We start from the raw sequence: 230,686 nt of genomic DNA, 5'->3' as shown, positions 1-230,686 counted from the left end.
AGCCTATTCTGAAATCATATATCCGGTATCCATAATTATGCTTTTTTCTAAATTCTTTCACTCCCGGAATAAATACATCCACTTCAAATAACCAATCTACTGCCGCCACATGACTTGCATAGTTGAAATTAAGCCCTGCAAAAAATTTCTTAAACTGATATTCTACATCCCATCTAAATAAATGCTTAGATCGATATTTAAGAACATTTAAAGAAGAAGTAGAGCTTGCTGCATTACGTTGGGCTTGCGTAGCCTTGTCCAAGGTGTTTATGGCAACATCTTTACCAGTAATATCCCACTCCTTAAATTTAGGATCTATATAGGTATATCCACCAGCCACCTGAATTTTATGTAGACCAAAATCGAAAACACCCTGTGCACCGATTTCAAATCCTTTGATGCGTGTATCACCAACATTTTGAGACTGAAATAAAAATCTGAAATCTTTAAAGAGTAAAGAAAATTCCATCATATTTTGATACCTCGAGAGAAATCCTGAAAAGTCAACCATCCCTTTAAATCTACCAATGATTAAACCTTGCTTGACTCCAATTTCGTAAGAATCACCATATTCTGATTTTAGATCAGGATTTGGCGTAACCATAATGCCACCTGCATTTGTAGTGATGTACTTCTCTGCAATCGTTGGAAAGCGAAATCCTTGCCCCCAACTTGCTCGTAAATAAGTTGCAGCCATGAGTCTGTAATTAGCCCCTAACCGAAATACCGGACGCTGATCTACCGATGGATTTTTAATGCTTTTTCCGGAAATTGAATTGGGTCCAGTTAAGCTAAAATACTCATATCTGATTCCGGCACTAAGATTGAGTCTGTCAAATAATTTTTGTTCAAATTGCACATAAGACGCCAAATTAAAACTATTAAAAATTGTATCAGAATAAAGCTTTGCATTGATGTAGGAAGTACTGCCCACGATCCCTGCATTAAAACTTAAGCCCAATGATTTAAATGTTTTTTGAATTTGGTATTCAGAATAAAAATTCTCACTCTTGTTGGACTGGTTATTGTCAACATTATTATTGACATGTAGCCATCTGGTCATGAGTTTATGTTTAAAATTTTTTGAAGTAAAATATTGAACAGATGGATCTAAAGAAAACCGCAATTTCTCTGAATTACTATAGGAAGTAGTGTCACCTGAAAAAGAACCTTCTCCGTTCCAATAAAAAAAACTCGAACTGTTTCCGGTATTTATATTGACTCCCAGGGTGGCAGCTAATTTTTCACTAAAATGATGGGCTATGTTTCCGTTGATTCGAAAATTCTGACTGTTATTGCCTTGATTAAACCCGGTTTTATTCCCATAATACCCACCAAGAACTAAGTCTGTAGATTGGAATCTCTTTCGGTGAACAAATGTGCTGATAAACTCACCTGGTTGGATGTTATTTGATTTTCCCCACCATTGATTTCCGGACTTTGGAGTAAGATATACCCGGGGAATAATGCTGATTCGTGTGAATGGCTCAAGGGATGGTTTTATATTGCGAAAATGAATGATGCCATTCATAGCCGCAGAACCATACAACGCTGAAGCCGCACCCTTGACAATTTCAATTTGCCCTACATTCTCTAAAGGCAAATCATCCCAATTGGGAAACCCGGCATCTGGTTGTAAGATGGGCAAGTCATCCATTATCAACATAACTCTGCTTCCTGCTCCATAGCTATAGCCAGACCCTCCTCGAATATTTGCCTGACCGTCTAAAATTTGAACACCGGGTACTCGATCTAAAACCTGTTGAACGGAAGTGGATGTTAACCTCTCAGGATATTCAGGCTTGATGAGTTCCATCGAAACAGGGGACTCACTGATTGGCCTCTCAAATCTTGAAGAACTAATTACAGCAGTTTGTAGCAAAACATTTTCTTCCTCCATCAATATTTCCAATAATCCTTGGATTTGCTCCAACTGATCAGGCTTTAATTCCAATTGCTTATAACTGAGATAACTAAAATTCAATTGCTTGAGCCCATTGGGATCCATAGTTATTTGAAAATATCCTTTATCATCGGTAACCGTGCCGGCAGACCCTGTCCTGACAATGACTCCCTGGAGTGGGTGATTTGTCCTTTTGTCCTTAACCACTCCTTCCACTTTATCCTGTGCCCTCAAAGGTGAAAAACTAGGTATAAAAGGAAGGATTAGAACCAAAATCGAAAAAATCCTAAAGATTTCCTTTCCACTAATATTGAATATCTGTAACTTGGCCATCAAATTTAAATTGGATTATGAAACAATTATACTGCTTTTTTACACTTTTACTTGTTTTGCAAAGTGGATTTTCTCAGGCCTGCCTACCTGACAGTACTGTAAAAGATTCTGCAGTAGGGGTTTACCCTAAACCAATTTCACCTGCAAATCCAAATGGAGGTATTAATAAACCGGCATGCATAAACAAACCTTTTGAATTTAACCTCACTGTTAAAATATCTGACACCGTTACAATTCCTGGTGTACCTATCCCTGTAAACCTCAACAATGCAAAAATTGCAACTAAGGATGCGATATCAGGCTTACCAAAAGGAATAACCTACGAATGCAACCCACCTGATTGCGTTTTTCCTAAAAACTCAATTGGTTGTCTCATTTTAAAAGGTACTCCAACTTCAGATAATCCACCGGGAATTTACCGACCTGTAATTAAAATTACCTTGTCTACCCTATTCGGTAATTTCGAACTTGAATATCCAGGACAGTTTTTTCCAGGGGAATACCTTTTAACTCTGTTGGATGAGCAATGCAATGTTTCAACAAGAAATCCCCTTCAATTTAAAAATCTTTGGTATCCTGCTATTTCATCCGGTATCCTGTTAAATCCAATGCACCAATCCGGGAAAGTGGATTTATTAAACTCATTTGGACAAAAAGTGTGGGGAACCCAATCTTTTTCTGGTCAACAATTTGAATTTCCTTCTAATTTATCTGACGGAATGTATTTAATCTGCTGGACTGAACAGGGGGTTCATTTTGCTCAGAAAGTTTTACTCCAAAGAGGATAGACTACCCAGTATTGATTACTGAGTAGCCTTTCCATAAGCTGATATGCTATTCCTCTAGATTAGGTATATCAGTCTTCTTTTGGCCTGTTGATTTTATAAACTTCATTGACCACAATTTCGGTAACATATTTTGTCTGTCCTGATTTATCCTCATAGGATCGTGACGAAAGCTTACCCTGTACCATCACCTCATTTCCTTTTACAAGGTGATTGCTCAGGTATTCTGCCTTCTTATCCCAGGCGATAAGATTTACCCATTGTGTGTTACTGGTCTTTTCACCTTTAGCAGATGTGTAATATTCATTAACTGCCATTGAAACTCTGGCTAACTTCTTTCCTTTGTCAAGATCAGTAACTTCAGGATCTTTACCTAAATGTCCAACTAACTGGACTGAATTGCGTAGTGTGTTCATAAATTATTATTTAAACGTGAAACAAAAAATTAATTACATATTGATAAATAAATCAAGCGACTTGATTTTTTTGCATTTTGAAGAAATCTGAAACAATGATTTCTGTAACAAGCTTTGGAATTCCGCTCTTATCTTCATAAGATCGTGTGACCAGTTTGCCTTTTATTAATACTGCAGTTCCTTTTTCTAAAATCCTGCTCATGTTCTCAGCCAAGCGCCCCCAGGCTACAAGATTATGCCAATGGGTGTTGGTAATGTGCTCTCCATTGTTTGAAGTATAGGTCTCATGAGTAGCTAAAGTTGCTTTAACCACTAACCTACCTTTTTCAAGTGTGATCAGTTCTGGTGTCTTTCCAAGGTGCCCAATCAATTGGACTGAATTACGTAGTGTGTTCATAAAAATAATTTAAACGTGAAACAAATTGTTAATAAAAAAAATTGACAAGGCAAAGTTGAGATGATTTCGATTTCACACTCGTAAATCATACGCTTATATCCGAATGTATCCGTAAGTAAACGTATAAAAACGAATACAAGCCCACACAGCGAGGGATCATCAAATTCAGTGAATTTTCATTTCATCTAAATTTTTGAAAAAAAATCATGTTTCAAAAAATTAAGTATGCAGTAGTGTTCCAACCTTAATAAAATATTTTCAATTAAATCATGAAACTTCAAGTCGACCTTGCAATTCTAAATACTATTTACTCCTGATGTACCTGATTAGATCCTTTAAAAAAATGAATAAAATGCATATCCATTGAAAATTAAATTCATTTTGAATTTCGGATAAATAATATTCTTGCTTGGCTTTAGGATGAAATCAAACAATACAAGTCAAATCATTAATAATACTTATAAACAAATAAACCTGAATCAAACTTTTTTGCTCTTAACCTTTTTGAAATGTCTATAATTCCATTTTCAGACTAAATTTAAGAACCAATACAGATGAATATTCTTTTAATTCGTTGACCCCGGTTTGCAACTCGTGCCCTTTAAGCCTTTGATGGCAAGACTCAAGCTTTGATTCAGACCAACATTCACTTCTTTTCAGGGTTCAGGAATATTCGGACCCCAAGAAAAGGCTGAGAATAACTATACTTGTAAGGTATCTTATTCAACGGAAAGTGGTTGATCAGCCCAGTCCATAAATAAAATGCTCGCGTTAATCGAAAGTCTGCACTCAATCCCAACACGCGGCTCGTGACCGGACGCTTCGTCGGTAAATAGATATCTGCGAAACTCAGATTCCCCTGACTGATGCCAAGTCGAGGATACAAAGCCGCATACTTGCTGAAAATCAGCTTATATTCTAACCATACACCCAATGCCACAAAAGGATTGGGTATTTCTGGTCCGGACATGATCATATAGGATATGTCCATCCCAACATAGGTTCCGCGGTAGAATTCCCTTCGGCCTGAAAGATTGATATAGTGTTCATATAAACTTACCGGTCGCAAATCTTTAGTAAAATTATCACTGGTGGGTACAAAACTGTAAAATGAAGCTATGTCCCACTGTGCAAATAATTTAGATCCATGGAAAATCCATGCAATAAAAATATAAGAAAACAAAATTACTTTTTTAATTACCATCATATCCTGAAGTTAAATTTGATCTGGGGAATATTCCGGAAGGGATAAGATTTGATAGATGGATAATACTCCATCTGATACAACATGATCAACTCAAAGAATCTGGTGGGTCGGAAGCCAATACCAGTACCTAAAGACCAATAGGGAAACCACTTGTTTGAAGATCGCACACTGCTATATTCATATCCTGATCGCAAATTAGTTAAACCGAACGAAATTACAGATTCAGGAATAATTCCATAATTAATTCTTCTGCCCCAAAAAGTGATCTTTTTCAAATCTGATGATTGAATCCACTTGTAATTATATTGAATACTTAATCCAGTCCCATTGTAATCTGAATATTCGTGAAATGGAAAATTATCAGACAATCTCCTGAAAAAATAATCATAACAAAAATGAAAATGGTGGTTTCCAACTAATCTAATACCCAATTGCAACCTAATGATTCCTTCATTAAATGAATAATGATTACTGTCAAGATGAGATACTTTCGTATCATTTTGACTTACTGCCCTTGGCGTTATTCCGAATTCCAGAATTGCCCTTTTTATTAGTTTATCCTGAATAATTTGTTCAGATGACTGATCTTGACCATGCACAAATGTCAAATTTGTGATAATCACCAATTGACAAATTAGAACTTTAATCAATTTTAAATTCGCTAAATACCTCCGTTTATCCAACTGCAAGCTTTATCATTGAGTAATTGATAAGGGCCACAAAATTGAATAGTCCCAGCACCCCAAGCCCAAAAGGTGGCCAATTTTTTTCGGTAAAAAGGTTTATCAAAGACAATATCAAATCCATAAAGACCAATAGGTATAAAACTTGAAACTTTATTACACCAACCAATAAACCATAAATTTGGGTTACCGGGCATTTGAAGCAACCACGAGCTGTTGGGATCCTCACTTGCACAACCTTGATATGTTCTTGTAAAATGATTGTGAATCACAGAATATGCGGTTCTTGTCGTAATTCTACCTGAATTAAAAGAATAAAGCTCTCTTGTATCTTCTTCCAAATCAAACCACCAGGAAGGAATAGTATCGGCATTTGCGCTGATCACACTATCCATATTGAGTGAATCTGCAAGAAACGATAGTCTATTGGCTATTAAATCCTGATTTCTTAATGGAAGTTCAATTGAATCCCCAAAAGCCCAATAACCGGAATCAGAACTGAATCTGTGAATTCTATCGATGAAAATATTGGAGCTATCGGTCGGTATTCTGGCTAGTATCAAATATCTGAATTCCTCAGATGTGTCTATACAAAAACTATCTGTCAACTCCATATCTTCATAATATTCAAATAATATTGTTTGATTACTTTCTTCTAATGACATAATCGTTTCTCCTTGTGCCTGATGGCCTTCTTTGGAACAGCTAAGAATAATTATACTTACGAACATACAAAACAAATGTAATTTCATAAACTTAAATTTTAAATGAAATACTATACCTCCTACCTTGTACATCAGGATGTGTTCGGTGGCAGTTGCTCAAATTTCTTAAGCAGACATTTAATTATTCACCCACTGATTTGGTGTTCAGGCCTGGATCAACTATTCAGTAAAATAAATTTAAAACTATTCCAGAAAAAAAAAAATACATCCACTTGAAAATAGAATGTTAATGTTATGTTAATCAAAGAATCGCAATATTTCTTCTGACTTAATTAGATGAGCAATGCAATGTTTCAACAAGAAATCCCCTTCAATTTAAAAATCTTTGGTATCCTGCCATTTCATCCGGCATCCTGCTAAATCCTATGCACCAATCCGGGAAAGTGGATTTATTAAATTCATTTGGACAAAAAGTGTGGGGGACCCAATCCTTTTCTGGTCAACAATTTGAATTTCCTTCCAATTTATCAGACGGAATGTATTTAATCTGCTGGACTGAACAGGGGGTTCACTTTGCTTAGAAAGTTTTACTCCAAAGAGGATAGACTACCCAGTATTGAGTACTGAGTAGCCTTTCCTTCATCTGATATTCTATTCCTCTTGAGTAGGTATATCAGTCTTCTTTAGGCCTGTTGATTTTATAAACTTCATTGACCACAATTTCGGTAACATATTTTGTCTGTCCTGTTTTATCTTCATAGGAGCGAGAAGAAAGCTTACCCTGTACCATCACCTCATTTCCTTTTACAAGGTGATTGCTCAGGTATTCCGCCTTCTTATCCCAGGCAATAAGATTTACCCATTGTGTGTTACTGGTCTTTTCACCTTTAGCAGATGTGTAAAATTCATTAACTGCCATTGAAACTCTGGCTAACTTCTTTCCTTTGTCAAGATCAGTAACTTCAGGATCTTTACCTAAATGTCCAACTAACTGGACTGAATTGCGTAGTGTGTTCATAAATTATTATTTAAACGTGAAACAAAAAATTAATTACTTATCGATCAATAAATCAAGCGACTTGATTTTTTTGCATTTTGAAGAAATCTGAAACAATGATCTCTGTTACAAGCTTTGGAATTCCGCTTTTATCTTCATAAGAACGTGTGACCAACTTACCCTTTATTAATACTGCAGTTCCTTTTTCTAAAATCCTGCTCATGTTCTCAGCCAAACGCCCCCAGGCTACAAGATTATGCCAATGGGTGTTGGTAATGTGCTCACCATTGTTTGAGGTATAGGTTTCATGCGTAGCTAAAGTTGCTTTGGCTACCAACCTGCCTTTTTCAAGGGTGATCAGTTCTGGTGTCTTTCCAAGGTGCCCAATCAATTGGACTGAATTACGTAGTGCGTTCATAAAAATAATTTAAACGTGAAACAAATTGTTACAAAAAATTGACAAGGCAAAGTTGAGATGATTTCGATTTCTCACTCGTAAATCATACGCTTATATCCGAATGTATCCGTAAGTAAACGTATAAAAACGGGTAAAGGCCCGCTGCGTAAAGACTTTCTCAAAACCATTAAAATGGAATTCTGTCCAACAAAATGAATATGATGCAATTAATTGACTGAAACAATTAAATAAGGAGTCAGGTAAATTTTATGCGGATTAAGTAGAAATTAAACATATTTAGTAACTATATTAATTAGTTATCATCGATTTATAAATACCAATCTATAAAAACTGAGATTCTACAAAAAACTCAACAAAGGCGGACAAAATCAAGATAGACGCTTAGAGTATTGAATCAAAGAAATTAGTACTTTTTTATTTAACTTATTGGTGAAATAGGAGAAATTCTCCAAACGGTGGGATCTGCCAATCAGCCAAGTAATCTAATAATTATGAAGAAAACGTTTTTCTTATTGCTTTATCTTATTGGAACATCGCAAATTAACTCTCAAATTGATTGCAATCTTCCAATTGATGTGACTATCAGCAACGGCCTTGTATCAAACTACTCAAGTAATTATTTTTCAAATAAAGTAATCAAAATTGTTGGTACATTTACAGTTGATCAGAATGTAACAATGAATAATTGCACTTTTATCATGGATGGTTCAGCTTCAATAGAGCTCACGAATGACAAAAGCATAATTATAAATTCTTGCAAATTTGGTTGTGGTATTTGGTATGGAATTTATGGAAGTGGATATTTCTATGCTTCTAATTCTTACTTTGAAAACTTTACAATTTGTTTTGATATGGTGGCTTCTGCATCTTATTTTACAAATAATACATTCCAATCCAACGGGACTGGAATAGCGATTAATTCGTATGCTGCTAGTGGACAAAATCTGTCTTCTCCTCCACCACTTGAAAATTTGTTTTCACATCAAAACAAATATCAACAATGCGATAAAGGTGTGGTTATTACAAATTGCCCTTCTTCTATTTTCATTGAAGATGATGAATTCATTACTTGCAATTTTGGAATCAATGCTGATAATTCAATCTTTAGTGTTTTTAACACCTCATTTTTATATTGCCTAAACGGAATAGGTTTAAAAAATAAGTCAGTATTAAATTGTATTGGCAATACTCTTGAAACAACATTTGGATTTTGTACTGTGGGAGTAAATATGAATAATTCAACTGCACTAATAAAAAATTGTAAATTTAATTTAACGGAATTAGGAATTTCATCATGCGGTGATAGTGATATTAAAGCTGAGAATTGTCTTTTCGACAACATTGATTTTAACAGTAGTATTTATTTTATATTGGCCACCAGCACTAAGCTAAGAGCCGAAAATAATATAATAAATATACCCAATACTGATGGTGGATCTGGTTTCTATATTGGGGGCGGTGCAAAATCTATAATAGGATCCAATATAGTGAGTGTCAATTCGGTAAATAGATTATTCTTTGCTTCAGATGCAGGTTCTACATTCAATTCCATTGATGAACTTCAAATTCTTAATAACAATCAATTCAATTCCAATATTTCAGTTTATGCATGTGGCAAGACTGGAATATTCGATAATACTTTTAACTATTTAGAGTCCGTGAGTGCTAAATTAAGCCAAACCCGAAAGAACTTACTATGTAATAATACATTCAATAACAAGATTAGTATATTATTCGAAAATGGTTGCGCTCCATCAAGTATTGGGACCTCACATTTTAACAATACAGCAGGAGGATTTATAACTGAAGACGGATATATTGCTACACAAAATCATAAGGGTAACGAATGGATCACCCCTACTAGTAGTGCCAATAATACGTCTTTAGACAATACTAAATTTTTTGTCAACCCTAATCCTTCAACAGGAGGAAATCCAACATTCCTCCCAAGCATAATTCTTCCGAACGGAGGTTGGTTTGGAAATCAAGATATGGTAACTAATAGTTGTTTGCGAGATTTTTCGATTTTTATGCTAGTAAATGATGACGATGGTGACGTTTTTAATGGAACATATACAGCAACACCATTGGTTGCTTGGTATCAGAAGCTTGAAACTTTTGAAAAATTATTAGAAAATCCATCCATTCTGAATGGAAATCCTAATGCTCAAGCTTTTTACTCTTCTTGTTTAGGAACAGATATTGAATATGTGGTCAAGACTAAGAAATATCTAAAAGAAAGCCAAGTCGAATCCACTCTCACTCCACAATTAGAAATAAACATTGGTCTAAGATCTAACTTATTATCTGAATTGCACCAACTTCATGTTCAGCTCAGTCAAAATTATCAAGAAGCTACAGTTTTATTGATTCAACAAAAGAATGCTGAAGTCAACTTTTTAAATTCTGAAATTATGCAATTAGAAGCTAGCTTACAAAGTCATAAAGCTAGTAAACTAGCATTAGCAGATCAATATAATAATTATATCCAAGGGACTTTAAATTCTTTTGTATTGCATGAAAAATTTATTAATGGCCTAGCTATTCAAAGAGCCTCCAACCCTCTATTTATCCTAAGCTCTACTGATCATGCATCTGTTCTTGTAATTGCTGGACTATGCCCTAAAATTTATGGCAATGCTGTATTTTTGGCAAGGACGTTTTTAAGCACTTCAGAAATTTTAACATTGGGGAGTTCTAACCCATGTTCAAGTCCTATTCTTTTAAACGCTAATACGAATTCTGATATTAGTTCTCTCTCATTAACTTCTACAATTGTAGATAATCAACTTAGAATTGAAGGAATAAATCATTCCAATGAATATCAGTTTGAAGTCATAAGTATTGGAGGATTAGGTACAAGAGTTAGAATTGAAAATGATCAAATAAACCTAGTAGAGATTCCTGCAGGACTTTATTATTTGGTTGTGAGAGATCAACAAGGAAGTAAGATATTCAGAAAATTTATAAAAATCTAATCAATAATTAAAATGAGAATTAGAATAAGTCTTCTTTATTTAAATATTTTTATTCTCATTCATGAGAATGTATCAGGGCAAAAATATGACAATATCTGGATGATGGGTTGTTGTTATACTCCTATATCAAGACTTAATGGAGGAATAAATCTTCGTTTTGATCTTGGAGGAGACCCTGATACTTTCTTTTTAAGTCGTGAAATTGATTTTATAGAAACTTCAATTTCTGTATCAGATCCAATTAGTGGAAATTTATTGTTCTATTCAAATGGCTGCCATATTTACAATAAAAATGACCAAATTATGGAACTTGGTAAGGACATTAATCCCGGTCTGACCCAAAAAATGGCTTGTGAAGAATACGCATATGACCTTTCACGAGGTGGAGTCATATTGCCAAATACTGAAAACAAAAATAAGTTTTATTTAATACATAGAGCATTAGATGACACAGGAAAAACAATTGATAGACTTTATTATTCGGAGGTAGATTTATCCTTCAATCAAGGTCTTGGGAGAGTCATAAAGAAAAATGTTCCTCTGCTTAAACAAAGACTTTATAAAAGTCATTTTGATGTAACCAAGCATGCTAACGGAAGAGATTACTGGATCTTTACCTATAATTATAGTTCAGATACCGTATTTAGATTCTTAGTACAGAGCAATGGTATAGAAGGGCCATTAGGCCAATATTTCCCAATCCCACGAGAAAGATTTGCACAAAGAGCTAATTCAACTATATCCCCAGATGGAAAAACAGCTGTCCGAATTGATCCTGTAAATGGATTGTTCCTAATGGATATTGACAGAGAAACTGGATTATTTTCAAATTTAAGGCAGTTTCCTTATTGGTCATCTGTTGACAGTAGTCCTGTTACTAGCGTTGCATTTTCTCAAAATGGCAAGATGCTTTACGTTAGTTCATTATTGCGATTATCTCAATTTGACTTAGAAGCAAGTAATTTTTTTGAATCGAGAATATTAATTGATACATTCGATTTATTTGAAGATCCATATTATACCACTTTTTATTTAATGCAGCTTGCTCCAAATGGGAAGATTTATATGAACTGTACGAATGGTGTCAGGTATCTTCATACTATTCATAAACCTAATGAGAGAGGAAAAGCCTGTGATTTCAGGCAACATGATTTTATACTTCCCACACAAAATGCTTTTACTATGCCATATTTTCCAAATTATAGATTAGGGCCAATTACTTCTATAGAACAGGATCTAAAAATTAATAAATCAGTGGTATATCCGAATCCAGTAAAGGATAAATTATTTATACTAAACAATAACAAGGAAAATTTGCATTATGAAATTATTGACATAATTGGACAAAATGTTTTAAATGGAATAGTGAATAATTTTATTGATGTAGAAAATTTAAAGAATGGATTTTATTTTTTAAAGCTTAAATCCACAACGGAATATAGACGCATTGCAAAATTTGAAAAAATAGAATAAACCGATGATAACAAAGTATTGACGAACATGCCACCAAAATGCTAACTTTTTCAGGCCTGACATAACGATAAAATATATTTCACTTTTGGCTTTAATCAGATGGTGGCACGTCGTCAATACAAACCGATTCCAATACCTCATCACATAGTTATCAAATGAGAAATTCAGATCGGCCTTTTTCATTTTAGCTAAAACTGATTTAAAAAGCGTTCAAAACAAAATACTGTTTGAGCTCGCCTGCAGATAAACAAATAAATTTATGACAATAAGACCAAGAGCTATTATGAATGATTAAGGTGAGTGAACGATTTTCGCAAAGCGAAATGGCTTGCGACAGCAAGACAAGTGAGGGAACAGCGAAAGCTGAAATTTTTTGACTTGGAATAGAAATTCTAATGCATAATATGGGTTAGATTAGTTTAGCGTTAAGAAATGAAAACAGCCTTGATTTTTTTTGGTTCTTTTTTGTATCAAAACAAAAAAGAACAAAGATACTAGGAAGGAATTTAGGAAAACTTTTGTGAATAACGGGGTCCGCAAAACTGGTTCCTCCCCAAATTTTTGACTCGACACTACAAATGCAGTAATCTTTGAAAAAAATGTACGACGTTCAAAGTCCCAAACTAAAATATAGAGAATAATCCAACCATAACCAAAGCATACATTATTGAAATAGTGGTGTTGATGATAAACTGAATTAAATCTTGCATTTGGCTCTGTTGGGGTAAAATTCTATAACCCTTGTGTTAAATTAATATAGGCCACATAAACCTGCCAAGGAAATATTTGTTCTAACACTCTACAATCATAAATTAATACCAGCTTTCTTCCCATTTTAGAAAAATCATCCATGAAAATTCTTTTGCATTATTTAAAGCCCCATAAATGGCTCGTCATATTTACGCTTTTGATGGCTGCCATCAATACAGGCTTTTCTTTAATTGACCCTATCCTGCTAGGTAAATTGGTTTCACTGGCTTCAGACCATCAATCCTCGAATGAGGGATTTAGTTTTACTGACTTTTTCTGGAAATTTGAATGGCTTACACGTAGAGATAAACCCTACCTTCAACTAGGTGTCTTTTACATTCTCATTTTTTCCATTTCTGTTGCCATGATTAGCCGCATTGCAAAGGCTTTCCAGGACTATTCATTAAACGTAATCATACAAAAATTTGGGGCAACCGTTTTTACCGATGGTTTGCAACATGCCATGAAACTTCCCTATCAGGAATTTGAAGATCAAAGAAGTGGAGAAACTCTTTCAATCTTAACTAAAGTCAGGGCAGATGTAGAAAAATTTATGGTCAGCTTCATCAACGTACTTTTTGGTATTCTCATTGGGGTTGTATTTGTTTTTACCTATGCGGCACTGTTCATCAACTGGCGTATTCCAATCGCATACTTGATTGGCATTGCCATACTGACCTTGATCACCAACAAACTCAGTAAAAAAATAAAATTCATTCAAAAAAACATCGTAGGACAAACAACCGCACTGGCTGGCTCAACTACAGAATCACTCAGGAATATTGAATTGGTTAAAAGCCTCGGGCTCACCCAACAGGAAGTAGAAAGACTGAATAAGAATACCTATAAAATACTTGGACTTGAACTTTCTAAAGTAAAAAGAATTCGAAGTATAAGCTTCATACAGGGGACCATGGTCAATACCCTCCGCCAGGTCATTCTTTATATTATCATGTGGCTTATTTTCAGAAACGAAATGGATGCCGGCCAATTGGTGACCATGCAAGTATTTTCATTTTTTATATTTGGTCCGTTACAGGAAATTGGAAACATACTTCTCTCCTATCGCGAAGCAGAAGCCTCGCTGAATAATTTTGACCAATTGATGAAAAAGGCACCTGAAAGTATTCCGGACGATCCTAAACACCTTGGAAATATCGAGGAATTATCCTTCCAAAATGTTTCCTTCAAACACCAGACTGCCATGCACAAGGCCATTGATAACATAAGCTTTAGTGTGCGATCCGGAGAAACGATTGCCTTCGTTGGTCCAAGCGGCAGCGGCAAGTCCACACTCATGAAATTATTGGTAGGTTTGTATCGCCCGTTGACCGGTAACATTTATTACAATGGTCTCAACGAAACCGAAATCCTTTATGATGATCTTCGGAATCAAATTGGATTTGTAACGCAAGACACCAATTTGTTCAGCGGCACCATTAAAGAAAATTTAATTTTTGTAAAACCTGAAGCCACTGATATTGAAATTACAGATGCTCTTCACAAAGCCTCCTGCACTTACCTTTTATCAAAAGCTGATAAAGGTCTTGATACCGTAATTGGAGAAGGTGGTTTGAAATTAAGCGGGGGTGAAAAGCAAAGACTGTCTATTGCCAGGGCTCTTCTTAGAAATCCCCATTTGTTGATTTTTGACGAAGCAACTTCTTCCCTTGACTCCATCACAGAAGAAGAAATTACTGATACCATTAGAAAAATTTCCTCCCTCAAATCCCAAATCACAATTCTTATTGCACACAGATTAAGTACCATCATGCATGCAGATAGGATTTTTGTCTTGGAAAAAGGTGAAGTTGTAGAGACCGGAACACACAATTCTTTACTAAATGAAAAAGGGCTTTACTATGCATTGTGGCGCCAACAAATCGGAGAAAGAAAAAAAATCGAGACAACTTAAAAATTGTGTTCAATTAAACAGGATTTGTTAAAAACAATTTCTGCTATAATGTATAAAAAATAAACCGAGGCACACTCCTTGCAAGTTTAAAACCGTAAATTGGATCTTAGGATTGGACTTGTAAAAAGTAAGATGCCCGCTCCGGATTCCATCTCATGTATGCATCATGAAATATTTTTTTAAGCCGGCTTTTCACCAATTTATTCAGAAAATTCGATTTTAAAAACATATTAAACTTTTAAAATGTAATAAACGATGCTTTAACCAAGGTTTGAAAGCCTCGGATATTAAATTAATACCAAAAATTTCCTTATTTTTACTCCCTATTTAAATAAAACAACATTTTATGTTTAATCAATTTCAGGCAGTTACTGCCACAATTCTGATGACCATGGTTTTTAACAATTGCACCTCAGGAAACGAAAAACAAGTCCAAACTCCTCCCCAAAATTCAAACCCAATTATACAAAAATGGGAAGGCCCACATAATGGAGTTCCTGCTTTTGACAAAATACAGGTAGCTGATTTTTTGCCGGCATTTGAAATCGGGATGAGAGAAAAGAGCAATGAAATATCTATAATTGCCAATAATCCGGAAGCTCCCAATTTCCAGAATACAATTGAAGCCCTTGAAAAATCAGGCAATACTCTTAAACGTGTCCAATCCATTTATTACGTATGGACTTCCAATATGAGTACTCCGGAAATGGAAAATGTTCAAACAACTATTGAACCCAAGTTGGCAGCTTTTGCGGATTCCATTACTCAAAATACTCCTTTGTTTCTAAGAATCGAATCAGTCTATAATTCACCTGAAAAAACAAAACTGAATCCGGAACAACAGAGACTCGTCTGGAGATATTACACCAATTATGTTTTAGCAGGCGCCAAGCTCGATTCAATAAGTAAAAAAAGAGTGGCTGAAATCAATCAGCAACTTGCTGGATTGTTTACCAAATTCAGTCAGCATCAGTTGGCCGATGAAGGAGACAAATTTTTAGAGCTGACCTCTGAGAAAGACCTTGATGGACTTCCAGAAGGCATTAAAACCGCCGCAGCCGAATCTGCTAATGCAAAAAACAAAAAAGGTTCCTGGATCATTGCAAATACAAGATCATCCATTGAACCCTTTCTCTCTTATTCAACCAATCGTGAATTAAGAGAAAAAGCATGGCGCATGTTCATCAACAGAGGTGACAATGGAGATGCAAATGACAACAACGCCATCATCACAGAAATTCTTCAACTCAGAGCAGAACGAGCTAAATTATTAGGCTACCCTACCCACGCGCATTGGCGATTGGCTGACAAAATGGCTCAAACACCTGAAAAGGCGATGGCATTATTGGAATCTGTCTGGCCGGCTGCAGTCGAAAGGGTTAAAGAAGAAGTAAAAGACATGCAGGCATTGGCTGATAAAGAAGGTGCGAAAATTAAAATCGAACCATGGGATTATCGCTTTTATTCAGAAAAAGTCAGAAAGTCAAAGTTTGATTTAGATCAGGACGAAGTCAAACAATATTTGCAACTGGAAAAACTCCGTGAAGGAATGTTCTATGTGGCCGGAGAGTTGTTCAATTTAGAATTTACACAAGTCAATGATGTCCCGGTTTTTCACCCTGACGTTAGAGTTTTTAAGGTTTCAGACAAAACAAATAAAAATCAAATAGGTCTTTGGTATTTTGACCCTTATGCACGCAAAGGAAAAAGATCAGGAGCCTGGATGACAGCTTATAGAGATCAGGAAAAACTCAATGGCAACATCACTACCATAGTATCTAATAATTGTAATTTTATAAAGGGCAAACCCGATGAACCTGTATTAATTTCTTGGGATGATGCAGAAACGCTGTTTCATGAATTCGGACATGCACTCCATGGTCTGAATTCCAATGTAACCTATCCTCTGTTGTCCGGAACCAGTGTTGCAACAGATTATGTCGAATTCCCTTCCCAAATCCTAGAGCGTTGGCTTTCTACTCCTGAAGTTTTACAGAAGTATGCACTCCATTTTAAAACCGGTGAAACGATCCCGGATAAACTATTGACAAAAATTAAAAATGCTGCTACTTTCAATCAAGGTTTTGCAACTGTGGAATATCTTTCCAGTGCATTAATTGATATGAAGTTACATCTCGCCGGTTCAACAAAAATAGATCCGGATGTCTTCGAAAAAGAAACACTTGCTACAATGAATATGCCTGCTGAAATAGTCATGCGACATCGCACACCTCAATTCGGTCATATCTTTGCCGATGATGGGTACTCCGCAGGATATTACAGCTACCTATGGTCAGATGTATTGAGCGCAGATGCATACGAGGCCTTTGTTGAAGGAAAAGGTCCTTATGACAAAGAGGTCGGAAAAAGATTGGTGGACAATATATTTAGTGTGGGTGGAACCATTGACGAAGCTACCGCATACAGAAATTTTAGGGGGCACGATCCAAATTCAAATGCGTTGATGAAAAATCGAGGATTTAAAGTGATGACAAACAAAAAGTGATTATCCAAGAGCTTAATTAAATAATTTTATTTTGGATTTGTAGCTAAAAAATAATTCCTTCTCTTGGAAGGTAGACTAAATTTTTGAATTTATTCCCAAAGAAGGATTTTTCTCAATCAAGATTATCTATAAGTTTCCTGTGATTAAATTACAGCATTCCGTGTTTAATATTTACAAACAAAACACGGAATGCTTTTAAAAATTAATCAAATCTCCTAACTGATTTCACCTTAGAATAAAATTCCTTATTGCAGAAACTTGCTGATTATAAAAATCACTCCAATGATCACTAACCAGCATAACCAGGAACCAAGTATATACACTAGACCCTGACCAAATTTTCCCTGCTGTTCTCCGACCTGGTACGCCTTGTACAATAAATAACAAACAAAAATAGAGCCTAAACCTAAAGCCTCTTTTATCTTTAAGAAGTTTTCATCCGGTCGTCTAATAAACAAAGCCTCCTTCATATAAAACAAGCTAAGCAACGCAGTTATTAGCAGCAAACAGTAATACAATAATTTCTGTAAAAAAATCATCTACTGCCAATGTAAAGGACCATTAAAAAAGAATAATCCAATAAAGACTACTAAAATGGACAGGACTATGGAAGCAATTAAAATACCGATTGCTGTTCCATATTGACCGGAATTGGTCATGTTGGTAAAAGCAAAATACAGGCCAACAACCTCAACCAATGTTGCACATAAAAAAATAATGGCCTCCGATTTTTTTCCACTACCTAAAGAAATAATGCTGTGAATAAGATTTACAGCATTGAAAAAATAAAAGATACCTAATAGTCCTCCTACCCCAAATAGAGCAAAGAAAACAGTCTTTGAAAAAAATGACATATGATAAAATTGTATTTCTTAAATAAAAAGTTGCATAATTATTAGATGATCGCTCGCAGTCAATTTACAAATCAATTCCACCTTCCTCCGGCAGAAACTATGATAATTATTGCCCAAATAACATATAACAAAACAAGGCCAATAGGTAGATACAATAAAAATGCCCCAAGCCTGGCATAGTTTGGACTCTTCAATGAATAATAAGATCCAACTACCAAAAAGGCTAAAATTCCACCAATTGCAAGATTCCTGCCACTGGCAAGAAAGGATTCTTGATGTCCCATAGACCTGTTTGCAAAATATACAAAAATATTGATTGCTGCTAAATAAAGAAAATAGACAGACACAATCGCAGTACCAATTAATATATACAACTGGATTCCTTTCATGACTAGTAAATATGAATAAAAGAAAACGAATAATCTTAATTAATCATCAAAACATATATTACCTTTCGAAGGTACTAATTTTATATAACCTCATGATAACTTCTATATATTTCTTTCAGTCCTTTCGAAAATGAAATTTACCACTGACAACCGAATAATTTCCTGATAGGTTTTAAAAGATTCAAATGATATAATCTACCCATGCTGCATATTGACCATCAGCCGATCATTGAAAATCAAATGTCCGCTTAGTCATTAAGGACTTAAAATAAAACATGACCTTTCCTAATTTTAAACAATCTACGAACTCCTTCGTTCTTAATTTATATCTTTGTTTTACAAACCAATTACATGAATTCATTTTATCAGACAAACTATAAACCGATGTGGTCAACTTTTGTAAAAAAATGCATTTGGCTTTTAATAATTGCTGGATCTCCAGCCATTTATGCTCAAATAGATGCTGGATTATTCAGATTTCCGGATGTCTCTTCAGATCAAATTGTATTTACTTATGCCAATGATCTTTGGTTGATGCCAAAAGAAGGTGGGACAGCTCAAAAACTGAGTTCGCCTAAAGGAATTGAATCATTCCCAAAATTTTCACCGGATGGAAAGATGATTGCCTTTTCAGGTAATTATGATGGCAATAATGAGGTCTACGTTATACCTTCACAAGGAGGTGCTCCAGTAAGGCTAACCTATCACAGTTATTTTGACCGGGTGGTCGATTGGCATCCGGATGGAAAGAATATATTATTTGCTTCTGGTAGAGAAAGTGAAAAAGAAAGATTTAATCAATTTTATACCATTCATCATACTGGGGGATCAGCCTCCAAACTGCCCTTAGCCTATGCTGAATTTGGATCTTATTCCCCGAACGGTGACAAAATGGCTTTGGTATTCCGATCAGAAATTTTTAGGACCTGGAAACGCTACCGTGGAGGTGACGTCGCCGATATCTACATCTATGATTTTAAAGAGAAAAAATCTCAAAACATTTCTTCTAAGATCAATGCAGGTGAAGAATTACCAATGTGGCACAACGAATCAATTTATTTTCTGTCTGACAATGGGCCAGAAAAAAGAATGAACTTATGGAAGTATGATCTAAAAACCCAATCAAGAATGCAATTGAGTTTTTATAAATCGTATGACGTGCACCACCCATCCATTGGTCCATCAGACATTGTTTTTGAAGCAGAAGGTAAATTACATTTATTGAATTTAAAAGATCATAAGATTAGAGAAATTAAAGTAAATCTGATTAATGACCAAAATTTAGTTAGACCCTCTTATGAGTCTGCAGAAAAATTTATTGCACATACTACCATCTCTCCTGACGGTAACAGGGTGCTTATGGAAGCCAGAGGTGAAATTTTTACCTTGCCTGCTGAAAATGGTTATGTCAAAAATTTGACAAGAACATCATCTTCAGCAGAAAGATATCCTGCTTGGTCTCCTGATGGCAAATCAATGGCCTATTGGTCAGACGCAACCGGAGAATATGAATTGTATCTGAAAAATTTAGATGAATTTGTTGAACCCATAAAATTGACCAACCTTGGCAAGGGTTTTAGGTATCAAATTTTTTGGTCACCCGATAGTAAAAAATTGGCCTTTATTGATAAAGCAATGCAAATAATCATCTTTGACAAAGAAAAAAAATCAATTCATATCGTTGACAAAGCACTTAGCTGGGCACACTGGCCATTGGAATCTTTTATTCCTTCATGGTCATCAGACAGCAAGTATCTTGCATACTACAGAGACCTTGAAAATTCTCATAATGCCATTTTTATATATGACTTAGTAAATCATAAAACCAATCAAGTTACAAGTGGATATTATGATTGTTCTTATCCTAGTTTTGATCCTGATGGTAAATATCTTTACATGCTTACGAATCAATCCTTCGAACCCATTTACAGCGATCATGACAATACATTCGTATATCCCAATTCCACCCAAATAGCTGCAATTTCTTTGGCTAAGAATACTCCTTCGCTTTTGTTTCCAAAAAATGATACAGTCCTGATTAAAGTCGATGAACCCAAAAGCGAAGCAATTGATTCAACTGCGAAATCAACTAAAGAAAAAAAGAAAAAGAAGATTAAACCAGAGGAAACTGCAGTAATGCAAATTGATTTTGAAGAAATAGAAAGAAGATTATTCCTATTGCCACTTCCGGCAGGTAATTACTCAAACCCAAGTGCCGCAAGTGGTAAATTAGTTTACATCAAATCTCCAAATGCAGGATCCGCAAAAACTGAAAAATCTGCACTTAAATATTTTGATGTTGAATCCAGAGAAGAGAAGACCATCCTGGAAGGAATAAATTCTTATAAACTTTCTTTTGATGGTAAAAAAGTGCTTGTTTCCCAACAAGGGAGTTGGGCCGTACTCAAAGTAGAAGAAGGCCAAAAAACAGACAAAAAACTCCGTGTAAACGAAATGGAAACCTACATCAATCCAAAAGAAGAATGGAGGCAATTATTCATGGATGCCTGGAGATTTGAAAGAGACTATTTCTATGATGAAAATTTGCATGGTGTAGATTGGGATAAAGTTAAAGACCAATATCTTAAACTTTTAGAAAGTGCAATGTCGCGTGAAGAAGTGAACTACATTCTTGGTGAAATGATTGGAGAGTTAAATGCCTCGCACACTTATAGGGGAGGAGGCATAGAAGAACCAACCAAAAGAAAAGATGTGGGCTATTTGGGTATTAATTGGACTCAAGATAAAGGCTATTATAAAATTGCTAAAATCATAAAAGCGGGGGCTCAGGATGCCGAAGTTAGATCGTCTCTCGATGCTCCGGGCTTGAGTATAAAAGAAGGTGATTACATCCTGGCCGTAAATGGTAATCCATTAAACACAGCTTCTGAACCCTATGCATATTTTCAAGGGTTGGCAGGTAAATCCATCGAGTTAACTTATAATTCTAAGCCTGATTGGAGTGGAGCACATACCACCCTTGTGGATGCATTGGCAGATGAATCCAGATTAAGACATTTGGCCTGGATTGAAAACAATAGAAAAAGAGTAGATGAAGCAACTAATGGAGAAGTAGGATATATTTATGTCAGAAGCACAGGTACAGATGGACAAAGCGAATTGATCAGACAGTTTGTTGCCCAATGGAACAAAAAAGCCTTAATCATCGATGAACGTTTTAACAATGGTGGTCAAATTCCTGACCGGTTTATTGAAGTACTGAATCGGGAACCCCTTGCGTTTTGGGCCATCAGAGATGGTAATACCTGGCCATGGCCACCCTATGCAAATTTTGGTCCTAAAGTTATGTTGATCAATGGATGGAGTGGATCTGGTGGAGATGCTTTTCCAGATTACTTTAGAAAGAAAAAACTAGGACCAATAATAGGTGCCAGAACTTGGGGTGGGCTGATTGGGATTAGCGGTGTCCCTTCCTTGATCGATGGCGGAAGCATCACTGTACCTACTTTCAGAATGTACAATCCCGATGGCACTTGGTTTAAGGAAGGACACGGCGTCGAACCAGATATTCTTGTGGAAGAAGATCTGGGTGCCATGGCAAAAGGTATTGATCCCCAATTGGAAAAAGGCATCGAGGAAATTAAATTATTACTTAAATCAAAGGCATTTAAACAACCGGACAGACCAGCCAAAGAGATCAGGTAATTTATAAATACAAAAAAGTTGACCTGTTTAATATTGGTTAATAGATCAATAATATAGTTCGTATCCAACCTCAAATTTTTTGAACATGGGTCCATGTCAATTCAAACCTTAGTGTAATGTATTTCAAATACAGTAAATACCTGCTTGACTCAATATTACAATATCGCCTTTTATTTTGTAAAACCATTTCTCATAGGTTTGACCTTCATAAAATCTAGTATATATTTAAAATCTAATTTAAATGTACAAAATAACAAAAGCTGAATTAACAGATTTAAATCAATTAGTTCCTCTTTTTGATGCTTACAGAGTTTTTTATAAGTACCCATCCAATGTTTATGATGCGGAAGTTTTCTTAAAGGAAAGGATTACTCATGCTGAGTCAGTAATTTATTTAGCACTTTCAAAATCTGGAATCGCTGTTGGATTCGCCCAATTATACCCTCTTTTTTCTTCTACCAGAATGAAAAGACTATGGTTGTTAAATGACCTGTATGTCGACGAGATTCATCGTGGCAAAGGAGTATCGGTAATGCTAATTGATGCAGCAAAGAAACTATGTATGGACACTGGGGCATGCGCCTTAACATTGGAAACTGCGAAAACAAATTTTACAGGAAATAATCTATACATTAAGACGGGATTTAATTTGGATCAGGACCATAATTATTATGAATGGACAAATAAATAATTCATTCCGCCATACTTCTAACCAACAATCACAAAGCAAATTATTTAGAGACATGATGAAAGTCTTAGAAAGTATTGACAATAATCATTAAGATATTTAGCGATATCCTTACCTTTGTTGCTAACATATGAAGACTGTTGTTGTTTTCGGTTTATTGCTCACCCTTATACTGCCTGGTTTGTTTAAATTGGGAACCTTCATCAGTTGGGATATGAACAGGGCTGAGATTACGGCCAGGTATTGTATCAATAAATTTAAGACAGAGAAAAAATGCAATGGTAAATGCCGTTTGTCTGTATTATTGAAGTTATACGATCAGGAAAATATTCCACTGACAGACAAAGGTTCGGGTAAATGGTCAGAATCGGATTTATCACCCTTTGAGACCATTGAATCGGTTCATTTTGATGAGATGGTCTTTTGGAATGCATACGGCCTTGTGCGCAACTTTGGCTATATTGAAGAACATCGATCCAATCACTATGTGGATATTTTTCACCCTCCTTCCATCCTTAAAGTTTAATTTAAAGACCAGGGTATTCTTACCTTGGATACATCGGCAATGATTATTATTCCGGTTTGAAATGGCATCTCGCTAAGTCGGAGCTTCAATTATTGTTCTCAATTTTTCATTTTTAAATTTAATAAAATGCGCATTGCGATTTTTATCGTTTTGCTATCTACCATACAGATAGTCAAAGCTTGTGATATATGTGGCTGTACTTCTCAGGGTAATTACCTAAGCATTTTACCGGATAACAGATACCATTTGATCGGTTTGCGGACAAACTATTCTAGGTACCACTCAACGCATCCGGATGAAAGTATTTCAGGCTCTGACATTTTATTTACAAGTGAAATATGGGGGCGGTATATTCTTAAATCAAAAATCATGTTTACGGCAATCCTTCCCTTCCACATTCTTTCAAGAAAAGAAGGATCAGAAAGTATAAATACCTCAAACATCGGTGATGCAATGTTAATGACTCATTGGATTGTCCTCAAATCCAAAAAATCTAATCTTAATCAAAATCTTATCATTGGTGGTGGAGTTAAATTTCCTGTGGGCAATAGTAATCTAATTAAAAATCAAAACACTTTACCTCCGGGATTGCAGCCCGGAACAGGTACTTTTGACTTTATTGCCAATGCGAATTATCTTTTACGCCATAAAAATTGGGGAGCCACGCTTGATTTAAGTGGTCGCGTAAATACTGAAAATAACAACCAGTATAAATTCGGAAATCGACTTACATCTTCCATTAAGATATTGCATTGGTGGAACAAAACCGGATATAGTCTGGTTCCACAATTGGGAGTAGATATCGAGAACGGAGAAGTAGACACAAAGAAAAATATCCAGGTGGAATTTACAGGAGGAAATATCCTTTGGGCAAATGCCGGAATAAATCTATTTATAAAAGAAAATTACTCCATAGGATTAAATGCTCAGACACCAATTACACAATCTCTTAATGAGGGTCAAACAGAAGCTTACTCTCGCATAAATGCACAATTTATTTATTTATTTAACAATTAATTTTTTAAACATTAAATCATGAAAACTTATAAAACAAAAATATTTCAATCCATATTTTTTATTTCTTCAATTTTGCTCTTCTCAACTATTACCTCTTGTGATAAATCAGAAGATAATATTGTTGGAACCGGGACTGTAACAGTTGAATTCGATAACCGAGCTAATGGTGCCGCACTGTTGTTGAACAAGGACTATGTAAATGAAAAAGGTGAAACCATGAATTTTTCTACTTTCAATTATTTCGTAAGCAATTTCTCCTTGGTCAGAAACGATGGCAGCATTTATGTGGTACCTAAAGACAGCTGTTACTTTTTAATTAAGGAAGACGGCGGATCTAACCCCGAAATCAGTTTAAACAACATTCCTGCCGGAGACTACAAAGAACTTAGATTTATTATTGGTGTGGATAGTCTAAAAAGTGTCAGCCCTGCTTCAGAACGTGTCGGAGCTCTTGACCCTGCAGGCGAAGCAGCTGGCATGTATTGGGCTTGGAATAGTGGCTATATTTTTGTAAAAGCAGAAGGAACATCTCCTCAGGCTCCGTTGGATACAAACTCCAATACAAGAAGATTCAGATACCACATTGGCTTATTTGGTGGCCTGAATTCTCCTACCATAAACAATATTAAATCCGTATCCATCCATGATCACCATGGTGATGTTGCAACCGTAAGAAGCAATATATCTCCAAACTTTCACCTTAAAGTGGATATCATGGAAATGTTTAAATCACCTACCACAGTCAGTGTTGCTCAATACCCAACAGTTATGGTAAATCCTTATTCTGCTACCATTGCCAATAATTTTGCCGACATGTTTACTTTGGATCATATTCATAATTAATGTTCATCCAGCAAGGAGGACCTATAGGTCCTCCTTGCTTTATTTTAAATAAATTTTATGAGACTTATAATTTGCTGCCTTCTTTTTATTTCATTCCTATTCTCTTGCCAAAAAAATAATGAACCTGAATGGGCAGGATTAAAGATTCCAACCAATTTTCCAGCTCCTGTTCAAAAAATTGAAGACTTAAATATCACCAAAGCTGGTTTTGAACTTGGCAGAAAATTATTTTATGACCCTTTACTATCAAAAGACAATACAATTTCTTGCGGAAGTTGTCATAATCAAGGCTCTGGATTTACACATCACGGACATGATGTTAGCCACGGAATAAATGATTTGCTTGGCAGAAGGAATGCGCTTCCGGTTCAAAATTTACTTTGGCAGAATAGTTTTTTTTGGGATGGCGGAGTAGCTCACATTGACCTGATTTCAATAAATCCAATTCAAAATCCTGTTGAAATGGATGAAACTTTACCTAATGTTTTGAATAAATTGAGATTACACAAAGAATATCCACTTATGTTTGAAAATGCTTTTGGGGACACCACAATAAACTCAACTAGATTTCTTCAGGCAATGACTCAATTTATGGCATTGCTCGTTTCAGCAGACAGCAAATATGATCTAGCCATTAGAGGTGAAGGTCCTTCTTTGAGTCCGGAAGAAAAGGAAGGAAAGGCATTGTTTGATAAACATTGCGCAAGCTGCCATAGCGGAGAGCTATTTAGTGATTTTAGTTTTAGAAATAATGGAATGTTTCCTAATCAACAAATGGATAGAGGTCGATATGAAATCTCTCTTTTGCCAAATGATATTGGAAAATTCAAAGTTCCAAGTTTAAGAAATATTGCAAAAACAGCACCTTACATGCACAATGGCTCCCTAAATTCCTTGGAAGATGTACTCAATCATTACACCACTGGAATAAGTGCATCTCCTACTCTGGATTCAAATTTAATGGTACATAATAAACCGGGACTCCAAATAAATTTAGAGCAGCAAAAAAAAATCATCCTGTTCCTCCATACTTTAACCGATGAAAAATTCTTGAGAAAACAGGAATTTTCTGAGCAATAATTTATAGTTTTTGGAAATCTAAACGATTGCTTTTTTACTTTATTGGCTCATTCAATTTAAAAAACTGATCCAATTTAGGGAGTATAATTATCTCTGTTCTCCTGTTAGCTTTCTTTCCCTCTAAAGATGCATTAATTGACTTAGGGCTATACTCAGATCTACCACCTGCCGTCATCCTGGAAGGATCTACATTATATTTCTTTTGTAAAAGACGAACCACAGAAGTAGCCCTCTTAGCACTCAAGTCCCAATTGTCTGCAATGCAATCCGTATTAATAGGAACATCATCTGTATGCCCCTCTACGAGAATGTCGAGCTCCTTATGGTCATTCACCACTTTTGCTATTTTCTCTAATACGCTTCCTGCCTGTTCATTGATTACCGCACTTCCACTTCTGAACAGCATTTTATCCGATAAAGAAATATATACAACTCCCTTCTTTACTTCAATATTTACATCATCGGAATTTACATCACTGAGTGACCTTTTCAAATTCATGACCAAAGCCAAATTCGTTGAATCCTTTTTAGACATGGATGCGGTAAGGTCTTTGATGTATTTGTCTTTTTCATTCATCGCATCCAGTGATTTTTTGATGCTTTCTGCACCAGCCTTACTCACCACAGACAAATCAGATAATCTGTCCAAAAGGTTGGTATTGTTTTTTTTCAAATACTCCAATTGATCTTCAAGTCCTTTGATTTTACCATCTTTTGCAGAATTGGCATTGCTGATTTCATTAATCCTTGATTTGTATTCAAGTACAATGTCATCTTTGGAAGATTGACAATCCGCAACAGATTCCTTACATTTTTGTAAAGCCATTTTTAACTCTTCCTGCTCTGCCTGAAGATTCTTATATTTCTTGGAACTCACACAGGAACTAACCAAAAGAGATATAAACAACAAATAGTAATAAGCTTTCATAAGTTTTATTTCAATTTAAATGAAGAATCTACAACAATTAGAACGCAAAATTATTGATATATTGTAAATTAATTTAATAATATTAACATTGGTCATGGAACTTGAACCTAAGAATGTATTTGGAAATCCCATTGTGACTTGCAGCATTTCACCCTTGACAGGATTTTATCGCGATGGTTGTTGTACCACCGGTGAAGAGGATTTGGGAATGCACACTGTTTGCATCGTAGCCTCCAGAGAATTCCTTGAATTTTCTAAACAAAAAGGCAACGATCTGAGTACTCCTAGACCCGAATTTTCGTTTTCCGGGGTGAGGCCTGGTGACCGTTGGTGTTTATGCGCATTGAGATGGGTTGAAGCGTATGAAGCAGGAATGGCTCCTCCTGTTATTTTAGAATCTTGCAATAAAGATGTTTTAAGGATTATACCCTTTGATATTTTACTCGAATTCAAACATACGGAAATTGAAGCTTGATAACCGTTCACTTGTATCAAACAAAAAGTTTAATCCTAATCAGGATTTTTGATCAGGATCTTTCGGGTCTGAATAGAAATATCTCTTAATTATTTCTTCTGCCCACGACTTACCTCCAATTCCAAAAGAAATAGCCAACGCAAGACCAATAGTCCCAAAGAAAATACTTACAATATTGGTAATAATGGTTTCCCCAATTCCCATTTGGGTCAATGCAATAGCCACTGTAAAAAAGGCAATGCTGTAAAATACCAACTTCCCTATTAAATCAGGATTTTCAAAATTGCTTTCTTCTAGACTACTGAAAACAAGACTGCTGACAAATTCTGCCAGATAAAATCCGATTATGATTAACACACATGATATCAATACATTTGGAATGAATAATAACAATTGATTCAATAAATCAGAGACTAACTCTAGTCCGAGATGATTAAAAAAATTGACCAAAACAATCAACATAATCGCCCAAAAACAGATCCTTGACAAAATGCCCGAAAACCCATTCTTTACCCCTCGTTTCTCCAGGAACCTATGCACACCTGACTTTTTAGCCAGATTGTCAATGCCCATTGCATGACTCAACCTGAGGATTACCCATTGTATAATCTTAGCAATGACCCACCCCACCAATAAGATCAACAACGCATTGATCAGGCTTGGAATGTACATGATGAAGGATTGCATCAGATTGTAAAATGAATTTTGTATATCGTCAAGGAGGTTCATGGCTTTAATATATTTACAAGTGAATTAAATTGGGTACGCAATTTAGTCAAGTTTTGATGATTCGGTTTCCAGATCCTCAGTTATTTTTCTAACGAGTTTAATTTCACTCAGAAATACCTTGGCTATCACTCTAAAAATAGTATAGGTAGGAATGGCCAATATCATTCCAAAGATTCCATTAATCCTTGCACCAATCATGATAACCAGAAATATTTCAAGTGGATGTGCTTGTACCCTTTTCGAGAAAATATATGGCTGAACAATAAAATCATCCAACAACTTAACAATGCTAAAAACCAATAAAACCTTTATTAATAAGGGAATGGTCTGTTGATAAAAATCCATTTCCAAACTGGAAGAAATAGTTAAAAGACAACCAAATGCAGCTCCAATTAATGGACCCAGATACGGTATAATATTCATGACCCCGTAAAAAAAAGCGATCAACATTGCATTCTTTATTCCTATCAATCCAAGCAAACTTGATATGAGTACCATCAGTATAGCCATTTGAAGTACGATTCCACCAAAGTACTTGGTCAATAATGCACTGATGTCTTGGATGACATCTCTGACTTTAGACTCAGTACCCGTAGGAACCAGCGCCAAAACCATTTTTGTAAAAAGTCCTCGCTCTTTAAGAAAGAAAAACGATATAAAAATAATGGAGAAAACACCAATCAATATATTTCCGGCCTGGCCCAGCAAGGTCCCGAAAAATGCACTGATATGGGCAGGATCAAAATATTCACCAACCAGTCCCTTCACTTGATCAGCAGCACTTGCTCCAGGTTCTAAACCGAGTGAGCGCAACCAGGTGTTTACTTTTTCAATGGGTTCCTGGAGTGCAGATGAAATACTGTTAAAATCAACTTTCGAAAGAACTACTGCTTGTTGTATGACGATTGGTATGAAAAGATACAATACACCGCCAACTATAAAAAAAATTAAAAATATGGTAAACAATGCACAAACTGATTTGCCAAATGAAAACTTTAACAACTTAAATTTGACTAACAGAAAATTCATGATCGGCTCCCCAATCATACTGATAACCCAGCTAATTAAAACATAACTTACAACCTCGCTAAAATATCCGAGCACAAGTATAATAAGGCTACACAAGAAAAAGCCAATAATGTATTTGTAATACTTTTGCCACATGGTTTAGGTAATATTAAGCTTACCAGTTGAAAACTAATTAACGCTGTATCGTATAATTTTTAACTCAGTAAAACTTCTTCTTTCACTGGATGAATCCAATGATGTGTATCTGCTATACGACCTTTACGAATACCGTTGATGGTGGATTTGAGAAAGGCTGTTAGCTCACAATGATCTTCATTCAAAAGTATATCCTCTCCTTTATATCCAATTTTGGATACATTGGCAACGACAGCGGCGGTCCCGGCACCAAAAACTTCAAGAAGCAACCCAGCCTTGTATGCCTGATAAATTTCCTCCATACTAACCGGTCTTTCTTCCACCCTGACACCTCGTTCTTTCATCAAAGTTATTAAACTGTCTCTGGTAATTCCCTTCAAAATTGTGCCACTAAGATTTGGAGTTAAAACCACATCCTTCAATACAAAAAAGATATTCATGGTCCCTACTTCCTGGACATACTTGAATTCTTTTGCATCCATCCACATAACTTGATCGTATCCCTTTTTCTTGGCTAACATAGTAGGATAAAGACTCGCCCCGTAATTTCCGGCCGCTTTTGCTTCTCCTACTCCCCCATCACATGCTCTTACATAATGTTCCTCAACCAACAAACTTACCGGTTTGCTGTAATAAGGCCCTGATGGTAAAGTCATGATCATCAGTTTAAAGGTCTCAGAAGATTTCACGCCAACAAACTCATCTGTGGCCATCATAACAGGGCGAATATACAAGGCACTTTCTTCATCTTTTGGAATCCATTCCTTATCTATAGTCAGCAATTGGCTTAAGGCCTCAACAAAAATATCCTCCGGAAATTCAGGCATACACATTCGCCTTGCAGACTCATTTAATCTTCTTGCATGCATTTCTGGTCTAAACAAAAGCGGAACCCCGTCGTCTGAAATACTGGCCTTCATCCCCTCAAATATCGCCTGACCGTAATGCCAAGCCATTGTCGCAGGGTGAAAAGGAATCTTATGCAATGGACATATTTCGAAATTTTTCCACGCCTTTCCATCAAAATCAGCTACAAAAATATGGTCCGCAAACACTTTACCGAATGGAATGTTGTTAAAATCAACTTCTGACAGTCTGCTTTCACTGGTTTTGGAGATCTTAATTGTCTTATACATAGATTGGTTTTTTACAAATGTAGATAAAACTTTACTTTTATACCGGTCAAATGGCCATTAATTAAATATTATTAACCTTGGAAAAATTTAAAAACATTCTTAAATCATATAACGTTCCAGAATTAGATTTGGTTGAACCAGTTAACAAACTTAAATATCAGAATATTGTTTTGATACCTAAGACTGAATTTCCTGATCTTGCACAAATGGATTTCTTAGCTAAAATCCTTGCTTCAGTAAAACTACTTCTTAATGAAAACACTGATTTAGTAGAATTAAAACCTGATTCCTTCTTTCCCATAAAGAACTTGCCTAAGGAAAAGCCTTTTGATATAATTGCCTTCGGAATTACACCAGCCCAATTAATGCTAAATGGTTGCGAGGACCTTCACAAAACTTATAACCTTACAAATATTAAAATAATTTTTGCTCATTCCATTTCAATCTACAACGGACAGGATTTACAGAAAAAAATGCTGTGGTCAGCACTCAAAGCCTTAAAAAGTATTCAATGAAGAAACTCGTATTTGCAAGTTCAAACGAACATAAAAGAAGTGAAATCATTGCTATCCTGCCAAAAAATATTGAACTGGTAAATCTTACAGATCTTAATATTTTTGAGGAAATCCCGGAGACCGGTGATACTCTGGAAGCAAACGCAACCATTAAAGCAAAATATGTTTATGATCGGACTGGTCTGGATTGTTTTGCAGAGGATACAGGGCTCGAAGTTTTTTGTTTGAATAACGAACCTGGCGTTATTTCTGCCAGGTATGCTGGGCCTGCAAGAAATGCCTCAGATAATATGGACCTATTATTGAATAAAATGGGACAGGAATCAAATCGCAAGGCACGATTCAGAACTGTCATTGCCTTAATTTGGCAAGATGAAATTTATTACTTTGAAGGCATGGTGAGTGGCACCATAGCATTAAATAAATCTGGGTCTGCCGGCTTTGGCTACGATCCTGTTTTTATCCCGGATGGATTTAATCAAAGCTTTGCAGAGTTGGGTGATGAAATTAAAAACTCCATAAGTCATCGATCAGTTGCGGTGAACAAAATGATGGAATTTCTTAAAAATCAATAATAAAAATCAAGTATTGTAAAAGACGCCAGAAAAATACTGGCAATTCCATTGGTGGTAAAAAAAGCAATGTTGATTCGATCAAGTCTGTTGTTTGAGATTATCGCGTGTTGATAAATCAAGAGAAAAATAAATCCTGATGCTCCAGTCATCATCCAATACTCCAAACCATAATCCCTATATAGAATAAAAGAACAAGCTATGATACATAATCCACAAACAAAGTGAAGTACAGAAGATATGGCCAACGCTTTCTTTAATCCAAAGCGACTTGGAATAGAATATAATTTTTCTTTACGGTCAAATTCAATGTCTTGTAAAGCATACAAAACATCAAATCCTGCAACCCATGTTATTACTGCAAATCCATAAAGTAAGGGCAACATAGCCATATGTGAAGTGACTGCAATATATGCCCCAATGGGAGCTAAGGAAAGTCCTAAACCCAAAAAAACATGACAAAGCCAGGAAAATCTTTTGGTATAACTGTAACCAAAAACAATTAAAAGAGCAACCGGAGATAAATAAAAACAAAGTGGATTTATTAAAAATGCACTAAATATAAATAGCACAACATTTATCAATATAAAAACAATAGCTGATTTTGAACTCACCACACCACTCGGGATTTCCCTTAAGGCTGTTCGCTCATTTTTTTGATCAATAAATCGATCTGCCCACCTGTTGAACGCCATCGCCGCATTCCTTGCTGTCACCATACAGATCAGGATCAAACCTAAAATTTTATATTGAACTGGTTGAAGTCCGTGATTATTCAGGGCAATAAAAAATCCAATCAAAGCAAATGGTAGTGCAAAAACTGTATGGCTGAACTTTACCAAAGAAAAAAATGACTTCATAATTCCAAGTAAACTATTTTAAAATATTAATTGCAATATTTAAAAAAATAAAGCTCCTGAAATATTCAGGAGCTTTATTCAGATTACTATTCTATTAAAAAAATTTAATTAGCAGTTGTACCAGGTGTTGCTGGCTTAGCATTTGGATCCTTCTTCACAACGCCTGAAATAGTCAGGTAAGTTTGTGCTGGATTGGTATTACCGGTCACTGTTACTCTCTTTGTTTGCTTAGATCCGTCATCAGAACCTTTTCCTTTAGAATCAAAATCAACTTTGATTTCAGCAGAGGCTCCTGGAGCAATTGGCTCTCTTGGCCAGTCAGGAACTGTACAACCACAGCTACCTTTTGCGTCAGAAATTACCAATGGTTCACTACCAGTGTTTTTAAATTTGAAAGAATATTTTACATGCTCTCCTTCTTTAACTTCTCCAAAATCATATACCATTGTCTCATATTCAACAGTGGTGGTAGGACCGGTTGGAGCTGCTGGTGTAGCTTCTCCTGCAGGATTGGCAACATCACCAGGATTTGCAACTGTACCTGCAGCGGCAGGATCCGCAGTTGTGCTTTGGTTATTTGCACTGTCATTCTTGCAAGAAACGACTGAAAGAAGAATTGCAAAAAATGCCAAACTCAAAAAATTCTGATTTTTCATGTTCTATTAAATTTAATTTATGATCATTTTATAATTCGGATGTAAAATTATCATGACTCTGCCAAATGAAATTTATCCTTTACCAAACGGTATGTTAATGTTTTTTTAATTCTGTGGTTTTGCCAAAATCCACCGATCAAATTCGGCTATGTCCTTGAAATTCAAACAATTTATCTTTTTTAACCCACCCTTTCTTGCAGCCTGAACGCCATACCCTATGTCCCTAATTCCTTTTAAGTTATGTGCATCAGGGTTAATAGAAATCAAAGCTCCCTTTTCCTGGGCATAGCTGATCCAGCGCCAATCTAAATCCAATCTCATAGGATTGGCATTCAGCTCAATGACAACTCCATTTGAAATACAAGCTTCAATTATTTTATGATAATTTATGGGATACCCTGGTCTTGACAATAACAATCTCCCTGTCGGATGGCCTAGGATTCTTGTGTATGGATTTTCAATGGCTCGAAGTAACCTCAACATTGCTTTTTCTTCATTCATCTTGAGGTTACTGTGAATGGAGGCTATAACCAAATCAAATCCTTTTAAGATCTCATCATCATAATCCAAAGAACCATCGGAAAGAATATCTGATTCAATTGATTTATAGATTTTAAACGGAGCCAACTGGATATTCAACTGATCAATTTCCCTCCATTGCATCTCGACTCGCTCCATAGACAATCCATTGGCATAACCTGCTGATTTGGAATGATCGGAAATGACCAAGTAGCTATATCCTAACCGAATGCACTCTTTGGCCATTTCAAGAATGCTGTATAACCCATCGCTGTAAGTGCTGTGGTTGTGTATCACTCCTTTAATATCCTGTACATTGATAAGTTCTTCCTCTTTAAAAAAATGATAATCATCAAGATCTCTACATTCCGGAGGTATATAATTTTTGTTGACACTCCTGAAATATTCCCGCTCATCAGTGATATTAAGATGATTCTTGTCTAATTCAAGATAAGTATGAAATGCAGATGAACCTCCAGTGTGAGAAATCAGTGCATACGCATCTATTGGACCTCCGTTTATGATAATCTTTACCGGAAGGCTCCCACTCCAAATCCCATTTATTTCATGTGAATTTCTTGAAACAATAAACAATTCATTTGGAAAATTTTGAATATCCTGGTTCACCAACCAATTAATTTCATCTACGGTTGACATCCCTCTGGAAAGTTCCCCTACCAGTCGAATATCAAGTTGTGGATTCATAGACTTTATAATTTTTTCCATGCTAAAGGCTTCTTCAAGAGCGGTTGGGCCTAAGAAAGAATGCTGATTCGCTTGATAATATTCTAGACTTTTGACGATGTCCTCCTGTATTTTAACCCCAAATCCTTTATACTGAATCAACCTGTTCTCCTTGCAAGCATACAACAATTCACCCGGAGTTTCAATTTCCATTTCCTTCCAAATCATTTTAAGTTTTTTCGGGCCAATTCCTTTAATTTTCATCATTTCCCTCACACCATCAGGGGTTTTTGCCCTTAGTTGCTCAAGAGAGTCAAAAGTTCCTTTCGTATTTATTTCTAAAATTTTCTCACCAATAGTCTTACCTACACCTTGAATTTCCATTAGTTCTGGTAACGTCTTTCCTGAAAGTTCAATATCCAGTTTTCTTAAATTCAAATAGGCATTGGCGTATGTTCTGATTCTGAATTCATTCTCATTATGCAACTCCATGAGACCCGCCATCTCATTAAACAGTGAGGCCAATTCCTTATTTTCCATGATAAAGTATTTCTAACCCCAAAGATAATCTTTAGTCTGTCTGTTATCCATGTTTGATCAAACTCGGCTTACCTCAAAAAAGTGATGTTCTGTTCAGCTCCGGTAAGACGGATTAATTGTTAGTTTTGCAGAGTAAAAAATTACTTATGCATTATTATACTCTTGGAGAAATTCCACACAAAAGACATACTCAATTTAGAAAAAAAGACGGTAGCCTTTACAGCGAACAATTATTCTCAACTGAAGGCTTTTCTGACCTGTATTCAATCTTATATCACCACAATCCCCCAACACAAATAGTTCAGGTGGACGAACCATTTTCTTTTGCTGCCAAAACCATTCATGACAAACAACTTAAACATAGGTGCCTGAAGGGATTTAACATTAAGCCTGATCCGGATTATTTAAAAAGTCGGAAGCCTGTTTTAGTCAATGAAGATTGTAAAATTAGTCTTGCCGCCCCGACTCAAAGCATGAATAGCTATTTTTTTAAAAATGCAGATGCAGATGAAGTTGTTTTTATCCATCAAGGAAATGGCATACTCAAATCAATTTATGGACAAATTCGATTTTCTTATGGTGACTATCTGGTGATCCCAAGAGGAACCATTTACCAATTTCATTTCGATGGCGCAGATAATCGCCTCATGATAGTGGAATCTTCAGGACCCATTACCTTTCCAACCCGTTACAGAAATAGCTTTGGTCAACTATTGGAACATGCCCCTTTTTGTGAAAGAGATATTCGGAAGCCTACAGATTTGGAAACTTTTGATGAAAAAGGAAATTTTTTATTGTACATAAAAAAACAAGACAATATATACCCATATCATTATCTCGGTCATCCATTCGACGTAATAGGTTGGGATGGTTTTGTATATCCATTTGCCCTGTCCATTCATGACTTTGAGCCCATTACCGGTAGAGTGCACCAACCACCTCCGGTACACCAGACTTTTGATGGTAGAAATTTTGTCATCTGCTCCTTTGTCCCTCGACTGTATGATTATCACCCACTATCCATTCCGGCTCCTTATAATCACAGCAATATTGACAGTGATGAAGTTCTTTATTACGTTGATGGAGATTTTATGAGCCGTAAGCATGTGGAACGTGGAATGATCACACTACATCCGGGAGGTATTCCCCACGGACCCCACCCGGGTACTGTTGAAAAAAGCATCGGAGCAAAAGAAACAAAAGAATTAGCTGTAATGGTGGATACCTTCAGACCTTTATTAATGACTGAGCATGCAGTCGGTATAGAAGATCCGGACTACTATCTAAGCTGGCTTACAAAAGATGAAGGAAATGGCGGTATCCGAATGAATCAAATAACTTCCTGATCACATCGTGATACATTAATAGTTGCAAAGGTTTCTTCAACAAACTATTTTCTGAAGAACGATCCTAGATTCTTCTATTTAATATTATCCACAGGATCTGATACCGGACCTTCGTATGGCTTGTTTTTTGACCCAAATACAGAAATGTGTATATACCGATTTGGATTCAACCTCATGTCCTGTAACAAATATTCTAGGTTCTTACTTGTTTTCTCAAGATTCTTGTACAAATTAGGATCGTTTATCAATTTGCCCAAACTCCCCTTTCCTTGCTCGATTTGAGTAATTACCTGATTTAATTGTGCAATAGATTTCTTTCCCTCCGTTAAGGTCTGATCCAGATGATTAATGGTCGCATTGGCATCTTTCACCAATTTTCCGGGATCAGCATCTTTAACTTGTTTGGTGATAACAGAAATATTCTCCAAACTCTGTGATATAGCTTTGGAGTCGTTGGTCAGGGAAGTAGTCAACACATCCACATTTTTCAAAGATTGATTGATGTGATGTGACGATGCACTCATTACAGCTTCCAGTTGCTCAGATACCTTGGCCAAATTGTGCAAGGTTGCTTTCACATCTTGTGCCGCCGCATTTACCTCGGTTTTTACACCGGTTGAACTAAATAGGGTATCCAAAGATGCACTGAGAAGTTTGGTATATTCCTCAAATTCGTTTTTAGGAAACATCCCGCTCAGGAGTGACTGAACTTCCGTATTTAAATAAGATTTATTGGGAACACAATCTTCTATACAATGGTGATCAAACCTTAATTCAATCGCCTTACCACCTATAATTCCTGTAGAAATCAAAACGGCTTTGCAATTTTGGGGCAACCTAATTTTAGACTTTACATCCAGGGTCACAACCACTGAATCAGGGTTTTCAGATTTTAATTCCACCTTAATAACAGTCCCTACTTTTATACCTCTGGCCAAAACTGGAGCTGAAGCATCCAGCATTTGTACATCCTTAAATACGGCATAATATATCTTAGATCGATCAAAAAGGTTGCTGCCCTTTAAAAATCTGTAACCAATTATTAATATTGCCAAAGTCACTGCGGTAAGCAGACCAATCTTAGTTTCGGACGAAATTTTCACAGCTCAAGCAGTTTAAAAACCCAAAAATAATCCAATTTTGAAGGTTCTGCTTTTTTTTCGTAAACCAACTTGAATTTGGTAAGACAAGGAACCATTCAAAATTACTCTGGTAATTTAGAATTTCTCTCTGCTGTCAACAACTTTGGCTCATCCAGTTGTAAAAAGTAAGCCAGTATTCCATCTGCAATCATGGCCGCTATCTCATTTTGTCCAGTATCCGACGCTAGGTAGGCCTCTTCTTCAGGATTGGATATAAAACCCATTTCTATTAAGATGCTGGGCATGGCAGCTTGATGCAAGACCATAAAACCGGCCTGCCTGACCCCTCTGCTCCCCCCCGGATGCTTGTATTTGAAGGTAGACTCGCATAATGTGGCCAACTGTATACTTTGCTCGTGATTCAAATCCTGAAAATTACACAACATGATAAAATCTGCATCTTTATCTGGCCCGGAAGTCATTATTGGGTCTTTGTTATCTGAAAGATTTTCCCTCTTCGCCACTTCCAAATTTTCTTTAAGCTTGTGCAAACCCATGATATAGGTTTCTGTACCATGAGCATGGGTGGAAGAATTAGCATTACAATGAAGCGAAATAAACAAATCTGCTCGTTGATCATTGGCCACCCTTGTCCTCTCGAACAGTTCGAGATATTCATCCTCCTCTCGAGTAAGTAATACCTCGGTATTAGGCATGCAAATACTCAACAATACACTAAGCTTTTTTGCCACAGCAAGTGTAATATCCTTTTCATGCGCTAGGCGACCTTTTGCCCCACAATCTTTTCCACCGTGTCCGGCATCTAAAACGATCGTATGCCTGCCAATAATTTGTACTTTTGGGTCGTTATTTGCGTTAATCCCTGATGGTATGAGCTGAATAAGCCCACATAAGAGGACATAGCTAGCCCAATGAGCTTGCTTTACGTAGTTTTCCATTTGAGTTCTTATTTCTTAAACAAAGATATACATATTAAACAATTTTATATATAATTTGAAATAAATTTTTGATTTGAGTCTGAGAATCATCTTTTTCTTGTTTTTGATCGCTTCTGTTATCTCAGCACAGGATAGCCGACTTAAGCCGCTACAAATTGATTCAAGCGGTTCAGATTCATTAATTATACGAGACTATAAATTGTATGTTGTTTCAGCAGATTCAATAGAAGTGCCGGTAGACTACCAATCAAAAGACAGTATCATCTTTGATTACAACAATAAGTGGATTCATCTTTATGGAGATGCCTCTGTGAAATATCAGACGATGACGCTGAGGGCTGATTATATCCGCATTGACATGAACTCCAGTATCGCCTATGCAGAACCACTGATGGACAGTTTGGGACAAAAAACAGGAATCCCGAAATTTGTAGATGGAAATCAATCTTTTGATGCGCAAAAAATTCGTTACAATTTTAAATCCAGAAAAGGTATCATCACCCAAATCGTAACCAAAGAAACAGATATCTACATCCATGGCGAAACGACCAAGTTTATTTCAAAACAATCAGCCGGCTCTGATGGTGATGACATCATTTATAATAAAAATGGAATCTTTACTACCTGCGATAATCCTGAACCACATTTTGGCATTTACAGCAATAAACAAAAGATAATACCTAATAAACTGATCATAATTGGTCCCTCCATTGTTAAAATCAAAGGAATCCCAACTCCTCCCTTCATGTTGCCGTTTGGATTTTTCCCCATTTCAAAAGACCGAAGTTCCGGGTTAATCTTTCCAAGGAATTACGATTTTGATCCACGTTATGGGTTTGGATTAAGAGAGATTGGTTATTATTTTCCGATTAATGACTTCCTTGACCTCAAAGTGCTCACAGATATTTGGTTTAAGGGTTCTCTCAGGATTCTTACAGCCGGAAACTATAACAAAAAATATAAATACAATGGAAATTTCAGTTTGGAATATTCCTATCTCAAAGAAAGAATTCCAAATGATTACAGAACGATAACTAAAAGACCACTGCGACTTTCCTGGAGACATGCCCAGGCACAAACCGCCCATCCATACAGAAGTTTTTCAGGTGATGTAAACATTTCTACAGGCTCCTTTGACCGGGTAGTTTTCCAGGATGCCCGAAACCGGTTGAACAGTCAGCTTAGATCCAACCTTACCTATAACTACCAATTTCCTAATTCACCCTTCTCTCTGATTGCTACATTTAACCATGACCAAAACCTAAATACTGGAATTATTAATATGACGCTTCCTCAACTGGATGTAAGAATGAGACCCATTACACCTTTTAAAAATAATAAGAAAATTAGTGCCCAACCCAATTGGTACGAACGCATTAACTTGAATTACAACTCTAGCTTAACAAACAGATTCAGCACTTTAGACACTAACCTATTCAAACAAAGTACACTGGACACCATGCAATATGGTGTAAAACATTCAGCAAGTCTGGATGCCTCTTTTAGAATATTAAAATACTTCAGTCTGACCCCTGGAATAAATTATTACGAAGAGTGGTTTAATAAGAAACGGGAATTAACTCTTCTGGACACCATGATTATCCGCAAGGATGTCAATGGCAACACGATAGATACCTTATTTGGTTTGGAACAAAATAAAGTAAAAAGAGGCTTTTATGCTTATCGCAACATATCCGCAAATCTAAACCTAAGCACCCAAATCTATGGTCAGGTTCTTTCAAAGAAAGGCTGGTTCCGGGGAATTCGACATGTCATTGCACCAAGTCTTAACGCCAGCTTTGCTCCGGATTACAGTAAGGCTCCATTCAATTATTCTAAATATGTGGATACGGATACAAGAGCTGAAAAAAATGTTCCTAAAAAATATTTGGTTTATCAGGGAAGTCCTTTTGGGACGAGTAACCCTCCGGCAGAAAATTTCCAAATTAACTACAGCGTAAATAATAGAGTAGAATTGAAATACTATTCTAAAAAAGATTCCAGCTTTAAAAAAATACCAATCATAGAGAACTTTTCATTTGGTGGCAATTACAATGTTTTTGCTGACTCCTTTAAATTGAGCAACATCAGTGGAGTAGGAAGAAACTCAATTTTTAAAGGTCTGACAACGCTCACCTATTCGATAACGGTGGATCCTTACCAAAGGATATTATCCGGTAATACTGAGATAAGAAAAAATGCATACCTGATAAACACAGATAAAAAATTGTTCAACGTGGTTTCAGCTTCATTTGGGATTGTAAATTCTGCAACGGTGGGACAGATTTTCCGGCTCATCAAAAAACAAAAACCCGTAGCGGATGGATTGCCTTCTTTGGAAAATATGTTGGAAACATTCAGCCTTAACCACAACATGCAGTATTCCTTTGTCAGACAAACAAATGGCAAGGATACTTTTAAGCTGGACTATAACAGCATAAGTACATCCGGTAATATTCCAATCACTAAAAACTGGAGTGCAAGAATAGGGCAAATTGGTTATGACTTTTTACGAAAAGCACCTACGTACCCTGATTTTGGATTGGTTAGAAATCTACATTGTTGGACTATGGAGTTTCAATATTATCCTCAATCGAGAGCCTTTTCTTTTTTCATTGGGGTAAGACCTGGCTCTCTTGATTTTATTAAAATTCCAAACAATCAAAATATTACCGGAGGGCGTTAATAAATTTGCTAAAAGTCTTTCAGCAGTTTACAAATATCTTACAATGATAAAAAAACTCAACACCACAAATGAGTTGGTAATTTTATCAGGATCATATTCCAATACCCAATCTCTTTTATCGTTTATGTATTCATTGTAAATAGAAACCACGGAATTATTCGATCCGTCAACTAACCGCCAGTCTACTCCCTCCACATCAAATTTGGCAAATAAGGTAAATGCTTCCTGATTGTCTGTTATTCTCCACTGATCATATTGGCCAGGCCATACAGGCGTAGCCATGAATGTTTTACCCCCCATTTGAAGTGTCCATTCATCAGGTTTGTCAGCCCATCGCAATCTGATGGTTCCACTCTCTTCTAAAATTCTACAATCCCATCCGGCCAACTTGTCCTGATTCATAAATCGAATCCTGAGAAATCCCAATTCCTCATCAACAGAATCTCTAAGACTCCACTCTCCTAAATCATTTTCAAAAACCGATCTCACAAAATATATACTTTGCGCTTCAACATAATTCAATGCCAGCGCAAACAGTATAATTAAAAGTTTATGCATTTTAAAAAGGAAGATCATCGAACTGCTCCGTAGCAGTAGCAAATGGATCCTGGTCTGAATCCCCGCTCACAATTTGCTCTCCGGCCTTCACTTGAGTCATGTCCTGAGATTCGACCTTCCAGGCCTGAAGATTCGTAAAAAATTTCTCCTGCCATTCTCGACCTCGTAAGTCAAAATGTACCGTGATCTGCTGTCCTGGTTGAAATTTTTCAATTACACTACAACGATCCTGAACCAATTGAAACTTGAGATATTGTGGGTATTGCTCTTCAGTAACAATAACAAATTCACGTGTCTGGAAATTTGCAGATTTGCTTTCCATGGGGAACACTTTGTGTAGTTTACCGCTAATGTTAAAACTCATATATAAAATTTATACAAAAGTACAAAATAAGCCAATGCTTAGCCAACTTTGTTACACCCTTTTAAAAAACATTAACCTACCCTGACTCGAATCAAACAATTTGAATTGCAACCAAATTATTCATTATCAAGAACTTAATAAAAAGCTAGTAAGCTAAATAAAAAGAAAAAGCCCTCCATTGTTACACAACAGAGGGCTCCTGTAAATATGATATTAACCTTGAAGCCAATTACTGATTCATCATTACCAACTTAAAGCTCTTGGCAAAACCAGAAGCCTCTACCCGTAAGGTATAAATACCTGCCAACGGCATTTGACTTCTCTTGACTTTGATGAAATTTCTTCCCTTAACAGCGTGTTCAGTTTGTTGACAAATCAACGCACCATTAATATCAAAAATCTTATAAGTATAATTCATTTCTTCTCTGACATCCATAGGAATACTTGTAAGCTCTACAAATGGGTTTGGAATTGGAATACCAAAAACAACCTCGTCCTGTTGCAGAATAGCCTTATTTCCCCATCTGATATCCATCTCTTTAAATTCCGGATCATACAGCTCTGCCTGTAAAACATCCGAGCAAATTCTTACTGTCTGGCCAAAAGTGGTACTAAGTTCACTCCTGAATTCAATGCTAAACAACGACTGCCCGGGTTCAAGAATTACTGATTCATCAGAGGTCCAGGAAACCAATAAAATACCATCATCTGCGAAACGCTCATTTACATTCACATCTTGAAGACTTACCAGTCCTGATTTAAATCCAACATACTGATTTTGATTTGGATCAAACTTCAAGGTAAACTGCATTCCTTGTGCAATTTGTTTCTTCTCAGTATACACATTGATCAGACTGGATCCAGATCCAAATCCACTAAATAAATCTACAGGTTGTGCAGTTCTGGTTTTTATTCCACCCAAACTATCCCAAATGGTCTGACTAACGTCTCCAACTTTGAAACCTACAAAATCAACATAATTCATATTCCCTCCCATTGATTGAATCCTGTATTCCTCAGGAAAATTCTGATACCAGGGATCCTCAGGATCAGGAAATTGATACATTGCATTTATAAATTTCCATGAATTTGAATTTTTGAATTTGTAATCATATCCCAGAATTAATTTCCTCAAAGCAGCCATATCACTTGCCGTAATTACTTTATCTCCGTTTACATCGGCTGCCAACATCCTCCAAGGAGTTCCCAATCCTTTAGAACCTAATATATGCTTTTGAATTTGCAAAATATCAAGCGTACTGATCCCTTCCAAATAGTTTTTCTCCTTTTTTACTTTCACCTGATAATCATACCCAAGTAATAAATCAGGAAAAATATATTTGCCATTAAATTCTGCTTCAATAGTACCTGACAAATTTTCTACCAAAACTACCGACTCCGGAATGGGCTTTCCATAAGGCGTTTGAATCAATCCGGCAATGTTACCTCTGGTTAAGTTGCCCGGACAAATTCTATTATTATCCTGCACAACAACTGTGGATACACAGAAATCCTGTAATCCAGTATACTGATCCGTAACCCACATCTCTACTCTTCTTTGACCTACACTGTCGCAAGTATATCGCCTGTATTTATCAGAACTGTCTCGGCTGAATGAAAAAGTGATGGGATTTCCACATTGCTGATAACTGTTTCTATTCAAATCAGTAGCCCATACATCTACAACCCCTTCAACATCACCATCACCATCTACATCAATTCCATTCAAATTGATGGCCACTCCTGTTAAACAATAAGCTGTTGGAAGTTTGCAATTGATAACACGCACAATCTGAAAACAAACTTCCCGATTACCACATTGGTCTTCAAAAACCCAGATAAAACGATGCTCACCAACTGGCAAATCTCCATCCCAACTAATGGTATTACCCTGGACAGAGTTAGTACTGTCAATCAATCCATTGTTGTATAAATCCAATTTGAAATTTGATCGAATCAAAGCATCAGGGGTGCAATCGTCTACTGCATAATGACTGATCCTAACTCTTTCCTTTAGACAGTCAGCACCACTCAGACACACCATTATGGTATCACAATCATCTCCAATTTTTGGAGGAAGTTTGTTTGAAACTTTTATGATTTGCTCATGTGTCCAATGAGGAAGAATTAAATTGCCCTGTGCATCGTAACTTTGTTGGCACCAGTCAATGACCTTCCATTTCCGCAGAAGTTTAAAGCAAAGCGAGGAGTCCTGAATATAGTTAAAAACATGATCCTCATAACTCGCACCGGGTCTTGAACAATCCACCGATAGGAACTTTGGAAAATCATACCCATCAGGTAAATTCTTTGGTTCCACATTTGCACCGCAAACAAATAAAGTAGTATCTCTTGGCCAAATTATATCTTCTGCACCAAAACTATCAACCGGATTTACATAAATTCTTTGCGTACAGGTATCTAACCTATTCATGTTATCCCTGATTACAAAATTTCTAGCCAAATATCCAAGCCCGCATTGATTTAAAAACGTATCCACATATTCGTGCATGTGCACGATGCAATTATCATAATAATCCGGCTTACCAAACCTGGACAAATCTACTGTATCCAAATGTGGGTTACAAGCCATACTGTAATCATGAGGGCATTTTATAACTGGTGGAGTTTTATCCTGGACTTCTACCTCTACCATACAATCATTGTAGTTTCCACTCTGATCCTTGACTCTAAAAACAACCATCACCTTTTTACCTGCATCCTCACAACAAAAAATCACCTCTTGTCTGAATTGATAATCCTTCACTCCGCATGGCTCTCCAAGATCCATGCGCCTAACAAGAAAACTATCAAGATGACAATCGTCATGACTGCCTTCATCAAAAACTTCCGCTTGTACATGAATCTCATCATCTCGCGTCAAGGTAACCACCACCCCCTGATCACAAACTGCAGTGGGAGGATTTTTGTCCTCTACAGTAATTTTTACACTGCAGGAATCAAGATTGTAACACGCATCGTATGCTCTATAAGTAACGTGATGTTCACCTATAGGTAATTTTATATAACCTCCATTTTGATTCAGCAATATTCCTCCTCCATAAAAAACATCAACATGAATACTGTCCTGACATGAATCAAATACGACTGCTGGTGGCAGGTAAAATGTTGAGGTGCATTCATAAGAACCATTCGTAGTCACCGTGAAATCGTATGGACAATGGACATGCGGTGGCTTGGTGTCAACTATTTCAATGGTTTGTGGAAATGATCTGATCATTGCAGTTCCACACCACCATTCCACCACTCGCCACATTCTGATAATTTTTTTCTTACATGAATTATCTACCACCACAAGATCCTCATAACTCGTTCCCAAATTACAAAACAAATTAAAGTCCGGCCACAATGGATATCCATCGACCGTTGGCACTCCTGTTAAATTAGGATGGGGGTGACCCTTTGCATCTACAGGATATACATCACTGCATTCGATGTGACAATTATTTGAGTGTACAAAATGCTTTGGATAAACTACAGAATCTATCGGAATTCTTTTTAACCATTGGGTATCTGTGCAAACTCTGGATTTATTGCCGTATTTATCTGTGGCAACCCATGATCTAACCACTCTCTTTACAAATAATGGATCACATTGATAAGGCAGCAACTCTTCATTAACTAACTCAATAGTTGGATTTACATCACAGTAATCAAAAAAATATGGTGGCAGCCTAAAGCTGGTATCATTGCAATACAAGGTATCATTGTGACAAAGGATTACCGGTGCAAATTTATCCTCAATGAAGAGCTTTCCCCAACAGGAATTTTTTGACACCGAATCAAATACCATAACAGTCACGTTCATCCCAACTTCGTTTTCTGTTACATAGGGACTGTATGGAAGCAATTTCATGTTATAATCCATAACATCTACCCGATATTTGGCATCAGGACATCTTAAGCCATCGGTCAAAAGCATGGTGGGTAGAATTTTAGCCTCACAATTAGGCCCTAGGGATAAATTTCCCTTACCCCTGCAAGCCAATACGCATTGTGCATCCACCTGTTGGAATAGACCAAAGGCAGCCAACAATACGGCAAATAAAATGGAATTGAAAGAAGGCCCCGAGGGGCATAGTTTTCTTACTCCGAGGCAATAATTAATTGTCGGTAACATACGCTACAAGGTTAAAAAGGTTAGGATTTTCGGATGGTTACATCCTAAAATCTAAAATCATTTTACAGAGGACACCAAATGAAAAGGCTTCAAACTTTTCTATTGGCCAAAATCTTTAAGTAGAAAACTATTAACAGGTGTAAACTTTCAGCATTCGCTGAATTCTCATGGTTGGGCGTGAACACCTTACGGTAATTCACAGCACAAATATAGAAAGGGTATTTCCAAAATTCCAAATTATATATAATTTATTTTTTAATATTTATTTTTAATATGTTTAAATAACTTATTATCAACTTTTTAAACGAATATTTTTTATATTTTATAAGTTTGAATATGTATACTAAAAATAGAAAATTTAAGTTCCTATCCTTCCTTGCCTATTGAATTCGAAGCTTTAATAGTGATTAACTATAAGAATAGATTGAATTTTTTACCCGTTCCTTGTAGCAATTATGGTAGTTCGAATATTTTTTTAATTGGATTGAGTCTTCTTTGATTGATCAATAGCTTGTTTGAAAATTAATTAGGGGCTGCCGATTTGAAAAATAAAGCAAGTGGTTTTATTTAATCCAAGTTACTAACTACTCAGAACCCTTGCCTGATTTTTTAAGAATTCGAAATTCAAAAAGAAAGGAAGACCCCAGTCGGAGTCTTCCCTCAATTTTAATATCCTATTAAATTAGACCTAAGCGGTCCTATCTCTTTCTACTCACTTTGGTTTTGGTATGGGTAGTTTTAACTTTATTACCTTTCGGCCCCTGATGAACGGTTGTAGTTTTAGTTCGGGAAGCTTTTACTTTGTTTCCTCCCGGCCCCGTACCTATAACGGTGGTTCTTTTTGTCGTGCGATAATGCTTTACATTTCCTGAGTTTTTAGTCCTGACCGTAACAGAATGCACTCTCACCGGACTGTAAACCCTATGCGCCCTTACCACCCTGTGGGTAGTAACAACCCTGAATCCAGGTCTGTACATTCTAACATGAGGTCTCCAAACTGCCCATCCTAATGGTCTCCAAGGTCTCCACCAGCCAGGATAAGCGGCCCATCTCCACGGAGATACCCATGGTCTGTAAACAGGTGCATACATAAACCTTATACAAGGCCAACCCCAGACATTTACGACCACATAATTGACAGACAAGTTGGCATCAGGACCTCCTTTTCCTCCACTGGTTTCTTCTTCATACGGCTCCACCATTACGGATTCTCCAAAGATCTCATCATCACCTATAATTTGAAGAATGGCTGATGCTGATCCATCTTTTTCAATTTCAATTACCGCAATATCCTGAGATTCTTGATCGTTTACTACCGCCTGTAAAATCAAAGCGTGAACGTCCTCTTCTGTTTGATCTACAACCCGGATATAATCAATATCCCCATCACCATTCAAATCAAGATTGTTCACTTGATTGGATTCAGTATTTAATAATTTTTCAAACTCTTCCGGACTGGAAGATTTTTTAAACAAATCCAAGGCTCCTTGCAAACTAAAATGATCGCCAGGCAAGCCGGTCTCCTGCTGATCTTTATCTGTATCCTGTGAACGAACACCGAAGGATATTAGAACAAATGTTAAAAAAAAGTAAGTTTTCATTTTATTAATTTTTTGGTAAACAACTCTTTGACTTTATAATTCATAAATAGTTTAATGCAGTAATCAAAAACAAACATACTCACATTCCTAACTTCAACTTACACTATATTTGCAAAGGCAAAATTGCACATTTGACAATTTCTTACAGTGAATCTGAATTGATTACATCACATCATAAGTATCATAAATATATGAAAACATTTTTAGTTTCCCTCCTTGTTATTTTTACCCAAATCATGTCTTTTGCTCAGGCACCTTACAAACTGCCTGAATTGGGTTTTGCATATAATGCGCTGGAACCTTATATCGACGCAATGACAATGGAGATCCACCTCACCAAGCACCACGCAGCTTATGTAAACAATTTGAATGCCGCCCTAAAAGGAACAAACGGTGAAAATTTAACACTAATTGATCTCATGAAGAATATTTCTTCATATTCTCCTGCAGTTAGAAATAATGCCGGTGGTCATCTTAACCACAGCCTCTTCTGGACGATTCTTACCCCCGAAAAAAATACCCAGCCTTCTGCTGACCTCATGGAAGCTATCAACAATCAGTTTACCAGCATGGACAGCTTGAAAACTCTATTAAACAAAGCGGCTGCTACCAGATTCGGCTCAGGCTGGGCCTGGCTATATATAAATGCTGATAAAAAATTGGCCATCTCCTCCACTCCAAATCAAGATAATCCTTATATGGATGTAGTTGAACAAAAAGGAATACCTATTCTTGGCATTGATGTATGGGAACACGCTTACTATTTAAAATATCAGAACAAAAGAGGCGATTACCTTGCAGCAATTTGGAATGTAGTTAATTGGAATGAAGTCAGCAGAAGATATCATGAAGTCATTCCTGTTAAAAAAGGCAAATTTGATGATTGGCCTGAGATAAAAGATTTTCACAAAACTTTGTCAGAGACATTTCACCCAAGTGAGGAGGGTGACCTTAAACCAATTCGTGCAAGAAGTGGAGAAATGGTCAAAAAAGCCATTACCTTATCTAAATCTAAAGTGCCTGCCGAATTCAATAATAAAGGAGTCACAGACGCACTCAAAAAACTTGAGTCCGGGTCAAAAGCATTGGATAAAATTGTTCGCAAAAAAGGAAGTGATAAAGCAGTCAACAATTCTCTTCATCAGCTTCATGAAACCTTTCATGTAATTGTTGAAAAATGCGTTACCAAGGAATAGTTTGATGCTCCACGAATTAATTTAATTTGGTATAAAAAATGGATTATTAGTTGGAATTCCACTCCACGAATATTACAAACTAAATTTAGATCCGATGGATGATCTTAAATGAGTTATTTCTTTGACCTTTAACTTCAAAAATAATCTTCAGGATTTAAAAGTGTCAAGTCTAATAGGCAAGATATAAAAAATACCTCTTTCGATGAACTCATTTATTACAATAAAAAAGTCAGTCAAAACTCACTTGACTTTCACTCAATATTTCATTTTATAAAAGTATTGAATGTTTATAAATTGAGACGAGCCTATTGATTAGTGGACAAAGTATCTTGTTTGAAATTTGGATTTTGCTCATAATCCATGCCACATACAGGACAAACGCCCGGTTTATCAGAACCACTGCCTTGGCAATTCATAGGGCAAATATAAGCGGATGTAAATTCAGGTCCGCTTTGCACTTCTTTACGAATTACAGGTGTCGGTGTTTCTTCCTTTTTAACTTCCTTACAGAAAGAAAATACCAAAACTGTAATTGCTATTAGGTAATAGTTTGTTTTCATTTTAATTTTAAATTTTAGATTAATAAGCTTTTGCAAATAAAACTCTTCGCTGTGAAGGACGGCCGGTTAATATACATTTTCCGCTTTCTTCCACTGCATCTAATGGAATACACCTGATGGTAGCTTTAGTTTTCTCTTTTATCAACTCTTCAGTTTCTGAATTTCCATCCCAGTGAGCATAAATAAATCCACCTTTTTCTTCCAGCGTTTTTTGAAATTCATCCCAGGTATCTACAAAATGAGTGTTAGTTTCTCTGAAAGCTTTTGCCCGGTCAAATAAATTCTGCTGAATTGTTTTTAGTAAATCCTGAACATAATCTGCAACTTTTTCTACTTCCACTAACTCTTTTTCTTTAGTGTCCCTCCTGGCAATTTCTACAACACCCTTTTCCAAATCTCTGGCACCTATACCTATCCTGATTGGTACCCCTTTTAATTCATATTCGGCAAACTTAAATCCTGGTCGGTTCCTTTCATCCTTGTCATATTGAACACGAATATTTCTAACTTTTAACGCTTGCAAAATCTCTTCTCCAACTTTGTCAATCTCTAAGCTTGGTTTTGGAATTGGCACAAGAATTACCTGAATAGGTGCAAGCTTTGGTGGCAGAATAAGGCCATCGTCGTCAGAGTGACACATCACCAAGGCGCCAATCAACCTCGTTGACACGCCCCATGAAGTTGCATACACATACTCTTCTTTGTTCTGATCTGTCAGAAACTTTACTTCAAATGCTTTTGCAAAATTTTGGCCCAGGTAATGAGAAGTTCCAGCTTGTAAAGCTTTGCCATCCTGCATCATGGCTTCTATGGTAAAAGTTTCTTCAGCACCAGCAAATCGCTCATTTTCAGTTTTTGCTCCTTTTATAACTGGCATGGCCATATAATCTTCCGCAAAACGAGTATACACTTCGTGCATTTTCAGAGCCTCTTCTAATGCATCTTGTTCGGTAGCATGCGCTGTGTGACCTTCCTGCCATAAAAATTCAGCAGTTCGCAAAAATGGTCTCGTTCGCATTTCCCAACGAACTACGTTGGCCCATTGATTTATTAATAAAGGAAGATCTCTATAGGAATGAATCCAATCCCTGTAAGTATTCCAAATAATAGCTTCACTGGTGGGTCTGATAATAAGCTCCTCTTCCAACTTTGCCTCAGGGTCCACAATCAATTTAGCTTTGTTATTTGGATCGGTTTTCAACCTGTAATGGGTTACCACTGCACACTCCTTAGCAAATCCTTCAGCATTTTTCTCTTCAGCCTCAAATAAACTCTTGGGAACAAATAAAGGAAAATAGGCATTCACATGCCCCGTATCTTTAAACATTCTGTCCAGTACATCTCTCATATTTTCCCATAATGCATAACCATGAGGCTTGATTACCATACAGCCTCTTACTGCAGAGGTATCTGCCAATCCTGCTTTGTACACAAGGTCATTATACCATTGAGAATAGTCTTCTTCCCTGCTTGTAATTGCTTTTGCCATTATTAAAATTTATTTAACTAAAATACTTTTAAACCTAATTGGATGAAACATGTCTTACTAATGCAGTGCCGATGTTAAAAAACTTTAACTAAGTATGAAGGGTAATTTAATAAGATTTTAACTTCGAACACTTTGCAAAAGTAATAAATTGCAGTCTATATGGATTTCAGTCTCTAATAAATAATATAAACCTCATGAAAACAAGATTATTTTCCGCCATTGCTTTTTTGACTTTTTTCATGTTTGCGTCTTTAGTGAATGGACAATACGATGACGTTTATTACGATCCATCAAAAGACAAATCAACCAATGAATTCAATGATAAAACAGAACAGGAGAATTATAACAGCAGTGTTTATGAAAAAAATGAAGTAAGCCCAGAAGGCTACGACGATGAATTTATTGAAGATGAAGATTATGATTATTACTACAGTTCAAGAATTAGAAGATTCCACAGAAATTATATTGTCACCGATTTTTATGATCCATACTATATGAACATGGGGTTTTATGACCCTTATTTAAATGATCCTTTTCTTTGGGGTAACAGCATAGTTTTTTCATATGGTGGATATTATGATCCGTACAGATTTAGAAGATGGAATAGATATAATAGGTGGAATCCATTTTGGAACAGTTGGGACTGGTGTAATGGATATGCCCCATACAATCCTGCATTCCGTTATAATTATGGATTTTATGACCCTTGGTGCTGGAATGGAAATTGGGGCGGCGGTTACAACAATTGGGGATGGGGCGGAAGCCCATATTATGGATGGAACAATGGTGGGTGGTATTCCGGTCATGGAAACAACAACCAGGGTGGATGGGTAAATACTCCTAATAATCCTAAGGGTACTGTATTTGGAAGTCGTCGATCAGGATTTACGACAACCTCACGAAACGGGCCTGTAAGACTAGGAGGTTCTCCTTCTGTGGATAAAACAAAGCTAGAGAGATCAGAAAGGTTGAATAATAATAATAGTAATCAACCTGAGGCACCTTCATCTCGAACAAGCAAAAGGTATTATAAGGTCGACGACGGTAGTTCTACAACCATAAAACCTTCACCCACTGAAAAACAAAATGAAGAAAGAAAATCCAACAGGGATAAATTCAATCCACCCTCTTCCCAGGATAGACCTGATAGATCGCCAACTCCTAATAATGAAAAGGTAAGAAAAGAACCCAGAAAATTTAATTGGGACGATAAACCTTCAGGGGTAAAACCTTCTGAGTCCTTACCTAAACAAAATAAAGAAACAAAACCTGAAAGACGAGATAGAAAAATGGATCAATCTTCAGGTTCCTCTTGGAAACCAACTGAAACCGAAACCAGGTCATCAAGAGGATTTGAAAATTCAAATTCTGGAAGAAGTTTTGACAATGGCTCAAGACCGTCAGAACGTCCATCGAGTGGATCCAATTCAAATAATCAGAATTCTGGTAATACATCCGGCGGTCGGAAGTCACCAAGATGATTTTTGAAAAAATAACAATCACATAGGTAGGTAACAAAGGGGGGAATTATATTGCTTTATAATCCTCCCTTTGATTACGATCGAATTTTAAAGCAGAGCCATTAAAATTGAAGTTCCATGAAAAAATTTCTCAACCACAAATTGATACTTAGCTTGTTTTTTATATTGCTATGCAACAGTAATCAGCTTTTTGCTCAATTAACATCAGATGCCTTGAGATATACAACTATAAGACCACTGTCCACTGGTAGAGCGGCCGGACTGAACGGTTCTGTTGGTGGTATCGGTGCTGATTTCAATGCCATCGGCTTAAATCCCGCTGGCTTGGGACTCTTTAGAAAATCGGATTTTACCATTACCGGATTCTATCAGGTCTCCAATGTGAATTCAATATTAACGGGTGATCCAGGCAATATTTCAAGTGAGAGAATTTCTGATCAATTCAGCTTGGGTGGAATAGGCCTTGTAATCACAAGTAAACCAAAATTTTCAAAATGGAGTAACTTCAATTTTTCAATGGGCCTCCATCAAACCGCTGCTTTTAATCAGAAATTCTTCTTTGAAGGAAAAAGCCAGGGAACTATATTAAACAGATACCTGGAATTAGCAAGAGATAACAATTACGATGATGGAAGAGGAATTCATAAGGATGATCTGGATGGATTTGAAGCCGGACTTGCTTACGAAGTCGGGGCTATTTATGATATCGATCCCGATCCTAACAAGTATGTATACAGCTCTGATCTCGCCGGTTACAGAACCTATCAATTACCCAAAAGTGAATTTATAAATGAATCTGGCAAGGCTCAGGATTTTTCTTTATCATTTGCAGGAAATTATTCAGAGTTTGTTTCAATGGGATTGACATTGGCTATGCCTTTCGGGTCGTATAATTTAGAGAGGACCTACAAAGAAAAAGAAGCTAAGACAGATGAAGTTCTTCCATTTAAAGAATTGGAATTTAATGAAAATGTAAGCAGCAGTTATAATGGCATACAGGGACGATTTGGCATTATTGTAAAACCAGTGAATTCCTTTAGGATTGGATTATCATGGCACACACCGACCTACCATTGGTTTTCTGATCAATTTACCACATCCTTATCGTACACATTTAAGGATACCAAGGGTCAGGAAAGTTATGAGAGTTTCTCACCAGATGGATACTTTACTTACAGGTTAACAACTCCCATGAAGTGGATAGGAAGCTTGGCCTATGTGCACAAAAATGGATTTATCAATTTGGATGTAGATTACTACGATCCCTCAAGATCAAAGTTCAATCTCACTGCTGACACGGACAATAATGCTGAACTCATCTACCAAAACCAATTGAACCAGGATATTAAGAAACAATTCAAATCGGTCATCCAATTCCGTTTGGGAGGAGAAATAGCATTAGACAAACTAAGGATTCGTGCTGGATATGGACTGCTCAGTTCTCCATATGCAAACGTAGATGATTTCTCTCATTCTTACAGTGCCGGACTTGGTTTGAGATTTAAACGTGTTTTTTTGGACCTAGGATATCAATTGGTCAACACAGAAATGGGACACATTCCATTTAGCACAGGTAATTCTGATTTCAATGGTGATGGAAAAATTGATGCAGTAACTTCAATGGCCACCAATACAGTCAATCAAAATATGCTTTTAGCCACAATTGGATTTAAGTTCTAATGATTGGTTTTAGCGTACAATCAATTTAACACGCCTAACTTAATTAGCTTTACAAAGACCGTTATTGAGTGAAACTCCGGTATCTACCATTTGGCTATTAGCAGAAATTAGGGCTAAATTCCATTCCTGCAAAATATTCAACATTCGAGTCATTTGATAAATGACCTGGTTATTCATCATTGCATCTTCTACAAGTATTAATCGGTTAAATATTCTTTGAAAATAATCAATATTGGGGCTTATATATTCTCTACCTGCTATCAGATATTTGTTTTTCAATTCCGCAGCCTCATTTAGTTTTTTCGCAGATGCTTTAATCTCATCACACCCAAAATCAAGCTCACTCAAAGCCAAAAAATCAGGATTTACATCTCGCACTTTCGAAATAAAAGGTTTCCACATTTCCAATGTCGTATCTGCAAGTTTCTCCAACTTCATCAAATACTCCTTTGTCTCAGGTGAATTATCTGGACTGTAGGTAAGAGAAAAACTGTTGTCTTGTGCTTTCCTTTCCCATTTTGTTAAATAATCACTGACTTGCTGGTCAAAATGCTTTAACTCATAATTCATATCCCAGCTGACAACCCTTTTAAATTCTTTTCCATCCTCCAAGGTTTCCACTTGATATTCTAATTTTGATTGAGTAAAAGCAGCACCTATGGTCTGTGGTATTAAGGGAGCCTTCTGGATCAGTGAGTTTAGATTTTGTTGGGAACTTAAAGTAATCGGTATTAAGAATAAATGGAAAATCCAACAGGAAAAACATTTTACCCAAGAACCTAAATAAAAACATATTTTCTTCACAAACGCTAATTTACAAAACTCAAACAGAATTGAGATACAAAAAAAAAGCCGGTAGAAAATTCTACCGGCTCCAAATTAATTTAAGTAATATTTTAATAGACCCAAAGATCATGCTCGAAATTGAGCAATTCATTTTTAATCCTATCAGACTCTAAAAGAAGTTTTACCCCATCATTTTCACCGGCAAAAATATCTTTCAATCGAAGTTCTTCAACGTTAGATTCTTTAAAAATATAACTGGAGAAAAATCTTCCATCAAATACGTCTGCCCATGTTCCAGGTGAAATATCATTCTTTTCATTGAAAACACGCTCTTTTGAGAGTAATTTTCTGGCTTCCGGATAATAAATCCAAAACATAGGACCCTCATATTTGATCACTCCAGAAGACTCATCAACTTCTTGTTTAATTGGAGCGATACCTAAAATCCTACAATTTAACCTGGAGGATTCCTTATCAAAGTACCACATTTCCTTTATCCTGAAAGTCTTAATGTCATTAAAGTCTATGTCGTTGACCACTATTTTCAATTCCTCTACATAAGTGTCGGGATTCCATACAGGCACGGTATCCACAGAGTGGAGCATTTTCTGCAATGCATCACCCACTAAAGGTTTCTTAAAATCATCTTCTCCAAATATCTTAAATTCACCACTCTCCGCAGCATCTATGAGGATTTTGAAAAATGGTCTTGAAGGATACATAAATGGCTGATTCATTTTCTCTCTGACATCCAATACTCGCCAAATCCTTTTCTGCCAAACAATATCGGCTTCACGAATGGGCTCATAAGCCAACATCCTTTGTTCAAGGACATTCTTACGCTCAATGATATCATCGAGATATCCTGTGGTATCTTCAAGAATTGATGACTCAGTAACTTCTTCTTCATCAATCTGTGCCTTAAGGTTTACAAAGCCCAGACTAAGGATGAGGAGGAGTAAAGAAACTCTTAACTTATTCATGGAATTGATAATTTTTTACTTAACTAGAAAAGACATCTCGTTCAAAATCCTCGCGGCCTGATCTCCCGGACATCTTGCTTTAATTTCTTCAAATATATAACGGTCACCCGGCTTAGCTTTTGCGATCAATCCGGCAACTTCTCCAACAAATCTTCCACCCTGATTCAATTTAATTTCAGGGTCCTGACGAGGAGCTACCCTAACCAATCGGAATTCAGTGATCTGACATTTTGCATCAAAATCAAATCCTTCCAAAGCTGGAATGATTCCCTGCTGGGCTTTGAAAGTTCCATTAGGCATTTGACCTCCTTTCTTATCAGAAAGCATTGGAGTAGGAGTTGGAATTTTCTTTGCTCTAAATTTGAAGGCTGTAGGCTGAAGACCTCCACCACTTAAGGTGATGGTACATTCTCCCTGTTGACCAACAGTAGCTGTATATTTACCTCCTCCTAATTTGTTAAGGCTAATTCCGGAACCTGCTGCATCAACTTTTAATTGTGCTGAAGGCACACCGGCTGCTGAAATGGCAACTGGATTGTCAACCCCGATGTAAAAAACGTTCATCTTTTCAGCTGAAACGTTACAGGATCTTTCCCCAACTTCAAATTCAAATTCTTTCTTAAAGCTCTGTACTTCTCCGGTAACCGGATTTTTCATGGAAACTGTTGCAGAATATTTTTTCATCCCCACCTCACCGGCAGTTGTTGACCATTTGGCAACACCATCAGCATTTACAGGAAGGTTAGCTCCGTTTACAGAAATATTGATGCCGGTATTAGAAGCTGCAGAAGCTGAGGCAGACATAAACACGTCAGTTTCAAATTTTTCACCCTTAATTACATAAGATTTGATTGGAGCAGACACCACTGTAAACTTATCCAATACGACGGTTTTATCAGTTCCTACTTTAGAAAGCAAATAGTTTAATACTGCATTCTCAGTACTTTTTGCATCATTGATAAATTTAGTGAATATCGGCTGACATGCGCCCAAAGGCATTTGTTTGAAAGTAAACTCTTCCCAACTTTTTTTGGTAGAGGCTTTCCAAGATTCGTCATCAATATTCAAAGTTATTTCATTGGCAAAGCTTGCTTTATCTGCATCATCAATGAAGGTAAGAAACTTATTCCTGGCTTCCAAAATCTTGTTTTTTAACTCAAGACCTTTTCCACCTTTAATCAAGATTCTGGTTGTTACATCCTTATCTTTCTTTCCCTTCAATTCTTTTTTAGTCCCCTTAATAAGGTAATCTCCATCATCAACTGATCCATTCTTATTTCCAGATTTATCAATCAGATCGTTGACCATGGCCTCTACATAAGAGCTAAACTCTTTGGAAACTACTGATGGCTCTTTGGCAATTGCTCCATATTTTTCATATTCCTTTTTCTTTTTGGAACCATCGATGATCTGCTGTGGAATGTCCGTATTGGACTTGTCTAAAGCATGATTTGATTCCTCTAGCCCATGGTTAACCATTTTAAAGGCATTGAATATCTCCGCTGAAACGTTTAGCGCCAGAAGAGCCGTGAGCACCAAGTACATGATATTGATCATCAACTGGCGCGGCTGCTTAGGTATTGACATTTTTTTCTATTTATGGTTATATAATTTGTGAATAAATAGATTTCGGATTATTGGTTTCCACCCATGGTCTTGTAAGCACCAAGAATATTACCGTACACAGAATTAAGACTTGTAAGGTTCTTGTTCAATGCTGCAACCTGATCTTTGTATTTCTTTGTATCATCTAAAGAAGCTCCTAATTCAGACATGGCTTCATTCATTTTTGAATAAAAATTACCCATGCTTTTGATTTGATCCCCAGTCTTGCTGAAATCAACTTCCTGTAGGGCTTTAAGTGAACCTAAGCTTTTAGACATGCTTTGCAATTCACCAAGCATTCCACCTAATTGATTTTCAACTGCTTCTCCATTCAATGGCCTAACTCCACCTTTGGTTGGTCCATCAGTCAATGGATTAATTCTTGAAGCATAATCATCCAATCCTGGGTATAATTTTTCCCAGTAGTAATCTTTTTCTGGAGGAAGTATACCTAGCATCAAGAACAAAATTGCTTCAGTAACGAGACCTACAGTGATCATAATATCAGCACCTTCCAAGGAAAGGATTTTGAAAAGCGCACCGATCATAACAACGGACGCACCCACGCCGATTAAAAAATTCTTTGCGTATTTGAAAGTGTTTGATTTGATGAAGGACATTGTTTGAAGTTTTACGATTAAGTGAAAGAATATTGTTTGTTAAATGTGAAAATCAAATTTATTCTAGAAATCATTTACGGACCTGCCAAGGAAAGTCAGTACAGTACGGAAACCCACATAGGATTTAGAGGTATCTTGAAATTCCCAATTACGAGTTCCATTTTGAAGGTAATAACCTATATCTTTCCATGAACCACCACGAACCACCTTTCTCTTATAGGCTTCAGGATCCTCAGGTTTAGCATCGTATTTAATATCAGGATTCATATCGTGTACAAAATTATAGGCATTGTCGTAGTATGCACTTTCTGTCCATTCTGCAACGTTTCCAGACATATTGTACAATCCGTATTCATTTGGAAAATAGGCATCCGCTTTTACAGTATATTGTCCACCATCCTCGGGGTAATTTCCTCTACCAGGTTTGAAATTAGCTAAAAGGCAACCTTTGGCATTTCTTAAATAATAAGATCCCCAAGGGAACATTGCAATCTCTTTGCCCCCTCTTGCTGCCCATTCCCACTCTGATTCTGTTGGCAATCTGAATTCTTCAGAATTTGGCTGATCTTCACCTTTATATGTATTCCAAAGCATGGTTCTCCAATAGCAGAAAGCCCTGGCTTGTTTCCAATTGATTCCTACAACAGGATAATCGTCAAATGCCGGATGAGAAAAATAATTTCTGGTGAAAGGCTCATTGTAAGAATAGGTATAATCCCTGATCCAGCACAAGGTATCTGGATAAATGTTGGTTTTTTCTTTATGAATGATGCTGCTTCTCTTAAGGTCTTTGCCATGTGCTGCCAATTGCCAGTCTTTCCATTCCCATTCGTAAACAAACTTACGGGTATCTAATTCGACTATGCCTTTAAAAGCGTCAGCTCCCTGAAAATTCATATCTTTTAAGGTTTCATCTTCCCAATCAATTTCCTGTTCCCAGTCAATCAATTCAGATGTACCATCCTCACTCTCCTGAAAATGTCCCAATGCAGTATGGGCTAAGGAATCCCTTACCCAATACACAAATTGACGAAATTCGTTGTTGGTGATTTCGGTATCGTCCATATAGAAGCCCGAAATTGAAATTGTTTTTGCTTTTTGGATATTGGTGTTGAAAAAATCCTGGTCATTCTGCCCAATGGTCAAGGTTCCGGAAGGAACATACACCATACCAAAGGGGTTTATCCCACCCCATTTTGGTCTTTCTAGAACACCAGTTAATTGTCCGTCTTGCTGTTTTTTTCCGCATGAAGCTATAAAAAGAGCTAACAAAACTAAAAGAGAGAGATTCAAATTCCTCATTTGGTTCAGATTTACCTACTATGTCTTTAAAAAAAGTGCGTAAATATAAAGCTGTTATAGTTACTGCACAAATTTAATTTCGAAATTTAATTCAACCTTGATTTTTAAGTCAAGAGTTAAACTGGAAAACGAGTTCAAAATTAAGCTTATTATATAAAACTAAAAAATTATTTTATTTCTTTATCTAATACAAAAAAATATGTGTAAAGATTTGTTCATTAATAATTTATCACCATCTGGGGTTGTAAATGATCGGTTTACGTTTATCCCGGTACCCAGAATCCCATTCATATTTTAGTCCAAATTCCTGATTTAGGCCAGAAATTTGGTCGCCTAATTCGTTTACAGGCCATTCAATGCCATAATTGAGCCAAATTTTTTGATTGAGTTTGAATCCAAAAAATAACCCAATTGCATCTATAGACTCTGACTTGTAGCCACGAAAGTTTATACCACCAAAAACATTGCCATTATAAACAACACGGCTCATCAATTCAGTCTGAAGTTCAACAAGATCAGAAATAAGAAATAAATGATTGTAAAAATTGAATTTTTTAACATTAAATTCTTTTATAAAAACACTTCTCAGTGAATAATTTTTTTTGTAATAAGAATTAATAGGTTGATTGAATTGAATTACCGGAAGATTTATATCCGCACCCCAATCAAACCAGTTCGACTGTAGATATATGGCAGGTTGAAAGGATATAACATTTGAATTCAATGAACCAATTATTAAGTTTGGATCTTTATGATCAAATCCACTTTGATCGTAGACTCCTCCAGGGGTTCTGATAGCAGTTCCTCCCCAATTCCCAAATTCATACCCAACTCCCCCTCCAATTGAAAGGAGAATTATCTCCATTGGAAAAACCTGGTTGTATGAAACCAACATTTGAGTAGATTGGTGCAGACCTAGCTGGTCATGTGAGAGCGCAAAACCAGCCGCACCTTGCAATTGCTTTATTGGACCACTCAAACTAATCATTGCAGTCACTGGCCTTCCGGGAATTCCGGTCCATTGATCCCGATAACTTAAACTTGCCTGATACTTGCTATTTAAACCGCAGTTGGCTAAATTCATCCGATATGGATCTAAATAATGGCCCAAAGAGGGTGCTTGCTGTTGAGCATTCATGAAGCTCCCTATAACGAGAAATACAAAATGAATTACAATTCTCATTTTCTAATGTCAGTTATTAATTGATTCCATGAATCCTTAATTTCTTTGGGGCCTTTTGCTATAGGAAAACACATCTGTTGGCTGCAAAATTGTAACTCATCCTCAGCCAATAATTTATCTTCACACACCAAATATCCTGTTGCAGTTTGGTCCTTTAGGTAAAGGTACACAGAATCCACATTCTTGCATTTCACCAATATTTGGTTTCCATTAATTTGTTGGTAAAGATCAATCCAACTCATTGAAGAGAAATAAGATCCTTCCACCTGAATTAAAGCTTTATGCAGCATAGATTTGGCACGTTGTTGATATTCCTCCAACTCAGTGATCTGGTACATTGCCCATAATACGGAGGCAATTATTGCATTTGGATTTGGGGTGGAATGGTCTAATAATTCAATCCCCTGACCTAAACTATCAAGATGATTTTTCGAATGAATATTGTAAAAACCGGATGGATGAATAAATTCTTCATTCAGGAGTTTTAAAACTTCTTCAATTCTTTCAAGGTAGACAACATTAAGACTAATTTGATGAGCGCTCAATAAAGCATCCAATAAGTAAGCCAGGTCCTCTAAAAAGGCAAGTCCCACTCCCTGGTCTCCGGCCAAATAACGGTAAAATTTTAATTCCCTTTCCCCAATTTTATAGCGCTCCCAGATGCGATCTACTAAGGATAAGGCCTTTAACTTAACCTCCTTGTCAACCAAACAAATATATAAATTGCAATATGTTTTGACTATTAATGCATTCCACCCAAGAATTAATTTTGTGTCAACTGATGGCCTTACTCGGGTGTTTCGAAGAGAATTCATTGTAGAAAGTCCGGCTTGTATTTTGAGCAGCTTTTCAAGATTAATTTTTTCTCCAATTACCAAGGTCTCTTCATTTAAACATAATACATGCTTATCTGCCTCATGCATTGGTACAAGTTCCAGTAATGGCCTAACAAAGTTGTAATCTTCACCAAGGCAAGATTGAATTTCAGATTCAGTCCAAACATAAAATTTACCTTCTTCTCCATCACTGTCTGCATCCATTGCTGCATAAAAGAGACCGGAAGAAGATTTCATTTCTTGTTCCCAAAAATCCAAGCTCTTCTTGATAAAAAATAAATAACCATGTTCATGATAGTTTTGGTGCACTTTAGCCAATAATTGTAAGATCAACGCATGGTCATAACCCATCTTTTCAAAATGAGGAATTTTCCATGCTCTGTCTGTTGTATATCTGCAAAATCCACCAGCAAGATGATCAAACATGCCTCCCAAACACATTTTTCTAAGTGATAAATGAATGTGTTTAATGGCTGTCCATTCATCGAACAAACCTTGGTTTTTTAAAAGAAATTCCAAAGCTTGTGTGTTGGGAAATTTCTGTCCAAAGCCAAACCCTCCAAATTCTTTATCCATAACTTCACCAAAGATTTTCGCAACATCCCCTAACAATTTTTCAGAATTGCCGGCTTCCGTAAAATCAGCTTTTTCGGTTGTCAATTTAGGAGAAAGCGCTTCCACCAACTTTTGACCCTGCAATTCAAGTTCTTTTGGTTTTTGAATAAATGCTTTATGAATGGCTATTAAAAGTTCTGGCCAGGAGATTCTCCCGTATTTTCTGATCGGGGGAAAATAAGTCCCCCCATAGAATGGCTTCAGATCAGGTGTCAAAAACACATGTAAGGGCCAACCTCCTGAGACACCAAGTAGTTGTACTGCGTTCATCATGTATTGGTCAATATCCGGTCTCTCTTCACGATCCACCTTGATGCAGATAAAAAACTCATTCATGATGGCTGCAATATCTGCATCTTCAAACGACTCGTGGGCCATGACATGGCACCAGTGACAAGTGGAGTATCCAACACTCACCAAAATTGGCTTATTGGTTTCGATGGCCAACTTTAAAGTTTCAGGAGACCAAACTTTCCAATGCACCGGATTATCTTTATGTTGCAAAAGATAGGGGGATTGAGCTTTCAGAAGTTCATTCATATCAGATCGAGACTTAATCCATCATAGGCCAAAAAAACTTGATTTGGCAGGGTTGATTCTATTTCACTGTGAAGGCCCATTTGATGAGATAAATGGATGATGTAAGACCTTTTTGGGTTTATCTGTTTTATTAAATCAAGACACTCTTCCAAATTCAAATGAGAATGATGCTCTTTGTGTCTTAGAGCATTGATTACTAAACAATCAACCCCATATAGCTGATTAATCACCTCCTGTTCAAGAATTTTGGCATCCGTAATGTATGCGAGGGGGCCAATTTTAAAAGAAACAATTGGCAGTTTCCCATGCCAAATCCTCAAGGGTAAAATTTTGCAATTCCCAATGGCAAATTCTTGTCCGGCAAAAATTTCATGAAGCCCAACCTCGGGAATACCCGGATAGTCATTTTCACCGAAAATATATCCAAATCTGATCTTCAAATCATCAAGGACCAGTTTTTCTCCATAAAAAGGGATTTCTTCCCTTTGGTTGAAATATATAGGTCTGATGTCGTCAATTCCTGCTGTATGGTCAGCATGTTGATGAGTAAGCAACACAGCATCGACCCTTTGAAACCCATTCCTGAGCATTTGCTGTCTAAAATCCGGGCCTATATCAATGAGAATACTTTGGTCGTCAAGTTGAATATAAATTGAAGTTCTAAGCCTATGATCCTTAGGATCTTTTGAATTGCACACTTTACAATCACAACAAATAATTGGGATTCCCTGTGAAGTGCCAGTACCGAGAAAGGTAATTTTCAATTAAGTAAGCAGGATTATTTACTGTTCTGCGGCTCTAAGATCGATAATGTTGCGGTAATTTTTCATAGAATCTTCACTGAGTGTACTGCTGTCAAGTGGAAGTTCAGGAATAAGGTCATAAAGGCAATTCATCCTCCCCTCAACATCAAAAAATTTATTGATCACCAGCACTTTCTGTGCCTCCACTCTGCAGTAACCGGATTGAAAATAGCCTTGCTCGTATCTAACCTTATATCCTAAATCGTGACATAGGTTTTCAAGTTTCTTTAAATTAGTCCTGGTATACTTCATTACTTGGTTGGCAAAAATTCCTGCTGCAAATTAAAGGGAATAATTCATGATAAAAAAATAAATATGTTAAATATTCTTTGAGTGAAGTTAATGTATTACAAAAACTCCTTGAGCTTCTGAATGTTATAAAATGTATTATTATTTTGTGGCTCAGAAACAAGCAGCAGAATTTAACTTTAATCGTCCGAGGCTTCTCCAACTTAAAGGCTTGTAAAATTTAAACTTAGCTAATTCTGAAGAAATCTATCAAAAAAGGTAAAAATGGGATCAAATACTGACTTTGTTAGTAAATCTAACTAAATGCTCTAAGAGTATCAACTAAAAAATAAATACAAGGTTAATGTCACTAAACCGACAATGCTCATGCCAATTCCGGTCAACCTGTATTCCTCTTGATCCGATGGAGGCAAAAGCAGGTATTCCCTTCTCAAGGTAATAAAATATATTCCGGCACAAATTATGACCAAAGGAAAGAAAATAATATTGGACAATTAGTCTCTAAAATGAGAGACGATTAAAAGAATTATGATGCAGATAGTTCTGTATGCATTGTTCGGGGTCATATGGCAGGTTTGATGAATGGCTTCAAATGTTTCCAAAAATAACATATAATGCCAAACCTTCATTATTTTTTAATAAAACACTGTTGGCAAACTTTCAATTCAGTTAAAAGACGCATATTTGAGTTTGGATCGTTAATAAAAAGCACTTAAAATAACAGTTGATGACAAGTAAAATTTGGTGGTTTTTATGTACTCTTTTGTTGGTATTTGGTCTCACAAATAAGGGGCTGGCGCAAAAAGAGAAAAGATTTTATGGGGGGATAAAACTGGGTTTAAACCTTAGTCAAATTGATGGTGACAGTGTTTTGGGGTTTGATAAATTGGCTTACACCGGTGGTTTTTTTACCGGTTTTCACGTCGGCAAAACCAGCGAGATTCAGCTTGAATTCCTCTACAGTCTAAGGGGGTCTAAATATACGAAAAGGGACCTGAGGCCCATTAAATATAATCTCGAATACATCGAAGTCCCCTTGATTTTTGGTTTCAAAGATTGGCTGATTGAAGATGACCAACACCGGTATTACAGAATCCATTTTCAGGGAGGCTTGTCATTTGGCAGGTTGTTTCGTTCCTCGAGTTATAATAAATGGGATGAAGAATTCGAAAAAAATGACCTCAGCTGGCTTTTAGGGTTTAATTATTATTTCAATTACAATTTGGCTTTAAACTGCCGATATACTTCATCCTTTACCCCACTCTACAGGTATACAATTAATGGGGAAGAAATTAAAATGATCAGTTATTTTATATCTTTGGGTCTGAATTATAGATTTAATTAATCCGATGAAAAATTTACTTATTCTGGCTGGGCTTATATTGTTTATAAGTTCGTGTAAGTCTGACTCTAATTCTAAGACAGCATCCAACAAGCCAGGAAATAATCGCGCTGCAGAATTCGAACCCATTTCTCCTGCTGTTTTAACTGAACTTAATAAAAGCTGCACCAGCATTGACATCATTTCCCTTAAAAAAGAAGTGAATGCAAGTATGAGCTTCAGTAATCCAAGTGCAATCCAATATGTAGTGTCTTTTATAGGGGATGAAAAAGGTATTCTGACTGCCTGCAATCCGGATGGTCACCTGATGTTCCAAAAAAATGGAGAAATCACTCATGAAGCAGACATTTACTTTAACGGCGGCTGTAATGCTGTAGTTTGGACCAAAGGAGGAAAAATTGAATTCGTAAACAATATCAGTCCTGAGGGAATTGAGTTTTTTAAAAACTTCTTAAAGCCGAGGGCTGAACCACTCGGCGACAGCATCATCAAGGCCAACACCAAATAGGCAAGTTACCACTTCATTGTTTCTAGTTAATTTCCAACATCTCATCATTTTGGGAACTCAGGTACTATTTTCAGAATTAAAAATAATTTAGATTGATCTAAATTATTTTTTAGATTTGCATAATAATTACTTTATATGCAATCAATTTTAGAGCCCATACAACAATTTTTCCTGCTTGAATCAGGTATAAGAGCCCTTATTGCTTCTGTTTTAGTTGGAGGTCTTTGCGGTTTGTTGGGAAGTTTTATTGTCCTACGAAATATGTCACTAATAGGCGATGCTCTTTCCCATGCTATTCTTCCGGGCATTGTGGTAGCCTTTGTATTTTTTGGATACTCTACTTCGGCCTTTTTTGGAGGATCTGTGCTGGCTGGAATAGCTGCTGCATTAATGATCACCTGGCTGCAAAGGTCCATTAGAATCAAAAATGATGCTGCCATCGGAATTATTTTCACTTTCATGTTTTCGATCGGAGTGATTGGAATAAGTTGGTTAAGCCATCATGATGGAGTGCATCTTGATCTTAAAGATTTTTTGTTTGGTAATATTCTGGCCGTTCAGAATGAAGATGTCTGGATGACTTTGGGTATGTGTGTACTGGTAACCGGCGCCATACTTGTATTTTACCGAGCTATGTTTACCACTACGTTTCAGGCTGATTTAGCTTCAACCTTAGGGTACAATCAAGACATGATTCATTACTTGATCATGTTGTTGCTTTCATTATCAGTGGTAGCATCCTTAAGAAGTGTCGGAGTTATATTAGTGGTAGCCATGCTTATAACCCCTGCATCGGCTGCATTGTTGATTTCTGACCGTCTGCCTAAAGTATTGGCAACTTCCTCCATTCTAGGCATGATTGCTGCCTTAACCGGGCTGTTGCTAAGCATTTCTTTGGATACTCCTCCAGGTCCTTCCATGGCAGTAGTGACCACTTTAATTTATGTTGTAGTTATGCTGTTTGCCCCGCAAAGAGGTTTAATAATAAGATGGCGAATTCGCAGACAACAGCAAATGAGAGTGGTAGTGGAAGACATTCTTAAACAGTTAATCAGAATTGAAAACAACCTTCCAATCCCCTACCAAAAATTAGAAGATGCAATGGTTCATGAGCGACCATTGCTTATCAAGTGGATTAAAAAAATGGCCCAGTTAAAGTTAGTTGAATTTGATTCAGAAAAAATACAATTGACGGAAATTGGCAAGCAAAAAGCAAACCAATTGGTTCGTGCCCACAGGCTCTGGGAAACTTTTCTGGTGGAAGAGTTAGGATTAAAACCCGATCAGATTCACGAAGAGGCGGAAAGATTTGAGCATCATTTGTCTGAAGAAGAAATAAATGATGTAGATAGGACACTTGGATATCCAGAAACAGATCCACACGGCTCTCCAATTCCCCGATAATTGATGTTTTAAAAAATAAAGCTTGACTGCGGGAACATTCTTTCTCTTTACACAAAAATTAAATAGGCCATCATTCAGATTCTGAAAGAAATTCATTTAGAATTCCTATAATTTTTACAACTTCCAAGTCAGACAAATCAGTATGTAGGGGAAGTCTAATAATATTCTCTTCCCAGTATTTGGCATTTGGTAATTCCTCTTTATTCCATTGCTTTCCAAATGGGCTTGTATGAAGACATTTATAGTGAAAGGTTGCTTGTATTCCTTTTTCATTGAATTTTCGGATCAAGATATTTCTGAGGGAGGGTTTGAGAATTTCAAGGTAAAAAACTGAAGTGTTGTAGCTTGAGAAATCAAATGATTGAGGAAGCCGAAATGAAAAATTTTCTATTTTTAGTTCACGGTCATAAATCTGCCATTTACTTTTTCGAATTTCAAATATCATGTCTACTTCTTCCAATTGTGCTAATAGTACAGCTGCTTGAAGTTGAGATGCAGCAAAAGACGAACCCAAACAATTCCATTCATAAGATTGCACCCCTCCTCTTTTGAACTCAATTTTATTGGTACCTTTTTCAAGGATCTTTTCAGCCAAAGGAATATACTCGGGTCTATTAATGATGAGCATACCTCCTTCTCCACAGGAAATTGGTTTTGTTTCATGAAATGAAAATGTTGCAAAATCACCAATCGTTCCAACAGGCTTATTTTTGTAGTGAGAATGCATCCCTTGTGCAGCATCTTCGATTAGAAAAATATTCTTTTCTCTACAAATAACCAATAAGGAATCCATATCAATTGCCATGCCCGCATAATGAACTACAACAATTGCTTTTGTCCTGGAAGATATAAGAGATATGATTGACGCAGGATCAACGTTTGGATGGTTAGGTAAACTGTCTGCAAACTTTAGGCTTGCACCTCTCAAAGCAAATGCATTTGCAGTTGAAACAAAAGTAAACGATGGGAGAATGATTTCATCCCCAGGTTGTGTTTCGATCAAAAGCGCAACCATTTCCAAAGCTGCAGTGCAGGAATGAGTCATTAAAGCTCTGCTGCAACTCAAGTGTTGTTCAAACCAGGATTCGCACTTTTGAGAAAATACGCCCAATGAGGAAACATGTCCAGAATCCAATGACTCTTTTAGATAAGTTAATTCATTAGAGGCACGATATGGTTTACTCAATGAAATACTTTCCAAGTCATGATAAATCATAAAATAGTTTTTGCAAAGTAACTGATTTTGATGCTGAGTCTGTTTTAAATAGGGAATTATTTCTTTCTTTGTCTTTGTGAGCCATTCAGTCATCCGAAAACAAGGTTTTTTTTTCGCCCTCATCAGTTATTTTGGTGTGGCAATTGGAATTTTTAGTACTCTTTTTATCTACCCAAAAAATCTTGAATTGTATGGGCTTTACGGATTTCTCACAAATACAGCTTCTTTATTTACACCGTTCATTACTTTAGGATTTGGGGCAGTGCTAATCAGATATTCGCCTTTTTTCAACCAAACAAGAGATCAAAAATCCGGCTTTTTCTATTTCATATTAGGTGGCTATATGCTCGGAATGATGATTTTTGTTTTACTATTCCTTATTATAAAACCTTGGTACATCAGTCAGGTTGTAGACCCAACAGGCACGATTGCCAAATATGCCACTTTTCTATTACCCTTAACTCTTCTTTATGTATTGTTTGATCTGATGGGAATTTGTTCTGTGAATAAAAAACAGATTGCAATCCCTGCATTACTTCAGAATCTGATGAAAATAATATTACCTCTTATTTTCATACTTTGTATAAAAGAATACTTGACTGTTTCACAGTTTATTTTGTGTATATTGGTCTACTACTTTGGAATTACTTTATTTATTTTTTTTAAATTGAGAAAACAAAATTCTGGATTCTTTTCATTTAACTTAGAAATCTTCAAAACCCCGCTTAGACGGGAAATGTTCAACTTTGCTGTATTCAATATTATAGGAGGTGTCAGCGCGGTTCTTGCTTTAAGAATTGACACACTAATGATTTCGAGTTTCTTAAATGCGGAAGAAACGGGCAAATTTGTTCTGGCATCCTTTATTTGCAATGCAGTATACATTCCTGCATTATCATTAACCGAAATTCTCAATCCATTTATTTCTGAAGCTTCTAAAGCAGATGATCATTCGGTGCTCAAACAATATTATAAAAAGTCGGTTATTAACATGCTCATTCCAACATTGTGGCTTGGGGTGTGCTTATGGGCTTGCATGGATGATCTTACCAGCATCATGCCCAATCCGCAAAAAATGCAGGGAATTAAGTATTGCGTTGGCCTGTTACTTTTGGCAAGAGTGGTAGATGCTTCCACGGGTATCAATCATCATATTTTTAACTATTCGAAACATTATAGGTTAGAAACTATTTTACTGATCATTTTAGCAACAATGAACATAGGTTTCAATTTCTTCTTCATACCAACATTTGGAATTTTAGGTGCAGCGATGGGTACTCTAATCTCTGTGTCAATTTATAACATTTCAAAATCCATCATGATCATTCATTTTTTGAAATTAAATCCTTTTGATCTTCAATGGTTGAAAATCATTCTTTTTGGCCTTATAATAACCATTTTTGTTTCTGTAATTGATTGGCACATGTCAGCCTATTTTTCAATTTTGGCAAAAAGTATTTCTATCAGCATTCTTTTTACTTGGGGAATTTGGCAATTTAATCTTTCATGGGAACTAAGAGATTTTGCTCATCGGATAATAGCTAAATTCCTTTCCTGACAATTAAGTATAATGTAAGATAAAAAATATTTATGAAAATAATAGAGAAATTAAATTTTTGAATTATTTTTGAATTGGAATCTTACAAAGATTCAGCACTATATTTATTATTTAACTTAAAGACACCACTATTATGCATTTTGTGTATGACATTTCCATTCTATTTGCTTCTTATGCAAGTAGAAAATTCGTAGCATTTATATGGATGCTGTGTTTCAATTTGTTCTTTATTAATGCCCAAGAAACAAATCCCCCATTATTGCTGGAGTGCATTTTCAAGGATTCCAGTATCCAGAGATTTTATAAGAATGATCAGGTATGGATCACATTCAGGGATGCCCGCAAAAGCCCCATCCCTAAAGCACAATTGCAAAACCCATTTAAATTGAATTCTCTTCATTCAAATGAGATCTCGATTACCTCAAGTGAAGGTTACCAATACACTATACCGCAAAAGGAATTCAAGGGTCTTGGAAAAGTAAATCCTACACAAACAGAGAAAATTTCAAAAAATAAGCTAAACGGCTTAGGGATTGCCGGCATCATTCTGACCATTTTAAGTGGTTTGGTTTTTATCGGTGCCTCCGCCCAGAACGATGGTGGATTGGCGGAAACAGCGAACGCTGGTTGTTTAAATCTAATAGCAATTCCAGTATTAATCACAGGGGTAATTCTATTCATAGTAGGATTGACCACCAAAAAACCAATAACCCACTACAGTGACCCGAATATTAAAATGATTCTGTTTGACCACCCGGATTGTAAATGCAAGACAATATTTGAGCCATAAGATTTAGATGAAAATAAAAATGTCCGCCTGAATACAAGCGGACATTTTTACAATCAAAATCATTTCTAAAACCAAACCCTATTAATCTATTCTGAAAACTTTCTTTTGCTTAGTTGTTTTACCGTCTGTTAAAATAATTAGGTATGCTGCAGGTTGAAGTCCCTCTACAGACAATGAAACACTGTTTGTTCCTTTGATTGCATTCACCGGATGGTTGATGATTACTCTGCCTAATAGATCAACTAATTTACAAGAATATTTTCCATCCTCGGGTGCAAAGAAATCAACATTCAAATCATCCGTAAAAGGGTTCGGATATACCTGGAATGGTGATTCAGACTTCAGTTCATTTTCTCCTGAGATTAATGTACCGGCAGCTTTAATATTTATGCTGTAATCTTCCACTTCGCCATATGCAAATGTTTGACAAGATGTTGCATATCCGGCATATTTTAATGATACTCTCATTCGAGTAGAACCTGTCGCAGCACCTGATGGAACAGTGAAATTTTTAGCTAATAATGTTAAGCTGGAAGTAGCTTGTGATACAACCTCCTCTCCAGGGTCAGTAAAAGAGTTGTTTTTATTAAAATCTATCCAGACCTTCCAATACAAAGTTCCTGATCCTCCAGTTGAACCAGCCTGATAGTTCAGAGTATAAGTTGTGCCTTTGTTTACATCTGTAGTCAATCCGGTACCATTGTAATAACCACCATCATTTCCGGATGTCCTGTCTATTGTTCCAAGTTTTACCCTTTTAACCCATTCATAGCTGGCATTATTCCCTTTTGAAACACAGTAGCCATTGGCAAGTGTCGTAAAGCTTACCACATTCGTAAAAGCACCCAAAGTCGCTCCACACTTTGCCTGAACTCGTACGTCATATTTTGTAGCAGGACTCATACCGGTCATGTTCACAGAAGTAGTTGTCACATTAACCTGGTTCCATTGCCCGGAAGTATTAAGTTTGTACTGAAAGTTATAAGAACTGGCTCCGGCAACTGCAGTCCAGGATACAGTGGCTGTTGTTGTAGTAATATTACTAACCGACAAATTGGTTGGAGTACCGCATGAGCCTCCTGACGAGGTCGTAAAATTAACCTGAGCAGAATAGGCGCTTGAGCCGGAGGTACAATTCGTTTTTACACGTGTGTTGTAAGTAGAGTTTGCACTTAGACCCGTCATGTTGTAAGACGTGGTTGTAACAGTAGCTACAGTCCAAGTTCCGGAAGTGGAAATTTTATATTCAAATGTGTATGAATTCGCACCTGAAACTGCATTCCATGAAGCGGTGGCTGAATTTGTGGTAATGTTACTGATTTGCAGGCCAGTAGGCACATTGCAAGATCCTCCACTACAACTTGTTCCCAAACAAGTAACAGCAGCCACTCTGGATCTGATTTTGTCACCTGGTAGAGGACCAAAACCATTGTTAAAGTTTATTCCGTATGAAGTCAAATGACAATAACTCATAATAGTGCCACCATTTGTTGGGGCTGGCCCAGGAGGACACCCTCCTTCTGTGGTGTAGCAATTGTCAATTGCTCCTCCGGTCCATCCACACCATTGAGTATGATTGGAACCTATGTTATGTCCCATTTCATGGGTCATAACCTCAACTGTCCAGGAATAGGTTGGAACATCCGAATAAGTAGAAGAAATATTACTGTATGCATATTTGTAAGAGGTGCACAAGGCATCCACCCATGCAACACCACCTATATTTTGACCACCGAGGGCAGCAAGGTGCGCAAGATCTCCATTAAAGGTCGGCCTTGCAGTTTTGAATTGATTTAAAGCAGTTACTGAATTTGTTTTGCTATAAGAATCTTGAGTTGTCCAAACGAAAACTTCAGAAACAGTTGTATTGATGCTCTCATTTGTGTACAGAGTTTTAACATTGTTATAAACAGATGTAATCCAGTTGACCGTATTGGTTACCCCTCCCTTGTTTTGCTGTAATGCATAATCACATTCAATGTAAACACGAATGCAGTCTCCAGCTGCCATTTCTGTAGACGGAGTTGGATCTCTCACTACTGATTCCAAATGGTCTGTAAGGCATTCCATTTCAGAATATTTAATAAGGTCTTTGTCATTGTACAAAATCAACTTCCCAGGAAAATCTTTGGAGGGTTGGAGGACGAAGTTGTCCTGATCAATAGAAAACATACCAATTATTTCCTGATCAAAAAAACTTAATGCAACCAATGAATTTTCCTCAGAACCTCTAATAACACCTTGATAGAAAACACCCGGAACATATTCTTCATTGGTTCCATCTGAGGTACTGACCTTAAATCCTTCAGACAATAGATCTACTCTGATGAGATCCATTGTTAAAGCAGGACCAGCGTCTGATGGAATGGATATTTGAATTGCTTCAGGCCTAGATAACCGAATAGCCTCCAAACTTTGAGTGTTAATTGACAAGAAGTTAGCTTTGCGCAAATTGTACTTCGCTAGTGATTCAAATTTGTCTTCTGTGATTAAAGCATGTTCAAATTTCTGAAAATGTACTGAAGCATCTTTAGCACTTTGTACATTTTGTGAGATAATACCTGATTTACCTGCACGAACGACAGATACAAAAACATGGTCCGTTCCTTGGGCAAACGAACTTATGAAAAAGAACATACAAACGCTTAGCAGCGATAGGTTTTTGATGGATCGCATATATAAAATTTATAATTTAATGAAATAATTCCGGAGGTAACCGAAACTAAGAAATGCCACAGGAGATGTTTGACAGAACAAAGATACAAAACTCAAACCAGACTAAAACTAAGGGTAAACCCTGATTTTTCAAAATTAAGGGTTTTCACCGAAATACAAAGCCTGCTTTATTAAAAATCAAAATAATATATTGCAAACAATGCATTCAACAATTAATTAACCAGTCAATCTGAAAATTTATTTTACCTGCCTGCAACAAAATCATTTCTACATCATAGTATGATTGTTTGCATTTATAAATGTCTGATTGTTTATTGTTTTCCTACCAATAGAGATAAACTTTCCTCCAATGCAGCTAGTCTTGTAAGACCATCTTCTAATTTTTTTCTTTCTTTGTCTACCAGTTCCTTGGGAGCACTTTCTACGAAACGTACATTTTCAAGTTTTTTTTGAGTTGCCTCAATAAAACCTTTAGAGTATTCAATTTCTTTTGTGAGTTTCTCTGCCTCTTCTTCAATATTTTGATGTACGGGCAGATCAAGGTAATATTTATGTCTCATACCCATGAAAGACTGACCGGAATCAAGTCCATTATCAACTTCCTTAAATTCAGAAACATTGGCCAACTTCATTAACAAATCGCCGGCACCTTCCATTTGAAATAATCCGGGAATATCTGATTTCAAAACAGCCAATGGTAATGGTAAACTCATCTTTAATTGGTGTTTATTTCTCAACTCCCGAATCTGGGTAACAACACCTCTGAGTTCAGATATTGAATGCAACAAACTTACATCAAAACTATGCTGTGTAGGATATTTCGAGTTTATACAGTCTTTCCCCTTTTCCCTGATTCTCAACAAATGCCAAATTTCCTCCGTAATAAAAGGCATAAAAGGGTGCAACAAGATGCAAATTTGCTCAAAAAAGGACAACGTTTTTTCATAACTATAGTGAGAAATTTCTTGTCCATTTTTTGGCTTCACAGCCTCCAAATAAAACCCACAAAAATCTTCCCAAATAAATGAGTAAAGATTTTTTAGTGCCTCTGAAAGTCTAAAGTCTTCCATTTGCTGATGAGTCTCTTTCATCATTTCCTGCAAGCGACTCTCCATCCAAATTATTGCCAACTCATCCCCTTGTTGATTTTTTATTCCACTTTGTGCTTGCCATCCCTTCACTAAACGCAATGCATTCCAAATTTTATTTGCAAAGTTTCTTCCTTGTTCACATAATTTTTCATCAAACAATAAATCTCCTCCGGCAGGAGCACAAGCCAACATTCCGAATCTCACACCATCAGCACCATACTCTTCAATAAGTGCCAGTGCATCCGGAGAATTGCCCAAAGATTTGGACATCTTTCTTCTTTGCTTATCACGTACCATGCCCGTGAAATAAACTTTCTCAAATGGTTTTTCATTTTTCCATTCATAGCCCGCCATAATCATTCTGGCAACCCACAGGAAAATAATATCCCAACCTGTAACTAACACCGCAGTGGGATAATAATAATCTAATTCCTTTTTATTATGGAAGCCATCAAAAACTGAAATGGGCCACAGCCATGAAGAAAACCAGGTATCAAGTACATCTTCGTCCTGCTTGAGATCAGATGAATCAATGGATGGATTGTTAAATTGAATTCTGGCAATGGAAACTGCTTCCTCTAAAGATTCAGCAACTATAACTTCATCAAGATAATAATATGCGGGAATTTGATGCCCCCACCAAAGTTGTCGGGAAATACACCAATCCTTGATGTTCTCCATCCAATGATTATAGGTATTTCGCATGTGGTCAGGTAAGAATTCAACCTCATGATCCTGGACTGCTTTTATTGCAGGTGCTGCAAGTGCTTTCATGTTTACGTACCATTGTAAGCTCAGTCTCGGTTCTACAACAGCATTGGTCCTTTCGGAACGACCAATATTTGTTTGATAATCCTGAACTTTTAACAATACTTCATGCTCTTCAAGCAATTTTTTAATTTTTTTTCTCGCAACAAAACGATCTTCCCCAACCAAAATTTCGGCGTTTTCATTCAAACTACCGTCTTCATTAAGAATATTTATTATATCCAGTTTGTGCTTAATCCCTAATTCATAATCATTTTGGTCATGGGCTGGCGTAATCTTTAAGGCTCCGGTTCCAAAATCACGGTCAACGTATTCATCAGTAATCACCGGTATAACCCGATTAATAATTGGAATAATAACTCTTTTCCCATGAAAGTTTTGATACCTCTCATCTTCAGGATGAACTGCAACTGCACTATCTGCCATAATTGTCTCAGGTCGTTGAGTTGCAATCACTATATAATTTTCAGGATTATCCTCTTGAATGTATTTGATGTGAAAAAGCTGTGCAGATTCTTCTTTATACAAAACCTCTTCTGTGGACAAAACAGTTTTTGCCTCAGGGTCCCAATTGATCATTCTGTTTCCACGATATAACTTGCCCTTTCTGTACAAGTCGACAAAAACTTTAATAACAGCATCTGATCTTACCTGATCCATTGTAAAGGCAGTCCTGTCCCAATCGCAGGAAGCCCCTAACTTTCTGAGTTGTTGAAGAATAATTCCTCCATATTTGTCTTTCCAATCAAATGCGTACTTTAGAAAATCTTCCCTGCTTAAATCTGACTTTTTAATACCCTTTTCTCTGAGCATTTGGACAACCTTTGCTTCAGTTGCTATTGAGGCGTGGTCAGTGCCAGGCACCCAGCAAGCATTCATTCCTAAAAGCCTGGCCCTCCTGATAAGAATATCCTGCACCGTATTGTTGAGCATATGTCCCATGTGCAGAACACCTGTAATGTTCGGCGGAGGAATCACAATGCTAAAAGCCTTCCGATCATCCGGAACAGATTTAAAGTATTTACGTGACTCCCAATAGGAATACCACTTGTCTTCTACTTCTTTTGGAGAATATCTACTTTCTAATTCCATATTACCTGATGTTGTACCTAAAGGTAAAAAATGTTGGTTTTGATTTTGGTTCTCTATAAATGATGAAAATTCTATTGGCTGGTTCCAAACTAATGTCCTCCAATAAATCTTCCCCCATGAAATTCTTAAATATTGTAGGAAATGTAGCGTGGTGAATCATCATTACTAAATTTCCGGGATTGACATTGTCTATTTGGTTGAATAGACTCTTTAAATCAGCCTGATCGTAATACACCGGCTGTGTCCTTTTAAAATCTGTTAAAGGTTGGAGGGTAAGAATGTTGTTTCGAAAAGGGGTGGTAAAAAATGCCTTTAATTCAATATTTTTGAGAATCTTTAGCAAATTAAGCGCTCTCCACCTTCCATCTGTACTTAATCCAGGGTCCAGGCCAATTGGATCTTCCTCCGCATGAAACAAACAAAATATAAGTTGACTTTGTGAATCCTTTAAACCCGCAAATTCCATTGAATCCCTGCCCTCATTTAAAATGAAAAAATTACCCTTGATACCCGATAACAAAGGTGGTTCATCCTGGGCGGTTAGGTTAAAGACCGTTGATAGGGTGATAAAGATTGCAGCAAAGATTATTCTTAAATTCATGGCTAATGACAAAGTTAACAGTCTAAAATTTGCCTTTAGACCGCTTTTAACTTTTTAACAAGGGATTAACGACAAGATTTGAATCCTTAAACGGTCTTCTTTGAATCCAATCGTCTTTTGGCTTTAAAAACTCTAAAATATGTGGAACTACACTGTTGATTATCTTGGACTTATGTGCAATGTAACAAAACAAATCATGAGGCTCAGCCCCAACTGAACTCTTTATCTCCAACGCCGTTCGGGCAAAATTAATTTCCTTTGCCTTTACGTTGATGGCTGTTTGCAATAACCTCAACAAGATATTATGATATAATTCCAAATTATTATTGTAAGACCTCTCATAGCCTATAAAATGTGCTTGAAAAACCTCCCCATCTATAATATAACTATAAAAAGCAATGGGTTTTGACTGATAGAAAATAATTTTGAGTCCAAAATTATCTGAACAGTGCTCAAGCAAAGTTTGAAAATAATCTGGATGAAGTTCAATCAGATTAAATCCCGCAGCAATAGAAACTTGTTGGTATAATTCAAACACAATGGATTTGTAGGGTTGAAAATTGAAACTATCCATGGCCACCTCTTCCAATCCCTCCCCCAGCTTCAACACTTTTCTTGTCTTGACTCTGTACTTACTTTGTAAGGAGTTCATGTAATCATCTAATGAATTCCAATCCGAGCGGAGCTTAAGTACCATGGTTGGTTGGATGGTGAATTCATAAAATGAAGGAAAAGTGTAGGCGCATAGTCCCTTGAGCCTGTCAAGCTGAGGCAAATCCTTAACAATAAACATACTTACACCGTATGCATCTTCGGCAGCTTTAAGAAAATAAGCGGCAATCTGTTGGATAATTTGTTGCCGATCCGCACTGCTTAACCCTTCCCAAAATAAGAAACCATAGGGGCCAGGCGCCATTAGTGTGCCTGCAACAACAACTTTCATACTCACTTTCCTTGCGACAAATTTCTTAACCGCCACAGCAATTTTATCCATATACGATACAGGACGGTCACTATGAGTATGTAACTTTAACCGCTGTTCTGCATCGAAGAAAAAAGTTTGAAAACAAAACAAAGCAACCTTTTGATCGCCACGGTAAACTATACCATATAAAAAAGATATTCCATTGGGAGCTGCAGAGCTTAAAGCATTTAAATATCCAGGTCTGAAAAAGAATGGTAAAGCCTCCCCCAAATGCCAATCTCCTTCAAATTGGTCAAAATTCGATGCCACCTTAAACTGAAGTTGAGAATTTTTTAGTTTTATCATGGATTTAAACCAACTATTAAATTGTTAAGATACAAACATACATCAACCCATAAAAAGGCAAATTGTTACAAAAGGCTTAATTTTACACCAAGTTATGTCAAGATTCGTGAATTACCTAAACATGTCAAAGTATTTCGCCTTACTTCTGTTCTTCATTTCTTTAGGATGTAAGACAAGCAGAATTCTAGAAAGAAGTGAAGCCGACAACACAAGACTTCGAGAAGAAATAAGACAATTAGAATCTGTCTCCCTATTAAATGTTCAACTTGAGGAAGATTTAAAAAACACTAAAATCCAATTAAGAAAAACTGAGGATGTCCTTTCTGCTCTCTACCTCCAATCTAAAAAAGATTCTACTGACATCAAGGATGTTGAGCTAAAAATAAACCAAAATCCAAAAACATCTGAACCTTCAAGTAAAATAATCAACAACCTAGAATTAGAAAATAAAAAATTAAATGAAGAACTAACCCAAATGAGTCTTCAAAAAACGGTGATTTCCGAAAAGCAAAATAATGCCATCCTTACAATTAATGAGCTTAATAATGAACTTAATTTAAAAAATAAAAGTATAATAGGTCTGAATGTTGAAATTGAAAATCTCCGGGATCAAATTGATGAAAACATAAAAAATGGAAAAGCAGAAGCTGATCTAGCCTTATGTCAAGAAGATTTAGGCACTTTAAAATTAAAAAATTCAGAATTAGAGACAGAAAAGGAAAAAATATTAGAAGATTTGGATTCAATTAAAAAGCAAATCTCTTTGAGTAAAAGAAATAACGAAATTGATCAGCTTGAAATGGAACTTAAATCTAAAAATGAAAGAATAAATAGTCTGGAAACAAATCTTGATTACTTAAATTCAAAACTAAATGCAGCCAATATTGCTGTGGATGAAAATATAATATTAAAAAAGAAATTAGAAGAACATGTAGAATCCAGCAATAGATTTTTAAACGAAAATCAAGATCTTAAAAATCAAATAAACGCAAACGCAGATAAATTAAATAAACTTAGGCAAGAGAGTGTACTATTAGAAAAACAAATTGAAATTTTAAATCAAAAAATAATTTTTCAACATGAGTATTTGATCACCAAATCAATTGATTCACTAAATAAAGTTTCGTTTAATAATTATTCCACAAAATTAAAACGGGCTGTTGATTCTGTTCAAAATATACACAACACATATAAAGACTCTGCTGAAAAAGCAAAAAATAGATTAGAAAATAAGTTAGAAACATCGGAGAATAAAATCAAAACAAAACAAAATGAAATTCAAATTCTTAATATCAAAATCAACAATCTCAATACAAGAGATTCATTGAATAAAATAAATTCAAAGCAAATGAATTTGGTTAAAGAAAATGAAGTAAGACAAAACAATACAGATATACCTAAAAATCCCAATGCAAATCTAAAACCGTCAATCAGCTTCAGTGCAATCACCATCAAGAAATTTAACGAACTGGGAAAAACCCACTCCAATACCAGATTAAACATAAGTCCAGGAAAAGACCTAATTCAAATTTCGTTTCCTCATGAAGCTTTATTTGATATAAAAAGTATTGCATTAAGTCAATCCGGTTCGGAAATATTACTGGAAGTAATTGAAGCATTAAAGCAAGAACAAGATTTGATTATTCATATTTATACTTCATTAAAGGGAAAAAAAACAAAACTTGAATCAAAAGAAATTAATATTCTAAGAACCTCAACCATCAGTAAACTTTTTTTAGCCATGGGAATTAGAGCGCAAAATATTTCGTTTGGGATAGAAAGTAAGGAAGCCCCGTTAAATAATGCGAATGAAGATCCAATTTTTGAAATTAGTTTTACCAAATGAATTATAAAATTGGATTCATCATGTACTTTCTAGTTGGGTTTTCACTTAGCCATCTCCTTGGACAGCGGTGTGGAACAACGAGCCCATTGGTTCCTGAAAGTTCCCATAAAAATATTACTAAAAGTGCTAATAAAAGGGGAATAAAAGAATTCAATATTGTTTTTCACATTGTATTCCAAAATGAAGAGGAGAACATCCCTGATTCCAGAATTTATTCTCAACTGGAAGTATTGAATAGAATATTTCAACATTATGATCCTCGTAAAAATGCTGGTATACCTAAAGAATTTCGCGACAATGGGAAAACACCTGGAATCAAATTTTGTCTTGCCTCAATAGATCCAAAGGGGCGAAAAACCAACGGTATAACCAGAACAAAAACAACGATCGATGATATCGGATGCAGGAATGAATTTGGAAGAAAAAATATCATGACTTCATTATTGGGCGGAATAGATCCTTGGGACCCCAAAAAATATGTCAATATTTTTGTTGGTTCTCGAAAAAATTGTCCTCCTGGAGAAGCCATTTTTCCATGGCAAGCCACAGACATTCTTGATGGAATAATTATTGACCCTCGGTACTTTGGTCTAAATTCCAATAATTTTCCATTTCATCTTGGCTATACCTTGATTCACGAATTTGGTCATTATGCCGGACTGCTTCATTTGAGTGTAAATTCAGATCCTGCTGACTGCAGTCAGGATGATCAGATAAATGACACTCCACCCCAATCAGTAAATTATTTTGACTGTCCGGATTACCCACAATATTCCTGTAACAGATCCAGTATGTTTATGAATTTTATGAGCCTTGTAAATGACCCATGCATGCAACTATTTACAGAGGAACAAGTGACAAGAATGCACCAGTATTTGGAATTATACAGAACTGATCTTGCAAATCTAAATTGTCAAAGTTCAATTGCAAAAGCATTATCAATCCGGCAGCTTCCTCAGCATGGCAACCAATGGTTGATAGAATCTGAAGACATGACGATATGGTCCTCAAAAATAAGGCTTTGGGATCTTACCGGTAAAATGATCGTCGAGGAAGAGTTTATTGAAAATCAAAGAATATTATTTCCTAGAAATTCTTTTAACTTAGAGTCCTCAATTTACCTGATTCAGATTGTCAATGGTGAATTCAATACTACTTTTAAGGTAATTTCAATGCCATAATCCAATAAAATGAAAAATTTTCCAGTATATCTTTTTCTTTTACACTTACTTCTGGGAGTGTCTTGCAAATCTAGCCAGGGAATCATATCTCAACCAGACAAACGAATAGAAAAATTAGTCAGTTTTAAAAAGTCACCTTGCTTTGGAAAATGTCAGGTTTATAGGTTGAGTCTGTATAAAGATGGACTGGTTGTTTTGGAAGGCAAGGAGAATTTAGACAAGACAGGTGTACATTTTTGTCAACTGGATAAAGAAAAGAAAGAAACTTTTACCAAGAAGATAACCAGTTTGAATTGGAAATCTTACAAGAATTCGTATTTTCGTAATATCCCTGATTTGCCTTCTACTGAATTGATTTATTATGGAGCAACTGACAGTATATTTAAAAGTATTGCATCAAACACCTTACTACCAAAAGAAATAGAAACTTTGCAAGCTGATCTGGCTGACTTAATTAAAACTGAAAAATGGACTCAGATACTTAAAAAAGAAGACTTAACAAATCCCAACCTTATCACTTCAGAAATACAGATTGATATGGACTCCACCTTAAACAGCGAAATGCTTATGCAAAAATTTGCAGCATATGGTTTGAAAACTAAAAAGAGGATTTCAGAATATATGAACTTCTTCCTATTTACTTACGACACTAAATTGATTGAAAGTTATGAAATGCTCATATTATTAAGAAAAGTTCCAGGGATTAGATTAGCCATTTATAACCGAAAGTTGGAAGGGAGAGATGACTTTTAAATATTTTACCTATTTACATAGAATCTTTTCCTCAATATAATTTTGAATACCTTCCAAGTCTTCCGGATGAAAAATTTCAGCAGAAGAGTATTTATTAAACCAGGTTATTTGTCGTTTGGCATAATTTCGAGAATGTTGTTTAATCTTTTCAATTGCAACATTCAAATCATAGGTTCCATTCATGTATTCAAGAATCTCCTTATACCCAACAGTGTTCATTCCAGGTGAGTCTTTGTATGGAAGCAGACTTTCAACTTCTTGAATGAGCCCGGATAAAATCATATTATCGACCCTTCTGTCAATCCTTTCGTACAAAAGAGATCTTTCTATACCAAGATTTATTTCAATCAACTGATAGGGTCGCGATCTATTTACTTTGTTTTGGGTAAAGAAAGAAAAAGGCTTACCACTTGATTTTATCACAGCCAGAGCCCGGATTAAACGATGTGGATTATTAAGATCAACCGTGCTGTAATAAACAGGATCCAATTCAGCTAACTGTCTCTGCAAGGCAATCAATCCATAAGAATCGTACAACGAATTCATTTCATTCCTGATCTCTGGGTCCACCTCGGGAAACTCATCCAAGCCCTCCACCAAAGCTTTAATATAAAGACCAGTTCCTCCACAAAGTATTACTTCATTATGCTTCGAAAACAAGCTACTCAAAACATCGTTTGCCTCTAAGGCAAATTGGCCTGCACTATATACCGAATCAGGAGAAAGGTGATCAATAAAATAATGTTTCACTGAAGCCAACTGCTCCGGCGTTGGTTTAGCTGTACCTATGTTGAAATTTTGATAAATTTGCCTGCTGTCAGCGGAAATAATACTTGTTTTAAATTGTTTAGCCAATATCAAGGCCAAATCGGTTTTACCTATTCCAGTCGGTCCTGAGATAACTATTAATGATTTCTCCACGCTTTTACTTAAAAATCCAAAATTATAAATATTTACAGAAACGACCCTCGACTCATCATACATTCAGAAAAATAAGTTACATCTCAATAACTATATTAATATCTTTGCGTACTATGGTTTACAGGATTTTTCATTTTCTTGTCAGTCTTGCCTCAAGATTCTACTTTAAGAAGATAGTCATTCAGGGCAGTATGAACATTCCTGAGAAAGGCCCAGTTTTACTTATTTGCAATCACCCAAGTTCATTTTTTGAAGCAATCATTTTAGCTTGTTTTCAACATCGCACATTGCATTTTCTTGTGCGTGGTGATATGTTTGAAAAAAAATGGTTAAAACCAATTCTGGAATCGACATATCAGATTCCAATTTATCGGTCAAGGGATGGTTTTGAAAAACTGAGAAATAATATAAGTACTTTTGAGATATGTTTTAATAAATTATCTGAAGGTCATGCCATACTAATTTTTCCAGAGGGCAGCACATTAATGTCTCGCAACTTAAGATCCTTGCAGAAAGGCGCTGCAAGACTTGCAATTGGTTCATTGGAAGCACAAAAAATCCAAGACCTAATGGTGGTGCCTTGTGGCATGAATTACTCTGATGTGCTGCATCGCGGTGGTGAAGTGCGAATTCTTATGGGATCTTCAATGTCGGTTATAGAATTTCTAAAAAATGTACCCGTAAATGGAGACAAATTAAGTCTTCTTACCCAGCAATTCTATGAAGCTTTGGATAAAGTAGTTTTGTCAGCGCCTGCTGAATTTGATGAAAATAGATTTAGGACTCTTGAAGTTATATATCGAAATTCCCAATCACCAGAATCTTTTCAAGAAACTGAAATCCATCATAAGTTACTTTCTAAAGTAGCTGAACATAAACAAATTTTAAACGATTTAGCTGCAGATTATACCAGAGAATTTACATCCATAGATTCACTTGAATTCTCCGTACAAAGTTCATTCTTGAAATCTATTATGAGATCAGTTGAACTGGTCACCTCTTTTATCTTGGGAATTCCAGGAATAATTACCCTGGGCTTACCTTTGATAGGAGCAAAAATATTTACACTAAAAAAAATTAAGCATATAGAATTCGTTCCACCTGTCAGACTCGCTCTAAGTCTTGTTTTAACAATTCTCACGATGCTGTTAGTTGGGATATTAGGAATGATTTATATTGGGATTGCATTAACTTTAATATTGGTTGTCGGAATTATTTTTTCATTATACATATTCAATCACTTCTTAAATCTTTCATTATCTTCCAGATACCTTTTTAATAGAAGATTAAATTTGCAAAAAAGAAATTTATTATCCATCAGAAACCAAATAATTTCAATCCTTTTAAATTAGACATTAATTTCAAGATATTGCACTATATATTTTTCTAAAGATGAATAAATTTTACTTGAATTTTTGTCCAATTTTCTGCTACAAAAAAAGAGATAATTACTAACAATCAAAAGTCTAATTTACCAGACTTATGGGAAAATCCAAATTGAAAATTGTGCAGTATATTATAACTATTTTAAGATTAGTAAAATTTCAACTTTAAAGTATAAATGACTGGTTTAAAAAATATAATCCTTCTACATGGGGCCTTGGGTTCATCAGCACAGCTTGAAAAGCTGGCAGAATTACTGAATGATAAATTTAATGTTTTTCTTTTAAATTTTTCAGGGCATGGAAAAAATTCAAATCCACCCGAAAGTATAAGCATTGATAAACTTGGTCAGGAATTGACTTCTTTTATCGAAAAGCATAAAATTTTGGATCCAAATATTTTTGGTTACAGTCTTGGTGGATATGTTGGTCTATATGCTGCAACTAAAAGCCTTGTTCCGTTTAACAGTGTCATAACTTTGGGGACCAAATTTGACTGGTCGGATAAAACCTATATGGAACAATTTTCTTTTGTGGATAGTGAAGTATTGCTTTCTAAGTATCCAGCTGTAATTGAATCGTTGGTGCACTTACACGGAGATAATTGGAGCTCTTTGGTTAACTACACCAAAGAATTTTTGATAGATCTTGGAAATAACCCAAGACTTGACCCTGCTGAATTACTTAAGCTGCAATCTAAGGTCTTAATCACAAGGGGCGATAGAGATAAAACTGTATTTGAAGCCGAATCCAGGCGTATTGCGGATATTCTGCCTAATGGAACGTATGTTGAAATTCCTGCCACACCCCATATAATTGAACGAGTGGACCCCACCACACTCGCTGCAATGATCATTGAATTTTTGGAAATAACAAAACATTAATTGGAACTTTCCGTTTATTTGGTGGTATTTACAAAAAGACATACTTCTTAAACTTTCCTTGAAATTCAATTTTAATCATATGAAAATAGCTTTGTTAATGTTTTTATCTTGTATAACAGGCCTTACTTTACAGGCACAGAAAAAAAAATCCGGACAACCTCCGCTTATAGATCGTGAAATATTTTTTGGAGATCCTGAAATTTCAGGCGCCCAACTTTCACCAAATGGCAAGTTCATGAGTTTTATTAAACCATATAAAGGGACTAGAAATATTTGGGTAAAAAAGGCATCAGAAGCATTCGAAGCTGCAAAACCTGTTACTGCTGATACTCTAAGACCTCTTGGGTCTTATTTCTGGTCAAGGGACAGTAAGTACATATTGTATGTGCAGGATAAAGGGGGAAATGAAAACTATCATATTTATGCAGTCAACCCTGCTGAAAAATTAATGGAAGGCATGGACGTGCCCACTTCAAGAAATCTTACAAATTTGTCAAATGTCAGAGCAATGATTTATTCAGTCCCCAAAAGTAATCCGGACTTGATCTACGTTGGTCTGAATGACAGGGATGCTTCCTGGCATGATTTATATGAAATCAGAATTTCCAACGGTGAGAAAAAATTGCTTAGGAAGAATGAAGACAGAATGGTCGGGTGGATTTTCGACCACAAAGACAAATTACGTTTAGCCATGAAATCAAATCCTGATGGCTCTACTGATTTGCTTAGACTTGATAATAATGGCTTTACAAAAATTTACTCAAGCAGCATTTTAGAAAGCTACTATCCCGTCAATTTTCATCCTGATGGTCAACATATTTACATGGTTACTGATGTTGGTGATGAAATCAACTTATCCCGATTGGTACTCTTTAACATCAACACCCTAAAAATGAGTGTAATTGAATCTGACCCTGAAAAAAGAGTAGACTTTGGGAGTGCTTCCTTTTCCGATATCACACAAAATATGATTGCAACATTTTATGAGGATGATAAAACAAGAATTTACTGGAAAGACAAAAAATATGAATCAGAATACAAGCTTTTGAAAAAACAATTCAAAGGCATGGAAATTTCTTTTGACAACAGCACAAAGGATGAAATGACCTGGCTATTATCTGTTTATTCCGATACGGATCCGGGAGCAAAATACTTATATGACAGACGTTCAAAAAAAGTAATATTTCAATACAGACCACGTCCGAAAATGCCTGTTACTGACCTCTCTCCAATGACCGTTATACGATATAAATCTTCTGATGGGTTAGAAATACCAGCATACCTTACTTTGCCTAAAGGTTTGAATTCTAAAAATCTACCACTTATAGTAAATCCTCATGGCGGGCCATGGGCTAGAAATTCATGGGGTTACGATGCCTATGCTCAATTGTGGTCCAATAGAGGATATGCGGTACTTCAACCAAATTTCAGAGGGTCTACTGGCTATGGTAAGAAATTTATCAATGCCGGAAATAAGCAATGGGGCGAAAAAATGCAAGACGACATTACCTATGGTGTCCAATATTTAATTAAAAAAGGTATTGTTGATGCAAAAAAAGTAGGAATACTAGGTGGCTCTTATGGGGGTTATGCCACTTTGGCCGGAGTTACTTTTACTCCGGATATTTATGCTTGTGGTGTTTCCATCGTAGGTCCTTCTAGTCTGATCACTTTGCTTCAATCAATTCCACCATATTGGGAAGCAGGAAGAAAAGTTTTTCACGAAAGGATGGGTGACCCTACCAATCCGGAAGGAGAGGCTCAGCTAAAAAAACAATCTCCACTATTTTCTGTAGATAAAATTAAAGTTCCTCTTTTGGTTGTGCAAGGAGCCAATGACCCAAGAGTAAAAAAGGCCGAATCAGACCAGATCGTAATTGCCATGCGGGATAAAAATTTGCCAGTTGAATATATTTGCGCTCCTGATGAAGGACATGGTTTTGCTCGACCTGTAAACAACATGGCATTTATTGCAGCAGCTGAAAAATTTTTGGCAAAACATTTAGGTGGAAGATATCAAGAAGATATTAATCCAGCTGTTGCCAAAAGATTGCAAGAAATCACAGTTGATGTCAGAACAGTCACTATGCCTAAAAAAATCGATGCCTCTCAAATCACCTCTGCTGTTGCCTCTAAGGATCTGGTTCCTGGAGACTATACCTATTTAGTCGATTTGGAAATGATGGGACAAAAAATGGATTTTGAAGAAAAGATTAATATTAAAGATGAAGGGAAACATTGGTTGGTATCCAGTAATCTGGACATGCCCACTGGTAGCTTAAAAGATTTCGGTAAATTTCAAAAAGGAAATCTAAATCAAATTTCCAGATATATTGACCAAGGACCAATTAACATGGATCTGAGCTATCATGAGAATTCAATCTCTGGAAAAATAAATATGAGTGGGGATAAATCAGAACTGAATATTAAAATTGACAATCCGGTTTTTGCAGATGGACCTGCTCCTTATTTATATATTGCCTGCTTACCTTTATCAAATGATTACAAAACCATAATCGTTAATTCGGATCTCCAAAAAATGGAACAAAAATTAATGTCTTTAGAAGTTGTTGGATCTGAAATGATAAATAACGTGGATTGTTTTAAAGTGGAGGTCAAACCTGCTAATGCCGATCCTGGATTAATGACAATTTGGGTGGCAAAGACAAAAGAGCCAAAAGCAGTAAAATATAGTATCACCTTACCTGAATTAGGGGGTGCTGTTATGACAGGTGTACTGCAATAATTTGCTAAATTATTAATGTATATAAATAAAAGGCTATCCCAAGTGGGTGGCCTTTTTATTTAGCTTGTGTTTGCAAATTGAAAATTAGGAGCAATAGACAAATTGAATCATTAGGTAAACAAGTGGACATTTGTCTGGGACTCAAAATTAAACCATCAAATAAAAGTACAAACAAGAATTTATCAAACAGACTGTTTTCAATTTTTAGAAAATTAAAAAGCCGCTATTGGCTTGTTATATTACAGCATCCTTCCCAACTTTAAAACGTAGATATAACTCCATAATTCCCTTGGAAATTTGTAACATGAGATTTAGTCATCATGAATTACAGTCCTTTGGCAAGACTAAAAAAATGGCCTTACTTTTTATAAATTGCAGAAAAGTAAAAGATTTGACTTAGAATATTTGTGGCACTTATTTGATTTACTTATCTCAATTTGGAGATAAAAAAAAAGACCCGGGAACCACCCCGGGTCATAATAAACCAATCTCATGAAAAGGTATGAAAAGACGAAGCTTCTTTAGTCAACATTGTCGTGAAGGAATGAATTCTCTTCGCGGATTTCGAGTTTGTTCTCTTCATCCATAAAGATCCTTGTGCGGGAAATTGTAGTTTCCGCAGAGGAATTGATCCTGTCAAGTCTTACATTCCTTCGTTCGTAAGCAGGTGTATTTTCTGCATCAGCAAGATTCTTACCTTCAGTTAAAGGTTTGTTTCCACTCACTGGCTTATTGAATACAGATTTTATTTCCGGCAATTTACTTTCCTCTTTTTTTGGTGTGCTCTCCTGATAATAAAAACTCAAAGTATTCAGTCCATTATCTTTAGAACTGGGTGAGGTAAATTCATCTTCAAATTCAACCGTCTGTGCTGAAGATGGCTGATCGATCTCAGATTTTGAAATATCAACCTCATCTTCATTTAAATCAATCACAACTTTCTTGACCGTCTCCTGACCTGATCGATTCTTATAACCCTGTCCAAAACCAGTTGCAATCAGGGTTACACTAATTTGGTCCTCCAGACTTTCATCTACACACGAACCCCAAATTAAATCGGTATCATAGCCCGCCTCTTGTTGAATATATTCGGTAATTTCACCGACCTCATCCATTGTAATCTCTGGACTTTTACCGGTTGTAATGTTTAATAGAATATGTTTGGCACCTCTGATATCATTATCTTCTAATAAAGGAGAATTCAATGCACTTTCGATCACTTTTCTAGCCCTGTCTTCTCCTCTGGCCAAAGCGCTTCCCATAATAGAAACGCCACTTTCCTTCATCACAAAATTGACATCCTCAAAATCTACATTAATGTAACCAGGCACCGTTATGATTTCTGCAATTCCTTTTGCAGCAGTAGCCAAAATATTGTCTGCATTTGAAAATGCACAGGACATCGATAAGTTGCCATACATTTCACGCAGCTTATTATTTGAAATTACAATCAGTGAATCTACATTTTGCTTCAACTGATCCAGACCTTCAAATGCTAATCTGCCACGTCGCGGGCCTTCAAATTGAAAAGGCAAGGTTACAATTCCCACTGTAAGTATCCCAAGTTCTCGTGCTACTTTGGCAATAATTGGTGCCGCTCCGGTACCCGTACCTCCACCCATCCCGGCAGTGATAAACAACATTTTCGTATCTACCTCTAAAAACCTTCTGAGCTCTTCGGCCGATTCAAGACATGCCTGCCGCCCCACTTCAGGATTGTTTCCAGCACCTCTGCCTACGGTCAACAAAGGTCCCAACTGAATTTTTGTTGGGACAGTACTGATGTCCAGACTTTGCTGATCTGTATTGCATACAGCAAAATCTACACCTCTGATACCCAGATTATACATTTGGGTTACCGCATTTGTTCCCCCTCCTCCGACTCCGATAACTTTGATTATAGAGGCTTGATTCATATAATCATTTTTAATATTTGTTTATGACGTAAAGATATATAATTATATATTATAAATAAAAATAAATTATAAAAAAAAAATTATATATATTTTTATTAAAATTCAGAATCAGGACTGGCTTCGAAGAACTCCTTAACAGAAGAATATCCTTTATTGACAAATCTGCCCAACCAGCCTTCTCTTTTTCCTTCCTCCCTTTCTAAATCTTCTGTGGTTTGAACATTCTCTTCTACCAAATCAAACACTTCAGAAACTATTTTTCTTGGTTCTGTTTTTATAGGTGCCATTTTCTTCATCCCCTCAAAAACAAGACCCATACTGGTCGAAAACATAGGGTTAGAAACCTCATCCATATAATGGGACGACAAATGTTCCGTTGGATATCCAATCCTCGCTGCCAAACCTGTTTGATATTCAGCTAAAAGTTCAAGATTTTTTAATAATGATCCACCTCCTGTAAGCACAATACCGGCAACCAATTTATTCTCATAGCCGCTTCTGTGAATATCCCACATTACATATTCGAAAATTTCTTCTACTCTGGCTTGAATAATTCTGGCCAAATTTTTTTCTGAAATTTCCTTAGGCTCTCTACCCATCAATCCGGGAATGGTTATAATTCTATTGTCCACAATCTCCTCACTTAAAGCTGAACCAAATCTGACTTTCAATTTCTCTGCTTGCTCTTGTGTTACAGAACACCCCGCCTTAATGTCTTTTGTAATCATATTACTTCCAATTGGAATCACAGAAGTGTAACGTATAATGCCTTCATTGTAAATGGTTACATCCGTAGTTCCGCCCCCAATATCAACCATGACTACACCAGCTTCCTTTTCTTCTTTAGACAATACAGACTCAGCGGATGCCAAAGGTTCAAGTGTCATACTTTCTGCAATTAATCCGGCCTTTTCAATACATCTCAGTATATTGCTTGCAGCAGAAGTGTTGCCAGTAATGATATGAAAATTTGATTGCAATCTTGATCCGGACATTCCAACTGGGTCAATTATTCCTTCTTCGTCATCAACTGTAAATTCTTGTGGAATAACGTGAAGAATTTGATCACCCGGAGGCAATGCGATTTTATACATATCCTGAACTAATTTGTCTACATCTTCACGAGTAATTTCCTCCTGCGGATTATTTCTGTATAAAACACCTTGATGTTGGAGACTTTTTATATGCTGCCCAGCTATTCCTACATGTACCTTTTGGATCTCATGCTTACTCATTTTCTCCGCAAGATCAATCGCATCACTGATTGCTTTCACAGTCTTATCTATATTTGAGACCACTCCTCTGATCACCCCTTCCGAACTTACTTTACCAAAGCCGAGCACTTCAATTTTGTTCAAAATATTACGCTTACCTACCACCACACAAACTTTGGTTGTGCCAATGTCAAGCGCCGCTATAATTTCCGGGTTTTGATTAATTTGTGATTCCATATACTGATTAGTTTGAGTTTTAATATTATATTTCAGAAGAATTCTTTCGGCACACAACCTGGTCCTTGTTTTTCAAATCAATGGTCTGATAAACATTCCAACCTTCATACCTTAATCCTTCCTGATAAAAAAATTTAAGTTTTTCAAGTTTTTCATTAATGTTGTCTGCATTCCCAAATTGTATTTTTTCATTTCCAATTTTTGGCACAAGCACTAATTCACCGGATGGTAAAAAATCAATTTGCTCTATGAGAGATCGGACAAAAGGTTCTTTTACAATTTCCTTTGCAAGCTGATATACCGCCCTGTATTCAAAATTTTCCTCTTGCCAAATGTCATGTCCTTTAAAGGGTTGTAGGATACCAGTTACAACAGGAACACGAGCAGAATAATTCCTTGAATTAGGTATTCTTTTTCCCTCTACATCAATATAAAATTGATTGCCCAGCACATCAGCCACACGCATCAACGGATCACGCTGATACATTTCAATATGTAGATTCTTCTTAGAATCAATGAAAACTTCTGCATGATGGATAACCGCCTGACTTTCCAGATATCTTTCCAAATCCGCAGTCCGGAGGGCATAAATCGGAATCTTCCTCCAATCTTTTTTGTAAAAACTAGCAACTGCCATCCGCACATCTTTTTCTTCAAGCAGTTTATTTTCTTCAGACGGCTTTACAATCTGTATTTTCAACTGACCTGATTTCTGAATTCGTTGTTCTCTAATCGAGCTCATCCAAACAACTACTACTGCAAGCATCGTAATGATGTACAATCCAATTACTAATCCGACCTTTACTTTTGTATTCATATCAATTCAGAATTTTAGCAATTTGATCAGACATTAAATCAAGATCCCCCGCACCTAAAGTAATGACAATATCTAATTTTCTATGTTTTAATTGTTCAATCAAATCCTTTTTTAAGACGTAGGCCTTCTGTCTCAAATCCATCAAACCCAATATAGTATGCGAACTAATACCCGGAATTGCCTCTTCTCTTGCGGGATATAATTCTACTAAAATAACTTCATCCAACAAATCTAAAGCCTTTGCAAAATCCTGTGCAAAATCCCTGGTCCTTGTATACAAATGAGGTTGAAAAATTCCCAAAATTCGCCTGTCTGGATAACAACTCCTGGCCGCTTCAATTGCTGCTTTCAACTCTTCAGGGTGATGTGCATAATCATCTATGTACACTTGATTTTTTCCTTCAAAAATCCATTCGAAACGTCTGACTATTCCTTGAAAAGACTCCAATGCTTTTCGAATATCAAATTCAGTAATTCCAAGTTCAACACCTATCCGAATGGCTGCAGTAACATTTTGTAAATTATGTCTGCCTGGCAATCGGAGTTTTAATTCATTAAACAGATTTCCTTTGTCGTCCTGGTAATTGAAAGTAGTCCATCCTTCCTTGATTGTCAAAATATTGCTCCTTACTTCTCCTGTATCAATACCATATGTCAAAAATTTTAGGTTTTCCAATTGACCGAATCTATTTAATTCCAATTGTTCGATATTTGCAGCCATAAGAAGCAGCCCCCCCCATTTTATTTGACCTGCAAAATCAAAATACGTGGAGATCATTTGTGACCGATCACCATATATATCGAGGTGGTCAGCATCCAAAGATCCGATCACTGCAATGTCAGGATGTAATTGTAGAAATGAGCGATCATACTCATCTGCCTCTTCAACTATCCAATCATGGCCCCTGTCTACAAAATTGGAATGATAATTCTTTGGTATACCGCCCAAGAATGCTGTTACTTTTATTTCAGATTCCACTAAAATATGCGTCAAAATACTACTTGTAGTAGTTTTTCCATGAGTGCCTGCAATCGCAATGTTTTTATTTTTAGCCGTAATTTTTCCCAACACCTCGGATCTCTTCATCATCGTAACCCCTCCAGAAGAAAGTATTTTAAATTCCTGTAGCGACCTTGCAATGGCAGGAGTCCACACTACTAGATCTAAGTCCTCGGGTATGGCAAGCGGTAGATCCTCATAATGAACAGACATACCTTCTGATTCCAATTCAACGGTCAAAGGAGTTCTGGTTTTATCATATCCATAAACTTTGACACCTCGGGCATTGAAATACCTGGCCAAGGCACTCATTCCAATGCCTCCAATTCCAAGAAAATATACTTTTTTCAATGCATCCATATTATGCAACAAGAGACAATACCCTTTTTGCAATGTTTTTTGCAGCATCAGGTTTTGCCATATTTTGTAAATTTGTCTTTAATATTTTTTGTTGTTCATTGTCATCCAGTAATGCAATCGCAGATTCCCAAAGTACCATCCGAGCATCAGCATCTAATACCATTTTGGCAGCGTAGATTGTCGTCATCGCCTCTGCATTTTTTCTTTGGTGATCTTCTGCAACATTTGGCGAAGGAACTAAAATTGACACTGTTTCAGTAACCGCCAATTCGGAAATAGTTAACGCACCCGCTCTGGTAATGGCCACATCAGCAACAGCATAAGCAAAATCCATTTTGTCAATAAAAGCATAAACGTGTACCTGCGACAATTCTGAGATGGAATCCTGTTTGACGCGCTCTTCGTACTGCCTTCCACATTGCCATAAGATTTGAATATCTTGCCTGTTCATGATAGATTCCTTTGCTGCAAGCACCACATCATTTATTGTCCTCGCCCCTAAACTTCCACCAAAAAAACAAAGCGTTTTCTTATTTGGATCTAAATTGAAATATTTATAAGCCTCCATCTTTGATACAGAAGACTTCATATTTTTTCTAACCGGATTTCCTGTAATCTCTATGTGTTTGTTGTTAAAATATTTGATTACATCAGGAAATGCAACACATATGACATTGGCTTTAGAGGCCATCAACCTATTCGTGATTCCCGGATATGAATTTTGCTCTTGTATTAAAAGCGGTATTCTTTTCCATGCTGCCACTCTCATTACCGGGCCACTGGCATAACCTCCTACTCCAACAACTACATCCGGAGCAAAACGATTTACAATTTGATAAGCCCTTACAAGTGATGTCATCAGTTTCCAAAGTACAATAATATTTTGCAGACTTAATTTTCTCTGAAATCCAGCTACTTTTAAGCCTTCAATTTTATACCCAGCTTTGGGCACCTCAGTCATCTCCAACTTTCCAATTGCCCCAACAAAAAGTATTTCTACATGATCATTCATTTCCTTAATGGCATCAGCAATAGCAATAGCCGGAAACACATGGCCTCCTGTTCCTCCTCCGCTAATGAGCACTTTAATCATCTAATTCAACTTTATTTTCTGTTGCAGAATCACTTTCCTGATCAAGTTTTAACCCATTAATATGTTTACTTACACTAATTACCATCCCAAAAGCCATACTGGTAAAAAGCAACGAAGTACCACCCATACTTATGTAGGGAAGTGTCAATCCTGTCACTGGTACTAGTCCCAGAGATACAGCCATATTAGCAAATGCCTGCATAACAATATTAAAACCAATCCCAATGGTCAACATTGCGCCAAAAGCTTTAGGTGATTTTGTCACCATACTTACACAATGACCCAATAACATCAGGTATAAAATAATCAGTCCGATCCCACCAAGCAGAATCCCCCATTCTTCACAAATAATGGCATAGATAAAATCTGCATAAGAATATGGAATAAAATTTCTCAACATGGAATTTCCGGGACCCACTCCAAATAACCCACCTCGGGCAATAGCAATCTTGGCTTGTTGTACCTGGTACCCTCCACCCTCAACATTGAGGTATTCATTTACTCTGTTCACCCAGGTGTTGACCCGAATGGCATCAGGTAAAAATTGGCCCAGGTATATTAAAAACGCAAACATCAAGACTCCAAATAATCCTAAAATAAAAATATATTTAAAAGAAACTCTCCCCACAAAAAGCATCATAATACAACACAAAAATAATATAGCAGATGTTGAAAAATTTGACGGTGCAATTAGTCCACAAATTAAAAGCACCGGTAACATGATCGGGACAAATGCAGTTTTAAAACTTTTGATATGATCCTGTTTTGCCGAAATGCTCCTTGCCACAAAAGCAATTAATGCCAACTTAGCAAAATCGGAAACCTGAAATGAAATATCTAAAAATGGAACCTGAATCCATCTTTTTGCTTGATTAATATTCACTCCAAAAAACAAAGCCCAAACCAACAAAGCAACCGCCACAATTAAAAAAAATGGTGCCCATTTACTAAATTCAGTGTAGTCAATATTTGATATAAACCAAGCCAAAATCAATCCACCAATAATAAACGGCACATGTTTTAGAAGGAAAAATACAGTGTTGTCAGAATTGTACTTCGTTAAGGATATAGAAGCGCTGTAAACAGCCAACAAAGAACAAAGTGACAAAAGTATAATGATAGTCCATAGAAAACGATCACCTTTTATCCCATCCTTAATATTTTCAATAAGTACATTCATTCCCACTAAATTAATTTCATTTTTAAAACCTCCTCTTTAAACAAATCTCCACGTTGCATATAGTTATTAAATAAGTCAAAACTTGCGCAAGCTGGTGAAAGAAGCACTGCATCACCATCCTCAGCGAGCTTTTTAGACTGCGCCACAGCTGAAGCCATATCATGGGTATCAAATACTGGAACAAGCTCACTAAATGCTTCCAGCAGTTTACCATTATCTGCCCCAAGTGCGACTAACGCCTTTACTTTGGACTTTACCAAAGACTGCAATTGAGAATAATCATTTCCTTTGTCCTGTCCGCCTGCGATCCAAATGACTTTTCCTTTCATAGCATCCAATGCCCAATAGACAGAATCTACATTGGTTGCCTTGCTATCATTAATATAGCTTACCCCATTAAGGGTCTCAACCAACTCTAATCTATGAGGATCATTGACAAAACTATCTATGCTTTTTTGAATTTCTTTATAACCCAAACCCATAAAATGTGCAGCCCTCGCAGCGCATCCTGCATTTAATGCATTATGATTACCCTTTAATCCGGAATTTTTTAAAGAAAAAAGTCTTTCATTATTCACAATGACATCTTCTACTTCATTAAGCCTAACTTCCAACCAATCAACTTTTGCACTAAAAGGTACAATTCCCAAATATTTCCGGATGGTTTGATCGTTTGAATTTAAGATTAACAGATCTTCCGATTTTTGATTTAGTGTAATTCTGAATTTTGATTTAATATAATTCTCAAAAATATAATCGTACCGATCCAAATGATCAGGTGTAATGTTAATGATAATGGCTACATCAGGTCTAAATTCACTAATGGTATCCAACTGAAAACTACTCAATTCCAGCACATAATAATCGTGATCTGTCAGAGCCAAACTTCTGGCAAAAGAATAACCAACATTTCCTACTTTAGCTACATGGTAACCATTGGTGTGCAACATGTGATAACATAGGTTAGTGGTCGTGGTTTTCCCATTGCTACCGGTAATGGCTATTATTTTTCCCTTACAATAACGGTAAGCAAATTCTATTTCTGAAATTAATTCAATATTCTTCTCTGCAAAATGTTTAATAATTTTTGCATTATCCGGAATACCGGGACTTTTTATTACCAGCGTAGGCAATATATCGTAAGCAATTTCATGACCACCTTCTTCAAAATCAATTTCCAGATCAATAAACATTTGTTTAAAATCATCCTTGATGATCGTCTGATCACTTACAAAAACCGGGAGCTTTTGTTTATGGGCCAGCAACGCTGCCCCGAATCCACTCTCACCACAGCCAAGAATTAATAGCATTTATCTCATTTTTAGGGTGATGATGGTTAATACAGCAAGCAACAAAGTGATTATCCAAAAACGTACTGCAATCGTAGCTTCATGCATTCCTTTTTTTTGGAAGTGGTGGTGTAATGGAGACATTAAAAATATACGACGACCTTCACCAAATTTTCTTTTGGTATATTTAAAATATGCAACCTGTATTACAACTGAAAAATTCTCTATAAGAAATACACCACATAATACAGGAATAAGCAACTCCTTTCTCAGCAAAACTGCTAAAACAGCAATAATTCCTCCTAAGGTTAGGCTTCCTGTATCGCCCATAAATACTCTTGCAGGATATGAGTTGTACCAAAGAAATCCAACACAAGATCCTAGAAAAGCGGAGGCGAAAATTACTAATTCACCTGTATAGGGTAAATAAAATATATTCAGATACTCGGCTATTATGGAGTTACCTGAAACATAAGCCAAAATAGCTAATGTAGCCGCGATTATTGCAGATACACCTGTAGCTAATCCATCTAATCCATCCGTAAGATTTGCAGCATTAGATACTGCAGTTACAATAAAAATAACAAATGGAATAAAAATGATCCATAACATTGAAGCGGCATTATCGCCCATGAATCCGCATAGCCAGGCATAATCAAAACGATTGCCTTTTAAAAATGGGACGTTGGTCAATGCCGTTTTAACATATACGAATTCTGTGATTTTATTTGAATTCTTATCGTAAGAAATGATTTCATCTTCAATGCTGTAATGAAATTTCAATGCTTCCGTTTTGGTCATTCTGACCACCACATTTTCATGGTATAACATGACTACTGCTACCACAATTCCCAAAACTATTTGCCCTAAAATTTTAAAAATAGCTTTCAAGCCTTCCTTATCCTTTAGGAACACTTTGATATAATCATCGGAGAACCCAATAACTCCCATCCACAAAGTAGTAAAAATCATTACCTGAATATACACATTATCCAGCCTTGTTAAAAGCAGACATGGCACCATAATACCCAAAATAATAATCAGACCTCCCATAGTTGGGGTGCCTTCTTTTTCCTTTTGACCTGCTAGACCCAAGTCACGAACAGTTTCTCCTATTTGCAGTCTTTTCAATGAACGTATGATGCGTTCTCCAAACAGCATCGTTATAATCAAAGAGATAATTATAGCCAAACCAGCCCTGAAGGATATATAGTTAAACAACCGCCCTCCAGGGAGATGGAATAATTTTTCAGTAAATTGAAATAAATAGTACAACATGGTTTTTCATTAATCGGAAATTTAACAGTACAGCAGGGATCCAATCCCTTTGGTTGCAATACTCCTGCTGTAACTGTTAAAACCAACCTGAGAATGATAATAGAACCTACTCTATAATCTTTTATATGTTAAGTAAATACTTTCTAAGTTTTTCTTTGTCATCAAAAAAGGTCTTTACCCCTTTGATTTCTTGATATTTTTCATGGCCCTTTCCGGCAAGGAGAATTATATCCCCTTTTTGACTTAAGCTGCAAGCAGTTTTTATAGCCTGCTCGCGGTCAATCACAATTAAATATTTGTGGAAATTGTCATCAGAAATTCCAGTTTCCATCTGCCTTATAATATCCGCAGGATCTTCATCTCTCGGATTATCTGAAGTGAGTATCAGTTGATCACTCAACTCAGTTGCAATTCGCGCCATTTCTGGCCGTTTATCACGGTCTCTATTTCCACCACAACCTATTACAGTTATAATTTTCTGATTGGTTTTTCTCAATTCTTGAATATTACTGAGAATCTTTTCCACCGCATCAGGAGTATGGGCATAATCCACTATGCCTACTCTTCCATCCGATTCATTCCGCATCCAATCAAATCTCCCATCCACAGATTTCAAATCCGACATCTTTTGCAATACCTGATTTTCATCCTCACCAAGTAAAATGGCTACTCCAAGTACAGCTGCTAAATTATATCCATTGAACACTCCAACCAATCTTGAGAACCATTCAATGTGCTTATATTTCAAATGCAAACCATGTAAATTGTTTTCCAGAACCTTAATTTTGAAATCAGCTATTCCTCTTAAAGCATAAGTGTATATTTTTGCTTTACAATTCTGAACCATTATTTGTCCATGTATGTCGTCTGAATTGATCAATGCAAATGTGGCTTTTGATAACCCATCAAAGAACTTTTTCTTTGCTTTTATATAGGAATCAAATGTCTTGTGATAATCCAAATGATCATGAGTAAGATTTGTAAAAACCGCACCTGAAAAATTTAATCCGGCAATTCGGTTTTGATCCAGCGCATGAGAACTCACTTCCATAAAAACATGCGAGCAACCCTCTTTAACCATTCTGTCGAGCAATGAATACAGTTTAATGATATCCGGGGTAGTATGTGTCGCCCATTCTTCATCAAGATGTATTCGATTAATTACTGTGGATATTAAACCGGTTTTATATCCCAAAGATTTAAACAATTCATAGCATAAAGTGGCCGTGGTCGTTTTACCATTTGTTCCTGTAATCCCAATCAACTTAAGTTGATCAGAAGGATAATCATAAAACTTATTCAACAAATGTGTCAACGTGTCAAGCAAATTAGCACATCGAACATAACAGACATCTGTTTTAATTTCAATCGGCAACTCTTCACAAAGAATTACTTTCACGCCCTTTTCGATTACTTCAGGAATAAATGCATGCCCATCCACCACCAGTCCTTTTCTTGCTACAAACATTACATCTGATCCCACTTCTCGTGAATCTGAAGAAAAACCACCTACTGTATGATCCGAAGTCCCAAATATTTGGTATTCACCGGACTGAGGTAGAATTTGTGATAAACTTTTCAATGAACTTTTATTCTAAATAAACTTCTATTCTTTGATCACCACCTGGCAATAATGTTCCAGGTGCAATACTCTGATATTTTACTTTTCCAACCCCACGCGCTACAACTCCCATTCCCAACTTATCTAACACAAACATGGCGTCGCGCAAACCCATTCCTGTAAGATCAGGCACTTTACCTTTTTCCTGATATTGTGGCAATGTATACACGCCTTCCTTATTGGATATGGTTCTTATCCAGTCACTTTTTCTTGGATCAGTATAAGGCAATCCTATGTAACTAAAAAGATTCTTAAAGTCGCCAGCGTAACCGTAATTGCCTACTGGTAAAACTTCCATAGCAAGTGCGGGTTTCGGCTGATCATTTATCTGAACAGCAATTCTGTTCATATCCCTCATGCATCGGTCAGCAATTTTCTTAAAAACTGGCGCAGCTGCCTGCCCTCCGTAATATCCCCCTTTAGTAGGGTTGTATATTACTACAATACAACTGAATGCAGGATCTTCACTTGGAAAAAATCCACAGAAGGAAGCTTGGTAATCTTTTTGTTCCATTCCGGTGACAAAATAATTGGTTACAGCGGTACCAGTTTTTCCGGAGATAGAATATTGGTCTGTATAAATAATTTTCGCTGTTCCGTTATCAACTGCTCCTTTGAGCAACGCCTTTGCCTGTAATAATGTACTGTTAGAGACGATACTGTCTCGTAATATTTTTGGTTCAATTTTTTTAACTTCTACGTCGTTATCTAGAATTCCAGAAACGATGTAGGGTTTCATCATACGACCATTATTGGCCACTGTATTATAAAGATTTAGAATCTGAAGTGGGGTCAATTGCAATTCATATCCCACACTCATCCATGGCACGGACGTTCCATACCATTTATCCTTGTCTATATCCGGATGTTTAATAATTGGCGCCGGTTCTCCATCCAATTCAATTCCGGTTTTTAAATGCAATCCAAACTTTCTGTAATAATCTGCAAATTCCTTTTGACCCTGAATGCTACTAAAAACTGCGTTTGCCAACTTTGAAATTCCTACGTTTGATGACTTTTCAAAAGCATATTGCAAATCACTCATACCCACACCATGATTTTCAGAGTCCTTCATTTTCTTATTATAGAAATAGGCTTCACCACCATTCAAGTCTACTGCGGTTTTCAGATCTACTTTCCCACTTTCAAGCAGTGCCAATGTTGAAGCAAGCTTTAAAGTTGATCCCGGTTCAGTAGAACTTGCAATTGCATAATTAAAGTTTTCCACAAGATTGCCATCTTCATCAAATCCAAGATTAGCCATCGCCTTTATAGCACCTGTTTTAACATCCATAACCAATGCACAGCCCTTAACTGCTCCATGTTTTAAGATCGCTTCGGCCAAAGCATCTTCTGCTACTTCCTGGATTCCAATGTTAAGTGTGGTTACAATGTCCTTTCCACGTTTGGCTTCAATTTCCATTACATCATCCACTGGCAAATAAATGTTATGGCCCACTTTTTTCATCAACCTTTGTCCTTCTTCACCTTTAAGGTATTTGTTGAAGGAGCTTTCCAATCCTATTGCTTGAGCATTTTCTCTATTAAGTCCAATCGTTCTACTTGCTAAAATCTTAAACGGTTTCTCGCGCTTATCTTTTCTTATAACTATAAGTCCTCCTTTGTTTTGGCCCTCTCTAAAAATTGGATATTTTTTTAAAGATTCCATTTGCTGATAGTCTATTGACCTGGCAATTAAAAGATATCGGTTCCCCTCTTGTCTTTCCTTAACAAGCATGTTTTTGATTTCTCTAGGTCCTCTGTCAGTCATTAAATCCCTGGAGAGGAAATAGGCTAAAGAATCTACATTTCTCTTGAATACCTCTTTGGTTAAACCCTTTGCTTTGGTATCCATTCTAATTTCAAAGAACGGTAAGGAAATCGCCAATGGACTCCCATCATCTGCCAATATTTTTCCCCTTTCTGCCTCAATGGAGACCAACTTAAAATACAGCTCTTCCCCTTTTTGTCTCCACATGTCTCCCTCTATCGTCACAATCTTGATCGCCTTCCAGGACAAGAGCGCTCCGGCTAGCAGAAACACTGCCAAAGTCACATATACCCTAAGTAAAAATTCCTTCTTGCGATCCATTTTTTCAATTCTCCACACGAATCAGCTTTTTGGGAGCTTGATCCGGTACATAAATTTCTTTTTCCTTTACTTTTTTCAAAATCTGTCCCTCAGTACTGTTATACATGATTCCAGATTTCAATGACCAGTAATCCCATTTCAATTCTTTAATTTCTTCATTCAAAACTTGCGTTGTCCTCAAATGCTTTTCTGCGTAATGGACATTCGCTACATAAACCAGCGCTAAAACAAACAACAAGCAGATATAAGGCAAATTTTTATAAATCAGCATTGCATTCACACTGCTAAATTTTTTTCTATCTATCTTAGGAGGTTTGCTGTATTCCATTTTTAATCGTTTAATTTTATACCTACCCTCATCTTTGCGGACCGAGATCTGCTATTCCTTTCTAATTCATTTATACTGGGCACGATAATATCTTTCGTCAACGCTTTCATTCTATTTTTCTGCCTTTCAAAAGAATGTTCATTATCTGAATCAATCGTCCCCCTTTTTATAAAATTTTTGACCAATCTATCTTCCAAAGAATGGTAGCTGATCACAACCAATTTTCCCCCTGGCTTCAATACCTCCGAAGCTTGTGTTAAAAACGCTTCAAGACTTTCCAACTCTTGATTCACTTCGATCCTCAAGGCTTGAAACAGTTGTGCCAGAAACTTATTTCTCTTTCCATACACAAATGGACTTACCCATTCTGCAAATGAAGCGCATCCATTTAACCTGATGGTTTTTCTGTCTTGTATCCATTTTTTTGCAATCAGATGTCCATTGGTAAGCTCGCCATATTGAGTAAAAACTTTTGCAAGTCTTTCCTCAGAATATGTCTTCAGCACATCTTCAGCGCTTAATTCTTGCTCTTGATTCATACGCATATCCAAAGGATAATCAGATTGAAATGAAAACCCTCTTACATCCGTATCAAAATGAAAAGACGAAACACCAAGATCAGCAAGGATCCCATCCACTTTTTCAATTTTATAATATCTCAGATATTTCTTCAAGTACCTGAAATTCGACCACACCAATGTGAGCCTGTTGTCTTCAATTTTATTCCTTAAAGCCATTTCATCCTGATCAAAACTAAAAACCCTTCCTTCAGGATTCAGCTTTTCAAGAATGGCCCTAGTATGTCCACCGCCTCCAAAGGTTACATCCACATAAACTCCGTCTGGAATACTTACCAGCGCCTCAACAGATTCGTTGAGCAATACCGGAATATGAACATATTCTTGCTCAGACATCTTTATGTCTAAATACTTCCTGAGCCAATTCAGCAAAGTTTTCCGGCTCGTTATCTACCATTTGCAAATATTCTTCGCGAGACCAAATTTCTATCTGGTCATTATAGGCTAGTAACATGACGTCAGTCTTTATTCCTGCATGCTCCATAAGAGTCTTAGGTAGCACGACACGAGAAGCTGCATCGGGTTCTAACTGAGTTGCCCCTCGGTAAAAATACCGGGCAAACTCCCTGTTTTTAATGTTGTACGGATTGAGCTGGTTAACTTCTTTTGTCTTTTCTTCCCACACTTCTTGCGGGTAGAGTATTAAGCATTTTTCAAAACCACGGTTTATCACAAGGCCCTTTCTGTCACTAACTTCGAGAAGACGCATTAATGCCGATGGTAATCGCAATCTGCTTTTATCATCTAATTTAATCTCGTATTCGCCACTTAGCTTATACATTCTTTGGCCTCATGTTGGTTTGTTGGGTCAAATATATAACCTATTTCCACTTTCTCCCACTTTCTCCCACTAAAAATATAAAAAATCTATATATTATTTCCACTGACAATCAACATGTAACCAAAATAGTTACAGAATATAAGCAAAATGATTACACTTTCATTTCATAATGGCCTCAAAAACTCTTGACTACACATTAATAATACTCAAATATATAAGAATTGTATAACCCATCACTTAAAGATTAAATAAATATATATATTAATTGATTGGGTTGTGGTACCTAGGTTCTAGGTTCTAGGCGAGCGCTCGAAATTTTTCATTAACCTTGAATAATAATGCAAATATTGGGGTCTGGAAATGAAAGGTATTCCAGTTTAACAAGCGGGGATAGACCAAATTTTCACTTGTCTTCTCAACTATACTTTATTTTGGAGTTGGATTATTCAATATCCAAATCTCATCTTGAACACTCCCAGAAGGGCTTCCCGGATAATTAGAATGTTCATCTTTGACTTTCCCTTTACACGATCCGGAAAAGTAATGGGAATCTCCTTGATCCGAAAGCCAAGCTTAAAGGCATTGTATTTCATTTCAATTTGGAAAGCGTATCCAACAAACCTGATTTTATCAAGATCAATCCGCTCTAAAACTTTCCTGGAGTAACACACAAAACCCGCTGTGGGATCCTTAACCCTCATGCCTGTTACCAATTGGACGTACACGGAGGCGGATTTTGACAAAAGCAATCGAACAAAAGGCCAATTTACTACTCCTCCACCGGGAATATACCTGGATCCTACTGCTACATCTGCTTCTTCAGATGCACAAGTCTGCATGAGTTCCACAAGTTTTTCGGGAGGATGACTGAAATCAGCGTCCATTTCCAGAATGTATTGATAATCTCTATTCAAAGCCCATTTAAATCCTGCTATATAAGCAGTACCCAAACCAGACTTCTGTTGTCTTTTCATTAAAAACAATCGCTCAGGGAACCTTTTAATCAATAGCTCAACTTGATCTCCAGTACCATCCGGTGAACCATCATCAACTATGAGAATGTCAAATTTTACCGGCAATGAGAAAACTGCCCCAATAATCGAATCGATGTTCTCGATCTCATTATAAGTAGGAATAATGACTAACGAAGTTGACAATGATCAATAATTAAGTTCCAAAAATACTTTGATTAGCTGAATAATCCTCATTCAATCTCAAACTCAGATTAATTGAACTGCCCGGGATCATATTCATGCATGAGCTTATAGATCACTTCAACTACATCTTCTGCATTAGGCTTGCTAAAGTAATCTCCATCACTACCATAAGGCGGTCGATGTGAAGAAGCTGTAATGCAGGTTGGTTTGGAATCCAATAAGCTAAAAGCATTTTGTTCTTCTAAAACCTGCTGTAAAATAAATGCGCTTGCTCCACCCGGCACATCTTCATCAAGGATAACCAATTTGTTAGTCTTAGCCAATGACTTTCGAATTCCTTTATCCAGATCAAAGGGCAACAAGGTCTGAATATCTATGAGTTCCACATCGATTCCATATTCAGATAAAACTTCTATGGCCTTTTCTGCAATCCGAATACACGATCCATATGTGACCAATGTAATATCGTTGCCACCTCGCAGCACTTCAATTTTTCCCAACGGTATCGTATAGCTACCCAAATTGTCTGGCATTTTTTCCTTAAGTCGATAGCCATTCAGGCATTCTATCACCAGCCCTGGATCATCTGATTGCAGTAAGGTCTGATACATCCCTGCAGCTTGGGTCATATTCCTTGGTACGCAAATGTGAATACCCCTTAATGAATTTAAAAGCATACCAATTGGTGACCCGGAGTGCCATATTCCTTCCAAACGATGTCCACGTGTACGGATTATAGTGGGTGCTCTTTGAATGCCATCAGATCTATATCGCAAAGTAGCAAGATCATCCATCAACGGAGACAAAGCATACACAATATAGTCAAGATACTGAATTTCGGAGATCGGTCTGAGTCCGCGCATACTCATGCCAATAGCCTGGCCAATGATGGTCCACTCACGAATACCAGTGTCAAAAACTCGAAGATCTCCATACTTTTCCTGTAATCCTGCAAATCCCTGATTCACATCACCAATCATTCCTACATCTTCTCCAAAGGCCAATACCTCCGGATGTTTTGCCAATAACTGGTCAAAATATTGATTGATAATCTGATAACCATTTAACTCCTTAGAACTGTTACTATATTCCGGTAGAATTTCAGGCACCTTCAAGGCAGAGTAATTTGTTTCAGAATATAAATGAGCGTGATAATCAATTTGTGCCTGCAAATATTGGTTGGAGATCCATTTTTCAAGCAAAGACATTTGAGAGGATATACCTCCCTTCCTTGCTTGTCCCAGACATTGCCTTGCAATTTGCACCAATTCATGCCAAGAGATGTCTTTACTTGAATTGATGGAGTTTATTGCCTGATCAATAGAAGGCATACCGGAAATTGACTTCAATATTTCTAACAATTCCTTTTTCCTAAGTTGTCCAGTAGTAACAAAATCGGACCAAGCCTCATTCTTTTGGTCGCGAACATGAATTTTAGCCAACTCTTTAAGTTGTTCACATAACTCACTGGAAGCAATACCTTTATCAGCAATCCACTTTGAAAACATTCGCAGACAATCATACTTTTCTTCCCATTCCAATCTTTTTTTTGATTTGTATCTTTCATGAGACCCCGAAGTGGAATGACCTTGAGGCTGTGTAACTTCCTGAATGTGAAACAACGCGGGCACATGTTCACTCCTTACCTCTTCTACACCCTCATGAAAAAGATTGACTAAACTAGGATAATCCCAGCCTTTGGCTGAAAAAATTCTTAATCCATTTCCATCTTTTGATTTTTCAAATCCACTGAGCGCTTCAGAAATATTTTGCTTTACTGTTTGCAAAGCAATCGGCACAGATATTCCGTATCCGTCATCCCATACACAAACTGCCAACGGAACCTGCATCACAGAGGCTGCGTTCATGGTTTCCCAAAATACCCCTTCAGAAGTTGACGCATCCCCAATTGTTACGAATGAAACCTCATTTCCTTTATTAGAAAAATTCTTTCTATACGTTTTAAGATCTTTATTTTGCCTGTATTGTTTGGATGCCAATGCCAAACCGAGGGCTCTGGCCATTTGCCCTCCCGTACTTGAGACATCTGACGAGACATTGTAAGTTTTAGTGTGATCCGTCCAATTCCCTTCAGAATCAATTAGCGGAGTAGCAAAATGTGCATTCATTTGTCTCCCTCCTGAAAACGGATCATTCTGTGGATCTGCATAGAGCTGTCCAAAATATTCTTTTACGGAACAAAGTCCAAGTGCAAACATGAATGTCTGATCCCGGTAGTACCCGGAACGAAAATCTCCTTTTTTAAATGCTCGAGCCATCGCCACTTGTGGCAGCTCCTTCCCATCACCCAAAATACCAAATTTTGCTTTACCAGTAAGTACCTCTTTCCTTCCCACCAGGGAAACTTCACGAGACACAAGACATATCCACAAATCTTTAAGTACTTCTTTTTTATACTCTGCTTGGGGTCCTTCAATTTGATCGAGTAGGTTCTGGATATTTGAATAGATAGACATGGCTCAGATTTACCCGGCAAAAATAAAAGATTATATGGCTCAAACATTGTTTTTCACCTTAATATATATATGATAAAAATAAAGTTTTATATTTAACACGGCTTTAACACACAAAATTGGATTCTGTGGGTCTATGTATTGTTAACCTTCCTATATTTGTATAACAAATTCAAAAAAAAACTTTTTGCATGAAAAATTTATTCTTCTTAGTATTTGCTCTACTGGGTTCCGTGGCAGTTTACGCACAGACAGCTACCCCGGTTGCTACTCCTGCTAAGTCAACCAGTGGTCCTAAAATGGTGTTCGACAACACTACAGTGGATTATGGTGACATTAAGAAAGGTTCTGAACCGCTCAGAACAGCCTCTTTTACCAACAAAGGAAATGAACCTTTGGTGATAAAAAATGCACGCGGATCTTGCGGATGTACTGTTCCGACTTGGCCAAAAGAACCAATTATGCCAGGTGAAAAAGGTGTTATTGAAATTCGCTATGACACTCAAAGAGAAGGAGCCATTAACAAAACTGTAAAGATTCAAACCAACGAAGGCGAAGAAGAAGTTACATTGTTTGTGAAAGGAAACATCTCTGCAGAACACGATGAAACTGTACCAAAAAGTACTGGTAACGTCCTTACCCCAAAAGGCTAATTTAGTCTAAAAATTTACGATTATATTTGGGACCCATTCAAGTTAAGACTTGGATGGGTTTTTTTATTTTTGAAAATTGATACCCAACATTAAAAATTATTCAAAGAATACATTGTAAAATTCAACCACAAATACTGAATGAAAGTCAACAAAATGGATTCAAGAGTTCATCCGAACTCAGCTTAAAATTAGTCAGCTATTCTGATTAAACGCCCCATTGAGGTTTCGATATTTTATCACCTCCAATCCAAACAATACTAACAAACTTTTACTTGAGGTTAGCTTATGTATATTTTTTTATCAAATCTGATTATTCAATTAATCCAATTTATAAATGATTTCACCAGGTCTCTTTAAAAACAACAATACCCATAGATATGGTATATTTATCACTTTAATTAGTATTTGCAATCCCTTCAAAAATCAATAGTGAATCACATTACATTTGGCCAATTCGTGTTGCCAATGGCAGAGATATTCAATATAGACTGAATAAATAATATTTTAAGCCTTGTTTCTTCCTTAGTAAATGACTCTCGCTGCTGGTGTATTTTCACACCAATTAGGGCAAGGTCCCCCATGCCCTTTGATTGATAAATCATAGGGAAAGTACGCCCCGGAACCTGTTTTCTCATTCAAAAATGAATTACCCGTTACCCGTATTAAATCAATGGTTAATATAAAATTTTGTGTACCATTCTTTCCTGGATAAAATCTCAAACCTTGAATTTGGTTATCATCTATACATCTTTTTGCTGCAAACGCGATCGCTCTACGATCTAAACTAAAACCGACAGCATCAGTAACCCCCGGTGAGGATGCATAATTTTGAAAATATCCCTTTAAAGCTGCATCATTTGGTTCTCCGGTTGGAGGATCGACTATGTGCAATAAAAAATTACAAGTATTTGTGAACTCAGACGAATTGCAGCATTGCTCCTTTGTGACCGTTCCAGTATTGTCACTGCCACAAATACTCTTACAGTACATATAGGTAACCAATACTCCCAATCCGGCACCCATTACTAAATACAGAAATTCCTTTTGTGTCATAAAATGAATATTTTGTTTGAAAATGAGAATTACAGCATAAATGTAAACATTTTTATAAATTTACCAAATATTATGAAATATATTTATAAATTAACTATATCTTTTTTGGTTTACACCCTTTTAACTATAGGCTGTAGACCTAAAGACTCTCTTGGCCCAGGTCCTGAAAATCTATCGAAATTTGAAACTTCACAAGATAGCTTGTCTAAAATCTTTCACATTGCTTATCAAAATATTATAAAAAATGAAAATTATCAATATGCAGACAGCGTCATAAATGAAGGCATTAAAAGAAGCATTAACACATTAAATGTAAAGTGGCAGTTCAGGCTCTATAAAGAATATTTTGATTTACCTGAATTGTCTGAAATTAATGTTGCGCAATCAAAATCATTCGCACAAAATGCTGAATTACTTGCATTGAACTCCGGATCTCAAATTGAAAAGTGGAACCTTACGCGATCACTGGTGAATTACTACATTGATCAGAAAGATACTGCCAACAGCATCAAGAATACACACAGACTTTTTGACTATTCCAGCAGTATTGACAATCCCGAATTTACCTCATCATACAATTTGGCACTTGCAAAAGTGCAGAATTTAAATGGAGATGCCAAGGGTGCCTTAAAAAGTTTTATGAACGCATCCTATTTGGCCATAAAAATCAACAATCATGAAATAGTTAACGAAATCAATCAGGAGTTAAGCAAGTTTTATGATCAATACAGCATGTATAAAAAGGCACTCGAGTATAAACTTAAAGAAATAGAATATTTGCGTAAATATCACCCGGAGGATACCGTCAATACATATCATGCAGAGCTGACGCTTTTAGATTACAAAGGAAAAACTAATCCTGAAAAATTTTATGACGAAAATAAACTATTTGAAATTTTAGATTTTTCTAGAAATAATGGGTATAAAAGATTAAATAATTTTGCACATTCATTTTTGAGATCCTCCTTTTTAGATTCTCACAAATTCATTGAACTTTACAAACTATATCAAACTAAATACCATTCTGACTTCGAATCCATGAAGTTAAATGACAGTATAACTTATTTCAGAATTAATGCATATAATCATTTTGCCGCCAAATCTTATGATTCAGCAAAATATTATTTCAACCTAATCGAGAATACGATCAAATCTCAATTACTAAGCCCCGGCCAACTTGCAAGATATAAAATGCGATATGGTGATTTTCTGATGGCGACTGGTAATCTATTGGAGGCAAAGAAGGCATATACTGTGGCTTTGGCATCATCTGAACATTCAGGCAAATTGACATTTATCATTGAACCACTTGAGAAACTTATTAGTTTGTCAGAAAAAAATAATGATTTTAAGGAAGCTTTTCGTTTTCAAAATAAATATATAGAGATTAATAAAAGATTTGATTTCACTCAGAGTGAGGACATATTTAAAATGGAAATTGAACACGAAGAACGCATCCTACAAGAAGAAAAAAAACAAGAGGATGCTCGAATTCAGAGAGAGCACAACATTCAATATTATTTATTCATAGTAGCCCTTTCCATTCTATTTATTTTACTTCTCATTATGGTGAGTTATCGAGTGCCTATTTGGGTTATTAAAACAATGGGGTTCTTTGGATTTATCTTTTTATTTGAATTTATAATTCTAATTGCAGATAATTTCATTCATCATGCAACACATGGTACACCATGGAAAATATTAGGTATAAAGGTGTTGCTCATTGGAATGTTGTTTCCGCTACACCATTGGGTGGAAAAAAAAGTAATACATTTTCTCTTACACAAACGTTCGGAAGGTGCTCCGATAATCAATATCAATTTTCAATCCCTCAGAACATGGTTTACTAAATTTAATGAAGAAGGGTAATATTTATTATCAATAAAATGTGAATAAAATCACAAGTTACAATAGAGAAATTATTAAATATTGTTGATGGAATGCCCAAAAAATTTTAATTTTAATGTCCTAACTACTCTTAGTAAGAGTTCTGTTAGAAATCCCAATAGTGCATTTAAAAAACATAGTAACTCAACTTCCGGAATATTATATCTTCGTCATTGGACTCGTCTATTGAAATCTCATCCTTTTTAACCCGTAATTATCATGGATACAATGACTGGGCTTGTGAACACATCAATAAATAAAATGAAAATTTAAGAAATTATAAGAAGCTCAAAACTCTATTGCAGATGCTTTTAATATTTATAAAAAAATCTAGTTCCTGTCATTCTTATGATACGCTTTAGACAAAAGCTCGCTCACCTCTTCATCAGATTCCAGTTGACTCATTTGTTGTAAAACCCAGGGTTTGCGAAGGGAGACCCAGGCAGAAGTAGGCTTCACTTTGTATCGTTTTGGATTGGGTAAACTGGCCGCAATCATTGCCGATTCCTCTCTGGTTAGAAATCTGGCAGACTTGCCAAAGTATTGTCTGGCTGCTGCTTCTATTCCAAAGATGCCTTCACCCATTTCAACGGTATTCAAATACATCTCTATGATCCGCTTTTTACTCCAAAGTCCTTCAATCATAAAGGTAAAATAGACTTCCAGGCCTTTTCTCAACCAACTTCTGCCTTGCCACAAGAATATGTTTTTAGCCACTTGCTGACTGATGGTAGAAGCACCCCTTTTTCGCTTCTTTTTCAGCTTGTTGTGCTCCATTGCCTTCTCAATGCTGTTCAAATCTAAGCCAAAATGCCCCATAAACAATTGGTCCTCAGCTGCAATTACTGCTAATGGAGCCATAGGCGAAATGTTACCAAAAGAAACATAGTTTCTCTTAATGCCATAACCATCCACCAGACTTCCAATCTGAGTGGTCGTAATTGGAGGATAAACAACAATCAATAATAAGAGGTATAACCAGTGAAGAGATAAGATAAAGCCCAATATGCCCAAGACCTTTTGCCAGGTTTGGAGTTTGCTATATTTCAGTAAGATCAATCCAAAAAGCTCTTTCACACGCCTAAAAATAATTCATTTTGTGATTTTTCATTCTTTTGTGTAAGTTTGATTTAAATTTAACTGGCTCAAATGTGGTACTACCTAAAGTTTTCGGTTGCTTTTTTCTTATTATGTTTCTTCGTTTTGCCCTTTTTCAATATAGAAGATCCGTTCAGAACTATTGCCTTAAAGTACTTTTACCAGGAATCTGATGCCCGAATAGTGGAACACATATGCAAACCTGATCGTACTTATTGGTATGAATATCAGGCCCATGAAACACAATATCGTCAACGTTATGACGGATACGTCGAAGAACTGGATAACAGAATTGCCCCTGACCGCAGATGCATGGGTATTTTGAATGAAAGCGTCCCTATTAAAATTAAATACTTTCCCTATTTTTCCTATTGGAGCGAACCTGTAGAAAGCATACAATCAAAACCCATTATAGTACTGATGTACATTTTGGTCAAAATAGGCGCTATATTTATATTGCTCTGGACGTTCCTAAGAAGGTGATCTCATTACCGTTTTCATTACTTATGATCTGAACTTTTTGGTCAGATTTAATTTAAGAAATATGAAAACAAATATTTATATTTTAATGTGCATTATACTTACAGGTATAGAAAACTCGAATGCACAAAACTTAATACTGAAGCAAATAGATCCGTTGAACTTTAGTGTCTGCGGAGAAGGAGATTTCGATCTGATTTTGGAAAATAATACCGGGCAAGATCTCAGCAGTATTCAAATAAAAGGTTTGTTACCCACCGGCTTAGAATACAAGGCTGGTAGCCTGAGCGGAGCACTGGAAGGAAATATTATTACCTCCAATGAACCGGAATTCATCGTAATTTCTCTACTTAAGGGAGCAATTATTACGCTCAATTTTACAATCCAGTCAAATTGTCAAATTTATAACGACGTTAACAACGGAATGCTTTTCCAAAATAAGTGGATCATGCATTACCTAAATACCAAAGACTCCATTTTGACTTCCCCACCCTATAAAATTGAAACGGGATTCTTAGTTATTGAAAACCAATCATCCACCATAAAAGAAGTTGGATCCTCTTTTAAAAGGCTGTTAAAGATCCGCAACACCCGACTGGGTAACTTAAGTGAGTTTATTTTTGAAGACAAGCATGACCCTTTAGATATTACGAGTAAGAACGGAGATATATTAATGTATAACGATACATTACTCCGAATGAGATTAGGACCAAAAGATTTTAAAAATATAGGTGACGGTGATGAGTTTTTTGAAAATGGTGAAATCATTACGATTGATGAAGAAATTATTCATCGTAGCTGCCTTAAAGAATTTATACAATCCTATTTTAGAGCAGACTGGGGTTGCAAAGGACAAAGTTGTCAAGTCTACGAAGAAGCTGCAGGGATTGATTTTGTAATTCCTGCCAGAGAAGCCAGTCTGAGTTTTAATCCGATGCCACAATTCCCGGAATGCATATGTTCTAAAGACGGAGCCTTGCAAATGTTGACAATCTACAACACCGGCGGTGCGGTAGCAGAAAATATTACCATTACGTTAAAGGCAAGTAACGCGATTTCTGGTCCTTACACTTTTGGATTTTTATATGACAGCTTTTCCATAACAGGAAGTGCTTTGATAGATTCAATAGAATACAAAGACCTTCTTAATTTAATGGGATGCAAAATGGATTCTGCCTTTCATGAAGTTAAAATTAAAATTAGCAATCTGAATCCAGGTGAATCTTTCAAATTAAATTTTCGATTAGGATCCTGTCTTACTTCGTCGCCATCCATTCCTACCAACTTCCCATGGCTTTATAGTTACAAATACAACTCCGTATGCATACCAGGTAGTGATCGGATGTTGTTAAATAAACCAGTAGACAATTTTTCATCAGCAGCTTCCATTACAGCCAATCTGGTTATGACTCCTGAAGACGCTATTCTTATTGACAATAAGATATATTCTTTAGAATCAAAAATAAAATTGAACCCCGTACCAACAAATAGAAATTTATTTGTCAGTATACAAATACCCTGTCCTCTACTTTTGATAGATTCAACTTTTCAATTAAACAACAAGAGCCCAATATCTAAAAAAATTGACAATAATAATTTCACCTCAGTTGTACTTGAATTTACCCCACCATTCACTTCTGAAATGGTTTTAAAATTTAACGTAAAATTAGATTGCAATTCATCTTGTCTAAAAAAAGAGTTAAACGCGGTCAATACTCAATTTAACACATCATGTCCCAATAAAAGAACTTTGAAGCCTGATCTTGTTGCCAAAATCTGTCTGGAGGCCCATCTCACCTGTGTCAATAAAATTGATGAATGTGGGCCTTCTTCATTTGCAGAAAAGGTAGTAGAATTTCCTTGTGCTTCAGCGACCTTCGAACAAGACACCATATCTGCTTTTGTTGACTTTGACTCTAAATTATACAGGCTCAATGTAGGGGAAGGTGATCCTGATGATGATCGGTTTAAGTTGGATAATTTGACAGATCTTCGTAAAGCCGAACTTAAAAGATTTATTACAGGTGACACCATTGTTTATGAATTTAAAGCAAGATTAAAGGTAGATAATGAAAACCTAAAGCATGATTCGCTTTGCTTTTATATTTTTTCAGATTTAAGTTATTCGGATATTAACTCAAATATTAGAATAATTAAAAACAACGGAATGAATTCTTATGAATTCAATTTTCCAATATACAAGGAATACAAAAGCAAAGAATTACTTCCTTCCTGTACCAAACCTCAATTGGTTGAAAATGGTTTTGGGAATGGTATTTATATACCAATAACTCCTGAATCGGCAAATCTATATGGTGCCGGCCTACCAATTGACTTCAAATTTGAAAATGGTGACAGCATCTACCTAAAAACTACCGGAGTCATAAGTTCTTATACCGGTCAACAAATCGCCAAAGTTATTGTCCTCACGAAATCTTCCTTAATATCAAAATCAGCCATTCCAAAAAATCCCTTTTCATGTCATGAAATACAAGACACCATTAAACTCACTTCAATGGGCCTTGAAATCACTCAGGAAGGAATTAAGAAATTCATTTGCACTGATAAAATTATTTTGCCTCAAATGGAAATTAAGGTGCTGTCAAATTTGGATAACTTCTTTCCATACGAATATCGTTCATTGTTTAAAATGGATTCTTTTACTTTTCAAGCACTCAATGGCATCATAATTGACAGCTTCACTATTGAACTATATTACAATATTTCAGGTCAAAAAACACTGTACCGGACTATAATACTACCCGCCATTCTAAGAAACAATCGATGGTATGCTCCTCAGACCGGACTAGACAGTATTAGATTCGATGAAGCATATACTCTTTTAATAATTCCAATTGGACGAATAGTGGATTGCAAAAAACTGAATGCAACCAATACTCAATCCATCTCAACATACAATTATAGTGGAGACAAAAATGCCCAATTCTATATAGATCCCAGCACCAGTATTTTCTATACTAAAAATATTTTCTCCAAATTGACCACCATAGAAATATTAAACGGGAACAAATATATCAACCAACCGGTTAAAACCATTTTTGCAGCTGGCAAGTCAGTTGGTTGGAATTTTGAATTATCCAATGTTCCATTCCCGGGGAGCTTCAAATTTAAAGTTACATCCCGAAAAAAAACAATATCAAATCTAATATTAAATAGTACTCCACCACTAAATATTACAAAACCAGACAGTAACCTTTTTTTAGTCAAGGGGATTGAACCAAATTCAACTTACAGAATTTTCTTTCAGACTGAGATAAATGGTTGCAATACAGATACAGTTGATATCATCAGCACCTGGAGTTGTGATGGAGAAGAACAAAGCCCGGGTGATTGCACTACTGACAGCTTCTCTGTAATTATCAAACCTGAAAATCCGGAATTGGAATTGGATCTTATACAAGAGGATAGAATTCTGGATCTTTGTGATACACTTCCGGAAATCAATTTGGAAATTTATAACGCAGACAGAGGTATTGCAAAAGATGTTTTCCTGGAAGTTAAACTACCTGACGGAATTTCGTTCGTCGATCAGGAAATAAAATTTAGTTATCCCAAAGGAAGTCCGTTCAGAATATTACCACCACCTCAAAAAGTTAACTCTAATACATTCAGATGGGATATTGAGGATTTGGATTCAAACCTCAAATTATTTGGTTTGAAAGGCATACTATCGGCACCGGAAAATAGCATAATTTTTAAATTCCTGGCTACCACAAACTGCCAGTCCACGGTAAACAGTTTTATTGAATTCAGAACAAATGGCAAGAATCTTTGCAACCAATTACAAAACACTGTTGCAAAAAATAGTAGACAAATAAGAATAAATGATATTAGCTCAAATACAGATACGCAAATCGATCTTTTAATAAATGATGAAAATAAATGCGAGGATAGTGTAATAATAAAGGTAAGTATACGGTCAAATCAAACCACTCATTCCGAAGACAGTATAAAAATAGTCTTGCCAATTCCACTAAATTTCTTAGATAATTCAGTTATAAATATTTCCAATCACAATCAAAAAAATCCAATTATAATTCAGTCCGCCAGACAAACTTTTCTCCACTTTGATCTTGAAGATAATTTATCCGCGGGAAAATTGGTTGAATTTGAATTTAAAGTATCAGGACTAAATTCGTTTAATTGCAAGGAATTGGAAATTCAAGCAAATAGTTTTAGCCGCAAACTTTCAAAATGTAAAAATAACGACACCCTATGCCCTGTTTTCTTTGAGACTGGTTTTAAAAAAATAAATATAAATAGGAAATTACCTGGTATTGATTTACTTGATTTTAATATTATTTCTAATCAAAATAGCCCACAATCTGAAGTCAAAATCCAATTTAAATTAACTGATTTAACAGAATTAATATCAGAGGAAATTTGTTTTGGATTATTTGAAGACAAGAACTCCAATCAACAATTAGATTCGTTAGATAACTTGGTAAGTACAATTATTTTAAATAAAAATGAATTTAATGTGGATGGAATTTATTCCAAATCCATTCTTATAAATGATAACCTTTTAGACTATTGTAGTTACCTATTGGTAGTACTTCCCAAAAACTGCGTATGCTTAAAAGACACTTTAAGCTATAATTTTCAGAAGGAAAGAATCTTTGAATTTAAAGACTCTCTGTGCTTTGGAGCAAGACTGATCCTTGGAAAAGACTCTATTCCCGGGAAGCGATATATTTGGACCGGAAATAAATTATCCTGCGATTCCTGCAGCAGCAATATCTTTTTCGCTCAGGATGTTGATTCAATTTCAAGGTTTGATTTTGAATTGTTAGAATACTCCTTAGATAGTTGCAATAAAAAATATACCTACCAAATTATTGTATTTCCAAATTTATCCGGTCAAAAATTCATAGAGCAAGTCTGCTTAAATGATACAGTAAGTTTAAATGCAGGAAGTAAAGAAAATTACACCTGGAAAGGAGAGGATGTCTTACAGCCAGGTTTAAATACCCAAACTGTGGTTGTTGATAAATTCAAAACACTCCTTTTAGATTATTATGACAATTTTAATTGCATCTTAACGGATACTTTTTGCCTCATCCCCTATCCTGACACAAATTCTATTGCAATATCTAACGATACTACAATACTCGCCGGAACAAAGGTTACCCTTTGTGCCAAGGGGGGGTATAGTTATAAATGGTCACCTGATGATGGCTCCGTTTGTACAACCTGCCCTTGCATTACAGTTAATCCTTCCCGTGATACAAGATACTTTGTCAGCATCGCAGACACATTTGGCTGTATCAAGAATTTAAATGTATTGGTCAGCGTTATTTCGCCAAGCTGTGATTCTTCTACAATATTTTTTCCGAACGCCTTTTCTCCAAATGGAGATGGCCGAAACGATATTTTGTATGTCAGATCTTCTCAAATAGACAAATTGCTACTTCGAATCTATAATCGATGGGGTGAACTTGTCTTTCAATCAAGCAATCCGAACATAGGCTGGGATGGTACTTTTAATGGGAAATATTTACCTCCTGATGTTTTTGGTTATTATTTGGAAGCATATTGCATAGGTGGAGATAAGTATGTCAAAAAGGGTAACATTAGCCTGCTAAAATAATTAGGTGCAAAAGTAGGTTTGAATTAGTTTCTTAAAATTTCCAAATGGTGTTTCGTCCTGAAGGTTAGCTGAATTGAATATGGTATAACCAATCCAAACTAACTTAAAAGCCTCTACTTAATTTCTTCTACTTCAAACAGCTGGTACATAAGCCGATTCACATCTGTTTTATTCAGCCTTAATTTACCTCGGATCTCGATGGGTTCTGAAGTGTATTGGATGGGTTTTTTGGAAGCAACTTCCAAAACGGTTTCAGGACCTGCTTGACCACAAAAAAAACAACTGCTGTAAGGGAACGCTGAGAATACAAATTCTTTGTGACTTTTATAACCGTCGGTTGGAATGATATAGCCCTTCAAAAAAATTTCCTTACCTTCCAAAGCCTTCACCTCAGGACTAAAAACCGGCTTGTCTACCTTTATTCCAAGCAATTCATCATATTCCTTCTTATAGGCTACCTTTCCTATAATGGGCCAGTAATTTTTATTCTCCTGTGCATGGAGCAAAATGCCATAGCCAAAAAGCAAAGTCACGAAAACAAATCTTAAAATAAAAGAATAAGTCAAAATGTTCCAATTAAATTTACACGAAATTAGGACATTTAAATTTTATATCAGACCTTAATCATATTTATTGAACGGTTTAACAAAATATTAATCCTTGAAATCATTCAGAACTAATTTTCCGGAACTTAAGTTGGGTTTATCCATCAGCCATACGGACTCAATTCTTTGCATGGGCTCTTGTTTTGCTGAGAAAATTTTCCATAAATTAAATTTCTTTCAATTTGATGCTTTGGAGAGCCCTTTTGGTATCAGTTTCAATCCTATTGTTTTAGCAAATCAACTTGATAAAATTATAGAAAATAAAAGATACTCTGAACATGATTTATACTTCCATGATGAACTGTATCACTCCTTTGACCATCACAGTAATTTTTCTCATACGGATGCTAATATTTGCATAAACAAGATTAATGAATACATTTCACAAGCCCATACATTTTTTATTAAGTCAAATTATCTGATCATTACTTTTGGTTCTGCACATTTCTACAGATTAAAATCAAACAATGACATCGTTTCCAACTGCCATAAAGTACCCCAGAATGAATTTATTAAATCGATGTCAACAACCCAGGAAATTGTAGATACATGGAGCAAAACGATTGAAAAATTAAAGGATTCCCTGCCAAATATAAAAATTATCTTCAGCATAAGCCCTGTCCGATACCTAAGAGATGGATTCATTGAAAATAACCGAAGTAAAGCCAGCCTGATTCTGGCAATAGCCAGTCTTACAGAAATGTATCAGCATGTACATTATTTTCCTGCATACGAAATATTTATGGATGATCTAAGGGATTACCGCTTTACAAAAAATGATAGAGTGCATCCATCTGATGAAGCCTTTGATTACATTTGGGATTATTTTGAGGATGGTTTTTTATTAAATGAAACCATGACAATTAACTCAGAAATTGAATCTTTACAATTACAAATTGGCCACCGTCCTATACACCCGGAAAGTCCATCTCACATTGAATTATTGAAGAAAATAGAAATCGAAAAAAAAATACTTGCCTTAAAATTCCCTCAGGTGAAATTTAATTGGTTTTAGGTCAAAAAAAATTATAAATTTAAGTCTTGTTCTTTCTGACGCTGTTCTTCATCCTCCATTCGTTGTTGGATGGTACGATCAAACAAGTCTTTTGAAAAGAAATATTCTTTTGGACGATCGTCTTCACTCCAAGAAGGCTTCTCAACACGCTCATCATGTTCTCTAAAATCTCTAAATACAAAAGCAGTCCAAAGTCCTGCCAATGCTCCAAAAATATGACTTTCAAATGATACCTTTTCATCAATGGGCAAAAAACCAGCGGTATAACTCCCATACATAACTGTCATTATGATCATTAAAACAATTGACTTAGCGTTTCTCCGGAAAATTCCAGAAAAAAATACAAATGCAATCAAACCATAAACCAGCCCGCTGGCACCAAGATGAGAATTACTTCTGGCAAACATGAACACTGCAAATCCGGTAATAATCCAGATCATAAAATATACTGCCCAACCGATACTTCGGTAAAAAAAGAATATCATGGTAAGACTCACAAACAACGGAGTAAGGTTACTGAGTAAATGATTCCAACTCGCATGTATGTAATGACCTGTAAACACACCATACCACTGTGAAGGGTCCCTGGGATAAATACTCCAACTAAATTTATCAGCCGGAACTAATTCAAAGAATAAATGAATTAAGGATATAAACAAACAAATACAAAAAGCAATTAACAGACTATTTATAAAATGCCCTCTTTGTACATTATAATTTACGGTCATAAATACCTTCTCTGCACCAATTTAATAAATGAATCAACAAATTTTTCTTTATCCGGTTTATCCCAATGATAAACGGGAATTACCTTTTCGCATAAAAGTCTGCGAGCTTCCTCAAAACTTCCACAGATGTTTAGATCATTTAATGTCTGATCAAAAGCATTCTTGTCTCCGCAAAAAAGTTCGTTCTGAGCTAAAATTCGCTCATTTAATCCCATTCCCGAACGAATATCCTTAATGGGCACTAACTCCAACTTTTCAGAAAGAGCTGAAACTTTCAAATGATCAAACAATTGTTCATATTGATTCTCCTTCAATACAGGCTTTGGACTTTGTGCAGGAGGTGTTTCAATTTTACTTATTGGGGAATGACTGGCTTCTGGCAAATTTATCTCCACTGTATGGGGAGTTTGATCTAAAGTCTTTGATGGGCTATCCAGAGGCTTTATTTCCTCTGCCAGAACTTCTTTTGCCAGTTCCTTTGGAGTAGCTGATGGACCAGGAGCTTGAATTTTGTTTCCAAGCATTTTTTCAAATTCAGCCGCGCCGATGACATCTGACTCCTCTTCTGTTTTGACCTTTAGCACCTGGGAATAAATCCTTCGAAGGTAATCTAACATCAACTCCTTTTCAGACTGACTGAGCGCATCATTTCCCTCATAAAGATTGATTATTTGATCCAATTTCAATAAGAGCTTTTTTATGTTTTGAACTTCCATAGCTTTAACTTTTAGTAACTAACGTGTGTTAGTGGGTCTTATTTTTAAATTTACAGCAGAATAAGAGGTAAAATTAAGCTTTGAAAGAAATTAACCCATTATATTTTTATATTTTAAATATGAAAATATCAGATATTTGAGCCCATATGTTTTTAGAACCGGGATTTAAATCACAACGAAGCGGCTGGATAGAAGTTATCTGCGGGTCCATGTTTAGCGGAAAAACGGAGGAATTAATTCGCCGTTTGAAGAGAGCAAGAATCGCAAATCAAAAGGTTGAAATATTTAAACCTAGCAAGGATACAAGGTATGATGACAGGGAAGTAGTTTCACATGATGAAAACACACTTTTGTCATTTCCAATTAGCTTTTCTTACGAAATCCTCCAACTAAAACCTGAAACTGAAGTTGTTGGAGTTGATGAGGCGCAGTTTTTTGACATGGATTTGGCTATTCATTGTCAGGCTCTTGCATTAAAAGGAATCAGGGTAATTGTAGCTGGATTGGATATGGATTTTAAAGGGCTGCCTTTTGGTCCAATGCCAAATTTACTGGCCGTTGCAGAATACATCACAAAAGTGCACGCAATTTGTCCACATTGCGGAAACCTTGCCACTCACTCTTACAGGTTGAGCTACGAAAAAGAAACTATAATTTTAGGTGAAAAGGATAAGTATGAACCCCGATGCAGGACCTGCTTTGGGATGGGTAATATTTTGACATTCAGGTAAATTTGATAATTAATCATCGATTATTTCACTGCTCTTTTTATAATTTTATTTTTAGTAAGGGCGCATTTTTTTTCATCATACTAGTAATGTGAACTTTAAATATAGTGTTTTATTATACTATGTTATTTTGCCAATTTTAGTCTAACCCTTGGCATAAATTTTGCCCTCTTAGGTCGATCACAATAAGACCGAATGAACCGACTACTTCAGATTACGCTATTTTGGCTATGCTTAGTCATGGGCAAAACTACATCTCAAATTTCTGGTCTTGTCTTCCGGGACTACAACTCAAATGGCCAAAGGGATTCCACCTCAGTTTATTATGAGCCTGGTGTTAAAGGAGTTGAAGTTAGGATTACAGATCGTTTTGATCATGCAATAGATGCAGTGACCAATGAAAAGGGAAATTTTACTTTGAATCCACTTATTACACCTCCCTATCGTCTTGAATTTAACCCTACTAAGGCATATGACTTTGATGGGCCAATAAGCCCTTCCGGTCCTGGGTCTTCCTCATCTGTTCAATTTATTTACAAAAACAACGATTTTATTTACTTTGGAATTAACTACCCACAGGAATATTGTTTCTTACCAAAATTAGTTACTCCATGTTATGTCATTGGGGATCCTATTGCTCCAAATTCCACTTTTGGTAATTATGAAGCATTGGTAAATTGGGATCTACTAAATGGAGGGACTAGTTATCCAGGAATTGTGCCTATAGCCCAGGGAGGTTCGGCCCCAAACATGGAAAAATTGGCAAGTGCAAAAGATATTGGGTCTTGCTGGGGAACTGTTTATTCAAGAAATTCTGATATAATTTTTACATCTGCAGTTTTGAAAAGACATGCCGGAATCGGGCCTGAAGGTTATGGAGGCTTATATATCATAAGAACCAAGCCACAAATGCAGATTTCATCCTTAGATTTGAACAAGATTGGTGTACCTAGCGGTGGTTTCCCAAATAATACGGAAAGGAAACTTCCTGTTGCATTTCCACCCATCTCCGCAGACTCCTTGGCATTTAGTCAAATAGGAAAAATTTCATACGGTGGCATTGACCTGAGTGAAGATGGGAAAACACTTTACATTATAAGCCTTTACACAAGAAAACTATATTCTGTCTTTGTAGGTAATCCATATACAGTACCCAATGCAACCAATGTAGATTCTTTTGACATACCAGACCCTGGATGTAATAATGGTAATTTCAGGCCTTGGGCGTTACGCCAGCATAGGGGAAAGTTATATATTGGAGTAGTTTGTGACGGTGCCCTTTCAGGATCGACTACAAATGACCTGACCTCCACCGTTTACGAATTCAACCCTCAGTCCAGAAGCTTTAAAAGCATTCTCAATTTTAGTTTTAATTATCCTGCATTCGGCAATAAAAAAAGCTTTTTTGGATGGAGAGATGAATGGGATCCGAATTGTATAGAAAGTTCTATTGGCTTTTGTGATTACCCGCAACCCATCCTCAGTGATATAGAATTTGATGGGGACGACCACATGATTCTTGGGATTATGGATCGATACAGCCTTCAAGGAGGGGTGAACCAAAAAAATACCAACGGGACTGGTGCATATTCAATCATTCCATCAGGAGATATCCTAAGGGCAAGCTACAACCCACTAATGGATAAATTCACCTTAGAAAACAATGCAAGTGATGGAGTGAATCAAACTGATGGAAGAAATACCGGATTTGGTCCTGGAGGTGGAGAATTCTATCATGGTGAATTTCCTTTGTATGAACAAGGGGTTAAAATAGGTCAGGAAGCTGCAAGTGGAGCACTTGCAGAATGCCCAGGTTATGGGGATGTTGTTACAACAGCAACTGACCCAAATGGATTCTTCACAAATGGAGTTATACACCTCAACAATAAAAAAGGTCACTGGACCAAAAGATATCAGGTAATTCCACCCGATTTTACGCTGTTTGTAGGAAAATCAAACGCACTTGGAGATCTCAAAATATCCAGTCCTCCAGCACCAATTGAAATAGGCAATTATGTATGGAAAGACCTAAACGGAAATGGAATTCAGGATCCAATAGAACCACCAATAGCAGGTGTCACGATTCAGCTGGTTAAAGATAATGTGGTGATTGCTTCCGCAATTTCAAATAAAAGAGGAAATTATTTATTTTCTAATGGACCTGTTCCCATAGTAAATGATCATCCTAATTCATTCAAATATAATATTAAGGAATTAACCAATGACTCAACGTATATATTAAGAATTCCGGATTATACCAGTCAATCCAAAATTGGTGTTGCCATCCAAGGGCAAAACCCAAGTAGTTACCTTCCTAAAATTGATAATAATGCCACCAATGTAGTTGGTTCAGATATTGATTTTGAAATCATGACTGATTTAGATGGGCACAATGATCATTCCTATGATTTTGGTTTTTATGCGGATAGTGAAGGCTCGGTTTTTGATCCTGTAATTACTGTCGGATCTTGTAATGGAATCACAAATGGATTTGACCTCACTATAGAAGTAGATGTTGTGAACAGTCCTGTTGGAGATATTATGGTGGAATTATCCACCGGTGAAAAGAAAAGAGTTCCAGCAATCCCGGATGGTAAATTAAAATTTACTTTATATAATCTTCAGACATCTGGAATAAAAGATGTAGGTATAAAAATATATTTTGTCAATGATACCAGCATAGTATTCGAAACAAGCAATGCTTTTGACCAACCGGATCCATGTTGCAATTTACAACTTAATCTTTGCACCAATCGTGATGCCTTGGTTGAACTAGTTGCGGTTCCAGGTTTAGTGCATTATTCATGGTATGATTCTACTACCCAAACACTATTGGGAAATCTGCCTACTTTAATACTGGATAAAAAGTCAAAAGGATTAGAAGATAACCATGAATCATATTACTTTGTTGGTATAAATGCGCATGGAGATACCATAAGACAATATTGCTTCTATAATCTGGATGTTATTGAATGCTGTAATCTGACTGTTAATACATTTTTTCAGACAAACTGCAACAATAATAATACTATCTATGATCCATCAGATGATTGGTTTGCAATTTTGATAAATGCCGAAAATGATGAGGCTGGACCAACAAACAGGTTCGAAGTTGTATTAAATGGAATGGTCCTTGAGACTTCTCCATACGGAACTGCTGTTGTTGTGGGTGACGGGATAAATCAAAATTTTAAAGCGGATGGCGCCACAACCTACAAAGTCTTAATTAGAGATGCAGACAATCACCAATGTCTGGATTCAATTTTTACAACTCCTTCTGCATGTCCGATTCCCAAAATTTCAGTTACAAAAGTTCTTCAATCCAATCAAATTCAATCCGATGCGTCTTATGCAATTGTATATCACCTACAGGTCAAGAATACAGGAACCGAAACGGGAACCTATACGTTAATTGATGATCCACATTTTGATGATGATGCTAAAGTCTTAACCACCTTTTATACAAGCGATATTCCTAACCGCGGTGGAAGTGCTCTATTGGGGTCCGGCCCTTGGACACTTATCTCTAATCAGAGCATAGCTCCCGGAGTAGTGCATAATATTTACTTTCATATAAATTTGAAGCTAGATTTTAGCCCAGGATCTACAGGTGATAATAAATATACCAAGTGTGGAAGTTCAAGTTCAACACATTTTAGCTCCGGGGAAGGATTGTTCAATAGGGCATTACTTGATTTTGACGCTAATGGAAGTATTGACGCCATTGATACAAGCTGCACTGATATTCCCTACATTACGATTGACAAAGAATTAATAAGCAGTACACAAACAGGTATTAAAACTTATACATTGCAATACCAACTTTTGGTAAAAAACTTAGGCGGTGCCAATGGAATATATAACTTAATTGACAGACCTGGATTTGACGATGACATCAATATTACCTCAGCAGAATTCACCTCAAATTCGGGTTTGAGTGGAATGCTCAGCAATGTCGTTCCACTGAATGGTTGGATAATCGCAACTGCACAGACCATTGCACCATTTCAAACAGATAGTTTTTTGGTTAAAATCAATATTAATATGGATTTTAATCAAGGTACATTTGGCAACAATTTCTATACCCCCTGCGGACAAATCAATCCATTGATACCCCGTGTTGGAGAAGGCATTTTTAATGTGGCTTCTGTTGATCTAAATAATGACTTTAAGCCGGAAAAGAGAGATACTACCTGCGGAGATTTGTCCCAAATCACACACAAAAAATCAATACTTTCAAAAAATTATTTAACCGATGGCGCTTTGGATATTTTATATCTGATCAGGGTCGTCAATTCAGGAGGGAAATCGGGAATCTATAGTTTAATAGATAGACCAAGCCCAGATGAGGATCTGATTAATCAAAGTGCTTCATTCAAAATAAATTCAGGAGCATTTCAAATTCTGTCCACAAATCCGGGGAATAATGGATGGACACTTGCTTCAAATCGAAGTTTAAATGCCTATGGTGTCGACAGTTTTTTTGTTAAGTTACAGTACCAAATTGACCTTACCTCAACAAGTCCGGGTGACAAAATTTATCAGTTTTGTCGGGAAGATGCGAATGGACAATTTAAAGAAAAAAATGGTTTGTTTAATGAATCACAATTAGAAATTACTCAAGACAATGTTATCGACCAAAAAGATACAGCATGTACTGATTTTGAATTTTACGATATAGCACTAAGGAAAACATGTCTGGCTTCAGTTCCAGTCAGAAACAAAGAATTAGTTGCTTTCAGAATTGCTGTATATAATCAGGGAAGTCAAATAGCACGTAAGATTTCTATCACAGATTACCTTTCAAAAGCCTTTGACTTTGATCCGTTTTATAATTCTGGCTGGGTTGAAATTAACGACAGTACTTATTCCTATGTTATTGATTCCATCAATGCCGGAGATTCAATAAATATTGATATTTTGGTTAGAACCAATTACCATTTAAGGCAAAAATCCTTATCTATAAATAGTGCGGAAATATCTTCTTTTCTGGATAAATCATTTCAAGAAACAAGAGACTATGACTCAACTCCAGACCAGAATAGAAATAATGATAATACAGTTTTGCCTGGTTCAAATTATGATGACTTGATCTATGGAAGGAGGAAAATCAATCCAACTGAAGATGAAGACGATCATGATATTGCGGAAGTTCCTTTCTTAGACTTAGCTTTAACAAAAACGGTAATTTCATTACCACCTTATAAATACTACGACACGGTTAGTTTTAGGATAGCGGTTTATAATCAAGGAAATGTTGTGGCTAAAAAAATTGATCTGGTTGATTACATTCCTTCAGGATACTCTTTTGACCAATTTTATAACCCAAATTGGACTTTGCAAGGAAATAAAGCTTACTATCGGTATTTTGGTGACCTCAATCCTGCGGATTCGCTAATTCAGAACATTGTACTAAAAATATTGCCAACAAATAGTTCCAAAAACTGGATTAATGAAGCAGAAGTTTCGGGGATTTCAGTATTTTCTATTCATAACCTAAATATCTCTCAGGATGACTTTGACAGCTATTCTGATGAAATTCTTGGGAATGATCCAGGGGGAAGGGTACACACCTCCTCAGATGACCAAATTTCAGATGACGGTTTTGATACGGACGGCGATGGCATACTGGATGAAGATGATCATGACCCGGCAGTAATAAATATTTGGGACCTCGCACTGACTAAGAAAATTATATCACCAAAACCCCATTACCCTGGAGATAATATTCAATTTGAAATAAGTATATATAATCAGGGAACGGATACTTTGGGGCAAATTACTGTAGTTGATTATATTCCAATTGGTTTCGAATTTGATCCTAATGTTAATCCAGGTTGGTTAAAATCCGGTAAATATACATTTAGAACATTACAGGTACATGTAGCCCCGGACTCCAGTTTTAGATTTCCAATAACATTAAAACTTAAGCACGGAAACAGGCCAATTACGGACTGGATAAATTATGCGGAAATTAGTGAATCCTATAATTCAAGAGGACTAAATACTACAGGATTTGACATAGACAGTAAAGAAATGTCTGACCAACAATTTGAAAGAGCAGTACTTCCTGGTAGTATCTCAGATAACAATATTTCCTCGACAGATATCTTTGGTGAAGAAGATGATCATGATCCGGACATGCCCGCCATCTTTGATTTGGCACTCAGGAAGTACTTAAGTCCGGAAAAAATATTTCACTATGGAGATACCGCAGAATTTATCATATCTGTTCATAACCAGGGAGTGATTCCTTGCAAACAATTCCTGATTACAGATTACATCCCTTCAGGATATAACTGGGTTCCACAAAATAATTGGAGCTATATTTCAGCCCCTCGACATGGCAAATTTCAATGGAACGGACTTTTACTTTCTGGTGACAGTGTCCAAATACATTTAAAACTTCTGATAAAATCCATTTATTCAGGTGGACTTGATTTATTAAATCTGGCTGAATTAACTTCTGCAACAGATACCAGCGGAACCATTTACATCAAGGACATTGATTCCTACTATGATGCAGATCCTTTAAATGATTCAGGTGGCAAGGTAAATACCCTGTCAGATAATTTTATTGAGGATGATGGTTTCGATACAGACCGGGATAACATTCAAGATGAGGATGACCATGATCCTGCTTTAACGCCAATCGTTGACTTTGCACTGAGAAAGGAAATTCTAAATCCGGACAAAGGCAATTACGGAGATACAATTGAATTCAAAATCACAGTGTTCAATCAGGGAAATATTAATGCTAATACGATCGACATTAAAGATTATTTAAATAAAGGGTATTCATTTTCTGCAAATTTGAATCCTGGTTGGCAATTAAATGGAGTAAATCCAGTGTATTCTTTCAAGAATTTTTTTCCACCTGGACAAAAAATGGAAACGACACTTAAGTTGATTGTAGAATCGGATACATCCATTGCAAGTTTTTACAACTGGGCCGAAATAACTGGTTCTACGGATTTGAATGGCTCGCAGATTGGACATAAAGATGCGGACAGTAATCCTGCATCTGACAATTCCAATGAAAGAAAAGTTATACCGGGGGATGTGAATGATGACAACATTTTTGGAGGTGGACCTTTGGTCAATGAAGATGAAGATGACCATGATGTTGCAGGTTTAAATTCTAAAGCGAGTATAGGAGACATGGTATGGCATGACAAAAATGCAAACGGCATAATGGATTTAGGCGAAGAAGGAATTGAGGGTATCTCAGTTCAACTATATTCGTCACCTGGAAATATATTTATCCGTGCTACAAAAACTAACAAGTCCGGCAAGTATCTTTTTGATCAAGTGAATCCGGGTAAATACTACCTTAAGTTTATTGTTAATAATCCATGGAGTATTACCGACCCAAACAAAACCAATGATACTTTGGACTCAGATGTTGGAAATTTCAATGGCGTTGCAACAACAGAGACCACTATGCTTATGGGTGGAGAAAATGACAAAAGTTGGGATTTAGGATTATATAAATGTATTCCTATATCAGGATATGTCTTTTTTGATGTTAATCAAAATGGATTTTTTGATCTGGCGGAGAATGGCATCAATGGTTTAAAAGTGTATGCTCATGATGCAACTACCGGCCAAATGGTTTCGTCTACAAAAACTTTTGTAAGTGATGGTAAAATTTATCATGACGGATATTTCTATTTCTGTCTCAAACCCGGAAGTTACTATTTTAGACTTCAGGCGCTTGATGGTTTCATGATATCTCCGTATCGCCAGGGAACTGATCCAAACTTGGATTCTGACTTAACCAACCAATTTGGGCCTTTTACGACAGGTATTTACTCCGGTATTTCTTGTGACACTATTAAGAGTATAGGTGGCGGAGTGTACCACCCATTATTTAAATTGCAATCCAATAATGATACAAGAATAAATTCTGAATACGAAATCAACAGTCGGTCCGGTTATTCAGAAAACTTAATACTTCAGGGACAACAATTAAGTGTCAGAAACATTCTGCGTTGGACAAAAACCAGCAAAAGTTGTTTGCGTTATTTGGAAATTCTTCGAAAGGAAAGAGAAAAAGATGAATTTGAAAGTATTGGGTTCGTTAAATTGGATACCTCAGAACTCAATATTCTACCATGTCTGCAAGAATGGGTAGATCTAAATGCTATTCAGCCTTTAGTGTATGAATATAAATTAATTGGCATAGACATGGATTTCAATGTATTGACAAGTAATACCATAACCATCGGGAATGAATTTGATCCATTTGGTAAAGAGTATGGATTTGATTTACATCCAAATCCGGCAAAAGAAAACATTTTTATATACTCCACAAAATGGAATGATCCAATATTAGGTTATCAGGTGTTGGATATTTTTGGGACAATTGTAAAAAAGTCAAATCCTTTAAATATGGATTCCAATGGAAAACCTATTGAAATTCCATTAGATGATTTACCTAAGGGACAATATTTTATAAAGGCATATTTTAGAAACGCTACAAAAGTCAGAGGATTTCAACTGTATTAATGGGAATGAAATACAAGATTTAGAAATTAATCAAACATTTAAGTCTTGTATTTTATTCTTTTTATCCTTTTGCCATCTTCATCAAACCACAATTCATCTTTGGCTTCTGGGTCTCCATGATAATTGAAGGTAATTTCTTCCCCTACCTGTATGTCTTTGATTGAATAGATATCAATGGATTGGTTATCCAGATCCAGAATAAAATTTGCGTTTGGTTGGTATGAATGGTTGTATAAAGAGCCATATCCAAGGGCAATTGCCGCGGCTTCATCTTCTTCACCCCAAATAAAATAATAATCATGGAGTTCTGTTTCATGGATAGCATCTACTTCACCCTTAGGAATGACAAGGACAGGACAAATTTCAATCAAGGAACCGGAAGAAATAAATTCTGCCGTAAAGACTCCCCGCCCAATGGTTCCTGAGTTGCTTATAAATAGACCTGGAATTCTCTGCATCTTAACTGGCCTTATGAACAAATTGTAAAATTACTACCTTTGTTCTTCATATTACCAAAGATGCAACACGTAAAGCTTTTTTCAGGAACCCAATCAATGTATCTCGCCAGTCAAATTTCTGACCATTATGGATTTCCTCTTGGAGACATGAACATTCAGAAATTTTCAGATGGAGAAATGCAACCGGTTATAAATGAGTCCGTAAGAGGCACATTTTCCTTCTTCATACAATCTACTTTTGCCCCATCAGACAACCTTCTGGAGTTGTTGTTGATGATCGATGCAGCCAAAAGAGCTTCCGCAGACTATATTACTGCGGTCATTCCTTATTTTGGATATGCCAGGCAGGACCGAAAAGATAAGCCTAGGGTTCCAATTTCATCAAAACTTATCGCAAATCTAATTCAAGCTGCCGGAGCCAACAGAATCATGACCATGGACCTACATGCTGATCAGATTCAGGGCTTTTTTGACATCCCTGTGGATCATCTAAAATCTGAAGCGATATTCATGCCCTTTCTGGAAAATACCAATATGGAAAATGTCATTTTTTCCTGTGCTGATGTGGGTGGGGTTAAAAGAGCCAGAAATTATGCTAAATATTTTCAGAAAGACCTAGTTATCTGTGACAAATACCGTAAAAAGGCTAATGAAGTTGAAGGAATTACGGTCATAGGTGACCCTAAAGGGAAAGAAGTATACTTGATCGATGATATTGTAGATACTGCCGGGACTTTGTCCAAGGCTGCCGATGCCCTAATTGCCAAAGGAGCCACCAAGGTAAAAGCAATTTGCACCCACCCGGTCTTATCCGGCAAAGCTTATGAGGTCATTATGAATTCCTCCATAGACGAGCTTATTGTCTCTGACACGCTGCCCTTACGGAAGGAAATTCCAAAAATCACCGTCCTGTCTTCCGCAAAATTATTTGCAAGGGCCATTCGAAATACCCATGAGCACAGATCAATTACTGCATTATTTATGGATAAAAGCTAAATTTTTACCATTTTATTGAGTTTCTTGCTATCTTTGCGCTCCTTTTAAAGAATTTTTAAACTGAAGATTCATGAAATCAGTCGTTATCAACGGTCAAGAAAGAAGTAAAATAGGTAAAGAGGCCGCCAAATCTTACCGTAAAGAAGGCCTTGTACCATGTGTTCTGTATTCCAAAGAAGAGAATATACAGTTCAATGCAACCAATGCAGATCTGAAATCCTTGATTTACAATCCGGATTTTAAATATGCGGACATTGTGCTAGGCGGAAAAACCCATCGATGTATATTAAAGGAAATACAATGGCACCCCGTTACTGATGCGGTTGTGCATATAGATTTCTTAAAATTGGTTCCGGGAACTTCTATTAAAGTTGAACTCCCTCTCAGGCTGAAAGGTGCCGCTGCAGGTGTGAAATCTGGGGGTAAAATGGTTCAAAGGATGCGAATGATTAAAATAAAAACGGTTCCTGAACACTTGGTCTCAGAACTTTTTGTCGACATCACTACCTTGGATTTGGGTCAAACCATGAGAATCAGGGACATTTCCCCTGAAAAGGGTATTGAAATTATCACTCCGGCTGCCACCCCAATTGTGTCAATAGAGATTCCAAGGGCATTAAAAACTACTGAAGCTGCGACACCAGCTAAAAAGTAATTAACTCTTCTTTTATCCTAATTTGGAAATTAGGTTAAACCAAAATATACGGATGCCAGATGGTGTCCGTTTTTTTTTGATCTATCAATTTGATTGTACGGTTTTCTCTTTCTTCCAATACAGTTTAATCGACAAACGGCAACCCAAAGGTTAGAATTTAAGCATTAATTTTGTGTCTCTGATTTACCTAGAAACCCGGGTCTAATGATTTTCTAGCCGAACTACTAAAAGGGTAACTCCCGACTTTACAATAGGCTCCGTTGTTATATGAACAAAATTGGCCAACAGACATATCAAATAGTTGATCTACTTACAATAATGTCAAGAAAAACTACACTTAGGTTAATTGATGGAATCGTAAATCAAGGCAATCGCCTCAAACCTTACATAAGAATTCTATCTTCCTCCTGCCCTATTATTTCTTTTTTCTCTAAGCGTTTTGATGACTTCCATATTAAACTCTTTCTCAACCTCCTCAAGCCTGATCAATTTTCTTTCAGGCAACAATTGCTTAAATTTTCCGTAATAATCCCTTTTTAACTGCAGTTCTTTTTCTTGCATTGCCAATTGATCATCAACAGAATTTCTGGAATCCATTTGATCGGATCCTTTGCCTTTTCTTAAATCCCTGTTCTCTCTTCTGACCTCCAATCTCTTTTTAGCATATTCATTATAAACTGGCCAAAACTTGATTGATTCATCGGAACTTAAATCCAATTTATTTGTAATATAAGCAATTCTTTGGGCTTCAAGCTTTTCCCTGAACCTCTCCTTTTTACTAAAATCATCAGCACTGTTTACCTGAGCAAAAATCACATTGGCGTTCACAAGCAAACCAAACATAATTACAATCACACTTCTCATAATATTTATATTTATTGATAAAATTCAATCATTTCTTCTAAATCATTACCGCCTAAATCGAAGTTAACATCCATTAAATCCAAATCCCCATCTTCCAACAAATTTGCTAAACTTTCAGAATCAATACTTTCGGCATTTTCAAATGCATATTCCAACAATACTTCTTCATCAATTTTACTAAGATCATATTTGATACTGGCTTGATTATTTTGGAAGTTAATTACTACAATAGAAACAGCCATTACAAACATCGCGGCAACCGCATAAATCCAACTACTTTTAAAAATATTTCGAGTTGACTTTTTTATTGATAATTTTTCATCATGGCTTATTCGATCCAAAACCTTGTCTGACAATTCCTTAAAATAGCCTTCCGGGAGTAAGAATTTCGTCTTATTGTCAACTGGTAGAACCTCACTAATCTTTACTTTATCTAAAATCAACTCCGGTAGTTTTGCAAAATAATCATCCGGACAAATTTTAACATCCTTTTTTGGTAAATTTGTTGCGGCAAAACCAAATTCATTTATTTTTTCATTTCTGATTAAAAATTCATCAAAATAATGATCTGGCACTATAAATCCTCCCTTGCCCTTTAATGGAAGCAAGAATTCAGGTTCATATTTTATATTATCTTCCATTTATTCAAAAAGTTAAAAGCTATCTTCTTTAGATTTAACATATTCTTCAATTTTCTTTACAGCATGATGAAATGAAGCTTTTAAAGCCCCCTCTGAAGTATCTAATATTTCTGCAATTTCTTTATACGTCATCACTTCATAATACCTCATCTGAAAGACTTGCCTTTGCTTGTCAGGTAATGTTAAGACCGCAGCTTCCAACCTTAGACTGATTTCATCTCCATCAAAATAAGGATCCGATTTCAAGGCCAAAATCGCTGGATGTTCACTCTGATCTTCAAGATTGTCGTGCTTCCACTTCTTGTTTCTCTCAATAAAACTAAGGGTTTCATTGGTAGCGATTCTATACAACCAGGTAAAAAGGCTGCTTTTCTGTTCAAATTGCTCAATGTTACGATAAACCTTGATGAAGGTATTTTGCAGAACGTCATCTGCATCGTCATGATTCAACACCATCCTTCTGATGTTCCAGTACAGTTTTTCCTGATATTTCTCCATCAGGGCTCTAAAACCCTTCTCCAGACTCCCGGAGTTTTTAATTAAACCCAGTATTATTTCATCATCTGCATGTTTCAAAAGAATCGATTTATATGTTAGATAATTAATTGTTCAATTGGTTTAATCCAAGATTTCAATTTCGTTGATTTTATCAAGATGAAGGAAGGTTCTTCCATCTTTCAGATCAAACATTGGTTTGAATTTAGCATTAAATACAAAGCTATTGTGATCAAATGAATGTATACTTTTGATCGTCCTGCCTGTACCTTCGTCATAAGCACTGACCAATAAAATGAATTCAAAGTTGAGGTTCATGAATTCTTCCTTTGAAAAGTTTTTCAACTCACTCTCTTCATTTAAGGGGTGAACCAAGGTCCAACTGAGTGGAAACATAGCTATTTTTTTAATTTCAAGTGGTAGTGTTCTGACAACCCGGATGTTTGATTGTTCCGGGATGTAGGCTACAATTAAGTTTGCTTCAATATCCAGCAAGTCGTACTGGTTTTCATTGGCAATTCTAACCTGTACAGATTTTATTTCCTTATAAGGGGCAAAAAGAAGCTTGTTTGAAGCGATTATATGCTTTCCGGGAATGGAGAATTTAGAATATACCAAGCCTGTGAAAATTGCAAAAGTCAATAATCCAGACAATGCCTCTACGCCGGCTAAAAAACTCGCCCCAAAACCAATTGGATGAAGGCCGCCATATCCTACAGTAGTAAACGATTGAACTGAAAAGAAATAACATTGTAAAAACAATGACCAGTCTGGCCCTGGGCTAATGCCATTGATTTGCTCCGGTCCTAATAAGAAATAAGCACCTGCAAAAAAAAAGTTGATCAGGCAATAAAAAACAAATATCAATAATAGAAATACAGGCCAGGTTAAATTAATCAGTTCATGAAACCAAGAATGTGTTTTTTTACCCACTCGAACTATGTTGAATCTCCCATTAGGTAAAATCATTCTACCAAATTGTGCACTGTAGGATTTGCCAAAACCAGAATCTTCAGCATTTTTGAGATTCCCGTTATCTTGATTAGCTTTGTTAATCATAAAATAAATTAAGCTCAAAGATATGGCATGGATCTGCAGGCTGTTACTCCATTTATTGGGTTGGAAGACAATTGGGTTTGAAAAACTGCCTTCTCTAAAGAAGTACATCATCATAGTTGCGCCCCATACTTCTAATTGGGATTTTCCCTTAGGACTGATGGTTCGAAAGGCTTGTGGTCTGGACAAGGTCAAATACCTGGGAAAATCGAGCCTGTTCAGATTCCCCCTCGGGATAATATTTAGAGCCTTAGGAGGATACCCGGTGGAAAGAAATAAATCGACAAATCTGGTACAGTCATATGTAGATGTATTCAATGCTCATGAAGAATTCGCAATTGTCATGGCACCTGAAGGCACTAGAAAGAAGGTTGAACACTTTAAAACGGGATTTTACTTTATCGCCAAAGGTGCCGGAGTTCCAATAATTCCATGTCAATTTGACTTTGGCACCCATGAGGTAAAATTCCTGCAACCATTTATTCCAACGGAAGACCCACAAAAAGACATGGCTTACCTGGAATCATTGTTTAAAGGAATAAAAGGAAAAAATACTGAGTACAATTTTTAACTTATAGTCCTTTTCAAAGTCAAATACGCAATTAAATTGTCCTGGCATAATTAACATTACCTTAAAAGGTTGTCCATGAAATGGATGTTAATTTTGTCACACTAAACTCCAGGCTTATGAAATATTTGTATACATTTTTTGTTTTGGCATTTCTTGGCATTGTTACCATGTCCAATAAAGGAGGTCGGGCAGGTTCTCAGGGAATAGGAAGTACCGGTGCGCCAAAGGAAAATACAGTTTGTAAAAGTTGTCACAATGGTCCCATTGATGTAAGTCTTAAACTTCAGGTCTTCCTGAATGGAGATACTGTGGTCACGTACAAACCTGGAGAAAAGTACTTGGTGAAGGTTTCTGTAAATCATATAGGCGGAAACACACCAAAGGGGTATGGATTCCAAATGTTGGTCCTAAATGCCGCAGTAGGAGTAGATGGTCCTGACTTAAAGACTTTAAGTCCTGCCACTAAAAATGTCAAAATCAGTACCGCTTTGAACAATAGACTGTATGCAGAACACAACGGCCGTAGTGATGTCAACATTTTTGAAATTAACTGGGTTGCGCCTGCAGCAGGTTCTGGTCCTGTGAGTTTTTACGCTGCCGGGAATGGAGTTAACGCTGATAATGATCTCTCCGGTGATGGATCCGCAAAAGTTAACCTGCAATTAAACGAAGACCTTACCTCTGGAAATAATAATTTTGTTTCAGGCAGTCTAATTAGTTTCTATCCTAATCCAGCGTATGATTTGGTAAATGTAAGAGATGAAAGCGGTAGGGTTAGCAAGATTATTATCCGTGATCTCTTAGGTAAAAGTTTAAAAACAGTGCCGCTTGAAATTGGTAGAAAATGGTTCAGTGTGGCTGATTTAATAGATGGTGTTTATCTTTTACAATTTCAAACCAATTCCGGAGAAACTTTAAAGACACAAAGATTATTCAAAAAATCAATAAGACCATAGAATTTGGTTTCTTGAGTAGTTTTTCATTATCTTTTGATTTCTATTGGCATTATCGGTAAATTCACGAAATTTACCCGTATGAATACCAGACGAATAAATAAAGTTGCCATTCTTGGTTCAGGATTGATGGGTTCATCCATCGCATGCCATTTTGCGGGAGCAGGTTTTCAGGTTTTACTTCTTGATTTGGCTCATGAATCTACTGATAAAAATAAAATTGTCCGTGAAGCGCTGGATCGATGTATTAAAGCTAAACCTTCAAATATTTTCCATAAAAATTTTACTCAACGAATCACAATAGGTAACTATGATGAAGATTTAGACAAACTGGTAGATTGTGATTGGATTATGGAAGTGGTTGTAGAAAAGCTGGATGTTAAAAAATCTATTTATGAAAAAATTGAAAAACACCGTAGGGCAGGGAGCCTGATTACCTCCAATACTTCAGGCATTCCAATTCATTTATTAACAGAAGGAAGGTCGGCAGATTTCAAAGTGAATTTTTGTGGAACCCATTTCTTCAATCCCCCAAGGTATTTAAAATTACTTGAACTAATTCCTACAGTCGATACCTCTGAAGAGGTCATAACTTTTCTTCAACATTTTGGTACACGATTTCTCGGAAAAACTGTAGTGCTGTGCAAAGACACTCCAGCTTTTATAGCCAATAGAATCGGCGTGCCGGTCATGGCCAAAATATTTGAACTTGCATATGAGTTAAACCTTAACATTGGAGAAGTAGACAAACTTACCGGCCCCGCGCTGGGCAGACCCAAATCAGGCACTTTCAGGCTAACTGATTTGGTAGGTCTGGATACTGCAATGATGGTCATTCAGGGGTTGAAACAAAATTGCCCAAATGATTTGATGATTCAAGCTCTCCAGCTTCCTCCATATTTGAAATTTCTTATGGACAATAAATTTTATGGGCAAAAGTCTGGTAAGGGATTTTTTAATAAAACAGAAGAGAAAGATGAATTTGGTAAAAATGTAATTCTGGCTCTAGATCTTCAAACACACGAATACCGTCAGGAACCGAAGACAAAACTTGAAAGCATCCAGATTTCTAAGCAAATAGAAGATCTGCCTAAAAGATTGCGAGCACTGATTAAATGTAATGATGCCGGTGGCGAATTGGTACGTAAATCTTTGGGATATTTATTTGCCTATTCTGCTCAAAGGATTCCCGAGATTGCAGATCATTTTTTTTCAATAGATCTTGCCATGAAAAACGGTTTCGGTTGGGATTTGGGACCATTTGAATCATGGGATGCGGTAGGTTTTGAATCAGGAATTGAGTTGATCCACGGAGTTGGATTAACAGAACCGGATTGGGTAAAAAATATGTCTTTGCACAATGCTTCCAGTTTTTATAAACAAATCGATGGCCGATTGTCATATTGGGATTTAGCCACAGCGGAATACACAGAACTCCCCGGCCAGACTGAGAATATTCAATTAAGGCTTTTAGAAGAGAAAAAGATTGTATTTAAAAACCCTGAAATTAATTTATATGACATTGGGGATGGGGTTTTATGTTTGGAGTTCAGGAGCAAGTACAATGCTATTGGAGAGGGAATTTTAACAGGCATTCAAGAATCTATTTTGCTTGCCGAAACACAAGGATGGAAGGGCATTGTAATTGGAAATAATGCTGCCAATTTTACTGTAGGTGCAAATTTAATGTTGATAGGCATGATGGCCTTTCAACAAGATTATGATCAATTAGATATGGCGGTTCGTTTGTTCCAAAACACTTCTATGCGGTGCAGGTATTCTTCGATTCCTGTGGTGACCGCGACCCAAGGATACGTATTCGGAGGTGGAACTGAACTCCTTATGCATTGTGATGCAGCTGTATGTTCTGTAGAATCTTATATTGGATTGGTTGAAGTCGGAGTTGGATTATTACCGGGAGGAGGCGGCACAAAAGAATTTGCGCTAAGATTGTCCGATCAACTCAAGGAAGGGGAAGTTCACATTCCCCAGTTGATAGAAAAATTTAAAACAATTGCAATGGCTGCTGTGGCCACCAGTGCCTATGAGGCATTCGATTATGGATATTTACTAGCTAAAAGAGATCAGGTAAGTATCAATGGAAATAATTCAATCTTTCAAGCGAAACAAAAAGTTCTTCAATTAAATGAAAATTATATAGCTGGAACCCCTCGCAAAGATGTTATGGTATTGGGTCGTTCGGGACTTGCCGCTTTATATACTGGGGCTAATAGTCTTAAAAGAGGAAACTATGCTTCAGAACACGATATAAAGATCGCTAAGAAAATTGCATATGTTCTGTGCGGTGGAGATCTTTCCTCACCTCAAAAAGTTAGTGAACAATATTTATTAGACATCGAGAGAGAAGCTTTCCTTAGCCTTTGTTCGGAACCAAAGACATTGGAAAGAATCCAGTACATGCTTGAGAATAATAAACCGCTTAGGAATTAAAATTTTAATGCTGGGTATTCGAAATATTTACATTGATTGTCTGGGTCTTCAAATCAATGTTTTTCTATTTAATTGGTAAAACCTATTTAACCCTTTCAGTGGCGAGGACCATTTTCACTTTGAGGTTTACCCCAATTTGCAGCACGTTCACCATATCCTGCACCATCAGTCCCTGATCCAAACGTAAGACCACTGTTAAATCAGGTGCTTTTTCTATAAATGATTTAAGTGTTGGTTCCAACTCTTCAAAAGGCACCTCTTTTTTCTCAACATAGTAGCGTAGGTCCTTTGTTACTGAGATGCTGATCGGTTTTTTTGATGTCTGTTCACTTTGCTTAGAGGAAGGGAGCATAAGTTTAATGACATTAGGATTGGCAAGCGTTGAAACTATGAGAAAAAACAAGAGAAGAAAAAACATAATATCATTAAGTGATTCTACACTCAACTCTGCACCTTCTCGTTTTCTACCTCTGATATTCATATGGCTTGCTTTTAGGATGTCCTTATTTTACTGGTGAATGCAACATATCCATAAATTCGATGCTGCTTCTTTCTAATTTATTGACTTCTTCGTCCAACATCATGGTCAGAAAATAATAACCAACAAATGCAACTATACCCACAAATAAACCACCCGCAGATGTGAGCATTTTCTGGTACAAACCGCCAGATATGATACCTATTGATAGATTGTCTGTTAAGGAAATATCATAAAATATTTTTATAACCCCCATGATGGTTCCCAAAAAACCAAACATTGGTGCCAATCTTGCAATCAATGATAGATAATTAACTTTCTTTTCCAATCTAAAAGTTTCTACTCTTCCAACATTTTCTATAGCACTTTCAATTTCAGGCATTGGTCTTCCCAAACGCTGAAGACCTTTTTCCACCATTCTTGCAAGTGGGGTATCACTACTGGCACAAATTCCCTGGATGGCAGCCACGTTACCACTTGTAATATTTGACCTAAGATTTTGCATAACCCGTTCATCTTCCTTTACAACGGCCTTTATTGTAAGCCATCTTTCGATAAAAATGTAAAGAGCCACAACAGATAGTAGGACCTGAATTGATATGATCGTGACCCCTAAAGGCCCACTGTTTAATATGATATCAAAAATACTTTTACTTGCCATAGCATTGGCTACAGCAGTAGAATCAGAAACAGCAGCTTGTAAGAAGAACATATTTTTGCTTAAGTTTTAGTATTAACGGAATTGGGGGTATCATTTGGTATGTAGAAACCCAAAAACCGTACAAATGTAAAGTTTTTTTAATATTTGAGAAAAAAAAGGATGTTCAATCTCTGAATTCCTGCCACTTAACGATATAACTGCCTTTAAACTCTTAGTACATTGGCAATATTTAGTTCGAAACCAAATTTATGGTTCGCTTGGAAGGCTGGTTTGGTTGATATAATTTACCCAATCAAAATATTCATCCACGTCGTGCAATTCCGGCAAAAGTGAATAGAGCAAATGTTTTTTTTCTAATTTTTTTAGTGTTTCGGTGGTAAGTTGATCTGTACTCCAGGGCATATTTTCAAATAAATCAGGTAAGAGTTGAGACATCCCTAGTAAATAATAACCACCGTCAAAAGCTGGCCCAATGACGACACTCTTTTTTTCTAATTCGGCAAAAGCGTTGGTGATGATTGATGGGGTGAGATAAGGACAATCGCTCCCAATTATAAGTGCATGGTCATATTCTTCCAAAATTTCGGCAAGCGCATTCTTCATTCTTTCTCCAAGGTCACCCCCTGATTGAACTCTTTTAAAATAAACAGAATCATCCCATTTATCCTGTATTATTGATTCACTGTAATAAAGATATTTATCAACTTTCAAGGATTGGGTGCAAGCCAAGGTTATATCCAGAAGACTCTGATAAATTTGGAGAGCCAACTCTTTTCCATGAGTTGCTGCAATCCTGGTTTTAACCTTTGAAAGCTCTGGATTTCTAATAAAAATAATTAATGCATTTTTCTTTGCCATATAATTGAAACAAAAAAAACGATGATATGGTGAGAATATTTTAAGCAAAACTGCCCTCCTTTGAAAAGGCAGGCAGTCTGCTTTGTAAAACAAAACACCCTATACATTTATCGGCTACAAGCGACCGGCGAGGGCCATCTCTCAGATTTGATCAAGGCCGCCATTTTTTTTTACGAAATTTTCTTTTCTCATTCCAATTTTCAAATTTGTCTGTGAGATTATCAATTTCTTCTTCAACCTTCCGGGCAATATTCTGAACATTTATGGGTTCCCCCTTCATCGCGAGCCTATCAGAAGGACTGGTTGCCTCTGAAGTTGCAATCCAAAGGATAAGGTATAATGGAATGGCAAATCCCCCTGCCAAGATTCCAAATGCAAATGCTACTCTAACCCAAACAACATCCTGGATGCCGAAATAATGTGCTAAACCACTGCAAACACCGGCTATTTTTGAATCATAGGGATCCCGAAAGAGGCGTTTTCCTGTTTTAATGCCCCATTCAGCAGAAGTTTTATCTTGTTTATCCCCTTGTTCATCATTAGCCCACTCCGCCCCAAAGACTTCTGGCGAACCCATAATTTCAATGGTTTGCAGCACAATTTCAGGTGAAATAATTGATCTACCAGAAAGCTTTTCGAGAAAAAGTTCTGCAATACGCGACTCAATATCTTGCATTATTTCTTTGCAACCTTCAGATTTTTCAAAATGGTTTCTCAAGGATAGAAGGTACATGTCCAGCTTTTCATAAGCGATGTCATCGATTGAAAAGGGATAACCCCCGACGTTGATGTGAAGAATTTTGTTCATGGATTATAATTGGTTTTTTAATGATTGATTGACTCCTGTTACAAATTGATTCCAGTTTTCGATTAACTGAGTTAGAGATTCCTTTCCAAGTTCAGTAATTTTATAATATTTCCTTGGTGGACCTGAAGTTGATTCTTGCCAGTAATAATCGAGCATACCAAAATTTTTTAATCTGGTAAGTAATGGATAAAGTGTGCCTTCTACAACAATCAACTCTCCCCTCTTTAACTGATTGATAATGTCCGAGGGGTAAGATTCATTGTTGTTTATGATAGAAAGGATACACATTTCCAGAACTCCCTTCTTCATTTGTGCGATTGTATTTTCAAGTTTCATTGAATATGGATTTGATGAGTCAAAGATATGAGAACATTTAGTACTATGCAAAACAAAGTACCTGTAATTGCATAAAAATTCGACTCAGTGGCTATTTATATCGACAAATTGGCCAAAATCTTGGTAATAAATAAGATAAAAAGCATCTTTGCAAATGATGGATCCTCAATTTACTAGATTGCTGGCGTATTTTCCTGAGGTCAGCTTACCTTTTACTTTACAAGAAGGTTCGGAACATGATTTTGGATTGTTAAATGACCAATTACCAGCTGCCCTATTGGAAGAGATGCTCATGCCCTATTTGGCATTTGAAATAGATGAATTTACTGAAATATTACCCGGATTCTATTGGAAAACGCCAACAGGAGGATTTATTTTAGTTTTTTGGGTGGCAAGATTGATGAGGTATTCCTTTATATTATTCAGCTTTGATGAGAACGGCCATTGGAAGGATGATGCTGAAATTGCGGGATTTTTCACTGAAGAGGATCGTGTGATCAGAAGGATGGCCAATATTGACGATCCACAGACTATATATATAGTGGAGGGAGTTCAACTTTTAGAAGGCAAAGACATTCGGCCACAAGAAACTTCAAAATGGATAATTGAAGTGATGCCCAATGGCCAGTTTATTCAAATGGACGCAGAATAATTGGTGCAAATTGAACAAACCACCCAGATTTACTTGAGATTTTGTATAAGCAAGACAATTGATAATACAGCCGTAACCTGGGCGAGTGTATCGACCAATACTCTATTCCAGTCTACTTGCTTTTTTTCAACTTTGACCTTTGGTATCTTTGGTTCTTTTAATCCAACATGAATAATTGAGCCTTTATACACCTTTGGAGATTTCTTAAACAACCAATAATTCCTGGTCTTTTCAATTCTTCCATTAGCATGTTCCACTGTTACTTTTTTCTGATCTCCATTTTCATTTATTCCCGCCGCATAATGATTCAAATAAAATTTAGCACGTCGTCCATTATGAAAAGCAACAGTGATTGAATTATTGGATGCCAGTAATTTTTCTGGATAAAGCGTGGCAGCATTAGTAGCCCCGGAAATTCTAACCAGATCTTTCTTTTTTGGGATGTGAAGAACATCTTTATCCTTCAAAATTAAATTATAACGAGAATTATCTGAACTCAAAGCTTCTTTCATATTTATTACAATATATCCAATATCGTCCTGCTCCCTGTATAAGGTCGCACCCTCAGGGAAAGCTTCTATTCCCAGTCCACCTGCTCTTTTGATAAGATCGGAAATTTTTTCGTTTGGACTCAGCAATGCATAAAGCCCAGGATATTTAACCTCACCTTCCAGACTTATGAGCTGTTGCATTTCAAAGTCAGGTTGTTTGCGTACTACTACTATATCAAAGGGTTGCAATTGAAATGCATCAGAAGATAGTGCTTCCTTAAGGTTCTTTTGGCTATTGTATGATTTAACTATGGTTTTCGTAGGCTTGTTATCCAATATTTCTACCCTAAAAATATCAATATTGGTAGAAAGTGCAGAGAATGAAAAACCATTTGCCAACGAAATTAAATCCGTGACAGTCATTCCTTCTGCAAAATGATACCTTCCTGGTGCATTGATTGCTCCACTAACTTCTACATAAGTTACATTGCCGAAATCGTTCTCCGACAAAATTAACAAACTGTCAAATGGCTTAATGCTTATGTTCTGATCTTCTCTTAACTCAGTATGTTGGCTACCTATATCAATTCGAATTACTTCAAGGTCATTACCGTTTGTAGGTTTTTTCCTGAACAGGTATGCAAATTTCCATGCATCAGTTCTGAGTCCACCAGCTAAAAGCAGAAGGTCCTTTAATTTCATTTCTTCATTGGCATCCACTAAAAATTTACCCGGTTGACGAGCGGCGCCACTTACTGAAATATAACTTCTGTCCATAAAATCAGCCAATTTATAGACAACCAGCTCATCTTGAGAATTTAACAAAATATTGGAAGATTCTGAACCCTTTCTGACATCAATAAGATTTACTCTGATAAGATTGGTAGTCTGATCTGGATTTTTCCGTAAAATAAAGGCATCTTTTAAGTTGGATTTTGAGGTAAATTCAACTTTTTTAATAAGATCTGCAATGGTCATTCCCTGATAAAAACGGTAAGAAGAAGGTGCCCTAATTTCTCCTTTTGTAAAAACATAGTCTTCCAAATCTGTATTAATGGTGAAAACCTTTATAAAATCACCTTTTTTAAGTTTAAAATCACCCTTACTCTGAAGCAATTCCCGATAGGGTATGTCCAGTATTATTCTCCTATCGTTTTCGATTCGTTCCAATTGAATAACACTGGTGATTGCATCTTCTGTCAATCCTCCTGCAAATTGAAGTAATTTGTTCAATTCTTCTCCTTCTATCAATTCATAACGGGATGCTCTCTTCACTCCACCATCAATAGTTACGATCCTATCTGCAACCGGAACCACAATAAAGTCGTTGTTTTCCATGAAGAAATCTTTTTCCAAAATTGGATTTTGTATGTACTTGTAGACATCTAAAATTTTCTCTTTACCCGCACTAATTATTTTGATTTTACGAACACTACCAATACTTGAAACTCCACCTGCAGCTATTAAAGCATCAATGGCAGTATTCGTTGCTGTAATTGGGTAGGAACCTGAAATTGCAACTTCCCCAACAATATTAATATTTACAACCCTGCTTTCATTAAGAGAAAAGTCAAATTGATTGGAATTAAATTGATAAAATCTCTTAAATGTATTTAAAGTTACCTGTCTGGCTTTGGCTATAGTCAAACCTTTGAGAAAAATGCGAGGCATTCTTTGGGGATTGATATATCCCTGTTTAGAAATTTCATACACTTCATTTAATTGACTGTTTCCCCAAATGGAAATAGTTATCCTATCCCCTTCACCCAGCACATAAGTTTCCGGTGGCTTTCCTTGGCTAACCACCTCATTTTTAACTCTGTCTTGTTTTTTTAACAATTGATGTCCCCAAACTTCCTTTTTAATTGCTGAAAAATGATCAGCTGTCTTGGTTGAGAGCGTATCTTCCAAGGGATCTGCAATTTTAATTGGGATACTTTCTTTATTAGTTTTTGATCCCGTTGGACGCAAATTATTTTGAGAATTGTAATCTATTGCGGAGGGTGCATTAAGCTTTCTATTTTTTTGCTTATTTTCTTCTTCTAGTTCTTTAACTACTCCTTCAATTTCATTTTGAAAAACTGCAATCTCTTCAAAACTCATTTTAGATAGTGCATCATAATCTAATCCTCGCGAATTAAGTCTTTCTCTTAATTGTTCTTCAGTAACACCTCTAGATTCTATTTCCTTCAACGCCTGAATTTGGAATGCCTGCTTATTTTGACCCTGCACACAAAGAATACATGTCATGGCAGAAATCATTAAACAAAAATGTCTGAATTTCATTTTAGATTATTTTGAATAATGTTTTTGATAATAGTTCTTATAAGCGCCCGAGGTAACTTCATTAAGCCAAATTTCATTTGACAAATACCAATCAACTGTTATCTCCAAACCGTCTTTAATATTCATTGATGGACTCCATTGTAATTCATTCTTAAGTTTTGTGGCATCAATAGCATATCTTTTATCATGTCCGGGTCTATCAGTAACAAAACGGATTAATAATTTTGAGCTTCCGTCTGGTCTTGAAAGTTTTTTGTCTAAAATTTCGCACAATAGGTAAACCAGTTCAATATTTTTCATTTCAGAATTTCCACCGATGTTATAAGTATTGCCCGGTTTACCATGATGAAAAATTCTATCAATGGCAGCAATGTGATCTTTCACCCACAACCAATCTCTTACATTTTCACCTTTTCCATAAACGGGTAAAGGTTTACTATGAATAATGTTGTTGATCATGAGCGGGATCAACTTTTCCGGAAATTGATTCGGTCCATAATTGTTGGAACAATTTGAAATGATTGTTCGCAATCCGTAGGTGTGATTAAAAGCTCTCACCAAATGATCAGAAGAAGCTTTGGAGGCTGAATACGGTGACCGAGGATCGTATGGGGTTAATTCAGTAAAATAACCATGTTCGCCTAAAGATCCGTACACTTCATCTGTGGATATGTGGTAAAACAAATGTTTTGATAAATCATCTTGCCAATATTCCTTTGCAGAGATTAACAGATGAGTTGTTCCAATGACATTTGTCATTACAAAAGAAGTAGGATTTTCAATTGACCTATCCACATGTGATTCTGCGGCGAGATGAATTACATCGGTAATGGCTTCAACTTTGAATAAGTTTTGTAAAAAAGGAAGGTCATTAATATCACCCTTTACAAATTTGTAATTAGGTGCCTCCGCAACATCTTTAAGATTTGTAAGATTTCCGGCATAAGTGAGGGCATCCAGATTAATAATGTGATAATATGGATATTTGGTTACCAAAGATCTCACTAAATGCGAACCAATGAATCCTGCACCTCCTGTGATCAAAATATTCCTGTTGGTCATGTTAATTTAGGTATCCTGTTGGACAATCTTTTTAAAATATTCATAAGTCAATTTGAGACCTTCGTTTCTATTGAATTTTGGTTCCCAATTCAACAATTGCCTTGCTAAGCTAATATCGGGTTGTCTTTGTTTAGGATCATCCACCGGAAGTTCATAGTAAGCGATCCTTGCTTTAGGGTTGTTGACTAATGCCATAATTTCTTTAGCAAATTCAAGTACAGTTATTTCCTGAGGATTGCCAATATTCACCGGTAAAGAATAGTTACTATTCAGCAATCGAATAATACCTTCAACCAAATCATCGACGTAACAAAAAGATCTGGTCTGTGACCCATCTCCGAAAACTGAAAGTTCCTCTCCTCTAATCGCTTGAGAAAAGAATGCAGGAAGCACTCGTCCATCTTCTTTTCGCATTCTCGGCCCATAAGTATTAAATATTCGAACAATGCGTGTTTCCAAATTATGATACCGGTGGTAGGCCATTGTAATCGCTTCCTGAAATCTCTTTGCTTCATCATATACACCACGTGGACCAATTGGGTTAACATTGCCCCAATACTGCTCACTTTGGGGATGCTCTAAAGGATCTCCGTATACCTCAGATGTTGAAGCGATTAGGATTCTTGATTTTTTCTCTTTAGCCAAACCCAACAAATTGTGCGTTCCCAGTGAACCCACTTTTAAGGTTTGAATTGGCATTTTCAGGTAATCAATGGGAGAAGCGGGAGAGGCAAAATGAAGAATGAAATCAAGAGTGCCCGGAACAAATACAAATCTGCTTACATCGTGATGATAAAACTCGAACTCTTTCAATTTAAAGAGGTGGTCGATATTTGCCAGGTTACCTGTAATCAGATTATCCATCCCAATCACTTGGTAACCATCGGCTAAAAACCTGTCACATAAATGAGAGCCAATGAATCCCGCTGCTCCTGTAATTAATACTCTTCCTTTATACATATTAAAGGCAAATTTAATATTTAATATGTAATTATTGATAATCAGATTAGAATATATATATATTTAATTATATTAAAAATATATATAATTTATTATTCTTTATTTTTCAATTATCTTTATATATAATTATTTTATATGTAATTTGCAGATTACAAATTGGATTTGCCAACGTTTAAGTCTTGGCCGGAATTGAGAAAACATTATCTTGTCGTTTCATTTATCGTTAAAAGGATGAAGAATTATTATTCATTGCTTACTTTTTTTTGTTGTTCTTTTTCTTTTGTTTGTCTTTGGGGTCAGAGCAAGGCTTTTGCAAATGACAAAAAAGGAATTTTTATAGATCTAAATCTTGGTGCCGGCATTCCATTTGGTGAGCTAAAAGAGCGATTCGGCTTTCACCAAATCATTGGTGGTGGTTTGAGTTATGAACCACCTCCAGGACGGAAATTGTCATTTGGTCTTAAATATTCATTTGCGTTTGGAAATACGGTGAACGAGGATGTTCTAGCGCCTTACCGCACTTCAGATCTTGGACAGGTAATTGGAGAAGATGGATTATTAAATAATGTACAACTAAAGGAGAGGGCCACATGGACACATTTGTATACAGGTAGTATCTGGCCTTTGGGTCATCAGGATGTGGCCATCCATGGTTTAAGCTGGAGGATGGGTGTTGGATTTTTGCAACACAGAATTAGAATACAGGATGATGCAAGATCGGCAACTCAATTAAATTCTGACTTCCGAAAAGGTCTTGATCGACTGACAAATGGTTTTAGTGTGCTGGGTTTTATTGGCTACGAATTCAGAAGTCACAGTGGAAGAGTGAATTTTTATTCAGGCTTTGAACCCATACTTGGGTTCACTGAAACCCGCCGAAGCTATAATTATGATTTACAAAACTCTACTTTAAATAAAGGGAGGAATGACTTTATGCTGAATTTTAAATTCGGTTGGTATCTTCCATTTTTCATTAAAGATGATTCAGCTTTAATTGAATATTAATGTGGGTCATTTACAGAGTATTAATATCGCTCTATTTTAATCTGATCAAAATGGCATCCTGGTTCAGACCAGATGCCAGAAAATGGATTGAAGGAAGGAAAAATTTCAGCAAATGGCTGGCTGAACAAAATCCGAATGACTCCCCACATATTTGGGTGCACTGTTCTTCATTAGGTGAATTTGAACAAGGAAGATCCTTAATTGATAACATTAAATTTAAATATCCAGACAAATTAATCTGGCTCAGTTTTTTTTCACCCTCAGGTTATGATGTTAGAAAAAACTATCCGCAAGCAGATGTCGTAAGTTATTTTCCTTCAGATAATTTAAATGATGTCAAGGAATTCATTGAAAAAATAAATCCGTTGCTTGTAATATTTGTCAAATACGACTTCTGGTTTAATACGCTTCAAGAACTTTCAAGAAGGTCTGTTCCTTTTGCGTTTGTATCAATGAGTTTGCATCAAAATAGTTATTTACGGAAATCATGGGCAAATAAATTTCTAAATATTTTACGTGAAGCTTGTTTGTTATCTGTGCAAGACCAAAACAGTTATGATTTTTTAAAATCAAAAGGATTTGACAATATTTTATTGGCCGGGGATGGACGCATTGATAGGATTATTAGCCTTGGGGAAGAATCTTTTCATAATGAATTCATTGATAAATTTTGCGGAGAGAGTCCCATATTGGTAATTGGAAGTAGTTGGACACAAGACCTTGAAATCTTAAAAAAGGCAATTCAATCATCGGCATTTGAAAATTGGAAAATAATTATTGCTCCGCACAAAGTAGATGACCCACACATCAATGAATGCAAAACATTTTTTGGGTCGGGAATCAATTTATATTCAGGTGGAATACAATCTCTATCGGAAGTATCAAGAGTTTTGGTAATAGATTTTATTGGCCTCCTGGCAACTTTATACAGAAAAGCAACACTTGCATACGTGGGAGGTGGATTTGGTAAAGGTATTCACAATATTCTTGAACCAATTGCTTTTGGGGTGCCCGTTTGCTTTGGCCCTCAACATAAAAAATTCCGGGAAGCTCAAATTTTTATGGATCAAAAGTTTGGATTTGAAATTCGAAAAGCGGAGGATCTTATAAAAATTGCCCTAAAATGCAAAGAAGCCGGATGGCAAGATGAAAGGAAGGTTGACATTCAGCAATTCCTTCAAAATCAAAAAGGTTCAACAGAAAGAATAATGAGTTATCTTGAGCAACATAAATTTTTAAAATAACTCCCAAGTACCGCAAAACCTTCTGAAATGGATTTCTAAACGATTGATTTTGTTCATTTTATGAATTTATTTCAACTATTTATTCCTATGATTCACGGCCATTGAATTCCAAATTATTCCCTATCTTTAGGCATTATTTGCTAAACATCAATCAATTATAAAATGAGTAATAAATTTTTACAAATTGTTGCCCTTCTGGTAGTGATAATACATACCGGCAACGCACAGACTATCTTGTGGGGTGGTCCAAACGATCCCAATTCTACTTTTTCAAATGGTCTTGGTAATTGGAGTACGGTCGGATTAAGTTCGTCAAAAGCAGATTCCATTCGAAATGCAGTTTGGAATTATACTTCAACCGGAGTTTCAAAAGGTGCCTATTCCAATGAAGCCGGGAGCATACTATCTCCCAGCAAGGCAGATGGTGCCATGATTTTTGACTCTGATTTCCTTGATAATGGTGGAATTGAGAATAATGAAGGTCAGGGAAGTGCCCCGTCTCCTCATAGTGGAGCGCTTGTAAGTCCGTTAATAGATTGCTCAGGTTTTACATCTTCTGTTGCAGTTTCCTTTTACCAATATTTTCAAAATTATGCTGCCGAATGTTTTTTAGAGGTCAGCAATGACAGTGGAAAGACCTGGAACATATTTCCAATAAATCAAAATATTCTTGAAGGAACAGGTACTTCCAGGAGTAACAGACAGGTGATAGATATCTCCGGTGTTGCCGCAGGCAAGAAGGATGTTCAATTTAGATTTGTATTTGATGGTGATTACTATTTCTGGATGGTTGATGACGTTACCTTAGTAAGTTTACCGGATTTGGATCTTGCCATTAAAGATGTTTTTTACAGTCCATCTACTTATGCTCAGCCAAAGTCACAAATTTGCAACGATACTTTTAGGTTTAGTGCTCATGTTAGCAATTTAGGTGGAATGGTACAGCGCGATTTAAAATTTAAAGTGACTGTTCTTGGGGTTGACCGCCAGACTATTTTATTTCAAGACAGTTCCATAGTATCCAACCTTGCTTTAGCAGATGATAATGTTCCAGTTTCTACACCAAATTATTTTGTGCCTAACGCGCTGGATTATGGTAAATACTTTATCCGATGGTCATTTTCGGGTGGACAGGGAACAGAGTACAATGCGGCAGATAATTCCAAAATTGATTCGTTTGAAGTAACCGTTAGTCAATATGCAAGAGAGCCTAGACCTAGGGGTGGAATTCGAGCGAATGGAGGAATTAGTTATTCTCTGGCGACGCTATACAATACCTCTGATTGTTGGAATGGATTTGATAAATTTGCAGCGACTTCTGCAGATTTTGCGGTGGCATATGATAGATTAGCTACCTTGAACAATTACAATATGAAGATATACCTTCTCTCAGTGAAGGACGAAGTCAAGTCTGATTTTTCAAATTTTGAAAAAGTAGGTGGTGTCAGTGGGATTTCAACAGAGCTTGTTTCCGAAGAAAATTTTAAAGGAGGATCTCAACCCTCCTATACCCTTCTCAACCAGCCATTGACAGATGTTTTGACAGGTGGCCAAGTTGTTTTAAAACCCAATAAAAGATATTTCTTAGTTGCTCAACATCCGGATGAGGCAAGTGCAGATCCTAATACCTGGAGGTACCATGCATCAAGTCTGGAAAAAAATTACGGAGGTCATCCTTTTAATTCACCGGTTATTGACAATATTGGAGTCTGGTATGAATCATGGCCTGGAAATGAATCGCCTGTTTTAAGATTAAACATTACCATTCTTACCAAGAGTGACGAGATATCTTTGGCAGAAAATGTTTTGAATGTATATCCAAATCCAATTCAAAATAGTCAATTGAATCTCGAATTAAATTTTGAGAAAGAAACCAATGCCAATTTAACAATATTCGATTTAAACGGGAGGGTGCTGAATTTTCTACCTTATAAAAATATAATTAGAAAAAACATTCAAATTCCAGTTGATGGATTAGCTACGGGTGAGTATTTCATCAGAGTTTCCACCGACCAAGGTACTAAAACCAAAAAGTTTATAATTGTTAAATGATAATATTTGAATTTCAAATACAAGCCCGACCAAATGGTTGGGCTTTTTTTTTTGCTAAACGATTGAAAATTAATTGGCTATAATTTAAAAAGGTTTGTACTTTTGTCTATACATATAATACATATTTATATATGAATAAATTCAATTTAAAGAAATTGCTTCCCCATTTCCTAATGATTTTTGGGTTGTGGGTGGTGTCCGCGCTGTATTTTCTCCCGGCATTTAAAGGAAAAGTTTTACAACAAGGTGATATCCAGTCATGGGAGGCCATGGCACATGAGGGAATAGAATATAATAAAACCCATGATGATGTTGCTTTATGGTCTAACAGTATGTTTGGAGGAATGCCAATGTATCAAACCGCAATGCCAATGCAGGGTAATTTATTGCGCTACATCCAAAACATACCCTATAGTTTGGCAAAATCACCGGTAAATACATTTTTTGGAATTATGTTATTTACCTACTTAGCTCTATTGCTTTTTGGAGTTCAACTTTACATTGCTGCTTTGGGAGGAATATTAGTTGCACTTTCCACTGGAAATATGTTATTACTGGAGGCAGGCCATATGACTAAATTATTAGTCATGGCATATGCAGGACTCACATTAGCAGGAATTTGGCTTGTCTACCATAAAAAGTTGCTTTTGGGATTAACAGTTTTTGGATTTGGATTTGCACTTCAGGTTATGAACAACCATGTTCAAATGAGTTATTACATTCTACTTGGAGCTGTCCCTTTGTTTATAATATATCTTATAGAGCGTATAAAATCGGGAGACTGGGTTAATTTTTTAAAGGCAAATTTTCTTCTTGGACTTGTTGCATTTTTGGGGCTTTGTTCATCTGCCACCATGATGTGGACGACACAAGAATATGTTAAACAAACTATGAGAGGAGGGTCCGTACTTTCCAGCTCAAATACTTCAGGAGAATCAAGCAATAAAAATGGACTTGAATGGGATTATGCCATGAACTGGAGCAATGGATGGGTAGATTTATGCGCCACCTTAATTCCTGGAGTTGCAGGTGGAGCAAATGGAGAAAGAGCGGTAAATAACAGCGCACTTAAATCAGAACTTAAAAATTTGCGTATCCCGGTCAATACAAATACTCGTGTTCCGACTTATTGGGGGTCATTACCATTTACGGGAGGACCCTTTTATTTTGGAATTGTTTTAGTCTTCTTTTTTATATTGGGATGCTTCCTAATTCCTGGTAAAACAAAATGGTGGTTTGCCTTGAGTTTACCTCTTCTTTGTCTTTTATCTCTAGGGAAAAACTTTGAAATTCTCAATAGAATTCTCTTTGACTACTTGCCCTACTACAATAAATTCAGAGCACCAAGTTCTGTCCTCAGTATTGCATCAATATACTGTACTGTTTTTGGAGTCTATACGATAGGAAAAATTTTTAGTGACAGTTTTGAAGTCAAGGCATTAAAGAAATCATTGTATTACACTACTGGTATACTCTCTGTATTTTGTATTTTTTTCTGGCTCATGGGGCCAGGATCTTTTGATCTCAGTAAAGGACAAACCGGTGAAGAAATAAAAATAATAGTTCAACTTCGAGAAGCTATGATGACCGGAGATGCTTTAAGAGCATTGGTTTTAATCATATTAGCAGGAGGTGCCGTTTATTTTTATAATATTCAGAAAATAAATAAATATGTTTTCGTTGCAATCATTGCCGCAATCTCCTTATTTGATTTGTTTTCCATCAACAGCAGATACATTACACAAGGAGATTTTGTTAAACAAAATATTAAATCTTCAATTTTTGAACCAAGGGAGGTAGACAAACAAATCCTGGCAGACAAAAATCCAGGATACAGAGTTCTGGATAATTCAATCGATACTTATAATAATTCTTTCCCATCCTATTTTCACCACACGATAGGTGGTTATCATCCCGCAAAATTGAGGAGGTATCAAGATCTAATTGACCGTTGTATTGATGAAGAACGGAATAAGATGCAGTCAATTCTACAAACCTTTAATGGAAATATTTCTGATAGCAATTTTATTTCCAATATGAATCAACTGCAGGTATTAAATATGCTGAACACAAAATACCTAATTTACGGAGAAAAGGGGAAAGAGGTTGTGCTTCCCAATCCATCAGCAAATGGAGCAGCCTGGTTTGTTAAGAATATTGAGTGGGTTGACAATGCTGATGAAGAAATAAACCTCCTTATGAAAAGGGATTTAAAACAGACTGCCATCTTACATAATGAATGGAAGGATAAAATAAATCAGGCAGGAGATGGAAATGGAACCATTCAGTTAATCAGCTACGAACCAAATAAAATTAAATATCAGGTTGAAACAAATTCGGATCAATTGGCCGTGTTGTCAGAAATATGGTATGGCCCTAATCTTGGTTGGACGGCAAAACTTAATGAGAAAGAAATTGAATTGTTTAGAGTAAATTATGCCTTGCGTGGCGTTCAAGTGTCCTCTGGTAAAAGTGAATTAGTATTGGAATTCAAACCAAAGGCATTTTATACAGGTGAAATCATTAGTTATTGCTGTTCCTCCGTACTAATATTACTTTTATTATTTTCATTTTGGAATATGTACAAGAAATCTAATTTAACCTTAACAGAATAATATAAAATGGCTAAATTATTAATTTGAGAATATAACCACTTATAACAATTAGCATAAAGTGGGAATTATAAGATCACAAAGTATACGTTCTACATTCTTCATTTATATTTCGATGGTGATTGGTTACTTTAACCTGATCATCTTAATGCCACAATATTTTAGCGGTGAAGAAATTGGAATGACAAGAACAATAATTGTTCTGGCATTGGTGCTTACCCAATTTTCTGATCTTGGAGCTACAAATATTATTTATCGATTCTTTTCATTGTATCAAAGACAAAAGGCTAAAGATTTCCTTATTCTTGTCTTAGCTATACCGCTTGGGGGATTCTTGGTTGTTAGTTCCATTAGTTTTATTTTTGAAGAACAACTATTTGGTACTTTTTATTCAAAATGTCCTCCTTTAAAACAATTTGGATTTCTAATTTACTCTACTACTTTTTTTACTCTATTGGCGAGTTTGGGAGGACATTATTGTGCCGTACATTTAAAAACAGTTATACCCAGAACTGTAAATGAATTAGTCCCCAGGTTAGGGAACACGGTATTGATACTTTGTTATGGTTACAAACTGATTGATTTTTCAACATACTTTATAAGCTTTACTGTTTTGGTCGGACTTTCTGCAGCGTTGGTTTGGGCTTATATCATTTATCTAGACAAACTTAAGATTAGTTTTACAATCAGTACCCTTACAAAGAGACTTTACAAAAAGATATTAATTTTTGGTCTAATCGGAATATTGGGAAACTCATTTTCCACAATTATAAGTTACATAGATACACTTATGTTGGGTGCAATCAATGGTCAACATGATGTTGCGATATTTAACATTGGTTACTACATTATAGGAATTATGTCTGTTCCATACAATTCCATTCTTGCAGTAGTAATGCCCCTTTTATCCAGGGCTATCCGACACAAAGATTGGGAGTCTGTGGATAGATATTATAAGCAAACTTCCTTAAATAATTTTCTGATAGGTTCATTTATATTTGGTGGGATCATATATTGTTTTGATGATTTTATACAATTTTTACCACAAAACCAAGGATATGATAAGGCCTTTTACATTATAATGTTCTTTGGATTCGGGAGAATAATTGACATGATTACGGGATGTAATTCTGAAATTATCGCCTATTCAAAGCACTATTTGTTCAACTTTTATAGTTTGATGGTAATTTCAATTTTCTGTATATTCTCAAACTACTTTTTTATTAGTCGATTCGGAATATTCGGAGTAGCTGTTTCAGGTTTGCTAAGTCTAATTTTATTTAACACTGCCCGATATTATTTTATAAGAATAAAATTTGGCCTACAACCTTTTACCAAATCGACTTTAGTTGCCGTATTAAGTGTTGTGCTAACAGCATCAATTTGTTATTTCACGGCAGATATAATTAATATAAAAGTCTTACACCATTTACACAGTTCAGCGGTTCTAAATATTTTGGTAAAAGGAATTGTATGGACTTTAATTTTTGTGATCAGCATTTCAATTTTAAAGCCCTCGAAAGATATTATAAATTTATTTAATATGATATCAAATAAAATTCTTAAATTCACTCAAAATCAATAGAAAATAAAATTATCTGAAATGTTTCCAATTCTCAAGATATAATTTTTGAGTAGGCTCGAATAATTTATAATTTTGCAATAAATTGATTTATTGGATAATTTCACAATATTTCAAAGATAGATAGAAGCAATGAAGATTAAGGAAACTCAGGAATTAAAAAATGCATGAAAAAAATTATCTCAATTATCGGAGCCAGACCCCAGTTTATTAAGCATGCCCCCATTGAATTGGCGTCCCAGGGATTGGCGAACCTGGTTACCGTTCATACTGGTCAACATTATGATTACAAAATGAGTCAGATTTTTTTTGATGAACTAGGGATGAAAAAGCCTGATTACCAGTTAAATGCCGGTGGTGGCAATCACGGGGACATGACCGGAAGGATGATGATTGAAATTGAACGAATTGTTTTAAAAGAAAACCCGGATATGGTATTGGTTTATGGAGATACTAATTCCACACTTGCAGGAGCCTTGGTAGCTTCAAAACTTAAAATACCTGTTATACATGTCGAAGCTGGATTAAGAAGTTATAATCGCAATATGCCAGAAGAAATCAACCGGGTGTTAACAGACCATGTAGCCAGTCTTCTGTTTGTACCAAGTGATTCAGCCACAGAAAATTTGAAAAAAGAAGGAATAATACAAGGTGTATTCAATACCGGTGATGTTATGTGCGATATGATAAGAATAGCCAAAGAGAACAATATCATACAGGACGTGCAATCCAACTATATATATGTAACTTTGCACAGACCTTATAATACAGATGAATTACCTCGTTTAAATTCAATTTTAGAAGCGCTGAACCAATTAGAAACCCCTGTTCACTTTTATGTTCATCCAAGAACACAACAAAAGATAAAATCCGGATTATCAGATAAAAATTTTATTAATATACAATTCAATGACCCCTTATCTTATTTTGACAATTTAAACGCAATGAATCAATCAGTTGCGGTTATTACTGACAGTGGCGGAATTCAAAAAGAGGCCTATATACTCAAGAAAAAATGCATTACTGTTCGAAGTGAAACAGAATGGATTGAAACATTGAAAGGTGGTTGGAATACTTTGGTCTGGGAGGATTTAGAAAATATCAAAATGATTCTTGCCAACTCTTGTGGAAATTACACCCACAATCTTTACGGGAACGGGTATGCGAGTCAACAAATATTGGATAGGATAATCAATTAATCTTTTGCACTAAAAATGAATCCCAAATTTAGTATTGTATATCCAACAAAAGATAGACCTGATTATTTATACTATTGCTTGAAATCAGCTAAACTACAAACCTTTGAAAATTTTGAGGTAATCATTTCTGATAATAGCCAATACCAATCAGCAAAACCAGTTTATTCCGAATTTCTCAACGATCCAAGATTTAAGTACTTTTGGACTGGAGGTCATTTAGCAATGGCTGACAATTTTTCATTTGCAATAAAGTTGGCAAAAGGCGACTATGTAACAGTATTAACAGACAAAGTTACCTTGCTTCCTAGTGCCTTAGAAGTAGCAAATAAAATACTGCAAATAAATATTTTTTTAGGAGCATGCTTTGGTTAATACACTTAGAATAAATATCATATTATATGGATAATAATGTTTCTTGAATTGAATGTTGATTTACAGTCAATTTAGGAACTTCACGCCATAGTTTCAATATTTCAGATTTATTAAATTACCTATGAATTTATGTTTCTATAATTCATAAAAGTTCAATATTCTTTATTTAAAGATTTATATTTTATATATTTACGTTGAATTTACTTATTAAAATTGATGAGTATTACTTTTTGCAATAAATGAAAATTCTAGTAATTTATTATAATTGGGAATTAAATCCTAGAAAAACTATAATTGAAAATATTAAATCCTTTGAAAAATATCTTTCATGCCCAGTTTATTATTTAAATATAGCTTGGGGTATTCCAATTTGGATTGAAAACTTAAAATTCGATGTAGTTATTTACCATTACACATTCTTGGGATTAAAATGGGTCGACGGAGAAAAGAAACTGTTTAATCCCAGTATTGATAGATTAGCAAAAATTCAAGGAGTTAAAATTGCAATGCCGCAAGATGAATATGTTTTTTCAAATTTGCTTTGCAGTTTTTTTAAACGTCACAAAATTGATATCCTTTGTACTTGTTTTTTTTCAGAAGATTATGAAAAAGTATATCCAAAAGATTTAACTGGAATTATACATTATATGACAGTACTCCCTGGTTATGTTGACGACGAAGCAGTTCTTAATTGGAAAAATAAAAACAGCGAGCATAAATTTAGAAAAATTGACCTGGGATATCGTGCCCGCAAAAACCCATATTGGTTAGGAAAATTAGGTTTTTATAAATGGTATATCACTGAAAAGTTTAATCAGATAAAGACTGATTTACGGTTTGACCTGTCAAATGACCCAAAAGCTGTTATTACTGGTGAAAAATGGTATAAATTTCTTGCTTCTTGCAGATGTGTTTTGGGTGTAGAGAGTGGAAGTAGTCTATTAGATCCAGAAGGCAGGATTAGACTTTCAGTGAATAATTATGAAAAAAATAATCCAAATTCAACATTCAGCATGTGCGAGCAAGCTTGCTTTCCAGGTTTAGACGGTAACATTAATTTATCGACAGTGTCACCAAGACATTTTGAGGCTTGTATCACTAAAACTTGCCAAGTGCTTTTGGAGGGTAAATATGCTGGAATATTTATTCCAGAAAAACATTACATTGAAGTAAAAAAAGATTTTTCTAACCTTGATCAAGTAATTGAAAAAATTGGAAATATTGAGTATTGTGAAAGAATTGCAGAACAAGCATACAAGGATATTATCATACCTGGAAATTTAACTTATAAAGTCTTTCTTAACAATTTACTTGATTTTGTTTTATCAATAAAAAAAACAATTTCTGAAGAAAATAATAATAAAATAATGTCTAAACTCAAAAGAAGAGAAAAGCACCCTTACTTATGTAGTCCATTCAAGTACTTCATGCTTCTATCTAAAGGATATATAAAGATGAATTTAGTTAAATATGGTTTATTAGAATTTTTCATTAAAAAAGTTTAATTGAATCTAACTCATATATTTTCTCATGTACATATGGTAAAACGTTAGAAATATTATAATGACAATTTTAATCCTCTACCATCAAAAACCCCGAGCTCAACGGAAAGCCATTTCAAGGCATCTTGAAGCATTTGGGATTACAGAACGCCACAAGGTAGAATATTGGAATATAGCTTATGGAATTCCTGAAATCGTACTTGAATGTGGGTTTGATGTCGTGATTTTTCATTTTACCTTTTTTCTGCCAAACATTAATAAAAAATTTGATACAGAATTTATTCGCTGGAGTGTTTTAAAAAGGATGGATGCCTACAAAATTGCACTTGTGCAAGATGAGTATGTAAATACCTCCAGCTTATGTAAATTTTTTAAAGAATTTGGGGTAAAAGAGATTTTTACTTGTTTGCCAGAGTCATTATTTCAAACTGTTTATCCAAAAGAAAAAACGGGTATTGAATATTATCACACCGTACTAACTGGGTACATTGATGACCAAATGATTCATGATTATGGTCAAAGTGCCATTCCTCACAAATCCAGAAGGTACGATATTGCTTACAGAGCAAGGAAAATGCCTTATAATCTTGGTTTTTTTGGAACCTATAAATGGCGGCTTACAGAAGTATTCAAAAAATATTGTGAAGGTTCAAATTTTAAACTAAATCTCTCAAATGACCCCCAGGATTTTCTATTTGGAGAGGCGTGGTATTCTTTTGTAGGCAATACTAGAACCATGTTGGGTTGTGAAGGAGGAGCGAGTCTCCATGATCCGGATGGAATCATCCGAAGTTGTTGTGAAAAGTTAATGCTCCAAAAATCAGATTTAAGCTTTGAAGATGTTGAAGAACATTGCTTTAAAAATCAGGATGGTAAATTTCCATATTTTGCCATTTCTCCAAGGCATTTTGAAGCTGCAGTGAGCAAAACTTGTCAGGTGTTAATTGAAGGGCATTATAATGGAATTCTCATTCCCTGGATACATTATATCCCTATTATGAAAGATTGGTCAAACATGAGTCAGGTTCTTGAAAAAATAGCAGATGTTGAATATTGTGAGAATTTGGCTGAGAAGGCTTATACTGATTTGGTTTTATCTAAAGAGTTCACCTACCCTAAATTTATAGATTTTGTATACAGAAATATTGAAGAACACATTCAGAAAACTAACTCAAACTTAATAAATAACCAAGCTATAAGCAGATTGAGATTCTTTCGACGTTACTCTTTTTTAATTGCTCCCAAAGCATATGCAATAGCCCATCTGACCGAATGGCTAAAGCAAGTTGTTTGGTTTTGGGGTTGGGATAAAAAACTTTGGTTTAAAAAAATAGAGCTTAAAATTTTTGGACATAATTCTGTTAGATAGAACACCAATTCAGTGAATATAGATATATACTCATTGTGCAATATGAACAAATATTAGCATCTTTGCGGCGATTATTGTTTTTCAAAGCAGATCATCAATTCCATGTGTGGCATAGCAGGAATCTATCAAAAACGAATTCTCAAAAAGGACCATTCCTTTATGCAAGAATTGCAGTCCATGCACGAACTTATCAAGCACAGAGGGCCTGATGGTGAAGGCATATGGACGAGCCAGGATTTTAAAGTTGGAATGTGCCACAGAAGATTATCAATAATTGATACTTCGGAGACGGGTCACCAGCCAATGCAAGCGCTTGGTGGACGATTTACCATTACTTATAATGGTGAAATTTACAACTATCTGGAATTGAGGAATGAGCTAAAAGATTGCTTTCAATTTAAAACACAATCGGATACTGAAGTAATTCTGGCATCTTATCAAAAATGGGGTGAAGGGTGCGTAGAACATTTCAGGGGCATGTTTGCCTTTGTTATATGGGATGCTGACACCAAAACTTTATTTGCCGCACGAGACAGATTTGGGATCAAACCATTTTATTTTCATGACAATGAAAGTAGATTTTATTTTGGATCTGAATGCAAGGCGATTTTCCCCTATCTAAATGACAAAAAAGTTGACCTGGAGGGACTTAAAGACTATCTTGCCTTTCAATTTTGTCAGGAAGGCAAAACGCTTTTTGAAGGTATAAGAGAATTGCAGCCAGGACACAAACTCAGACTAAATGACAAAGGTTTGAGTATAGAAAGATATTGGGAGGTACATTATGTGCCAGATTTTTTACACACATCTAATTACTTTGAAGAACGACTTAGAGATTTATTAGAAGATTCTGTTAAATATCATTTAAGGTCTGATGTCCCGGTAGGTGCATATGTAAGTGGTGGATTGGATTCCAGCGCAATTGCTTCGATTGCATCTGATCTTGAAGGTGAAAATTTTCTTGGCTTTACTGGAAAATTTTCATTCAGTAAAGATTATGATGAAAGTTCATATGCAAGATTGTTGTGCGACAATAAAGGATTCCAGCTCCACGAAATAGATATTACTGATCAGGATTTTATCAATTCCATCAATAAGGTGATCTACCATCTTGATTACCCTGTAGCTGGTCCGGGATCTTTCCCTCAATACATGGTTTCGGGTCTTGCTTCCAAGTATCGAAAAGTGGTCCTGGGTGGTCAAGGCGGCGATGAAATTTTTGGAGGATATACCAGATACCTTATTGCCTATTTTGAACAATGCATTAAAGCGGCAATTGAAGGCACTGATAAATCCGGCAATTTTATTGTGACCTATGAATCTATTATACCAAATCTAATCTCGCTTAGGAATTATAAGCCAATGCTGACTGAATTTTGGAAGGAAGGCTTGTTTGAGGAAAGGGACAAAAGATACTTTAGACTGATAAACCGGGCCCCACAACTTGGAGATGCTATTAGGTGGGATCTTTTGGGAGCATACAGTCCTTATGAATCTTTTAAAAAAATATTTGAAGGGGACAATGTAGGGAAGCAGTCCTATTTTGATCAAATGACTCATTTTGATTTCAAAACCTTGCTGCCAGCCTTATTACAAGTAGAAGACAGAATGAGTATGGCAAATGGACTTGAATCAAGAGTTCCACTTTTGGATCACCCTATTGTCGAATTAGCCGCTACAATTCCCTCCAATATTAAATTTGAGAATGGGGACATGAAGCATATCTTTAAAAAAATGGTGACCAAATACCTTCCAAAGGAGATCCTTGAACGTAAAGACAAAATGGGTTTCCCAACCCCGCTTGTGGAGTGGTCAAGAAAAGGTCCTGTAAAAGATTTTATTTTTGATACTTTCAATTCCACCAAGGCCTTAAATCGTGATTTTATTGACAATAAAAAGGTTCTTCAAAAAATTGAAAATGAATCCAAATTTGGAAGGAATCTTTGGGGATTTTTGTGCCTTGAAATTTGGCATCAGGAGTTTTTTGATAAAGATTTATTGAACAAATAGTCGTTTATTTTATTCATAAATAGTTAAATTAAGTAAAATGAGAAAAATATTAATTACAGGTGGTTCAGGATTTGTGGGATCCCATTTAGCTGATCGTTTATTGGCAAAAGGTGACCAAATCTTAGTAATAGATAATTATCAGACAGGTAGAAGGGATAATTTAAAACCTCACGCCAATCTAACAATAATCGAAGGCAGCATAGCAGATGAAGTATTGGTAAATAAATGTTTTGATGAATTTAAACCAAATTTAGTTGTTCATGCCGCGGCTGCCTATAAAGATCCAAATAATTGGATAGAGGATGTAAACACAAATATACTTGGCACGATTCACGTAGTAAATGCTGCAAAAAGAGTAGGTGTTGGAAGATTCATTTATTTTCAAACTTCTCTTTGTTATGGATTGAAACCACTTGAGCAGCCGATCACCTTAAAACATCCCTTGTTTTCTGGAGATTATCCAGGGGGAAGCAGTTATGCAATCAGCAAGACCGGCGGAGAACAGTACATTGAGCTAAGTGGAATAGAATTTTTATCTTTTAGACTCGCCAATGCTTATGGCCCGCGAAACATCAGTGGACCTTTACCTACGTTTTTTCAACGACTTACTGCTGGCAAGGCATGTTTTGTAATGGACACCAGAAGAGATTTTATTTACATAGATGACTTGGTGGATGTTGTCGAAAAAGCCCTTGAAGGATTAGGAGAGAAGGGGTATTATCATATTTCTACCGGTTCAGATTATTCTATTAAAGAGCTATTTGATGCAACTGTAAAAGCGTTGGACATTAAACTGGATAATGAAGTTGAAGTTAGAGAAAGAGGAGAGGATGATGTATTTACTATACTCATAGACCCATCTAAAACTGAGGCGCATTTCAATTGGAAAGCTAAAACATTGCTAGAGGTTGGAGTAGCTAACGCCATTCAATATTATAAAGACTTTGGAATCGAACAAACATTTACCCATCTTAAAAAAATGGATTAATGGAAGAAGATTTTTTTTTAGGTAAAACAATTGTTGTTTCGGGTGGCGCTGGTTTTGTTGGCAGCAATTTAGTTAAAAAGCTATCCTTACAAAATCCGGCAAGGATATTTGTTGTCGACAATCTGCTATCTTCAGAAGAAATAAATATAAAAGGAATACCCAAGGTTGAATTTATAAGGTCGTCTATTGCCAATGATGATGTACTTGAACAAATTTACAAAGTACGGCCCGAATATATATTTCACCTTGCCACCTATCATGGAAATCAAAGCTCGATTCACGACCCAATAGCGGATCATGACAATAATCTTATAACATCGATCAAACTTTTTGATAAATTTAAAAATGATTCAAATTTAAAAAAGATAGTTTATTCGGCCGCCGGCTGTGCTGTTGCGGAAAAATCAGTAACTACTGCAGAGGCAACTGTTGAAGATGATCATGTGTCACTTGTGATGGACAGCCCTTATTCTATTTCTAAAATCGTGGGTGAGTTTTATGCTGTATACTACCATAAGCAACATAAACTGCCTACTGTGAGAGCTCGCTTTCAAAACGTATATGGTCCAGGAGAAATATTGGGTGCTGGTGAATGGAGAGGCACTCCTGCCACTGTTTGGAGAAATGTAACACCTACATTTATATATAAAGCTATCAAAGGCATGTCATTACAATTAGAAAATGCCGGAAGTGGTTCCAGAGACTTTATTTTTGTGGATGACATTGCAAGAGGTTTAATGGCCTGTGCTGCGAAGGGACAACCTGGTGATGTTTACAATCTTGCCAGTGGTCGAGAGACCACCATTCGAGAGTTGGCTGAATTAATCATGAAGATTACTGGTAGCCAATCAAAACTGGAAATTCTTCCAAAAAGAGATTGGGACACCTCTATAAAGAGATTTGGGAGTACTGCAAAGGCTCAGGAAAAAATAGGTTTTGAAGCAGTGATTCAAATTGAAGAAGGATTAAGGAGGACAGTCGAATGGACCACTGAAAACCTTCCTTTAATTGAATCTTGTATCTTAAAGCACCAGGATAAGCTGATGGTTTAACCCATCAGTTAAGAAATAAACTTACTATTCCTGTAAAAATTATTACAATTCCTGTGATAAGTCCTGCACTGTGCTCCACTTTATGAAAATTTAATTTTTGCATTCCTCTCCAGGAAATATCCACCCACAATAACATCCCTGCAAGGGTAAATAAAGCGTAAATAATTGCCACCATCAACAAAGGATACAAGCCATAAGATCCTGCTGCAAAAAAGAATGCTTCTATCTCTATGCAAGGCGACAACAACATGAACATCATAAGGGACAATATCAGTTGTTTTTTGCGGATCGGTGGTTCCATCAACTCATTATCCAACTGAAAATGATGATGAGTGTGATGTCGATAAACAAAATAAACGCCCATAATAATTAGTAGTATTGGGCCAGCCAGTTTAAATATTGCCTGAAATTCCAAATTCAGTTTAAACCCGATAAAGCCAATTAATATCCCCAGTAAAATTGAACTCAACACATGACAAAGACCAACAAGGAATGTAACTTTTAAAGTTTCATATTTGGTCCAATTGGAGGTTTTCGAAACTGAAAGTAAAGGAATCCAATGACTTGGGATCAAAGCATGAAGGATGCTAACAATTATTGTTCCTGTTATGATCTGATACATCTGTGACTACAAAGATGAAACATTTGAATCAAATTTTTATTTCATCCTTCATGGTTAAATTTATTTAAAATAAAATATTATATAAATAATTAATATTTAATTGTAATGCAAACATTTCCAGTGCCTGATTAAAGAGCGTAATAAATAAGCACCATCCACTAACTTTATGATGAATATCATGTCAATGACTGACTGATATCAAAGCATGATAGGTTCCATACTGCTAACTTGCAGCTTAAATCTATATATCTCATGGGTATGCTTCTTTGTCCGGTTGATTTTTCTGAAAGTTCCAAAAATTCACTGAATTATGGAATTGCAACTGCGCAAGTGTTGGGTTATTCGGTCCATGTACTTTATGTCTTTCAAGTACCTGTAGCATCATCGGATGCATTTGTGTTTGTTCCAAGTAATGAGGAGTTGGAATCCATGAAGAATTCCTACGAAAAAAAACTTGAGGAATTTATCATGGAGGCATTGTCACAGTATCCTTCAAATGAAGTTAAAACCAGTTTTGAGGTGAGGTATGGTGATGTGGAATCTGAGATTCTGGATATTGCGGAGAGTCTAAAAATTGAGTTGATCATTATGGGTATTCAGGGAAAGGGGTTTTTGACGGAGAAACTGATTGGCAGCACGGCCACCAGAGTCCTGTCTGAAAGTACCATTCCAACATTGGTGGTGCCGGCAAGTGCTCAATTTAAAGTACCAAAAAGTATATTGTTTGCTTATGATAACAAAGGATTTACCAATAAGGCCGTGTTGAAGCCTTTACTTTGGATGGCGAAAGTCTTTGATTCCAATATTTCGGTTGTAACCGTTTTTGAAGAGATTGAGCAATTTCCTGAAATGGCAAGTTCGCTGCATAAAGAAAGTCTCCAGCCCGCTTTGGAATCCTATGAAAAAACCTCCTACCATGTAGTGCAAAATCGAGACTTTGTCGAAGGTGTCAAATTGTTTTTGAAGGAACACCCATGCGATATAATTTATCTTATTAGCCGTAAGCATAATTTCTGGACCTCATTATTTAAAGAAAAACATGCCAAGGAGATGGCATTTCACGGAGATATACCAATTCTTTCAAATCTTGAATGTTAATTGATTTAATCATGAAAATAAATGTAGGTGACAACCAAACTATAAAAGAAATTCAAACGAATTTCTCTGAACGATATCCTTACTTGAAAATTGAATTTTTCACAAAGCCTCATGAGAAATTCAGAGGTTCAAGCAGGGAAAATATGGTTGACTCTAATACCCTTATTAAAAATTGCAGATCTGTTCATGGAGAGGGTGAAATTGAAATATTTCCCAGCACTAAGGTATCCACTGTTGAGAATAAATTTAGAGAGATTTTTGGACTTCACGTTCAGGTGTTTAGAAAATCCGGAAATGTATGGATTGAAACTACTGTTACCGATGACTGGACTCTTGAAAAACAAAACCATGAAGCTGAGTCTTTCATTAAGGACATCCAAGGGCACGAAGAGTCCTATTCCATTTAACTACAACCTGATGAAACATTAAATATAGACATCAGGCTTATAGATTAGAATTACTTGAAAAAAAAATTAAACTATTGTTGGCAGGAGTATATTGCTTGGGACATCTGCTCTTCAAGTAAGGAATAAGAATCAAGTGAGGAATAAGAACACTCAAACTTTCAACGATTCCAATACAAGGAGATTTATTTCACGATGGTCACAGGACAGGAGGAGTTCCTAAATACATATTCTGCCACACTGCCCATAACTAATCTTTTTATACCCTTGCGACCATGAGAACCCATCACAATTAGATCTACATTTCTTGTTTTAGCAGTATCCAAAATACTCTCCCCTATATCATTGGCATCAAGGTTTAAAAGTTCAGCGTCCAATTGTGTGTGGAGCCTTTTCAAATCTGAAACTATCTTAACCATTTCAGTCTCCAATTCAATCTTCATTTTAGACATTAGGTCAATGGCCAGGACATTATTATTCAGCAGATATGACCCCCCTTCAAACTTGAACGGATCATCAAAAACACTCAAGACAATCAGTTTTGCCTTGTGGTAATCAGCTAGTGCGGCGGCATGCTCTAAAGCCCGCCCTGCATTCTCAGACTGGTCATAAGGGCAAAGTATTACTTTATACATAAATTAATATTAATAGACCACAAAAAGTAGCCTTGCGAATATACAAGATTAGTTTTATAAAAAACTCTAATATTTTAACACTATTTGCTGTTCTCAGCAACTACATATCTAAGAATATCGAATGGAGTAATGAGACCCTTTAATTCAGATCCCTCCACTACTGGTAAACAATGCAAAAAATTGGTCAAAAAAACATCTATTGCCACTTCAATCCTGTCATCACTTTCCAATTTTCCCAATTTTGTTACCATAATTTGTTTAACCTTGGTAAATTGTAGTTTCTGATCTTCAGACACCTCAAGATCCCTTGAAAATCCCTCGGAGTTTACATAAAGCAGAAAATCTGACTTACTGACCAAACCAACGATGTCCCTGAAGTTAACCACCGGAATGTGGTGAAATGAGTGTTCGTCAAAAATCTTCTTAACTTTCAACAAATTGTCTTCCGGGGTGACAATGATTACGTCTTTGGTCATTATTTTACTTACCGGTTCTTTTAAGTTTATCATATTTTTTTGTGCAAAGTAAATGGGTTTTTTCCGATATATCTTGATATTTGTCAATTAATTGGATGATTCTACTCAATCTACCCCATGAATCCTGACATACATCAATATTTTAATGACAGCAACTTCCTCGTTTCAGTCTTCAATACAGCTATTGATGGTATCATTGTTATTGATCACAGGGGGCGGATGCTTAAATTAAATGAAAGCGCATCTAACCTATTCGGTTACGCTCAGGAAGAACTTATAGGCAATAATGTAAATAAGTTGATTCCCGAACCTGATCATTCAAAGCATGATGGATATATTCAAAACTATTTACAAACAGGTATAAAAAAAATAATTGGAATTGGAAGAGAAGTCACAGGGTTGAAAAAAGATGGGACACTTTTTCCTATGCGGCTTGCCATAAGCCAAATTGAAGTAGATGGAATCATTTTTTTCACCGGAATAGTTCATGACCTGAGTGCACAAAAGGAGAGTGAAAAAAAACTCCAAAACCTCACCCGTTCACTGGAAGATCAGGTCCAATCCAGAACCGGTCAGTTACAAGAGACCATAAATCAACTGAGTGCGACAAATAGAAATCTAGAAGAGGAAATTGAATTCAGAAAAAGTGTTGAGCGCAGACTTAAGTTAAGGGAACAAGAATTATTGGATTCCCTTGAAAAAGAAAGGGATCTCGGAATTTTGAAATCCAGGTTTGTTTCAATTGCTTCCCATGAATTTAGAACACCCCTTGCTAATATTCTGAGTTCGATTTCGCTGATTAGCAAATACGATACAAATGAATTACTTGAAAAAAGAAATTCACATATTGAAAAAATAAAAAAGAATATCCATTATTTAAGTGGAATCTTAAATGAATTTCTTACGCTTACCCGAATTGAGGAAGGAAAATTTGAATTAAAACCTCAGGACATCAATTTGATTGAACTCATAACAGAGTTAATTGAAGATTTTTCAGCAATTAAGAAAAAGGATCAACGGTTGACTTTGGTGTATAAACCAGGATTTGATGATCTTGTATATTCGGACAAATCATGCCTTAAACATATTCTCAACAATGTTATATCAAATGCAATAAAGTATTCCGGAGAGGGAAGCCTTGTAGAAATATCACTGCAGTCACATTTAGATTCAGTAGCCATTACGGTAAATGATGAAGGTATTGGAATTCCTGATGAAGAGAAAAAATTTATCTTTGATATTTTCTTTAGGGGAACCAATGTGTTAAATATACAAGGAACCGGATTAGGGCTTAATATTGTTAAGAAGTATCTTGATTCAATTAATGGAAGCATTAGTTTTTCGAGCGTCCAACCAAAAGGAACAAAAGTTTCAATTTTAATTCCCCGATATGTTAAAGAAATATAATATACTCATTATTGAAGACAACGCAGAAATGCGTGAGAATATAGGTGAAATACTTAACCTTGCCGGGTATGATACCGTGCTTGCAGTAGATGGACTGGATGGCATCCAAAAGGCAAGGCAGTTTAACCCAGATCTTATACTGTGTGACATCATGATGCCAAATTTAGACGGATTTGGGGTGCTTAAGATTAAAAGCCAGGATGAAGTGCTCAGGAACATTCCCTTGATTTTTCTGACAGCAAAAGCGGAGAAAGAAGATTTCAGAAAGGGTATGAATCTTGGAGCCGAGGATTATTTGATGAAACCATTTGAAGATTCGGACCTTCTTCAGGTTATTGAAAGCAAGTTATTGAAATATTCAAGGCTGGGAGCTACGATACAAAACAAAAGACTCTCTTCCTTAATTCGTTTTGACGAATTTAAGAAGTTAGAAATTGTGCAGGAGCTCATTCAATCCGTTCCATCCAAGGAATATGGAAAGAAAAGCAAACTTTGGACCTATGAAGAGAGCGTTCATTCTATTCATTGGTTAGAGGACGGAATGATCAAGGAAAGTATGGATACTGTTGGTTTTAAAACCATCATTTTAAACTTTTTAAACAACCATAATTTTGTTGATGCCCACTATCTTTTTCAACCGAAGTATCATTCTCAATGTGAAACGATTGAACCATCCTTAGTCAAGATGTTACCAAAACAAAAATTAGAGGAAATTATCATTAAAGAAAATCTTTTACCAAGTTTGCTTTCGTTTACTTCTCGTCAATATTATGAGATGGCTAAAAGACTTTCTGTGAATTCTTTTGGAAATGTGCGGGAAAAAATTGCCTATCACCTCATCATTTTGGAAAAATCATTTAATCATCAAATGATTCAATTGAGTCGTGAGGATCTTGCCGCCTTTTGTGGTATGGCTAAAGAGACGCTGATCAGAACTTTGAGTGAATTTAAAGAAGAGAAACTAATTGAAATCGATGCCAAAGGGATTTCTATAAAAAACTATAAGAAGCTGGAGTGTATTTTTGAATAGAATGCCACATTATTAAACTTTGTATTGTTATTAATCTTAATTGAACAATTCTACCAGAAATCTTTATAAGCTGAAACTTGGATCCGAAATTACTCCTCCGGTTATTAAGACAGTTTTAATCATTTTCCATTTGTGATACCGCGGAACCTATTCTGAATCATACTTTTAAAAAATTCTAAGCTTTTCTAGGTTTGATTCAGTGGTTTAGCACAACCCACACCCATCCGCTCCCAGGGACTTCATTTTATTACAAACAATTGTGAAGTTCCATTAAGTCACCAGTAGTAGGATTAATAAAAAGTGATTCTACACCTTGGAAATTCCGAAAAATAATATAAGCATCTGTTTTGTATATTTTTATACATTAAATATATTTATATTCATTTAACATCAAACATATGGGGAGTCTTGATGAGTAAAAATGACCCGATAATTCTATTGTTTTAAAACCGATCAGGCATTTCACCTAAAAACTTGATTTTGGGGAGATTAATTAATAAAATGATCCAAAAAAGGACTCTATCTCAAGGCTTTAGAAAAAATATTTTCAAAAACATTTGAAAATTGAGGATGATTAAGCTTACCTTTGCCCCGCTTTTAGAATAAGCATTTGAATCATTAAAAAATATAAAAGTGAATACTTTAAGTTACAGGACAAGTCACGCCAGACCAGAGGATGTAAAACACCGATGGTTTGTGGTTGATGCCGAGAACCTGGTTGTCGGACGTATGTCGTCTCGAATAGCCCATATATTAAAAGGCAAACACCGTGTGGATTATACACCACATATAGATTGTGGAGATTACGTGATTGTGATCAATGCGGAGAAAGTAAGATTTACCGGAAAGAAAATGGATGACAAGAATTACCTAACCTATAGTGGTTATCCGGGAGGTCAGAAGTCTGCTACCCCAAGGGAATTGCTGAACAGGATCCCCACAAGAGTGGTGGAGACAGCGGTGCGAAAAATGTTACCTAAAAACAAATTAGGTGATGCCATGTACAAAAAATTATTTGTTTACGCAGGTCCGGAGCATTATCATCAAGCTCAGAAGCCTGAAGTCATTACATTTTAATCAAATATGGAAATTATCAACGCAGTAGGAAGACGTAAGGCAGCTGTTGCCAGGGCTTACCTTTCTAAAAACGAGGGTACTGACCCTTCTGTCACTATTAACGGACGAAGTCTTGATCAATACTTCCCCATTAAAGACATAGCTCAAAAAGTATTGGATCCGATGCAAAGTGTTGAAGGTGGCGCCGGGTATACCGTTAAAATTACCGTAGACGGTGGTGGACTAAAAGGTCAGGCCGAAGCAATCAGGATGGCTATCTCCAGAGCTCTTTGTAAAGTGGATGCTGATTTCAGGCAACCACTCAAGGAGAAAAGATTTCTTACAAGAGACTCAAGAGAAGTCGAACGTAAGAAATTTGGAAAAAGAAAGGCAAGACGTTCTTCACAGTTTAGCAAGCGTTAATTTATTCAATTTATTCAAGCTGGAATCATGGAAAAACCTACATATCAACAAATGTTAGATGCCGGTGTTCACTTCGGACATCTAAAGAAAAAATGGAACCCGAAAATGAGGCCTTATATCTTTAAGGAACATAAAGGGGTTCATTTAATTGACCTTAACCGCACCTCTGATTGCATGGAAAAAGCTGCACAAGCTTTGAAACAAATTGCCAAGTCGGGTAAGAAAATCATGTTTGTGGCCACAAAAAAGCAAGCAAGAGAAATTGTTACCAATGCAGCAAAGAGTGTAAATATGCCTTACGTAACCGATAGGTGGTTGGGGGGCATGATGACAAACTTCACTACCATTCGTCGTTCTGTAAAAAAGATGAACAACATTGAGCGAATGTTAACAGATTCTACTGTCACCAATATTACCAAAAAAGAAAGATTGACACTCAGCCGAGAGAGAAATAAAATGGACAGGGTTCTTGGTGGTATTTCAAATTTGAACAGATTGCCTTCAGCCATTTTAGTTGTAGACATCCATCATGAACATTTGGCTATCCAAGAAGCTGAAAAACTGGGTGTAAGAACGTTTGCGATGGTGGACACCAATTCGGATCCGAATCAAGTTGATTTTCCGATTCCTTCTAATGATGACAGTTCAAAATCAATTGCTCTTATTACCAGCTATCTTGCTGAAGCCATTAAAGAAGGTTTAGCTGAACGCGGAAATGAAGGCAATGCTGAGAATTAACAGCTTTCCGATTTAATAAATAATTGAATTAAAGATACTAATAAAGATGAGTTTTACATTATCAGCAACAGATGTGAAGAATCTCCGGGATGCAACAGGAGCCGGAATGATGGATTGCAAGGCAGCATTAACGGAAGCAGAAGGAGATTTTGAAAAAGCAATTGAGGTGCTGCGCAAAAAAGGGCAGAAACTTTCTGTTAAAAGAGCAGACCGAGATGCTAAAGAAGGAGTGGTGATTGCAGCAGTCAACCCTGAAAAGACTAGAGGAATTATAGTTAAGTTAAGTTCTGAAACAGATTTCGTTTCTAAAAATGAGGATTTCATCAACAATACTAAAAAGATTGCTGAAATCGCTTTAAAGAACTACCCAAACACCTTAGAAGAGCTCCTAAACCTTCCATTTGAAGGATCCACTACAATTGGGGAAAAGACCACTGATCTGGTAGCCGCAATTGGTGAAAAAATAGAAGTCACCCATTTTGAGAAATTGGAAGCTCCTCAGGTGGAGTTTTACATTCACATGGGTAATAAGGCAGGAGTATTAATAGGTCTTAACAAGGCTGGGAGTCAATTTAGTGATGCCGGCAAAGATGCCGCTATGCAAGTTGCTGCCATGAAGCCGGTAGCTTTAGATAAAGGGGATGTAGATTCTTCTATTATCGCAAAGGAAATAGAAATTGGAAAGGAACAAGCCAGAGCAGAAGGAAAACCTGAAGCTATGCTGGAAAAAATTGCAATGGGGAAGTTGGAAAAATTCTACAAAGAAAACACCTTATTGAATCAACAATTTGTAAAAGACGGTAGTCATACAATTGCAAGTTATCTCAAATCAATAGATAAAGATCTTAGTATTATAGGTTTCAAACATGTAATGCTCGGGTAACAAAAAAAAAAGCGAATGAAAAATCATTCGCTTTTTTTTTGTCACTAAATATCGAGATAAATAATAATTTTAAGGTCTGTAATCATGATAAAATTCAAACGAATTCTTCTTAAGCTCAGTGGAGAATCTCTAATGGGTGAACAGCAGTTTGGGATTGACCCTGCAATGCTTCGCTATTATGCTGAACAGATTAAGAGTCTTGTAACAGAAGGGGTCGAGGTTGCGGTGGTTATAGGTGGAGGGAATATTTTCAGAGGGCTAGGATCAGATTCAGGAATCGAGCGGGTTCAAGGTGATTATATGGGAATGTTGGCAACTTGTATCAATGGCATGGCTCTTCAAAGTGCCCTCGAAACGTTGGGAGTTTTTACCCGAATGATCTCAGCTATTGAAATGAGACAAATTGCAGAACCTTACATCAGAAGGAGGGCAACCAGGCATCTGGAAAAAGGAAGAACGCTTATTTTTTCTGCAGGCACCGGCAATCCATATTTTACCACTGATTCTGCAGCCGCTCTCAGGGCAAGTGAAATAAATGCGGACGTAATTCTTAAGGGGACTCGTGTAGATGGGATTTATGACAAAGACCCGGAAAAAAATTCGGATGCTAAAAAGTTTGAACACCTTAGTTTTGATGATGTAATTCGTTTAAATCTTAAAGTCATGGATATGACAGCATTTACAATTTGCAAGGAAAACAAAATCCCCATTGTGGTTTTTGACATCAATCAAAATGACCATCTTATTAGAATCGTGAGAGGTGAAAAAATTGGAACTACCGTATTTTAAAACCTTTTCAACTTTAAAAATTTTATTTAAAATTACTAATATACAAAATTATGTCTCACATAAATTGGCTAGCGGTAATCATTTCGAGTTTGCTTGCATTCGTGATTGGCTATTTTTGGTATGGTCCATTCTTGTTTGGCCCAAAATGGCAAAGGGAAAATAAATTAACAGATGACCAGTTGAGAAATGGAAATATGGCTCAACTTTATGGCACTGCATTATTTCTGATTTTATTCTTCTGCATTATATTGAATTTGAATCTGATCACGACAGATAAAAATGGGATGGCTGATGGGATCAAACATGGGTTTTTAATCTCTGTGGGATTTATATGCACCTCATTAGGTGTAAGCTATTTGTTTTCAAGAAGATCAATTCAATTATTTCTAATTGATGCCGGCTATTTCGTTTGCATTTCTGTTGTTATGGGTGCTATTCTTGCATCCTGGAGTTAATAAAATATCCCCAATTTTTATTAAAAAATAAGAATACCAATCAAACAGATTCTCCTGTCGAAATGAATTTTTACTTATATAAATTGCATTTGATAAATTGAATTTGTTTTGAGAAGCGAGTACTTACCTCTACTCCACTCTACTTTTTAAAATCATGCTTGGTTTGAAAATTCCGAAAAGATGTCAATAAATTATACTCGTAAAGGTTTTGTGGTTAAAAATCGAATAGAACCTATTGAGATAATCCACCAATGTCTAAAATGCAGGAGATCAGTGTTAATTGCCAATAAGAAAAAAAACAAACTAAAACCAAGTATCAGGCGGTGTTCTGCCAAAGAAATTCCCTTTTGTTGAAAAATGCAAGTAAGTATTGGGCTTGCCAACAAACCAAATACAATTAATAAACCAAGCCAACCAAGCTCAGCAAATGCACCCAAATAAGTGCAATGAGGGTCATATGACTCCAGGTGTTCAGGAAATTTTTTCTCAATTTTAAGGTGATCCAACCAGGAATTAAAAGTGGCTCCTTTGATAAAAAAAAATCCCTTTTCTTTTCCTGCCAAAATTGCCGCACGCTTCAGTTCATAATAGGGTGTAGAAAAAATATAATTATCCTTGCCTATAGTTCTTATTTTGGTAATAGCAATTTTTGATGAATTCGGAATGGATGAATTGTGTGAATTGATCCAAATAAAATTTGTGCCAACAAGATAAAGTAGACAAAAAAGTAGACCGAAAATAAAAACAAGCACTTTTCTTGTACCGTAAAATTGAAAGGCACTCATAAAAATAAAAATCCCTACCAACAATATCAGCGTTTTTGAAAAACACAGGAATAAACCAACAAACTCAATGCACATCACCCCCTTTAATAATTGAGATTTTAACTCCATGGTTTTTGGAAGAAGATATTTAAGCAACAAACTAACACTTAACAATGAGGCCATCATTTCAGGAGTGCCTGCCCACCCTCTTGCTCTAGGAATGTCACCCAAATAAGGAAAATCCAAGTAATACCAGGCCCATATATTGTGTTGCTTACAAATTAAAGCCCAAATCCATCCGACAGATCCGGTTAAAACCAACGACATTCCACAAAGAGAAAATCCTAAAATCAATACTTTTACAAAACCTTTCGAATCTGCAATGGAGAACATGCGAAATATCAATCCCACCAAAAGCAAATACCCTATCGTGACTAAATTAAAAACAGTATGGCTATTAGTATATATGGTTGTATAAATAACCAAAATCACAACTAATAAAAAAATAAAAAAATCGGATGGATTAAGGAAAGATTTTAGACTAATCCTTACTTTATGATGGTAAAATATTGTCACCATAAGGAAAGGAAAAATCACTTCACTCAAACTCACTTTTCCATAAACAGGCTCGTTTATCAAGGACAATGAAAAAATATAGGCAATAGCCAATAAGCTGGCTATATCAGGCCTAGATTTGATTAGGGAAGTGTCTTTCATCCTAAAAATTCAGATAAAAAAACTTACCAGCGTACCCATAAATCTCCATCAGATGTTTTGAATGCAACCACCCCTAATTGTTTGTTGAAAAAAACTCCAGGGTCTTGAACCCCGGATTTGGTATAAACATCGGAGTAACTTCTTAATCCAAAATTAACAATTGGCAATTGTTTAGATTGGTCTTGATAATAATCATAATTCCTGTTGTAGAGAGGAATTTCCAACAACAAATCTCTTTGTTCAACTCCAACTTGATCTTTTAAAACTGAATAAATTCTAAAGACATCCAATCTGTTATTTTTCAATGGATGAAATTCATCATACAAGACTGTAAGTTCATAAATAAATGCTAAAACCGGAAACTCGGCATTTGAAAAATTTGACAAACGAAGAGAATTTCTCAGAATTTGATAAGTTACTATTTGATTCAAGGAGGAGTCTTCCTTGCAAACTACCTTTGATTCATGATTAGACTTCAAAGTTTGCTGGCCGGGCCCATTGTATGAAAAAACTAATTCTTTGCCGGACTCATTTTTGAATATAACTTGAGAATCTTTTTCACTGGGTAGCCATGAAAATGATTGGCCATAGGGTTTGATATCTTCCAATTTTATTACTTCCTCGCAAGGAGACAAAATAATATTCTCACTTTTAGTACAACCAAAAAATAAATAAATAAATAGCAAAGCCAAAAAAAATATTTTTCTAAGGCAGATTAAATTTATTTGATTACAAGTTTCCAGAGTATAAAATTTATGATGCCATAAAATTAGAAAAATCAATCAATGAATAAATCCATATATTCAAAATACAATTGAATGAATTTAATCAAATACCGGAATGATCACCCCCTCACTGCCCGACTTCCAATTGGGAACATTCAAGTTTCGACCATTAAATTCAAGCGAAATAGTGGCCTTGGTGTTGGTTTGAAAGAACACATCCGCTCCTTTCAAAAAAGGTAGAAAGGAAAAAATCAGTTTGCTGTCAAGTGAAGTTTTACAATCCCCTTCATCGTATAAAAAAAGTGCTATGGTGGTTTGGTTGGCTGCTGTTAAGGATGGAATGGAGAGGGTATAACCATCAATCTTGAGTAGATCCCTGCCATTAATTATTGCCTGGTTAGAAGAAAATACCGCAACCACTGATTGCATATCATCTTTTGGTAAATTGTTTAATAAGAACCCTATGGTTGATCCGGCCGGTGGAAATGCTCTTAAATAAATCCAGGGATTATTTCTCAATACTGGTTCCCGATAATAATGAACTACTCTAAAGTTTGGGTCTCCACTTTTTCTTAGCTCAAACTCATAATAAGCAGATTTTTTTGCATCCACAGGTCCCCACCATCCATTTGCATCAGGGACTAAAGTTGTATCCGGAACACTATTTATTCTATATCCCGTTGTTGGATCTACTTCATAAATTTGAACCGTTGCACCAGAAACCAGCGAATTTTCACCAAGGCTTACTACCCTACCTCCCAAGGTGCAATTATTCAGAGGAATAATTTCGTTTGATTGGGGTAGGTCACCTGTAATAAATTTATACATTTCAATAAAAACCAAGGAATGTGTTGCTATCTGATAGTGATCCAAGGCATTCAATTTCACATTTACTGCTCCTAAAATTGAATCTCCTGACACGACCTGGTCATCCGTAGACCAAATGTTAAGCGTCGGAATCTGTCCATTATTCCCCGCCGGTTTAGATTGCTTGTTACTACCAAGTTGAATATATTTATCAACTTTATCTGCTCTTAAGGCATCATTACAATAATTGTAAATCAGGGTTCCTCCCGCAGAATGACCCACCAGAATTACTTTTGATTTCCCGGTTTTAAGCAGGACCGAATTAACAAAATTATCGAGCAATCCAACTGAATTTGCCATATTTAAGGTATTCCAATCATACGTGAACATGAGACCTTCTTCATAATTGTTGCTTGAAAATCTTTGAAACTGGGTAGCGTATGTGTCTCCGGAAGCTAAGGTGCCATGGACAAATACGATGGGTAAACTGAGTCTTTCAGAAGATAGCTGGAAAGATGCATGATCCGTCTGACATGCAATAAAAAAGCCTGGAATTAAAAGCAAATAGCCAGTATAAACTCTCAAAAACTTCTTAATGATAAAATTCATTTATGTGATGATTTAATTAGATAAACGTTGACCTTAAATTGTCCTCAATTAAAATCCACTAACTGTTTGATATTAAAGATTTTGTTAATTGATCCTTGTTTCTTCTGCAGTCATTAGAAATTTAGAACTTTGTCTTAAAATTAGGAATAATATAATTCTTACGAACCATGAAATCAAAAATTTGTCTCATTTTCTCTACACTTCTCCTTTTTTCACAATGTAAGAATGATCCAAAATCGGGAAATGGATCAATCGTGGATCCGAGTAAAGATCCAAAGGCCGGGGTTGCATTTGCAGTTAATTTATTAGGAAATAAGCTTCAGGAGTGGAATGATTCAGATTCAATAAAGCAAACGCGAGAAGCTTTTATCGAACAATCCAGGAATGTTTATCTCGGCAAACTGGATGACCCAAAAGGGTATATCCAATATGGTCGTGCATTTGTTGCTAATGGACAGGTGGAAAATGGCATTGAATTATATTCCAAGGGTATTGAAAAATTTCCTGAGGTGGCCGATCTATATTTATACAGAGGGGAAGCCATGTTACTGGGTCGTCAGCTAACCGCTGCTATTGATAATTTCTGGAAATCCGGTCAAAAAATGGAGAAAATCAGCAATCCAAAAGGTCTTACTGGAATGTGGGGTTCAGATTCAATTGCCGATATGACTTTGCAATTCAAAAACTACCTTTTGATGGGTCTAGCCTTTCAATGCAACAATGATTTTTCCAGCGCTGATAAGATGTTTGAGGTCTGTGGTGATTTTTCCACCAATACCGATTTATGGGTAAGAAGTTATTACTGGCAATTTCAGTGCTACAACAGATCAGGAAGAACTGAAGATGTAAAGAATATATTGAATGCCATATCCAAGGATATGCATATTCTGCCTTCTTCAAAACCCTATCATGATGCTATGCTGTTTTACAAGGGTGAACTCTCTGAAAAAGAGTTGGTGGATCTTACTCAGATTCCTACCAACATTGTAGATGCGGAGACCTGGGCCATAAAAGCATATGCCTTGGCTTATAAAAACCTTTTAGCCAATAACAAAGAAAAGGCCGCAGAAATATTCCGAGTCATCATGTCATCCGGATACTGGACTTTGTTGCCATGCCTGGCAGCTGAAGCAGAATTAAGTCATATGCAAGGAATCGAATATAAGGAACCAGAACAAATTGAGTTAAAAACCCAGCAAAAGAAAAAGCCGGTCAGATTCTAGTCGGATTTTCTTCTACATACGTCGTTTCTTTTTCTTGACATTTCGATAAGTATTTACTTCCGAGAACTGAACATTCATTCTGTTTGTTAATTCAGGCAAACGAAGAAAAATGAATGAAAAAATTTTTACCCCGATTTCAGGATGGCCTGTTTTAGTGCTCGTCCTATTGTTACCAGTAACCGCTTATTTATACCAAGAACCAATTTGGTGGATTGGAGGAGGTTTGTTGTGGACACTTTTGTTGTCCGGGTTTATTATTATCAATCCAAATTTCTCTAAAGTCTTAACTCTTTTTGGTAAGTATGTTGGTTCCCTTAAGGATGCAGGATTTTACTGGGCAAATCCATTTTACACCAAGAAGGGAATTTCTCTTAGAGCAAATAACTTCGACAGTGAACGACTGAAAGTAAACGACAAGAGAGGTAACCCAATCCAAATCAGTGTAATTCTGGTATGGCGTGTAAGAGAAACATTTAAAGCAGCCTTTGAAGTTGAAGACTTGTATAATTTTGTTAAAGTCCAGACAGATTCTGCGGTACGCAAACTTGCGGGTCATTATGCTTACGATCATGTTGAAAATCATGATGAAATTACGCTTCGATCCAGCAGTGTTGAGGTGAATGATTCTTTGGAAAGAGAACTGCAGGAAAGGCTTGAGATTGCCGGAATTGAGGTTATGGAAGCAAGAATCGGATACCTTGCCTACGCCCCTGAGATTGCGGCGGCCATGCTCAAAAGGCAGCAGGCAGAGGCAATTGTGGCAGCCCGATTCAAAATTGTAGAGGGCGCTGTTGGGATGGTGGAGAATGCATTGCATCAACTTCAGGAAAGAAAGATTGCAGAATTCAGTGATCAGGAAAAATCCAGGCTAGTTGGGAATTTAATGGTTGTATTGTGTTCTGATAAGGAAACCAGTCCAGTGATAGAAATGAATGGTTAAGAGACAATTCTAATATTGAGAAATCCTCCAGCAATTTGTTGGGGGATTTTTTTTGCAACTATGTAGGCAAAGTGTAGGTCCCCACTTTAAAATCATCTAACAAAAGATAAAACATAAATCAACTTAAGTTCATTTTGTCATTTAAAATATACTTTTCACATAATTCTAAATAGGTTTCGTCAATTAGTTTGAAATCAATTTGTAAGTCATCCTACATTTGACTCATAGTTTGGAAAGAAAGAGAGATTTCATCAAGATTGAGTTTTAAAGTTTTAATATAAAAGGGCTGAAACATCAGCCCTTTCTTATTTATAGAAGCACTGACCAAGTAGACAAGTATTCAAATACTCACGAACTTTCAATTATACTCAAATGAAACGAAGTCTACTTTTTTTACTTACCTGTACAATTATTGTGCAATTAAATGCACAAACGCCTATTGACAATCTGATGATGCCCAAGGGTCAGATTTGTGTGGCTGCAATTTATTCACACGACAGCTGGAACGAATACTGGGAAGGAACACTCAAGAGAACGAATGGTAATATTGGTACCCTCAATCGACAAAGCGTAATGCCCATGTTTTCTTTGGGAATTACAGACAAGATCAATTTTATGGCTGCCCTTCCCTGGGTAAAAACCAAGCCAACAGCCGGTCAATTTAGTGGTGATCAGGGAATTCAAGATCTTGGAATGTGGCTAAAGGCAGAACTTATCAGACAAAAAATAGGCCCCGGATCGGTTCTTTTACACACCACATTAGGATTGACTACTCCGGTCACCGATTATAATCCGGACTATTTGCCTTTTAGTATTGGGTTGGGTGCGACAGAAGCCTCCTTAAGAGGAATGTTACAATATGAATTTGATTTTGGACTTTTCATTAGAGGCATGTATGGTTACCACTTAAGAAGTGAAATCACTTTGGACAGGGATTATTATTACACAGATAAAGGATATTATTCCAATAAAGCGGACATGCCAAATGCCACCACTTTTAATGCCTTAATTGGAATGTGGTTGTTTGACAAAGGGCTTAGACTTGAAGTCAATTATGATGGTATGACCAGTTTGTCCGGACATGACATCAGAAGACAGGATATGCCATTTCCTTCGAATAAAATGAACAATAGCAGAATAGGTTTTGGCTTTCAGTATTACCCAACATTCGTAAAAGGATTAAGTATTATCGGATCAGGAAACTATGTTTTGGATGGTCGTAATGTAGGGCAATCCACCATTTACAGTGGAGGGGTCGCTTATCAGTTTGGCCTATGGAACAAACAATCAAATAACTCCATTCAATAAAAAGTAAACTCATGAAAAAATATTTTAAATCAATAATAGCTTTTACGGCAATATGTGTGCTGGCTCTTTCCTGTCAGGAGGACATTGATACCGGTTATTCGTTTGACACTTACCATTTTTCCGGACTTGATGCACAAGGAGGAACCTGGAAAACGATTCTGATCGGTGATGTCAATCAATATGATGTAAAATTACCAGATGAAACCAACTCTGCGGCTTATCTAAAAGAGTTGTCAGATTTAAAAACCGCCTCTGCAAAACCGAGTACTGAACAACTCAATGCGATAAAATACTGGGGAAATAACGGTCTTATCCGATGGAATGAAATCGCGAGGGATCTGGTGTCTAAGTATAATTTACCACCTGCTCCCAATCAGGATGGCAGTTATGGAGTTCCAAATGCAGCTTCACCTTCCACTTATCCCTATTTCCCGTTTTCGCATCCGCCATATGCCTGCAGAATGTTGGCATATTTGACTGCAGCCCAGTATGATGCAATGATTGCCACCTGGCAACTGCAACAAAAGTATAACAGGACCCCTGCTTATGTAAATGATTCAAGCATTGTTACACATTTGCCGGAAAACAATCTTCCCGGATATCCTTCAGAAGGTGCAGTAATAGCTTCTGTATCTCAGGCTATCCTCACTGCGATGTTTCCCTTGGAAAAAGACTACATTGCTCTCAAGGCCTCAGAGCATAAGAATGTTTTGAGTTGGGCAGGTATGAATGTTAAAAGTGAAATCACAGCCGGAGATTCTTTGGCCAAGATAGTCGCAGCTGTTTTTACAAAAAGAGCATCGACTGATGGTATGAAAAATGCACAAACTCCAAGACCCATATCAGACTCAATTAAATTAGCTGCCAAAGCCAGATTTGGATGGGCGTGGGATAATTTGGAAGATCCGGTGAGACCAGTAGGGATCACGCCATTATTCGGATCCGTAAAACCCTGGTGCATACCGAACGTTGAAGCCGTAAGACCACTCCCTCCACCTGCAATTGGTAGTGCTGAATTCAATACAGCTGCTGAAGAGTTGAAATCTTTTGCAAAAAACCTTACAACTGAACAAAGACAAATTGCAAATTTCTGGTCAGATGGGATTGGCACCTATTCCCCACCGGGACATTGGAACCGGATAGCTTGCGAGCACATTGTTTCATCAAAATATAATCCATTGAGAACTGCAAGAATATTAGCCTATCTAAACATGGCCATTATGGATGGAGGCATCAGTTGCTGGGATACAAAATATTACTATCATTATCCCAGACCTTCACAAGTAATACCAGGATTCAAAACGATTTTGGGCATCCCAAATTTCCCATCCTACAGTTCTGGTCACTCAGTATTTTCAGGTGCTGCGGCAGAAGTTTTGTCTCATTTCTTTCCCAACAGCAGAAATGAATTTGAAGCAATCGCCAAAGAAGCCTCTTTATCCCGTGTGTACGGTGGAATTCATTTCAGATTTGATTCTGAAATTGGTGTGGTACAGGGAAAAAATATTGGAAGCTATTCTGTAAATGTAGCCAAGACAGATGGAGTTGAGTAATACGTTTTTTGTTAAGCATTCATAATAATTTCAGACCTCACAGAAATATTTCTGTGAGGTTTTTTAATTGATTTTTAATTTTTATTTCAATCTCCGGAAGGCATTTGAAGTATCTTTGCAAAAGTCGAAAACCGAGTATATGACCCCGAATATGTTGAAGTATATTGGAATATTTTTAGGTCTCTTTTTTTCAAATCTTATATTTAGTCAGGAAGAAATTCAAGACAGTATCAATGGCAAAGTTTTGAATGAAATTACGATTAAAGGATACCGACCAATAACAGACATCAAACAACTAGGATCCATTCATCAAACCTATATTATTGCCGGTAAAAAAAATGAAGTTGTCCTTGTAAAGGATATGGCTGCAAATCTTGCTGAAAAAACGGGGCGACAAATTTTTGCAAAAATTCCGGGTGCATTTATTTACGATATGGATGGTTCAGGAAATCAGGTGAATATTTCAACCAGGGGACTAGATCCGCACAGAAGTTGGGAGTACAATATCAGACAAAATGGAATCATGATTAATTCGGATTTGTATGGTTATCCCGCCAGCCATTACAGCCCTCCTATGGAAGCAATTGAACAGATTGAGTTGGTGCATGGAACTTCTTCTCTACAATACGGGGCAGAGTTTGGGGGTATGATGAATTATGTGGTGAAGAAGGCAGATACCAGCAAGGCAATCAGCTTTGAGTCCATTAGCTCAATAGGTTCCTATGGTTTATACAGCACGTACGCCTCCCTTGGTGGAAAAATTGGAAAATTTAGTTATTTTGGGTATTATCAAAAACGCATTTCCAATGGGTACCGTGAGAATTCAAATTCAAATTCGGATGCACAATTTTTAAATCTCAGTTACCAATTTAATGATAAACTACAATTATCTTTTGAAGTTGGAAGAAGCAGTTATGTGTACAAGATTCCGGGTCCTCTTACTGACAGTATGTTTTTAATCGATCCAAGGCAATCCACTCGTTCAAGAAATTATTTTAATCCGGACATCACTGTTCCTTCCCTGACTTTAAATTGGCAGATTAATGCAAACACCACCTTAAACTGGGTATTGTCAGGTGTATTTGGCACCAGGAATTCAGTTCAATTTGAAGGATTTGCAGATCGACCGGATCAAATTGATCCTATTACTCAGCAATACAAAAACAGAGTAGTAGATATTGATCAATTTAATTCGCGCACTTCAGAACTTCGGATTTTGCATCATTACAAAACAAGAAAATTGAGGCATGTGCTTGCAGTGGGATTGAGATATTTCAATAACGATTTAAGCAGAAGGCAACAAGGTAAGGGAACTGTGTATTCAGATTTTGACCTAAGTGTGCTTGGAGCATTTGGGAGGGACTTGAATTATAAAAGTCAGAGCATTGCACTCTCAGTTGAAAATTTAATTTATGTAAACGACCGATGGAGCATTTCACCCGGTCTGCGATATGAATATGGTCAAACCGATATGACCGGAACCCTAAGTTATTACGATCCTAAAGAAACACCCAACAGAATAGCTCACCAAATCCCAGCGTTTGGTATCAGTAGCCAATATCAGATTAGGGAGAACTTAAGAATTTACGGAGGTATTTCCCAAGCGTACAGACCTGTTTTATTAAAAGATATTATTCCGGGATCTGTTTTAGAACGAGCTGACAAAGATCTTGAAGATGCCTTTGGATACAATGCAGAGATAGGTGTTAAAGCCTATTTTAAAGACAAGCTTAAAATTGAGTTGACATTGTTTCGAATGAGATATGACCATCGCATGGGTAATCTCGTTTTACAAGACAGTACCGGTAGTTATACTTACAAAACGAATATTGGCAACAGCCTCACAAATGGTCTAGAATTATATGCTGAATTTAATGTTCTGGACATGCCCATTTGGAGAATCACTTTGTTTTCCTCTACCAGTCTAATGAAAGCGACTTATGAAGATGCCCAGTTGGCTGCAGGGACAATTAATGCAAACATCAGTGGCAATGAAGTGGAGAGTGTGCCAAGGTGGATTAGCAGAAATGGATTGAATATCTCTTACAAAACTCTCAGCTCAACCCTCTTGTTCAGTTATGTCGACGAAAGCTTTTCTGATCCACTTAATACGATCCAACCCACCTCAAATGGAGCCAAAGGAATTGTTCCCGATTACGCGATCTGGGATTTTAATCTCGCCTATAAGTTTGCTAAAAGGTTTATTTTAAGGGCCGGTGTAAACAATTTCTTAAACACTTCCTATTTCACCAAAAGGCCAGTCATTTATCCGGGTGGGGGGATTTGGAGTTCAGATGGACGAAGTTTTGTTTGTTCTATAGGGTTTCGTATCTAAAAAGTTAAGGAGTAAGGGAATCCAATATGTAGGAATTTAATGGAGGAATCCGCGAATTGACTTTAAGCCGTATTAAATATATTTTGGAATAAATAATTGTATTTTAGTAACTTACATATATAAAAATAAATTATTATTAAACCCGCTTGATTTAATAACCGTTAATTGGACCAAGCCTTTCGGTTAATTTGTTGATTTTTAACAATTTTTCAATGAAGAAATGCTGAGAAGCGCTATATTTGCTCTCCGATTTAAAAATCTGTAAAAATGATTGCCATAGTTAACATTCAGGGACAACAATTCAAGGTCGCAGCAGGCCAAAAAGTGTATGTTCATCATATCGATGCCGAGAAAGGTGCTGCTGTCAGTTTTGACGATGTACTTATGTTGTCAAATGAAGGAACAACCACCATTGGGGCTCCCGGTATTAAAGGAGCTAAAGTGGAAGCAACTGTCTTGGATCATGTAAAAGGTGACAAGGTGATTGTTTACAAAAAGAAGAGACGAAAAGGCCTGGAAAAGAAAAACGGACATCGTCAGTCTTTTACTCAAATTAAGATTGAATCCATTATTGCCTAATATTTAAATTCTAAAAAAATGGCTCATAAGAAAGGTGAAGGTAGTACCAGTAACGGCCGAGACAGTAATAGTAAACGTCTTGGGGTGAAACTTTTTGGAGGCCAGCAAGCCATTGCCGGTAACATTATCATCAAACAAAGAGGTACCAGATACCATCCGGGAAGAAACGTGGGTGTTGGAAAAGACTGGACGCTTTTTGCCCTTACTGACGGTGTGGTAAAATTTACCAAAACCCGTAAGGACAGAAATGTAGTTCATATCATTGCAGCAGAAGCGACTCCTGTAGTTCCAGCTGAAGCTCAGACTAAAAATATTCCTTCAACAGAAGAAGAATAGTCACTACTTGTAATTAATTATTGAATCGGTTTCCAAAAAAAACGGTCAATAAGAAAAAATATAAAGGTCTTCAATTAATTGGAGGCCTTTTTTGTTGTTTAAACTGACTCAAGCATTTCAGACAAATCGCCCAACACATGGGTTGCCTTTCTTATCGTAAATCTACCAGCCCTAAGTTAAACCCAAAATTGTCATTAGAATTCTATTACAAGCCAAAATAGCTTTAAATGCAAGCCTCTTCTCAAAATTCGTGCTCAATGAAATATTACTTCACTTCCGCGCGAATTTCTTCCGAGGAGTCTTGCCTTTGTTGCTCTTTTGCCTCTCACTACGAACGCTAATGACAATTTTGGGTCAAACGAAAAGAAAGCATTTCAGATAAATCGCCCAATACATAGGTTGCCTTTCTTATCGTAAATCAGCCAGCCTCCTGTTAAAGTGAATCCATCACAAATCTCAATTTGGATTTTAGAATCCATCCGGCATCATAAGATTTGGTTTGTACTTTTACCCAAGGATCCAAATGATCGATTAGAAAAAGAGTTTCTCCGGCCAGGAGTTCGGTTTTTGCGGTACTTAGCGTGTCCGGAGAAAGTAAAATTGAGTTATTCTCCATTAAAATTGCTTTGGTGTGATCTCCGGATTGCATGGTTTGGTAGATCGCCAAACAGGAAGTTATGAGTGCGAAAAATCCCAGAAGCAGACTGAAGTATCGCAGATACCTCACCCTGTACCATATCCAGATGGAAACGGATAATAAAAATGCCCCTAACGACCACCAAAAAAAAACACTCAATGCATTCCCCAACCTTAAAAACCAACTCAATAAGAAAAATTGAGGTAATGAAATGTCTTCAATTCCTGCCTGTCCTTCAGCCGACCTTAGGTTATCTTTTGCATCTGCGTAAGAAGGATCAATGGCTAAAGCTTTATTGTAAAATAGAATTGCTTCAGGATATTTTTTCAATTTGTAATAGCAGTTGGCCTGATTGTAATACAATTCTTTATCTCTAAATCCTTTAGCAATTAACTCCTCCCAAACTTTCAGGCTTGCCGTATAATCAGATTGTGCATAAAAATCTAAGCCTTGATCAATTGACTGTGCCTGCAAGTAAAATGTACTAACAAATAGAATAATAATCAGCCTACTCATTACTCATTAATTAAGTATTTCTTCTAGTGAAGTTGGTTTCTCTTTTGTTCTGGAAATATAGCCATCTAACAGCTTTGTCTTGCCGGAATTCAGCGGGAGCATGTTTCCTTCAGGTTTTGTATAAAAATGAATCTTATCAATTTTGCGCTGCTCATTGAAAACCATTTTCATACTGCTGGATTTGATATAATTTGTTCCAATATAAGCTTTGTCATCATCCTGAATAAAGTAAACTGATTCTGCATTTCCCTGGGCAGTAAGATAGTCCATTCTTTTATTTGCGAAAAAAGCAGTTATGTATCTTCCCTTCATTTGATTGGAAAGGTTTGTTACCGACTCTGTCAAGACAAATGCCTTTTGGATGAGGTGGATTTGATGCAATGCTTTATTCCTAAGATACAGCAAAATGGTATCTCCTATAAATTGCGTGGTATCTGCCCATAATACCGGATTGTTCATCATTCTGAAAACTGAATCCCTTCCATCAAAAAAAAGTGAGTCGCAGAGTCCCTGCATTTTATTGCCCCAAATTTTGACGTGATAAAATGCCCTCATAATGTTGAATGTATCACCATTTTCTGAAATCTGCTGTGACATTAAACTGTCAGCGGTCATATAAAGTGTATCATTGTCCACAGGGGTTGAAATATACTTTCGTTTTCCTATTGGGATCAATAATTTATCTTTCTTATTGTATTGAAAAGTATCACAATGTATTTCAAATCCTGACTGAGTATCTCTGAGTATCACATCACCGAAAGCTTCTCCTAAATCCTTATCCCCTGAATAAATAATCTTATTAGCTGTAATAATTTGTTTTCCTTCAAAAACCTGAGTTCGCCCCTGCACCTGGAGTGATTTGGTTCTCTTGTTGTAGACTATTGATTCACCCTTGAGACTCCTGTCTTTATCCTGATACCAGCCATTCCCATAAATATAAACCATATCGGTGGCCTGGTCAATGTAAATACTGTCTCCTTTCGCTTGCTGGATACTGTCCCGAATCCAGGCATTCCTTGTCAGGATGATTACATTTTCCTGTGCCCGGAATTCAATATTTTCTGCATCAGCAGATTGGGATGACTTTCTGTACACAGGATTTTGCCAAAAATAGGAACGTTGCCGATTAATGTCGTAATAACCATCCTCTGCATAGATGTTCATGTCTTTTTGCTTGATGTCAGTTGGCCCGGTAAAAACAACATGATTCTTCTTTGCATCAAAAACCAGTGAATCAGCCTGAAGATTCATGCTGTCCTGTAGTATTACATTTACACTGTCATTAAAAAAAGCCATTTCCTGTTTGGCGTGATAGTATCCACGGTTACTTTCCAATTGGGTATTGCCGGAGGACAATAAGCCGCCGGTAGTATAACTTGCAATTCGTTTTTTGAGGTCGTAATGCAATGCAGAAGTAAACAACTGTCTATCCTTGTGGCGTAATACAATGTTGTTGATAAAATCAGCTTGCAATTTTAACCCATCGTAATAAAGTGTATCTCCAAAGATTTGTAAGCTATCCCCTTCCACAATTCTGACGTGGCCGATGGCTAAAACGCGTTGCCCTTCTATGACTGCGGAGTCACAAAATAAGTATGTTTTTTTATGCAATACTGCAATGTCCTGGCTCAAATATTGAATTTCTCTTCCATCAAATCGTTCAAATCTCAGGAATTCAGAATGGATGACGTAAACACTATTTTTGGCAGTATCTTTTTGAGCAAAAAGCGATGAAGACAGCCCAAGGGTTGAAATCAAAAAAACAAGAACCAATAATAAGGAACTATACTTCATCAAAGAGTTAAAACTGAAACTTTGCAAAATTATTATAAACCGGCGTAATTGATTTTATAAAATTTGCGAATAAAATTCTTTCATAAGAGATTATATCAATGGTAGACAAAATTGGATTTTGAAGCGAAACTAAAAAGTGTTTGACATCTTATAACCAAGTTTTAGGAGGTTCATGGAACATTGCCGGGTAACGGTTGGATAATTAAGATCTGGATTCCATAAAAATCTTCAACTTGAAGGAACTTTGAGCCTCTGTATGAAAGATTCACACATACTTACCTTCATTTTGACACAGAGTTAAATCGCTTAATGTTCTTTTGGTCATTCCAACCATCGGCTAGCGTGATAAAAAAAAGCTCTATCTTGCGAAATCTTGAAACAAGGACCATATTTTCTTGTTCTTTTGTTTCAAATCCTGTTAAATGAGCTCAAATCAACCAGACCAAATTGACCGCAAGGATGATCACATCACCCTTGCCTTTAGATCCGGTACCCCTGCTCATATGCTGGATAACAGATTTGAATACGATCCTATTCATGGTATCCATCCCGATCCTTTATCAAAATGGCCTTCCAGTCTTTGCGAGATTACCTTAGACTACCCTGTATGGATATCCAGCATGACCGGAGGCACTGCAAAGGCTAAATTGATTAATTCTAATCTGGCAAGACTTTGCAATGAATTCAAACTTGGAATGGGTTTGGGCTCTTGTCGGAAGTTAATTGATCACCCGGAGTTCAGATCCGATTTTGCTGTCCGGAAAATTATCGGAGGTCAACCACTTTTTGCAAATTTGGGTATTGCACAATTGGAACATTGGATCGCCGATCACAAATTAAAGCTGATCAAGGAGATCATGGAAATTTGTGAAGCAGATGGTTTGATTATTCATATAAACCCTATGCAGGAATATATGCAACCGGAAGGTGATCGCCTTAAGGTAAAACCAATAGATACTGTCAAAAGGATTCTGGATGCGTTTGATTATAAAATTATAGTAAAAGAAGTAGGCCAGGGAATGGGATTTCAGTCTTTGGATTCTTTACTCTCCCTTCCTCTTGAAGCAGTTGAATTTGGGGCATTTGGTGGGACAAATTTCGCCTTACTTGAATTGCTGCGTGATGAACCATCCAAACTGGAAGCTTTCACCCCTTTAGCCAATATCGGGCACACTGCCGAAGAAATGGTGCAAATCTGTAATCACCTCCTTGAAACAAAATCAGAAATTCAAACCAAAAATCTCATCATTTCTGGTGGAGTTCAGCATTTTCTTGATGCCTATTACCTGATGTCTCTCAGTTCAATGCCTTCTCTTTATGGGATGGCATCGGCCTTTCTTAAACATGCAATGGGAGATTACGATACCCTCAAAATATTTTTTGAGCAACAAATCAGTGGATTGAATATGTGCAGATCCTTTTTGAAAATTAAAAATCACAACGGATGAGCCAGTCGACCAATACAAAATCCATTTCCGGTTTTTCAAAACTAAATAAGAGGGGTAAAATCAAATGGATAGTTGAAAATTTTTTCAAAGATCCGGAAAATGTGATGCATGAATTAATGAGTTATTGGCATGGCAACGAGGACCAACAAAAAATTCTGGATGGATTTTCTGAAAACACCATTAGCAATTTTCCAATGCCATTTAGCGTGGCTCCAAATTTTCTCATCAACGGAAAGACTTATTGCGTCCCAATGGTGATCGAAGAAAGCAGTGTGGTTGCAGCAGCAGCCTATGCTGCAAAATATTGGATGGACCGAGGCGGAATTAAAGCCGAAGTGCTCAGTACCAGAAAGCTCGGACAAATTCATTTCAAATGGAAAGGTAAAGAAGAATGGCTGAGGGCGTGGATTCCTGAAATCGAGAAGAGGATGCGCGCTGACTCGAAAGAAATTCTCCACAATATGGAGAATCGGGGAGGAGGATTCAGTTCAATAGAACTGATCAAAATTGGTGAACTGGAAGATTATTATCAATGGAGGATGGGATTTGAGACCTGCGATTCAATGGGTGCTAATTTTATCAATTCCTGTCTTGAATCATTTAGTGCAAGTTTCGAACAATTTATAACTGAACAAGATCATCTGGAAGAAGGCTCACGTGATATTGAAATTATCATGTCCATCTTATCAAATTTTACCCCAGATTGCATTGTGCGGGCGTCGGTGAGTTGTCCTATTGATCAGCTCGGAACTTTTGCCGAGGATATGAGTCCGGAAGAATTCGCAGAGCGGTTCTATACTGCCATTAAAATTGCAAGACTGGATCCATATCGTGCAGTGACACATAACAAAGGAATATTCAACGGCATTGATGCAGTGATCATCGCCACTGCAAATGATTTCAGGGCGATTGAAGCTTGCGGTCATGCTTATGCTGCAAAGGATGGGCAATACAGGAGTCTGAGTGATTGCAGCATTGACAATGGAATATTTCATTTCTGGTTGGAGATACCCCTGGCGCTGGGTACTGTCGGAGGACTTACCGCCTTGCATCCCATTGCAAAAAGATCTCTGGAATTATTGGACCACCCTACTGCGGAAGAATTGATGAAAGTGACAGCTGCAACCGGTCTCGCACAAAATTTTGCTGCGGTAAAATCGCTGGTCACGACAGGAATACAACAAGGCCACATGAAAATGCATCTTGCCAATATACTTCATCATCTTCATGCAACAGAAAAAGAATGTACTGCAGCATTGGAATTTTTTAAAAATAATAAAGTCAGTTTCACAAACGTGAGAAAATTTTTAGAAGACCAAAAAAGTTTCGAATAATTTTTTCTGATATTTCTTCTATCCTATTTACCTCCGGACATCGTTAAAAAATAATAAACGCAACATGAATTACCTCACGCTTGAAAATATATCCTTGTCCTATGGAGAAAAAGTTTTATTTGAGAATTTAAATCTCAAAGTGAACCAGGGAGAAAAAATAGCTATTGTTGCACGAAATGGCAGTGGCAAGTCCAGCCTGCTTAGAATTGCCGCCGGTATTGATTCTCCGGAGGGCGAATCATCCAGTTATTGGATCAACAAAGACATACAGGTGGCTTATCTTACGCAGGATCCTGAATTTTCTCCCGGGCACAACATTCTTGAAACCATCTTGGAAGGACACGATGATTGGATCCTACCCTTAAAAGCACTTTACACTGCTCAAAAATCTCATGACGATGCAGAGACACAAAAGGCCTTAGCCCTTATCGAAGAATCAAAGGCATGGGAAATTGAAGCGTATGTCCGTGAACTTGCCGGAAAATTTAAATTGCCTGATTTTGATTTTCCGGTGGACAAATTGAGTGGCGGACAAAAAAAACGACTGGCAATAGTCAAAGTACTCTGTGGAAAACCAGAATTTCTAATCATGGATGAGCCAACCAACCATCTTGATCTGGAAATGATTGAATGGCTGGAAAAATATCTTGAACAAAGTCAAGCCAGCATTTTAATGGTCACGCACGACCGTTATTTCTTAAACAATGTATGCAACCAAATCCTGGAGCTTGATCGCGGCACCCTTTACAAGTATCAGGGAGATTACGAGGAATTTCTTGAGAAGAAGGCCATGCGGATGCAAAATGAGACCGTCGTAAAAGACAAGATGCGCAAAATGCTGAAACGCGAATTGGAATGGGTTCGAAGAATGCCAAAAGCCCGGACTACCAAATCCAAATCGCGAGTAGACAATTTTTATGAAAACAAAGAATCTCTTGAGGGACCTAAAGAAGCCGGAGAGATTGAATTTGATATTGACCACACAAGACTTGGCTCTAAAATTCTGGAGTTGCACAACGTCTCTAAGTCATTTGGTGAAAAGACCATACTGGATAAATTTTCCTATAAATTTAAATCGGGAGATCGAGTGGGGTTGGTAGGACCCAATGGAATTGGTAAGACGAGTCTGCTTAAACTTTTTACCGGAAGCCTGAAACCAGATAGTGGTAAAATTATAATTGGAGAAACTGTTTTGTTTGGTTACTATGAGCAAGATGGTCTAAATCTACAGGAAGATAAAAGAGTCATCGATGTTATCCGATCCATTGCAGATTACATTCCATTAAAAAAAGGACACAAGCTTTCCGCAGAAAGTCTGCTTGAAAAATTTCTATTTCCAAGACCACAACAGCAAGTGTATGTGAGTCAACTGAGCGGTGGGGAAAGGAGAAGATTGTATCTGCTCACCATCCTCATCAAAAATCCTAATTTTTTAATTCTTGACGAACCTACAAACGACCTTGACATCACGACGTTAAATGTGTTGGAAGATTTTCTAATGGAATTTCCCGGTGTCTTACTCATTGTTTCCCACGACCGTTTTTTCATGGACAAACTGGTGCAGCATTTATTTGTGTTACAAGAAGGTGGAAAGACCAGAGATTTTCCAGGAAATTATTCCGAATACAGAGAAGCCCTAAAAAAAGAATCTCTTGCAAATGCCAGTCAGGAAAAAACTGAAAAAACAACAACTGAAAACGCCGGACAAAAAGAACGCAAAATAAATCAGGCAGCTAAAAAAGAAATGCAACAAATCGAACGTGAACTGGAAAAACTGAGTGCCGAGCGATCCCGGATCATTGATAATTTCGCAACCCTAAACCCCACCAGTAATGAATTTATTAACTCCAACAAGCGTCTTGTTGAAATTCAGGATCGAATGGATGTGATTGAGATGAGGTGGATGGAAATTGTGGAGGAGAATTAGGAAATGGGGGAATTAGAGAATTTGAAAATTTGAAAATTAGCTAATTAGCTAATGGATAACTGAACGATCTCTGCGACAGCATAGTATCGTGCGACAGCACGATAAGTGAAGGCACCGTAAAAGCGGCTAATCAGAGAATTAGGGAATGAGAAAATGAGAGAATTTGAAAATGAGCTAATTAGTTAATAAAAAGTTTGAACTTACTCAGTTTAGTGGCTTTCGACAGCACGATATGTGAGGGAACCCTGCCTGAGTGCTTCGGCTGTCAGGCGCAAAAGTGGTTAACGAAAGAATTTGAAAATTTGAAAATTAGCTAATTAGTTAATAAAAGGACTATACTGAACGATCTCTGAGTCAGGAAAATAATTTTCAAATTTTGTAAAAGAAGAATTGTGGTAAATTCAATTCACAAAGTAAACTCCCTCCAGCAATAACAGTATAGATCATAATCCATCAGAAAAAAAGTGTTTTTGATGTTTGGCTTGGTGCATAATGCATGGAATGATTGTTATCATTGATTAGAATGATCTTGACACTACAATGCAAATTAATTTTCTTCTAATTTAGACAAAACAATCTTATGGATCAAACACATGTTCATCTTTTAATTAATCATCTTCCAATCTTTGGTTCAATCCTTGGTGTGATGGTCTTGGTGCATGCGCTTTGGATGGATAGTAAGCAGACGAGTATGGCTGCATACAATTTATTCATTGTTTCTGCAATCGGTGCGGGGATTGCCTATTTCACAGGTGAAGCTGCTGAGGAAACGGTCGAAAACATTCAAGGTATTTCAGAGAATGTGATCAACGTTCATGAGGACGTGGCTGTTTATGCGTTGGTGTCCATCATAGCATTGGGGGTGTTGTCGATTTTGGGACATTTGACTATTGTAAAAGATTTTAAAATATACAGATCGTTGGCTTGGTTGATTCTTTTGATTGGATTGGTAAGTTTTGGTTTGATGGCGAGAACCGGTTATACCGGAGGTCAGATAAGACACACTGAATTGAGTTCTGCATCCTTCACTCAACCACAAAATGGTGAAAGTGGGGATGAGGATTAATTAAAAAATAAAATTTTTAAATTATGAAAATATTACTTGGGTGCTTTTGTTTTGGGCTGTTTTTTTTGATGGCTTGCACGAGCAATACAAAACCGCCTGCTGAAAAGCAAGTTACACCTGTAAATGTGGAAGCGGTTGCCCCAAACCTTCCACCACCAGATTCTTTGAATATGAAACACGAGGAAGAGGAGGAGGAGGAAAAGAATTAGAGAATTAGAGAATGAGAGAATGAGAGATAACTGAACGATCTCTGCTTCAGCAGAGTATCGTGCGACAGCACGATAAGTGAAGGAACCGCGAAAGCGGCTAACGAAAGAATTTGAAAATTTGAAAATTAGCTAATGAGTTAATAAAAGGACTATACTGAACGATCTCTGCTTCAGCAGAGTATCGTGCAACAGCACGATAAGTGAAGGCACCGCGAAAGCGGCTGGTAAAGGAATGAGAGATAACTGAACGATCTCTGCTGCAGCAGAGTATCGTGCGACAGCACGATAAGTGAAGGCACCGCGAAAGCGGCTAATTTGAGAATTAGGGAATTAGAGTCTACATATTCTAATTAAACCTTTGCGATCTGCAAATTCCTAACAATTCCAATTGGTTGTTACTGGGGCACAATAAAAATATTGACCAATTTTAAACCTTTGAATTGAATTTGTGTCAAATGGTAGTACTTCAATTTTTGAACATAAAATAAAGTTTCTATGAAAATTCAAAAGGTTATTTCCATTCTTGTAATCATTGGAATGGTTGTTTTTCAATCCTGCAGAAAGGATGGTTTGTTTGGTGACAATGCATTTGTAAATTCATCTTTAGATTTGGCTACCCAACAAAATCTTCTTGAAATTAATGAGTCTGAAATTAATGACCAAATCGAAAATGGTTTGCAGACTGCTCAGTCTCGGACTTATCCAGTCAGGACCTGGTTGAATACTAAAGGAACTTATCCCAATACTTTGATTATTGATTATGGTTCAACGGGCGTAACAGGTCCCAATGGACATATCAGGAGGGGTATCATAACTGTTCAAATGTCCGCCCCCCTTAATACTACCGGTGCTGTCCGCACGGTAAATCACACGAATTTCTATCTTGATGACATTAAAATTCAGGGCACTATAGTGCTTACGAATGTAGGCAAGAATGCATTGAGCCAAAACGTACTGAGCAGGTTGGTTACCAATAGAAAATTATCGTTCCCTTCAGGGAAAATTATTGAGTGGGAAGGCAATCAAACACTTACTCAAATTGAAGGATCGCTGACCGATAAAATAATTGCCGATGATGTATGGTCAATACTTGGATCTTCCACCGGTGTAAACAGGGCCGGAGATTCGTTTACGGTCACAACTGTCGATGCTCTAATTTATAAAGCAAATTGTCCCTGGCTGGTGCAGGGTAAGCTGAGCTTAAAAACCAATAACTCTATCTACAGTATTGATTATGGCGAAGGCTTCTGTAACAGTCTTGCGGTGGTTACTCTACCGGATGGAGAAACAAAAGAAATAAATCTACTTAGGTGGTGGTAGTAGATAAATAAAAAAGCCAATGATTTTCATTGGCTTTTCTATTTTAAGAATAAACTATTTTGTGAAGCAATATATTTAATTCCACTAAACTTTAGGCGGAATAAGATAATACAATACCGGGGTGACCAATCTACTTAAGAGCGTTGAACTGATCAAACCGCCAATCAACACAATGGCCAATGGACTGATCAAAGGAGATCTTTCCATCACCAAAGGTGTAAGTCCGCCAATCGCTGTAAGTGAAGTCAACAAAATGGGTAAAAAACGAGTCTCGGCACCATCAAGCACAGCCTCGAGAAGTCCCATTCCTTTGGCACGAAGACCGTTGGTGTAGTCAACCATTAATATTGAATTTTTAATCTCTATTCCTGCCAGTGCAATGATTCCAACGGTGGCCACAAATGAAAGTGTTTCTCCTGCTGCAAACAAACCAACAAATGCGCCAATGATGCCCATTGGAATTACGCTCAACACAATGAGGGTCGATTTGAAAGTTCTAAATTCAAGAATCAGAATCGCAAGTAAACCAAAAATTGCCAACATGATGATGGTTCCAATTCCCCCGAAGGACTCATCTCTTGATTCTCTTTCACCCGCAGCGATCAACCTGTAAGAAGGTGGCATCGGAACTTGATCCTTTACCTTTTGAATGATCTCATTGGTCATCTGATCGGTGTTAAAACCGGTGGCCACAAATGAACTTACCGAACTGTATCGTTCTTTATTGAAATGATGGATTACCGGTGCGGATGGAGTCATATGAATGGTAGCAATATTCTTTAAAGGAACCAATGCTCCACTTAATGATGTAACATTGATGCGGTCAAAATTTTCCAATGCATTGCTGCTTGGTTTTTCAAGACTTACCAGAATAGAAGACTCCTCCCCTTCTTCATCTCTGATTTCACTGACCTCCAATCCGGCAATGGCTAGCCTGATGGTTTTTGCAATTTCTGCTGTGGTCAATCCAAACATACCGGCCTTTTCTCTGTCAATTTCGATTTGAATATCTGATTTCTTAAATTTTAAATCATTGCGCACATAAAGTGCCCCAGGCGTTGCATTCACTATTTGTTCAACGTGATTGGCAAGAGATTGTAAAGTATCGAGATTGCTGCCTAGTATGCGCATCTCGATGGGAGCCGTGATGGGAGGGCCCTGTTGAAATCGTCTGACCTTTGCTTCTGCACCGGCAAATTGTTTTAATTCTCCTCTCAGTTTGTCTGCAAATTGTACGATTTCCGGAACAGTAGTTTCGTCGTCCAAAAAAATCATCATCTGTGCAGCATCATCCGAATTTTGCTTTTGAAATTCGTTGTAATAAATTCTTGGATTTCCTTTGCCTACATTGGATGCCAATCTTTTCACTTCAGGTTTGCCCAGGATAAATTGTTCAATTTTGCGCACCAATTTGTCTGTATGTTTTAAGTTGCTGGTTGGTTCTGTTTCTATGTCCACGATAATGATGGGTTTTTCGGAAGCAGGAAATAAACTAAACCCCAACCGCGGCACCAAAGTAAAAGATGCCACAAAAATCGCAGCTGCAGCCAACAGCGTTTTTACAGGGTGGCCGATGCACCAGACTAAAAGTTTTTGATAAGGGGCGTTGATGTAATTTTTAAATGCAAGAAAGAAAATGTTTCCATCCTGATGGCTGTCCTTTTCATGAGCCTTTAGCAAGATGCTGGATAAAAATGGGATGATGGTAACTGACACAAATAAGGAGGCCAAAACTGTAAGCATAACCGCCATAGGAAGCGAGCGAATAAAATCACCGGAACCTTCCGGCAGGTTTGCAAGAGGAAGGAATGCCAATAGTAAAGTTGCCGTACAACCAAGGACCGCAACGAGTATGTGATTTGTTGCAGATACAGCAGCCTCTTTTGCAGAGATACCTTTCCGCATGTACCGCTCAATATTTTCTACTACTACAATGCTGTCGTCCACCAATAAACCCAGGGCAATTACCATTCCTACTATACTCAACTGATTCAAGGTATAACCCATCAGGTCCAATAAAAATAATCCAATACTGAGTGACAATGGTATGGAGATCATCACAATAAAAGATGCGCGGGTTCCTAATGGAAGCAAAGTCAGCAAGACTAAAAAAATTGCAATCAAAAAATCCATTCCCAAGCCAGATAGTCTGCTTCGCACTCCTTTCTCCTGATCAAATGCTTGTTCCATTCTGATGTCTGCAGGAAGCGTTGAAGCAAATTCATCTAGTACCTGTTGCATCTTTTTACGCACTGAGATGATGTTCTTTTTATCCTTCATGGCAGTTACTACCCAGAGTGCTCTGCTCCCATTGAAACGTGCAATGTGATCTTCTTCTTTTTCATCAAAATAAACTTGTGCAATGTCTGCCAATCTTAAAGTTTTTCCATCTTTGTTGGTGTGGATGATGGTTTGCTGAATGTCTTCAATTCTTTCAAATTCAGAAGAAGTCTTGATGTTAAATTTTCGATGTCCCAGATCGACATCACCTCCGGGTATGTTGATGTTGTTGGCCTGTATCAAACCCAATGCCTGATTTAAACCAATTTTTAATTGAGCCATCCGCTCAAGGTTTAATTCAATTTTTACCTGCCGTTCCGGAACCCCTTGTATTTCTACAAATTTAATTTCTTTGATGCGCTCCAATTCACGTTCCAGTCGTTCAGCTTCAGACTTCATTTTTTGAGGATCTGCGGTCTCCGAGACCAAAGCAGTTTGTAGAATGGCTACATCGCTGCTCGCAGCACGCTTGACAGTAAGTTCGATCAAACCATCCGGAAGCTCAGGACGAAGTCTGTTAATTTCTCTTACGATGTCGTTGTTCTTGGCTTCGACATCTACACCATAATTAAAATCTACCAGCATCACCATGAGACCATCAGAAATGGAGGTGTTTATTTTTTTTATATCGGATAGTTGGTATAATTCTTCTTCGATCGGATCTACAATAAGTTGTTCCATATCCTTCGGAGTGGTGCCGGGATAAATAGCCACTATTGAAAAAATGGGCGCACCAAAAGGAGGATCTTCACTACGTGGCATATTCATTAAAGAATTGGCTCCGAGGATAAGCACTGCAATAAACAGTACTAAAGTAAATTGATAATTTTTTACAAAAAACTGATTAAAAGACATGATCTATGTTTTAGTAACCGAAGTGATCAATTTTATTTTGAAATATTAATGCTAATTAACTTTACGAACCAGATCCCCTTCTTCGAGATAGGAAGACCCTGTTGTGATGACTTCATCCGGTAGAGTTGAATCTGATTGGATGGCCACTTTATCACCCATCAATCTGATAATTTTCAACATTTTCTTTTTAGCTTTTCCATCTTCGATGATAAAAACATAAGCTGATTGTTGATTCATTTCCACCATTGCTTCAATGGGAATGGTCGTATAGGTAGAACCGGATTTTGGATAGATGTTGGTTTTGGCTACAAGACCTGCTGCGAGAGAGCTGTTCAGATTTTTTATTTTTAATATGACATCCAGCGTGCCGCTTGCGTCCCCGCCTACAGGGGCCTTGTCATCCACCACCGCAGCAAACTTTTTCTCCGGGTAAGCATCCAAACTTAATTCAGCCTGGTCACCGATGTTAACCCTAGCCCAATCCCGATCTGTAAGACCTACTCTTACCGTCCAATCCTGATTTTGGGTTCCTATTACAACGTAGACAGGCGTACCCGGTCCGGCCAGTTCACCTGGATGCAAAATTTGTTTTACGATTCTTCCTGAAATTGGTGAACGAACTTCGCTGTACCCTTTGTTGAAGCGCGCAATCTCAGCAGACTTTTCGGCCATCTCCAAGGCGGTGGATGCATTTTGAAATTGCTCCAAAGTAGCGACGCTGTCGGCATAAAGATTTTTGACACGATTTAAATCACGCAATGACTTTTGCAAAGCTTCTTCCGCCATTTTAACCTGAGCATTTATTTCAGTCATGAGCAAAGTGGCGAGCAATTGTCCTTTTTTTACGGCATCGCCTTCCTTAACAAAAGTACGGGCGATGACCCCTCCTGTTTTAAACGATGGTTTTGCATCAGATTCCGACATGACAATTCCCAGCGCAGAAATGGATTCAGATTCTTTACTGGTTGCTATTTTAGCAGTTTTCACAGGAATGGTATTTAAATCCTGAGCGATGTCTGTCGGAGTAATTTGAGCTTGTTTTTTACATCCAAGTAATAGGAATAAAAAGAATAAACCGGAGAAGAAAAACTTTTTCATTTGGTCGAATTATATTGAAATAAAAAATTTGATTAGTCGATGGGAAAATTGGCAGTGTTGTACAAATGTTCTGCCCATCTGATCCAAACCTGAAATCTGGACAGACTGTATTCTGTTTCCGTACGGAACAACTGAGTCTGTGCATCCAGCAGCTCCAAATAATTTACGGATCCTTCTTTATATTTTTTAAAAATTTCCTGATACAATTTCTTTGCATGGTCGATGCGTGGCGCAAATGTGTTTGCTTGTGCACGCGCAGATTCCAAATTGTTTAGACTGGAAGCGGAGCGAAGTCCAAATTGATCTTTTAGATGATCGTGTCTGGATTGAATGGCCGCAATGGCAGATTTATTTTGGTCTTTTCTCAATTTATGACGAGCGCCGTCATAGAGATTGATTTCCAAATTAATTCCAAGCAAAACATAAGGATCAAAACCAAAATCAAATTCCTGTGAACCCAGATCGAGTTGGGCGCCCAAACGTGGTCTGTAAAATTGATTTTCCTTTTTCTGCAGGAGTTCGTTGATTTTTATACCTGATTTCAATTGTTCCAATTCCTCTGCGTCGTCAGCCGGGAATTTATTCAACTCAGGAAATTCTGTAAGTACCAATTGGCTTATCAGATTTTCCACCTCTGGTCCCATCAGAAAAGACAAATAATTAAATGCATTCTTCCGGATGGCCTCTGTTTCTAATTTTTTTGCTTCCAGAGAGGCTCTTTCTGACTCTATGCGATGAAGTGCCGAAGGCAAGGCAATTCCATTCCTGATCATGCTGGAAGTTGTTCTGACAGCTTCTGCCAACAAAGTATCCGTTTGTGAAATAATCCGTTGATAAGCCTCCGCACTTTTGTATTGAAAAAGGGTCGTCATGAGCTCTTTGCTGAGTAAGCGTTTATAAGCTTTCACCTCCAGTTGTTGGAGCTTTAATTTTTCCTCATGGATAGATTTATTCACGCTGATCTCAGGATAATAAATGGGTTGTTGCACCCTGAGTCGGGCATCGTAGAAATTATTGGGTAAAAACTGGGTTTCCACATTTTCCAGACTCCCAAAATTATTCGTGCCTGTCAGCTGGTTCAGGGTATTGTAGACCGGATTAAAGAGATCCCCAATAGGTAAGGCAATAGATCTGCCTCCGTAAGCCAGTGTGTATTGAGTTCCAAAATTTACGGTGGGTCTGTACAAGGCTTTTGCTTCCAGGAAAGCAGACTCTGCTTTTTGAAGTTCAAAACTTCTGGCTTGCAATTCTTTACTTTGTTTCCAGGTGGCTTTGACGAGGGGCCCAAAGTCCTGTGCCTGAATAAGAGGGCTGATCAATAAGAAAAAAAAGATCAAATGAAGGAGTCTATAAATTGTGATCATAATATATACACTGTTTAGCAAAAAGGTAAAAAAATTATTCGTTGATAAAAATGCAATTCATGATGTGATCCAGCGTGGCTGCCACCAGATGATCCGGATGAGCTTTTTCGATGATGTCCAGTCGTTGAGATTGGACCAAGCTGACAAGTCCATGGACATTGCTCCATAGTTGGAGGGCCATGATGTGTGGATCGTTGCCTCTAGTTCTTCTGCTGTCGATGACTTCCTGACAGGTGGAAACCAGGAGTTCGAAGAGGCTCAAGCCTTGCCCCCAGACTTCCTTGCATCGCTCCAGATGGTTCATTGGTTTTTCAGAATTGAACATCAGTTCATACCAATCCGGATTGTCGATTCCAAACCGCACGTAACCTCTGCCGATGGCAGCGATCCGCTTCACCGGATCAGGTTCGGAGATGGCTTCCATCAAAAACTTACCCATCAGCGTAAAGCCCATTTCCATGAGCGAAAACAGGATTTCGTCCTTATCCTTGAAGTACAGGTAAATGGTCGCCGGGCTGTATTCTGCGGCGGTGGCAATTTTTCGGATGGACAACTGATCCTGTCCTTCTTTGGAAAGTATTTCTTTTGCTTTTAGGAGAATGAGTTCCCGCAATTCAATTTTTTCCCTTTCCTTTCTTTCAGAAATTCCCATGTACAGCTTGATTAGTTAGTGAATAAGTCATTTAAAAAGCAACCGGTGAAAAATAAGACATTTGCTTTGGGAGTTTTTCATTCTTCCAATTGCTTTCTTCAATTGTATAAATGACTCCCTTTTCACAAACCCCATTTTGATCAGTTTTTCAAATTAACAACGCAAATATAATGAACAGTGTTTAGTAAAATGATAATTATTGTATAAATATTTTTTTATAAAATATATATATAATTTAATATCAATATATTATTAAATTTTTATTTGAAATATTTCAAATTAGAACAGAAGAAAATTTTATACATTCATTTAGGATAGAACCTATAACATGGGCTTGTCGATTAAAGTCCATAAATTCTAGGGGCTCCCTGGTAAACTCTTTGCTTTGATAAAATTGATGAAAATAAGTCTCAAAACAGGAATCTCTCTATCACCCATTCAAGCTCATTCATCTGGTACTTTTCCGAAAGTAAAGGAAGAGTAAAATCATCACTATTTTTACCAATTACCACAAACCATGGTTTGTTGAATAATTTGAAATGATCAACCATTGTCCAAAACTTAAATCAATTTTATGGAAACAGAACAAACGGAAAAAACTGAGAAACTAGGCTTCATGAACATCCTGATTATCTTATTGTCCATTTATGTGTTGGTAGCACTGATGCTTGACACCCTGTTAAAATTGCCGCCGGAAATATCCAAAATATTGCATTTACTAGATCATATGATTTGCATGGTTTTCTTATTTGATTTTGCCTATCGGTTTTATCATGCTAAGAGCAAGTTGGAATATATGAAGTGGGGTTGGATAGACCTGCTGGCGAGTATTCCAGCGGTGGATGCCCTGAGAACAGGAAGGGCTTTCCGTCTCATCAGATTGCTGCGAATCCTGAGAGCCTTTAAATCCGTACATCATCTGGTGAACCATGTTTATCAAAAAAGGACCAATAGTGCCCTTGGAACCGCTGCCATAGTGGCCACCTTTATGATCATATTTGCGTCCATAGCCATCCTGCAGGTGGAACACGATCCAGAAAGCAATATCCTGACTGATGAGGACGCTATTTGGTGGGCATACTCCACAATTAATTACGGCGCCTATGGAGATAAATATCCCGTTACCACAGAAGGCCGAATCATTGCAGGAATCCTGATGACAACCGGAGTGGCTTTGTTTGGAACTGTAACTGCTTATATGGCTTCCTGGTTTATGGGAGAAATTAAAGGGGAAGGGTCAAACCAGTGAATGTTATTGGCTTTTCATAAGAGAATTCAATACAACTCACATAAGAATTAAAATATGCTCCGTGATTTTCATTCAATAGAAGAAATCGGAACTTTAAAATATTTGCTTGACTTCTTCCTTTTCCTAACTGTATTTCAATAAAATATATTTGTTAAAGCAACCTATAAAGATGAAGACAGAATGAATTATTCTCTACGCGGAGGAGGGTGATGAAGAATGAGTTTTAAAATTCTAACATAATATTACAAAGTTCATTCAAAATTCTAGTTGGGTAAACCTGATTATTCAATTCAGCATCCTCATCCATTCAGAGCTTTCAAAAAAAGGAATATTCTGTTCCTTGCATAACTCCCTACAATAATCCACAGCTTTAAAGTTTAAATTCTTCTGCTGGTCATAAAAAAATACTACAGATGAAGGCTTCATATTTTTTATTCCCAATATCAATACTCGGTAAAGTTCTGCATTATCTCCTGCAATTGGTATATCCACTGTATGAAGCGCATCCATATGGTTCGCAAGAACATGGTATTGGTAGTCGGTTAGTTCAGATGGAAACATTCGCTCAGGATTTTGGAGTATATGTTTGCCGGAAGGACAATCCTCATCGGGTCTGTTGTAGAAATGCAGGTAGGTATGACTTTTGACAATTCTTTGCAGCCTCCATTCCTGAGAAATCCCATAGTTAAATATTCCTGCAGCTCCTTTATTGTGCAAAGAACGAAAAACCATATTATTCCCAGCTCCGGAAAGAATGGAAGCCAGTTGACTGATTTTATCTGCATCTTCAGCAATTATAGAAGATGATCCTATAAAGGTACAAACCGAATTATCTTGATTGAACGGCTCTATTATATGTGAAATTTTAGAATTATCCATAAGCTTTTAATTTAAAGGTGAATTTAACTAACACAGGTTATATGAAAATAATTCCATTTATATTGATTTATAGAGGTTTTACTTTCTGCACCAGCCTTGGGAGAAAAACTAACACATTTATTACCTGGCCGTAATTCAAATAAAATCAAGAATACAAATTTATTATGAATCAAAACGGCTTGCATTCAGAACGCTGCTATAAAAGTAGGGATTTCCTTCATTGGGGGAAGGAAAAGTGGTACACCATTAAATCATCCTTGTGGGCTTTAGAATTTAAATTTAACAAGTTGGATGTTTCAGAAATATTTAGTTTGGTACAAGAATAAAAGCTGCATTGCCCAGGTAAAATGTGGTCTGGCAAATTAAGATCGAATTATGGGGGAATATATCATCTTTGGCAGAATGAAAATAATAAAACCGGAATGGAAGAAGGCTATTTATTTAAAAAACATAACAAGATAAAATATCTTTCATAACTTGGTCACCATATCTAACCTATTAAACCCTTTACAATGGCCCAAATTGAATCCATTCGCTACAGTGCAACCGGTAAGGATTTTACCATAAAAATAAAATTTGAAAAAGAGGATTATGGGATACCCTTCCGAGTGGAAATTTATGGTTATACATCAGCTGATAAGACTCAAATCGAAGAAGACTGGGAACTGATTTCCACTATTGATGACATTACAGGTACAGAAAAAATCCACTACATAATAGAGCCTTATGATTTTGAAAAAAATTATTTAAATAAGAGTTATTTAAAGATTCATTTTAAAGCCTCTTTATTTAAAGAAGTTGGTACTTGCATGGGAGTTCCTGAAGTCATTTAAAAATAATGGGATCGAGATTGAGTTTTTAAAATCTCAGAGCCTTAAGTTGTATTAAACCTAATACAATAATTAGGGATTAGAACTCGACTGTATATTAATTCACTTAAATCACATTACATAATAATATAATATGTTCTGATAGATTTAAATTGTGCCATTTTTTGATTCAATTAATATGGAGTTCTTTTATCCCAATCATTTTTTGAATATAAATGCATATTGAGAACCTAGGACATTGACAATAATCTGAAATCAAAAATATAATATGTTGATTTTCAAATATTTTAATATTAATCAATATGTCTATTTAAAATTTCTTGATAATTATAAATCCTATTAAATAGTGAATGAGCCTGAATCTGTGAGTTTCATAGATTAACATTTTTAAGACCTTCTTTCAGATTTGGAAAAAATTGTATTATACTTGCTCTTGAACCAGGAGTAAATACCTGGAACAACACGAAGTTTCTATGAATTCATTATGGTTAATAGCAAATTTTTCAATTTATTTAGTCAATTCTTGATCAAATGTAAAGTTAAAAGTAATACTATGCCAATCAAACCTCGACCTTATACTTTATACGTTTTTTTAAACGATTAAGATTTTAACAATTTAACCCTAGCAAAAACAATCTGATTATTTAGTACTTTTATTAAATTCTTAAGACTATTCTTAAAACTAAACAGAATATCTACCCAGGTGACTAAAATAAAAACCATACATACAAGCAGAACAATGATTTACACTGAGTTGGAAAAGGTGATGGCCTATTCCCTCGAAAACGATAATTTTTTAAAATCTTTAGGGCAAAATGTGACCGGCAAAAAATCTAACTCAGGTGTTGAAAAAACTGCCAACTATTTGAAACGGCTGTATGGCTTTGATATGCAGTATTCACCATTTGTTGCTTTCAAATACTTCTGGAAAATTTCAGACCCGAATGAAAAACCTTTGATTTCTTTTGTGTATGCGGTTAATCACGATGACTTATTGGCTGAAAGTGTTCAGTTTTTACAAAGCGTAAAGCCTGGAGTAAAATCATTCAACCATCTTATCGATAAGGATGGAATATTTTGTATTCCTTCGGATAATACCGAACACGCCCGTTCAGAACGGTTGAGAGATTATTTGCAACAGGTTTTTGTCAGAGAATGGATCAACCAAACCATTACCCTACTACTGCAAATAGAAGGTGCAAAATCCACCAACTTAGAAGCCTGGCTGCTGGATGTGTATTTTGTGCAGCATTGCAAGGTGTTTCAAAACCGTCCATTTATCTGGCATATCTGGGATGGCCACAAGGATGGTTTTTCGGCCTTGGTCAATCACCACAAATTAGACAAAGACAATCTTTCCAAACTCACCTATACGTATCTCAATGATTGGATTCATGAATGCGTAGCCAGAAAGAATGCAGGCGAAAGCAGTGCAGAAGGTTTGCTCAGTGCCGCACAAAAACTAAAAGAAAACTTAGAAGCCATCCTGCGTGGCGAAGCCCCTTACGACATTTTTGTTCGTTGGAAATCATTAGAGCAACAACCCATCGGTTGGGAGCCTGATTTAAACGATGGTGTGCGGTTAAATATTCGTCCGTTTGTAGAAGCCGGTGTACTCCGCAGTAAATTCAATGTAAAATGGGGTGTAGATATAGGGAAGAATCCGCCGGGGAGTCCATAGGCTGAGGTGAGGAATAATGATAGAAATCTTAGTTTGGAGGAAAAGAGGATAGCAAAATAAATCTAAAAATAAATTGATATGACAATTGAGAGCTTTTTAGAAAAAATGAAAGAATTCATGTCAGCCCTTAACATAAACCAGTTAATTGCCGGTTCGGATTATCGCTACTTGGGAATAAATTATGATATTGCATTTGGATCTCCGGGTGGCTCCTATGATCCTTCAAAATATCCAGGTTTTCAATTTTCAAATGATGTTGAAAAGCTTCTAATTCGCATGATGTCAGAAAAAAATAAAATTATTATAGAAGATATCAATAATAAAAACATGATTTTGAACTATTCGTTGAATAATGAAAATTTTATAAGCGAAAATCCAAAATCAATCGAGATAAAAGACAATTACATAATGACAGTAAGACATAAAATCAGTAAAGATACTGTCAAAAAAGCACTATTTGAAGTTGGAATGAAATCTGACACAGTTTACAAAGGCGATTCAGATAATTGGCATGAAATCATTTTTAGTTTGATTTCTTGGGCTAGAAAGAGAGCAGCAGCCAAAAATAAAATAAGACCACTTTTAGGAAATGATTACGATAACCAGGATATAGTTACAAATTATGATTTTGATGAAATAGCAAAAATTAAGCCATTAAATAGAATATTGTACGGTCCACCCGGCACAGGTAAGACATTTCACAGTATTACCCATGCTGTATCCATAATTGACAATGAACCAATTGAAAATCTATATAAAAAATGTCAAAACAATGAAAACAGATCTGCAATAAAATTGAGGTTTGACGAATTGGTATTATTTGGCCAAATTGTGTTTACTACTTTCCATCAAAGTTTGAGTTATGAAGATTTTATTGAAGGAATAAAACCTTTACCCCCTGAAAAGGATCGAGATTTAAAATATGATATTGTAAATGGTATTTTTAAGACTTTATGTAACCGTGCGGAAAGTAATTGGTTGAGTCATCATCAAAAAGATGGCAATAAGGTTACTTTTGAAAATGTATTTGATGAATTTAAAGAGAAATGGGAGGCGGAACCTAATATGAAATTTGGTATGAAAACTGAAGGCAAGGAATTTAGAATAACGGGATTTTCAAATAAATCAATTTATTTCAAAAAGGCTAGTGGAGGTGAAGGACATTCTTTAAGCATCAATACACTAAGAGATATTTATTATAAAAAGAGAGCTACATGGGAAAATGGGGTAGGAATATACTATCCTGGTATATTGGAAAAATTAAATGTCTTCGTTCCCTCTCTTAGTGAGAGTCCTGATAAAGTCAATAACTTCGTTTTAATAATTGATGAAATTAATAGAGGTAATGTCTCTCAAATATTTGGAGAGTTGATTACATTAATTGAAGATGACAAAAGGATTGGAGAGCCTGAAGCACTCAAGGTAACATTACCATATTCAGGAGATTATTTTGCAGTTCCTCCAAATTTATATCTAATAGGAACCATGAATACTGCAGATCGAAGTGTGGAAGCCCTTGACACGGCATTGCGGCGGAGATTTTCATTTAAGCAGCTTTCACCAGATGCTAGCTTGCTCGATGCTACAGAGGAAGGCATCGATCTGAAGTTGATGTTAGAGAAAATGAATAAGCGACTAACTATTTTGAAGGATAGCGACCATACCATTGGACATGCATGGTTTATGGAGAACGTGGCAAAAAAAAATGTGGTATGGTTGCAAGGTGTTTTCAGAGATAAAATTCTCCCACTATTGCAAGAATATTTTTACGGTGACTTTGAAAAAATTGGAATGGTTTTAGGTGAGCGATTTTTCGAAGAAATGAATTGTGTAAATAAAAAGGACTTTGCCAAATTTACAAAAGGGACTAATCAAGCCAATCTATACAATCAGTCCTGGCAATACAAATTGAAATCGGCAGAATATTTAACTGAAGTTGATTTTAAGGCCATTTACGATACTTCTTTAAATAAACAAACTGGATCGGACGAAGATGAATAAGTCCATTAAGAGATATGAGTATGGATCGTTGAACTTAGGCGAAGAGGGATTTGATGAAATCCACTGGAAGGCATTGGGAGAATACGAACAAAAAAATGGAAAAGGATTCTTTACACTTTTTCCTGATAGGATAAAATTTGCTCAATATGTAGGTGTAATTCAAGTGAATGAATTAACAATAGAGATTTTGCCCAAAGTCGATGCAAGTACATTGGATAGTAAAAAAGCAAAATGGCAGCAATTCCTGTTAGATATGTTACAGGAGTGCCATTGGATGCAAACCTGGAGCCACCAGAAAGCATTTCTTCAATTCAAGAACAACAACATATTAGAGGCCTATCTTGGCATCTTCCTAAACGAATGCAAGCAATTGTTTAGGATGGGTCTCATTAAAAAATATAGGAAGGAAGAAAAGAATTTGTATGCTTTAAAGGGGAAATTGCTTTTTGGGGAACAAATTCGAAAAAACCTAGTGCATCAAGAAAGATTCTTTACCAGGCATATAGTATATGACAAGAATAATGTATACAACCAAATTCTTGAAAAGGCAATACAGTTGGTTCTTCATCTTACAGCCAATCCTTCGCTAAAAGATGAAGCCAACCAACTTCTGTTTGGTTTTCCTGAACTTGATTGCATAATTCCCACCCAAAAATTATTTGATAGACTAACTTTCGACAGAAAAACGGAACCATATAGAGAACCTATTGCAATTGCAGCCATGCTATTACTCAATTACAGACCTGATATATCAAACGGCAACAATCATATACTGTCTTTGCTTTTTGATATGAATGAATTATGGGAGGAGTATATCTACAGACAACTGTCAATGGCGGCAGGTGATGTTTGGGAAGTCAGTTATCAGCAACAGCGTCATTTTTGGACAAGTTCAGAGCTCGAAGTGACTAAGATCATTAAACCGGATATTGTAATGAAACACCGGGAATCTGGTAAAAAAGTGATTGTGGATACCAAATGGAAAATGCCTGATGATGATGTACCTGCTGACGCCGATTTAAAACAGATGTTTGCATACAACGAATACTGGAAGAGTGAAATTGCTGTATTACTTTATCCATCGGCAGCATTTGAGAAAAGTGTGAGTTATGTCAATGGAATGTTCATAGGCACAAAAGCGAGACCAGAAAGACATATCTGCGGCATTGCAAGAGTTTCTGTTTTAGATAAAAGTGGCAACCTGCTAAACAAAAATATTGGTCGTACTATTATTAAGCAAATAGAGGCATTTGAAATAAACTCAAGTCTGCAGCCGCAATACTGATAAGACAAAGTTAAAAATATAAGTATACAAAGAATCAAAGCATTTACTATAAAGTCTTAAAAGTATTAAAGCAGACAGAAAACTATAACAGCAATTTTACAGTTAAGATGGAAGTCATCCTATGGCCAGATCCAGAAAACCAATGGTGCCACGTAATTATGGTATTACAGGAAAGTGTTCCAACCTACTCATCTATGGAAACTTAGAACCATCCAAAAACAAGTTTCAACCATTTGTCTAAAGTTTATGATCGCTAAAGTGTTTCCTGAGGTCAAATGGGATGCTGATGCCATTCCTATTATTTACATACTGGTGTGGCAAAATCAGATTTAGGATATGTAGAAAATGCCGTCTCCATCATTCAACTTTTATTAGAATGCCAATGTACCGGTACGCAGTTTATTCAGGAAAATGGAAGAGAATGGAGCATCCAGGCAGAATTCACCTGGGCCCGCTTCTTACCAGGAAAGCGTTCTTTTGCAGAACAAAATTTATACAGTAAATCAAAAGAATTAATCGGAGAAAGAGATCCATGAGCATATGAATTCTCTATTCAACTCCGAGCTTTTGATGCATCTAAAAATGGAAATGGAATAAACATGGCTGTACTAATAGGCCTATGCAGTTCCATCCTGGAAAAAAACAATAAAGGAGGTTTAGTAATCGTTGGTCAGTTGAACCTAGGAGGTTCAATTGATTTGGTCTACAATGCAGTCAATCTTGCTGAATTAGCCGTTGAAAAAGGAGCCTCAACACTTTTAATACCCTTGAATGCCAGAAAACAATTGACCAAATTATCAGATGAAATGATCACTAAAATTAATATTCAGTACTACACTGATTTGAAAGACTTTTTGGTAAAAGCACTTTTAGATTAAAACGAATTAAACCCCATTTACCTTTAAAAATTAGGCGAATGGTATCAAAGTTCATAGGGTAAACACAAAGAATGTTGACAACTCAATTGCAACTTAATCAAACAGCGGTTTAAGTTTAAGCAATCAATTTAAAAATATTAACTTAGTGTTTAAAATTACATTCAATTTTGTATTGGAAAGTAAATTGTCAATAGCTCCTTATATTTTATGAAAATCTATAAAGAAACAAACAGGCTTATACTTCGTGAACTACTCCCAACAGATGAAGATTTTCTTTTTAAATTGGACTCAAATCCTTTGGTTCATAAATATCTAGGGAATAATCCGGTCAAAGACATAGAAGAAATCAAAAAAGTCATACAGTCCATTAGACAACAGTACATTGATAACGGTATTGGTCGGTGGGCAGTTATAGAAAAGGAGACCGGCAAATTTATGGGTTGGAGTGGGTTAAAATTTATTAAAGAATATGAAAATAACCACATTAATTTTTACGATGTAGGTTATCGCTTACTTCCGGAGTTTTGGGGTAGTGGGTATGCTACTGAGTCAGCCCAAGCAGCTCTAGAATATGGATTTATCCAATTGGATTTACCTGAGATCATTGGCATGGTACATGAAGAAAATGTCGCGTCCCGCACAGTCCTACAAAAATGTGGTTTGAAATTTATTGAGAAATTCATGTGGGGCGACATCAGGTGTGACTGGATGAAAATCACCAGATCAGAATGGAAAATGGACTATAAATAAAACGATTTAAACCTACATTGTATTTCCATTTTATGAGAATGGAGTTTAATAAAATAATGGATTCTAATTTTTTATTAAACATTGTACTCAATGTCATTTATTTTGCTCATTGAGAAAAAGATCCTAAAATAGTTTCCTTCCATGCATGTCAAATTCGCTATTAACATCTAAAAGTTACTTTGTCTCCTATCAGATTTTGTAAAACTTTCTAAATGAATTCGGTATCTTTGTAATAACTTATAAAGTTTAATATTGCCTTACTTCATATTGATTTTCTCCAAATAATTGCTGTATAATTATCTCCGAAATTCTTTCCTAAATGGTACACAAAAAAGTAAAATACCAACTTCCTGCGGTTGAAATTGACATGGGTGGAATTCAGGTAAAACAAGCTTTGCCGACGATTCGGATAGAGCAGGTAGATCCATTTTTATTGCTGCACCATGGTAAGTTTACATTTACTGAACTTGCCCCTGCCCTGCATCAGGGAGTAGGCCCGCATCCGCATCGGGGATTTTCACCGGTTACCTTTGTGGTGGATGGAGAAGTCCATCATCGTGACAGTCGCGGCAATAGTCAAATTGCACATAAGGGAGACGTACAATGGTTGAATGCAGGTGCCGGCATTATCCACAGTGAAAGACCTTCTCAAGAATTGTCTGATCGAAACGGCACGCAGGAAATCATACAGCTGTGGATCAACACCCCTGCTGCAAATAAAATGAAACAACCCTTTTATCAATATTTACCCTCTGATGAACTAAATGTTTTCCATTCTGAAGACCAACTCGTGTCCAACAAATTAATTGCAGGAAACTTAATGGGCAAAAAGTCCAAAGTAGTTACCGAAAGTGAATTGCTGATCGTATGGAGTGAGTCGGCAACAGCAGGCAAACAAACATTCCAAGTACCGGATGAATTCAACACCATGCTGTACATTGTTAATGGCACTGTCATCATCAGTGGGTATGGCCTTGTCGAAGCCGAAAAATTAGTTGTTTTCGACCAAAGCCCTGGTGAGGTAGAAATTTTTTCAAAAACAGCCTCACAATATATTTTATTATCTGGAGCGCCCTTGCATGAAAAGGTGGTACAACAAGGTCCCTTTGTGATGAATTCCGAAACAGAAATTCTGCTTGCCATGCGGGACTACCAAATGGGTAAAATGGGATTGCTCATAGAAGAATAATCGAGAAGCTTTTTCCATACTAAAAACCATTTACTCCTATTTTGGTTTGATTGAGTGCAATCAAAAACACAAACATGGAAATAGGTATTGATAGTTTTGCCGCTGCTCCGGTGCATACAAAGGTGAATCCCGCCAGAATGCTCAATGAGCTCATAGAAAGAATTGAATTTGCAGATCAGGTTGGACTGGATGTATTTGGAATGGGAGAACATTACCGAAAAGAATTTTTGGACTCCGCCTCTTCCATGATTTTGGCAGCCGCCGCCTCTCGGACATCCAGGATTCGATTGACGAGCGCAGTTACTGTATTGAGTGCCGCCGATCCGGTGAGGGTTTTCCAAAATTTCGCCACCTTGGATTTAATTTCCAATGGAAGGGCTGAGATAGTTGCCGGGCGGGGATCGTTTATTGAATCCTTTCCACTATTTGGTTTGAATTTAAATGATTACGATGCATTGTTCACGGAAAAATTAGATCTCTTATTGAAAATACGTGATCAGGAATTTATAACCTGGTCCGGTAAATTTCGACCTGCGCTTCAGCATCAACCAATTTATCCTCGACCATTTCAAGAAAAGTTACCAATTTGGCTTGGTGTGGGTGGTACTCCTGCTTCTTTTGTGCGTGCGGGGCAACTTGGATTGCCACTGATGGTTGCCATCATTGGTGGGGAGACACATCGCTTCAGACCATTGATTGATTTATACAAGCAAGCCGGACAAAAAGCCGGTCATGATCTCTCCGAATTAAAAGTCGGATTACATTCTCTGGGTTATGTTGCTGAGCAAACAGACGAAGCCATCGCAAATTATTATCCCGGCTATGCAGAGATGTTTACTCAAATTGGAAAAGAGCGTGGTTTTGCCCCTGTAACACGAGCCGGTTTTGATGCTCAAAACGGGCCCTTAGGTGCATTATTGGTTGGCAATCCGGAAGAAGTTGCTGCAAAAATTCTTCGCCACAGTGAAGCCCTTGGTGGGATTTCCAGATTTACCTTCCAGATGGATGCCGGGCTATCACACGAAAAACTCATGCAGGCAATTGAATTAATTGGTAAAAAGGTTTCGCCACTGGTAAACAATGGCCATTCATAGAATTTTTGAAGATTCTTTGGATGTAAAGAAACAGTGCACTATCTGCCACCTTTGTTCCATTTTATTTTTAGGTTTCAAAAATGATATTATATACTACAACTGATTAATTTTGGTTGAATGTGGAGATTGTAAAAATGAATAATCAATAAAATGGCAAAAAATAAAACTGTAGAAACCGATCAGAATGTGTATGATTTCATTCATTCATTTGCTGAAACTGAACAAAAGCAAAAGGATAGTTTAAGCTTGATCAAGCTTATGGAAAATATTTCCGGGTTTGAAGCTAAAATGTGGGGACCCAGCATCATTGGCTTTGGCAATTACCATTACAAATATGACAGCGGGCATGAAGGAATTGCACCCCTGATTGGATTTTCACCGCGCAAAGCTGCCATATCGCTTTATGTTTTCACAGGTCTGGAGGAGCACAAGGATTTATTAAATGGCCTTGGAAAATTCAAAATGGGGAAAGCTTGTATTTATGTAAATAAATTAACTGACATAGACTTATTGAAATTGGAATTTCTTATGAGAGAATCTATCCAATACCTGCAAAAGAAATACGGAAATAAATAATTAAAGAGCGACAATAATTAGAAGTGTTGCTTGTCATACTTCCTGATAACAATTGTCATTTAAAAAATAAAAATAAATTAGCATCTTAGCCGACGTATCTATCTAAATAGTCCAGTATGAAAATTTTAAATGAATCGGAAGAGACCGGTTGTTGCAAAAGATTCCGTCCGGAACCTTGGGATGAAAAGGAAGTGAATTTTAATGACAAATTATTTGTAAAGGATCACGTAATCAGTTTTTTTCACATTCCGATCAATTATGGAAAAGTGATGAAAAGGAATATGGAAAAAATTGAACAGGCGGGCGCAAAGGTGGAAGTACCGCTTATGCTTTCAGATGAAAATTCCCTATGGGGCAGTGAGGTTTACATTTCCGTCAGTAAGGAAGTGCCCAATTCAGAGATGGCGAGGGTTTCCGGAAATTTTTTATCCAAAGTGTTTGAAGGTCCTTATAGCAAGATGGAAGATTGGATTGGAGAAATGAAAAAATTCGTAACAGCCCGAAACAAGGTGATGAAAAAATTGTATTTCTTTTACACCACATGTCCGTCCTGTGCTAAAGCATATGGTAAAAACTATACCGTAATTCTGGCAGAAATTTAACATCAAAAACCTCATTGACATTGATTTTTATATATATTTTTATTATAATATGTTTTTAATATTGCCATCTCTAAATATTGCACAAGTTAAGGATGCGGGCTAAGCGGATAGTTGGTGATGTCAAACTATATATTGAAGTCGCAGATGGTAATTTAATCCATCAGACAGCATGGCTGGAATGCCTTTCTGAAGCTACATAAAGGTGGCGGTTAAGCTTTGTCCCAAAATATAATTGGGTCCCTATGCCGAGAATCTATTCAGGAAGCATTAATTTTAAACCTTCAATACACTTAAAGCAGGGAAATATTTGAATCAAATTGGGTATTATCTCAAAAAAGTTCGATTGCCATCAGATAGTTTGTCTGGTCGGCTTAACTTGCAGGATTTAATTCATTTTCATTCGCTTCAAGCCGTATTGCTGTGTTTCGTATTATCATTTTAAACATTCACTCAAGATAATTTAAACCAAGTATGATCAATCATTCACTTAAATCAAGCACACTGATTTTTTTTCAAAATCTTTCCTTGTTGTTCATTTTATTTTCTGTCTCACCTGTAGTTGGACAAATTTCAGAAAATAATTATCGGATATATTCGGTAAAACTCAGCAAGGAGGTCACCTTGAAAGACATTGCAGAAGACATGCAAAATTATCAGGTACTTTTTTTTGGTGAAGAGCACAATGATTCAGTGGCTCATTATCTGGAAAACAAGATGCTGGAAACTATGCATCAGAAATATTCGAACAACACTGCACTTGCCATGGAAATGTTTGACAGAGATGTGCAGACTGTCATGAATGAATATCTCAAAGGGGGAATACGTGAGAAGAACTTTACAAAAGATGCAAGGGTATGGAGCAATTACAGAGATTACAAACCCATGGTTGAGTTTTCCAAAACCAATGGACTGGATATTGTTTGTGCCAACGCTCCAAGTCGCTACACTAATCTTGCCGGTAGAAAAGGTCAACAAGCACTGATGGCTCTTTCCGATGAATCCAAAAGATTTTTTGCACCCTTGCCCTATGATACCGCCTCCGGAAAATATTATGACAAGCTGATGGCCTTGACGGCACACGCTCCTGCAGCCACCACAGATACCACTAAGAAAGCTGCTCCTGTCATGCAAATGGGCGGATTTAATTTAATTTTGGGACAGTCACTTTGGGATGCAACGATGGCCTATTCCATTGCAAATTATCTGAAAAAGAACAAGCATAAGAAAGTGATGCAGGTCAACGGTCGTTTTCACAGTGATGAAGGATTTGCAATCGTGACGCAATTAAAAAAATATCATCCAAAAGCAAAATCCCTTATCATTTCAACCGGGACTGATGATTCATTTCCAAATATAGATTGGAGTCAACACAAACACCTGGGAGATTACATCATCATCACAGATCCAAGTGTGCCGCGAACTTTCAAAGAATAATTTTTTTTTGCTGGCATGATGGTGTGCTTCCACAATATATCTTCTACCAAAAATTAAGTAAGTTGGGTAGTCAAATAAATCAATCCGGATAGGTTTAAAATGTTTTTGACGAAACAATAATAACATGAATTATAATGTTGCTAAAATTTCCTTGCTATTAACAATTTGTTTTTGCTTTTCTCAACTTACTGCGCAAGTTTATGGCGAACATGGGATGGTTGTTACCTCCAATAAACTTGCTTCACAGACAGGGATTGACATTTTGCAAAAAGGAGGGAATGCCATTGATGCAAGTATTGCGACTGCTTTTGCGCTGGCGGTCACCCACCCTGCTGCAGGAAATATTGGAGGTGGTGGATTTTTAGTTTACATGAATTCATCAGGTGCGGTCACCACCATTGACTTTCGGGAAAAGGCACCTCTAGCAGCAACTGCCAATATGTTTCTTGACAATGAAGGCAAACTGATAGAAGATCTCAATCACAACAGTATAAAAGCCATTGGAGTCCCGGGTACTGTAGCCGGACTTTTTCTGGCGCACCGCAAATATGGAAAGTTGCCCTGGTCTGTTTTAATACAACCCTCCATAGACCTCGCTCAAAAAGGGTTTCCTATGACCTGGAGTTTATATCAGGAAGCACAATGGTTGTCCAGAGAATCTTCTTCAAAATCATTTATACAAAACTATTTTAACAACTCGAAAAGCGCACTCACCAGACCCGGAGAATTATGGAAACAACCGGCACTTGCCAAAACCCTGACACTTATCAGGGATAAAGGTCAGGATGGATTTTACAAGGGTGCAGTTGCAGAAGAGATTGAGCAATTCATGGTACAAAATGGTGGCATTCTCACCAAAAAAGATCTTGAAAAATATCAGGCCATAGAACGCAAACCAATAAAAGGAAGCTACAAAGGATATGACATTTATTCAATGCCTCCTCCGAGTTCGGGAGGAGTTGCCTTGGTAGAAATGTTGAACATAATGGAATGTGCAAATCTGAAGGAGGTTGAATTCAACTCAACAGGATATGTTCACTTGTTGGCTGAAGTGATGCGCCGAACATTTGCAGATCGCGCACAACACTTAGGTGATCCTGATTTCAACAGCAATATGCCGATTGAAAAATTGACTTCAAAAGAATTTGCTAAAAATCGTTTCCGACAAATTGATATGAATTCAGCTTCCAGAAGTGACTCTTCCACATTTGGTCAACCTTATGATGGAAATAATACAACTCACTTTTCTGTGGTGGACAAAGATGGTAACGCGGTTTCACTGACCTACACCCTGGAGGATAGCTATGGCTCAAAAATGGGTTCGAACAAACTTGGCTTTATTTTCAACAACGAAATGGGAGATTTTAATCCTGTCCCGGGGGTTACCAACTCAGGAGGTCAAATTGGCTCTGCTGCGAATATCATTGCACCTGAAAAGAGGATGCTTTCTAGTATGACCCCCACGATAGTAGCAAAGGATGGCAAACCGTTTTTGATTATAGGAAGTCCCGGAGGACGAACTATTATAAATACTGTATTTCAAACAATCCTGAATGTGCTCTCTTACGACATGCAAATTGATCAAGCCATTGAAGCCATGAAAATTCACCATCAATGGCTACCTGATGTCATTTACTATGAAAAACATCTCATGTCTCCGGACACCAGAAAATCACTTCAACTAATGGGACATAAATTGCAAGAAGTGGACAGACTAGGATCATTAATGGGAATCACCTATGATCCAGCTTTAAAAATTTATATGGGTGCTGCAGATTCTTCCAGTCCTGATGGCGGGGCGGTGGGGTATTGATACTTTTGCCAATTTAGGTTTTGATTAATATAGCTTTTAGTATATATATTAAAGTTATTTATATATATATTGAATTCATAATAAAGGGCTATTTGATAAAAAATGACCTTTCGCCTTGGAAAACTTTCGTCCTTATCATGATATCCTAAAGAAAAACGATTGTCCACCGAACGAATCTCTATATAATGTAATACTTGCTTTATAAGAACAACTTTAAGATTGTGAGTAAAAATTTATGAACTACAATAGAGAATTTAGTATTTTTGTAATGTACCTTAAGAAAATACTAAATAAGTCTTAAGTTGCACAATATTACACCATGAATGAGAAGGCTAGATAAAAATTTAAAAGTTAATTTACTTGCATTATCAGATTTATCTGTTCAAAATCTAATTAATAATTTAAGGAAATACATAATATGAAAAAGATGACTATTTGTGAAGCATCTCTTGAGGCTTTAAAGTTAATTGGTAAGCCTCTGAACATTAATGAAATATATGATTTGATAATAGAAAATAACTTTTATCAATTCAAATCAAAATCACCTCTTAGTGTATTGAAAGCTGAAATAAGAAAACATTCTGAAGGAATAAAACTTAAAGATAAGAATCTATTCAAACACTTCAGGTTAATGGACGATGGTAAATTTTGGATAAATTAAAATAAATGAACACAGATTTTACAAACAAACTTTCATTAAATGAAATTTTGAGAATCTTTATTCCTGGTTTATATTTAACCATGATGATGGATATATTATTTTCCCAAGATTTTATAACAAGATACAATTTTGAAATTGAAGATTCCTATAAAACCATTATTTTTATTATAATATGCGTTCTAACTGGATTAACAATCTCATCATTAGATATTCCCAAATTATATTTCTTTAATAATAAAATACCAATAAATCAACTAAAAAAGGATCTACCTAAAATTGATAAAGTAGAAAATATAAATTTATATTTTCAATTTTACGATAAAAATATATCGTTTGAATTCAAAAATAAAACGGAGCTAAATAATGGATATTATTTGCTCTGTGCAAATTTGTCCATCATATCTTTTCTTATAACAACTATATCGTTAATTATATATCAAAAATTGAATGGAATAATAATTTTAAATTTAATTATTTTTCTTTTGTCACTAATAGCTAGCATTGCTCTATTTAGAAATAAAGTGCTTGAGAACTTTAATAGACAAACTAATTTGTTTAGAAACTCAGAGGAATATAAACAAATAAAGTCACAATTATAATTTTATAATGTCGCAATTAATAAATCAATATTGAATACAATCAAATATGTCCTTAATACTTCAGCATTTAGAAAACGAAATAATAGATCAATACCTCTATGACGAGCATCCTACAAGACCTTGGATAATCGGATTTAGTGGTGGAAAAGATTCCACCATGCTTTTACAAGTAGTATGGAATGCACTTAAAAAAATTGAACCTGCTTTACTTACAAGGCAGATTTATGTTGTTTGCAATGACACTTTAGTAGAAAATCCACGAATAGTAAAGTTTATCAATAAAACACTGAAACGAATTCAGAAGGAAGCAAACCTTAACCAATTTCCAATTATTGTTGAAGAAACAACTCCAAAATTGGATGACAGTTTTTGGGTTCGCCTTATTGGACTTGGTTATCCTGCACCAAATAAATTTTATCGATGGTGCACCGAAAGACTTAAAATAAATCCAACAACAAGACTAATCACTGAAAAAATCGGTGAAAATGGTGCCGCTATTATTTTATTAGGAACAAGAAGCGATGAGAGTTCAAATCGAGCAGCATCTATCAAACGACACGAAGTAAAGGGACAGCGTTTGCGCAAACATCAATTACCAAATGCCTACGTGTATGCTCCAATCAAAGATGTAACAACAAATGAGTTGTGGCAATATTTAAATCAAGTTCCACCTCCTTGGGGTGGATCGCACAAAGAGCTGGTAACACTTTACCGCAATGCGAATAGTGGGGACTGTCCTTTGGTTATTGACGATTCCACACCTAGTTGTGGAAATAGCCGGTTCGGTTGTTGGGTTTGCACCGTTGTAAACAAAGACAAATCAATGGAAGGATTGATTGATAGCGGTGAAGAATGGATGCAACCATTGGCAGACATCAGAAATTTTCTCATTGAAACCAGAGACAACCCTGAAATATGGAGAGAAAAACGCAGACGAAACGGAGAAATTTCTGAGAACCTATGGGGACCCTATAAATTTGAAACACGTGTAGAAATTCTGAAACGCATTTTAAAAGCCCAACGCACAATTCAAGCAACCGAAGGAATTGAATTGATAACGCACCAAGAAATGGTCCTAATTCAATACTACTGGTTTAGAGATTGTTTTTTCAAAACGAAAGTATCTCAAATTTATAATCGCATATTCAAAACTCAAATTGATATGAGCAAACAGGAAGAAAAATTCAAACAAGAAGCAGATCTTCTCAAGAAATCATGCAAACAAGAACCAAAAGATGTTGAATTGATTCAAGACCTTATGGCTTTGCAAAAAACCAAAACTCTGATGATTCGCAAAAGAGGTTTGCAATCTGACATTGATAACCGCTTGAATCAGTTTATTGAAGAATTAAAGAATCCAGAGATAGGATAAGCAATGATTATAAAAGAAATTGAACTCTACAACTTTCGTATCTACAAAGGTGAAAATACCATTGACCTAACAAGTGATGGAAAGAAAAATATCTTCATTATAAGCGGAAGAAATGGTTTTGGTAAAACCACTTTTTTGATGTCTATGGTATGGTGCTTGTATGGTAAAAACATGCAGGAGGTCGACGATTTATACAAAAAAGAAATTGTTGACCAAGGTGGTTACAGCAAATACATTGTAAATTCTCTTAACCGATTAGCAAAAGCAGAGGAAGATCACAATTTCCATGTATCAATTACATTTATCAATGTAAGCATACCCGAAGTTCCTTGTAAAGAAATTGTAGTTAAGAGAAGCTATAACGTCAAAACCAGTATAGCAGAAGAAGTAGAAGTTCTGATTGACGGTTATCCAAGTGAATTAGCAAAAGAAGTTGGACAAGAAATTTTCATCAGGGAGTTTATTATGCCCATTGAAATCGCAAAATTCTTCTTCTTTGATGCTGAAAAAATTGTCAGTTTAGCTGAGGTAAACACAGCTGAACAACGTAAAAATCTAAGTAGAGCATATTCGGAAGTACTAGGCATCAAGAAGTATGAAGACATAAAGAACGAATTGGAAAGCTTGCAACTCAAACTTCGTCAGGAATCAGCAAGTGCCAGTGAAAAAGGGCAACTAAAACAATTGGAGGCAGAAGTTGAAACATGTGAAGGACGAATTGAGGAGAATACCAAAAGAATTGGAGAACTAAGAGAAAAGAGAAACGAGAAAAATAAAGATTCCCGAGATATTCAAGAGAAGTTAATCAAAGCTGGTAGTTTAATTACTGTTGAAGAACTCCAAAGACTACGTGATCAAGAGGATGAATTAACAAAACGCCAAAGCAACTTACAAAACGAACTCAAAGATTCGTACGACATTATTCCGTTTGCCATTGCAGGTGAGAAGTTTTTAGATGTTAGCAGGCAACTTGAAAACGAAGTCCACCACAAAGCCGCACAGTTCAAAAACGAAAATGTAAATGATGTTACCAATAAAATCTTAACTGATTTATTAAATATTCCGAAACCCGAAAAATTTGTGATCGATCACCAGGTGCATGACTTTTATGCAAATGCTTTTAAAACATTAATTCGCAAACATTTCTTTTCCGACGCTGAAGCATTACCTGATGATTTCAAAGTGATACACGAATTTTCTGATTCTGAAAAAAACGAACTGCAAGCAGTTCTAAGCAATATTCGTTTATCATTCCGTGAATCATTCAAGAGAATAAACGGTGATTTTAATCAAACCAAAAATGAACTAAACGGAATTCGCAGACGCATTAAAGATGCAGAAGCCAATCAGGAAGACCCAATCATTGCCGATTTAAGAAAGAATAAGGAAGAATTGGACAAAGAGATTATCAGAATTGATGAAACTATAGATTCAATGAATCGTGAAATTGGAGAACTTACCAATGAGAAAACTCAGAAAGGGAAATTAATTGAAACCCTTTCACGAAAACTAAAAGTTTCACAAAACAACCTTGAAAAAGATACCATCATTACTAGGAACATACATAACCTAAAAGATTTCATTACTAAGTTTAAAGCCAAGAAAAAGGAATCACTTGAAGAACAAATCTTAAGTGGGCTAGATACCCTACTTCACAAAAAGGGATTCATCAAAAAAGTGGAAGTTGAAATTATTGGTGATGACATTGATATTGTATTGAAGAATGCAAGAGGTGAAGAGATTAGGAAAGAATCATTAAGCAAAGGTGAGCAACAAATGTATGCAACTGCTTTGCTTAGAGGACTTGTAGAAGAAAGTGATATTCAGTTTCCTGTTTTCATTGATTCGCCTATGCAAAAATTTGATGAGCATCATGCCGAAAACATTGTGAAGTATTTTTATCCTAACATCTCGGAACAAGTTGTGATTTTCCCACTAATCAACAAGGAATTAACCGAGAGAGAGTTCAATATTCTGTCAAAACATATTGCTCAAACTTACCTCATTCACAACGTCCATGAAGATAAGAGTGAGTTTATGACAATTGAACCTGATAAATTTTTAAGAACTTACAATAGAATGTATAACAATGCTGATTAATCTACGAACATCCGAAGCGAACAAACCAGTTGTTCAGGAGCTTACCAAACGACTGAGTCTTGGAACGGAGAACGTAGTTTCAAGAATTGCATTTGCCTTTTCACTTTCAAAAGGTGTTAAACTTAGTCTTGAAAATGATTTGAAAGACAGCAAAGGCAAAGAATATAAAGACGATATTCTTTTTGGCAAATATCGTGATTACTATATCGCCATGATTTGCCAACACTACAATTTGTATAAGTCCGACAAAGACATTGGAAAATACATTAAGATGCATATTGACCACGGTTTAACCCTGATGAATAAGCTGTTTGAGGAAAACAAAAACTATTCAGGTCTTGATTTTCTTTTAGAAAACATTGAAAGAGGAATTGAAAAGTTAGAGGAAAACGATGTTACCAACGATGCCATCATTTTTGACGAACAGACAAGGCGGAACAGAATTTCTAACAAAGATTATTTCACAGGGGCAATCAGGATTCTAGTTGGTAGTTCATTTGACGATGAAAAAATCTATTTCAATCTCAATGATACTTCCATTCACAATAATGCACACATAGCCGTTGCAGGAAATTCAGGAACAGGTAAAACTTATTTCGCTAACCGATTACTTGAACAAGTTGTTTCTGAAACCAAAGGGGAAGTCAATTTCATTTTCCTTGACTTTAAAGGAATAACATTGGAAGATGAAAAGGCAAACAGTGTGTTTTTCAATAAAACCAAAACCGAATTAATCAAAGCACCATATAAACCATTCCCTATCAATCCGCTTTCTTTCATTGACAATGTGAATGAGAAAAATAAAATTATGGGAATCAGCAAGTTTGTTGACATCATTACCAGTTACAGCAATATTGGTAAAAATCAACAGCAAACATTGAAAGATGCAACTCGAGAAGTATTTGCTTCTAAGAAAGGGGGACAATATCCTTCCTTTAAAGAAATTTATGATAAAGTAATTGATATTGAAGGAGAAAAGGCTAGCACACTTAAAGAAGTGTTGCAAAGCTTGAGTGAACTGGATTTGTTTGAAACCAAAGTTGATTTAAAAAATAGTTTCTTGAACAAGAACTACTACATGAGTTTGAGTGGCGATTTACCAAGAAATATTCGTTTCACCTCAGTTTTCTTAATCATCAATTACATCTACAACACTTTCATGAATATGGACAACGCCCCGATTGAAGGTAAGTATCAGGGAATGCGATACGTATTGTTGATTGATGAAGCACATGTAATTTTCAAGGAGAAGAAAAGCCAAGATCTTTTAGAAAAAATACTTCGTGAAATTCGTTCTAAAGGCGTTTCTGTGGTATTGCTTTCACAAGGTATTGAAGAATTCAACCAGCCATCGTTTGACTTTAGCAGTATGTGTGAAACCGCCTTCTTGTTCGACATCAAAGACAAAACCAACTTAAAAATGATGCAGAAGTTCTTAGGTATTGGCGACAAAGACGGACAGAAACTAAAAACAAGCATGGAAAAAATTAAGAAATATCAATTAGTATCTAACCTGAAAGAATTTAAGGTTGGGGAATTGTTTAAAGCTTGAATAATTAATATATGCCAGATTATTTTGACCCAGTAACAAACAAACAAGTTCGAGGAACTTTAGTCGCCTACAAAAGAAACTTCATATTAAGCCCTGACCAGTGGACAACACTTAATGGAGCTTATCAGCATTTTGCTTGGAATGAAGTTAAATTTTCCGAAGCGAACAGAGACACATTGCCACAAGTTGAAGGTTTGTATTTTTTCACTGCTTCACCTAAAAGAACAAATGCACAATTCTTAAATTTTCTGTTTTATGTTGGTGAAACGCAAAATATAAATAAAAGATTTTCAAACTATTTAGATAAGGCTGATAATCCAAAGTCTGGACAGTATAAAGTATATACAATTATTGAGGATTTCCCTGATGATTTGTATTTTCATTATGTGCTTTTACCAGGGCTTAACCAAGTTCATAGAAGGCTAATTGAAGATGCTTTTTTAACCGGATACATTCCACCAATAAATTCTAAATATCCGCAAGGTTTACAATCAATAGTTCAAGCAGCATATGGACAATAATTCACTTATTCAGTTACCTGCAATCAAAGGTATCATAGGCAACTGGGTTTACTACCAAACAGTAATTCCGTTTAAAGAACTCATAACAAGAATAGACAATGACCATTCAATTCGTGAGTATTTTTCTTTGGATGACCATTTGCAAAGAGATTTGTCAAAGCGTTCAAAAAAAATTGCAGAGTATTTGTTAAGAGAAAAAACAAGATTCTTCAATTCAGCTATTATTGGTCTTTTTGGTGGACCACCCAATTGGTATAATTTTGACTTTGCACCATCTGCAATACCTTCAATGGCACTACCTGACGGTTTGCTAGATACAATAGGAATTCTTGAACTAACGGGAACAGAAAAATTGTTTTCAATTGATGGTCAACATCGAATTGACGGTATAAAACAGGCAATGAAGAAAGACCCTTCAATGTTCAAGTTTGACGAATTACCAGTAATTATTATAGCCCATACAGATGACAAGAATGGAAAAATAAGAACTAGAAAACTATTCTCTGAAATTAACACAAAGGCAGTAAGGGTTTCAGGTTTAGACGATTTAATTACAAACGAAGAAAATCCAGTTGATATAAATGCAAGACGTTTTTATGCTGAGTTTGATAGTTTTAAACAAGACACATTTATTCAACTTTCAGCAGCCTCTAATATTAGTCCCGATGCAAAAGAATTTACTACAATTCTAAACTTGAAGGAAGTCAACAAGACCCTTTATGCCAGATTCTATAAACATTTAGATTTTAGACCATCATATGAAGTAATAGAATCCTTGTATCAAAAATCAGTTGTGTTTTGGACAGCAGCCATAAACGAAATACCTAAATACAAATCTATTTTTGTAGATGCTACTAACTCCGTAAATGATTATAGAAGTAACGATGGAGGCTCAATGCTTTTCAGGCCTATTGGGATTAGATTGCTTTCAGAAGGTTACACAGAATGGCTAACAGAGAAGGGCAATACTGAAGGTTTTTGGGGGAAGTTTTCTGCAATCGATGATGACTTGAATTCAGAATATTGGAAAGATGTTATCTGGGACAACGCAACCAAAAAGATAAAAGCAAAAACCTCACATAAATTTTTGGTTGAGTATATAAAGTATCTTCTATGTTTGGAAGCCGATTTAGAATACTTGAAAGAAGAATACAACAAACTTTCAGGTATTGAAGAAAGCAATCTTAATAAAATAGAATTACCAGAAAGACCTTAAATGAAAAGAAGAACTATAAGAGAAGCGGTAATCGAAGTATTAAAAAGATGTGGCAAACCCATGTCCAGTAAGGATATTTATGACTATATAATTAAACATGATTTATACCGCTTCAATGCAGAAAATCCACTTAATATAGTAAATGGGGAAATTAGACGGCATTGTGTTGGCATCGACTTCCCAACAGCAAAGTCAAAGAAAGATTTTCAAATTTTAATTGATGGCACATTTTGGATTAAAGATTTAGAAGTCCCTGGTCAAACAAGTGCATCTATAAAATCTGAAAAGATCGTAAGAAAGGATTCGGATAATTTAAAAGAAATAGTCTCTGAATTAAAAGCTATTCACAAAAAACATAATGACGCATTTAAAAAACAAATTCTAAGTCAGTTAAAGGAAATATCGCCTCAGACATTTGAAGTATTTGCAAAACGACTACTTGAGGTTTATGGCTTTATTGATATGAAAGTTGCATCTTATGTCAAAGATGGTGGAATTGATGGGCACGGCAAACTCAAAGTTGGTATAACATTTTTGAATGTAGCTTTCCAATGTAAAAGATGGTCAACAAATTCAGTTAGTAGAACGGAAATAGATAAGTTCAGAGGTGCAATACAAGGCTCATTCGAGCAAGGAATAATTTTCACAACATCTAGCTTTTCAAAAGAAGCATTAAATGCTACAAGGCGAAATGGTGCAGTTCCTATAATCTTAATTGATGGTAGCACATTAGTAGACTTTATGATTGAGAAAAAATTTGGTGTAGAATCTGAAAATATCCCTGTTTACATAAACGCACTTGATAATGCTTTAATAGAAAGCGAACCATGACTCTCATCTACATATTTTTCTCAGCCCTTGCGATTCTTTTAATCGTAAACATCATTCTAACCTTAAAAGCAGGTAAGAAAGAAACAAGCAATGAATTAACTGAAATAAAATCTTCTATTGGAACGCTTAATTCCAACTTGAAAGACACAGAGAAAAACCTGAAAGATGAATTTGTAACCAATAGAAAAGAAAGTTCAGAAACTGCAACAGGTTTAAGAACAGAAATTGGCAATCAACTCAACAAGTTCACTCAAACATTTTCTGAGCAACTAGGAAACCTTACCAAATCAAACGAAGAAAAGTTAGAAGCCATCCGCAAAACTTTTGAAGAAAAATTGGTTGATTTTCAAAAGAGTATTGATGGCAACAGCAAGGAAAGCAGAAACGAACTAAAAGAAAATCTGGAAGCATTTAAGAAGGAATTGAACGATGCTTTGAAAGATTACAAAGAACGATTGAGAGAGCAGTTCACCGAGTTTGAAAGAAGTCAGAAAACACAGAATGTAGCTAACAGCGAGAAAATTTCTGAACTCAAATTGAGTTTAGAAAAATCGGTGAAAACCATGCAAGAAGGCAACGAGAAGAAGTTGGAAGAAATGCGAAAAACCGTTGATGAAAAACTTAATGAGACTTTGGAGAAACGCCTTGGAGAATCCTTCAAACAAGTAAGTGATAGACTTGAAGCAGTTCACAAAGGTTTAGGCGAAATGCAAACTTTAGCGGTGAGTGTTGGCGATTTGAAAAAGGTAATGAGCAATGTAAAATCAAGAGGTGTTTTAGGCGAATATCAATTGCAAAACATAATTGAAGATTTATTGACCAACGAACAATACGAGAAGAATGTAAAAACGAAAGTTGGAAGTGGTGCAGTTGTGGAATTTGCAATCAAAATGCCACACGGTAACAACCTTGAAAAAACATTGTGGTTGCCGATAGATTCAAAATTTCCAAAAGAAGATTACGAAGCCTTGGTTGATGCTTACGACAAAGCAGATTTAGTTAAGATTGAAGAATACACCAAAGCATTTATAAGAGGCATAAAAAAGAACGCACAGGACATCAAAGAAAAATACATAGACCCTCCAAACACCACAGAATACGGTATTATGTTTTTACCTTATGAAAGTTTGTTTGGCGAAGTGTTAAGAGTTCCTGGACTTTTTGAGCAATTGCAAAAAGACTACAAAATCACTATAACAGGACCAACCACTTTGAGCGCTTTACTAAATAGTTTACAAATGGGTTTTAGGACATTAGCCATTGAAAAGCGAAGTAGTGAAGTATGGGACTTGCTTGGCGCAGTTAAATCTGAGTTTGGGCAGTTTGGGGATGTTTTAGCTAAAACCAAAAAGAAACTGATTGAAGCTACTAACGTTATAGATACATCCGAAGTTAGAACTCGGGCAATTGAAAGAAGGTTGAGAAATGTGCAAGAAATACCGCAAGAAAAATGAATCTTGATGAAAATTTAAATTTCGACATAACGGAATCCTAAAATATAAAACAAATTCCTGGGATATTTATCCTCTAAAACAAATATTTGTGACAAAAGATCTTAAATCCAATAGGTGGAAATCAAAGCCTCTGTCATATCGAGCATCATCACTTATAATAAAACTAGGTGGAATTGAAAGCACGTTGAGATACTATCAACAACATAATACCTTTGTAAACCTGGATAAAATTGGATTAGCCACATCAAATGAGCTGATTTTCCATTTAGAGAACAATTTATATATAAATAAATTAAAAGAACAAAATTTAGCTGATCAAACAAATTTTAATTCTAGTACAATTGATTTATATCATAACTTAAAAAATAAATGTACTGTTAGATCTCAAAATGCTTTAATTAAAATAGAACCTAAAGATCCATCATCATTTGTGGAGTGGAAAAATTTTATTATCATATATTTTATAAATGATTTCAATTTTCTGAATATTGATAACATAGGTAAAAAATCTTTAATTGAGTTAATTC

At 36.3% G+C, this 230,686-nt stretch carries 187 protein-coding genes and 1 pseudogene (2 of these 188 running past the window's edge); 101 read left to right on the top strand and 87 right to left on the bottom strand.

The genetic code is table 11. The annotated features are described in order from the left end of the window. Positions 1–2,236, bottom strand: the 5' portion of a protein-coding gene (locus tag IPJ53_06545) for a TonB-dependent receptor (GenBank protein ID MBK7798750.1). Its footprint begins 131 nt before the window's first position; only the first 2,236 of its 2,367 coding nucleotides appear in the window; its start codon is at positions 2,234–2,236; its stop codon lies beyond the left edge, outside the window. A gap of 17 nt (positions 2,237–2,253) precedes the next feature. On the opposite strand from IPJ53_06545, the gene IPJ53_06540 reads away from it, so the two are divergent. Next, positions 2,254–3,024, top strand: a complete 771-nt coding sequence (locus tag IPJ53_06540) for a hypothetical protein (protein ID MBK7798749.1) — start codon at positions 2,254–2,256, stop codon at positions 3,022–3,024. 68 nt (positions 3,025–3,092) lie between these two features. Here IPJ53_06540 and IPJ53_06535 read toward each other — a convergent pair whose 3' ends face one another. The 7 genes from IPJ53_06535 to ssb (IPJ53_06505) all read right to left on the bottom strand — a co-directional run bounded on the left by IPJ53_06535 (position 3,093) and on the right by ssb (IPJ53_06505) (position 7,804). Beyond that, a complete protein-coding gene (locus tag IPJ53_06535) occupies positions 3,093–3,437 on the bottom strand; it encodes a single-stranded DNA-binding protein (protein MBK7798748.1) in 345 nt (114 codons plus the stop codon). A 52-nt stretch (positions 3,438–3,489) separates the two neighbouring features. Next, complete coding sequence (gene ssb / locus IPJ53_06530) at positions 3,490–3,834, bottom strand: single-stranded DNA-binding protein (protein ID MBK7798747.1); 345 nt, start codon at positions 3,832–3,834, stop codon at positions 3,490–3,492. A gap of 646 nt (positions 3,835–4,480) precedes the next feature. After that, a complete protein-coding gene (locus tag IPJ53_06525; GenBank protein ID MBK7798746.1) occupies positions 4,481–5,041 on the bottom strand; it encodes a hypothetical protein in 561 nt (186 codons plus the stop codon). Beyond that, complete coding sequence (locus tag IPJ53_06520; GenBank protein MBK7798745.1) at positions 5,038–5,664, bottom strand: hypothetical protein; 627 nt, start codon at positions 5,662–5,664, stop codon at positions 5,038–5,040. Before IPJ53_06520 ends, IPJ53_06525 begins: the two co-directional genes overlap by 4 nt. Before the next feature lie 38 nt (positions 5,665–5,702). Beyond that, on the bottom strand, positions 5,703–6,476 hold the full coding sequence (locus IPJ53_06515; protein MBK7798744.1) for a hypothetical protein: 774 nt from the start codon (positions 6,474–6,476) through the stop codon (positions 5,703–5,705). Positions 6,477–7,062: 586 nt separating this feature from the next. Further along, positions 7,063–7,407 (bottom strand): single-stranded DNA-binding protein, encoded by a 345-nt coding sequence (locus IPJ53_06510; protein MBK7798743.1) that lies wholly within the window; start codon positions 7,405–7,407, stop codon positions 7,063–7,065. A gap of 52 nt (positions 7,408–7,459) precedes the next feature. Then, positions 7,460–7,804, bottom strand: coding sequence for a single-stranded DNA-binding protein (gene ssb / locus IPJ53_06505; GenBank protein ID MBK7798742.1), 345 nt, complete (start codon positions 7,802–7,804; stop codon positions 7,460–7,462). A gap of 491 nt (positions 7,805–8,295) precedes the next feature. On the opposite strand from ssb (IPJ53_06505), the gene IPJ53_06500 reads away from it, so the two are divergent. From IPJ53_06500 to IPJ53_06485, 4 genes are all read left to right on the top strand, one after another. Next, the gene (locus IPJ53_06500; protein ID MBK7798741.1) at positions 8,296–10,782 is read left to right on the top strand and encodes a hypothetical protein; all 2,487 of its coding nucleotides are present in this window, start codon (positions 8,296–8,298) and stop codon (positions 10,780–10,782) included. A 12-nt stretch (positions 10,783–10,794) separates the two neighbouring features. Beyond that, positions 10,795–12,255: a T9SS type A sorting domain-containing protein gene (locus IPJ53_06495; protein ID MBK7798740.1), complete on the top strand. Its 1,461-nt coding sequence runs from the start codon at positions 10,795–10,797 to the stop codon at positions 12,253–12,255. 850 nt (positions 12,256–13,105) lie between these two features. Beyond that, positions 13,106–14,920, top strand: a complete 1,815-nt coding sequence (locus IPJ53_06490) for an ABC transporter ATP-binding protein (GenBank protein ID MBK7798739.1) — start codon at positions 13,106–13,108, stop codon at positions 14,918–14,920. Between the two features lie 385 nt (positions 14,921–15,305). Continuing rightward, the gene (locus tag IPJ53_06485) at positions 15,306–17,426 is read left to right on the top strand and encodes a M3 family metallopeptidase (protein ID MBK7798738.1); all 2,121 of its coding nucleotides are present in this window, start codon (positions 15,306–15,308) and stop codon (positions 17,424–17,426) included. A 245-nt stretch (positions 17,427–17,671) separates the two neighbouring features. On the opposite strand, the gene IPJ53_06480 is transcribed toward IPJ53_06485, so the two are convergent. From IPJ53_06480 to IPJ53_06470, 3 genes are all read right to left on the bottom strand, one after another. After that, entirely contained in the window at positions 17,672–17,896 is a 225-nt protein-coding gene (locus tag IPJ53_06480) for a hypothetical protein (GenBank protein MBK7798737.1), read from the bottom strand. Positions 17,897–17,965: 69 nt separating this feature from the next. After that, positions 17,966–18,280 (bottom strand): hypothetical protein, encoded by a 315-nt coding sequence (locus IPJ53_06475; GenBank protein MBK7798736.1) that lies wholly within the window; start codon positions 18,278–18,280, stop codon positions 17,966–17,968. A 71-nt stretch (positions 18,281–18,351) separates the two neighbouring features. Continuing rightward, on the bottom strand, positions 18,352–18,669 hold the full coding sequence (locus IPJ53_06470; protein MBK7798735.1) for a hypothetical protein: 318 nt from the start codon (positions 18,667–18,669) through the stop codon (positions 18,352–18,354). A 384-nt stretch (positions 18,670–19,053) separates the two neighbouring features. Here IPJ53_06470 and IPJ53_06465 point away from each other — a divergent pair, with 384 nt between their 5' ends. The 6 genes from IPJ53_06465 to IPJ53_06440 all read left to right on the top strand — a co-directional run bounded on the left by IPJ53_06465 (position 19,054) and on the right by IPJ53_06440 (position 26,489). Beyond that, the gene (locus IPJ53_06465) at positions 19,054–22,335 is read left to right on the top strand and encodes a PD40 domain-containing protein (protein MBK7798734.1); all 3,282 of its coding nucleotides are present in this window, start codon (positions 19,054–19,056) and stop codon (positions 22,333–22,335) included. Between the two features lie 241 nt (positions 22,336–22,576). Further along, a complete protein-coding gene (locus IPJ53_06460; GenBank protein MBK7798733.1) occupies positions 22,577–23,026 on the top strand; it encodes a GNAT family N-acetyltransferase in 450 nt (149 codons plus the stop codon). A gap of 127 nt (positions 23,027–23,153) precedes the next feature. Next, complete coding sequence (locus IPJ53_06455) at positions 23,154–23,549, top strand: hypothetical protein (GenBank protein MBK7798732.1); 396 nt, start codon at positions 23,154–23,156, stop codon at positions 23,547–23,549. A gap of 126 nt (positions 23,550–23,675) precedes the next feature. Then, positions 23,676–24,566 (top strand): hypothetical protein, encoded by an 891-nt coding sequence (locus tag IPJ53_06450; GenBank protein ID MBK7798731.1) that lies wholly within the window; start codon positions 23,676–23,678, stop codon positions 24,564–24,566. A gap of 18 nt (positions 24,567–24,584) precedes the next feature. Continuing rightward, entirely contained in the window at positions 24,585–25,409 is an 825-nt protein-coding gene (locus tag IPJ53_06445; GenBank protein ID MBK7798730.1) for a hypothetical protein, read from the top strand. A 57-nt stretch (positions 25,410–25,466) separates the two neighbouring features. Next, positions 25,467–26,489 (top strand): c-type cytochrome, encoded by a 1,023-nt coding sequence (locus tag IPJ53_06440; GenBank protein MBK7798729.1) that lies wholly within the window; start codon positions 25,467–25,469, stop codon positions 26,487–26,489. Positions 26,490–26,523: 34 nt separating this feature from the next. Here the strand turns inward: IPJ53_06440 and IPJ53_06435 are convergent, their stop codons facing one another. After that, the gene (locus IPJ53_06435; protein ID MBK7798728.1) at positions 26,524–27,417 is read right to left on the bottom strand and encodes an OmpA family protein; all 894 of its coding nucleotides are present in this window, start codon (positions 27,415–27,417) and stop codon (positions 26,524–26,526) included. Positions 27,418–27,511: 94 nt separating this feature from the next. Between IPJ53_06435 and IPJ53_06430 the strand changes: the two genes are divergently transcribed. Beyond that, positions 27,512–27,892, top strand: a complete 381-nt coding sequence (locus IPJ53_06430) for a DUF2237 domain-containing protein (GenBank protein MBK7798727.1) — start codon at positions 27,512–27,514, stop codon at positions 27,890–27,892. 39 nt (positions 27,893–27,931) lie between these two features. Here the strand turns inward: IPJ53_06430 and IPJ53_06425 are convergent, their stop codons facing one another. From IPJ53_06425 to IPJ53_06415, 3 genes are read right to left on the bottom strand one after another with little or no spacing between them, the layout of a single operon-like run. Next, positions 27,932–28,621, bottom strand: coding sequence for a hypothetical protein (locus IPJ53_06425; GenBank protein ID MBK7798726.1), 690 nt, complete (start codon positions 28,619–28,621; stop codon positions 27,932–27,934). 42 nt (positions 28,622–28,663) lie between these two features. Further along, positions 28,664–29,785, bottom strand: coding sequence for an AI-2E family transporter (locus tag IPJ53_06420; GenBank protein MBK7798725.1), 1,122 nt, complete (start codon positions 29,783–29,785; stop codon positions 28,664–28,666). Between the two features lie 59 nt (positions 29,786–29,844). Next, positions 29,845–30,921 carry a branched-chain amino acid aminotransferase gene (locus tag IPJ53_06415; GenBank protein MBK7798724.1) on the bottom strand — a complete coding sequence of 359 codons (1,077 nt, stop codon included), beginning with the start codon at positions 30,919–30,921 and terminating at the stop codon, positions 29,845–29,847. Positions 30,922–30,998: 77 nt separating this feature from the next. On the opposite strand from IPJ53_06415, the gene IPJ53_06410 reads away from it, so the two are divergent. Next, complete coding sequence (locus IPJ53_06410) at positions 30,999–31,436, top strand: hypothetical protein (protein MBK7798723.1); 438 nt, start codon at positions 30,999–31,001, stop codon at positions 31,434–31,436. Then, positions 31,433–32,011: an RdgB/HAM1 family non-canonical purine NTP pyrophosphatase gene (rdgB, locus tag IPJ53_06405; protein MBK7798722.1), complete on the top strand. Its 579-nt coding sequence runs from the start codon at positions 31,433–31,435 to the stop codon at positions 32,009–32,011. The genes IPJ53_06410 and rdgB overlap by 4 nt, the downstream gene beginning before the upstream one ends. Here the strand turns inward: rdgB and IPJ53_06400 are convergent. The 3 genes from IPJ53_06400 to IPJ53_06390 form a co-directional block, all read right to left on the bottom strand. Then, positions 32,005–32,868, bottom strand: coding sequence for a UbiA family prenyltransferase (locus IPJ53_06400; GenBank protein ID MBK7798721.1), 864 nt, complete (start codon positions 32,866–32,868; stop codon positions 32,005–32,007). The genes rdgB and IPJ53_06400 overlap by 7 nt on opposite strands. A 104-nt stretch (positions 32,869–32,972) precedes the next feature. Next, positions 32,973–33,524 (bottom strand): DUF1573 domain-containing protein, encoded by a 552-nt coding sequence (locus IPJ53_06395; GenBank protein MBK7798720.1) that lies wholly within the window; start codon positions 33,522–33,524, stop codon positions 32,973–32,975. Between the two features lie 105 nt (positions 33,525–33,629). Further along, a complete protein-coding gene (locus tag IPJ53_06390; protein MBK7798719.1) occupies positions 33,630–35,267 on the bottom strand; it encodes a DNA polymerase/3'-5' exonuclease PolX in 1,638 nt (545 codons plus the stop codon). A gap of 146 nt (positions 35,268–35,413) precedes the next feature. On the opposite strand from IPJ53_06390, the gene IPJ53_06385 reads away from it, so the two are divergent. Further along, positions 35,414–36,613 (top strand): homogentisate 1,2-dioxygenase, encoded by a 1,200-nt coding sequence (locus IPJ53_06385; GenBank protein ID MBK7798718.1) that lies wholly within the window; start codon positions 35,414–35,416, stop codon positions 36,611–36,613. A gap of 74 nt (positions 36,614–36,687) precedes the next feature. Here IPJ53_06385 and IPJ53_06380 read toward each other — a convergent pair whose 3' ends face one another. Further along, a complete protein-coding gene (locus IPJ53_06380; GenBank protein MBK7798717.1) occupies positions 36,688–37,716 on the bottom strand; it encodes an MCE family protein in 1,029 nt (342 codons plus the stop codon). A 101-nt stretch (positions 37,717–37,817) separates the two neighbouring features. Next, a complete protein-coding gene (locus tag IPJ53_06375) occupies positions 37,818–38,654 on the bottom strand; it encodes an N-acetylmuramoyl-L-alanine amidase (protein MBK7798716.1) in 837 nt (278 codons plus the stop codon). Between the two features lie 73 nt (positions 38,655–38,727). Between IPJ53_06375 and IPJ53_06370 the strand changes: the two genes are divergently transcribed. After that, entirely contained in the window at positions 38,728–41,340 is a 2,613-nt protein-coding gene (locus IPJ53_06370) for an LPS-assembly protein LptD (protein ID MBK7798715.1), read from the top strand. 27 nt (positions 41,341–41,367) lie between these two features. Here the strand turns inward: IPJ53_06370 and IPJ53_06365 are convergent, their stop codons facing one another. From IPJ53_06365 to IPJ53_06350, 4 genes are all read right to left on the bottom strand, one after another. Next, entirely contained in the window at positions 41,368–41,898 is a 531-nt protein-coding gene (locus IPJ53_06365; GenBank protein MBK7798714.1) for a hypothetical protein, read from the bottom strand. A 1-nt stretch (position 41,899) separates the two neighbouring features. Beyond that, on the bottom strand, positions 41,900–42,262 hold the full coding sequence (locus IPJ53_06360) for a DUF3127 domain-containing protein (protein MBK7798713.1): 363 nt from the start codon (positions 42,260–42,262) through the stop codon (positions 41,900–41,902). Positions 42,263–42,491: 229 nt separating this feature from the next. Next, positions 42,492–46,403, bottom strand: a complete 3,912-nt coding sequence (locus IPJ53_06355; protein MBK7798712.1) for an HYR domain-containing protein — start codon at positions 46,401–46,403, stop codon at positions 42,492–42,494. Positions 46,404–47,101: 698 nt separating this feature from the next. Further along, positions 47,102–48,004, bottom strand: coding sequence for a hypothetical protein (locus IPJ53_06350; protein MBK7798711.1), 903 nt, complete (start codon positions 48,002–48,004; stop codon positions 47,102–47,104). 236 nt (positions 48,005–48,240) lie between these two features. Here IPJ53_06350 and IPJ53_06345 point away from each other — a divergent pair, with 236 nt between their 5' ends. After that, entirely contained in the window at positions 48,241–49,200 is a 960-nt protein-coding gene (locus IPJ53_06345) for a superoxide dismutase (protein ID MBK7798710.1), read from the top strand. Positions 49,201–49,505: 305 nt separating this feature from the next. Here IPJ53_06345 and IPJ53_06340 read toward each other — a convergent pair whose 3' ends face one another. Both IPJ53_06340 and IPJ53_06335 read right to left on the bottom strand, forming a co-directional pair. Beyond that, positions 49,506–49,760, bottom strand: coding sequence for a hypothetical protein (locus tag IPJ53_06340; GenBank protein MBK7798709.1), 255 nt, complete (start codon positions 49,758–49,760; stop codon positions 49,506–49,508). 19 nt (positions 49,761–49,779) lie between these two features. Continuing rightward, the gene (locus IPJ53_06335; GenBank protein MBK7798708.1) at positions 49,780–51,249 is read right to left on the bottom strand and encodes a proline--tRNA ligase; all 1,470 of its coding nucleotides are present in this window, start codon (positions 51,247–51,249) and stop codon (positions 49,780–49,782) included. A gap of 194 nt (positions 51,250–51,443) precedes the next feature. Here IPJ53_06335 and IPJ53_06330 point away from each other — a divergent pair, with 194 nt between their 5' ends. After that, positions 51,444–52,730, top strand: a complete 1,287-nt coding sequence (locus tag IPJ53_06330) for a hypothetical protein (GenBank protein ID MBK7798707.1) — start codon at positions 51,444–51,446, stop codon at positions 52,728–52,730. A 117-nt stretch (positions 52,731–52,847) separates the two neighbouring features. Then, on the top strand, positions 52,848–54,410 hold the full coding sequence (locus IPJ53_06325; GenBank protein ID MBK7798706.1) for a hypothetical protein: 1,563 nt from the start codon (positions 52,848–52,850) through the stop codon (positions 54,408–54,410). A 39-nt stretch (positions 54,411–54,449) separates the two neighbouring features. Here IPJ53_06325 and IPJ53_06320 read toward each other — a convergent pair whose 3' ends face one another. From IPJ53_06320 to IPJ53_06280, 9 genes are all read right to left on the bottom strand, one after another. After that, positions 54,450–55,214, bottom strand: coding sequence for a hypothetical protein (locus tag IPJ53_06320; protein MBK7798705.1), 765 nt, complete (start codon positions 55,212–55,214; stop codon positions 54,450–54,452). Positions 55,215–55,306: 92 nt separating this feature from the next. Continuing rightward, positions 55,307–56,179 (bottom strand): gliding motility protein GldN, encoded by an 873-nt coding sequence (gldN, locus tag IPJ53_06315; protein ID MBK7798704.1) that lies wholly within the window; start codon positions 56,177–56,179, stop codon positions 55,307–55,309. Between the two features lie 15 nt (positions 56,180–56,194). Then, positions 56,195–57,766 (bottom strand): hypothetical protein, encoded by a 1,572-nt coding sequence (locus IPJ53_06310; protein MBK7798703.1) that lies wholly within the window; start codon positions 57,764–57,766, stop codon positions 56,195–56,197. 47 nt (positions 57,767–57,813) lie between these two features. Continuing rightward, on the bottom strand, positions 57,814–58,404 hold the full coding sequence (locus IPJ53_06305) for a gliding motility protein GldL (GenBank protein ID MBK7798702.1): 591 nt from the start codon (positions 58,402–58,404) through the stop codon (positions 57,814–57,816). Between the two features lie 63 nt (positions 58,405–58,467). Further along, a complete protein-coding gene (locus IPJ53_06300) occupies positions 58,468–59,706 on the bottom strand; it encodes an SUMF1/EgtB/PvdO family nonheme iron enzyme (protein MBK7798701.1) in 1,239 nt (412 codons plus the stop codon). Between the two features lie 229 nt (positions 59,707–59,935). Continuing rightward, positions 59,936–60,889, bottom strand: coding sequence for a type IX secretion system membrane protein PorP/SprF (locus IPJ53_06295; GenBank protein MBK7798700.1), 954 nt, complete (start codon positions 60,887–60,889; stop codon positions 59,936–59,938). Continuing rightward, positions 60,886–62,880: a thioredoxin domain-containing protein gene (locus IPJ53_06290; protein ID MBK7798699.1), complete on the bottom strand. Its 1,995-nt coding sequence runs from the start codon at positions 62,878–62,880 to the stop codon at positions 60,886–60,888. Before IPJ53_06290 ends, IPJ53_06295 begins: the two co-directional genes overlap by 4 nt. Continuing rightward, positions 62,877–63,644, bottom strand: a complete 768-nt coding sequence (locus IPJ53_06285; protein ID MBK7798698.1) for an MBL fold metallo-hydrolase — start codon at positions 63,642–63,644, stop codon at positions 62,877–62,879. Before IPJ53_06285 ends, IPJ53_06290 begins: the two co-directional genes overlap by 4 nt. 18 nt (positions 63,645–63,662) lie before the next feature. After that, a complete protein-coding gene (locus tag IPJ53_06280) occupies positions 63,663–63,935 on the bottom strand; it encodes a hypothetical protein (GenBank protein ID MBK7798697.1) in 273 nt (90 codons plus the stop codon). 724 nt (positions 63,936–64,659) lie between these two features. On the opposite strand from IPJ53_06280, the gene IPJ53_06275 reads away from it, so the two are divergent. The 3 genes from IPJ53_06275 to IPJ53_06265 all read left to right on the top strand — a co-directional run bounded on the left by IPJ53_06275 (position 64,660) and on the right by IPJ53_06265 (position 67,186). After that, positions 64,660–65,277 carry a PorT family protein gene (locus IPJ53_06275; protein MBK7798696.1) on the top strand — a complete coding sequence of 206 codons (618 nt, stop codon included), beginning with the start codon at positions 64,660–64,662 and terminating at the stop codon, positions 65,275–65,277. A 4-nt stretch (positions 65,278–65,281) separates the two neighbouring features. Continuing rightward, positions 65,282–65,782 (top strand): hypothetical protein, encoded by a 501-nt coding sequence (locus IPJ53_06270; GenBank protein MBK7798695.1) that lies wholly within the window; start codon positions 65,282–65,284, stop codon positions 65,780–65,782. A 135-nt stretch (positions 65,783–65,917) separates the two neighbouring features. After that, entirely contained in the window at positions 65,918–67,186 is a 1,269-nt protein-coding gene (locus IPJ53_06265; protein ID MBK7798694.1) for a metal ABC transporter permease, read from the top strand. Between the two features lie 70 nt (positions 67,187–67,256). Here the strand turns inward: IPJ53_06265 and rffA are convergent, their stop codons facing one another. Next, a complete protein-coding gene (gene rffA / locus IPJ53_06260; GenBank protein ID MBK7798693.1) occupies positions 67,257–68,402 on the bottom strand; it encodes a dTDP-4-amino-4,6-dideoxygalactose transaminase in 1,146 nt (381 codons plus the stop codon). Positions 68,403–68,538: 136 nt separating this feature from the next. On the opposite strand from rffA, the gene IPJ53_06255 reads away from it, so the two are divergent. Continuing rightward, positions 68,539–69,960, top strand: a complete 1,422-nt coding sequence (locus tag IPJ53_06255; GenBank protein ID MBK7798692.1) for a polysaccharide biosynthesis C-terminal domain-containing protein — start codon at positions 68,539–68,541, stop codon at positions 69,958–69,960. A 133-nt stretch (positions 69,961–70,093) separates the two neighbouring features. Beyond that, the gene (locus IPJ53_06250) at positions 70,094–70,750 is read left to right on the top strand and encodes a hypothetical protein (protein MBK7798691.1); all 657 of its coding nucleotides are present in this window, start codon (positions 70,094–70,096) and stop codon (positions 70,748–70,750) included. Between the two features lie 81 nt (positions 70,751–70,831). On the opposite strand, the gene IPJ53_06245 is transcribed toward IPJ53_06250, so the two are convergent. The 4 genes from IPJ53_06245 to IPJ53_06230 form a co-directional block, all read right to left on the bottom strand. Further along, positions 70,832–73,426 carry a fibronectin type III domain-containing protein gene (locus IPJ53_06245; GenBank protein ID MBK7798690.1) on the bottom strand — a complete coding sequence of 865 codons (2,595 nt, stop codon included), beginning with the start codon at positions 73,424–73,426 and terminating at the stop codon, positions 70,832–70,834. Between the two features lie 311 nt (positions 73,427–73,737). After that, positions 73,738–76,377 (bottom strand): valine--tRNA ligase, encoded by a 2,640-nt coding sequence (locus tag IPJ53_06240; protein ID MBK7798689.1) that lies wholly within the window; start codon positions 76,375–76,377, stop codon positions 73,738–73,740. A 1-nt stretch (position 76,378) separates the two neighbouring features. Further along, positions 76,379–76,978 (bottom strand): hypothetical protein, encoded by a 600-nt coding sequence (locus IPJ53_06235; protein MBK7798688.1) that lies wholly within the window; start codon positions 76,976–76,978, stop codon positions 76,379–76,381. A 46-nt stretch (positions 76,979–77,024) separates the two neighbouring features. Next, positions 77,025–78,248: a hypothetical protein gene (locus IPJ53_06230; GenBank protein ID MBK7798687.1), complete on the bottom strand. Its 1,224-nt coding sequence runs from the start codon at positions 78,246–78,248 to the stop codon at positions 77,025–77,027. Between the two features lie 121 nt (positions 78,249–78,369). Between IPJ53_06230 and IPJ53_06225 the strand changes: the two genes are divergently transcribed. Genes IPJ53_06225 through IPJ53_06215 form a run of 3 tightly spaced genes read left to right on the top strand, consistent with a single transcriptional unit; the run spans position 78,370 to position 82,028 of the window. After that, positions 78,370–80,094, top strand: coding sequence for a hypothetical protein (locus IPJ53_06225; GenBank protein MBK7798686.1), 1,725 nt, complete (start codon positions 78,370–78,372; stop codon positions 80,092–80,094). Continuing rightward, positions 80,091–81,275 (top strand): hypothetical protein, encoded by a 1,185-nt coding sequence (locus IPJ53_06220; protein MBK7798685.1) that lies wholly within the window; start codon positions 80,091–80,093, stop codon positions 81,273–81,275. Before IPJ53_06225 ends, IPJ53_06220 begins: the two co-directional genes overlap by 4 nt. 9 nt (positions 81,276–81,284) lie before the next feature. After that, positions 81,285–82,028: a hypothetical protein gene (locus IPJ53_06215; protein MBK7798684.1), complete on the top strand. Its 744-nt coding sequence runs from the start codon at positions 81,285–81,287 to the stop codon at positions 82,026–82,028. Between the two features lie 9 nt (positions 82,029–82,037). Here IPJ53_06215 and miaA read toward each other — a convergent pair whose 3' ends face one another. Beyond that, positions 82,038–83,012 carry a tRNA (adenosine(37)-N6)-dimethylallyltransferase MiaA gene (gene miaA, locus IPJ53_06210; protein MBK7798683.1) on the bottom strand — a complete coding sequence of 325 codons (975 nt, stop codon included), beginning with the start codon at positions 83,010–83,012 and terminating at the stop codon, positions 82,038–82,040. Between the two features lie 50 nt (positions 83,013–83,062). Here miaA and IPJ53_06205 point away from each other — a divergent pair, with 50 nt between their 5' ends. From IPJ53_06205 to IPJ53_06195, 3 genes are all read left to right on the top strand, one after another. Beyond that, positions 83,063–84,301 carry a 1-acyl-sn-glycerol-3-phosphate acyltransferase gene (locus tag IPJ53_06205; protein MBK7798682.1) on the top strand — a complete coding sequence of 413 codons (1,239 nt, stop codon included), beginning with the start codon at positions 83,063–83,065 and terminating at the stop codon, positions 84,299–84,301. 209 nt (positions 84,302–84,510) lie between these two features. Continuing rightward, positions 84,511–85,215, top strand: a complete 705-nt coding sequence (locus IPJ53_06200) for an alpha/beta hydrolase (GenBank protein MBK7798681.1) — start codon at positions 84,511–84,513, stop codon at positions 85,213–85,215. A gap of 79 nt (positions 85,216–85,294) precedes the next feature. Then, complete coding sequence (locus tag IPJ53_06195) at positions 85,295–87,961, top strand: S9 family peptidase (protein ID MBK7798680.1); 2,667 nt, start codon at positions 85,295–85,297, stop codon at positions 87,959–87,961. A 521-nt stretch (positions 87,962–88,482) separates the two neighbouring features. Here IPJ53_06195 and ftsZ read toward each other — a convergent pair. The 15 genes from ftsZ to IPJ53_06120 form a co-directional block, all read right to left on the bottom strand. Continuing rightward, entirely contained in the window at positions 88,483–89,877 is a 1,395-nt protein-coding gene (gene ftsZ, locus IPJ53_06190; protein MBK7798679.1) for a cell division protein FtsZ, read from the bottom strand. A gap of 95 nt (positions 89,878–89,972) precedes the next feature. After that, positions 89,973–91,328 (bottom strand): cell division protein FtsA, encoded by a 1,356-nt coding sequence (ftsA, locus tag IPJ53_06185; protein ID MBK7798678.1) that lies wholly within the window; start codon positions 91,326–91,328, stop codon positions 89,973–89,975. A gap of 25 nt (positions 91,329–91,353) precedes the next feature. Continuing rightward, on the bottom strand, positions 91,354–92,145 hold the full coding sequence (locus IPJ53_06180; protein MBK7798677.1) for a hypothetical protein: 792 nt from the start codon (positions 92,143–92,145) through the stop codon (positions 91,354–91,356). Between the two features lies 1 nt (position 92,146). Then, positions 92,147–93,553: a UDP-N-acetylmuramate--L-alanine ligase gene (locus IPJ53_06175; protein ID MBK7798676.1), complete on the bottom strand. Its 1,407-nt coding sequence runs from the start codon at positions 93,551–93,553 to the stop codon at positions 92,147–92,149. Beyond that, a complete protein-coding gene (gene murG / locus IPJ53_06170) occupies positions 93,507–94,598 on the bottom strand; it encodes an undecaprenyldiphospho-muramoylpentapeptide beta-N-acetylglucosaminyltransferase (GenBank protein MBK7798675.1) in 1,092 nt (363 codons plus the stop codon). Before murG ends, IPJ53_06175 begins: the two co-directional genes overlap by 47 nt. Beyond that, positions 94,591–95,778, bottom strand: coding sequence for an FtsW/RodA/SpoVE family cell cycle protein (locus IPJ53_06165; GenBank protein ID MBK7798674.1), 1,188 nt, complete (start codon positions 95,776–95,778; stop codon positions 94,591–94,593). The genes murG and IPJ53_06165 overlap by 8 nt, the downstream gene beginning before the upstream one ends. Before the next feature lie 5 nt (positions 95,779–95,783). Then, a complete protein-coding gene (gene murD, locus IPJ53_06160) occupies positions 95,784–97,088 on the bottom strand; it encodes a UDP-N-acetylmuramoyl-L-alanine--D-glutamate ligase (GenBank protein MBK7798673.1) in 1,305 nt (434 codons plus the stop codon). Further along, a complete protein-coding gene (locus tag IPJ53_06155) occupies positions 97,089–98,345 on the bottom strand; it encodes a phospho-N-acetylmuramoyl-pentapeptide-transferase (protein MBK7798672.1) in 1,257 nt (418 codons plus the stop codon). It lies immediately after the preceding gene. 121 nt (positions 98,346–98,466) lie between these two features. Further along, a complete protein-coding gene (locus IPJ53_06150; protein ID MBK7798671.1) occupies positions 98,467–99,909 on the bottom strand; it encodes a UDP-N-acetylmuramoyl-L-alanyl-D-glutamate--2,6-diaminopimelate ligase in 1,443 nt (480 codons plus the stop codon). A gap of 25 nt (positions 99,910–99,934) precedes the next feature. Beyond that, a complete protein-coding gene (locus IPJ53_06145; GenBank protein ID MBK7798670.1) occupies positions 99,935–102,076 on the bottom strand; it encodes a transpeptidase family protein in 2,142 nt (713 codons plus the stop codon). Then, positions 102,063–102,386, bottom strand: coding sequence for a hypothetical protein (locus tag IPJ53_06140; GenBank protein ID MBK7798669.1), 324 nt, complete (start codon positions 102,384–102,386; stop codon positions 102,063–102,065). The genes IPJ53_06145 and IPJ53_06140 overlap by 14 nt, the downstream gene beginning before the upstream one ends. 2 nt (positions 102,387–102,388) lie before the next feature. Continuing rightward, positions 102,389–103,300 (bottom strand): 16S rRNA (cytosine(1402)-N(4))-methyltransferase RsmH, encoded by a 912-nt coding sequence (rsmH, locus tag IPJ53_06135; protein ID MBK7798668.1) that lies wholly within the window; start codon positions 103,298–103,300, stop codon positions 102,389–102,391. Continuing rightward, positions 103,293–103,745 (bottom strand): division/cell wall cluster transcriptional repressor MraZ, encoded by a 453-nt coding sequence (mraZ, locus tag IPJ53_06130; protein MBK7798667.1) that lies wholly within the window; start codon positions 103,743–103,745, stop codon positions 103,293–103,295. The genes rsmH and mraZ overlap by 8 nt, the downstream gene beginning before the upstream one ends. A gap of 446 nt (positions 103,746–104,191) precedes the next feature. Next, complete coding sequence (locus tag IPJ53_06125) at positions 104,192–104,902, bottom strand: polyprenol monophosphomannose synthase (protein ID MBK7798666.1); 711 nt, start codon at positions 104,900–104,902, stop codon at positions 104,192–104,194. Positions 104,903–104,970: 68 nt separating this feature from the next. Then, a complete protein-coding gene (locus IPJ53_06120; protein MBK7798665.1) occupies positions 104,971–107,379 on the bottom strand; it encodes a transketolase in 2,409 nt (802 codons plus the stop codon). A gap of 188 nt (positions 107,380–107,567) precedes the next feature. Between IPJ53_06120 and IPJ53_06115 the strand changes: the two genes are divergently transcribed. Continuing rightward, on the top strand, positions 107,568–108,029 hold the full coding sequence (locus IPJ53_06115; protein MBK7798664.1) for a DUF1573 domain-containing protein: 462 nt from the start codon (positions 107,568–107,570) through the stop codon (positions 108,027–108,029). A 522-nt stretch (positions 108,030–108,551) separates the two neighbouring features. On the opposite strand, the gene IPJ53_06110 is transcribed toward IPJ53_06115, so the two are convergent. Beyond that, positions 108,552–109,082 carry a hypothetical protein gene (locus IPJ53_06110; GenBank protein ID MBK7798663.1) on the bottom strand — a complete coding sequence of 177 codons (531 nt, stop codon included), beginning with the start codon at positions 109,080–109,082 and terminating at the stop codon, positions 108,552–108,554. A gap of 72 nt (positions 109,083–109,154) precedes the next feature. Here IPJ53_06110 and IPJ53_06105 point away from each other — a divergent pair, with 72 nt between their 5' ends. Further along, the gene (locus IPJ53_06105; protein MBK7798662.1) at positions 109,155–110,951 is read left to right on the top strand and encodes a hypothetical protein; all 1,797 of its coding nucleotides are present in this window, start codon (positions 109,155–109,157) and stop codon (positions 110,949–110,951) included. A 348-nt stretch (positions 110,952–111,299) separates the two neighbouring features. On the opposite strand, the gene mtgA is transcribed toward IPJ53_06105, so the two are convergent. Then, positions 111,300–112,019 (bottom strand): monofunctional biosynthetic peptidoglycan transglycosylase, encoded by a 720-nt coding sequence (gene mtgA, locus IPJ53_06100; protein ID MBK7798661.1) that lies wholly within the window; start codon positions 112,017–112,019, stop codon positions 111,300–111,302. Between the two features lie 99 nt (positions 112,020–112,118). Here mtgA and IPJ53_06095 point away from each other — a divergent pair, with 99 nt between their 5' ends. Together IPJ53_06095 and IPJ53_06090 are read left to right on the top strand one after the other, a co-directional pair. Then, positions 112,119–112,550, top strand: coding sequence for a hypothetical protein (locus IPJ53_06095; protein MBK7798660.1), 432 nt, complete (start codon positions 112,119–112,121; stop codon positions 112,548–112,550). A gap of 61 nt (positions 112,551–112,611) precedes the next feature. Then, entirely contained in the window at positions 112,612–118,158 is a 5,547-nt protein-coding gene (locus IPJ53_06090) for a gliding motility-associated C-terminal domain-containing protein (GenBank protein MBK7798659.1), read from the top strand. Between the two features lie 113 nt (positions 118,159–118,271). Here IPJ53_06090 and IPJ53_06085 read toward each other — a convergent pair whose 3' ends face one another. Then, entirely contained in the window at positions 118,272–118,709 is a 438-nt protein-coding gene (locus IPJ53_06085; protein ID MBK7798658.1) for a hypothetical protein, read from the bottom strand. Between the two features lie 109 nt (positions 118,710–118,818). Here IPJ53_06085 and IPJ53_06080 point away from each other — a divergent pair, with 109 nt between their 5' ends. Continuing rightward, complete coding sequence (locus IPJ53_06080; GenBank protein ID MBK7798657.1) at positions 118,819–119,778, top strand: GSCFA domain-containing protein; 960 nt, start codon at positions 118,819–118,821, stop codon at positions 119,776–119,778. Between the two features lie 11 nt (positions 119,779–119,789). Here the strand turns inward: IPJ53_06080 and IPJ53_06075 are convergent, their stop codons facing one another. Further along, positions 119,790–120,506 (bottom strand): rhomboid family intramembrane serine protease, encoded by a 717-nt coding sequence (locus IPJ53_06075; protein MBK7798656.1) that lies wholly within the window; start codon positions 120,504–120,506, stop codon positions 119,790–119,792. Beyond that, positions 120,503–121,222: a hypothetical protein gene (locus IPJ53_06070; GenBank protein ID MBK7798655.1), complete on the bottom strand. Its 720-nt coding sequence runs from the start codon at positions 121,220–121,222 to the stop codon at positions 120,503–120,505. Before IPJ53_06070 ends, IPJ53_06075 begins: the two co-directional genes overlap by 4 nt. A gap of 146 nt (positions 121,223–121,368) precedes the next feature. Between IPJ53_06070 and IPJ53_06065 the strand changes: the two genes are divergently transcribed. After that, positions 121,369–121,953, top strand: coding sequence for a thymidine kinase (locus IPJ53_06065; protein MBK7798654.1), 585 nt, complete (start codon positions 121,369–121,371; stop codon positions 121,951–121,953). A gap of 192 nt (positions 121,954–122,145) precedes the next feature. After that, positions 122,146–130,461, top strand: a complete 8,316-nt coding sequence (locus IPJ53_06060) for a hypothetical protein (GenBank protein ID MBK7798653.1) — start codon at positions 122,146–122,148, stop codon at positions 130,459–130,461. A gap of 38 nt (positions 130,462–130,499) precedes the next feature. On the opposite strand, the gene IPJ53_06055 is transcribed toward IPJ53_06060, so the two are convergent. Next, on the bottom strand, positions 130,500–130,919 hold the full coding sequence (locus IPJ53_06055; GenBank protein MBK7798652.1) for an SET domain-containing protein-lysine N-methyltransferase: 420 nt from the start codon (positions 130,917–130,919) through the stop codon (positions 130,500–130,502). Between the two features lie 60 nt (positions 130,920–130,979). Here IPJ53_06055 and IPJ53_06050 point away from each other — a divergent pair, with 60 nt between their 5' ends. Further along, positions 130,980–131,915: a ribose-phosphate pyrophosphokinase gene (locus tag IPJ53_06050; GenBank protein ID MBK7798651.1), complete on the top strand. Its 936-nt coding sequence runs from the start codon at positions 130,980–130,982 to the stop codon at positions 131,913–131,915. Positions 131,916–131,985: 70 nt separating this feature from the next. Further along, the gene (locus IPJ53_06045) at positions 131,986–132,570 is read left to right on the top strand and encodes a 50S ribosomal protein L25 (protein ID MBK7798650.1); all 585 of its coding nucleotides are present in this window, start codon (positions 131,986–131,988) and stop codon (positions 132,568–132,570) included. Positions 132,571–132,966: 396 nt separating this feature from the next. On the opposite strand, the gene IPJ53_06040 is transcribed toward IPJ53_06045, so the two are convergent. The 4 genes from IPJ53_06040 to IPJ53_06025 form a co-directional block, all read right to left on the bottom strand. Further along, positions 132,967–133,434, bottom strand: a complete 468-nt coding sequence (locus IPJ53_06040; protein MBK7798649.1) for a hypothetical protein — start codon at positions 133,432–133,434, stop codon at positions 132,967–132,969. Positions 133,435–133,445: 11 nt separating this feature from the next. After that, a complete protein-coding gene (locus IPJ53_06035) occupies positions 133,446–134,075 on the bottom strand; it encodes a hypothetical protein (GenBank protein ID MBK7798648.1) in 630 nt (209 codons plus the stop codon). Positions 134,076–134,087: 12 nt separating this feature from the next. Continuing rightward, a complete protein-coding gene (locus IPJ53_06030; protein MBK7798647.1) occupies positions 134,088–134,573 on the bottom strand; it encodes an RNA polymerase sigma factor in 486 nt (161 codons plus the stop codon). A gap of 120 nt (positions 134,574–134,693) precedes the next feature. Continuing rightward, a complete protein-coding gene (locus IPJ53_06025) occupies positions 134,694–135,629 on the bottom strand; it encodes a potassium channel family protein (protein MBK7798646.1) in 936 nt (311 codons plus the stop codon). A gap of 22 nt (positions 135,630–135,651) precedes the next feature. Between IPJ53_06025 and IPJ53_06020 the strand changes: the two genes are divergently transcribed. From IPJ53_06020 to IPJ53_06010, 3 genes are all read left to right on the top strand, one after another. After that, positions 135,652–136,197: a 1-acyl-sn-glycerol-3-phosphate acyltransferase gene (locus IPJ53_06020; protein MBK7798645.1), complete on the top strand. Its 546-nt coding sequence runs from the start codon at positions 135,652–135,654 to the stop codon at positions 136,195–136,197. 116 nt (positions 136,198–136,313) lie between these two features. Then, positions 136,314–137,153 carry a T9SS type A sorting domain-containing protein gene (locus IPJ53_06015; protein MBK7798644.1) on the top strand — a complete coding sequence of 280 codons (840 nt, stop codon included), beginning with the start codon at positions 136,314–136,316 and terminating at the stop codon, positions 137,151–137,153. 78 nt (positions 137,154–137,231) lie between these two features. After that, the gene (locus IPJ53_06010) at positions 137,232–139,601 is read left to right on the top strand and encodes a 3-hydroxyacyl-CoA dehydrogenase/enoyl-CoA hydratase family protein (protein ID MBK7798643.1); all 2,370 of its coding nucleotides are present in this window, start codon (positions 137,232–137,234) and stop codon (positions 139,599–139,601) included. Positions 139,602–139,683: 82 nt separating this feature from the next. On the opposite strand, the gene IPJ53_06005 is transcribed toward IPJ53_06010, so the two are convergent. From IPJ53_06005 to IPJ53_05985, 5 genes are all read right to left on the bottom strand, one after another. Continuing rightward, positions 139,684–140,082: a biopolymer transporter ExbD gene (locus tag IPJ53_06005; GenBank protein ID MBK7798642.1), complete on the bottom strand. Its 399-nt coding sequence runs from the start codon at positions 140,080–140,082 to the stop codon at positions 139,684–139,686. Positions 140,083–140,104: 22 nt separating this feature from the next. Next, positions 140,105–140,791 (bottom strand): MotA/TolQ/ExbB proton channel family protein, encoded by a 687-nt coding sequence (locus tag IPJ53_06000; protein MBK7798641.1) that lies wholly within the window; start codon positions 140,789–140,791, stop codon positions 140,105–140,107. A gap of 195 nt (positions 140,792–140,986) precedes the next feature. Further along, a complete protein-coding gene (locus IPJ53_05995; GenBank protein MBK7798640.1) occupies positions 140,987–141,598 on the bottom strand; it encodes a TIGR04282 family arsenosugar biosynthesis glycosyltransferase in 612 nt (203 codons plus the stop codon). A 151-nt stretch (positions 141,599–141,749) separates the two neighbouring features. Continuing rightward, entirely contained in the window at positions 141,750–142,406 is a 657-nt protein-coding gene (locus tag IPJ53_05990) for a PspC domain-containing protein (GenBank protein MBK7798639.1), read from the bottom strand. A gap of 3 nt (positions 142,407–142,409) precedes the next feature. After that, positions 142,410–142,742 carry a PadR family transcriptional regulator gene (locus IPJ53_05985; protein ID MBK7798638.1) on the bottom strand — a complete coding sequence of 111 codons (333 nt, stop codon included), beginning with the start codon at positions 142,740–142,742 and terminating at the stop codon, positions 142,410–142,412. A gap of 154 nt (positions 142,743–142,896) precedes the next feature. Here IPJ53_05985 and IPJ53_05980 point away from each other — a divergent pair, with 154 nt between their 5' ends. Beyond that, positions 142,897–143,394: a hypothetical protein gene (locus tag IPJ53_05980; GenBank protein ID MBK7798637.1), complete on the top strand. Its 498-nt coding sequence runs from the start codon at positions 142,897–142,899 to the stop codon at positions 143,392–143,394. Between the two features lie 29 nt (positions 143,395–143,423). Here IPJ53_05980 and IPJ53_05975 read toward each other — a convergent pair whose 3' ends face one another. Genes IPJ53_05975 through IPJ53_05965 form a run of 3 tightly spaced genes read right to left on the bottom strand, consistent with a single transcriptional unit; the run spans position 143,424 to position 148,193 of the window. Further along, positions 143,424–146,171, bottom strand: coding sequence for an SLBB domain-containing protein (locus IPJ53_05975; GenBank protein ID MBK7798636.1), 2,748 nt, complete (start codon positions 146,169–146,171; stop codon positions 143,424–143,426). Between the two features lie 6 nt (positions 146,172–146,177). Beyond that, positions 146,178–147,233, bottom strand: a complete 1,056-nt coding sequence (gene rfbB, locus IPJ53_05970) for a dTDP-glucose 4,6-dehydratase (GenBank protein MBK7798635.1) — start codon at positions 147,231–147,233, stop codon at positions 146,178–146,180. Positions 147,234–147,239: 6 nt separating this feature from the next. After that, a complete protein-coding gene (locus IPJ53_05965; protein MBK7798634.1) occupies positions 147,240–148,193 on the bottom strand; it encodes an SDR family oxidoreductase in 954 nt (317 codons plus the stop codon). A gap of 231 nt (positions 148,194–148,424) precedes the next feature. Between IPJ53_05965 and IPJ53_05960 the strand changes: the two genes are divergently transcribed. From IPJ53_05960 to IPJ53_05905, 12 genes are all read left to right on the top strand, one after another. After that, a complete protein-coding gene (locus IPJ53_05960; GenBank protein ID MBK7798633.1) occupies positions 148,425–149,198 on the top strand; it encodes a hypothetical protein in 774 nt (257 codons plus the stop codon). A 50-nt stretch (positions 149,199–149,248) separates the two neighbouring features. After that, positions 149,249–150,442 (top strand): hypothetical protein, encoded by a 1,194-nt coding sequence (locus IPJ53_05955; protein ID MBK7798632.1) that lies wholly within the window; start codon positions 149,249–149,251, stop codon positions 150,440–150,442. A gap of 162 nt (positions 150,443–150,604) precedes the next feature. After that, positions 150,605–152,494 (top strand): T9SS type A sorting domain-containing protein, encoded by a 1,890-nt coding sequence (locus tag IPJ53_05950; protein MBK7798631.1) that lies wholly within the window; start codon positions 150,605–150,607, stop codon positions 152,492–152,494. A 131-nt stretch (positions 152,495–152,625) separates the two neighbouring features. Then, on the top strand, positions 152,626–155,109 hold the full coding sequence (locus IPJ53_05945) for a YfhO family protein (GenBank protein ID MBK7798630.1): 2,484 nt from the start codon (positions 152,626–152,628) through the stop codon (positions 155,107–155,109). Between the two features lie 58 nt (positions 155,110–155,167). Beyond that, positions 155,168–156,691, top strand: a complete 1,524-nt coding sequence (locus IPJ53_05940; GenBank protein ID MBK7798629.1) for a polysaccharide biosynthesis C-terminal domain-containing protein — start codon at positions 155,168–155,170, stop codon at positions 156,689–156,691. 164 nt (positions 156,692–156,855) lie between these two features. Further along, positions 156,856–157,887, top strand: a complete 1,032-nt coding sequence (gene wecB, locus IPJ53_05935; GenBank protein ID MBK7798628.1) for a UDP-N-acetylglucosamine 2-epimerase (non-hydrolyzing) — start codon at positions 156,856–156,858, stop codon at positions 157,885–157,887. Between the two features lie 15 nt (positions 157,888–157,902). Continuing rightward, positions 157,903–158,259: a glycosyltransferase family 2 protein gene (locus IPJ53_05930; GenBank protein MBK7798627.1), complete on the top strand. Its 357-nt coding sequence runs from the start codon at positions 157,903–157,905 to the stop codon at positions 158,257–158,259. A gap of 239 nt (positions 158,260–158,498) precedes the next feature. Then, on the top strand, positions 158,499–159,764 hold the full coding sequence (locus IPJ53_05925; protein ID MBK7798626.1) for a hypothetical protein: 1,266 nt from the start codon (positions 158,499–158,501) through the stop codon (positions 159,762–159,764). 58 nt (positions 159,765–159,822) lie between these two features. Beyond that, positions 159,823–161,130: a hypothetical protein gene (locus tag IPJ53_05920; protein MBK7798625.1), complete on the top strand. Its 1,308-nt coding sequence runs from the start codon at positions 159,823–159,825 to the stop codon at positions 161,128–161,130. Positions 161,131–161,232: 102 nt separating this feature from the next. Next, entirely contained in the window at positions 161,233–163,140 is a 1,908-nt protein-coding gene (gene asnB, locus IPJ53_05915) for an asparagine synthase (glutamine-hydrolyzing) (GenBank protein ID MBK7798624.1), read from the top strand. Positions 163,141–163,177: 37 nt separating this feature from the next. After that, the gene (locus IPJ53_05910; GenBank protein MBK7798623.1) at positions 163,178–164,128 is read left to right on the top strand and encodes an NAD-dependent epimerase/dehydratase family protein; all 951 of its coding nucleotides are present in this window, start codon (positions 163,178–163,180) and stop codon (positions 164,126–164,128) included. Beyond that, positions 164,128–165,180, top strand: a complete 1,053-nt coding sequence (locus tag IPJ53_05905) for an NAD-dependent epimerase/dehydratase family protein (protein MBK7798622.1) — start codon at positions 164,128–164,130, stop codon at positions 165,178–165,180. The genes IPJ53_05910 and IPJ53_05905 overlap by 1 nt, the downstream gene beginning before the upstream one ends. A 4-nt stretch (positions 165,181–165,184) precedes the next feature. On the opposite strand, the gene IPJ53_05900 is transcribed toward IPJ53_05905, so the two are convergent. Further along, on the bottom strand, positions 165,185–165,802 hold the full coding sequence (locus tag IPJ53_05900) for a hypothetical protein (GenBank protein MBK7798621.1): 618 nt from the start codon (positions 165,800–165,802) through the stop codon (positions 165,185–165,187). Positions 165,803–166,054: 252 nt separating this feature from the next. On the opposite strand from IPJ53_05900, the gene IPJ53_05895 reads away from it, so the two are divergent. Continuing rightward, entirely contained in the window at positions 166,055–166,900 is an 846-nt protein-coding gene (locus IPJ53_05895; GenBank protein MBK7798620.1) for a universal stress protein, read from the top strand. A gap of 11 nt (positions 166,901–166,911) precedes the next feature. After that, entirely contained in the window at positions 166,912–167,307 is a 396-nt protein-coding gene (locus IPJ53_05890; protein MBK7798619.1) for a hypothetical protein, read from the top strand. Between the two features lie 182 nt (positions 167,308–167,489). On the opposite strand, the gene IPJ53_05885 is transcribed toward IPJ53_05890, so the two are convergent. Together IPJ53_05885 and IPJ53_05880 are read right to left on the bottom strand one after the other, a co-directional pair. Next, on the bottom strand, positions 167,490–167,939 hold the full coding sequence (locus tag IPJ53_05885) for a universal stress protein (protein ID MBK7798618.1): 450 nt from the start codon (positions 167,937–167,939) through the stop codon (positions 167,490–167,492). 80 nt (positions 167,940–168,019) lie between these two features. Continuing rightward, positions 168,020–168,448 (bottom strand): CBS domain-containing protein, encoded by a 429-nt coding sequence (locus IPJ53_05880; GenBank protein MBK7798617.1) that lies wholly within the window; start codon positions 168,446–168,448, stop codon positions 168,020–168,022. Between the two features lie 84 nt (positions 168,449–168,532). Here IPJ53_05880 and IPJ53_05875 point away from each other — a divergent pair, with 84 nt between their 5' ends. The 8 genes from IPJ53_05875 to IPJ53_05840 all read left to right on the top strand — a co-directional run bounded on the left by IPJ53_05875 (position 168,533) and on the right by IPJ53_05840 (position 175,196). After that, complete coding sequence (locus tag IPJ53_05875) at positions 168,533–169,822, top strand: PAS domain-containing sensor histidine kinase (GenBank protein ID MBK7798616.1); 1,290 nt, start codon at positions 168,533–168,535, stop codon at positions 169,820–169,822. Continuing rightward, positions 169,806–170,852, top strand: coding sequence for a response regulator (locus IPJ53_05870; GenBank protein MBK7798615.1), 1,047 nt, complete (start codon positions 169,806–169,808; stop codon positions 170,850–170,852). Before IPJ53_05875 ends, IPJ53_05870 begins: the two co-directional genes overlap by 17 nt. 633 nt (positions 170,853–171,485) lie before the next feature. Further along, positions 171,486–171,929 (top strand): 50S ribosomal protein L13, encoded by a 444-nt coding sequence (gene rplM / locus IPJ53_05865; protein ID MBK7798614.1) that lies wholly within the window; start codon positions 171,486–171,488, stop codon positions 171,927–171,929. A 6-nt stretch (positions 171,930–171,935) separates the two neighbouring features. Then, positions 171,936–172,331 (top strand): 30S ribosomal protein S9, encoded by a 396-nt coding sequence (rpsI, locus tag IPJ53_05860; GenBank protein ID MBK7798613.1) that lies wholly within the window; start codon positions 171,936–171,938, stop codon positions 172,329–172,331. Between the two features lie 27 nt (positions 172,332–172,358). Next, a complete protein-coding gene (gene rpsB, locus IPJ53_05855) occupies positions 172,359–173,069 on the top strand; it encodes a 30S ribosomal protein S2 (protein MBK7798612.1) in 711 nt (236 codons plus the stop codon). A 46-nt stretch (positions 173,070–173,115) separates the two neighbouring features. Further along, positions 173,116–173,952 (top strand): elongation factor Ts, encoded by an 837-nt coding sequence (locus IPJ53_05850; protein MBK7798611.1) that lies wholly within the window; start codon positions 173,116–173,118, stop codon positions 173,950–173,952. 84 nt (positions 173,953–174,036) lie between these two features. Continuing rightward, positions 174,037–174,741, top strand: a complete 705-nt coding sequence (locus tag IPJ53_05845; protein ID MBK7798610.1) for a UMP kinase — start codon at positions 174,037–174,039, stop codon at positions 174,739–174,741. 50 nt (positions 174,742–174,791) lie between these two features. Continuing rightward, positions 174,792–175,196 (top strand): DUF1761 domain-containing protein, encoded by a 405-nt coding sequence (locus tag IPJ53_05840; protein ID MBK7798609.1) that lies wholly within the window; start codon positions 174,792–174,794, stop codon positions 175,194–175,196. Positions 175,197–175,387: 191 nt separating this feature from the next. On the opposite strand, the gene IPJ53_05835 is transcribed toward IPJ53_05840, so the two are convergent. The 3 genes from IPJ53_05835 to IPJ53_05825 all read right to left on the bottom strand — a co-directional run bounded on the left by IPJ53_05835 (position 175,388) and on the right by IPJ53_05825 (position 178,818). Continuing rightward, positions 175,388–176,677 carry a hypothetical protein gene (locus IPJ53_05835; protein MBK7798608.1) on the bottom strand — a complete coding sequence of 430 codons (1,290 nt, stop codon included), beginning with the start codon at positions 176,675–176,677 and terminating at the stop codon, positions 175,388–175,390. 23 nt (positions 176,678–176,700) lie between these two features. After that, positions 176,701–177,369: a hypothetical protein gene (locus IPJ53_05830; protein ID MBK7798607.1), complete on the bottom strand. Its 669-nt coding sequence runs from the start codon at positions 177,367–177,369 to the stop codon at positions 176,701–176,703. Positions 177,370–177,501: 132 nt separating this feature from the next. After that, the gene (locus IPJ53_05825) at positions 177,502–178,818 is read right to left on the bottom strand and encodes a hypothetical protein (GenBank protein MBK7798606.1); all 1,317 of its coding nucleotides are present in this window, start codon (positions 178,816–178,818) and stop codon (positions 177,502–177,504) included. 167 nt (positions 178,819–178,985) lie between these two features. Here IPJ53_05825 and IPJ53_05820 point away from each other — a divergent pair, with 167 nt between their 5' ends. The 7 genes from IPJ53_05820 (at position 178,986) to rpmA (ending at position 187,092) form a co-directional block, all read left to right on the top strand. After that, entirely contained in the window at positions 178,986–180,041 is a 1,056-nt protein-coding gene (locus IPJ53_05820) for a tetratricopeptide repeat protein (protein ID MBK7798605.1), read from the top strand. Between the two features lie 109 nt (positions 180,042–180,150). Continuing rightward, the gene (locus tag IPJ53_05815; GenBank protein MBK7798604.1) at positions 180,151–180,981 is read left to right on the top strand and encodes an SPFH domain-containing protein; all 831 of its coding nucleotides are present in this window, start codon (positions 180,151–180,153) and stop codon (positions 180,979–180,981) included. 372 nt (positions 180,982–181,353) lie between these two features. Further along, entirely contained in the window at positions 181,354–182,289 is a 936-nt protein-coding gene (locus IPJ53_05810; protein ID MBK7798603.1) for a transporter, read from the top strand. 11 nt (positions 182,290–182,300) lie between these two features. Then, entirely contained in the window at positions 182,301–183,842 is a 1,542-nt protein-coding gene (locus IPJ53_05805; protein MBK7798602.1) for a phosphatase PAP2 family protein, read from the top strand. Between the two features lie 151 nt (positions 183,843–183,993). Further along, positions 183,994–186,177, top strand: a complete 2,184-nt coding sequence (locus tag IPJ53_05800; protein MBK7798601.1) for a TonB-dependent receptor — start codon at positions 183,994–183,996, stop codon at positions 186,175–186,177. 267 nt (positions 186,178–186,444) lie between these two features. Then, entirely contained in the window at positions 186,445–186,756 is a 312-nt protein-coding gene (gene rplU, locus IPJ53_05795) for a 50S ribosomal protein L21 (protein MBK7798600.1), read from the top strand. Between the two features lie 18 nt (positions 186,757–186,774). Then, positions 186,775–187,092 carry a 50S ribosomal protein L27 gene (rpmA, locus tag IPJ53_05790; protein MBK7798599.1) on the top strand — a complete coding sequence of 106 codons (318 nt, stop codon included), beginning with the start codon at positions 186,775–186,777 and terminating at the stop codon, positions 187,090–187,092. 433 nt (positions 187,093–187,525) lie between these two features. Here the strand turns inward: rpmA and IPJ53_05785 are convergent, their stop codons facing one another. Together IPJ53_05785 and IPJ53_05780 are read right to left on the bottom strand one after the other, a co-directional pair. Continuing rightward, entirely contained in the window at positions 187,526–188,245 is a 720-nt protein-coding gene (locus IPJ53_05785; protein ID MBK7798598.1) for a tetratricopeptide repeat protein, read from the bottom strand. 6 nt (positions 188,246–188,251) lie between these two features. Then, entirely contained in the window at positions 188,252–190,039 is a 1,788-nt protein-coding gene (locus IPJ53_05780) for a hypothetical protein (GenBank protein ID MBK7798597.1), read from the bottom strand. A 422-nt stretch (positions 190,040–190,461) separates the two neighbouring features. Between IPJ53_05780 and IPJ53_05775 the strand changes: the two genes are divergently transcribed. From IPJ53_05775 to IPJ53_05750, 6 genes are all read left to right on the top strand, one after another. Next, complete coding sequence (locus IPJ53_05775; protein MBK7798596.1) at positions 190,462–191,487, top strand: type 2 isopentenyl-diphosphate Delta-isomerase; 1,026 nt, start codon at positions 190,462–190,464, stop codon at positions 191,485–191,487. Continuing rightward, the gene (locus IPJ53_05770) at positions 191,484–192,821 is read left to right on the top strand and encodes a hydroxymethylglutaryl-CoA reductase (GenBank protein MBK7798595.1); all 1,338 of its coding nucleotides are present in this window, start codon (positions 191,484–191,486) and stop codon (positions 192,819–192,821) included. Before IPJ53_05775 ends, IPJ53_05770 begins: the two co-directional genes overlap by 4 nt. Before the next feature lie 64 nt (positions 192,822–192,885). Beyond that, positions 192,886–194,748, top strand: coding sequence for an ABC-F family ATP-binding cassette domain-containing protein (locus IPJ53_05765; GenBank protein ID MBK7798594.1), 1,863 nt, complete (start codon positions 192,886–192,888; stop codon positions 194,746–194,748). A gap of 580 nt (positions 194,749–195,328) precedes the next feature. Continuing rightward, positions 195,329–195,814 (top strand): hypothetical protein, encoded by a 486-nt coding sequence (locus IPJ53_05760; protein MBK7798593.1) that lies wholly within the window; start codon positions 195,329–195,331, stop codon positions 195,812–195,814. Positions 195,815–195,837: 23 nt separating this feature from the next. Beyond that, a complete protein-coding gene (locus tag IPJ53_05755; GenBank protein ID MBK7798592.1) occupies positions 195,838–196,023 on the top strand; it encodes a hypothetical protein in 186 nt (61 codons plus the stop codon). 495 nt (positions 196,024–196,518) lie between these two features. Continuing rightward, complete coding sequence (locus tag IPJ53_05750) at positions 196,519–197,343, top strand: hypothetical protein (protein ID MBK7798591.1); 825 nt, start codon at positions 196,519–196,521, stop codon at positions 197,341–197,343. A gap of 84 nt (positions 197,344–197,427) precedes the next feature. Here the strand turns inward: IPJ53_05750 and IPJ53_05745 are convergent, their stop codons facing one another. The 4 genes from IPJ53_05745 to IPJ53_05730 are packed head-to-tail and all read right to left on the bottom strand — an operon-like array spanning position 197,428 to position 203,592. After that, on the bottom strand, positions 197,428–200,478 hold the full coding sequence (locus IPJ53_05745; GenBank protein MBK7798590.1) for an efflux RND transporter permease subunit: 3,051 nt from the start codon (positions 200,476–200,478) through the stop codon (positions 197,428–197,430). A gap of 51 nt (positions 200,479–200,529) precedes the next feature. Next, positions 200,530–201,576, bottom strand: a complete 1,047-nt coding sequence (locus IPJ53_05740; protein MBK7798589.1) for an efflux RND transporter periplasmic adaptor subunit — start codon at positions 201,574–201,576, stop codon at positions 200,530–200,532. Between the two features lie 32 nt (positions 201,577–201,608). After that, positions 201,609–202,940: a TolC family protein gene (locus IPJ53_05735; protein MBK7798588.1), complete on the bottom strand. Its 1,332-nt coding sequence runs from the start codon at positions 202,938–202,940 to the stop codon at positions 201,609–201,611. A 34-nt stretch (positions 202,941–202,974) separates the two neighbouring features. Beyond that, on the bottom strand, positions 202,975–203,592 hold the full coding sequence (locus IPJ53_05730; GenBank protein MBK7798587.1) for a TetR/AcrR family transcriptional regulator: 618 nt from the start codon (positions 203,590–203,592) through the stop codon (positions 202,975–202,977). Positions 203,593–204,166: 574 nt separating this feature from the next. Here IPJ53_05730 and IPJ53_05725 point away from each other — a divergent pair. Further along, positions 204,167–204,841, top strand: coding sequence for a potassium channel family protein (locus IPJ53_05725; protein ID MBK7798586.1), 675 nt, complete (start codon positions 204,167–204,169; stop codon positions 204,839–204,841). 285 nt (positions 204,842–205,126) lie between these two features. On the opposite strand, the gene IPJ53_05720 is transcribed toward IPJ53_05725, so the two are convergent. Beyond that, entirely contained in the window at positions 205,127–205,720 is a 594-nt protein-coding gene (locus tag IPJ53_05720) for a hypothetical protein (protein ID MBK7798585.1), read from the bottom strand. Between the two features lie 512 nt (positions 205,721–206,232). Between IPJ53_05720 and IPJ53_05715 the strand changes: the two genes are divergently transcribed. From IPJ53_05715 to IPJ53_05610, 22 genes and pseudogenes are all read left to right on the top strand, one after another. Next, on the top strand, positions 206,233–206,553 hold the full coding sequence (locus IPJ53_05715; protein MBK7798584.1) for a hypothetical protein: 321 nt from the start codon (positions 206,233–206,235) through the stop codon (positions 206,551–206,553). A gap of 700 nt (positions 206,554–207,253) precedes the next feature. Further along, positions 207,254–208,231, top strand: a complete 978-nt coding sequence (locus IPJ53_05710) for a hypothetical protein (GenBank protein ID MBK7798583.1) — start codon at positions 207,254–207,256, stop codon at positions 208,229–208,231. Between the two features lie 78 nt (positions 208,232–208,309). Beyond that, the gene (locus IPJ53_05705; GenBank protein ID MBK7798582.1) at positions 208,310–210,232 is read left to right on the top strand and encodes an AAA family ATPase; all 1,923 of its coding nucleotides are present in this window, start codon (positions 208,310–208,312) and stop codon (positions 210,230–210,232) included. After that, positions 210,225–211,517 carry a restriction endonuclease gene (locus IPJ53_05700; GenBank protein ID MBK7798581.1) on the top strand — a complete coding sequence of 431 codons (1,293 nt, stop codon included), beginning with the start codon at positions 210,225–210,227 and terminating at the stop codon, positions 211,515–211,517. Before IPJ53_05705 ends, IPJ53_05700 begins: the two co-directional genes overlap by 8 nt. 411 nt (positions 211,518–211,928) lie before the next feature. Further along, positions 211,929–212,395: pseudogene (locus IPJ53_05695) on the top strand (hypothetical protein). 207 nt (positions 212,396–212,602) lie between these two features. Further along, the gene (locus tag IPJ53_05690) at positions 212,603–213,145 is read left to right on the top strand and encodes a GNAT family N-acetyltransferase (protein ID MBK7798580.1); all 543 of its coding nucleotides are present in this window, start codon (positions 212,603–212,605) and stop codon (positions 213,143–213,145) included. A 319-nt stretch (positions 213,146–213,464) separates the two neighbouring features. Beyond that, the gene (locus tag IPJ53_05685) at positions 213,465–214,334 is read left to right on the top strand and encodes a pirin family protein (protein MBK7798579.1); all 870 of its coding nucleotides are present in this window, start codon (positions 213,465–213,467) and stop codon (positions 214,332–214,334) included. A 74-nt stretch (positions 214,335–214,408) separates the two neighbouring features. Next, positions 214,409–215,428: an LLM class flavin-dependent oxidoreductase gene (locus tag IPJ53_05680; GenBank protein MBK7798578.1), complete on the top strand. Its 1,020-nt coding sequence runs from the start codon at positions 214,409–214,411 to the stop codon at positions 215,426–215,428. Positions 215,429–215,578: 150 nt separating this feature from the next. Next, positions 215,579–216,004 (top strand): DUF1801 domain-containing protein, encoded by a 426-nt coding sequence (locus IPJ53_05675; protein ID MBK7798577.1) that lies wholly within the window; start codon positions 215,579–215,581, stop codon positions 216,002–216,004. Between the two features lie 116 nt (positions 216,005–216,120). Beyond that, positions 216,121–216,606 carry a hypothetical protein gene (locus IPJ53_05670; GenBank protein MBK7798576.1) on the top strand — a complete coding sequence of 162 codons (486 nt, stop codon included), beginning with the start codon at positions 216,121–216,123 and terminating at the stop codon, positions 216,604–216,606. Between the two features lie 471 nt (positions 216,607–217,077). After that, the gene (locus tag IPJ53_05665) at positions 217,078–218,040 is read left to right on the top strand and encodes a ChaN family lipoprotein (GenBank protein ID MBK7798575.1); all 963 of its coding nucleotides are present in this window, start codon (positions 217,078–217,080) and stop codon (positions 218,038–218,040) included. A 124-nt stretch (positions 218,041–218,164) separates the two neighbouring features. After that, positions 218,165–219,853, top strand: a complete 1,689-nt coding sequence (gene ggt / locus IPJ53_05660) for a gamma-glutamyltransferase (protein ID MBK7798574.1) — start codon at positions 218,165–218,167, stop codon at positions 219,851–219,853. Between the two features lie 418 nt (positions 219,854–220,271). Then, positions 220,272–220,514, top strand: coding sequence for a hypothetical protein (locus tag IPJ53_05655; protein ID MBK7798573.1), 243 nt, complete (start codon positions 220,272–220,274; stop codon positions 220,512–220,514). Positions 220,515–220,519: 5 nt separating this feature from the next. Further along, positions 220,520–221,113: a hypothetical protein gene (locus IPJ53_05650; GenBank protein MBK7798572.1), complete on the top strand. Its 594-nt coding sequence runs from the start codon at positions 220,520–220,522 to the stop codon at positions 221,111–221,113. A gap of 46 nt (positions 221,114–221,159) precedes the next feature. Further along, entirely contained in the window at positions 221,160–222,485 is a 1,326-nt protein-coding gene (gene dndC, locus IPJ53_05645) for a DNA phosphorothioation system sulfurtransferase DndC (GenBank protein MBK7798571.1), read from the top strand. A 3-nt stretch (positions 222,486–222,488) separates the two neighbouring features. Further along, on the top strand, positions 222,489–224,585 hold the full coding sequence (gene dndD / locus IPJ53_05640; GenBank protein ID MBK7798570.1) for a DNA sulfur modification protein DndD: 2,097 nt from the start codon (positions 222,489–222,491) through the stop codon (positions 224,583–224,585). Further along, positions 224,575–226,137 carry a DndE family protein gene (locus IPJ53_05635; protein MBK7798569.1) on the top strand — a complete coding sequence of 521 codons (1,563 nt, stop codon included), beginning with the start codon at positions 224,575–224,577 and terminating at the stop codon, positions 226,135–226,137. The genes dndD and IPJ53_05635 overlap by 11 nt, the downstream gene beginning before the upstream one ends. Positions 226,138–226,148: 11 nt before the next feature. Next, positions 226,149–226,658, top strand: coding sequence for a hypothetical protein (locus IPJ53_05630; GenBank protein ID MBK7798568.1), 510 nt, complete (start codon positions 226,149–226,151; stop codon positions 226,656–226,658). Then, positions 226,648–227,874, top strand: a complete 1,227-nt coding sequence (locus IPJ53_05625; GenBank protein ID MBK7798567.1) for a DGQHR domain-containing protein — start codon at positions 226,648–226,650, stop codon at positions 227,872–227,874. Before IPJ53_05630 ends, IPJ53_05625 begins: the two co-directional genes overlap by 11 nt. Continuing rightward, positions 227,875–228,705, top strand: coding sequence for a restriction endonuclease (locus IPJ53_05620; protein MBK7798566.1), 831 nt, complete (start codon positions 227,875–227,877; stop codon positions 228,703–228,705). Next, positions 228,702–230,159, top strand: a complete 1,458-nt coding sequence (gene rmuC / locus IPJ53_05615; GenBank protein ID MBK7798565.1) for a DNA recombination protein RmuC — start codon at positions 228,702–228,704, stop codon at positions 230,157–230,159. The genes IPJ53_05620 and rmuC overlap by 4 nt, the downstream gene beginning before the upstream one ends. Positions 230,160–230,247: 88 nt before the next feature. Further along, a protein-coding gene (locus tag IPJ53_05610; GenBank protein MBK7798564.1) for a hypothetical protein crosses the window boundary here: on the top strand, positions 230,248–230,686 show its start. It continues 1,445 nt past the right edge of the window; only the first 439 of its 1,884 coding nucleotides appear in the window; its start codon is at positions 230,248–230,250; its stop codon lies off the right edge, out of view.

Source organism: Candidatus Vicinibacter affinis (genome assembly GCA_016714365.1).
Lineage (GTDB): Bacteria > Bacteroidota > Bacteroidia > Chitinophagales > Saprospiraceae > Vicinibacter > Vicinibacter affinis.
The sequence above is the reverse complement of the archived record's forward strand: the minus strand, read 5'-3'. Positions and strand labels throughout refer to the sequence as shown.

Excerpts from the sequence above, each read along its gene's own strand:
- IPJ53_06540 (MBK7798749.1), top strand. The coding sequence starts at position 2,254 with ATGAAACAATTATACTGCTTTTTTACACTTTTACTTGTTTTGCAAAGT.
- IPJ53_06535 (MBK7798748.1), bottom strand. The coding sequence starts at position 3,437 with ATGAACACACTACGCAATTCAGTCCAGTTAGTTGGACATTTAGGTAAA.
- ssb (MBK7798747.1), bottom strand. The coding sequence starts at position 3,834 with ATGAACACACTACGTAATTCAGTCCAATTGATTGGGCACCTTGGAAAG.
- IPJ53_06525 (MBK7798746.1), bottom strand. The coding sequence starts at position 5,041 with ATGATGGTAATTAAAAAAGTAATTTTGTTTTCTTATATTTTTATTGCA.
- IPJ53_06515 (MBK7798744.1), bottom strand. The coding sequence starts at position 6,476 with ATGAAATTACATTTGTTTTGTATGTTCGTAAGTATAATTATTCTTAGC.
- IPJ53_06510 (MBK7798743.1), bottom strand. The coding sequence starts at position 7,407 with ATGAACACACTACGCAATTCAGTCCAGTTAGTTGGACATTTAGGTAAA.
- ssb (MBK7798742.1), bottom strand. The coding sequence starts at position 7,804 with ATGAACGCACTACGTAATTCAGTCCAATTGATTGGGCACCTTGGAAAG.
- IPJ53_06500 (MBK7798741.1), top strand. The coding sequence starts at position 8,296 with ATGAAGAAAACGTTTTTCTTATTGCTTTATCTTATTGGAACATCGCAA.
- IPJ53_06495 (MBK7798740.1), top strand. The coding sequence starts at position 10,795 with ATGAGAATTAGAATAAGTCTTCTTTATTTAAATATTTTTATTCTCATT.
- IPJ53_06490 (MBK7798739.1), top strand. The coding sequence starts at position 13,106 with ATGAAAATTCTTTTGCATTATTTAAAGCCCCATAAATGGCTCGTCATA.
- IPJ53_06485 (MBK7798738.1), top strand. The coding sequence starts at position 15,306 with ATGACCATGGTTTTTAACAATTGCACCTCAGGAAACGAAAAACAAGTC.
- IPJ53_06480 (MBK7798737.1), bottom strand. The coding sequence starts at position 17,896 with ATGAAGGAGGCTTTGTTTATTAGACGACCGGATGAAAACTTCTTAAAG.
- IPJ53_06475 (MBK7798736.1), bottom strand. The coding sequence starts at position 18,280 with ATGTCATTTTTTTCAAAGACTGTTTTCTTTGCTCTATTTGGGGTAGGA.
- IPJ53_06470 (MBK7798735.1), bottom strand. The coding sequence starts at position 18,669 with ATGAAAGGAATCCAGTTGTATATATTAATTGGTACTGCGATTGTGTCT.
- IPJ53_06465 (MBK7798734.1), top strand. The coding sequence starts at position 19,054 with ATGTGGTCAACTTTTGTAAAAAAATGCATTTGGCTTTTAATAATTGCT.
- IPJ53_06460 (MBK7798733.1), top strand. The coding sequence starts at position 22,577 with ATGTACAAAATAACAAAAGCTGAATTAACAGATTTAAATCAATTAGTT.
- IPJ53_06455 (MBK7798732.1), top strand. The coding sequence starts at position 23,154 with ATGAAGACTGTTGTTGTTTTCGGTTTATTGCTCACCCTTATACTGCCT.
- IPJ53_06450 (MBK7798731.1), top strand. The coding sequence starts at position 23,676 with ATGCGCATTGCGATTTTTATCGTTTTGCTATCTACCATACAGATAGTC.
- IPJ53_06445 (MBK7798730.1), top strand. The coding sequence starts at position 24,585 with ATGAAAACTTATAAAACAAAAATATTTCAATCCATATTTTTTATTTCT.
- IPJ53_06440 (MBK7798729.1), top strand. The coding sequence starts at position 25,467 with ATGAGACTTATAATTTGCTGCCTTCTTTTTATTTCATTCCTATTCTCT.
- IPJ53_06435 (MBK7798728.1), bottom strand. The coding sequence starts at position 27,417 with ATGAAAGCTTATTACTATTTGTTGTTTATATCTCTTTTGGTTAGTTCC.
- IPJ53_06430 (MBK7798727.1), top strand. The coding sequence starts at position 27,512 with ATGGAACTTGAACCTAAGAATGTATTTGGAAATCCCATTGTGACTTGC.
- IPJ53_06425 (MBK7798726.1), bottom strand. The coding sequence starts at position 28,621 with ATGAACCTCCTTGACGATATACAAAATTCATTTTACAATCTGATGCAA.
- IPJ53_06420 (MBK7798725.1), bottom strand. The coding sequence starts at position 29,785 with ATGTGGCAAAAGTATTACAAATACATTATTGGCTTTTTCTTGTGTAGC.
- IPJ53_06415 (MBK7798724.1), bottom strand. The coding sequence starts at position 30,921 with ATGTATAAGACAATTAAGATCTCCAAAACCAGTGAAAGCAGACTGTCA.
- rdgB (MBK7798722.1), top strand. The coding sequence starts at position 31,433 with ATGAAGAAACTCGTATTTGCAAGTTCAAACGAACATAAAAGAAGTGAA.
- IPJ53_06400 (MBK7798721.1), bottom strand. The coding sequence starts at position 32,868 with ATGAAGTCATTTTTTTCTTTGGTAAAGTTCAGCCATACAGTTTTTGCA.
- IPJ53_06395 (MBK7798720.1), bottom strand. The coding sequence starts at position 33,524 with ATGAAAAATCAGAATTTTTTGAGTTTGGCATTTTTTGCAATTCTTCTT.
- IPJ53_06390 (MBK7798719.1), bottom strand. The coding sequence starts at position 35,267 with ATGGAAAATAAGGAATTGGCCTCACTGTTTAATGAGATGGCGGGTCTC.
- IPJ53_06385 (MBK7798718.1), top strand. The coding sequence starts at position 35,414 with ATGCATTATTATACTCTTGGAGAAATTCCACACAAAAGACATACTCAA.
- IPJ53_06375 (MBK7798716.1), bottom strand. The coding sequence starts at position 38,654 with ATGGAAAACTACGTAAAGCAAGCTCATTGGGCTAGCTATGTCCTCTTA.
- IPJ53_06365 (MBK7798714.1), bottom strand. The coding sequence starts at position 41,898 with ATGCATAAACTTTTAATTATACTGTTTGCGCTGGCATTGAATTATGTT.
- IPJ53_06360 (MBK7798713.1), bottom strand. The coding sequence starts at position 42,262 with ATGAGTTTTAACATTAGCGGTAAACTACACAAAGTGTTCCCCATGGAA.
- IPJ53_06355 (MBK7798712.1), bottom strand. The coding sequence starts at position 46,403 with ATGTTACCGACAATTAATTATTGCCTCGGAGTAAGAAAACTATGCCCC.
- IPJ53_06350 (MBK7798711.1), bottom strand. The coding sequence starts at position 48,004 with ATGAAAACTTACTTTTTTTTAACATTTGTTCTAATATCCTTCGGTGTT.
- IPJ53_06345 (MBK7798710.1), top strand. The coding sequence starts at position 48,241 with ATGTCTTTTGCTCAGGCACCTTACAAACTGCCTGAATTGGGTTTTGCA.
- IPJ53_06340 (MBK7798709.1), bottom strand. The coding sequence starts at position 49,760 with ATGAAAACAAACTATTACCTAATAGCAATTACAGTTTTGGTATTTTCT.
- IPJ53_06335 (MBK7798708.1), bottom strand. The coding sequence starts at position 51,249 with ATGGCAAAAGCAATTACAAGCAGGGAAGAAGACTATTCTCAATGGTAT.
- IPJ53_06330 (MBK7798707.1), top strand. The coding sequence starts at position 51,444 with ATGAAAACAAGATTATTTTCCGCCATTGCTTTTTTGACTTTTTTCATG.
- IPJ53_06325 (MBK7798706.1), top strand. The coding sequence starts at position 52,848 with ATGAAAAAATTTCTCAACCACAAATTGATACTTAGCTTGTTTTTTATA.
- gldN (MBK7798704.1), bottom strand. The coding sequence starts at position 56,179 with ATGAATAAGTTAAGAGTTTCTTTACTCCTCCTCATCCTTAGTCTGGGC.
- IPJ53_06310 (MBK7798703.1), bottom strand. The coding sequence starts at position 57,766 with ATGTCAATACCTAAGCAGCCGCGCCAGTTGATGATCAATATCATGTAC.
- IPJ53_06305 (MBK7798702.1), bottom strand. The coding sequence starts at position 58,404 with ATGTCCTTCATCAAATCAAACACTTTCAAATACGCAAAGAATTTTTTA.
- IPJ53_06300 (MBK7798701.1), bottom strand. The coding sequence starts at position 59,706 with ATGAGGAATTTGAATCTCTCTCTTTTAGTTTTGTTAGCTCTTTTTATA.
- IPJ53_06295 (MBK7798700.1), bottom strand. The coding sequence starts at position 60,889 with ATGAGAATTGTAATTCATTTTGTATTTCTCGTTATAGGGAGCTTCATG.
- IPJ53_06290 (MBK7798699.1), bottom strand. The coding sequence starts at position 62,880 with ATGAATGAACTTCTGAAAGCTCAATCCCCCTATCTTTTGCAACATAAA.
- IPJ53_06280 (MBK7798697.1), bottom strand. The coding sequence starts at position 63,935 with ATGAAGTATACCAGGACTAATTTAAAGAAACTTGAAAACCTATGTCAC.
- IPJ53_06275 (MBK7798696.1), top strand. The coding sequence starts at position 64,660 with ATGACAAGTAAAATTTGGTGGTTTTTATGTACTCTTTTGTTGGTATTT.
- IPJ53_06270 (MBK7798695.1), top strand. The coding sequence starts at position 65,282 with ATGAAAAATTTACTTATTCTGGCTGGGCTTATATTGTTTATAAGTTCG.
- IPJ53_06265 (MBK7798694.1), top strand. The coding sequence starts at position 65,918 with ATGCAATCAATTTTAGAGCCCATACAACAATTTTTCCTGCTTGAATCA.
- rffA (MBK7798693.1), bottom strand. The coding sequence starts at position 68,402 with ATGATTTATCATGACTTGGAAAGTATTTCATTGAGTAAACCATATCGT.
- IPJ53_06250 (MBK7798691.1), top strand. The coding sequence starts at position 70,094 with ATGCATTTTGTGTATGACATTTCCATTCTATTTGCTTCTTATGCAAGT.
- IPJ53_06245 (MBK7798690.1), bottom strand. The coding sequence starts at position 73,426 with ATGCGATCCATCAAAAACCTATCGCTGCTAAGCGTTTGTATGTTCTTT.
- IPJ53_06240 (MBK7798689.1), bottom strand. The coding sequence starts at position 76,377 with ATGGAATTAGAAAGTAGATATTCTCCAAAAGAAGTAGAAGACAAGTGG.
- IPJ53_06235 (MBK7798688.1), bottom strand. The coding sequence starts at position 76,978 with ATGAATTTAAGAATAATCTTTGCTGCAATCTTTATCACCCTATCAACG.
- IPJ53_06230 (MBK7798687.1), bottom strand. The coding sequence starts at position 78,248 with ATGATAAAACTAAAAAATTCTCAACTTCAGTTTAAGGTGGCATCGAAT.
- IPJ53_06225 (MBK7798686.1), top strand. The coding sequence starts at position 78,370 with ATGTCAAAGTATTTCGCCTTACTTCTGTTCTTCATTTCTTTAGGATGT.
- IPJ53_06220 (MBK7798685.1), top strand. The coding sequence starts at position 80,091 with ATGAATTATAAAATTGGATTCATCATGTACTTTCTAGTTGGGTTTTCA.
- IPJ53_06215 (MBK7798684.1), top strand. The coding sequence starts at position 81,285 with ATGAAAAATTTTCCAGTATATCTTTTTCTTTTACACTTACTTCTGGGA.
- miaA (MBK7798683.1), bottom strand. The coding sequence starts at position 83,012 with ATGTATGATGAGTCGAGGGTCGTTTCTGTAAATATTTATAATTTTGGA.
- IPJ53_06205 (MBK7798682.1), top strand. The coding sequence starts at position 83,063 with ATGGTTTACAGGATTTTTCATTTTCTTGTCAGTCTTGCCTCAAGATTC.
- IPJ53_06200 (MBK7798681.1), top strand. The coding sequence starts at position 84,511 with ATGACTGGTTTAAAAAATATAATCCTTCTACATGGGGCCTTGGGTTCA.
- IPJ53_06195 (MBK7798680.1), top strand. The coding sequence starts at position 85,295 with ATGAAAATAGCTTTGTTAATGTTTTTATCTTGTATAACAGGCCTTACT.
- ftsZ (MBK7798679.1), bottom strand. The coding sequence starts at position 89,877 with ATGAATCAAGCCTCTATAATCAAAGTTATCGGAGTCGGAGGAGGGGGA.
- ftsA (MBK7798678.1), bottom strand. The coding sequence starts at position 91,328 with ATGGAATCACAAATTAATCAAAACCCGGAAATTATAGCGGCGCTTGAC.
- IPJ53_06180 (MBK7798677.1), bottom strand. The coding sequence starts at position 92,145 with ATGAATACAAAAGTAAAGGTCGGATTAGTAATTGGATTGTACATCATT.
- IPJ53_06175 (MBK7798676.1), bottom strand. The coding sequence starts at position 93,553 with ATGCTGCAAAAAACATTGCAAAAAGGGTATTGTCTCTTGTTGCATAAT.
- murG (MBK7798675.1), bottom strand. The coding sequence starts at position 94,598 with ATGATTAAAGTGCTCATTAGCGGAGGAGGAACAGGAGGCCATGTGTTT.
- IPJ53_06165 (MBK7798674.1), bottom strand. The coding sequence starts at position 95,778 with ATGAATGTACTTATTGAAAATATTAAGGATGGGATAAAAGGTGATCGT.
- murD (MBK7798673.1), bottom strand. The coding sequence starts at position 97,088 with ATGCTATTAATTCTTGGCTGTGGTGAGAGTGGATTCGGGGCAGCGTTG.
- IPJ53_06155 (MBK7798672.1), bottom strand. The coding sequence starts at position 98,345 with ATGTTGTACTATTTATTTCAATTTACTGAAAAATTATTCCATCTCCCT.
- IPJ53_06140 (MBK7798669.1), bottom strand. The coding sequence starts at position 102,386 with ATGGAATACAGCAAACCTCCTAAGATAGATAGAAAAAAATTTAGCAGT.
- rsmH (MBK7798668.1), bottom strand. The coding sequence starts at position 103,300 with ATGTCTGAGCAAGAATATGTTCATATTCCGGTATTGCTCAACGAATCT.
- mraZ (MBK7798667.1), bottom strand. The coding sequence starts at position 103,745 with ATGTATAAGCTAAGTGGCGAATACGAGATTAAATTAGATGATAAAAGC.
- IPJ53_06120 (MBK7798665.1), bottom strand. The coding sequence starts at position 107,379 with ATGTCTATCTATTCAAATATCCAGAACCTACTCGATCAAATTGAAGGA.
- IPJ53_06115 (MBK7798664.1), top strand. The coding sequence starts at position 107,568 with ATGAAAAATTTATTCTTCTTAGTATTTGCTCTACTGGGTTCCGTGGCA.
- IPJ53_06110 (MBK7798663.1), bottom strand. The coding sequence starts at position 109,082 with ATGACACAAAAGGAATTTCTGTATTTAGTAATGGGTGCCGGATTGGGA.
- IPJ53_06105 (MBK7798662.1), top strand. The coding sequence starts at position 109,155 with ATGAAATATATTTATAAATTAACTATATCTTTTTTGGTTTACACCCTT.
- IPJ53_06095 (MBK7798660.1), top strand. The coding sequence starts at position 112,119 with ATGTGGTACTACCTAAAGTTTTCGGTTGCTTTTTTCTTATTATGTTTC.
- IPJ53_06090 (MBK7798659.1), top strand. The coding sequence starts at position 112,612 with ATGAAAACAAATATTTATATTTTAATGTGCATTATACTTACAGGTATA.
- IPJ53_06075 (MBK7798656.1), bottom strand. The coding sequence starts at position 120,506 with ATGACCGTAAATTATAATGTACAAAGAGGGCATTTTATAAATAGTCTG.
- IPJ53_06070 (MBK7798655.1), bottom strand. The coding sequence starts at position 121,222 with ATGGAAGTTCAAAACATAAAAAAGCTCTTATTGAAATTGGATCAAATA.
- IPJ53_06065 (MBK7798654.1), top strand. The coding sequence starts at position 121,369 with ATGTTTTTAGAACCGGGATTTAAATCACAACGAAGCGGCTGGATAGAA.
- IPJ53_06060 (MBK7798653.1), top strand. The coding sequence starts at position 122,146 with ATGAACCGACTACTTCAGATTACGCTATTTTGGCTATGCTTAGTCATG.
- IPJ53_06055 (MBK7798652.1), bottom strand. The coding sequence starts at position 130,919 with ATGCAGAGAATTCCAGGTCTATTTATAAGCAACTCAGGAACCATTGGG.
- IPJ53_06050 (MBK7798651.1), top strand. The coding sequence starts at position 130,980 with ATGCAACACGTAAAGCTTTTTTCAGGAACCCAATCAATGTATCTCGCC.
- IPJ53_06045 (MBK7798650.1), top strand. The coding sequence starts at position 131,986 with ATGAAATCAGTCGTTATCAACGGTCAAGAAAGAAGTAAAATAGGTAAA.
- IPJ53_06040 (MBK7798649.1), bottom strand. The coding sequence starts at position 133,434 with ATGAGAAGTGTGATTGTAATTATGTTTGGTTTGCTTGTGAACGCCAAT.
- IPJ53_06035 (MBK7798648.1), bottom strand. The coding sequence starts at position 134,075 with ATGGAAGATAATATAAAATATGAACCTGAATTCTTGCTTCCATTAAAG.
- IPJ53_06030 (MBK7798647.1), bottom strand. The coding sequence starts at position 134,573 with ATGGAGAAATATCAGGAAAAACTGTACTGGAACATCAGAAGGATGGTG.
- IPJ53_06025 (MBK7798646.1), bottom strand. The coding sequence starts at position 135,629 with ATGATTAACAAAGCTAATCAAGATAACGGGAATCTCAAAAATGCTGAA.
- IPJ53_06020 (MBK7798645.1), top strand. The coding sequence starts at position 135,652 with ATGGCATGGATCTGCAGGCTGTTACTCCATTTATTGGGTTGGAAGACA.
- IPJ53_06015 (MBK7798644.1), top strand. The coding sequence starts at position 136,314 with ATGAAATATTTGTATACATTTTTTGTTTTGGCATTTCTTGGCATTGTT.
- IPJ53_06010 (MBK7798643.1), top strand. The coding sequence starts at position 137,232 with ATGAATACCAGACGAATAAATAAAGTTGCCATTCTTGGTTCAGGATTG.
- IPJ53_06005 (MBK7798642.1), bottom strand. The coding sequence starts at position 140,082 with ATGAATATCAGAGGTAGAAAACGAGAAGGTGCAGAGTTGAGTGTAGAA.
- IPJ53_06000 (MBK7798641.1), bottom strand. The coding sequence starts at position 140,791 with ATGTTCTTCTTACAAGCTGCTGTTTCTGATTCTACTGCTGTAGCCAAT.
- IPJ53_05995 (MBK7798640.1), bottom strand. The coding sequence starts at position 141,598 with ATGGCAAAGAAAAATGCATTAATTATTTTTATTAGAAATCCAGAGCTT.
- IPJ53_05990 (MBK7798639.1), bottom strand. The coding sequence starts at position 142,406 with ATGAACAAAATTCTTCACATCAACGTCGGGGGTTATCCCTTTTCAATC.
- IPJ53_05985 (MBK7798638.1), bottom strand. The coding sequence starts at position 142,742 with ATGAAACTTGAAAATACAATCGCACAAATGAAGAAGGGAGTTCTGGAA.
- IPJ53_05980 (MBK7798637.1), top strand. The coding sequence starts at position 142,897 with ATGATGGATCCTCAATTTACTAGATTGCTGGCGTATTTTCCTGAGGTC.
- IPJ53_05975 (MBK7798636.1), bottom strand. The coding sequence starts at position 146,171 with ATGAAATTCAGACATTTTTGTTTAATGATTTCTGCCATGACATGTATT.
- rfbB (MBK7798635.1), bottom strand. The coding sequence starts at position 147,233 with ATGACCAACAGGAATATTTTGATCACAGGAGGTGCAGGATTCATTGGT.
- IPJ53_05965 (MBK7798634.1), bottom strand. The coding sequence starts at position 148,193 with ATGTATAAAGGAAGAGTATTAATTACAGGAGCAGCGGGATTCATTGGC.
- IPJ53_05960 (MBK7798633.1), top strand. The coding sequence starts at position 148,425 with ATGAAGAATTATTATTCATTGCTTACTTTTTTTTGTTGTTCTTTTTCT.
- IPJ53_05955 (MBK7798632.1), top strand. The coding sequence starts at position 149,249 with ATGGCATCCTGGTTCAGACCAGATGCCAGAAAATGGATTGAAGGAAGG.
- IPJ53_05950 (MBK7798631.1), top strand. The coding sequence starts at position 150,605 with ATGAGTAATAAATTTTTACAAATTGTTGCCCTTCTGGTAGTGATAATA.
- IPJ53_05945 (MBK7798630.1), top strand. The coding sequence starts at position 152,626 with ATGAATAAATTCAATTTAAAGAAATTGCTTCCCCATTTCCTAATGATT.
- wecB (MBK7798628.1), top strand. The coding sequence starts at position 156,856 with ATGAAAAAAATTATCTCAATTATCGGAGCCAGACCCCAGTTTATTAAG.
- IPJ53_05930 (MBK7798627.1), top strand. The coding sequence starts at position 157,903 with ATGAATCCCAAATTTAGTATTGTATATCCAACAAAAGATAGACCTGAT.
- IPJ53_05925 (MBK7798626.1), top strand. The coding sequence starts at position 158,499 with ATGAAAATTCTAGTAATTTATTATAATTGGGAATTAAATCCTAGAAAA.
- IPJ53_05920 (MBK7798625.1), top strand. The coding sequence starts at position 159,823 with ATGACAATTTTAATCCTCTACCATCAAAAACCCCGAGCTCAACGGAAA.
- asnB (MBK7798624.1), top strand. The coding sequence starts at position 161,233 with ATGTGTGGCATAGCAGGAATCTATCAAAAACGAATTCTCAAAAAGGAC.
- IPJ53_05910 (MBK7798623.1), top strand. The coding sequence starts at position 163,178 with ATGAGAAAAATATTAATTACAGGTGGTTCAGGATTTGTGGGATCCCAT.
- IPJ53_05905 (MBK7798622.1), top strand. The coding sequence starts at position 164,128 with ATGGAAGAAGATTTTTTTTTAGGTAAAACAATTGTTGTTTCGGGTGGC.
- IPJ53_05900 (MBK7798621.1), bottom strand. The coding sequence starts at position 165,802 with ATGTATCAGATCATAACAGGAACAATAATTGTTAGCATCCTTCATGCT.
- IPJ53_05895 (MBK7798620.1), top strand. The coding sequence starts at position 166,055 with ATGGGTATGCTTCTTTGTCCGGTTGATTTTTCTGAAAGTTCCAAAAAT.
- IPJ53_05890 (MBK7798619.1), top strand. The coding sequence starts at position 166,912 with ATGAAAATAAATGTAGGTGACAACCAAACTATAAAAGAAATTCAAACG.
- IPJ53_05885 (MBK7798618.1), bottom strand. The coding sequence starts at position 167,939 with ATGTATAAAGTAATACTTTGCCCTTATGACCAGTCTGAGAATGCAGGG.
- IPJ53_05880 (MBK7798617.1), bottom strand. The coding sequence starts at position 168,448 with ATGATAAACTTAAAAGAACCGGTAAGTAAAATAATGACCAAAGACGTA.
- IPJ53_05875 (MBK7798616.1), top strand. The coding sequence starts at position 168,533 with ATGAATCCTGACATACATCAATATTTTAATGACAGCAACTTCCTCGTT.
- IPJ53_05870 (MBK7798615.1), top strand. The coding sequence starts at position 169,806 with ATGTTAAAGAAATATAATATACTCATTATTGAAGACAACGCAGAAATG.
- rpsI (MBK7798613.1), top strand. The coding sequence starts at position 171,936 with ATGGAAATTATCAACGCAGTAGGAAGACGTAAGGCAGCTGTTGCCAGG.
- rpsB (MBK7798612.1), top strand. The coding sequence starts at position 172,359 with ATGGAAAAACCTACATATCAACAAATGTTAGATGCCGGTGTTCACTTC.
- IPJ53_05850 (MBK7798611.1), top strand. The coding sequence starts at position 173,116 with ATGAGTTTTACATTATCAGCAACAGATGTGAAGAATCTCCGGGATGCA.
- IPJ53_05845 (MBK7798610.1), top strand. The coding sequence starts at position 174,037 with ATGATAAAATTCAAACGAATTCTTCTTAAGCTCAGTGGAGAATCTCTA.
- IPJ53_05840 (MBK7798609.1), top strand. The coding sequence starts at position 174,792 with ATGTCTCACATAAATTGGCTAGCGGTAATCATTTCGAGTTTGCTTGCA.
- IPJ53_05835 (MBK7798608.1), bottom strand. The coding sequence starts at position 176,677 with ATGAAAGACACTTCCCTAATCAAATCTAGGCCTGATATAGCCAGCTTA.
- IPJ53_05825 (MBK7798606.1), bottom strand. The coding sequence starts at position 178,818 with ATGAATTTTATCATTAAGAAGTTTTTGAGAGTTTATACTGGCTATTTG.
- IPJ53_05820 (MBK7798605.1), top strand. The coding sequence starts at position 178,986 with ATGAAATCAAAAATTTGTCTCATTTTCTCTACACTTCTCCTTTTTTCA.
- IPJ53_05815 (MBK7798604.1), top strand. The coding sequence starts at position 180,151 with ATGAATGAAAAAATTTTTACCCCGATTTCAGGATGGCCTGTTTTAGTG.
- IPJ53_05810 (MBK7798603.1), top strand. The coding sequence starts at position 181,354 with ATGAAACGAAGTCTACTTTTTTTACTTACCTGTACAATTATTGTGCAA.
- IPJ53_05805 (MBK7798602.1), top strand. The coding sequence starts at position 182,301 with ATGAAAAAATATTTTAAATCAATAATAGCTTTTACGGCAATATGTGTG.
- IPJ53_05800 (MBK7798601.1), top strand. The coding sequence starts at position 183,994 with ATGTTGAAGTATATTGGAATATTTTTAGGTCTCTTTTTTTCAAATCTT.
- rplU (MBK7798600.1), top strand. The coding sequence starts at position 186,445 with ATGATTGCCATAGTTAACATTCAGGGACAACAATTCAAGGTCGCAGCA.
- rpmA (MBK7798599.1), top strand. The coding sequence starts at position 186,775 with ATGGCTCATAAGAAAGGTGAAGGTAGTACCAGTAACGGCCGAGACAGT.
- IPJ53_05785 (MBK7798598.1), bottom strand. The coding sequence starts at position 188,245 with ATGAGTAGGCTGATTATTATTCTATTTGTTAGTACATTTTACTTGCAG.
- IPJ53_05780 (MBK7798597.1), bottom strand. The coding sequence starts at position 190,039 with ATGAAGTATAGTTCCTTATTATTGGTTCTTGTTTTTTTGATTTCAACC.
- IPJ53_05775 (MBK7798596.1), top strand. The coding sequence starts at position 190,462 with ATGAGCTCAAATCAACCAGACCAAATTGACCGCAAGGATGATCACATC.
- IPJ53_05770 (MBK7798595.1), top strand. The coding sequence starts at position 191,484 with ATGAGCCAGTCGACCAATACAAAATCCATTTCCGGTTTTTCAAAACTA.
- IPJ53_05765 (MBK7798594.1), top strand. The coding sequence starts at position 192,886 with ATGAATTACCTCACGCTTGAAAATATATCCTTGTCCTATGGAGAAAAA.
- IPJ53_05760 (MBK7798593.1), top strand. The coding sequence starts at position 195,329 with ATGGATCAAACACATGTTCATCTTTTAATTAATCATCTTCCAATCTTT.
- IPJ53_05755 (MBK7798592.1), top strand. The coding sequence starts at position 195,838 with ATGAAAATATTACTTGGGTGCTTTTGTTTTGGGCTGTTTTTTTTGATG.
- IPJ53_05750 (MBK7798591.1), top strand. The coding sequence starts at position 196,519 with ATGAAAATTCAAAAGGTTATTTCCATTCTTGTAATCATTGGAATGGTT.
- IPJ53_05745 (MBK7798590.1), bottom strand. The coding sequence starts at position 200,478 with ATGTCTTTTAATCAGTTTTTTGTAAAAAATTATCAATTTACTTTAGTA.
- IPJ53_05740 (MBK7798589.1), bottom strand. The coding sequence starts at position 201,576 with ATGAAAAAGTTTTTCTTCTCCGGTTTATTCTTTTTATTCCTATTACTT.
- IPJ53_05735 (MBK7798588.1), bottom strand. The coding sequence starts at position 202,940 with ATGATCACAATTTATAGACTCCTTCATTTGATCTTTTTTTTCTTATTG.
- IPJ53_05730 (MBK7798587.1), bottom strand. The coding sequence starts at position 203,592 with ATGGGAATTTCTGAAAGAAAGGAAAGGGAAAAAATTGAATTGCGGGAA.
- IPJ53_05725 (MBK7798586.1), top strand. The coding sequence starts at position 204,167 with ATGGAAACAGAACAAACGGAAAAAACTGAGAAACTAGGCTTCATGAAC.
- IPJ53_05720 (MBK7798585.1), bottom strand. The coding sequence starts at position 205,720 with ATGGATAATTCTAAAATTTCACATATAATAGAGCCGTTCAATCAAGAT.
- IPJ53_05715 (MBK7798584.1), top strand. The coding sequence starts at position 206,233 with ATGGCCCAAATTGAATCCATTCGCTACAGTGCAACCGGTAAGGATTTT.
- IPJ53_05705 (MBK7798582.1), top strand. The coding sequence starts at position 208,310 with ATGACAATTGAGAGCTTTTTAGAAAAAATGAAAGAATTCATGTCAGCC.
- IPJ53_05700 (MBK7798581.1), top strand. The coding sequence starts at position 210,225 with ATGAATAAGTCCATTAAGAGATATGAGTATGGATCGTTGAACTTAGGC.
- IPJ53_05690 (MBK7798580.1), top strand. The coding sequence starts at position 212,603 with ATGAAAATCTATAAAGAAACAAACAGGCTTATACTTCGTGAACTACTC.
- IPJ53_05685 (MBK7798579.1), top strand. The coding sequence starts at position 213,465 with ATGGTACACAAAAAAGTAAAATACCAACTTCCTGCGGTTGAAATTGAC.
- IPJ53_05680 (MBK7798578.1), top strand. The coding sequence starts at position 214,409 with ATGGAAATAGGTATTGATAGTTTTGCCGCTGCTCCGGTGCATACAAAG.
- IPJ53_05675 (MBK7798577.1), top strand. The coding sequence starts at position 215,579 with ATGGCAAAAAATAAAACTGTAGAAACCGATCAGAATGTGTATGATTTC.
- IPJ53_05670 (MBK7798576.1), top strand. The coding sequence starts at position 216,121 with ATGAAAATTTTAAATGAATCGGAAGAGACCGGTTGTTGCAAAAGATTC.
- IPJ53_05665 (MBK7798575.1), top strand. The coding sequence starts at position 217,078 with ATGATCAATCATTCACTTAAATCAAGCACACTGATTTTTTTTCAAAAT.
- ggt (MBK7798574.1), top strand. The coding sequence starts at position 218,165 with ATGAATTATAATGTTGCTAAAATTTCCTTGCTATTAACAATTTGTTTT.
- IPJ53_05655 (MBK7798573.1), top strand. The coding sequence starts at position 220,272 with ATGAAAAAGATGACTATTTGTGAAGCATCTCTTGAGGCTTTAAAGTTA.
- IPJ53_05650 (MBK7798572.1), top strand. The coding sequence starts at position 220,520 with ATGAACACAGATTTTACAAACAAACTTTCATTAAATGAAATTTTGAGA.
- dndC (MBK7798571.1), top strand. The coding sequence starts at position 221,160 with ATGTCCTTAATACTTCAGCATTTAGAAAACGAAATAATAGATCAATAC.
- dndD (MBK7798570.1), top strand. The coding sequence starts at position 222,489 with ATGATTATAAAAGAAATTGAACTCTACAACTTTCGTATCTACAAAGGT.
- IPJ53_05635 (MBK7798569.1), top strand. The coding sequence starts at position 224,575 with ATGCTGATTAATCTACGAACATCCGAAGCGAACAAACCAGTTGTTCAG.
- IPJ53_05630 (MBK7798568.1), top strand. The coding sequence starts at position 226,149 with ATGCCAGATTATTTTGACCCAGTAACAAACAAACAAGTTCGAGGAACT.
- IPJ53_05625 (MBK7798567.1), top strand. The coding sequence starts at position 226,648 with ATGGACAATAATTCACTTATTCAGTTACCTGCAATCAAAGGTATCATA.
- IPJ53_05620 (MBK7798566.1), top strand. The coding sequence starts at position 227,875 with ATGAAAAGAAGAACTATAAGAGAAGCGGTAATCGAAGTATTAAAAAGA.
- rmuC (MBK7798565.1), top strand. The coding sequence starts at position 228,702 with ATGACTCTCATCTACATATTTTTCTCAGCCCTTGCGATTCTTTTAATC.